Genomic DNA, 216,548 nt, shown 5'->3' with positions numbered 1-216,548 from the left:
CCCTTGCGGGGACATGTCTCCCGCTGTCGGGGTCGTGTCTCCGCAATTTCAATCTTGAATCTCAAGGGAAGGAAATTGTCATGCACGAAAATCTTATCAAGCAGCTCGGTGTTACCAAGACTGCACTGTTTCATCTGATGAACGCGATCAATTCGGGCAAGGTGGTACCCGAGGACATCCTGTCGAAGTTTGACGAGGCCGTACATAAGTCGCAGCTCCTGGAAAGTGCAGTTGCGCTTCCGCAGGCTGCGGTGCGTGCTGTCGACTCCAAGTCGGCCGCGCAGCGCCGCGATGAGTTCATCAAGATGCACGCCAAGCAGCCGAAGGAGTTCGATGCAAGTGTGCTGGGCATCAATGGCTTTCCCTTGCCGCTGAAGGGCTACGCCGAACCCAATGCCTTTGTTCCTCGCGAAGGTTCGGACTATGTTCTTCGTCCGGATCTGTTGCGGGTAATGATTGCCTGGCTGTTAGGTGGAAGTATGGATTCATGCTTGCACTTTTTCGGCCCAACGGGTTCAGGGAAGACGAGTTTCGCGCGCCGTGTGGCGGAACTTCTCAATATCCCTGTGCTGAGCTACACCTGCAATCAGGACACCGACATGGATCATCTGCTTGGCCACTACGTGGTCAACGAGTCCGGTGGCATGGTATGGAAGGATGGCCCTGTGACCCTGGCTGTTCGTGCCGGCTGGTGGGTTCAGCTTAACGAGATGGACTATGCCAGCCCTGCTGTTTTGGCCGGCTTGAACGACATTATGGAAGGCAGGGGTTTCTACCTGACTGCCACGAATGAGTTCATCGAGTTCCATCCTGACGCGCGCATCATGGTGACGTCCAATACCTCCGGCATGGGTGATCAGACCGGTGGTTCCTATGTCGGCACGCAGCAGCAGAATCTGGCGTTCCTGGATCGGCTTGAATCGATCCCGGTGGACTACATGGACTCTGCAGCGGAAGTGTCGTTGGTGCAGATGGATCTCGGTCCGCTCGCCAACATTCTTCCGGAACTGGCGCCGCGCCTGGTAAAGGTGGCGACTCAGATTCGTGCTCAGTACATGGGGGAGAATGCCGCAAGCAGTGCTCTGGAAGTGACCATGTCGACACGCGCCTTGCGTCGTTGGGCTCGCAAAATTCTGTTGTTCAAGAACATTGCGAGCAAAGGCGAAGATCCGATCCAGTTTGCTCTTGGATTGGCATTGACGAACAAGTGCACCAGGCCTACGCAGCATGCTATTGCCAATCTGGTCACTGCCGAGGTCGGTGCTTGGGCCAGTTTGACCAAGCCTTCTGTCGCTGCAGCTGCCACCGGCACCTAAGTGCAAAACTCCTCGGTGCCCCCACCGAGGAGTTCTTTTTAAGGAGGGCATATGCCAAATCATGTAATGGTGTTCCAGCGACTGTTTGCAGATGGTCGTCTACGAAATGAATGGAGCATCACTGTTCCTTCCGCCGACGCGCTGTTTGTGTTGGCAAGGGGTACGGAGAATCGCTACGTGAAGTCCTTTGTCAATGCACGAGAGATTCCCAAATTGATCGAGGACAAGCAAGCTGCCGGTTTCGTCCCTGTCGGGCTGTTCGAGACCGACGGTGCGCGCGTTGGTCTGCGCATCGGCGATATCGATCCTTGCTGGATTCAAGCTCATGAGTCGCCTGACCCTATCGCTAATACGCCGGCCAACCTGTTCTTTAGCGTTGACAGTCTGGTCAGTGGCTGGCCATTGCTCGCCAAGTCGTTTATCGAGCCTCACGCAGTTTGCGAGGTCGGTGAGGGCTATGTGCGGTTTCTAGGCCTGACAATCAGCGGCGACTCCCTGGGTAAGTGCCAAGGAGTTCTACGTGTTGGCCATGGGTTAGTTTGCACGGCGCTTGTTCTTGCCGTTTGCCCAATGGTGGGTATTTGCACCGTGTCGGATATCGATGGCAACGTGGTTCCTTCCGGAATCCTCGACTGTGACGCAGACCATATCCGCAGCCTGGGATGCACGTCGGCAGAAGTCGATGCGATGCGCATCGAGCTAGGTTTGCAGCCTAGTCTACGCAAGCTTCTTGAAGAAGCGGATGGTGGCATACCGATGTTCTAGGTGTGTCTTGTCCTGGAGGTCGCCCCCTTAGGCGGCTTTCAAATGGCAGCGCCTGGCCGCCATTTGACAGCCGCTTTTTGCTGTTCGTCCTATGTGGCGAGCACAAATCGGTAGCTGGGACACCGTGAACCTATTGGTTCAGCACCCAGCATTTCGCGACTTGTGTTCACAAGACTATTCAATTGCAAGAACTACTTTTCAAGGAGGCTGTCATGGGGAATGGCAATAACGTGCATTTATTGATTAGTTTGTCCCTGGCTGGTGCGTTTCTCTGTGGCGAAATCCACGGTAGAGCCGACACGGGAAAGCCGTCCATCACGTTGTTTAAAGCGATCCGGTGGATGTTTTATGTAGCCGTATCGCCTTTGATCTTTATGCGGCGTGCGTTTTTGTGGTATCGCAATAGCAAACAACGCGCGCAGTTACAGGCTATGGCGCTTGCTTCACCAGTGCCTGCATTGGACATTACGCCGAAGCCAGCACGGTCGGTTGTAAAGGATATCTGTCCTGGCGTGCAGGTGGTGTTTGCGATTAGCCAGTTCGATGTCGTGCCTACGTTGCACGTAAAGCCAGTCGCGTTGATTACAAAACTCGGTGGTGAAACGATGCAGCTTCGTGGGTATTCGATTGGCAGCGACTTTGATTTGGCTCTGTTCAACGGCATTGTGCTTCGTGTCACTGAACACGTGTTGGGTCTGCTCGCTTCGCTCGACTACCAAATTGAGTCTGTAGTGGCCCCAGAGCAGCAAGATGCACCTGGTGCACCAGAGTTGTTCGACGGAGCACCGGAGCGTGTTGTGGTGAAGGATCTCTGCAGTGGTGTGCAAGTCAAGCTGCTGAAATTCCCACGCCATATCGTCCCGGAGCTGTGGACTTGCGACGCGTTGTTGATTGAGAAGCTGGGCGGCAATTCTATGCGCTTGGCTGCCGTCGACTTCCCGGTGTTTGATTTGACGGTACTGTCTGGCATCTGCTTGGACGTGATGAAACAGGCTACCGACATATTGGCCACTTTGGGGTTTCATGTTGCCTGCCCAAACGCCAATGCATCACCGGCTGCAGATAGGGTGACTGAGGTCGCACGCGACGCTGACGAAGTGCCCGTCCGGGTTCTTTGGAAGGACGTTTGCCCCGGCGTTCGCTTGAAGTTGAACGTCTATACCCATGTCGTTGAGCCCGAGGTCCATGTCAGTACCGTCAAGTTGAAGCAAAAGCTTGGCGGTGAGGTCATGCCCTTGAAAGCAGTTGCGATGGAAAAGTTCGATCTGGATGCGCTTACCGGCATTCTGTTCACCGTTTCCTCGCAGGTGTTGTCGCTGGTTTCGTCGTTGGATGAGACGAAACCGGTGTTAGTTCAAGCTGCTGTTGCAGGTTCTATGGTTAAAAGGCCTTCTACTACTTTGGATATTCAACCTGAGGTGCAGAAGGAAATCGCGGTGTCCGTCCCTGTGACGGTCAGCGCGGCTTCGATGGCTACAGCACCGGCGCAATCGGCTGCCGCTAGCGTATCTGCTGTGTCGAACGTGTCCACCACCAAGGAAGACGTGGTTGTGGGCAAGCTCGAACAGTATGGGCTCGATAAGCGGACGTTGAACGACGTCACGGAAGGCCCAAAGGTTCGGGACTGCTATTTCGCCGATGTTAGGACTGCTTCTGGCCAAGTCGTGCGGAAGTGGGGCATCGATCTGGAGCGTGCGATCGGGGCTGCAAACGTCGACATTGGTGACAGCGTCTCGATAACGTTCACCGGAAAAGTAGGTCGTAAAAACACCTACATTGTGCGTCGCGGCTAGATTGCGACATCTCAAGTGCGGGCTTCCAATTACGGGAGCTTGCACGTTTTTTTTCAACCCCTTGGCCTTCGCATCGTTTTTCGATGACTGGGCCAATTTCCTTGCCTCGCGCAGAAAGGAAGTCAATGCAAGTTAAGCACCTCAACGTACCAATATTGCTCGTGGAGTCAGCCGATGATGCGGTCAAGCTGTGTATGGAAGCTCAATCGTCACGTGGGATGCCGGTTCGCCAGTTCTTCTTCTTGGATCTTGGTGGAAGTGTTTTTGATGTCTCCTGTGATGGTGGTGCGCTCAGTATCGAAGGGGTGGTCGTTAACACCGAGCTCGATGTTGCAGCCAAGGCTGGCAAGCTTTTTACAAGGATTGTGAACTGAGGTGCTGTATGCCCTATTCAAATTTTCGGTATTTCAATTCGCAGGTATTGCGCTCCGCTGCTTATGACGCCTCGGCCGGCAATCTGATCTTGGTGTTCCGTTCTGGCAGTGCCTACTTGTATGTGGGCGTGTCTGAACAGGTCTACCATGATCTGGTGTCGGCGGCATCGATTGGCTCGCATTTTCACGCTGCATTCCGACCAGCCTTTGTTGGCCGGCCTCTGAGTGCTCTGGAAGTCGATCAGTTGATGTGCTCAGATGCAGTGGTGAGTGCACGCGCTTCTGTGTTCTTAACCCTGTCAGACGGTCTTCCAGTGATGGACTTTGGTCAATAAAATTCCGTCCCAGTTGGCCTATTGTTGTGGTGCCCCGTGATTTAGTCTTGCGCCATCGTGCGTGTGGGCTAAGTTCACGGGGCATTTTCTTTGGTGCATACACGGTGGACCTCAGATCTCGACTGCGCATCCGATTCCTGGCGTCGCGGTGATGCGCCTCGGGGGCGGGCAGACGCTTGCGTAGCGCTTTCCTCTAGTGCTACCACTGGCTGATCTGGTCGGGTTCGAACGTCGTGATAGGTGGTGTTGAAATCGCGTTTGCGCGCTTGACTTCTGCCCGGCAAATAGGCACCATTGATTCACGCCAGTTCTTTTGGCCGCTAGCGTGGCGACAAGCGCATTCCACACTACGTTCTGCTGTCTTGCAGGACTTCCCTTCGTGTTCACTCCCTCGAGTGATACTCACCCAGCTGACCTTGTTTTTCAGTGATCGCGTATCACCGAAAAGCGTGGTTTGTTTGGGCATTTCTCCGCTGGTAGTAGCCCAGATTGCAGGCCTATGCGCCTGCCTTCACCAGCATCTTGACAGTATGTCGCTCTCCAACAGCATCCGCTGCCTGGGGCAATCCACTCCCTTTGCGGGTTTCAGTCTGAATCCCCGCTTTGGGGATTGAGGTTGGCACCCATGACGGGGGATTCTTTTTTTAAAGGAGAACATCATGCATAACGAAGCTAAGCACTTTGTCAATCAAAGCCTGGTAGTGAAACGTAACGGTGCTGTTGTACCGTTCGATCGCGAAAAGGTGCGCGCGGCTGTAGCGAGCGCGTATCTCAAGGACGAGCATGGCATCCCTTGGGTGCCTGGCAAAAGCTCTCTGTCGCAGCACGAGCGTGATTCGGTGGACCGAGTCACCGAGGCAGTCGTGCAGTTGGTGGTTGAGCAGCCGGCGTCCTCTGTGCACATCGAGACCATTCAGGACCTGGTGGAGATGACCCTGATGCGTGTCGGTGATCACAAGGTGGCCCGGGCGTACGTTCTGTACCGTGCCATGCATACGGATCAGCGCGCACCAGCAGGTGTAGCTGGGGCCGGGCCAGACGCGGTTACGCTGGCTGACGGCAATCCGGTTCGTCGCAGCGAGATCGAAGGTCTGATTCTGGAAGCTGGTGACGGCCTTCCTGGATTTGATCATCGACCGATCGTCGACCGCACCATGCAGTTGTTGTTCCAGGGCATGTCGCGCCAGGAACTGGATAAGGCGATTTTGCTCGAAGCCAGGACGCTGATGGAGAAGGACCCCATCTACGACTTTGCCACCGCGCGCCTGTTGCTCAATACCGCTCGCTCTGAGGTCTTCGGCAAGTCGGTCTCGCAGCATGACGCCGGTACCGAATACGCTGCGCAGTTCGTTGCGTATCTCGACCGCGGTGTGAGCGCCTGTATGCTCGATCCACGTGTGCATGGCTTTGACTTGGCTGCGCTCGCGTCGGCTTTGCGCGCAGAGCGTGATCTTCAGTTCGGCTACCTTGGACTGCAGACCTTGTATGACCGCTACTTGCTGCACATCGATGGCAAGCGCTTCGAGTTGCCACAGTGGTTGTTCATGCGCGTCGCCATGGGTCTTGCCTTTAACGAGGCAGATCCCACCGGCAAGGCCATCGAGTTCTATGAAGTGTTGTCCAAGTTCGACTTCATGTGCTCGACGCCGACGCTATTTAACGCCGCGACCCTCCGCCCTCAGTTGTCGTCGTGCTTTTTGACGACCATTTCTGATGACCTGGAAGGAATCTACGACAGCATCAAGCAAAATGCTCTGCTGGCGAAGTTTGCCGGCGGCCTTGGCAATGACTGGACTCCCGTCCGTGCTCTGGGCGCCCACATCAAGGGTACCAACGGCAAGTCGCAAGGCATCGTCCCGTTCCTCAAGGTGGCAAATGATACGGCCGTCGCAGTCAATCAGGGCGGCAAGCGCAAGGGGGCAGTTTGCGCGTATCTGGAAACGTGGCACTTGGACATTGAGGAGTTCCTCGATCTGCGCAAGAACGTGGGCGATGACCGCCGCCGCACGCACGACATGAACACGGCCAACTGGATTCCCGACCTGTTCATGAAGCGTGTGTCCAGCCAGGGCATGTGGACGTTGTTCTCGCCGTCCGAAGTGCCCGAGCTGCATGACCTGTATGGCGCTCAGTTTGAGCGCGCGTACGAGGCCTATGAAGCGAAGGCCTTGGCAGGTGATTTGCGCCAGTTCAAGCAGGTGCCCGCGTTGGAGTTGTGGCGCAAGATGTTGACCATGTTGTTTGAGACCGGCCATCCTTGGATCACGTTCAAGGATCCATGCAATATTCGGTCTCCTCAACGCCACGTTGGCGTCGTTCACAGCTCTAATCTCTGTACGGAGATTACGCTAAACACGAATAAGTCGGAGACGGCCGTGTGCAACCTGGGTTCGGTTAACCTGGTGGCGCACATCGTCAACGGCGCGATTGATCGTGTAAAGCTGCAACGCACGGTACGCGTAGCAATGAGAATGCTGGACAACGTCATTGACCTGAACTACTACACAGTGGATCAGGCCCGTGACGCCAACCTGCGGCATCGCCCGGTGGGTCTCGGTGTGATGGGCTTCCAGGACATGCTGCATGAACTGGGCATCCCATACGCATCGCACGAAGCTGTGCAACTGGCTGATGTGTCGAGCGAAGTGGTCTGCTACTACGCCTATCTCGCTTCGACTGAGTTGGCCGAGGAGCGCGGCGCCTATGCATCGTTTGTAGGGTCTTCGTGGTCGAACGGCATACTGCCGCTCGATACGATCAACCTGCTTAAATGCGAGCGCGGTCCCCAGTTTGTGGAAGTTGACACTGCCAGCCATGCGAATTGTGATTGGGAGTTTCTGCGTGGCCGGATTGCGGCTTTCGGCATGCGCAATTCCAATTGCTGCGCTATCGCGCCGACTGCGACGATTTCCAACATTGTTGGCGTGTCGCCCTCCATCGAGCCGTCCTACCAGCAGTTGTATGTCAAGTCCAACATGGCTGGTGAATTCATCGAGTGCAACCGCTACTTGGTGAAGGATCTGCGTGCTGCGGGCGTCTGGGACGACGTGATGGTTGCTGACCTGAAGTACTTCGACGGTAGCGTGGCCAAGATTGAGCGTGTTCCCGAGCGCATTAAGGCAATCTACGCCACGTCGTTTGAGGTTGGTGCCACGTGGTTGATCGAAGCTGCCGCTCGCCGGCAGAAGTGGATTGACCAGGCCCAGTCGTTGAACATTTACCTGGCTGGTGCTTCCGGCAAGAAGCTCGACGAGGTGTACAAGTTGGCATGGTTGCGCGGTCTGAAAACCACGTACTACCTGCGTACCCTGGCTGCCTCGAGTGCTGAGAAGTCGACCTCTGCGCCTGGTGCCCTCAACGCCGTCAACAGTTCTTCAGTGACGACGCAGGGCGCTCCAGGAGCATCAGGTAATGGTGCCGCGTGCTTCCTACGTCCGGGCGATCCTGGCTTTACGGATTGCGAGGCATGCCAGTAGGGGGAGTTTTTCAACCCTTGCACGGCTCACGTTCTGTGAGCCGTGTTTTCTAAACTCGGAGGGATCTATGCTTAACTTTGATGAAGCAGCTCAACCTGCGGACACGGTCGACGTGGTTGTTGGCGCCACCGCGCATAGCAACTCACGTGGTCGGGTTCAACTGGCCGATAAGCGTGTCATTAATGGCTCCACTGATGTCAATCAGCTGGTGCCGTTCAAGTACCAGTGGGCGTGGGACAAGTATCTGGCTGCCTGCGCGAATCACTGGATGCCGCAAGAGGTCAATATGCAACGTGATATTGAACTTTGGCGTGACCCGACAGGTTTGACGGACGACGAAAGACGTCTCGTCAAGCGTAATTTGGGCTTCTTCGTGACTGCCGATTCGCTGGCTGCCAACAACATCGTTCTTGGCACCTACCGGCATATCACGGCGCCTGAGTGCCGCCAGTATCTGCTACGCCAAGCGTTTGAAGAGGCTATTCACACCCACGCGTATCAGTACATCGTGGAATCGTTGGGCTTGGACGAGCAAGAGATTTTCAACGCGTATAACGAGGTCGACTCCATCCGTGACAAGGATGCGTTTCTGATCCCGTTCATCGACAATCTGACCGATCCAGAGTTTCGGACCGGTACGGTGGCCAATGACCAGACGCTGCTGAAGTCGCTGATTGTCTTCGCCTGCTTGATGGAAGGGTTATTCTTTTATGTCGGCTTCACGCAGATCCTTGCACTGGGCCGCCAGAACAAGATGACCGGCGCCGCGGAGCAGTATCAGTACATCCTCCGTGACGAATCGATGCACTGTAATTTTGGCATCGACCTCATCAACACGATCAAGCTGGAAAATCCGCACCTGTGGACCGACAGCTTTGTTGCCGAGATCCGCGGCTTGTTTTTCAGGGCCGTTGAACTGGAGGTACGTTACGCTGAGGACACCATGCCTCGCGGGGTGCTGGGCTTGAACTCTGCGATGTTTAAAGTCTACCTGCGCTTCATTGCAAACCGACGTGCTCGTCAGATCGGACTCGAGGCACTGTATCCGGAGGAAGGTAATCCCTTCCCTTGGATGGCCGAGATGATCGATTTGAAGAAGGAACGCAATTTCTTCGAGACTCGCGTCACGGAGTATCAGACCGGCGGTTCGCTCAGCTGGGAATGAGGCTCGGTCTTAGGAGCTGTACGTCGTTGACCGGAAGACTGGTATGGCCTAGGCCATACCAGTCGTTCCTCATCCGGCTACCCACGAGGGTTTTCGAATCATAGTCAGATTGATTCGAAAGAATTTGTGGGTGTGCCTATGCGCATACGTACAAGCTGGCAGTGATGCAGCATTTCGTTAGGTGTCACACCTTTACTTCAAGTTTTTTTCGTTTTTATTCAAACCCTGAGAGGGATGTGCCTTGTCCCTCTTGGGGCAGGTGCGTCCCCTCATTCTTATGCCCTCATGGCTAGAAAGGACGCATCATGAAAGATCTCGTTAAAGTAGCTTCGCAAAATTTGGTTGGCATTTTCCTGGATATCGATATCCCGGAGCCGGCTCGCAAAGTTGATCTCGCTGAATTTGGAATCAACGTTGCAGAGCTGTCCGCCAACGCGCTGGTTGAAATTGAGGGTGCGAAGTTGATCGATCCAAAGGATCTGACCAAGTTCCGTACCATCAAGCAGCGGATGTGGCGTGCGTATTCGCAACCCGGCCTGAAGTTCATGGGTGGTCGTGCGATGAGTCGGCCAACTGCGCTGCAGCTGTGCAAGGTACTCGATGAGTGCATTGCAGAGGCCAACCTGGAGAAGAAGTCTTTCACCGACTCCTTCTTTACCCGTGCAAAGGCTTGGGCTGAACAGCATCCTCAGCATAAGGAGGCCCTGACTAAGGCCCTCTCGAACGTCGGCAATATCGGCGAGCGTATCAAGTTCAATTACCTGCCATTCCCGATCGGCATTTTGGACGATCAGGATTCTCCTCTGAATGCAAAGATCGAAACCCAGATCGAGGGTCTCGCTGACGAGTTGTTCAGGAAGAATTCGGCGCGGGCAACTGAGATCTGGGAACAGTCGTTCATGAGTGAGGCGCCGGCCGGGAAGGGCGAAGTTAAGTCGGCGCGTATGTCGGTTAGGGCCTCGTGCCTTAAACCGATTTGCGAGTTGCGCGATAACTTCGTCGACCTGGCTTTCATTGACGATCGCGCTGAACCCGTGGTGTCGTACATCAACCACGTTCTCGGCGCGTTGCCTCCTGAGGGGCCGTTCGAAGGGCGGGATCTGAGTTCTCTGCAGATGCTGCTCATGATGTTGCGTAATGCGGACATGACCAAGCAGGTCGGCGAAATGCTTCGTGGCGGCAAGTCGTGCAACGAAGCTGACGCCTGGGTTGCACCGTTCCTCGGCTTCCAGCCGAAGAAGGCTGAAGTCGCTGCCCAATCGGTTGGCATTTTGCCCGCTTCGCGTCAGCCAGGTTTGTTGTTCGACCTGCCTGCTGTGGATGTCGCCCCGGATGTTCGGGCTGGCTTCTCGATGCCGGGTATGGATGCGGTTGTGCCTGGCTCTTCCGGTTCGGCCGGCTTCTCGATCCCGCTTATTTTCTAAGAGGCGGTCCTTCCTTCAATTGCGCCCTAGCCAGATCCATCTGGATTGGGGCGCGCTCTTACCATGGAGAATTAACATGCAACTTTTGGGATTCGACTCTGGCAGTTTTCGGCCCGACGATTTTGTGAAATCGATGCCCATCTTTGCGGCGATGCTTACGGCTTCTGACCGTTATCGTCGCTGGGTGGTTGGCGGTGAAGTCGCAAGTAGCGATGGCGATACGATTCACCTGCCGGGCATCAAGATGAAGTCACCTCGCGAGGCAGCGGCTTTTTTGGGGTACGCCCTGCATGAGCTGTCGCATCGTTGGACTGACTTTGAGATTTTCAAGCAAACGACTACGCCATTTCATCAATGGCTTACCAACGCGCTTGAGGATGTCTATACCGACAAAAAGCAGCATGTCGTGCATCCTGGTGCCAAGCCGATTTTGGATCAGCTGGCTGGGTATATGGTGGAGGAGGGCCTTGAACCACAGCCCGATGTCTCGATGCCACACACCCAGTTGATTCAGTGCTACATCCAATACCGGCTTCGCAATTCGGTTCTCGGCGAGGAGGCCTATGGCCAAATCGCTGACGAGGCTGAGCGTTTGGTTTCGAAAATTCTTCCTGCCGGCGTGCTGGCCAAGTTGCGTGCCTTGATGTTTGAGGTCGCCAACTGCGACGACAGCTGGGCCGTTCTTGAGGTCTCGAAAAGCATACTCGGCATGTTCGAGGACGCCAAGGAGCAAGACCCTCCAACTCCGGCTGATGGTAGCGCTGGTGCTGATGGTGCCTCTGATACTGGTGGTACCGATGGTGCCGATGGCTCCGCTGATGCTGGTGGTACCGATGGTGCCGATGGTTCCGCTGATGCTGGTGGTACCGATGGTGCCGACGGTTCTGCTGGCGCCGATGGTGCTGCTGGTTCCGACGGTACTGCTGGTTCCGATGGTGCCGATGGGAGTGTGGCTTCACAGGAGACATCTGTTGGTCTGGGCGCCGGTGCCATGGGCGATCTTGCCGATGGATCGAGGGGCCAAGGCGGCGATGGCTCAGCTAACGCCGGCGCGGGCGCTGGTTCTGGTGGCGCCGATGATCAGGTTGGTGCGGCTTCACCTGCGGCCAGTCAAGCGGATGGTGCCCCAGGTTCCGAAGTAGGGGACTATCGCTCGGTGATTGCGAACTTGCTTCAGATGACTTCGGAAGAGGCCATGAAAGGTATCGGTGACCAAATGAAGGATATGGTCAACGGCATCGCGCAGGAGCAACTGGCAACGGGAGAGTTTGATCCTTCACTGTGGTACACGCCAAGTGACTCCGTGGTGCAGGACGATCCGAGCGTTTCCGGCATCGCTGAAATGGACCGCGTTAGCGGTTCCGTCAATGCTTTGCGGGTGCGTCTGAACGCGTTGTTGCAAGCGCGTACTCGGTCTACGGTGTCATACAAGGACTCCGGTCGCAAGCTTGCGGTGGCACGCCTGTCCAGGCTCTCCTATGGTGATAGCCGTGTGTTTAAGGTGAAGTCCCGGGGGATTGACATCGATACTGCGGTCTTGACGTTAGGTGACCGTAGCGTTTCGATGAAGAAGGTGGTGGGCAATGGCAGGTCGCGGCTGGATTTTGCACTGGATGTGCTCTTGGCGCTTTCCATGGCCTTAGACTCAATCAAGGGCATTCAGCATTCGGTGGCTGCTTTTCCTGGAGCTGACGATTGGGTCGATGGTCGCCAGCAGTCAACCATCGACGTCCTTAAACGCTGGCGTGAGCCTACTAAACAGGTGGTCACTCGCTATAACCGGGTTAAGCCCAGTGGCGGTACTCCCGCGCATATCGCGTTGGTCTGGGCTGGCCAGGAGTTGATGAAGGTTCGGGCTGCCCGAAAGATCATTTTCATGGCCACTGACGGGGAGCCTGATGAGCCAGGTGCTGTTCGAGATGCGGTACATGACCTGCGTCGCTTGGGTGTTGAAGTAATTGGCGTTGGTCTTGGTGTGGATGTCAGTCATCTGTTTGATGCTTTCGTCCGCGTCGATGCGATCGATGAACTTGCCGGCGCGGTATTTGGCTTGATGCGCGATCGTTTGCTTGCCGCCTGATGGACTGCCGCGGACACTCTCGAGTGTTCGCGGTAATCCTTCTTTGCGATGGGGTTTGAGCGGCTGCTGCTGGGTTTTACGGCCATTCGGTGTGGTTTCCTGGACGTTGATTTGCCGTGTGTTGGCATGTCGGTCGGCGTCCCTTCATGCGCATTGGTAATCAGTGCTTATGAAGGGGCGTCCCGAATTTTGTTGACATTTAGGAGAGTTGAAATGATTCCACACCGTTTTGGCAGTTCAGCCGTCGTCGTAGCGGTTCAAGCACCAGTTGGTGGTTGCGGTGGCTTTGGCGGTTCGGATCAGCGGTATTCTGAATACGGGCTGGTAGTTCGTGCCGATCCAGCTTTGGATGCAATTGATCTCGAACCTCAGCAGACTGTCACGCGCAATTTATTTCTGACGTCCTTGTCAGATCTGCGGGGTAGCCTGTCGGCCGCCTGCCGCAATTCGGATTCCACCGGACGGTTTTTCCGGTTTGGTCGTGGCCCCGGTGCGAAGGTCTACTTCGTGCGTGCCGTTGAAGCGGGGTTTCGGACGTTGGACATGGATTGCGCCAAGGTTGTCGATTTGTCGGATGAGGGCATGTGGGCATTTTTGAACGATGCCCACGCTGTCGGCGGGTTGGTTCCACTGATGCCAGCTCGTATGTGTGTGTAGCGATGGCTGCGTGCAGTCGGCTTGCCTATGCTGCGCGGTCGGTCACATGTCGACGTTCTGCAAAGTTGGTGTACGATCGAGCCGCAGTGGATAATACCGCTGCGGCTTTTCGCTTTTTTGTTGTTTTCGTTTTATGGTGGGCAAACGGGATTTGATATGGATACGCTGGCCTTTTTTGCTGAACCGGTGCTTGGTTCTTCTAACGTGTTCGACGTGTACTGGATGATAAGTCGGTCCAAGCGCGGCGCTTATCGGTGTGTCATTGACGCTGATGTGCCTTCCGACCACATCGTCGTTGCGGAGTTAAGTGCTATCCAATACCTGCTTGAATATGACCTGGTGCTTGGCGAGGAACGCGCAGGCAACGCCCTGTCTATCGTTGTTTCGAATGGTGCCATTCGCAAATTGAGCTTGTTTCAGTCGCAGAAGCGTCATCTGGTCCCATACTCCACTTTCCTGAACACCCGATTCTCAGATGCTGTTGTGTCCGTTGGGCGGGGTAGTTTGAAGAATGAGTTTTCATGGGCATCTGCGTTGTCTGATGCGGATAAGCGCCCGCTTGTTGTCGACCAAGCGCTTCCAGAGTTGTTCCAGCTGTTCGGCGTTGGTAGCGTGAGGCTCTCCGTTCATGCCGTCGACGCTTTTCTCAATCGGGGAGGTTCCTTGTCGCGCACCGACGCTTGGCGCGAGTTGAGAAACATGGCAAAGGATAGTTCGATTCGCCAATTGCGCCTGCCACGGGAGTTGGTCGAAAAGAAATTGGCGAAGTGGGGCTTCCCGGCCATTGATCTTTATCACAGAGGGACCGATTGGCACTTTGTCGTGAGCGATGATGATTTGCCACGTCGGTTGCTGTCCATGTACCAGCTGAAAGTGGCTCGTCCTGAGGTCGTTGAGTTTTCTGATGACGCGCCAACCCTGATTGGAAAGGGCGTCTTGGTGGCGCCTGCGGTGTGCTTTAGTCCTCCGGTTTTTATTGCACTGATCGATTCGTTGTTCAGGGCCGGTGCCAATATCGGCCTTGATGCGGCGTCTCGTCTGGCAATTGGTGAAGAACGTTTGGCCGCATTTAAGCGTACGCGGCCGGGAGCGATATTCTTCGCCAGGTTGGGGCAGGTCGATATGGTTGACCCTATTGAGCTGGTGCGCTCAGTGCGGCGGCATTTTGGCGCCCTGCATCATCTTGTGGTAGCGGGAATTTCCGGCCAGTTCCTGGCTGAGGCAAATAGTGGACGCACGTCAAATTTCATTGGACCGGATGCTTCTGTGTGTGGCCGGTTGGTGCACGCTGCAAAGCGCGACGTTGATGACTCGTGTGGTGTGGTACTAAATGTTGTGGAAGCAGAGGATCCCGGTCAGCAGTCGTGTGTCGCTGATTTTGTGGCCATGCCGTCGTTGTTCAAGAATGAGGCTCTCAGTCTTGAGGTGAAAAGCGTCGAGCTGGCGCTTGTGCCCGATGGGGGGGGCGGGCACACTCGCTGGCGTATGCGCGTTGGCGGCGGCAAACCTCAGCGCCCGGGCTCACCTTGGTTGGGCGCGCAGCCGGAGTGTGGCCAGCGCGCGTGAAGTGCCGTTTGCGCACTGTGTGGCTACTCCTTCCCGTTCAGATTTGACTGGCTATGTCCCGGTTAGAACTGCGAGTTACTGCAGTTGCGTCACTGCACCCTTGACGCGGTCACGCCGCTATTAGGCCATGGTTCGGTGCCTGTATGCCGGTGGCGTTCTCCTCCTGGTTGTCGTCGTGGTCAAGTTTATGCAGCAGGTCGACGACGCCGGCCGGTTGGCCAGATAATTCGATAACCGGCAGGCTGTATCCATTCTTCCCCGGTTGCGTTGCTTTTGTTGCATCACTCCTTGGGTGTGGCTGCGTTGCGTCCAGTCGGTCTGGATAGAACTCTTGCACGATCAAGGCGCCATCTTCAGCTGTGTCTGAAAAGGCGCCATTGGCCAGTCCCGCCCTGGCGGCAGCCTCAAATGCCGTGCGATCGATTCCTGCATCGTCCCATTCCCTGCGGTGGCTCTGGGCATCGCGTATTGCGTCTACCAGGCTTAAACCGTCCCGTATCCGGAGGTCGAGGTAGGTAATAGGTTCCATGGATGACTGGGTCGTCGACTTTGCAGCAATCTTCAGTGACAGCGGTATGCCGGCTATTTGTCCGCTCGTCAGTGCATGGAGGCTGTGGATGCGCGCCAGGAGCGTACGGATGGTATTCCATCCGCTGGTTCGCTGGAGAAAGACGCCTAGTTCGTCCGCCTGGCCGTCAACCTGTACTTGAAGCCGTCCAAGCGGCTGGCATCGATTCTCTGCGGCAAACTTGCAGTACATTGGACCTGGGCAATGCCCGTTCTCTTTCGTACATCCAGTCGCGCGCGTGTAGTTCACCCCATCGCCAACGCATATTGGTCGCCCGTTGCGGTCAAACGCTGTGTAGTTGGCGTCCATGGAGAGAACGGGGTCGTCGTACAGCAATCGGACTGGAATCTCGCGGAGTTTCTGGTCGGCGAAGATCTTCGACTTTTCGCTCTCCTGTTCTTCGTGTGATGCCGCACGTTCGGCTAAGACACGCTCTTTGGCCGTCCAAAAGCGTTGGTGCTGGAGGTTCAAACAGGCTGCATGCAGCGGATGCGGCTCCCATTTACCCTCGTGCTGGCTCAGTTTGGTGATTTGGAAGTGGTCATCCATGTAGGGGGTCAATTGCCCGTTGGTGTCCGGTTTGACGCCACCAATGGCGATACGACCAATCGTCGGGGTGGTAATTGCGAGTCCTCGTAGCATGTCGCGCTCCTTTGAATTTTTCGGAAAGCGTACGACATTGCTTTGCTAATTCAAGATGTGGTGAATTGGTTCGGCGCGGCGTTTGTTTCCAGTTGAGCGCAGTTATCCAATTGCACATTCGCATAGCGTACCTCTATCAGATGAGGCTACTGAGGCAAGCGTAAGGTCGCCTCGATGTTCCGCGATATGAGATAAATGTTTGTTGAGGGAAACGAATACGTGATGCGGCTATTGTTGATCACGCGGAACGTCGATTCCTATCTTACTTTTGGTTGTTGAATTGATACACTATGCCGTGCGAAACGGCAGCAACTCTCAGAGGTGTGGCTCGCCAGGTCTAAGTTTTGGCTTCGTAGGTCGTTAACATCGTTGTAATTTCTATAAAAAAATAACCTATCATTGTTTATAACACGAATTGCCTTGTGTAAACAGCTATTCAAAAACTCATCACGGCATTCTTGGCGAAATGCTGTGGTGATTATTTTTGCCAGTGGGAAACACAGCGAGTTGCACGCGGCACCTGCGGTTTAATGTGGATTGTTGAGAATTCTATTCGATCGTATTTCGTGGGCATTGTTTAATGACAAAGATATGATGGCTGAAAAAGATACTGGGTTTGCTGAGCTTCCTGCAAATTTGTCTGGTCTGCGCGGCACTATAGCTGGGAGGTTGAACTCCAGTTGCGTGGTCGAGCGTGCGGTGTTGGGCGCGGTATTCTTGCATCCTTCAGCTTTGCGTGAACTCGAGCGGCTTCGGGTATCGGACTTCGTCGAGGTCGCTCATCAAAAGATCTTCGGCGCCATGATGGGTTTGCACGAAGCTGGCTGCGAAGTTGACGCTGTGTCGGTGGCTTTACGTTTAGAGGCTTCTGGGGATTTGGTTGGCATTGGAGGTCCGGCCTACCTGGGTGTGCTGTCTGCTTTGTGTCCTGCGGCCGGCCACGTCCGCCTTTATGTCAGCCAATTGTTGGAGCAGGCTGGTGAACGGCAGTTGTCGTCTGTGATCGAGGACCTGATTGCGGTGCGCGATGCTGCTGGCGACTGGCGGCAGAAATGCGCTGCTGCCATGACTGTGGGCGTGCGATTGTATGGGGAGAATTTGCGCAGGCCTGGCGCTGCTCTGTTGCAGTCATCAGTAGGTGAGCTCGCACGCCATGCCGGTCTTGTACGGCCAGTTGTGGCTGGTGATGATCCCCTGATTTGTACCGGAGTTGCGGCCGTTGACGGTGCGTTTGACCGGCTTCCCGCCGGTTCGCTCGTTTGCGTCGCGGGTTCAGAGCTGGCGTTGCTGTCTTCGTTTGGACTGTTCATTGGCGAGTCCGCTGGCCTGCGTTCTGAAAATCCCGTCCCTACGCTGTTCGTTACGCCGTCTCTGCCACCTGCTTATTTGGCTGCCATCACGCTCGCGCGTGCTTCGGGTGTCCCGCTCGATAGGATTCGGCTAGGTGATTTGCTGGCCGACGACGACGATCTGTTGGGTGCAGCACGTGGGCGACTCGAGTCGGCTCAGCTCCATATCCTTGGTCTTGTGGATCAGACCTTGGCCGGACTCAAGCGATTGTTCCTGAACCATTGTGCGGTGCATGGTTGCCCGCGGTTGGTAATCATTGATCGTTGCGCGCTGCAGCTGATGACGGAGCCAGATTTTGTAGCCCAACTGGCGGCATGGTCGCGCGATTTCGGGATCGTAACGGTTTGCCTGGTTGATGGGAACGCCGTTGCGGAGCCATTGTCCCCGCTATCGGTCGCCTCGCACTATCGGCTGTTTGAGGGCCATATGGTTGCCTGTTTGGGGCAGGTTGAACCTGGTGCTTGTACCTTCACGGCGAGTCGTGCTCCGTTTGTGAATTTCGAGTCGATGTGCTTGTCCTTCGACAGCGGCAGTCACCGCTTCAAGTCTGTCGCAGATAGCGTCTCGCCGGCGTTAGGAGGTGTTCATGTTTGAAGATTTCAAGTTTCTCCACGAGGCGATATTCAGGGCGGTCCTGGGTTGCTGCTGTGACGAAGTGCGGGATGCGAGGTCTTTGTTTGGGATCGACGAGCTTGTCGCGCAAGAGATCGCGTCGCTTTCGCCGGATCATCGACGGGCGTTGCTGGCGCCGGCGCCACCGGGCGTGATAGAGTTTCGGGTACCTCATGGTGCGGTTGCGGACGTAGTTGGAGGGCAAAGGACCGTGGCGGAAACCATTGGCGCCGGCGGGCTGATGTCGGCAGAGAAGTTACCGAAAATGCGTGAGCTCAATGTCAGTGGGTTGACATTGATGCGCGATATTTTGCTGCACGATTCTGGGCTTGGGTGCGCGGTTTTCCGCTTGACGAAAGAAGATGCCAAGGTCATCACAAACACCTCGATGCGGCGTCTGTTGGAGGTCTTTGGTGCCCATAGCGGGAGCGTATTCTCCGTGACTGGGCGCGACAGCGTTTTGCTTTGGAAGCGGATAGGTAGCACCAGCCCTGACTTTGCGGCCGTGTTGCCTGTCATGTTTAAAAAGAACGAGAAGGCGGCTGGGATATGAAGGAACTCATCGGTGTAGATTTGGATGCTGAGGTGTTGCGCGATGCATTCGCGCTGGCCGAGGTCGGCGCCAAGTCGCGCGTGATAGTTGCACTGACTCGCCTCAAGCCCGTACTTGCGACCAAACTCTACGTTCATGTTAACGGTAGAAGCGCGCAACCTGGTCAGCACCCGGACAGCTTTACCAGATTTGTGCGTACCATTCACCAGCACTTTCACTCCAATTATCTGTACAACATATTCGAGGCACTTCAAGAACTCGGGTTGCCCGATTCCCAAGTCGTGTTGCAGGCCTATCGTTCCTATCGTGAGCAGTTCAAGTCGTCGCCCAAGTTGTTCGATGTGAATGAGGCGTACAGTTTGTTTGCTCTTTTGCGCCAGCCGGATGTGGTCAAGGACTGCTGCGACGAATGTAATACGGCCTATTTCCTTGAGCCGTTTGAATTGGCGCTCGGCAGCGCGACCTGCCCATGCTGCCGAATGGTAAAACGTCGCCAGGAAGTAGGTCCGGGGGAGTCGCGGCAATCGGTGGTCGCGTAGATTCCTTGTAAGGTGCCCAAAACGGTAGTGATTGCGGGCACTTGCAGATTCATGCCAGTCGATAGAATTTGGCATGATAAAAGCTCTCGGAAATTCGCTCCGATCGGTCGGGCGCCTGCTTGGTGTCGGTGGTGGTGCTCCTGCTGCCTCCAGTTCGCCGTTCATCCCCGTCACTGAGCGGTTGATTATCGAGTCGCGAAAGCGCGAGCCGATCGACGAACTCAGTCTCATTCCGCGTTACCCTCCTTTTGATCACGGCCTCCCTTTTATCCGCGTGGAATCGGTGCTCCAGACGCAGAAGGAAATGCTTGGGCGGATCAAGTTGCAGGCGGGTGTTCACGATAGCGAATATCTGCGCTTGTTCGAGCCCGTGTTGCATAACTATGCCTTATACGTTCACTTGCTCCCGGCGACCAAGGACGACTACTTTCGGGGGGCGGGCGGCCTCTTGAGGATGGGGCTTGAGATCGGCTTCTTTGCGCTCCAGTCAGCTGGTGGTGTCGTGTTCACTGGGCGTGAGCCGGCCGGGCAGCGCCGGATTAAGGAACCTCGCTGGCAGTTTCTGACCTTCGTCGCTGGCCTGTGTTACGGCATTGACCGCGTGTTGTCCCAGATGATCATTACGACTGAAGATGGTGAGCAGTGGCCATGCTATACGTCGACCTTGTTTGAGTGGTTGGAGAACAAGGGTGCGAAGCGGTATTTCATCACCTGGTTAGATCCCAATAATGCGCTACCGGCGGTGCAGAGCGCATCCAGCTACGTCCTGCATCGCATCGTGCCTGAGGAATGCCTGCAGTACATAGCACAGGCCGGGAACGATCTTGTGTCCGTTCTCATGAGCGTCTTGTCGAACGGTACCGCACGCGGCTACGGGGACCGGGTATATGAGATTGTCTCCAAGACGACGATATCGGTGATTGAACGCGATCGTAAGGCTGATCCAGCAAAATATGGTCAGGTGCTACTAGGGACGCACCTGGAGCGCTACATCATCGACGCGATTCGCAAACTGATCAAGACGCAATGGTTCGTCAATCAGAAGCGCGCGAGGTGCTGGTACTCCAACGAAGGCGTCTTCCTGATCTGGCAAAGCGGCGCCAAGGACGTATGGCACTTGCTACAGCAACAGCGCCTACCAGGTGTCCCTGAGGCACCAGAGACGCTTGCCGAGATCATGGTGGCGTCAGGAATGATTCTGCCCGCAAAGGACGGGTCGCCATATTGGACGATCTACCCACCTAATTCCTCATCGCCTGAGGGCTACAAGGCCGTGAAGTTCAAGAGCAAGGAGCTCATTTTTGACCACGTCTTGTTGCATGGCGCAGACGCTAGCGATGGGGTCGGAAAACAAAATCCAGTCGCGCCAATTGCCAGTTCGCTGCTTACGCGGCAAACGGCGTCAGCTACTGCGTCGGCCGCAGCCAAGAAGTCGGCCCTCGGCCGCCTGGTGCCTCCGACTGCTGGGGTACCGCCTGTTGGGACTACGCCTGCGCCATCTGGCGTAGCGGTGGCCAATGGAACACCGGTGGATGGCGTCGCGCCCGAGGGCGTTGCAGTACCTGCTGCGGCAGCGCAAGCGTCAATAGTTGGTCATGAGGGAACGAACACGGCAATCTCGCACGAAGTGCCCCCTGACCTGTTCGAAGGCATGCAGCTGGAAGCCGCCCAGGTTACAGCCTCAGTGGCGTTGTCCTCCCCAGGTACTACTGCCGGAATTGAGGATCCCGGGCGTGGGAACGGACAGTCAGATGCTCCCCCGGATTTCTCGGATGTGCTCCAAGATGCCGACCAGTGTGATGACCCGGCTGGGCAGGCCGATTTCGGCCTTAGAACTGATACAGCGCGCCTGTTGTTGGAGGCAATCCGTGATGACTTTAATGCCGGTCGGACGGAGGGTTCCGTGTTCGTTGTGGATACAGGCTTGGCGATTACTGCAATGGAAATTGCTCGTCGAGGCATTGCCAAGCCCATCTTGGACGAATGGCTCGCGTGCGGGATTCTGCTCGCCAATGCGAGGGGGACCTCTCTTCACAAACTGCAGCGTGGAAGCGAAACAGTGACCTTAGCGGTAATCCGCCCGGAGTATGCGCGCCGCTGGAAGTTCTGCTGCTGATTTGCCCCCACCTGCGGGGACGCTGGAGTTGATTGGTGTGTCTGGCATAGGCATTCGCTGTGAGGAGTATTGATGGTTCTCGACAAATACGAGGTTCCCTGGCGCCCGGTGTATGAGGCGTATGCCGGCACTGCGTGGACGGTGTCTGCTGCTGCGTGCGGGTTAGTCTCTATCACCACGCAGATGCCCAGTGCGCCGTTCATTTTGGCGTTTACGGCGTCCAGTTCCATGGCGTTGGTCCGCTGGAACAAGGCGTGGAAGTTGTGGTCGCTGAAGATGTCGTTGGCCGGCAAGTCAGTATTCACAATGCATCCCGACGAACTGGTAAAGAAGGTGAAGTCCAATCCGGACTGCATGTGGCTAGGACTCGGGTTCGATTGGAAGCCTATTCATACGCAGCGAGTGTATGACCTTAAGCGGCTCGATGTCAGTGAACTCTACCCGCCCGACTGGTTTCTCAAGCTTCGGGGCGTTTCGGAGCCTGCTCAGGACAAGAACGCGATAGGTAGCCCATGGATTCACGGGGTTGAGACCGCAGAAACTGATTTGCTGGTCCCCCTTAATAACCTTGAAGGCCATACCGTCATTTTCGGCACCACAGGTTGCGGTAAGACACGCATGTTTGAGGTGTTGATAACACAAGCAATACATCGCGGTGATTGTGTTTGGATCATTGACCCAAAAGGAGATAAGGACCTACGCGAGCGAGCCCGCATTGAATGCATCCGCGCTGGGCGGGCCGACAAATTTGTGTTCTTCCATCCGGCATTCCCTGAACAATCGATTCGCATTGATCCATTAAAGAACTGGAATCGGCCGACAGAGATTGCCAGCCGTATTGCTGCATTGGTCCCTTCGGAAACGGGGGCTGATGCCTTTACGGCTTTCGCCTGGCGGTCCATTAATTTGATCGCGCAGGGACTGATCCTGGTAGACCAGCGGCCCAACCTGATGCGCTTGCGCAAATATGTGGAAGGTGGTCCGGACGGACTGCTGGAGCAGACCCTGGAGGCTCATTTCAAGCGCATCATGCCTGGTCGTTGGGAGGACTTGGTTAAATCCGCGATCGAGCTAGGTCGCAAGGAGGGCGTGAAGCATCCAACTGCCAGTGCGAAATTGATCGGTTATGTGGCGTTCTACGAAAAGGAACTGGGCCAGAATCCAGCTCACAGCGACGAGGTGATCGATGGTTTGATCAATATGTTCCGGCATAACCGGGAGCACGCCAGCAAAATGCTAGCCGCCCTGGTGCCTATTCTGAACATGTTGACCGCGTCAGAGCTCGGCAAGCTCCTGTCGCCCGACACCGAGGACCTTAATGACTCGCGTCCTATTATGGACACGGAGAAGTTAATCAATGGTAAATATGTCGTGTACATGGGGCTGGACTCCATGTCCGATGCGACCGTTTCGTCAGCAATCGGTTCAATCACGCTTGCGGATCTGACAAGTGTTGCTGGTGCACGGTACAATTTCGGTATTCCGGACAATACCAAGATATCATTGTTCGTTGACGAGGCGGCCGAGGTCACCAATGTGCCGTTCATCCAGATTTTGAATAAAGGTCGTGGCGCCGGATTCGTGGCCTATGTCGCGACACAGGTTTTCCCTGACTTTGTTGCTAAATTGGGTAGTGAGGACAAGGCTCGGCAAATGCTGGGTAACTTCAATAACTTGATTGCGATGCGGACCAAAGACCGTACAACGCAGGATTTTATTGTTGAGACAATCGGTCAGGCTTACGTGGAGGCGGTGCAAGCGTCATCCTCGACGAATGCGACCACAGAGGATAACATCGCTCATTTCAGCGGTGGTATCGGGGTTCGGCAGAGCTCGACGTTGGAAGATGCGTTTCCTGCGGATTTGTTGGGTCAGTTACCCAACTTCCAATACATTTCTGTTGTATCTGGTGGGCGCCTCGGGAAGGGCAGGGTGCCCATCCTGGCGAAAGGGTAGAGATGCAAGATGTTGAAGGACCAGCTGAGGACGACTACTCGAACGGCACGCCAGAAGGCCGCCGTCGGGAGGTGTTGGTCGATAACGCGTTGCTTGACCCTCAGCGTGTCCTTAACACTGCTATCCATGCGATCCGTCGGCAATCGGAGGCCACGCAGATTTTCATGGAGTGGCCCAATCTTCGTACCATGTGTCTACGATTGGTTGAGTATTTATCGCCAGTGTATCCTGGGTCCAAGGGAGGACCACTCATAGAGGACTGTCTCAAGCTTGCGATTGATCAATACTTGATCGAAGAACGAAAGTGCCTTGGCGATCAGGGGAAAATTGGCCGATTCATACTTGGATTGCTAACGCCGGCGCCTCAGATATTCAAGAGTCTTCTCTACGCGCAAGAGGGTGATGGTCGGTGGCGCTGCTGGGAGTTCTTTTCACAACCAGTTACGCACTGGCTCATAAAGAACGACGGCAGGCGCCTACTGGTCTCGCCAGCGCCGAAGGATGCTTGGCGGCCCCAGGATTGGGCTGCACGCGCCTTCTTGTGTGCCAATGTGGTCCGTCCATCAGACTTTCGACTCGCTGGCGACATCATGCATGAGATCTGTACATCCCCGCATATCGTCGCCTTAGACGTACACCGGTAGTCCCTGCTCGTTTCCTGCCTCCGTCACAGCGCCTTCCTTAGCGGGCGCTCGTCCCTATTTTCCCAATTCCGACCGCGGTATCACGTCACGAGCGAAAGCATAGTGACGAAACGTTCAAAAAATACATCCTTTTCGTGACCGACTTCGTTTTCGCGTTTTGATAAAGTTAGCACATGGGTCGTAACTATTTCACAACATTGAGTTGGTTCCGTCTGCTTGTGGCTTGTGCTGCCCTAGTGCTTTGCTCACAGTCGCAGGCTTGTGTGGCCAAGGGATGTGCGCGGAACTTGTGGGAACTTGGCGCGTCAATCTCAGGTGTGCCCGCGATATTGGTGTACGGCATTGCGGTGCAGGAGTCTGGGGTTGGTGCAGGCAAGAAGCGTCGACCGCACCCGTGGACTCTTAATAGTGCGGCCGGGCCGATGTATTTTTCGTCCCGGGCCGCCGCGGAAATCGCGTTGGTTGAGTTGCTCAAGAAATATACGAACGTCGACATCGGAACGATGCAAGTGAACTGGGGTGCCAATGGTCGGTACTTCGTCGACGACGCTAGAGAGTTGCTCGACCCGAAGGTGAACATCATTGTTGCTGCACTGGTGTTAAAAGATGCAGTAGCTGCTTCAAACGGCAATCTTGATGCAGGGATAGGCCGGTATCACAGGTGGAAGTTGAACGATGAGGCCCGTAACTATGCGTCCAAAGTTTTTCGCAATGCTGGTCAGGGTGTTCGGTAGTAATGAGCTGCTAAAAAATTTCCAAAAACAATCGCCGCAAAGGAGACATAGGTATGTCAGCGCAACTCAATGATTTGTTCCTCAAAATAGTGTGGGGCGACCTCCAGAAGGATTTGCACGCTGGGTGCCTCAAATACAACATCTCCCGGGAAATCGGTGAAATTCTTCGCGGGCTTTCCTACCATGACGTCGGCACCCTGGCAGCCAATCATGCCAAAATGCCTCTGTTCGAACTGAAGCACAAGGATTCGGCCTCGTTCTGGCATATGGCGGCCGACACCGCGAGCAAAAGCGATGACGCCGAGTGGTCGCGGATCACGCAGCATCATGCGCTGCTGATGACTTCCTATCCTATCAGTTCCGATGGCGACGGCGCACGTTGCGCGGATGTCGCACCACAGAGGGCAATGGCATGAGCGCCGGCCTCGCCAAGGCTGTGTCCGCGCGTAAAGGCAAGGTGAAGCGCCTCGAGCCCGTTGATCTGGATGATGACCTGGAGTCCGGGCGGCGTGAGAAGGTGAGCGCTTTGGACGAGGCCAACCAAATACGGGTGGCGCACGACCTGATTATGCTTTGCGCCCGAATTGCGGTCGTCTCGCACTTGACTGGCCTGGCGCCGAAAAAGCTGCGGCGGCTGTATCGGGAATGGACGAATAAAGATCCGTTGCCTGGCCACCTGCCGAGCAATCCGTGTTACTACACGGAAGATCTACCGAAGTGCCTGCATTCGTCGGTGTATCTCAGCCTGTATCGCTACTACGCGCAGTTGAATTCGGACGAGAACTACGACGCCCAGCTGCTTATCACGACGTATCGGGCGTACCTTCAGCACTTTAACGTGGTGCCCGAAAACGCGCCCCTTGATTTCAACCGCGCCTGGGCCATGGTCCGCGCGTATCGCGCCGGTCAAGTGGTGTCGCAGGGGTGCCGCAAATGCGGCTGCAATTACATCGTAGCGACGACCTACTCGCGTCAGGGGTGCCCAATTTGTTCCATCTACTCCAATAGCCAGTGCTGCGACTGCAAGACTCCGATTCGAACTGGCCAAGGCTTGCTCCAAGTTCGCGGGAAACGCCGCTGCGAGAAGTGCCAGCGCCAAGCTCGCATCCGTCGCATGACGGCATCCAGGTTGTCGTCGAGTCCCCGCTACGCGGTATTCGCTTAACTCCCTCTTCCTTCTCCACCTTTTCTGCGGCCTCGGGAAACCGGGCCGCAGTTTTTTATACGAATACCTTAAATGGTTGTCATGTAGCGGTTCAACGTACTCTGGACTGCGAGCGGGCTGGCTTGGCACTTCCGTTCAGTTATTTTGCTCGATTTCCACGCGTCGGTTATTTGCCCTACCGTCGGATGTTTTATTGGTGTCAATAGGTGCCCTTTCACCTTTGGATGCGATTTTCATTTGGTGAACAGAAATGCCCTGGGAAGAAAGGAATTTCTCAACGGCTTGAGCCCTGCGCATTCCCAGACCCAGGTTGAAACCGTCGGAACCGATTGAGTCGGTGTGTCCAACGATCACAATTTCCACCTTAGTTTCGTTGCCCAAGTTGGCCGCCAGTTTGGTAAGGACGGCGAGTTCGTTTGCCTTTAAGTCGGCCTTACCAAACTCGAAGTGGAGTGTTACGGGCAGATTTTTTTCTGGCTCAACATATTGAGGCGCGGGATCAGGCCGGCGGATAGGCGATGCATTCAGCACCGGCCTCGCGATCTCAGTCTTTTTAGGCATTTCAGCCGAAACATAAACGAAGATTTTTTGCCGTGATTTAGTCAGCGCATGCTGTAGCACATTGCTGTCTTCGAAAACCGCAATACGGTCGTTGCGAGGGAAAGTTTCGAAGCTGATTTCCTTCTGGTTTACTTTCGTCGCGGCGTCCAGCTCCGCTTCGGAGGGGCCGAGATTGCCATTGCCCTTTTGAAACATCGAGCAGGCACTCAAGGTGACGGCGAGTGCAAATACTATGGGCGTGTGGCGCATTTCGATAGCTCCTGAAAGAAGTGATGCGCCACTGTACTGCATTTTTGTGTCGGTATTTTCTTCGTAAGTTGACCATTTTGGATAGCAAAGCAGTCCGTTACTGCATTGGATCGTACGTATAGTCTTCGTTAGCCAGACATATAGCGGGCCTTGGTCATCATGCCGGCCCGGACAAACATAGAGGCTGTTGGTAGCGGCGCTTCCTTAGCCGCTGCTGGCAAATAAGGTTGGAGACGGCCTAAAAAATAACTCGACCAGGACACGACGTGGATAAGGAACTTGCATTTGTTATTCCAAGTTCAAGTGCGGCAATGGAATCCGCACTTAATGCGCAGGGTTTGGGGTCGTCCTTCGCTCTAATTTTTGAGCAATTCCCCGTATTGCGGCAAATTTGTCTTGCACTTTCTGGACACTTTCTGCGCCTTGTTCCTGACGCAAAAAGGTCGTCGCCGCTGTTGGATGTTTGTTTTCAGAACGCCTATTCCAGCTTTCGACGCGCGGAGTACTCAGACCTTCGTTTGTGTTTTATCCGTGGGCTAATGTCGGCCACGCCGGATGTCTTGTATTGGTCCCTTTACATTAATCGTCGATTTGATGGACCTGTTTGTTGGGATTGTGTTGAATGCGGATTGTGCGATTGGATGTTGCAAAACCTGCGTAGGCCTGAAATAGTGTTTCGGCATGAGCTCCAGCATTCCATCATTGCACCAAATAGTTACCGGCAATTGCTTTGCTACAAATTGATTCCGGCTGAACTGATCCTGTCCCTGGCTCACCAATTCCATCTTGCCTACTCGGAGTACTAGCAGGGCGGCATCCGTCACCAACCGCATGGGATATTTTGCTTAAAGTGATCGTTTTGGTCGTCTTACACCGTCATTTCTAGCATCAACGTCATATATAGTTATTCAAAATCGGAGCGCAGGAGGTTTTCGTGTCGAAAAGGATTCCAAACTACATCGACGATCCACAGCAAATTTTTGTGTGGTCGGCCGACGAATTTGTACCGGTGGCGGGATTAATGGCGATCGGTTTTTTGAGCGGCCAGTTGACTATTATGCTCGTCGTGCTCTATGTCGTGCTGAAAGTGTATCGACGCTATCGCGACGGTAATCCGAATGGGCACATTTTGCACTTGTTGTTCTGGTTTGGAATTGTTTCGTCTAAAAAAGCGCGCACATTTAAAAATGGTTTCGTCCGGAGTTATATTCCATGAACCTTAAAAATTTTTCGGCAACATGGCGCGGTTTGAAGGCAGAAAACAAGCTGTTTCGAATTTTGTTGCCGGTACTTGTATTTAGCGTAGCCATCCTCAGCTGGGCCGTGGCCAATAAAAAGGACACCGTAATTCTGGTTCCTCCGACTATTCCGGAGCAGATGAATGTGAGTTTCCAGAAGGCGAGCGGTGGCTTTAAGAAAAGCTGGGGCTTGTTTGTGTCGAGTATGGCGGGCAACGTCACACCCGGCAATGTCGAGTTCGTGCGACAGTCGTTGCAGGACATGATGTCGGCGCAAGCGTGGCATACCATCAATGAAAGTTTGGCGTCCCAAACGCAGATAATTAAGGATGAAAACCTGACCATCCGCTTTGAGCCGCGCGACGTATATTTTGAAGAGCAGTCTGATCGGGTGTTTGTCACCGGCTCGTCGACGATTACCGGTCCGGGTGGCCGATCGAATAAGAAGAATCGTGTCTTTGAGCTGGCGATCGCCATCGCCGGCTACGCGCCAAAGATCGTGGGCTTTGATTCCTACGATGGCGACCCTCATACGCTTGAGTTCATCGAGCGTGAAGCAAAGCGGTTGAAAAAGTCCCCTGCCGAGGTCCAAGCTGATCTGCAGGCCGCTTCGTCCAATGCCAACCCTCCCTCGAACGACAAATAGTCATCAACATGAAAAACATTCTCTCATTTCTGCTGCTGACGTTGGCGCTCGATGCTGGAGCGCAGTCCCAAACCGGTGATTCGGCGCAGCCTCGAGGCCGTGGCGGCAAGGCGGTTCCTGTGGAGACAACGCCAGCAGCTGGTCAGCAAGCTCACGCGGCTTCGGTAGTTTCCAAGGCTGAAGACTCGCAGGCGCCCGCAGTTAAAACCGGGGGCAGTATTGGCATGACGTCCGGTGCCACGGTAGCAGTTAAGCGCAAGGCCGGTGGCATGCAGGTGGTCACGTCGACGATCGGTGGCGATGGTTCTTCCCCGGACGAGAAAGCCTTTGGCGCCGCAACTCCGGCAAGTGCTGTTACCGGTGCAGCAGCAGGTAGTCAGGCCCAGGTTCCGTCCCAGATTCGCGCCCTGCTGGAATCGCCTGGTTTCCAGCAAAAGCTCTTAGCCGGTGCAGCATCGCAAAGTGCCCGCCGTGATGCTGTGCCGGCCATGGACCAGCGCGACGCTAAGTCAGACGGTCCCCTTGTTGTCGTGCCTGGCGTCGTTGAGGTCGTGCCAATTGCAAAAGGGTTCTTGAATCGGATCGTCACCCCGTTTGAGAACCCGCGCGTGTACACCATCAACCAGCTGGATACCACCGTCGACGGAAATGTGGTCTACGTGTCGACTAAGGCTGATCAGGCGGATGGTCCGATCGGGATTTACATCCAGGACAACACCGAGGGTGCGGACGACGCAGCGATTGCGTTGTCGCTGACGCCGATGGATATCCCTGCCCGGGAGTTGCGCGTGAAGTTCGGCGGACGCGCTGGCGCGTCGTTTGGCTCCAAGTCTGCGGAAAAATGGGAGACAAGCCAGCCCTATGTGTCGTCAATTAAAGAGGTGTTGAAGTCGATTGCGCTAAACAAGCTTCCGCAAGGTTACGGCTTATCGTCGACCGATGGTGTTCAAGTGCGTTGCGAGATGCCCGGCTTTGCTTCCAGGCTGGGTCAGGTAATCGATGGCCATAACTTCCGCGTCGTTGTGTTCGCGTTCCGCAACGTCACCAATATGACGCGCGAGATTACCGAACAGGCCTGCTATCGGAAGGGCGTGGCCGCCGTATCTGCATGGCCGACTGCCGTCCTCGAACCTAACCAGGAGACCGAGGTGTTCGTCGTCACCCGCGCGGACGTGAGCGACCGTGAGGATAGCGCGCCAGCACGTCCTTCTGTCATCAACAAGCAAAGGTAATTGTGATGATCTCCAAGATTTCGGGTTTTTTTGCGACTCTTTCTCCGAATGCGAAAAAGTACACGGTGATCGGCGTAGGCATTGCTGGTCTTCTCGGTGTGATTACTGCATTGGTCCTCATGCAGGACAACTCCGGTGGTACGACTCGCCGTGTCGCCGCGACTAAAAAGAAGGACAAGATTAACTACGACGTTCTGACGGGCACCAACACCAAGAGCTTGTCCGGTGACGCATTGGTATCGCAAGTGAAGACGCTGCAGGAGGAGGTTCGTCAGCTTCGTACCAAAGGCGGCGACAAGTTCAAGGGCAATGATGGGGATCAGCAGGGTTCGGAGATGCCAGAATTCGCATCCAGTGACCAGGGTGCTGGTTCCGGTCCTGACAAGTTCATTCCAAAGTCCATTGATGATGCGGTTGATGCGTCTAAACCGGATGTGAATAGTAAAGATGCTGAGCTCATCGAGCGGATCAAGCGTCAACAGGAAGAAAAGCGTCGCGCGGCCGGCAAGGGAGGTAATGGACCCGCGGCGAAGACGCCAAAGGCCGTTCCGGATCCGGTGCAATCGGCGGATGATTCGATGGTCATTGGCGATCAAAAGCCGGGGGGCATGACGCCTGTCACAGGCTTGGGAAGTCCGGCGGCGCCGGGGGCTTCGCGCATCATGGTGTTCGATGAACAAAGCCAAGTGCGGCGCAATGGTTCCACATCTGGCGCCACGGGGGCACCAGGATCTCCAACCCAGCCTGGTACGCAACCTGAGATTGCGAATGTCAGTGGCCGGGTACCTGCCAAGGGCGCCAAGAAGGAAGACAAGTCGACGCTGTCACTTCCCATAGGCAGTATCCTGTCCGGCACGATCATCACTGGGATGGACGCTCCGACAGCATCCCAGTCGAAGCGCGATCCATTCCCAGCACTTCTGCGCATCAAACATGAGGCCATTCTGCCCAATCGCTTTCGGATGGATTTAAAGGAGTGCTTCGTGATTGCCGCTGGTTACGGTGACATGGCCAGTGAGCGCGCGTATCTGCGTGCAGAGGCGATCAGCTGCGTTACCAATGATGGTGAGGTCCTCGAGTCCCCAATCGATGCGTACGCCGTGGGCGAGGATGGTAAAACCGGCGTTCGGGGTCGACTGGTCTCCAAAACCGGCGCCATTATCGGACGCTCGCTCCTTGCTGGTTTCCTCGGTGGGATAACGAACACCTTGAAGCCGGCACAGGTGCCATCGCTCAATTTGTCGCCAGGTAACACTGCGCAGTTTCAGCGTCCAAGTGGCTCCCAGGTACTTGATGAATCGCTTATTGGTGGCGTTTCTGGCGCCGCCAATGAAGTGTCCAAGTACTACATCGAAATGGCCAAAAATATCTTCCCCGTCATCGAGGTGGATGCTGGCCGTAGCGTTGACTTTATCGTCACGCGTAGCGCCCGTCTTGCGCCTGGTGCGAAGAACAATAACCGAAACCACGCGGGCGTGGCGGAAGGTCTGCGTAATGGCCCTCAATCGCAAACGGTGAGCGGCGTTGCTGAAGGCGCGATCAGCCAGATCAGCAATTCAGCCAGCAAGTTCTTTCAGATCAGTCCCAACCGCTAACTATCTTTCGGAGTAATTCCCATGTTCATCGTCAGCCGTGGTTCAGCCATTGCATTTGTCTTGGCACTACTTGCTTGCACGTCGTCGTTCGGAGCCCCGGCTGGTGCATCCAGTCCTATACCCGTGGCGCCTGTTGCAGTCGGTGTCGATTCTGGCGCGGTTGCCAAGTCCGGTCGCGTGGGCAATGTCGATGGTGAGGACAGCAAGATCATCGACGAGGTCAAGCGGCGCCTGCGCAAGATTGACGGCATGAAGCGCATTCCTGGTACCGGCATGGCGCTGGTCGAGGCCGGTGACATGGCTGTTTTGGTATCCGACAATGGCCGCTTTGTAGTCGGGAAATTTCATATGGTCGACCTGTGGAACTCGAAGGTGATCACCAAAGTTGCAGACCTCGATGGGGTGGAGAAGGTCGATCTGAAAAAGATCAACACGGCACCTGAAGACCTTGGCGCGTTCACCTATGGAACTGGTCCGGAGGAGGTGGTGATGTTCGTCGATCCGACATGTGCACGCTGCCACAATCTGATGTCCCAGATTCCAGCATTGTCCACGCAATACACCTTCAAGATCGTCTTGTTGCCCGTACTGGGCGGGAGTTCCGGTGAATTGTCTAAGAAGTTGTTGTGCGCCACCGACAAGCAGTTGGCGATTCGCGCTTTGATCCAAAACGACGTCGAGGTCCGCTTGCATTCGACAAATTGCGACACCGCGCCGTTGGCCAAGGCGCTGATGATCTCGCGCCTGATAGGCGTCGAGGGTGTGCCTTACACCTTGACGCCTAAACACAATGTCCTGCGTGGCGAGGTCAAAGATCTTGCTGCTGCACTCAAAGATAACTAAGGGGTCTACTATGCGTACTCATTTTGCCGCGGTGCTGGCATTGTTTGCCGTTGCAACTCTCAGCGGTTGCGGATCGTTGTTTGGGGTCGGTGGACAGGAGTTCGGCTGCAAAGGTCTGCCTGAAGGAACGCAGTGCATGAGCGCCAAAGAGGTCTACGCGGCGACCGAGCACGCTGATCGCGTCACGAACCGTCATAAGGGTTCGGACAAGGATAATCTCGAGCACGCTGAAGGCGCCGCTGGAGCAGGGGGGGCGGGTGAAGTAGTGGCGCCGTTCCATGCTGACCCTGTACCGAGTCTTGATCGACCGATTCCTATTCGCACCCAGGCGCGTCTGATGCGCATCTGGATTGCTCCGTGGGATGACACGGAATCCGACTTGCACGCATCTGAGTTCGTGTTCACCGAGATCGTTGAACGCAAGTGGAACATTGGTGAAATGCAGATCATGACCGGTGCAGGTGTGCTCAACCCATTGGCCGGCTCGTCCAAGGATGGTAAGGCTTCCCTTAAAAGTCCGCTCGCAGAGAGCGTGAAGAAATAACGCGGCTGTTGCCGCCATCATTCGAGTTAGAGAGGGCAGACATATGAGTTCCGCAGCGATTCAAGCCATCATCAATCGTGAAACCCCAGCGCACCTGATTCCTGTTTTGGCCCATGACCGTCAAACAGGCCTCTACTACACGGAAGATGGGTACCTCGGCTTCTGTTTCGTGTCCAACCCGATGCTCTACGGCGGCGACGATATCGCCGATAAGATCAATGTGTTGTTGTGCGCTGGCTTCCCAGCACACTCGTTTCTCTCGTTTCTCCAGTATTCCAGTCCGGACATCAGCCAGTTTTGCATGGGCGTTCGTAACATGCGGGCCGGCTTCCTGGCCGATAAGGTAGTCAATGACCCGACTGGCGTGCTGCAGGAGTCCCTGGACGCGAAGATCGAGATGTTCGAGGAGTGTGTCGCGCGACCTATCGAGTCCCGCAATAAAACGCGCGTGCGGGATATCGTTATCATGGTGTCCGGCAAAATACCGTGCGAGAATTTCGGACAACCAAGCGATGCAGACTATGTCCGTGCGAGGGAGTTGTGCACGTCGCTCAAGCAGTCACTCGAGTCGGTGGGCCTGCCGTCGGTGCAGGTGCCGCCCGAGTATTACATCCATTTCATGGGCACCATTCTGAATTGGGGGGAGAACGCGGAATGGAAGAGCCCGGAGACGGCTTACGAGTACGATGAGGAGACGATGATTCGTGACCAGATCTTTGATCTCGAGTCGCGCATTGACCTGGATCGCAAGGGTCTCTTTGTTGGTAAGAAGCGCGTGTCTGCATTGTCGCCGAAGCGCCTGCCGGACTACATGTCGCTGGCGTCGGCGCACGCCCTGCTCGGCGACCCACGTACCGGTAGCAAGGGTATTCGCCAGAATTTCGCCTGCTGTCTCAACGTGTACTTTCCTGAGCCGCATAAAGAGAAGGCGTCCTTGGACAATCAACGCAATTTCGTGCAATACCAAGCGTTTGGTCCGATGCTGTCGTTCGTCCCGCGTATCGGCCTGAAGAAGCAGTCGTTCGACGACTTATACGAAGCGATGGGTAGGGGCGACACCGTCGTCAAAATCTGCCCGTTCTTCCTGCTATTTACCGACAGTGATACCGAGGCGAACGAGGCCGTTGCTAACATGATTTCGTATTACCGCGAGATCGGCTACCAATTGCAGGAGGATCGGTTCATCACTCTGCCTCTGTTGCTGCAGGCGTTGCCTCTGTGCCAGGATAAAGAGCTCGTCAAGATGCTCTTCCGTTACCATACCGTCGCAACCTCGCACGCAGCTCAACTGGTGCCCATCGTCGGCGACTGGAAAGGCACCGGTAGCCCGGCGCTGTGCTTTGTGTCGCGCAACGGTCAGATCATGGGTATTGATCTGTTCGATTCGAACACCAACTACAACCTCACCATCGCCGCCGCATCTGGCTCTGGTAAGTCCTTCCTGACCAATGAGATTATCGTTTCCTACCTGAACATGGGTGCTCAGGTCTGGGTTGTCGACGTCGGGCGCAGCTATTTGAAGTTGGCCAAGGGGTTGGGTGGCGACTTTATCGAATTTAGCAAGCAGTCCAACATCTGCATCAATCCGTTCCCGCTGGTAAAGGACTACGAAGAGGAGGCAGATATGCTCCTCGGCATTGTCGTCGCTATGGCTTCGCCCACGGAGAAGATCAGCGACTTCCAGTCCTCCCGTCTGCGTGAAGTGCTCAAGGACAACTTCGAGAAGTTCGGCGCCAAGCTCACGATTGACAACATCGCAGCGGGCCTGAAAGCCGACGTTGACAACCGCGTCAAGGATCTTGGTGAACAGTTATTCCCGTTCACTAGCAAGGGTGAGTACGGCCGGTATTTCAACGGCGAAAATAACGTCAGTTTCAAGGCAGCCTTTACCGTGCTGGAACTGGAGGAACTCAAGTTGCGTAAGCACTTGCAGTCGGTGGTGCTGCTTCAGCTCATTTTCCAAATTCAGCAGGCGATGTTCCTGGGCTCGAAGGAGCGCAAGAAGCTACTGATTATCGACGAAGCTTGGGACCTTCTGACGTCCAGCGGCGATATGTCGAAGTTCATGGAGAATGGCTATCGTCGCTTTCGTAAGTACAACGCTGCCGGCATCACAGTCACGCAGAGCCTCAATGACCTGTATTCGAATCCGTCCGGCATTGCCATCGCTGAGAACAGCGCGCATATCTTCATGCTTGGCCAGCGTGCCGAGACTATCGACGCGATCAAGACCAGCAAGCGCCTCTCGCTGTCCGATGGTGTCTTGGAACTGATTAAGACAGTCAACACCGTGAAGGGTGTCTATTCTGAGATCTTCTTCTATACCGGCAGTGGTGCGGGCATTGGACGACTCGTCGTCGACCGCTTCTCGCAGCTGGTGTATTCCACACACCCGGATGAGGTGTCTGCGGTGATGAACCGGATGGACCAGGGCATGAACATCAAGGAGGCCATTAAGGATGTCATCGAGCAGGAACGTGTGGGGGTGGCAGCATGAACCGCGCCGTCCGCTACGGGCTGTTGATCGCCGTGAATGGTGTCATTTCGGCGGGGGGGGCTTACTACGCTTATTCGAAAGCCATCGCGATGCCGGTGGCGCCACAGGTGGCACTCATCGATGTGGAGGCGGTGGTCAATTCAGTTAGGCCTGAAGAGGCTGGCTCTAAGGAACGTGCGCGCGAACGCATCAACGAGTTGAAGGCGCTGGCAAAAAAGATTGCCGGCGAAGGTGTCATAGTTCTTGATTCGCGCTACGTCATTGATGCCCCTGACGATGCATATATCGGAAGCAGTGTCCAAAATTTGAAGAAGGAGAAATGAAGATGGTTGCAGTCGCATCTGGCAAGTCGTCTGGCTTCGCGTCCCGTATCACGCCTGCTAACATTTTTGGTCTCCTTCGGCTAATGTGTGGGCACTTGGCGCGCCTGTGGTTGGCCTATTTGATGGTGGCCGGTTGTCTTTACCTCTTCAATGGGAACTACGAGATTGCATACAATCGCACCCATAGTTTGCCGTATCAGTTCTTCCTGATCCACTACGGTGAACCCGTGCAGCGCGGCGACTTCATCGCGTTCCGTTGGAATGGTTCCTATCCGTACAAGAAAGGCCAGGTGTTCGTGAAGATCGCGGCCGGCGTTGCGGGTGACGAGGTCACACGGGTTGGTCAGGAGTTCTTTGTGGCGGGCCAATCTGTTGGCAGTGCAAAACCGTTTGGCCTTCGTGGCCAGCCGCTTGAGGCTTCCGGCACCGGCACCATTGGTCCCTACCAATACTACGTGAAGGCGCCGCACAAGGATTCCCTTGATTCGCGATACGCGATGCTCGGTCTGGTAAAGCAATCGGACGTGGTGGGGCGGGCTTATGTCATTTTCTAAGTTCGCGGTAGCGTGCCTGTGCGCTTCACTGCTGATTGGTGGCGGTCTGGCCGGCGCACAGACGAAGGAAGGTAGCGTCAGCGCAGCTGACCTGACCGACCTGCGCTGGCTAGAGAAGTCGCGCAAGCTTATCAACGACGCATCGACGATTGAAGTGCCGCCCTGGTTGCTGCAAAAGGACAAGGTGAAGAAATACGAGCCTGTTGCAACGCAGCTTTACCAGCAAAGTGCCCCTATCGTTGGGCGGGCTGTTACCGGCACTACGGTCGCGGCAGCTGATCCTAAGGTTGGCGCTCCTGGCGTACCTGAGGATGGGCGCTTTACGATTTTTGTGTCGCTGTCCATGCCTGATGATCTGCTGCGCGATATCGTGCGCGAGGCCTCCGAGCATCCCGCGCAGGCGGTAGTGGTGTTTCGTGGTGTGGAGGAGGGGCATTCGATTGATGAGCTTATCACTAAGATGGCCGGGTTCATTGATCCGAAGTCTGCTGATGCGCCCAGGATCGAAATCGACCCGAATCAGTTCAAGCGTTTGAAGGTCGAGGTCGTCCCATTCGTGTCCTACTATCGGAAGGGCCATGAGTACCTGGCCCGTGGTGTGTATGGCTTCGACTGGATGGTGCGCAAGGCTGACGACGGCGTGGAACCAGCGCAGGACTTTGGCCGATTTGGCTCCGTCTACCCGGTCAAGGAGCCAGACCTGGTGAGCGAGCTGAAGCGTCGCTGGGCCTTGCTCGACAAGGAAAATCTCAAACGCGAGATGGTCAACAACTTCTGGATTCAGAAGTCGCACGATATTGCCTCGTATCTGCCAGATGCTGTGAAGACCGAGGTGTTTGAGTTTGATCCTACGGTCACTTTGACCGCGGATATACCAAATCCGAACGGTGGGTTCCTTGCCCGGGCTGGCGACCGTATCAATCCCGCTAAGGTGATTCCGTTAAGGGGGCGGTACATTTTTTTCAACGGATCTAAGCCGGCGCAGGTGCAGTTGGCCAAGGTGCTTGGCAAACAGGCGTTGGCATCTGGCCACCCTCCAATGTACATGACCTCAGTCATTGACCCCGAAAAGGGGTGGGATGATTTTCATCGTATCGAGGATGCGCTGGACTCACCAGTCAATGTGCTCGATCGCACGCTTGCCGAGCGGTTCAAGATCGAACGGCTGCCGGCAATGCTGTATTACGAGAACGGTAAAGGCTGGATCAAGGAGTATAACGCGGTGCAGTATCTGGCCACCGAGGGGCGCAAATGAAATCGCTTTTTAAACTGGTACTGGCTTCTTCACTTTTCGCGTTGGCGATGCTCACGACGTCGACGTCGTGGGCGTCGGATGCTGTTTGTCCTAATTCTGGGATTCTAAGCGCGGCGTTATTCGACAAGTTTTGCTGGTCGTGCATTTTTCCTCTGCGCTTGCTTCGACTGCCCATTGGCAGTGGGGGAACCAACATTCAGACCAAAGGTGGGCCGCCTATTACTGGCGGCCCTTCTGCGCCGCCTGGTGCGAGTGGATCCGCGTATTGCGCGTGCAAAGATAATTTTGGCGTGCCAATGCCTGGTTTTACGGTTGGAGGTTGGCTGCCTACACGTTTGGTTGAGGTAGTGCGCATGCCCTGGTGCTCAACAGTTCTGGGTAAGACCCTGATCAACAACCCAAGGCTGTTGGGGGGGCATAAGTCGGTTGAGAACGACAACTCGGACAAGATCTATTACAACACGCACTACATCGCGTTTCCGATTGCCTACATCCTTCAGATGTTGGTCGACCATACATGCAACCAGGGAGACTACGGGACCTTGGCATTCGTGACCTTCAGTGAGGTCGATCCGACCAAACAGAGCGACGAGTTGGCGATGTGGTTTAACCCAATGTCCGTCATTTTTTCCCAGCCGGCGGCGTTCCTCGCTGGGATGGCGGATTGTGCCGCTTCGACTGCGGGCTATCCGATGTCATCGCTCCCTGGGTGCATGGGCTGTCTCGGTATGCTGACGCCCGGTTCCAATAATGTGTCGTCGAAGCAGAGCCCGCCGCAGTACACCGCCCTGCTGGCCGGCAGGGAGCTGATGACTGCGCACCTGCGTGGATTTGCTCGCAAGACATACGGAAGCAGTGACGCGCAGTGTGGTGGTGTTATATGGCCAATCATCCCAAAGGAGCAGTATCGAATTAGCCAGTTCTACCCTGTGCCTCAGGCGGCTAAGCCTTGCTGTGATGCCTTTGGGCAGACGCAAATGTTCTCACGCGAGTTCCGAAATATTCCGGCCGTCGGTGAGGATTTCATGTACGTGATTTTCCAATATACCGAGTGCTGTGCGGCACCATATTAAGGAGTGGATGCTATGAAATTTTTGTTGATGTTGGCTCTCAGCCTGGCGTGCACCTTTGCACAGGCTGAAGACTCGGTTAAGCAGCTGATCGAAGATCGTTTAGGCATGAAAGTCGACAGCGTAACCAAAACAGACTATATGGGCCTCTATGAGGTATATGCCAACGGGCAGTTGTTCTATACCGACAAGGAAGTCTCGGGTTACGTCGTAGGTAACATTATTGACAGTAAATCCAGGACGAATGTGACGGCAAAGCGAGTGATCGCGATGCTGCCATTTGATTTGGCGATTAAGCAGGTCCGAGGCAATGGCAAAAAGGTGTTGGTGACCATGGAAGACCCCAATTGCGGTTATTGCCGCCGTCTGTCCAAGGATCTCGCTTTGCTTGACGATGTGACGATCTACACCTTTTTGGTCCCAATTTTGGGGGGGGACTCCGCTGAACGGTCGGCACGCATTTTGTGCGCGCCTGATAGGGCAAAGGCGTGGAAAGAATGGATGGCGGATAACAAGTCGCCTGAGACCACTGCTGGCTGCGTTGCTCCATTGAATCAAATGATCGAGCTGGGCCATCGTTTGAAAGTCGCCGGAACGCCGACATTGTATTTTGAAAATGGTGATCGGGTTCCGGGTGCCATTCCGTTGTCCGAAATCAATCGTCATCTCAAAATGCCTGATTGATAACCACTAATCGCGTTGCGTACCATATGAGGCTGGTCAAAAATTGACCAGCCTTTTTTTTGCGAATATGAGTTGGTTTCTTCGCGCAACTATGTTGACCGGTCCAATGATTAGATTAGGTCCAGAGCGGATTCGGATTGCTCGCTCGGATTTTTAACCTGACTCTATACTGTCGAATTTCGTTGGGCCTTACTATTTTTCGGCTTTGTGCTCTCTCCTATAATTGAATATTCGCCTCATAGCCACCACCCGTTCGCGCAGAGCGCCGCCATTCATTCGCCTAGCACGCCGCTACCTAATCGCGTAGAACACCGCCACCCTAAAAATTGCAGTCTGCAAAAATCCGACCATCGTTGCACCTGGACGACGTGCACGCCGCCAAGGAATTTTCAAAACAGGGTGGCGAGACGGCCCGGCCCGAGCCGCGCGCTGCGTCCAGGGCGTCCAGTCGGTCCGCATCGAGTGGGGGGCGCGACCGGCGCTCGCGCCGCTCATTGGGCCGCAGCTGGTGGAGGTGCACACCGTCTAGGCCGGCGGCGATCTACGCGATTGGCTGGTTGTGATTCAGGAGAATCGGTGGCGGGGATCTAGGCGATAACGTCGCACCGATTGCGCGAATACTCACCTATATCACTAGTGCATATACGTGGCTTCGGACAGATTATTGTAAATCCGTCGTGCGCGCTCGCGCCTTGGACCTCCGTTTTGTCTACCTCCGGTCAAGCCCGCACAGACCTATTGGTTTGAGCCGGACAACTGGGCGCTATTGGTAGTTTATCTACTCGCTCCACTTGTTTAGCATGCGAAAAGTTGCCCGGACCGCGGTCCGCAATTTTGCCCTTGTCATTGAATTGCTAGCGCTTCCAGGCACTTTCCCGCGACGTACCTTGGACGCTACGTTGCAGGGTAAGCCATAAAATTGGAATGTAGTATGGAATACAGTTAAACAAAAATACTAATAGCGCATGTTGGCGGCGTATGTGGGGAGACACGTCGCGCATGATATGCGGGCAAATGGTGTTTACACAACAGTTGATGTTGGTCTTTTAATTGATTTCTCAGACTTGTCTTAAGGTTTGTTAAGCAACCGGAACTCCGCGTCGTGTGCCAATAGAAATTGGCGCCTTAGTTTCTGGCGGATATCGATCAATGTGAAATGCCTTTTATGGCTGCATTTTCTGGAAAAGTTTGTAAGTACATGAATTGTAAAGAAAATATCGTTAGTGTGACGTGGCCGTTTTCAAAAGGTTGTATTTATTGCTTGCTTACGGAAATTTGAGCGGTTCAGCCACCGATATAGTTGTCTCCATCGACAGCGCGATTGTGGTGTCGAACAACCGAGTCGGCGTCTGCCGGATTAATTCGAATTTAACTTCTTCATAAGGGGATTACCATGAAAGTTACCATGTCCAAAAAAACCGTTCGCACCGCTGGCGTCGTGATGGGTCTGGCCCTGCTGGCTCCCGGCCTGGCTATGGCGGGCAGCGGCGGCACCGAGTTCACCGAGGTCTACGACCTGCTGTCGGGCTGGGCCAAGGGCACCCTGGGCAAGATCATCGCCCTGGCCATCTTCATCGTCGGCCTCGCCGCCGGCATCGTGCGCCAATCGGTCGTCGCAGCTGTGGCCGGCATCGCTGGCGCCATGATCATGAACTACGGCCCGAGCGTGATCGAGAACATCGTGACCGCCGTCATCTAACGAGCGCAGCTCGGCTGGATGCGTGGAATGGGGCCAGTGGCCCCATTTCTTTTTTGAAGTTTAGGTATTGGGATGTCGTCATGCATAGTGGTGTCGTCGTGGAGTTGCAAGTCCCAGCCTTGCGTGGTGTTCAGCTGGAGGTCGATCATGGCTTGTTTTCGCCGGCGGACAGGATAGTGGCCCGTGCGCTGAATTCGATCGAACCTGCTGCTAAATTGCGTAGGTTCTTCGACCTCTATCCGTCGATGGCGGACATTACTGTTCGTCTGGCCGATTACTTTGCCGACCTCGTGCCTGCGCCGGCAGTTGAAGCTTGCTCTCTGTTTGAGCGTTGCTTCCGTTCGGCTTTGCATGAGTTGTCCAAGTGTCGCTTTTATCGTAACAGCGTCGCCTTTGAAGACATGCAGGTGGCTGCCTATTTGTATGGTTTGCTTCGTCATGTTGACGACGTATTGGATGTGCATGTCACGGCCGTCTTGGCTGACGGGGCGGTAATATGGCCTTCACTCGATATGCCAATTTCTGCCTGGCGAGCATCGGTCAGTGGAGTACAGACCTTGACGGTTCAGAAGATAGCCTCGTGCATGACCCTCGATGAGCGCAATGCTGCGAGGTATTGCATCATTGCGAAACTCCTCAGTCAGCATGACTTGGTCGCCATTGGCGGTTCGTTGTGCGAGTTTGATCGAGCTCCTTCCATCCTCTCTGCCTGACCGGGAATCGTCCATGACCTTTCGTCGATTTCTAATTTGGTTCTTGATCATCCTCGTCGAGGTAGTGATTGTTACCGTTGCGTTGTCCAGCGATACGATTAGTCGCGCGGCGTCACGTGAGAGGGAAATGGTGGTCAGTACGTTTGGTGAGGAGATGGCCAGCAGCATCATTAAGCGTACAGATGTGGTCTACAAGCGCTATTTCTTTGACTCGGGGTGGATCAAGGGCTCCTATGAGGCCTTTGTCCCATCTCGGGACGAATTGTCCGATTCGAGGTCCCTAGCAGACATGGGGCGACCGATGTTTAAGGTGATGGACCAGAAGCTCCGCACTTTTTGGACAGCCGTCTACTACGGTACTCAACGCATGACTATCCTGATGATGTGGTTGCCCTATCTCATGCCGTTTGTTGTCGCAGTCATCGTTGATGGTATGGCGACTCGCAAGAAAAGGCAGTTCAATTATGAGTACGCCAATCCTGTCGTGTTTGGGGCCATGTCCCATGCAGTGCTTGCGCTGATCAGTTTTCCGTTTCTCTATTTTCTCCTCCCGTTTCCGGTCAATCCACTGGTCTCGCCCATTTGGATTGGCGTCTTTTGCTTGGCACTCTTCGCTATGATTTCCCATACGCAGCGGCTAGCCTGAACCCTGGGCCCATGTTTGCACTTTGCTTGTGGTACATGCGCGTGAAATGGCTGTGAGATGACTGAAGTGGTGGGGTTTCGCATCACTTTGGGTATGGTCGCCATGTTACGGTTGGCCGTTGCTATAGTGGGGGCACCTCGTGATCTCTAAGCTGAAGATAATTGTCGTGTATTACGTGATCCTGGCGATGAACGCTACGCCGCTGATCGCGAATTTGAACCAGGCTGCGCTATTACAGCGGCTGTCGCAGATTCAACTGGCGTCGATCGCTGCGGCGTTTTCTGTGGCGAGCGTTGGGCTATTACCTGGTGTATCGCGTGCTGCAGATAGGGGCATTGCGGATGGCCAGGCTACGGCGACGTCGTCGCTAGGCGCGTTTGCACTACCGGCGATTTCTGGTGGTGATCCTGGCGCCACGATCACCTTAAAAAACGGGGCTATGGCGGGCAAGACGCTGTCGTCCGACCAACTTGCACCTGGCGCGAAGCCGGGTTTCATCGATAGTGCCGCAGCCGCAACTTCGGGTGGCAAAGCCGCCGTCGTTGACCAGGATAATTCCGCTCGTTCCGTTGGGCAGACAGAAGGTTCGCATTGGGGGAATGCGTATCAAACGATCAATGGCAGCGCGCTTACGCGAGCATTGTACGATTATGATGCGCACGGTGATACGTTCTTGAACAACTCTGCCGTCATTGCCTCCAACGTCAACGCCAACGGTTCGGGTAGTGGGTACAGTGGTTGCATCGTCACGCCCACGAGCGCTACGCCAACCACTACGGTACTGACAAATACCTACAAAACCACCTGTGATCGCAACGTACCGGTTACGGCGTGCGCCAGTAATCGCAACCAGGACGGGAGCGTTTCCAGCAATCCTGACTCATGTAACTCCACCGATGCCTGTGCGGCCTACGATGTCGCTGGTTTCGCTCCAGCAGGTTGCACGCCGGGAACCACCTTCTCTAATCAATCGACTTTCGTAGGCAATACGTACGGATCTGGCCAGCGCAACGGTGTTCTCGTTGAACACATCTGCTCGTCCGGAGGCTTTCAAGTGCGTGTTTCCAATGCTCATACAGTCAGCGGTGGCGGCGGACCATATGAGTTCTGGATTAATGCGGCAAATGGGGCGCCGTCGTATTTTGATATGCCAGGGTTGTGGGGGACCGACGCGACAAATAATCAAAGCTATAGCGGAGCTACGCTCACGGCGACTAATTGCTCCTCGGATGGGTCGTCCTGTGATTTGACAGTGACGGTACACACTTTGACGCCTTCGGCCGGGAACGCTAGCGGCACTGTCCACTTTGCCGACGACCCGACCCCGATCGAGGCTAAGATGACTACTGCGGCGTGGACTTGTACGAGTGCTTCGCGTGTTGCGGTGATTGGTGGCGTGCGTATCGGCGCTGGATCTGCGGAGTCAGCTTCGGTTCCGTCGTTGTTCGCAGGTGAGGACCACACGAAGGGTTTTTGCTTGGCGGCTACCGCCAAAAATTTTAAGTGTCATTGCGATCAAACAGGTTCGAATTGTGCGCCTGCATCGACGTGTGGCACGGTCCAGTCCGATTCAGCCTGCAGCTACGTATCGTCCAGGTGCAATATTGGGACAGACAGTAATTGCATCAAGTGGGAGGACACCTATTCGTGTACGAATGGGACCTCGACTGTCCAAAATCCATCTCCTACCAACGGCAATACAGTAACTTGCCCTGGCGCGGTTCGGTGCATGGGTACGGATTGTGTAGTTCCTCACGATGAAAGCAATGGAGACTTCAATACGGTTGCGTCCGCCCTCGGGTTGGCAACTGGTATTGCGATGGATTCCTCCTGTTCTGCTCAAGGGTCTTGTAAAGTCTTTGGCGGCACGCAGATGGCCTGCTCGTATTCGGCGTTTGGTTTTTATAACTGCTGCAGCGTCAATCCTCCCACGGTCAATATTGCAGACTGGGTGCGTTTAGGTTACACGACGTGGAATCTCGTGCAGCGATCGCATACGCTCGCGAGCGCTGGTTCGAGCATTGGTACGCCATCTGAGACAGGGCAGTGGAGTGAGGTTTCCCGGCAAACCGCTCAGGTAGTGGATGACTGGGTGTACAAGCCAATATCGAGTGCCATCGACACGGTGAAGTCTACCTGGACTGTGGGCTCCAGTGCGGCACCGGCTACGGAAGCCCAGGTGACGAGCAGTCTTGAGACGGCCTCCGGTGTTTCGACGTGGGCAACAATGCAGTCCGATATGTGTAAGCAGGCTATTAATTTCGCAGACGAGTTGGGGATCGATCATAGTGTCTTGACTGGCCAGGGAGGGTTATTCACCGAGGGGGAGAATGGTCTTACGACGCTTAATTGGGCTGGCAACTCGCAGTTAGCTATGCTCAGTGAAATATTTTTCTGGTTGCAGGTGATAACGTGGGCTCTGATCATTTATCAGATTATTTTCTTTGACTGCTCGGATCAAGGTGCATATCAGCTGGCGGCAAACAAGAAGTTGAATCTGTGTGTATATACCGGCGAGTATTGTTCTAGTAAAGTTTCCTTTGGATTTATCAAGGTTTGCACGCAATATACAAAATCGTACTGCTGTTACAATTCGATATTGGCGCGAATTGTTAATGAGCAAGGCCGGCCGCAAATTGGCAAGAGCTGGGGGGGAGGTGAACATCCGGACTGTTCGGGGTTCTCCGCAGATCAATTGTCAGCGCTTGACTTCACTGCCATGGATCTCACTGAGTATTTCAACTCGCTCAACGTGGCTGGTGTAGCGCCAGCCAATGTATTGGCGAATTTAAATGCGACAACTGGCACCAGTGTTTATACAGGTGGTACAGCGTCTAGCGGTTCGAGCAGTTCAGCGGACGCGATTACGCGTTTCAATGCCACCGGGATGAATGGTAGTAACACAGAAGTTGGAAATAAAGATTTGTCTAACACGCTGAGTAATAGTATGCGAAGTGGGGCGGTCGCGCCAACACATTAACTTTGATAAAAAAACCCGGCATCGAAGCCGGGTTTTTTTTAGTTCGCTGCAAGTTGCGAGGAGGGTTTAACGAATAGGTACTGCGTTCCACCCTGTAGTACCATTGGGCATGGGATCGTCGTTTTATCGCGTGACGGCCCAAGGAAATACGATGCCCACTGTGGGAGTTTTTGCGATACCTTGGTCATAAGTTCAAGCTTATCTTTGATTGCGGGAAGTTCATAATTCACTTTGGCGAAAGATGAATAATAGCCATTGTGACTTACCGGATTAATGACAAGTGTCACGAATTCTCCATTCGGCGGAGCCCAAAATTTGCCTTGACCCAAATAACCGTGATGAATAAGGCGGGCTTTTGCTTTTGGACGGTTGCATGGCTGGTATTTACATACGTTCCCCCAAACGTTCGAAAAGAGCACGCACTTCGTTGTGTCGCAATCACCGCCGTGCAACACAAATGACGACACGTAGAATCCGTCCTCGGCCATAAAGGTCTCGTACGTTGCTGAGGTAACTCCCGGTACGGCTTTAACGAAGGCATCGACATAAGCATTCTCGATTATTGCGCCTGCTGTTTCAGGGTCCGAAGCCTCAGACTCTGGCAGAAAAGCAATCATCTTGTCGACATTCGTCGTATCAGCAGTCCCACCGGCTAACAGCATCAGGCCACCCACGATGTTTAGAGATCCCATGCCGGATTTCGAAATAATCGTTGGTGCCGCGCCGGCCAGCTGAGATGCGCCGATGCCGATGCTTCCAGCAGCGGAGAGTACTTGACCTAGGCTTCCGTTGGCGTCCACCTTGTTACGCAATTCCCCAGGCAGGTCGACGTCATCGATCTTTCCGCGAAAACCGCTTGCCCAGAAAGTGCAATATGCGACGGAATGATCTTTGCTGCAGTTCGTTTCCGCCTGCAGTTCTTGTGGCGTCGGGATTCTTTCCGAGGAGCCAAAAATGCCTGCTTGAGCCGCTGTCGCGGCGAACATCATGCCAACTACTAAAGCAACTTTCGAAAACATAGTTATCTCCTCGTTGTACTTCGTTAATTGATAGGAGGCTGAAGCCTGGCATCGCAAATGGATGGCCATTGTCTCCTAGTTGGACTGAAAAGCAATTTGTGGATTTGCTGGGTAGATTGGCGCTCGATACGCCGACGAGCAGTACCAGCTACAGCTCAAGAAAGTGGCTTTGAGTTGCACCTTGTGCATTTCAAAGGCACCTGGACACCGCCGTTCGCTTTTGCGCTGGCGGTACTTGAGAGATTTTGCCTGATGGTATGTCTATGCGTTTTACGCCACGCTGGCGGCTTAACACTGATTGATTATCAGATTCATAAGCAATCGAGTCAAGTCCTACCACCGCAAATTTGTTGATTTTCCGCGTAACAGGTCGTTAACGGGATGCTTACGGAAATAGATAGCAGCTCAGGCGTGTTGTAATCGACACATGAAGCCAATCACGCGCGCATCGATATTGGGAATTCTCGCCATGCAGCTGTTCGCAGGTACAGTTGCGCATGCCGCCGACAGCGATGCATTCTACGTGCAAAAGGAGCGGGGATGGTTCTGGCGTGAGCCAGAACCTGAAGCGGACGGCGAACATCCCGCGAAACCGCAGCCTGTCGCGCCCAGACCAGAGCCGGCTCCGATGCAGCAAAAGCCGGCGGCCCCGCCTACGCCGGCGCCGTTCAGCACGAAATGGTTTAGAGAGAATTTAGACAAGTACCGCGAGCAGGCGATTGACAATCCTACTAAAGAGAATGTCACGGCCTACATTGCTCTGCAGCGCGTCATGTTGGATAAAGCGAGCACCTTCTCGGATGTATGGCAGGAAGTGATTCTCCAGGACACGGACTTTAATGAGTCCAAACGGCGGCCGTCCAGTTCCGCAGGTTCAGCCGCGCTGGATGAACAGGCATTGGCTTCGAAAACGCATGTCGCCCAAGCTGTCGCTGAGCGTGTTGGTGTTTGGTTTTTCTTTCGCTCAGATTGTTCCGCCTGCGACGTACAGTTAAATGCCTTGCAAGGATTGGCGGAACGCTACCATTTTAAAGTGTTACCTGTCTCCCTTGATGGTCGCCCACTTATTCGTCGCCCGAAAATGCAATTTGTTGCTGACAAAGGCCAGGCAAACCAAATGGGTGTCGAGTCGCTCCCGTCCATTTTCGCAGTAGTTCCTCCTTCCAGTTATGTGAAGCTCACTGAGTGGGTCGCATCCACGGATGAGCTAGTGGAGAGGTTATTGGTTGTAAGCAAGACGCTTGGATTAATTGACGAACCCACGATGGCGAGCACTCGTCCTGTCGTACAAACCAAGGTTTCGTCAAATTTTGGTCGTGATATGGACCAAAAAATCTTGGATGATCGGCAGTCGTTGACTGACTACATTCGGAAAGAAATTCGTTCGAGTGAGCGCGCTCACAGTCGATGAAAATTCCTAAAAGACTAGGATTGGGGTTGATATGAATCGTCTTTATTTCTATGCAGTGGCCAAGTGGCTCGTTTGCGTTTGCGCTCTTCTTGCTCCTTTGAGCAGCAAGGCGAATTTGCAGAATGAAATGCAGAGCATGTTCCATGGTATGGTCAATGTTACCTCCCCCAATGCGTATGTGGCGCAGGGACGTGGAGTTTTAACTGGCGGTTCGATCAATATGCGCTTCCGTACCATGGCGGCGCCGCAAATAGGCTTTGTTGCACCTAGCATGAAAGGAGGGTGTAATGGCATAGACATGTTTGGCGGCTCCTTGAGTTTTATTTCGATGGATCAGTTCATTCAGCTGTCAAAGACCATTGCCCAGAATGCGGCGGGATATGCTTTTGGCTTGGCAATGGAGGGGTTATGCCCGACCTGCGCGCAGGAAATGAAGAGTTTGCAGAAGATTATTCAGAATATTAACAATCACATGATCAGTTCGTGTGATGCCGCAAAGAAGATCTTGCATGGTTCAAGTCTGGAGGAATGGGCTCTTGAAAGAAAGAGCCAGGCTGAAAACGAGGCACGAAAAGACGGCTATGTTGTTGACCAGGTGGCGGCTAAGATCCAGTCCGCAGTGGGGAGTATTATCGATGTGCTCCCAGCAGCGACCGCACAAGGGATGGAAAGGAACGTGGTCTGGAAGGCACTTTGGGATTCCAATGCATCTACATGGTTTGCCTCAGGCGATGGCAGTATGTTGAGGATGCTGATGAATGTGACCGGTACAGCTATTATTCGTCAACAAAAGGATGCTGATGGTAATTATCAATATTTGCCAAAGCCTTATCGACCATTGTTGAAATTCGGCGATATCTTGAATGGCGTTCATAATAGTCCCAACAATTTGGCTTACAAGTGCAATGATGATATTTGCCTTGATATGGCTGAAGAACAAATTGATTTTGTAGGCATGAAGGAAATAGTAAACATGCTCCTTTTTGGTGCAGCGTCTCCGCCGGACATGTCAGACGATCTTGGAACAGGCATCATTTCGAAAATTAACAAGCGGGGATCGATTGGTCAGTTTACCGACGAGGAGAAAAGTTTTATCGCAGCGTCGCGGCCGCCTATCCTTGCTTTGTTGCGTGATGTCGCAAGTGATCCAGCTGCGCTGAAGGGATTGGCCACAAGTTTAAGTGAAGTTATTGCGATTGAGACGACAGCCGGTTTTATCATACAGTCAATCGACGCCGTTGAGCATGCATTGATAGGTAAATGGAGCTCGGATAATGAACACATCATGGATGAAATTAAGGCTGCACGCGCGGACGCTTATCGAGAAATGATGGCGGCGAAGAAGACGTTGTCGAACATCAAGGAGCAGCAGGATTTTGCACGTTTTGCGGCTGAGGCCTTATATCGCAGCTCTGCTGGGCGTATGCGTTCCCCCAACGCAACGCACTGACAATTCTTGTGTAAGGATATGCGATGACTCCGTTTTGGATTTATAGCATTGGTGACGCAACCATGCTCACTAATGCATTTACAGGCGTTGCTATGGTTTTTAATGACCATGGAAATGTCAGTGCTATGGTCGGCATGGGCCTTATGTTTAGTCTGCTCGTGTTGGGTGGCCGTGCTATTGTCAAGCAGCGTTTCGATCTGGAATATTTTTTTGTTGGTTTTGTGTTGTACATGCTGTTTTTTGTGCCGAAGGTTTCGGTTCACGTCGAGGATGCATATACGGCAAGTGGTCAGGATATCGACAATATTCCGCTTGGGTTGGCTGTCCCTATGTCTATCGTTACCAGGCTGGGACATTATTTGACGATCACATACGAGACCGCATTTAGCGCTCCTTCAATGACGACCAACGGCTATTTGGATTCGTTAAACATTCTGGCGAAGATGGATGGATTTAGTGTTGGTTCTGCGGCCACCGGGAGTGGCAATAGCGGTGAATCGCGTAATTCGTTGGTTAGCTATATTGCGCAATGTGCGCTTTATGATGCAAATAATCCGAGTCCGGAGCAGGAAGTCTCGTGGGCCAAAATTCAAACTTCAACAGACATCTGGGGAGCATTGAGGACCACCTTTTTTAATCGCTTCATAACAACGTACATACCCGACATCGATCCGCCAGAAGGCACGGATCGCACTTGCTCTGACGCATATGAAGCGCTGACGTTGTACCTGCAGGGCGATTTTAATTCAAGATGGAATGACTATTTAAAATATGTCTTTGGGAAAACCTCGCCTGCGCAATCGGTCAGTGATGCCATGGTTGCGGTTGGAGTCGGATCAAATTCGGCTCAGACATTCATGATGAACGCGTTGATGCGAAATCTGCTTAACGATGGTAAATCTGTCTACACGGCTTCTACAGGTGAAGTTGTTTTGGCGAGCATGGTGACGCAAGCCGCTGAGCAGCGACGGTATCAATGGGCTACCGAGCAGACTTTATTTAAGGAAGTGGCGCGCCCCTTAATGGCTTTTATTGAGTCATTTGTGGTTTGTTTGGCCCCGATAATGTGTTTCCTGGTTGTTATTGGCCCCATGGGCGTCGATTTGGCTGGCAAGTACTTTCTGTCCATTGTTTGGATATCCCTTTGGCCGCCTGTGATGTCGATTGTCAATACCTACATCTATTTCGCAGCGAACAAGGATGTTAGTAGTTTGTTGTCTTCCGCTGGGATTGACCCCACCACCTATTCTGGGATGGAGAGTCTATATACTACTGTCGGTAGTTGGATTGGCACTGGTGGCTTGATGGCAGCTTCTGTACCTGTGTTGACCTTGACGCTTGTTTATGGCGGCGCTGTGACGGCGTCGGCATTGGCTAGCCGGATGCAGTCGGGGCAGCATATCAACTCGAAGCTGGCGGCACCGGATATCGCTTCGGCGGCGCCAGTCGTCTCACAGCAGTCTGCCATGACCAACAGCCCGAATATTGGCAATTTCAGAAGCGGTCTGGAGAGTGGTTATGTGAGCTATAGCTTTGGGCAAATGGCAGATTCTGCCGTTTCCAAGCGCAACTCGCAGATTGAAGCTGTGAGTTCGAATGCCAGTACTGCGTACACGAGCGGCTTCGGCTTCAATAAGAACGATACCGAAACTAATGCTCGGTATGCCGAATTGGCTAACAGTATTAGATCGGGTACTTCTGCGACAGATCAAACGATAACATCCGTTGTCGACGGATTTGCACAGTCCCATAACTTTAACGCCCAACAAACAAATGCATTAATGGTCGCGGCGCGCGCAAACGGTGGGCTTGGCACTGGCGCTGCGATGCCTGTAGCGCAGGGTAATATTGCAGCGACTATTGCGTCGCAGACCGGCCTGAATTCTTCCGATTCAATGGCATTGGCAAAGCAGTTTACACAGCAACTGACGAGTCAATCAGGGTTACAGAAGAGTATTGCACAAGATAACTCCAAGACCGATGGCACGCGCTTTTCCGATCAGGTGTCGAGAGTCTATGGTGCAGAGCTTGGAAGGCGTGTTTCTGAAACGGAGTCGGCTGTCTCGACTGCCTCGGAGGCGAAGGAAAAAGTGGCTTCGGTGCGTTCGTCGTTCGGCGCTTCCCAGAACCTGCCGGAATACAATTTGGCAAAGCAGCTCGCTGAGGCTGGAGATCATGGTGAGTCGTTGGTGAAAGCTGCGAGAGCCGGCGGTGCTGTGTATGAGCAAAAATTCAATAGTGAATTGGAAAAGCTGGAAAGACTTGCACCAAAGAATCCTAACAATGAACTGATGGCTGCAGCACGAGTTCTGAGCAGCACCGCGGATGGCCGTGCGCAGTTAGCTGATATGTTATCTGGGGTCACCGCCGGCGGCTTGTCGCCTAGTGCAGTTGCCAAAGGGGCTCTTGACGTTCACGAGCCGGATACTAGCTTGTTGAATAATGCAGGGGGGCTGAAAGAGGCCGGTAAGGGTGCTGTGGCTGCAGTTGATGAGAAAATGCATAGTGCCCCTCCGGGTATCGTTGGTCCTGCTAATAGCCCTTCGGCTGCGCCAAGTCCAACGGTTATCCATCATGGCGGTAGCGGTAGCGGAAGCGGCAAGGCCATGCCTTCGCACAATGGCGGTGGCGCTCATCGTAAGGGGACTTTAGCACCCGAATTCACTGCCGCGGAGCAATCGCGGTTGAATGAGGCATCCCATTTGAAACCGGTGCTCCCTTCGGCGGACGTTACTGGTGAGGATAGCGTTAGCGAACGTGGTAGGGCGGTAGAAACGGCCATGCGTGAGCATTTCCATGTAGATAGAAATGCGCAGAAGACGATGACGGAGACCATGACAAATATTCCTGCTGTTGCGAAAGGAGGAGCTAAGGCGGTCGATGCTGTTGAACACGGATTGGTTGAGCGCGCAGTCGATTTTGCTGCGCCTCCTGGGACGTCGCCTAAAGTTAAGGAAGTGGCGTCAGATGTTGTGAGTGCCGCGCTTGCTGTTACGGGCGGCGGTGCTGCAGGAAAAGCTTTGCATGCGATGGGGGAGGCAAAGGAGGCAGCTGCGGCTGCAAAAGTGGTTGAGAAGGCAGAAAAGCAGGCAGAGGCTGCTTTCAGGGCGGAAAGGCGAGCAGCGGCTGCTGCCAGGGCACAGGGTGCTGGCAAAGGCGCTAAGTGAGTCAAAGGACGGTTGTCCCTTAAAATGTGAATTGTTCTGGGTTTATCTCGTCGCGGTGCGGCGAGACTGCGTATTCCGCGCCAAACTGGACACTGATTCCAGCGTAAACATGACACTGATTGCACTTTAAACTGGGTAGTTTGAAGTGACCTTAGTGGGCCGGCAAGGGGATAACTGCGGCAACCTCCCGGGATTTACTCCGGAGGGTTGCTGGACTAACAAATGGTTATCCAGGCGCAAAATCCATTAAGTCTTGCGGCTGTATTTCGAGCATGGCCGCGCCAAGCTGGCCGGCCTGTCGCAACTGGTGACGCAGGGGAGCGACTACCCGGCGCTGGAGCGATGGCTGTTCTCGCCGGTCGAGCCGTCTTCGGTGCGACTGCGGGCGTCGGCCTGGCCGGCCGTGCACTACGAGCTGCGGCGCAAGGGCGTCACGTTCGAGCTGCTGTGGCAGGAGTACAAGGCTGAGCAGGAGGAAGGCTCCCAGTACAGCCCGTTTGGCGAGCATTACCGGCGCTGGCGTCAGCAACTTGCGCTGTCGATGCGGTAGGCCCACGCGCCCGGCGAGCGGATGTTCATCGACTACGCCGGCCAGACAATTGGCGTGATCGAAGACGGCAGCGGCGAAGTGCGCCAGGCCCAAGTCTTCGTTGTTGTGCTGCGGGCGTCGAACTACACCTACCTGGAGGCGACCTGGAGCCAGCAGTTACCGGACTGGATAGGTGGCCACTTGCGCGCGCTCGAGTTCTTTGGCGGCTGCACCGAGCTGTAGGTGCCCAACAACCTGCGCAGCGGCGTGTCGAAGGCGTCGCGCTACGAGTCCGACGTCAACCCGACCTACCACCACTTGGCCAAGTACTACGGCGTGGCCGTGCTGCCCCCGCGCTCCCGCGCCCCCGCCGCCCCAAGGACAAGGCCGGGGTGGAGAACGGCGTGCTGGTGGTTATGCGCTGGGTGCAGGCGCGGCTGCGGCACCAGCGCTTCTTCATCCTCAAAGAACTGAACCGGGCGCTGCGCGGCCTGCTGTCGGACTTGAACCAGCCCCGTTCAGGAAGCTGCCCGGTTGCCGCGCCAGCGCCTTCGCCGAGTTGGACCGGCCGGCCCTGCGGGCGTTGCCGGAGCGCCCCTACGAATACGCGGAATGGACGGTGGCGCGGGTCGGCGTCGATTACCACGTCGACATCGGCGGCCACTATTACTCGGCGCCGTGCCACCATGCGCGCGCCCAGGTCGACGTGCGCGTGATGCGCGTGACGGTCGAGATCGTCGAGCGCGGCCAGCGCATCGCTAGCCACGCGCTGTGCGCCTTCAAGGGGCGTCACCCGACGATAGCGGCGCACATGCCGCCGGCGCACCGCTAGGTGGCCTGGTGGAGCGCCGTGACCTTGACGGCGCGCGCGGAGGGCGTCGGTCCGCGCTGTGCGGTGCTGCTCGGATGGCTGCTGAGCCGGCGGCGTCATCCCCGGCAAGCCTACCGCAGCTGCCTGGGCGTGTTGTCCCTGGCGCAGAGATACGGCATCGAATGGCTGTAGGCGGCCTGCGCGCGGGCCCTGAAACATAGCGCCGTCAGCTGCTGGAACGGGTGTCCAGTTTGCGGCGGAACGGGTATCCGCTTTCAATGGAATAAGCAGCGAGACCTGGTCCGACGTTCATCCGCCTACCGCGCTTTGGCCTAATATTGCAGCGTGGCCGTGATTTCGGCACACGCCTGGCGCCCCATGGATAAGTCCAAGGGGGAGAGCGGTGTGCTGGTAGTCGAGCGTTGGGCGGTGTCGCGGCAGCCGCGCAACTGCTCCTTCCGCTGTAGCGAGGTCAACCAGGTGCAGTGCGACCTGCTTCCGGACTTGAACTTGCACCCCTTGAAGAAGCTGCTGGGTTGCCGCGCAATCGCCTCCGCCAAGGTGGACTGGCCTGTTTTGCGGCTGTTGCCGGAGCTCCCGATCGAATACGCGGAATCGACGGTGCTGCGGGCTGGCGACGATTACCACGTCGACATCGGCGGCCACTACTAATCGGGGGCCGGCCACCATGCGCGCGCCCAGATCGACGTGCAAGTCACGCGCGACTGTCGAATTCTTCCAGCGCGGCCAGAGCATCACCAGCCATGCGCGGTGCACATTCAGGTGGCGTTACACGACGATAGCGGCCCGCATGCCGGCGGCCCACCGAGAGGTGGCCTTTTGGACGCTGCGTTGTTGACGGCGAGCGTGTAGGCCGTTGGTCCACGCTGCGCTGCGCGGCTCGGGCGGCCGCTGGGGCTGCGGCACCATTTCTAGCACGCCTACCACCGCTTCCTGGTCGTGCTTTCGCTGACGAACAAATTTGCAGTAGAAAGACTGGAAGCCGCGTGCGCGCGCCCTGGAACACAGCGATGCCAGCGTCAAGAGCGTGCAGCCCATCCTCAAGGTTCGGGTTGCCGGCATCATGCCAGAACTGGGGGGATTCGAGATGCCCGCCAGACTCGTCCGTTGTCCGTCTGGTCCCGTTCCCCGAAAATTAAAAAAGGGCTGCAACTTACCGAGCGTAACGCTAGTGCTAGGGTGGCGTCGTGCTGCTGACATTAAACACTGATGACAATTCATTGAAGTCATCAGCGCTGAGGGTTATTTGCTCAACTTCGGCCCCGTGTTCGTCGGATGTTTGGTCTTGGCCTGCTGGAGCATTGGGCTTTTCCGTTGATGGGGGCGCTGTCGTCGCACCATTGTCAGCTTCCCACTGACCTTGGTGGTCGCGAGCAGCACCAGGCTGCAATCGGCTCGTGGCCAAGCCTATTGCGGCGAGGTTTAATAGCGCTGCCCCCCAATTTTTCCTGGTGACCGTTGCGAGGAGGTGCTCCTGCAGGAAGGGGTGCAGCTCAGGATTCATCCTGAGCCTGATGAAATGCTCGGCGCTTTCCTTTGTTCGACGGGTCATGCTGCAACCCGGTTTTTGGTCTGCTGACGCATCCATAGTTCACCGGCAATCTGATACCCACGGACGTTCGAATACATTGGATCAGCGTTCATGAGGACAGTGTGATCCGGATACCGGCACTTGATCAGTTCGTAGAAGAATTTGGCCCCACCGCCGCAGACAATGATGTTGTCAATGTCGTTTGCTTCGCCAATTTTTTTAGACATTGCGGTCAAGGCTTCTTCAGCTATCTCCAGCGCACCTGCCATATGTTTGGAGATGTCACGTTGTTGTCCCCGGATGATTGGGTGCTCGCCGTCACGCAGGCTTTGGCTGATGCGCTGCTGAGATTGGAGAGACGTGATGTTTGTTTTCAGTTCCCGGCCGAGTGACTGCGCAATTGCCTCAATGATCGCGCCCATTGATTTCGGATGAGCATGGGACAGGTTTGGCATGGGTTTCATCCCTTGCATCACCAGCCAATCGAATGTGCGTTCACCTGGATCAATCATCAGGTTAGTTTGCCGCCTCATGTCGTCGAATTTCTTGTTCGTGACGGAGAAGTCAAAGAAGCCTCCAAAAGGCTGCGGCACGATGATCACCTTTTTGACGAAGTATTCGTCGCCGTCAGGCATTTTGTGGGCACCAGTGAGGATCTGTTCGAGGGTTTCCTTTTGGTTGGGCAATTTGTACAGGTTCACCGGTAGCCCGGTCACCAACATGTCGATATCCCTTTGCGCCATATGGCGTAGAGCGCCGCGGAACAGGGCCAGGTATTCCGGCGCCGTAGTGTAGTTGTCATCCATGTTGCGCACGTTGGTGCCGTCACTGAGCAGTGCCGCGTCTCGGCCTACCTCCCGCAGTTTCCCATTCGAATCCAGGACCGTCACGCAGTTGCGCGCGGGGGCGAGTGTGGACAGCCCACCTTCTTCGTTGTGTGCGAGCGGCGCGAACGACGGGAACGACCCGCACTGGATCTCGTCTTGGAGCCGTTGGATCACGTATTTCGTGTGGCCATAGCCGATATCAACGGCTTGGATGATTTGACGCGTGGACTGAGTAAGCATGGTTTCCTCGTGGTTAAGTGTGTTTGCCGGCCGTTGGCCATTCAAAGGCTGTCCACTGCATTTTGGCATTACGTCTGTTCGTCGGATTTTTGTAAGAAGCCACTATCCGGTAACTCACTTTGAGGATTTGTTGTAAGGCGTGATTAATGTCAAAGATGGGGTGCGATCTTGTACTGCGGCGAAGAAATACGTCGGAGGGTTTGCATCTGTATTCAGTTTGAGTGTTTAAGTATTGCACTGGGTTTGCGAATCCGACGGCAATGTGAGGAGTATCCAAGTTCGGTACTGATATTGAAGAGCACGCAATTCCAGGCCACGTCGGGACGAAACTGCGGTCCCTTCGTCGTTGTTGGTCGAATGGGCCCTCGGCGTTGCGGTAGTTCGCGCCGCGCTCGGTTTGAAGTTTGGCTAGGATTTTTAGAGATCTGCGAGGAGGAGAGTGATAGAAATCGCGTAATTAATCAATTCGTTACAATTAAAACGAGGAGGATAAACGCGGGATAACCAAAATACTTATTTGCGTGAATAGCTTGAGATTTTGTTGACCTGGGATTTAAAGCTCTGTAATCTGCCATCGTCACTGACATGTGTCGGTGCGCCTGGTTTATTCGGTTTTGGTCAGCGTGCTGCAACTGTTACGCACGTGACCGTGTTGGATGTGCCGCAAGGCCCGCCCGCGCGGCGAAAAGCGCATTAGTGCAGAGAGCACCACGTAGCAAACGCCGTACTTGTGTGCGGTTTGCAGGTAATGCCTGCGTCTGGCCATGATTTGATCCGCCAGATTTTCTTGGAGTTGGGCGCTTCGATTGCGCCGCTTCACAACATCACGACCCCGTAGAGGGGATTTGTCGTTTGGGCAGCGAGCCCATGTTTTGTATCTTCCACAGCGCTATCGCGCGGCGGCCTTAGCCGTTCATCAACGGACAGCAGCCTGTCCACCCTAATGTTTCGTTTTAGCTGCACCCCGCACTTCACGGTGAACCCATGCCTGGCATGGTGAATGATCCGGCCTATGTGACATCCGACAGGCTCTTTGCCTCGGGAAATCCATAGGTTCATGCGGAAGGAGAGGCCGCCCGTTGGCAGGGTAGGCTGGACACCTCTGGTGTGTACACGCTATTGCGAAACATTCAATCGTAGTTCGCGTTGCCGGGCCGTATATCCGGGATTTATTCGCTGCTGCAGTTTGCAGGATTGTCTTGTCCGTTCTGGAAACAGACGCCAGGGCAGGCGACTTACCTTTTAACGAAATGCCGTTCGGAATCTCCGAAGAAATTGTCCACGTTGACGTTGTCTGGCTGCCAGACCCGTAACACCTCGACTCTGATGAATTTGTTGGTTATATGGAGGCCCAGATGCGTAACACCTCTACCGCAAGTGCCGCAGTCCCCCCGATACCGCCCGCCGGCGGTAAGGGGGACTCATGGCTGCTGCGGTTGCAGCGCCTCGTCGACCGCCACGCCCACCTGGCGAAGAATGGTTCGCGCATTGCGTCCAGTGGTACCAAGCAGGCGCGTGTGGCTCGACTCAAGCAATGCTTCCGTGACCTGCGTGAGCTGGGCTATATGCTCCCCGACCCAGCTGGGCTCAAGCCCAAGCATGTTGTCGCCTTGGTGAAGCACTGGGAGCAGAAGGGGTTATCTGCGGCGACGATCCAGAATCGCGTCTCTGTGCTGCGCTCCTTGGCGCAGTGGATCGGCAAGGACGGGATGGTGAGGGACACAGTGTCCTACGCCAGCTCAGCCGAACGGGTGAGGGTGACTACCTCTGCGGTGGCGCCCAAGACCTGGTCCGATAACGGCGTCGACATTGAGGCCAAGCTGGGGGAGATCGCGCGTCACGACGCCTTCGTGTGGATCCAGACGTGTATGGCCCTGGTGTTTGGGCTACGTCGCAAGGAGGCGGTGATGATGAAGCCTAACCGTGCTGACCGGGGCGACCTGCTGTTCGTAACCGACGGCACCAAGGGGGGGCGTGATCGCGTCGTCCCGATCGACTCGGACATCAAGCGCCGCACCCTGGACATCGCCAAGATGCTGGTCGGCCCGGCGCTCAATGCCCACCTGGGTGGCCCCCGCAACCGTACGCTGCAGCAGGCCTTAAAGCGCTATGACAACGTGCTGTACCGTTGCGATGTCAACCATGCGAAGATGAAAGTCAGCGGTCACGGATTGCGCCACGAATACATGAACAACCGGTACGAGCAGATCACCGGGGAGCTGAGCCCAGTGCGGGGAGGGCGTCGTCCTCCTCGTGCGCTTGAGGCATTCGCCCGGGCGGTGGTGGCCGAGGAAGGTGGTCATACGCGCACGACGATCGGCTCATCCTACTATGGTAGCCATGCGAATTTGAAGAAGGCCGCTACCCGTGCGCAGGCAAATGCTGTGGAGGATGGGGCAAGGCAGCAGGCCCCCGGCTCTCCCGAGGTAGCGGTGGCACCCCGCCCCGATGGTAGGGAAGGAGGCTCCGAGCCCGCGTCGTAACAGGGAGACCGGTCAAATGACGTACGCCCGCTACCCCAGCTTCGCCCGTCTCATCTCTACCCAGCATGATGGCGTAGCAGCGCGACGGTGACTGTTGGGGCGGATGCGGCCGTATCGCTGCAACGCTAAATAGCCTAGCGAGCCTGCTGGCGGCACGGTCAAGTGCCTACCACTTTCCTGCCAAACCGCAGTGAAGCTGGCACGCCCGCGCCTTGTCAGCATGGCTCCCGTCATCGGCATTTTATTATCCGCTAATACGCAGATATGCCCTTTTGCTTGACGAACGGATAATGACTCGCCGGCCGAGCGACGCTGGCTGGTGCATTTGTCGCGCGCCGATGCCACGTTGATTTGACGCGTGCGCGACGTTCACCTGGCATGTCGCTTACCTCCGCAGGGTGCCGGGCGACGCGGCGGTTATGTGCCTGCCACGTGCGTACAGCGCGCGCTCTGATCGAGTTGCTGGGTGGGCGGTACTGTGGCGCCGGAAAGGGGCGGCGCTGTCGGTCTTGTCCTTGGATGCGAGCGTGTCGACCTGGTAGTGATGGCTCCAGCACCTGCTGCCACCCGACTGGGCCGAGCGGCTGGGCAAGTTCGCCCACGCGTCGCTGTCGTCCTCGCAGGCGGAAGCGCGCGGCATGGAGTGCCAGTATGTCCACCATGAAGGTGGCGGCTTCCACTTCCGGTACAGCGTCAAGTCGTAAAGCAGACCAACCCATCGACACCCAAGCGCAAGCGCACTGGCGAAGGTGAACACCTATCACGGCGACATCGATGATTGGCGCGGCAGGCATGGCCATCTCTGTGCGACGGTGGGGGCGTTACCGATCTTTGAGCGTCGCCTGGGGCCGGTATGGTTCTGCGCATATTGTGTGGTACCCCTACGCGTCGTCTGGCAGGCCCTCTGCATCGGACGGGAAGCGGCCAGCCGTTGCCTTGCCAAACTGGGGTGAGGTGCGCCCACCCGCGGCTGGTCAACATTTGTTGAGCGCCGCGCAATCTTGAGGGCACCAGGGCCACTACCATGCTATTGGATCTTGCGGCCCGCCGTGTCGGGGAGCGGGTCACGCCAGGAGGCGGAGGATGATGAACTTCAGGAGGGCGAAGAGGTGCCGCCATGCACCTGGGTTGCTCCTAAAACTCGGTCGGCATCTTCAAGATGCTTGTATGACGTGGCAGGCCAGCATCGAAACGTGCTGCGCGGGGCAAGCCGAGGAGGTTAAGGACGGCGAGAAGGCTTCAACGTGCAACGAGTTTGCTGCTCAGTCTTGGTCGAATTCTGCCATCCCGGTGGATGCGACCCAAGCCTTCTCTAGAACCGTGCCATCGTGCATGGTGACGTTTTCTGCGAGGTCAACGACAATGACCATGTGATCCAGGACGGCATTTCCTAGGTACAACGCCTGTTGTTTAGTGGTCGCGTAGCCGCGAATAGTGCTGGCCCCTTCATACCTATCGACAACAGGTAGCAGGTCTTCCGGTTTCGTCGGGGACAGTTCGGCAGCGCGCGCTTCGATACTTGCCCTGACGCTGCTCTCTGGCACCTCGCGCAAAATGAGAGGGGTGTTCTGTCGAGTGACGGCATTTCCTTGAATCTCGTCCACGATGTAGTGTCCGGACCACAAGCCAATGCTGGGGTCATTCCACCACACTTGCTGACCCGGATGCACACCGCGTAACCACGAGTCCAGCGGTAAGTCCCCTCTAACGTCCGGCTGGCTTGCTGGTTGGGCGATATTGACCATGCTGTTGCCGTTTCGGTTGCGTTGGAGGGGATAGTAGTGGCCCATCAGGCACGATGCGCTTGGCTGCGTTCAATATTCCGTCGGCAGCATCAGCACGCCACCGCTGATGTAGAACTTCCAGATGCCCGCAGGGCAGTCGGTGTAGTCGATGGTTTGCTGGAAGCCGATCTGGTCGAACGTGCCGCCGGCGTCAACGCCTTGGTCGCCTTCGTTGGCGCTGTAGTCGCGCGCGACGGTCAGCACGGCCTTGGAGCCGACGACGTCAAGGATGACCACGACGAAGCCGTGCTGCTTGACGGCCGCTTTCACTTCCGGTTGGGTCGCCAGAATATCGAGCATCCAGTAAGCGCCGCCGCCGGCGTTCTGGGCGAAGCATTGCGCGCCCGGGCTGTAGAGGAAGGTCTTGACCAGCGAGTGGTGATAGGTGCAGTCGAAGCCATTGCTGTATTGCGCCAGCTCAGCGCGCAGTTGCGATGCGTCCATGCTTGTCTTCCTCAAGGTTGGTTGTAATACGAGGGGCGGCTGCTGCCGGGCCCGGATCTCGGCTTGGGCGCTGTGAGGCGCCGAGTTCGTTGTTGGCATTGAGATTACCGAGCCGATCCCTCCAAATCCAATTGTGGCGATCACCGTGGCGATCCCGGATCGACGGCTGGGTGGCAGCGCAGGCCCGGCAAGGCAAGCTCGAGTGACGATCGCGCTGGTGCGGTCCGGCCGGTGCGCTCCGTCCTGGTGTACCGGCCGCAGCTGCTGCTCCCCATGCTGGGTGTATCGACACCGCGCGCCGAGGTGATAGCGTCACACCGCGCCCATCGTCACGCCAAGACGGCACGACTTCGCTGTAGCAGCCCAACATGATTTGGCAGGGTAGGGCCGCAACGCGTGCTCATCGTGGTGCTGTGCCCTGGATGGGACGGCGCCTACCGGTTTCCTGCTAAACCGCAGTGGAGTGTGCGCACCTGGTACTTGGCAGCATCCGGGACGGCCGCCTGACGATCAGCATTTGATATTGGCCCCCTCTGTGGCGCCGCAGTGCCTGGCCCATCCAAGCTCCCCCGATGGCACGGCTAGCCGCTGTGGTGGGTAGCGTAGTGCCGCTGCCTTGCTGGCCAGACTGGCTTGGCTTGGGCCCCTGCGCCGCGGTGTTGTCGTTTCCATTGGGTGGCGTCCATACGCTAGTTGCATCACGCCGGCGCGCTTTCCCTGCAATTTGCTTTCTCAGCGCCGCGCTGTAGGCTCTGTATATCGAGCTTGATGCAGCCATTTCATGAGAGGAGCAACAGTCCATGACAACCCTGACCCCAAACGATCCGGACTACTGGTACGTGCACAAGCATGAGCTTGAGCCCGGGATGGTGTTTCGCACCACCGACAATTCGCTCGTCAAGCTCGACGGCCGGGTGCCGGGCGACGGGACCCAATGGTATGTTGCCGAATGGTGTGGCGGCAGCTGGGCCTACATGGATAGCAAGATCGAGCCCGGCGAACTCATCGGCCTGCCGCAGGACGATCCGGCTGGGAAATCTGGCGCCGCGCGCTAGGTTGGGCAATGGGGGGAACCGACGTCACCCCATTTTGGCTTGGAAAGCAGCTGGCACGGTGTTACGATAGGGGCTCATTTCGGTGCTCGGCACCTGGCAAGCTGCCCGCCATGTTCAGTCAAGCGCAGCATCGTTTTCTAGTGAACACACAAGCGCTCTTTCCATCTCAGTGCTGCTGCCTTTGGCAGCCGGCCTTCTTCCAGATTTTCCAATAGCATCGACTGGCCTCTGCCCAGTGGATGTCGTTCCGTCAGCAGGTAGAGCAGCATGTGCACTACCGCCGTACTGGCGGTCGCAAGTGGTCTTCGTTCCAACTGCAGCACCTGGTGTCGCGCAAGAGCCTCTCTTACGCGCCATTCTTGTCCTATGACTTCAACCCGTGCGGGGCCATTCCCTGCCAGGGATGCTCCGCTTTCTCTCTGTGGAGGATCTATGCAAACCCAGCGCACTTTCCTTGTCAGCTTGTACTGTGGCGAGGGTAATAGCACCCACCTGAAGGCCAGTTACAACCGGCCGACAGCATTCGAGGCATTCGACGCGTTTTGCCATGAGAACCAGTGCATCGGTTATCCGCTCAAGCCAGAGCGGCCTGAGCAGCGCGACGACGGACTGTACGCTGTCTGGAGCGGTGGTTGCTCCATCAGTGGCCAGCGCATTTACGTCAAGGAACGCATCGGCAGCTGACGCGCCCGCACGCCAGCTAGTTTGAGCAGCCTGGTCGATCATCCGAGCCGTTTCAAGTTTTTTCAATCAGCAGGAATCCCTGTCGCAAGGCCGGGCGTCCTGCATTCTCACTTCAATAGGAGCTAAAAATGCAATCTTCCCAACTTCAACAAAACGCCATGACCGTTCAGCGCTTCCAGGCAATCGCCACCGAGCTGTTGACCAAGCACTATGGACTGGCCCTCAACGACACGCAGCTTTGCGAAGACCACGTGGTTCAGCAGTGCATCGGCCAAGGTTATCTCCCTTATCAGGTCGTCACCGAGCATGCGCAAGAGGCAGACCTCGACCGCATCGACAAGTCTGCCGGCTATGGCGTTGCCTCCAAAGCGCCCCTGACCGCATCCGATGAACAAGATGCGATCGCGCGCCTCACGCAGCAAGGCAGTACTACCGCAGCGGGGCTTGCCACCAGTGCGCACCACCAGTTGGCCGCCGTGCAGCAGAGCAGCGCTGGCCTACCCGAGACGACTCTTCCGCAGTCCACCGTGGCGAAGGACTTGAGCTTGGCTTTCGCGCGATGGACTCCGGAGATGGACACGGCAGCTTTGAAGGAAGGTTGGCTGCTGTCGGAGACCAGCGATATGACGATTCAGTGTCAGCGCGTCGATTGCCCTGATGATCACGAGGAGCTCGGCCTGGACTTTACCGTACCTCAACTGAGCGGTGACGAAGAGGCGCATCGCATCGTACGCGAAGGCAATGAAGCGCACCATCGGATGGCGCGCGCGATTCTCAAAGAGTACTCCTACACGGAATACTGGCAGCTGCAGAACCCGGTCAATCCTGCGGATGTCGCCGAATGGGTTGGCCTGCACTACAAGGTCAATTACGACGCAGAACCAGTGCCTAAGCAGGCTTACTGGCGTGATCGGTACATTCAAGCGCAAGCGCAAGCGGCACAACTGCTTGAGCAAGACTAACCGCACTTCCCACCGGCCCGGCCATCTCTCTTTCGAGCGAGATGCCGGGCTTTTTTTATTTGCTGCTGAACACTGCTATTTCGACCACGAGCACGCGCACTCGTAGCAAGGTACTACCGCGTCGGCACCAACAGAGCCCCAAGGGGCATGCTGCAGGCGCCAAGGTCATAGCGTAACCTCGTGTTTAGGCGTTACGCCATGACAGCCGAACGTCCGGTAGCGGCCAAACGCGGCGTTTGAGGGTAGCGCCGTGACGCTAACTGCGGCGGCTGGTCTGGCGGTTTAACCGCTACGCGCGCATCCCCGGGCCGTCTGCCTTGGAGGGAAAGCTGCCTACCGTTACCCTGCCAAACCGCAGTGAGGTTTGCGTCCCCGGGCATTGTCAGCAAAGCTCCCTTGAAGGCCGATTATCAGCTGCCGATTCTGTGACGACTGCGTCGCCCTGCCGATGCCTGTGTGGGACTGACGTCTGCTGGGTAGGTGGGGGACAAGTGCATGCCATGGGAGCCGGGGAATCGGGTCTGCCAGCACTTGGCTGCGCGCGCCGCGCTCCAGCGAATAGCGCGGAACCTGGCTCGCCGGCGCAATTTGCTTCTACTGGATCGCTCGGTAGGATGGAATCAACAAAACGTCCTGGAGGTTTTCATGTCCCCGAACCAATTCCTGCAACAGCTGGCCCAGTGCGAGGGCAGCGTATCGGTGTCCCGTGGCGTCGTCAGCTTCCCTGATGGCGAGAGCTTTGACCTGGCAAGTACGCTGTCGGGTGCGCGCAAGTCGTTGGCAAGCGTACCGGATGCCGCGTTTGACCTGCAGCACGTCGAAGCCGTCCCGGGCAAGACCCTTCCCAAGGACTTCGCCAAGGCCGTTGCCTTGCTTGAACGTCCGTACCTGCCCATCGGTGAACCGGACTACCGCGCCATCATGGCGATGACGCAAGAGGCCAACACTGACATCGTGCTGTACCAAGGTCGCCAGATGACGTTTGGTAATGCCGACGGCGGTTACGCCTTGATGCCCTTGGCAACGCCGCTGTAACGCGGTTGTCGCAGTTCTCTCCACGCCGGCCTGTTGGCGCCGACCAGGCGCCACGCAGATGGTGCCGGCGCTGCGTCGGAGACCAGCGTTTTTCAATAGGGAAGGAAGCGGGACGATGATTGGCAATCATGTTGACATGTGGGTGGACCGGCTGGGTAACATGGTGTTCATTTCGGACGAAATGGACAACGCCACCATGGCGCCGGCGTATTACCTCGCCGCTCTGGCGGACCATGATCGCAGCGGTACCGAGGCTGCGCTCTGGTGGATGTAAAAACTTGGACTTGCAGGAGCCATTCATGAATCTGAAAGCGTTATCGATCACTGCATGCAAGGCCTGCGGCAGCACCGCGCTCGGCTGGCACAGCGCCATCGTCAACCGATCCGACGTCCAGCAGGGGCGCCTAAACACCCGCGACGTTGAGTGCATCTTCTTCCTGGGCTGCGATGCCTGTTCGGAGACGCTGGCGCGCGTCACTGCCGACCAGGTCGCTGGCGCGATGAACGCCGCCGCTGCCGCCTCTGCTTGCCTGACTGGCACCGCTACAGCTGCAACCAGCGCGCACGATAGCGCCGTGGTTGTCGCGGCGTTGTGATCGCGGCCGGCAGGCCGTGTGGCCTTGCCTTGTTACCAGTGGAATAGGGCAGGAGCCGCTTGCTGCGCGCTCGTCCGGCCGTGGCCCGTGCTCGCAATTTGATTCTCTACCTGCCATCGGTAGGATGGACACATCGAGACAGCGGCCACGACGCGCGTTGACTCTCTTTCCCGTCCACCCTCACCAAGGAGCCACACCATGCATGCCCAAGCATCGACCAGCGAACAGCGCAAACACCCAGAAATCACCCAATGTGCAGGCGCCATCGTCGCCGGCTCTGGCGGTGGCATGGTCGGCGCCGGTATGCCGACCACCTCCGACCTGACAGCGCAGGTCGACCATGCCGGCGAGCTGATGCGCGACGTCTTCGGCGTCGACGTGACGACGCGCTACAACAGCAACGGGCGCTCCGGTGGTGCCTACGTGGTCACCGATGCACCAGGGCATGCCCTGTTCAGCAACAGCAGCATCGGCATCAACGCGCGCGTGGCCCAGGACGGCTCCTTGGTCTTTAACGTGTACGCCAGCGCCGAGTACCTGCACGACCAGGCGCTGGCGACCCAGAACGGCATGGGGAAGTACGCCTACCCCGAGCTGGCGTCCGTTGCCGACGCCCTGGCCTGGGTCCAAACCCACGTGAAGGTGCCAGCGCCGTCCAGCCGCGGCCGCGGCGCCGTCTGATCTGACGGGACGGCAGCGTAGGGCGCCGCGCTCTGGCACGCTTGCGGCGCGCACCGGCAAAAGTGTTTCGGATGCCGATATGGCGCTTTTACGCCAGGTCGCGCCGCAGCGTCCCGTGCTGTAATGGCCCGTCGTCGGGCTTTCTGGCCGCTTCCTGGCCGCTGGCCTCGCCGGCGCCCACACTATCGCCACCACTACCCATCGTCCTCCATGCCCAAATCGCGCGCGCGCCACTTGCGTCACCAACATCACAGCGTAGAACCTGTTTCGATCGCCGGTCTAGCCAGTCATGGCGCGACAGCGACTGGACAGCCACCAGGTGTGAAGACGCCCCCCCGGGATCTGGCGCGCACTGTGGTCGGGTTACCCTACAACGGCGACGACGGCGATGGCCGCTCGCCGCGTAGCAGCACAGAGCGCGGGCCTGGAGCGTCCGCCCGTAACGAACCTGACATCGGCCCTGTGCGTAGTAAAGACCCGGTGCAAGCGCTCTTGCAGCCCCTGGTGGCCGCTGGTATGGATTTGACCGCCTGCCATCTTGGTGACAACCGCTATCGAACTCTGCTGCGTTCGGTCAATGACAAGGCTTCGTCCCTGGCTGACTTCCTGCGGCCACATCGGCCGCTGGAAGTCGGGTCGCCCAGTGCGCTCCACACGCTTGTCCTGAGATTCATACGGGATCATCGCGTCGGTCCGCCGCCGCCTCGCTCCCTGATGGTTGAGATCCTGCAGCCGCTGATCGACAGCGGCGTGCCTCTCACCACGTTCAGCGTGCACTTGTGCGGCTACATCAAGCGGGGCCTGGATCACCAGAACGTGCGCGCGACGTCGATGGCCGATTTCGTCGATCCTTGTCGGCCGATGCCCTGCGCATCCTATAACGGGATGCGCCGCCTGGTGGGCAAGATCATGCGGCGCGAGGGCCTGGGCGCCCCCCAGGCGCCAAGGTAGGGAAAAACAGGAGCTCTCGGATGGAAACTCGGTTGCGTGAATGCCTGGTCGATGCGCACATCCTGCGCACATCGACCATACCCGTTGCTCCAGAGGTCGCTGTCGCCTAAAACCGGGGGACGAAGCGTTGAAGCACCTTCAGTGCTTGAGGCTCCAGCACCATCCAGTTCATCCACAGACTGCAAGAGTAGCTCTCATCGTCGAGCATCGGGGGCGGAACGCCAAGCTGTCGCCCTGTAGTCCCAATACGGTGGCGTGACATCCCGGCCAGCCGGCGCTACCAGTCCACCTGCGTCCGGGAGCAACCGGCAAGCCCGAATGGCAAACCTGCGTCGGACAAGCGTCGGGCCATTCTGCGTGGTAGCACCATGCTGGCGCCGCTGGGCGCACGTATTCTGGCGTCCTGGTGCTATGGTGATGCGCGACCATCGTGCAGCGGCATCGGCATCGGCGTTGCGATGTCTCGCAGCGAGCGGGGCAGGGAGCGGGAAGGTGTTGCGGGAAGGTCTTGCCGCTGGTGCGCGGCGGTGTGCTGCGGCGCTTTGGGCGAGGGTAGGTGCGCTGCTTCCCCATCACCTTGCGCCAAGGCAAGGCGACGGGGCGGATAAGTCGATCACGCCGCCAGGCGCGCGGCCGCTTCTTTGGCGTTGTTGGGGCCGACGACGTGCAGCGCTGGATTGCTGAACACCAGTTCCAGCACTTCCATCTCTTCCGCGTCGAGCTGCTGGGTCCTTGCCATGATGGCCGCTTGCAGGGCCGGCACGTGCTGGTAGTAGAACATGCCCACATCTTCGTTGGTCACGGTGCGCAGCGATTTCACTTGCGCATATTGGGTGACCAGATAGTCCGGCGCCCACGCAACGGTCGTGCTGCCGCCATCGAGCATGTCGAGGGCGCGCGCCTTGCGGGGCAGCTGGTACAGCGTCGGGTCGAACACCTCGTTCGAATCGCTCAGCTCCACCCAGGCATGGAAAGGGTGGGCGTTCGGGCCCTGCGGCACCATGCCGGGCATCGGTGCGTGGACGATCATATCGCCGTCGCCGGGGCCAACGCGCCAGGCGGCGTAACCGATCTTGACCTCTGCCGAAAAGCCTGCGCTCTTGAACAGCGCCACGGCGCGCATGGCGTGGTCTAGGCAGTCCACACCCAGGTTGGCGCCAGCGGCCGTGAACAGGCGGCGCACGGCCGATGCGACCTGCGCATAGGGCGGCGTGCGCGGGGCAGCGTTGTTGGTGTTGGTGGCGTTCGCCGCGGTGTTGGTGGCCTGTTCCATGGTGCGCTCCTTGTCGGTGTTGGGGATGGGGTTAGGTGGTCAGTGCAACCAGACTACGCCGACGGGCACCTCAATTCCAATTGTGGCGGGGCGCTGCGAATTCACCTTCGGCACTGAGGTTATGGCCATGGTGTGCCCGGGTACGAACAGCGGAGGGCAGGGCGGGGCGTTACGCCGTTACGCACCCTATGCGGTCGGAGTGTGACGGCCCAGTGCGATGTATCCGCCGGCGCACGTAACACCGCCACCGCCATCCCGACGTAACCGTATGACACGTGCACCTCCCGGTAGCGGCGTAACCGTTCTGGTTCTCGGTAGCGGCGCTACGTCCACTGCCGCTGCACGCCTCATCGTGGGGCGCCAGCGCTAACGTGCGCGCCGCCTTACCGCCTGTCACGGATGGGACGCTGTCCACCTCTTTCCTGCCAAACCCGCCTTGGTGTGTCAGGACCCGTGGCCTGATACGCGAAGCGTCGCCGCAGTTCGCCTGGGTGCTGGAGTCTTGCTTGCCCGTCGTACTCTCCGTCGCCCTATACCCGCCATCCGGGTGTGATTGTCTTCGGTGCGCTGTGTGGAAGTGCCCTGTGCATAGTGTCTTGGTGCATCCCTCCCCACGGCCAAGACGGGTGTTTTACAGCTGCTCGCTGGTTGTGGCGTCGTGCTGTAATGCTCGCCAGCCGCCCTATCGAGATCTGCGCCGCGGCGACCAAGCTCGTTCAACGACGTCGCATGCTGGGGCTGGTGATCCTCCTGGCCATCAGCGGCCGGCTTGCAGTCGAGGTTGGGCCTTCATAGCTATACCAAACCAGCGAAGGATAGGTCATGCACGAATTCATGGTGGGTGCTTTGCAGTTCCTGAACGGCACTCCTTTTGGCGTCTACGTCGCCCTGATTGGCATATGGGCTGGCTTTCTTGGCGCGATCGGCAACGTCACCCCTGCATTTGAAGGCGCTGCCTTGACCGTAGCCTCGCACGCCGCCGCGTATTTCCTGCCTGACCAGGCGATTGCGGTCCAGATCGTGGCCTGCGTCCTGCTGGCCTTTTGGCATCTGGCCTACTTGTCGCTGCTTGGCCTGTTCTTCTGGCCGCGTTCGAGTCGGCCTTCCTATCGGGGCGATTGCGTGTCCTTGGTGGACTTGTACCTTACGGTGAAAGCGGGGCCTCTTGCGAGGAATTGACGTGCTAAAATGACAATTCAACTTCAAGGAGGGATTCATGGGAATACTGAACGGAGTGGAACAACTGCCGGACGATGAAGGCGAATCGGTACCGAACGATGGGTCAGATGCGCCCGCTGGCGGTTCATCGTCGCCACATCCAAAATGGGAAGCCGGCGTGCAAGGCTATCAAACGACCCGCGATGGCTCGGGAGGCACCACGTCCAGTGGCGACGATGCCGATACCAGCAAGGGCAATAAGGGCAACGGCTCGACCTGAAATAAGCTGGTCGCATGGACCACCTTGTGCTGGCCACCAGATTGACCCGCACCCCAACAAAAAAGGGGTATCCGTATTTCGTGGTTGATGGCGGGTCATAACTGGCCGCCTTCGATCATGGCGACCAGTGTTGATATGTCCGCGCCATAGTTTTTCGGCCCATCGGTTGACGGGTTGTATTCCCGTGGCTCTCGCGGCGGCCGGATCGACGGAATACCGTAGCCTATCCCTTCCTCCGGCTCCTGCACTGTGATCTGGCCACCGGCCAATTTGTCGTCCAGCCGCTCCTTGTATTCCACGCCCCGACGCTCGAACTTCGGACGCTTCTGCTTGTGCGAGTGCGCGCCCTCGGTGAACAGAATCTTGGCGCGCAGGGCCTCGAAGCTGTAGCCCCGGCCCAGCCGGTTCATCACCCGGATCAGACTGTTCAGGCTCTCGGTGTAGGCGTTCGTCACCGGATGCTCGAAGTAGTTGACGATCTCAGGCATCCAGTTGCGCCATGCCGTGATGATCGGCTGGAAGTGTTCTACGAGTTCGGGCGGGATGGACTTATACCAGCCCTCGTAGGCGCGCAGCGCCTGTTCCGGGCCTTCAGCATCATAGATGCCGTAAAACGCCTCCTTGAGCCTGTACGCCTCTCCCAGCAGGGGATAGTTCTTGGTCCAGCCATCCAGATTGAATGCTTCTTTGTCGGTCAGGTCGCGCTGGCGTTTGAGCAGTACGAAACGGTCATGCATCAGGCCACGCCGGGCCTTGGGGCTCAGGTCGGCCCGGATCGACTTGCGCACGCTCTCCATCGCGACATTGGCCATGCGGACCATGTGGAACTTGTCCACGATGACCGCCGCATCCGGCAGGACCGTCCGCACCGCGTCCCGGTACGGCGTCCACATATCCATCGCCACGTACTGGATGCGGTCGCGCTTCTCCAGCTCGAACAGGTAGCGGGCCACCGTGTCCTTGTTCCGGTTGGCCAGCATGTTCACCACCGTGTTGTTCTGGATGTTGGTGATGACGCAGCGCGGCTTGATGATGTGGATTTCGTCAATGCCCATCCACTTCGGCGTCTCGAAGCGCACCTTGGCTTCCAGCTCGTTGATGTAGTCGCGGAAGATGGCGCGCACCGTGCCCTCGACCACGCCGACCTCTTCGGCAAGGCTGGCGAAGGTGCGGCTGACCGACTGGCGGCCGATCCAGTCCAAAAGCCGCTTGGTCATAGCCCGGCGCTCGTCCACGTCGGGCAGGGCCTCGCTGAACGTCTTGGAGCAGGACCGGCACTGCATGCGCCGGGTGCTGACGTACACGCCCACGCGGCGGCCCTGCGCGGGCAAGTCACGGATCAACTGCTCGCGGCGGCCGAAGCCGACCAGCTCGGACGCCTGGCAGTACGGACAGTTGGTGGGCGGGTGTTTCGTTTCGGCGTAGACGTGATAGTCGTGCTCAGTGTCCTGCACGGACGTGATCTGGTAGTTGGGCAGGTTCAGAAGGTTGGTGGGCATGGAGCCGGTAGCATTGGTTCTTGGAAACTCAATGATACCGGCTACGGGGCGGAGGTCTGTCATTTGTCAAAAGCGACGCTTGCGCGCCTTCCAGCGTTTGTCCGCATCTGCGGGAATCTCGATGGCCACACTGTCCGCCCGTTCGGCCAAGATCGCACGCAGCCTTTCATTGGCTACGCACCGAATCGCGATGCCGGGCTTGCTCGACCACTGTACCTTGCCGTTCAGCAGCTGGGAATGGAACACGTAACTGGTCCCGGCGCACCCGCTTTCCCACTTCTTCGCGAGGAAGTAGGCTTGCCCGTCTTGCAGCTGGGCGAGAGGGACTTCTTTAATCCACGATGCCATAGCTAAGCAGACTTCCACGTCTCATCAAATACGGTACGCGGCGTCAGCACGCGCTCGTGCTTCGCCCCGCACCACCGGCAAGTCCGCACGTCGCCATCCATGCTGTAGCGGTCGGCCATGAAACCTTCCTTGTGTTCGGGGTCGATGGCGCAGCGGCCGACCTTCAGATACTGGTCCCAAAAGCCTTCGACTTCCTCCAGCATAGGAGCCATACCGAGATAGTAGTAATCGCCCGCCTTCGTGCCTTGGCACAGAACGGACATCAAGCGTACACCCACAAAACCCTTTTCGGTTGGGTCTTCAGGGAAGCCGATCATCAGCGTGCCTGCGCCGAACTCCTTTGCAAGCTTGGTGTCTGGTTTCACACGGTAGACCGTTTGCAGCACGCCGCCGCCCTTATAAAAGTGCGCCTTGGCGCGCATCCAGCTGTGCAGGTTTGGCGAAAACGCGGCCGATACCGAGGGGGCAAGCTGTTTGAGCGTCAAGGTGGCGTGGCCGACGGCGCGAGTCGTGGTGGTCATTGGGCTTGCTCCTTCAAATGGTTGCAGGAGCAAGAACATTGCCCCCTGAAGATTCGAGATCACTCTTGCGGCCGGAAGCATAGCGATGTGCTGGGTCTTCCTCGACCCAGCGAGTGGCCCAATCAATAGCTGATTTCAACGATCCGTCGATATTGCCCCGGCGTGCACCGGCCAGCAGTCCAAAGTCGCGTGTCCCGCTGTCGTATCGAACGGACCACCCATAAGCGGAGTTAACCAGTTCGACGCCAATATAGCCGCGCTTCGACTGCGATTTTTGAAGGCGGCTAAGGACTTCACTATCGCGCAGGCCGAGTTGCAGCGGCGCGATTCGATTCGCTTCAGCTTCCATTTCGGCGTGGACTTCTTTTCCAGCAAAAACGATGTAGTTTTTCATGGCAGTTTCCTTTGGCGCTTACAAGATGTACCCAACGTAGCCGCGACGATCCAGGCTTTTCAGGAACGCCTCACGCGATCCCGGCATGCAATAGTTGAAGCCACAGCGGTCGAAGCGCTCAATGCCAATTTCAGCAGCAACGGCCTTTGCAGCCTCTTCCATCGTGATGCTGTTGAAGGGGATACGTTTCTTTTGCAGCTCGCGGATCATCCAGCTTTCGCACACTTGCCCGTGTTTTTTCAGTTGATCGCGAAACATTGCAGTGACTTTATCTTGAGCATCAGCGGCAGCTTGCATCCGTGCATTCAAGGGTTTGTTTTGGGTCATGATTAGCTCCTTTATCAACCGCGAAATACGGTTTGTACGTGTAATGAGTATAGGCGAACGGGAGCCGTTGTCAACCACAAAATGCGGTTTTACTCATAAATTACATGTCGCAAATTTCAGACCGGATCAACCACGAAATACGGATACCCCAAAAAAGGAACCCGCGGGGTTCCTTTTTTGTTGGATGATGGCTGCGTTACAGCGCGTTAAGCGAGTAGTCGTCCAGCACGGCACTGCCCTGTCGCCGGATCTCGTTTTTGATTTGCTTGGTCGTTGGACTGACCATGTAAATCGAGATCAACTTGTCGTCGCCACCGCCGTGAATCCAGGCGTCAATCCGGTGTGTGAAACCGCGCGACTTGTGGTCCGCGTCCGATTTTGACGGCAATCGCAGCATGTGTGTTGACACCTGGAGCAGTCGTGTTAAGATTTCCTTGCATTCTTGGTGATCGTCACCCGGCAAGCTGCACGCCAACGCTACCTAAGCGCAGCATTTTCGTCCTTCGTTTCCGTTTCATGAAAGCCCTTGCGGGCTTTTTTCTCCACGCTTCATCCGCATTGGGCATCTGATTCCAAACCGGCACCAGTCCTGATGCTCTCCCTTGCCGAACTGCGTCCAATGCTGCTGTAGCGCTGCTTCGCTATTCGCTCACTCTTCAATCGCCAACGCCGTAACAGCGTAAGGCGCATGTACCTATTCAACCCATGAGGCGCAACTGTCCATCTCGGGCGGTGCTCCTTTTTTCTTTTCAAGGAGGAACCAATGCAAATGCGCTCTTTTGCATTCTTCAACCAGGTGCTGTAGCTCAGCCACCGACAGTCGCATCGCGACGCCCACGAGCGATTTACATCGTTTGTGCGGTCCTTCCAGTACTTCGTCAAACAGGCTGCCTTTCATCTGATAGGGCCAGCCCACTTCAATTTTCATTCGGCGCCAGCCGTCTCGAAATCTTTTATTCAATCCACTTTGTACAATAGGAGGCTGTCATGGCATCACTGCTGGGCTATGTTGAGAAAAAAATTGGTAGCAACCGTGGCATTCCGCGCGTATGGCTCGAAGGCGTTCAACCCGAACGTGCCGGCTTTAGCGCCGGTGTCCGTTACAGTGCCAAGGTCGATTCCGAACGCACCATGCTGACCCTGGAGCTGGTACAAGACGGCGTTCGCATCGTCAGCGGCAAGCTGCGCGGCGAGCGCCACATCCCGGTGATCGACATCAACTCCAACGATCTGCTGTCGATTTTTGACGGCTACGACTCGGTCCGCGTATTGATCCAGGAAGGCAAGATCTTCATCATGCCTATCGCGTCCGAGATGCGTTCCAAAGCGCGTCTGCAGCGCCTGCGTGCCAAACTCGAAAACGGCGAGCCGTTGACGATGGGTGCTGTGACAGCTGGTGTCGGCGTACTGGACCTGGCGATTCACACGGGCCTGGAGGAAGAGGGCATTCCCACCCAGTTGGCCTTTACCAACGAGGTGCGCGACGACTGCATCGAACAGGCTGCGACCTACAACAAGGCGTATTCCCGTTCCACCACACTGCTGAATGGCCGTCTTCAAGAGGTCGTGTATGATCAGTATGTGATGCAAAGCCTGCCGCAAATCGATGGTCTGATAGCTGGCTTGCCGTGTTCTGGTGCATCACCTGCTGGGCGCACTAAAAATGCGATCAGTATCCCTGAAGCACACCCCGAGGTTGGTCACCTTGTCGCACCTTTTATTGCCCTGATCTCGAGGGTGTCGCCGGCCTTTGTCGTGTTCGAGAACGTCCCGCTTTACCGGTCGTCGTCGTCCATGGCGATAATGCGGACGTCCCTGATCGATCTCGGCTACGACGTGTTTGAAACTGAACTGGCCGGTGACGACTGGAACTCCTTTGAGCACCGCGATCGGATGTGCATGGTTGCTCTGACCCGTGGCATGCCGACCTTGGACTTTAACCATCTCATCAAGCCTGAGAAGGTAACACGGCGTCTTGCTGAGATCATGGACGACGTACCACTGGACGACAAGTCGTGGAGTTCGATGCAGTACCTGAAGGACAAGCAGGAGCGCGATGCTGCAGCTTCCAAAGGGTTTGCCATGAACCTGGTCACCGCGGAATCGACCCGGGTCATGACGCTGAACAAAACCCTAGCCAAGCGCCAGAGCACCGGGACCTTCTTTGTTCATCCGGATGATCCTAACCTGCAAAGGCTGCCAACTGTTCAGGAGCACTGCCGCATCAAGCAGATCCCTCTTGAACTGGTGACTGGTACCAACCAGACCTTTGGGCACGAGATTTTGGGCCAATCGATCATCTTCCAACCGTTTGTTTCGGTGGGGCGCCTGATCGGTCGTGTCCTCAATCAAATGCGTAGTCAGTTTGCCATGCCCTTGCAGTCCATCGCTGCTGTGTAGTGTGTGAAAAACCATCGTCGCTCGTCGACGGTGGTTTTTTTTTCGCCTGTAGGTCCTACCATCACGGTAGCGCTGACATGAACTGTCGCGTCGGCTGCTGCAGTGATGGCAGGTTTCATAGCGGCCCGGCTCCATTCGCTGCGAGCGCTCATTACGCTGCCCTGCGCCTCCCTGTCGCTCTACCCAGCCCATTAGCCGACTCTGAGCGCCCATGCGCGCGATCTGACGGCGCCGCTGGCGCTGGCTTGCACGAGGGTATGTCCCGTTGTTCGGTCAGGCCCCCAAACACCGCCCTGGCGGCTGTCTGCAGCCATAAACCACCGCAGGTGTCACCGCGCCGTCGCATGCTTGAATGTGCGCAGGCCAACTGTACAATGCTCGGTATGGGCAGGTCGGTTCTTTTGCCACCTGCTGGTCATTTGGTGTGCCACGGCATGAACCGATCGACGAACCACACATGCGCCGATTCGTCGCCGAGAAGTTGGGGCCGGTGCTACCCGATCGCTCGATCTGGCGCTGAGAACTGGCCTGCGGTCGACGGCGCACACTTCACACAGGAGCGGCAAGCCTTCCCGCGCAGCGCAGCCTATTGTGCTGCGTTTGCCATTATCATGGCGGCAACTTGACACGACACCAACACCACGAGGAATGCATGCCCTTTTTCAATGTGATTTTTTCTCCCAAGCGCGCGGCCGGTACCCAGTACCTGTGCGGCGCCGATGAGCGCTTGGCCAAGGAGACGGCCGCCAAGATGTCGGCCACGATCAAGCGTGGCGAGAGGGTAACGCTCTGGTCGGTTACACCGTCTGGCCAGGCGAGCCAGATCGATTGTCTGGGCTGACGCTATGTACGTGCTCGACACTTACAAGCGTTTTGACGGCCGACCCTATCGGGTATTGGTGCTACGGATGACGTCCCCCGACCAGGTACTGGCCAGCGGCCAAGGCTCACTGCACCAGGTGCTTGCTGACACTGGTCTGGACAGCACAGTGGGCCTTTACTTCTACCGGTTTGAGCGCCTGGACGATGCTGCTCCCGCTTTCACCAAGATCGGCGTCACCTCGCGCGTGGACGGTATCGGTATGCGCAAGAAGCGTGGATGGATTTATGCGCCCAGCGCGGCTGACTCCTATCGAAAACCTACCACCGCTGGTGCCGACAAGGGCGTTTACGTCGACGTGCAGAAGGTTAGCGCGCAGCAGCCGATGTATTTCGTGTATTACGAACTGAGTGTTGAGGGTGCGTTCCCGCAGCTTGAGGAAATGGTGGCTTTTTACAAGCACGACCAGCATTTCGGGCGTTCGACCAACAACGTCGAGCGCGTCAACACGCACCCCACCCTGGGCCGCAAGATCGTTTGGTATGACCCCGCTTTCGAGGACGTCCTGCGGCTTGTGCTGCCGTCAGGCCAGCCCTATCCGGGCATGCCGTCCGCCCCAGGAGCAGCGACAAGTGAATTTCGACCACTCACCGTAGAGGGAACTTTGATGCACACCATCGCCCGTTTCGTGCCGCCATCAGGCGACAAGCACTGGTCCTTCCAGATGCGCAGCGACGAACTGCCCGACGCTGGTGCGTTTATTGCCGCCATGCGCGCGCCTATTGTGAAGGCCGTTGAGCCATTCCTGCAGGGGCACAGCCGGGACTGGGCAATGGTGGAGTTCTGGACCCGAGACGAGGGCGCCGCGCGCGCCGCCGCCGAAGCCCTGGCCCAGCACTTCGGCTGCACGCTGCGGGTTGGAGACTTCAGCCGCGAAGAACTCGGCCTGGCGTGAATTGAGCGGCAATCGCGTCTGACCGGTCGCCGTAGCTGTTCGCTGTGATTGCCGCCGGCCCGAGTTCGGTGCCGCGAGGGATGCTCCGCTGTTACGGTGCTTTGCCGCTGGGGAGGATGGTGACATTGAAGCTCTTGAGCAGCGCATCAAAGTCCGCATGGTCGATGAACTTGGTCGCGTTGCCGTCAACCTGAACGTTCGATCGTTCGAAGAGGGCGACCGCCAGGTCCGTATTCATCTGCCGGCTCACATACAAGATGCCGTCCACGTCGTGCAGCTGGGCGTGCAAAGCGCTACTGATTGCCATCGACGTCGTGTAGTCGTCCGAAGAACAGATGTCGTTATTCAGGCCGATGGCTTTAAGGCTCTTCCCGGTCAGTTCTGCTATTTTCAAGCTCTGGTTGCCTGGGCGCGTGTACGTGACCACGGAGCGTTCCATGACATTGCTCTCATTGATCATCCACTGATTGTCAATGAAACAGCCCTTTTGATGCAGTATGGTTTCCGAAAATGCGACGTCGATCGTGAACGCCGCGTAGGTTACGCCAAAGACCTGCGCTGGATCGTCAAATCGGTACGCCTTGCCCTTGCCCCAGTACGGTTCGGTGGCTGGAAAGCGCGTCAAACGCAACAGGTCTGTGGTCTCGATATCGACGATGCGAAGGCTGCCATTGTTACGCGCCTTCACGAAATCCCAGCCGGAACTCAAGTGCGGCCCCACAGAGCGGCCAGCCGCAGGATGTCGTCCAGCTTCTTGTCGGCCACGGCCTCAGCCGGCGTCACGCCGCCTACTGCGCCGTGCTTGTGCAACAGGAAGAGCAGTTTGCTCGATGGATCAATGTCGCCCAGCGCCCGGGTGATTGCCGCCAGATCTTCGCGTTTGAACTTGAGGGCCTCGGCCGGATACCAGTGCTGCCGCTTGGCCCAAATTGAGAACACTTCGCCACGCTCACGTGCCGCGTCGACAGCCTGACGCGTGACTCCCCAAGCCTGCTGGATCTTCGATCCGTCCAGCAGCGTGCCGTCCTCGGTCCATTTCACGAGCTGCGCTTCACCGCGGAACGCTGCAAGCGTATGTCGTGGCGATAGTGCTCGGCTCTCGATCTGTGCGGTGGTGAGCCGGATTTGCTTCAATGCCAAGGCTCCAGCGATATCTGGCATCTGTACGTCCGTTAAGACTAGGCCTTCAGCAAAGTCTCGGAACTGCGCATCACTTAAGAAAATGGGACCGCCGCCATGCGCCTCATCGACTATCGCGCCCATGCCAGTATGTCCAGCGAGGCTCAAGGCCGGTGTGAGCGTGACATCCAAGCCGCTTTTTGCCATCACTTCATTGAGCCTGGTGATCAACTCGGCAGTGAGCGCGCTGGTATTGTGTACTTGCAGCAAGAATGAAACAACTGCCGCATCTTTCGTGGTGGCGGGCGATTCCTGGTCTGGTTCAGGTCCAACCAAGCCGATGTCACCGTTTTGATATGAAATTGGCATGATTGCCTCCATTTGCGGTGGTGCGATGGTCATTTCATTCTAGCGCACGTGAGCAAATGGAGCAAATGACGCAAATTTCGCCAACGGCAACATCTTGATCGAACGGCTGCCCCAAGGCAGGGTGCTAATCCCCCAGCTTGTACAGGAGACGGTTGATGCTTGCCGGCGTCGCACTCTTACTGGCGCCGATGCCTGCCAGGGCGCTAACCAAGACGTCGCTGCCCTGCATTGCGGCCTCGAAGAACCGGCGGGCGGCGTACGCTGCGTTGGAGGCGCTTGCGGCGGTGCCTTGGCTGGCGGAGTAGCTGGCGCCGCCCTTTGGCGTCACCACCGGCATGCAGGCGCGGCGGGCTTGCGACGCGACTGCCGCGCGATCGTCCGGATGAATGGGGCCTGGCCATGCGGCCTCGGCGTCGTTCAGCTCGTCGTCGTCAAACCAGACAAAGGTCCGGTCGACGCGGCCCCAGCGGTCCTTTTCCACGTACAGCACGCTGGCGCTGGCGTAGCACTCCACACCAGGGGGCTTGCCGATTTCATTGTGCGGCAGGGCCAGGCGCGCCAGGAAGACCTGTCTGGGCATGGCGCGCACCTTCAGCATCGTGCCGGGAATGACGTCGCAGACGTCGGCCGGCGAGGCATAGGTCTGGTAGCCGCCTGGACTGCGCAGCTCCAGGCGGCCGTCGGGCAGAACGCGCTGGAAGAACAGAAAGGGCAGCTCCAACTGCCCGTAGCCCATTTGTGGCGCCAGCTGCATTTCGCTGATCTGGCGCGCGTCGTTCAGCTGCACACGGTCCAGCGGTTGTAGGCCGAGGAGCTTTCCCAGGGACACACAACCCAGGCCAGTGTCAGTGGCGCTTGCTTCGGTCTGTAGCGCAACCTGGTGCCAAGGCCACGCTTGTTCGGTCGTCGCGACTTGCGCCGCCTGTTCGCCGCCTCGTGCTTGTGCGGTGTCCATTTAGCCGTGCACCCGTTGATTGAGGAGGCAGGTCGCTGCGTTCTCCATGCGCTCAGCCTGCAACACCATACGGGTCGCCTTTTCGCGCAGTTCAGCGGCACTCTCGCGCAGGCTCTGCGCCGGTGCCCGCCCTGGGCTCAGGCGGACATCCATGTTGAAGGTCGTATCTTCGATGAAGGCGTAGGCACTTTCGGCGCCAACTTGGATGCGGACGTTCATGAGCGATCTCCTTGGATTAAACAGGCGTCCATGTAGTACAACACGCAAGCCATGCGACTTCCAATTGCTGGCCGTAGACAATCATTGGCATGCACCTGGCGCTTGTTCTTGATCAGCGCCGCGTCTGACGTAGCAGTGCGACTTTGCACCCACGGTCGTGGCGTAACGCCCGGACAGCTGTCGCACCGCTACCCGCATTTCCGTCCGTAGCACCGCAACGCGCGCGCATCGGGCGCTTACGCGGTAGCGGTGCAACCCATGGCGGTTTGCCTTCCTGCCGCGTGACCCGACTGTCGCCGTGTCCCAACCACAGTCGCACCTGCCGTGGAGTGGAGCGTGTGTCGCGCGGGCTCTGTACGCGCAGCGACCGTGGCCATGCTGCTTTCCTTGAAGACGTAGTTGAAGTAGTGCGAGCGTGTCGCGACGTGACCATATGTCGATGCGCACTATGGTGCGATGCAGTCACATGCCGGGCGCTTGCTACTGGGGCTGCGGAAAGCATTCGGAAACGAACAACGCAACGCTCCGATCGGCCAGGCAAGAATCGCAGGAAGCCTTTAGATCCGGGCGCTCTGACAATTTGAGTGCGCGTTATTGATGTGTACGATTAAGACGCTGATGGATGCGCATGAAGACCAAAGTGGAGGGTGACCGGCTGCTACCGATCATCCTCCTATCACCCCCAAACTGTGAGGAGTTTGAAGATGACGACGAACATTATGAAACGCGCGGAGGCCCCATGCCGCGCGATCTGATTACCATCACTAAGACCTACAATCACTTCCATTTTTGTTGCGGGCTAGGAGGCGGCAAAAAAGGTTTTAACCGGGCCAAGCCGCAGGTCGGCAACATGGCCGCCACTCTGCGCTGCATCGGCGGCATTGACGTGGATCCTGCCGCGATCCGTGATTTCGATCGCGCAGGTCCGGGCCGTCCTGGCACCGTAATGGACCTGTTCACCCGCGCACAGTACATTGCCTTCCACGGCAAGGAGCCGCCTGCTGGCTGGCGCGAAGCCACTGCTGAAGACATCCGCCGCGCCGCCGGCAACGAGTCGCCCAACATCGTCTTTATCAGCTCGCCCTGCAAAGGCGCCTCCGGTCTCTTGAGCGAAACGCTCAGCAAGACGGCTAAGTATCAGGCCTTGAACGAGCTGACGCTGCGCTGCATCTGGTTGATGGCCGAGGCCTGGGCCGACAACCCTGTCGACCTCATCGTTTTTGAAAACGTCCCGAGGCTGGCTACGCGTGGTCGGCATCTGCTCGACCAGATCATCCAGCTGCTGCAGCAGTTCGGTTACGCGGTCGCGGAAAGCAAACATGACTGCGGTGTCCTGGGCGGTCTCGCGCAGTCGAGAAAGCGGCTGTTGTTAGTGGCCCGCCACATGCAGAAGGTGCCGCCGTTCCTGTACGAGCCACATAAAAAGCAATTGCGCGCTGTGGGCGATATCCTCGGCCGCATGCCATTCCCTGGTGATGAGGCCGGTGGTCCCATGCACCGCATCCCGCGTCTACAGTGGAAAACCTGGTTGCGCTTGGCTCTGGTTGAGGCCGGCAGCGATTGGCGCTCCCTCAATCGCCTGCAGGTCGAAGATGGTTACCTGCGCGATTACATCATCGTTCCCGACATGCACAACGATGCACTGGGGGTGCGCAAGTGGGACAGTCACTCCGGCACCGTTACCGGCAATGGCAGGCCTGCTACCGGCGCGTTCTCTGTCGCCGACCCTCGACATTTCGGTCCAGCCAAGCACAGCAACGAATGCCGCGTCGGTGAGTGGACTGAACCTGCCAAGGTCGTCTCTGGTGCACACGGCACTGGCCAGTGCGTGGCTGATCCCCGCTTCGATTCTGGCACTTACGATTGTGGCCAGTATGGCCTGTGCGGCTGGGACCAGACCATGGGCGCCATCATCAACGTCAAGTCTCCTGGTCAGGGTACTTTTGCCGTGCAAGACCCGCGCCCGCCAAGCGGCCCCCTGTTCTCCAAGTACGCCGTGACGCGCTGGGAGAAGAATACCGGCACGGTCATTGGCGGCGACGACCAGGGCGCCTATGCGGTTGCCGACCCGCGCAGCGCCATCAACAACCGTACCAAGGGCGACGCCTATTTGACCGGCGGCCATTACGGTATCGTGCCCTGGGAGGGCCAGAGCGGCGCCGTCAGCGCGGCCGCCGGTTACGACAACGGGCGCTGGTCTGTGGCTGACCCGCGCATCGATGCGGCGCCGCTCTTGCCCGCGCAGGACGAGAAGACCATTGCAATCATTCGTGCACTGGATGGGACCTGGCATCGCCCGTTTACGACGCTTGAGTTGGCGGCCCTGCAGTCGCTGATCGATCCGGATGAGCACTGGTCGACCGATCCTCAGATCCAGATGGAGATTAACGAACGCAACCGTCGTCTGGGCGTCTCGCTGTGCCTGGATGGCACCAGCGACTCCGCCCATCGCGAGCGGATCGGCAACGCCGTGCCGCCGCTGGCAGCCGAAGCCATTGGCGAGGTGATGGGCATTACGCTGCTGCTGGCTGCAGCCGGTGAGACGTTCATGCTCAGCTCCGTGCCAATCTGGGTGCAGCCCGTTGCCATGGCGCTGTCGGTGGCACAAGGCACTAACGGCCAGATCGCCCTTGCCTAGTCTTTGGCGCCCGGGAGGTCGTCGCACGGCACCGGGCTCGCTGTGGCGGGTATGGGCCGCTCGTGCGAGCCCAGTGCCCAGCATGGCCCGGTTCCTGTCTATCTATGTCAACCAGATCACCAGCTGGTGGTGACCGTAGCCGGCCGGCAGCCGGATGGACCATTCAAGATGACCTCGGTACCGAAAGGAAGAATCCGCGCGCCAGGCGCGGGCGTCAAAGCCGACGACGGCGCCAAGCCACTCATGCGCAAGCAGATCAACATCGACGCCGAGACGTTTGCCCTGCTCACCGCCGTTGGCGGCGACCAGTTGTCCCTGGGGGTGCGTGAAGCGGCACGGCGCCTGGCGGAGCATGCCGACCTGGCGCCGTTCGATCCGAAGCGCCACCGCGCGCGCAGCGCACTTCGGCCGTAAGCGGCGCTCTCGCCTTGCGCTAACTGTCGCGAGAAGCGCCACTGGGAAGCGCCACTGGGTCAGCTCCCGGTGGCGTCGAGACAGCACCGACTCGGACTCTACCTGTCGCACCGCAACTGGCGGCCGGGACGGCAATGCTGGCGTTCGGTGCGAGTGCAGTTTATTGGTCCTAACCGTCCACTTCGGCCTGGTCCAGCTGCCACTATCATGGCAGCTGTCCGTCACACCACCACGATTCTGGCGTGGCGTAGCGCCGCAGTCATCACGGGAACTGGCACTGTCACCGTTCCTCTGACAAACCGGCTGTGGTGCGTGAATGTCGCTGGCGCTGGCGTGCGGTGCCTGGTGTAAGGCTAGATCCTGAATACGTGGCTGTGATGCGCTGCTCCCGTCGATATGAACGTCGGCGCCATGATCGCCCCGCGAGCGACCGGGGGGGGCGGGGGGCTTTGCTACAGGCGATGGTCGATTTTCAAGAGGGCGTTTTGCCATGCTGGGATGTCTTTCGCGCCGTACAAGTGCTCCGCCTGCGGCAGCTGCTGCTTAGCGCCGGTGATGGGCTGAGTGGGCGCGCGCTGGCGTTCAGTGTTCTACGCCTCAGTGTGCAAGATCGCTAGGCGGGGCTGTGGTGGGGCGCCCCGGCGTTTTCAACGCCCTTTGCCCGAATCGGCTAAAATTTTGCCCCCTTTGCCCCCTTTGCCCCCTTTGCCCATTTCCTTTTTTTTGCCGATATACCCACCATGCCTACCTCCGACCGCCTCAGCGAACTCCATTCACTAATCATGCGCGAAACCATGCGCGCCGAGGCCGCTGGCGCCGCGCCCGCGTTCAGCACCCTGCAACCGCTCTATGCGGAAAAAAACACCAATGGGGTCGACCTGTCGCAGAGGATCGCTCGCCTGTGCGACGTCGAACACCTCTGCGCCGACATCGCAGCCTCCCGCTTCACACTGGCCAACATCAATCCGCTGGTGTGGAACGACGACCTCGAAAACGCGCTGCGGGAAGCGACGTTCCCTGATAGGGTGACGGGCGGGCAGATCGAGATCCGTTCGCTCATGGACAGCTACTACGGTAGCTGCTGGACCGATCAACCTGAATCGCAGTTCGCCTGGGACACCTTCGGTGTTGCGCCGACGAAGGTGCGGATCGAGTCGACGGTTGGCCGGGTGCTCGCCGCGCTCATGCACCCAAATGATCCCTACTTTGGCTTGCACCTGTATGCGGGCTTGGTGGAATACCGCCGAGATACGGAGCTTGCGAAGTGGGTTAGTACGGTGAAGCTCGATGGGCTGCTCGACAGCGAAGGGCGCAGCCTCGCACTTGCCCTGTCGGTTGTTCGCGACGACTTTCAGCAAGAAAGCGAAGTGCGCATCATCTACAGCCATCATGAAGAGGATTCGTGGGTGCAGGCCAACGTCACCCTTGCGCCGCATCTGGACAATGACAAGGGCTTTGCGCGCATCCCCTGCAGCTGGTCTGGCCTGATCGACTCCATTACTGTGCGCAGCAACATGCCTGCCACCGCTAAAGCGCGCCTGACGAGCACCCTGGCCAGCGCCGGATTGTCCGTTCCCATCGTGGACAGTGCCATCGTCTGATCGGTGCGCGCATTAGGCGACGGTCTGGCCAGCTATGGGCTGACCAGGCGCCTGCCAATGTAGTGGTGCGTCGACGCGGCGTGTCCCGCACCAGCCGAGGGCGGGATCCATTAGCTTTTGGTAGTGCATGGCGCGCTGAGATGTTGCGGCAGTGCGACGAGCGAGGGCTAGCAAGAAAGAGTTGGCAAGGATGCGACGAGGGCGCGCTACATCGGTGCACGCCGGGCGGCCGCGAGGAAATGAAGAAGCCCCGTTCACTCTAGGATGACGGGGCTTGGTTTGCATGTCCTGACCGCTTGTGCCTGTTCGCTACGCTACCAGCTGAAGGATCTGTTGACCGTGCGCGCCCGTACCGGACAATTGCAGTTCGTAATCCATGTCGTGTTTTTGCAGGACGGTCGTGGTTGCCTCGGCCACCAGCGCTTGCGCCGCCAGGCGCGTCTCTGCGTCACTCGAGGCCAACGATCCCACGGCGCCGCAGTGGCCAAAGTGATTGCGGTACTTGGTCTTTTCGATGTTGGAGATCTCCTCGCGAATCTCCTTGTCGAGCTTTTCCGCCCCTTCATACTGCTGCCAGAACACGTCATTCACGACCCTGTCGTTCGGCGGCAGCCACTGCCGCTGTTTCCCTACCATGCGGTTCAAACGGTCAACGATCGCCTTGTCGCGGGCGAAGAAGTGAATCGTGCCGGCGCCAGGGTAATAGCGAACATCGAAGTAGGAGCTGGAGATGCGCGCGCCGGAACACAGATCCCGGTAGTGGGTTTTGAAAACATGCACCAGGCTCACTTCGGGCTCAAGCTTGCCATCGAGCATCGCAAAGACCTTGTCGAAATCAGCGAGGCGCTGATAGGAACCCGAATCCAATTCCGATTTGAAGGCAGTAAACCGCGGCAGGACGAAGCGGTGGGTGCGAAGGCGCATTCCGCAGGTGCGATGCCGGTCGTTGCTCTTCCAACCCTTGAAGTACACGGCGTTGTCGCTGTGATACTTGGTGATCGAGTCGAAAACATCGCAGGCCATTTCGATCTGAAGGTCGCCTTGCTTTTCGATGACCCCGAGCAGGAAGCCGTAGATATTGTTGACGGTGAATTCCAGCTGCTGGATGTTCACAAATTCGGCCGTTAGGCGCTGTTGCGCCTGCGACGAGAGCCGGTCTTTCAACGAGGTCGACTTCAGTACGCCGGTCCATGCGCGGTTCTTCAGATCCTTGTAACCTTCATGCAGCACTGACATGACGTCCAAGGTTAGCGTGCGCGTTTCGTTTTTCGTGGGCGCGGCGCCCAGTTCGGTATTGCTCTCACTGGTAGCGCCTGTCTGCTCCATGGTTTGACCCAGGAGGCTTGCATAGTAAGTGGCCTTGGCCTGAGCAAACGTGGCTGCGCGCAGAGCACTTACGGCCGCATTGAAGGCCAGCACCATGTTATCAATGGAGCGGTTCGGCAATGCCAGCTGTTGTTCCTCTTTGAAGCCGGCGGCCAGGCCTTCGGCGCTCTGGCGCTCTTGGCGCAGATCGTTGAAGAGGTTGCCGGTAATGTCGGCTGCAATATCGGCCTGCTTGCGCAGGTACACCAGGGCGATGACGACATCGGCCGGGCGTTCTGCATCAGGCCCATTGAACGCATTTTCGATGAATTCGACCTCGCCGTTTTGCTCGATCAGACGCACGAGCTGCTTGCGCTGCGCCGAATTTGGATTACGGATCGTTTCGGCGTTGATGATGGCGACAATTTCGCCATCCCACAAGATGTCCCACGCGTGTAGAACGTGTTGGACCCCGTAGGCGAATGGCGGGTTCATGATGATGTGCGTCAGCCACGCACCCCCGGTGTACTGCAGGAAGTCATGACCGACGATCGTGTGTTTTTGCTCGCGCAAAGTTGGATGAAATTTTGCATCGATCTCACACACATCAAAGGGCTGATCGCGATGCCGGAAGTGGTATTCCATGGAAGCGGGCCGGCCCTTCAGTAGATGCCCTTCGCCGGCGGAAGGGTCCATGACCCGGATGAAGTTTCGGTTCTTGAACTTGTGCCACGCCTGGTGCGCTAGCGCGATGGGGGTTGGATAGAATTGAAAGTCCATTTTTATGCAGTCACGCTTAGATGACGATCGGTTGGGGGCGGATGAATTGAGGCTACGCCCTTGATCCTCGAGATTCAAATTCGCATGACTGGCTAGTTGGCCGGACTGTTCTAAACTCCCGTGTTACTTGCTGCTCAAGCTGTAATGTGTGTCGCCATATTCGCCTCGCTTTAAGCCTGACGAACACGTGTTGGCCTAAGTGAAGCGGCAGGTCAACAAACGATTTATGCGAGCGAAGTGCGATACGAAAAAACTCTCACTTGGCGCCTTACAACTGCACACGCGTACCTTGGGAGAAATCCGTGCACAGACGGTGCAATAGTGGGAAATATGGCAAGAAATATTGCATGGAAAAGTATAAAATGAGGCAATTCGAATTCTAATCCCGCGTGGGAAAATGAATGCTGGTCGCTTGTACAAGCCAGCGGTAGGGCCAGTTCAAACCAGCAGGTATTGTGGCAGCCCGCTAGTCGATCAAAATAGATTGCCATCGCAAACAAAAATCTAGGATAGTTGAATGAAACTAGCAAGACTACTTTCGGCGAGTATTTTTATCGCTATGACGGCAATCGGATGCTCAAAACACACCGAGAAACCCGCCGCGGCTCCCACCGCCGAGAGCGATAAAACAACGAGCCCCAATGCGAAAGTAGTTCCAGTGGCTCATGAAGGAGCATATGAGCTCGCTGACGTCCTTCTTTGGGCTATGCCTGATGCCAAGCCAGGCGAGAGCAGCCTGCCAGACATCCAGGACTACAATCGCTTCAAGGGCATCGTCGCTAACATTAAAGTTTCCAAGACGAATTTAGGCGGGTATGAAGGGCAAATTCTTATCGCCGCTGACGGAAAGCGCGCGATCGCAGAGAATATTGAAGACGACTACAAGTGGCGTGTATTCATTACAGGACCACAAGTGGGCGCCAGTGATATTGAATTTGAAAGTGGCCGAGCAATTGTTGGCGACATTGGCCCTGGCTATCTTAGAAAACATAAATTCGACGTTTTGGCGTTGTCGTGTTTCAGCGAAGGGGGAACGTCTAGCAATGCCTCGGTGCTGTACCTTGTCCGCTATCCGGGAAAGGCACAGTCCCTATTAACCTACTCCGTCAGTACGGGGTCCGGCGGAGTCTTTATAAGCTATCAACTCCATTATGGTCCCATCGAGTGGTCAGCAATTCCAGGAGCCACGACGCCCAATTACCAGGGGGGTATGCAGAGATTCGGCGATTGCCCGTACAAAGACCTCATTTGATGCGGCTGGCCGGTGCCTGCAATCGCCACCAGACGGACCAATAATTACCGCGCCCGATCGAGCTTATTGTTCTGCTCGTCCTTCGCCGGCCGTGGCTTGGGCCATGGCCTGACATTCCAGCGAACACCGAACGCCAGGTGATTGATCGGGCGACCGCCGAACCGGTGCGCCGGGCCGCTAAGTGGGCAATGGCTTGCCGAAGTCTTGCCGCCAGATGGCAGACCCCTAACACGCCAAAGCGCCACGCCATCCATGGCGCCCTGGCGGTGTGGTTCGCAATCTAATTGCTATGGGGCCTTGTTCTCCGGCTGGCCCAACAGGTCCTGTCGTTGCTGACGCCAGGATGCCTGCACCACCGGGTCACTGACCGCGTACAGGCCATGTCCGCGACGCATCACCAGATTGGTGGCTACCAATTCGTTGACCACCGGCTGAATTTCCTCGACACGCACTTCGCGCCCGACGGCGGTACTGTAGGCTGTCGCGGCCTCGCCGGAAAACACACCTTTGGCGTCACCGTCACTCGAAGCGATACGGTCAAAGATCGCTTCGGCGAGCGTGCCCAGCTGCTCGATTTTGATCAATTCGACGTCGGCATTGGCGTTGCGCAGGGCCTGGGCGATGATCTTAAGCGCGTCATCCAGACTGACGCGGGTCTGATCACCCGCCAGCAGCTGGCGTAGCGCGCGTGAGAGATCTTCCGGACGGTGTCCGAGCGTGACGAACGCCTCGTAGACCGCCTGGTTCGATGGGAGTTCGGTCCGGCCGCTGGCGCGCAGCTTGGCCATCAGGTCGTCCACATAGTCTTGACCCAGCAGGGGGTAGTCAACTGTAGCGGCGCCGTGAAAAGCTTGTGTCTTCTTGGTCGTCAGCTCCCGCACCATGGAGCGATGGGATCCGGTTCCGATGAAGAGGAAATGCCCTGGCGTAGCAATCCTCAGGTTGACAGCGTCGCGGGCGGCCTTCAATGCCAGTAGCACGTCGTTGCCTTCTTCGGTCGCCATCGCTTGCTGAACCTCGTCAACGATCAGTACCACGTCACGCTGGGCTTGGTCCACAACTTCAGTGATGACTTGGGCGAGGGTGGCGCCGCCCGGTGTGCCGACGCTGTCGACTTTGAAGCCAAACTTGAAGCCGGCCGCTCCCAGTTCAAAATTCCGGATGGCAGAGAGGCGTTTGAGCAGGGCCGAGCCCGGCGACTGCAGGTCGATCAGCGCCTTCTTGAGCGCGTCGTGAATGAGGGTGCTGGGATTGGCCTTCACGTCGGACCAAAGGTCGGCGTAGATGACGAGGGCCGCTTCCTTCTCCAGCGCGGGAATCAGGTCGCCTTTGACAAAGCTGGTCTTGCCAGTACGACGGTTGCCGGAAATAAACAAACCGGAGCGCAGATGGGCGCTGAGCACATCCGGGTGGATGATCTGCTTGGCCATCTGGGCCGCCAGCTCTGGGCGTGCAAAGTACTGGGTCATGGCATTATTCCGTTTTATGGATTAGCAATAATTATAGTCTATCCATAATTCTCAATAATTCAAGTCGGCCGACGCGATGCGTGTCCTGGCCAGCCCGATGCGCCGGACGGGCAGGTAGCACCGCCTCCGCATCACCCGGCGCACACCATCACCGGCCGCCCAACGTCATGGTAGTACGCTCCCGCCTTGCGTAGTACCGCCACTATGCCGTCGTGCCCGGTAGCGCCGCAACAGCAGGTGGGCGGTTGCTGGCGCGTATCGGTGTGGCTTGAGCGTGGAGCTGATGCAACGCTCGTCGCTGTGACGCGGCCCGCCCATCGGCTTCCTGCCAAACCCGAAGTGGTGCGTGGGCGTCGTTGTCGCTTCTCGCGCAGCGCCCGGGATGCACCTCCCGCAGGTTCGGTCCAGTGCATAGCACCCTTCTTGAGGACCTGGCCGGCATGCGCTGCCGGTGGCCAGCTTCGCTCGTGCCGACCTGGTCTCTCTGGCCATAGGCGCCATCCACGTCGATCGACCGCGCAAGCTTGGCCGGGATCGCCATTGGAGTCTTGCGAGCAGGCTGGGCCGATCTTGAATGCGCTGGCCACAACGGTAGAATGCGGGACATGAAATGCGGGGTTGGTCAACGCTTCGTGGACTCGGTCATAATGCTGCGCGGTTATTGCACATGACCAGCTCGAAGGAGGCTGATGAGATGCAAAGCACGTTGCGATGCCTTGTGGTGCGCTGGGCGCCGGCGGCACCGGCCGCGCCGGACGGCTACCCCAGCATGCTTGTACCCGGACACTGAAATTTAACCTGGACGCTGAAATGGCTGATGAACTGAAGTACCACGAACAAAGCGAGGGCTGGACCCACGAATATCTGCCAGACGGGCACTGCGTGTGCTTTCAACGGCCCGGCGAGATTGGCGGCGGTTATGTGACCGTTGATTTTGAACGGCGCACGTTTGCCACAGGATATGCCCGCCCTCGCGTGAACGCCGCCACGGTCGAATACAAAGGCAAGGGCTGGCAGGACAGGATTGTGCGGGACGCGCTCGATCACCTTGAGCGGGTGATGACCAGCTGAACGGCGGGCGACGAACATTCCACTGACCTGGGACCTTAGCCATGGGACATAGAACTGTGACCGTGATGGATCGTATCTCCGACGCCGAGTTTCGGGCGCAAGATGGCACGGTGTCGATGAAGCGCGAATACGGCAGCACCCCGCACGGCAACCCCATGGCCGGGCGCTGGGTTCTTCGTGATGCCGCCGATGTTATGCTGGACTTTGACCGGTATGCTAACGACCTGGCCGAGCGCCATGCGCTCAAACTATTTTGAACTGAAAAACGACCATGACCACAAGCGCGTTTGATGAAATGATGACTTTCCACAAGACCCATGCCAATGTCCATCAGGGCACCTGGGCCAGTGAACAGTTCCACCAGCGATCGGTGGTCGAACTGCAGCAGTTGGCCCGCGACGCTGAGCTTGGTCGTAAGCTGCGTGAATTGGTCGGTGGTGGTAAGTTTGACTTGACCGACAGCCCAAAATCGTTCGTGAGCACCTGCGTGCAGCTGGTGTCTGACCAAGCGGCGGCCGATCAATTCTCGCAGGAGGAAGTCGGCCTGCATGCCGCCGGCCGGTGCGATGAGGCGACCTGCCGGGTTTGCGCCCAGAATTATCCTGACATTGCCGCTGCTGCCCGCGTCAAGCTGCCGGCAAGGGCGCAGCCAGCACCGGATGCCTGACCAAATGGCCAGCATGGAAGCCCTCGTGCCCGCGGTGACCTGGCACCTCGACGAGATCGACGCGGCGAGGATCGGTGAGCAGTTCCTGCGTGAGCAGGCCCAGGCCCACCACGAACTGGCGCCGCGGCGAGTGCCGCAGCCCGACGACGCTACGCAGGCGCTGCCGTACAAACTCGTGGCGCTTTTGGACAGGACCGACCGCATGCTGGCGGCCTACGTGCTCAATCGCGATTGCTTTAACCGGACTCGCCTGGCGCTCATCGTCATGCCTGTTATGGCAACTGCGCCTGGCGTCGCCCCATAACCAGACCCATCCTCCCATGAATGGATGTCCCTGGCACGAAAACCTTGCCGCTGTCGGAACCATATCGTTGCCTTCGGAGACAACCTTCCAAGCCGCGTACTGCGAGTCAATCTTTTCTGCTTAAGATTACCAAAATGGGCATCTTACAGACGGCCGTTAGTGCTGTCTCACTTCTATACTGCCAGAAATTTCAATCGCTCGCGCACTCTGCACCAGCCCATTGCGGGGAGACGCTTTACAGATGAGCTCCATTAGAAAAGACGAATCCCGTGAGCGCTTCACAAGGTCCAATTCGCCGCTATGCGTATAGTTTAAAGCCGCGCGAGGAATTTTCCACGGGGGAGAGGAGGCTGCACTTTCTCCGCGTGATGCTCAATCTTGAGCCTGATGTGACCGAGACCGAAATGGCCGCCGGGTTAGGTATCACTGAAGATGAATTGCGGCCTCTGCTGTCCTCTGGAGTCGAGTTGCCTGCTGAAGTGGGTGAACGCATATGGCCCTGGTTGCTGTCGAGAATGGCGGAAAGTGCTGCGCGAAATGGTAATCCAATGTCGCCGCTGGTGATTGAATTCGACCTGGTGCACTGCTTACGTGAAGCGGCCGGGGTACCTGTTGTCGCCGATCCAGATCACGATACGATCCATTAGCGCCGGTTGACTCTTGTCCATCTCGCAGCCTTGTTCCCCACCAATCCATTACGTTGAACAGGACGTTGCGGTCGCTAGTGCTTATTACGTGTTGTCTTTCTTGCCTTGCAATATCAACCTCACTGAATGGGAGTCGTGAAATGAAAGAGTCTTTTGGACTGGCAGGCCTCGCTCTTGCAGGCGCTGCGGTGACCTATGGGATGAACTGGGTAATGGGCACGCAGGATGGCGGGGCCTGCCGCCTCGCCATTGTGGGGCTGCTTACCATGGGGGCCTTGGCTGGTAGCATCGGGTTGCTGGGCCTGGTCATTCGCACCCTCGATCGCAAAAAAAATCAGTCGTAAAGCAGTAGTACGGTAGACGTCATGGGGTAGCGAAAAGGGATCGAGAAAAGGAATACCCAAGTGAAGGTGAGACCGGCACCGATGCCGCGCGATGAGGTTGAAGCGGCGGTCAAGGCTGTCCCTGGAACGAAAACTTTGCCGCTGTCGGAACCATATTTGCGGTCGTCCGGATGAATGGTGCCAGCCCATTGATACGGCCTGTCGTTCAGATCCTGGTCATCGAACCAGACGAACGTGCGGTCGACACGTCCCCAACGATCCTTCTCCACATAGAGCACGCTGGCGCTCGCGTAGCACTGTGGCCCAGGTGGGGTGGCGATTTGGTCGTGGGGAAGTGCCGGGCGGGCCAGAAAGGCGCGCCTATCCGTGTGCTCGGCGTGTATGGACCGCCGTTCTTATGCTCGCGCCGAACGCTCCCAACCCTGCAGTCTGCCCAGAAACCTCCGCCGCGGCTGCGATCGCCTGCGTTGTCACCGCCACCGGTATTCCCAAGGCGCGGTAGGACGTTGCGTCACCTCTATGAGTAACCATCCATTGGCATTTACTCCAGGCTCGGACGGCTGGTACACCCAGGCTGCTCCATCAACTTTTCGCTATCGGCGTCCACACTGCGTAGCTGAAATAAGAGTGAACGGCCGAGCGTAACGTAGGCTGCCTTCGGCTGGTTACCGGAAAAATAATCTGGTTTGAAATACGCATCCCCGTATTTGGCCTTGGCCTGTTGTTCGAAGGCATTTTTCTCGCTAGCGCTCATCGTGTCGGGGAGCTTGCGGTCAATGTAGGTCAGAACGATCTTCGGCCGACCTTCACTAAGAATCGCGTGAAACTCAAGTTTAATGGGCTGCCCGTCACTCGCTTTCATCGACGCACGGAAGCCGCTCGTTTTGCACAGCACCTTCACCGTTTGCGAATACTGCCGAATAGTTGGTGCATCCATGTCTTGGACGGCTGCCCACCAGACGCGCTCACCCTTGTCGTTCAGCCCGAAAGCTCCTTGGATGTGATTTGGCACGAAGCGGAAGATGCGCTCCACCTCATCGAGTGGTAATACCGTGGCCTCTTGCAGCGTCATACCCAGACAGGCCTTGCCCAGGCAAACCCTGTTCGAAGGTTCCGGTGTGGCGCCGGTCTTGGGTGGTTCGGATACCTTGCCAGCCGCGCGCTCTGGTTCCCTTGCAGCTGGTGTCGTTGCGCTGGCCATGGCCGATGCCGCCACGACCTTGCAGAACTCCTCCTTGGCCGCCGCATCGTTGGTAAATACGCCGCCCGGCGTAGTGAGCGTCAGTGTCAGCCTTGCGCCATGCCCGGCATCCTCGACGGCCAGGTTCAGTGGTATCGGCCGGTTAGGCGTGGATCCATGCAGAAGTCCAGACAGCAGGTGCGCTGAGCGATCGACCTGGAGCACCGTGATGCCTTCTTTTAGCAGGTACTGGCTCGCGGCTGTAAAGGCTGGGTCGGCCAGGACGTCTGACACTTGCGCTGAGGTCGTGAATTTGTAGCCTGTGATGAAGTTGCCAGACGCAACAAAATTTGTGTCACAGTCTGATGCCTGGGCCGCCATGCAAGCAAGCAGTGCTGGAAGGGAAATTGCGATGTGCTGCCGTGTCGATAAGCGCATAGAGGGTCTCATTCGGGGGACCCTGGCGGCACGTTGGCGCACTGGGTCCGGGTTGGATCATGCGGTCTTGGATGAAATTAAATAAATTGCATTGCGGCAATTATAACCGGGTAACCCTGCAACCACCACAGGCGCCAAGTCATGTCGTATCGGTGTCTGCATTGCCGCTTGGCGCCGGCATTTCATTGGCGGACTAAGCCTGCCACAATGCCTGCCGAACCGCTTTGTGCGTGCCTAGATACCGCCCTAACCGCTCAGCGCGCGGGCAGTGTCCTCGTCCTTCGAACTGTCTGGTGTCGTTCTTGGCCATGTGATCATTGCGCCGGGCGCTGGCCGGCTGTGGGACCGGACGCACGCTGCTGGAAGGGCCGCTCATTGTGCTCGGGCATACGTCGCACTCTCAGGTTGCTGTCTGGGCGCTTGCATGCGGCGATGTCCATGGTGCCTTTGGTGGCGGCGCCGTCGGTGCCGGCCGCCGCGGGCCATTGGCGCGTCATGTCGGTCACGGTGATGGGCCGAGGTTTTGAGCACCGGCGCGGGACGTATCGGTTGGCCAAGGCCGGGCATCTTCTCGTGGGGTAGGAGAAGGGCTCGGAAGCTGTGGTGCTTTGGGAGTGCGGCGCGGGCAGGCAGTTCCGAATGCTGTTTTTACTGGGCGTGGTGCTTGCATGGTGCTGTCCACCCGCTCGGCGACCCGGCGAGGCAGTGGTTGTGTGTGCCTGCAGCTGGCACCTTCGTGATGGTGCGCGGGCCGTGCTGGGGAGAGCGACGGCCGACGTGTCGCTGGGCCTCGTTTTGATGCCTACCGCTGCCTACCGCGCGCGCGGCGTCACGTGCGCAATTGCCGGCGTAGGCATAACGCCGCTCAGGCGCCGGTCAGTACATAGTAATTCAGCTTGTGCGCGCGCAGTGCCGTCTCGACCACCTTGACCTCCTCCTTGAGTGCGAGTTTGGTGGCCAAGGTGCCTGGGCGCTTGGCTTGGTTGCGCTTCCTGGTGACGGCGGCGCTAAGGCGGCGCTGTTCCGCTTTCCACTGTTCTTCGGTCATTGTGCCCATGGTGTTCCTCGCAAGCGTGTCGGAAGTTGTTGCCGCTGGCGCGGCGCGCGGTGTTGGCCGTCTTGGCATCGCCCCCTGCGATCTGACGATTCGCCGGGGGAGGGGGCCCGATCAGGTCGGGCCTGATGATTCACCGAATGCACCCAGAGGGTAGCTCCACGTGGCCGGGTTGAGGAGAATTTGCGGCGTGAAGGTTTCCCCCATGGCCACTTCCAGCCAGAATCGATCGAGCTCCGGCACCACGCCCTTGGCTGCTGTCTGCACGACGGAGGCGCCGCGCTTGATGGTCGTGTTGAACAAGGTCTCGTAGTCGGAGATGCTTTTGAAGTGCGTGGGCATGTAGTGCTTGAGCATGGCCCATTGCTTAGGGCTGCCGAAGATGCAGGCCATGCATGAGGTACGGCCCAGGCCCAGGTGGTAAGCCGGGTGCGGATTGACACCGAATTTGCGGAAAATTTCCCACACCTGCTGTTCGGGCCAACCGTGGACGGCGCGGTAGACATCGACCCAGCGTTTGACACGCGCACCATTGCGATTGTCGGCACGATGCGGCTCGAACACCTTGTACTTGGCCCGTGCGGCCGATTCTTCGGCACGCTCGCCGGTGAGCACAAGCGTCTTCCCCTGACGGAACACGGGGTCGTTGACGATGTACGACTCGCCGACGCTAATCTTCAGGTAGCTGCTGCACCAGCGCACCGACAAGTCGGCCGAGACCTGCGGGAACTTCTTGCGCGTGTTGAGCTTGCCGTCGCCACCGATCTGGCGCTTCTCACCCGACTGGGTATAGAAGTGCACGGGGGCGGTTGGCGCGTTCTCGCGCAGCATTTCACGTTCGAAGCCGCCCTCCTTCCACGAGAACGACAGCCGTACGCCAAAGGCCTGGGCGAACTTGACGCAGTAGTCCGTCGTGATGGGCCAGTCCATCAGCTTGGAGCCTTCACGGCCATCGACCAAGTGGTGATGCAGCTCAATTTTATCGACCGGAATACCCTGGTCGAGCAACCAGAGGAAGCAAGCCACACTATCTTTTCCACCACTGAAGAAGACTAAAAATCTATCGTAGTCGCTGAGGTTTGGACGCTCGTGGGGCTCGTAGGCGATGGGGTGGCGGATCGGCGCGGGCCTGGCCAGGCCGCAGTGGATGAGCTCTTCATCAGAAAAAAGGGTTCGCATGATGGGCCTTTTGAATGCGTGACGCTGTGGTGTTTTGGATGCCTTCAGCGTACGTGAGGCGACCCGCCGATTCCAATTGCCACGCGTGTGCGCGAGGGGGCGGACGGCCGTGCTGGCGCCGGTCGGCTGCCGGGCATGACGCCATTGCCTCTGAGGCGCAACGTTGCGTCAAGCAAAGGACCAACTGAGCCCGCGCGCGCCTCGCGCAGCTGCAGTTGCGCCTGTGGGTAGCGCGGACTCCGGCCTCTGTGATGGGGCTACTGGGGCACCTGTTGTGGTTATGGCGCCACCGGGCTGCTCGTATGGTGTAACTGTCCGGTGGGTCGGCGCCCGGGCTTAGAGGCTCGATCCGGCGCAGGTAACACCGCCACCCGCCGCGCGGCGTTATGGTAGGACGAGGCGGGCCACGGTAGCGCTAAAACGGTGTCTACGCTGGTTGCGCCGTTACGCTCACCTCGGACCCTTGCTCCGCCACCGCCACCGCCACGATCGAGCATCGAGCATCGAGCATCGAGCATCGAGCTGCTCGTGGCCCCGGATGGGACGCGGCTTACCGGGTTCCTGCCAAACCCGCAGTGGTGCGTGGGCCCCGTTGTCCGTCGTCGCCCAGCGCCCAGCGCCCACCACGGGGTTACCCAACCATTGATTCGGGTGCGTCCGCGACAAACAAAGCGCGCGCACAATCCCGCGCGGCCATCGTTGACAACGGCCACACGAGCCCAGGCTGAGCAACGGGCCCGGCAATGGCGACTCGATGGCGAGGCGGCACTCGAAAATAACAACCAGGCGTGGGCCAAGGAGTGCTTTGCCAAAGCGCTCGACTGGCAAACCAAGGTCAATGAATGGGACGCCGAACCTGTCACTGATATGGCGCGATCGAGGCCGTATTTGAAAGTTGGCTTCGCCGATGCCGCCAATGGCGCTTGATGGCGTAGGCGTCCCCTGTCGGTGACCATGCACACCTTCGCGCGGTGGGCCGCCAGCACGTCTTGCGGTGCGAAGGTGTGGTTGTCGGCTAGCCGACCAGCCCGTGCGGTGAGGCTCTTCCCGGCCCCCACTGAGCGGGCGCATTTCGACTTGCCAAAATCATAAATTCCGAATAGGATTTGAGGGATTCCCCGGTGCTAGGCACCTATCAAGGCAAGCTGCCAGCCGGCCACAAGGCAAATCGCAGTCTATCGACCTAATCCGGCCACCCGGCCACCATCAAAATCGCCACCCGCTAATAGCGGTGTGCGCTACCACAATTCAGGAAAGCGGACTTCCGTCTTTCCGGAATCGCCCCTACGGCCATCTGGCTCGAGGGAATTCAACCACCCGCGCGGGAACGTTGTCACTGTTCCCGTCAAGGGATAGGTGCGGCTCCGCGTTTCAACAAGGAGTAGAAAATGCACAATGAAAAGTTGACCGTTCAATCAACCGACATCAATTCATCTCAGGAATGGGCGAGTGATCCCAACATGATTGAGGTGTACATCACCCAATCATTCCTGGACAAGGCCGAGAAGTGCGTGGGTTTCATGAAGGAAAACGGCGTCGATAAGGTCACAATCTGGTGGGCCTTTGGCTACGAGCTGTTCGAGAACGTCAATGGCGTCGACGAGGGCGACCTGAAGGGCCAGGAGATTGTGAAAGGTGAGAACGACGAGGAGTACGTCACGTTCGATCCCGAATACTGTCTCGAAGGTTGCCACGCCGAGATCTACCAGGATGGCGACATCAAGGCGCTATTCCCGTTCAAGCACACCAGTGAGTCATTGTGGTGCGGTATTGGCGCCCTGAACGATCTGAAAGCCAGGATGGCCACCCGTTTGGTTGAGGAGGCCTGATATGATCAGCACGGCATTCCAAGTCACCGAGATCGATATCGAGAACGTGCTGCGCGACTATTCGTTGCGCGTGACTGATACCCAGGGCAAGTCATTTGAAATGATGGCGGCCGAGGTGCTCGATGAGATCGACAGCGAACGCGTCGAAAAGGCCGCGCTGGATTCCGGTTGCGACCTCGATGAGCAAACCCAAGGTGCCCACGACGAGATCCACAAGATCCTGGTTGAAATTGGCGTTCTGGAGTTTTAAGCCATAATGCATAACCCTAGCCCCGGCCATCCATCACGGATGCGTCCGGGGCTTTTTTTTCGCAATTGGTCCCGGTGATACCAGAACGCGTGTTCGTCTTCAATGTAATGCGTTGCGAGCCTATGCCCCTCTCTGCAGGGCTGGGGGCGTTAGCACCACACCAAGCTCTTGGAGCGGCGAGAGGTCTACGTTAAAGCCGAATAAGGCCGAGCCGTGGCTGGCCGCCTCCTGGCGCCCGTTCTCGCGCAGCACGCCGAACTTCAAGCGGCCCTGGACAAAGAGCACGGTGCTGCAGGCGCGCAGGGCGCGCTGAAAGTTCTTGGTGTCCGGGTGCGCGGGAATAAGTAGCACGACCTTGTTGCCGCGCCGGCCTTCCTCGATGCAGCGCTCGACCCACCGTTCGCGCGCCTCGCCGTAAGGCGGGTTGCAAAACACCGGGCCGGTATGCCAGGGCAGGGCGCAGCCATCCATGGGCAGGTGGTAGAAGGTTGTGGCCTTTGTAGGGTTGTCAGGCTCTGTGCACGGGTCCAGACCGATGCCACCCAACAGGTTGCGCACTGGCTCGAGGACGTACCCTGGCGTGAGCATGGCCTGGCGCTGGTGGTGGTCAGGCCTGCGGCGCTTATCGTTGTCGAATCGGTAGGCTGCGATGCGCATGGGGCAGGAGTCGGGTTAGATGCCTGCCAGCTTACGTGGGGTGTGGTGCAATTGCCATTTGTGGCCGATGGCGCCCAAGCCCACGGTATCTTCCCCTGCTATTGGGGCGCCTTTTGGATGGCGGCCTTGTGTGCCTTAAGCACTTTGGCGGTGAAAACTTCGCACCGATTCCCCCGCCGTTCATACTCTTCGAAACCCACAATGAACGGCGTCAGCATGGAAAGCGGGAACAATCGCCGATAACCTGCGGAAATCCGACGTGCCGCGCGAACACCCGCACGATGAATGGCCGCCAGTTCATGCTCGCGCTGGTCTAAGACTTGTTCCACGTTTATTTGAATTGTCCGGTGCACTGCTACTCTTAGAGGCTAAGTTGGCCAGCAACCGACTTGCCTTTTCCTGTCGCCGACCAGCAGCCGCGGTCATCCTTGACGGCCAAGCCCGCGCGCGCGAGCGCCATCATCGTATCGGTGTTGCAAATGCGCTTGCCATTGACCAGTACGCGGGCTCCGCCTCCCGGCTCGGTGGTCCAGCCATTGCCAATCCATTGCAGGACTCGCCTTTGAGCATCAGTCAATTCCATCGTGTTCCTCCATCTAGTTGGCCTGGCCGCAGGCTACACGTTCGACGAGCCATCCGTACCGTGTTTCATCGTGGGAGCGTACCAGCTTGACTGTGCATTCCTGGTTCGTGCCGAAGACCGTTTTCACCGTAGCCGTGCCCGCCTGGATAACCGGCTCTTCGTTGACGCGAACCGGGTCGGCTCCCTGCGACTGGCCAACATACTGCGCCGCCAGCAAGCGCGCTGCTAAGGGCGAACCAGGCGGCGCTGTTACCGGCTTGGTCAGACCACGATACCCGATGACGCCAAGAGCGATGGCGACGACAAAATACAGCAGTTGATTCCTGCGCACGACGTTCATGCTCTGCTCCTAACGGAAAGCTTGTTTCAGCAGCATTGCGGCTGCGGCCACTGCGAACACACCGAACAGCGCGCCCTCGGCAAGGGCGACACGCAAATCCCAACGCTTGCGCCGCTCGATCGCTTCGCGAATCTCTCGTACATTGCCGCAAGCTGGCGAGATGATGAACGAGACACCGCCGTCGGCGGCAAATGCGACAGTCACCAGCCGCCTTTCGATCGCAGTGCGCAGCAATTTTGGGTACGGTAGGTGCTTTGCCGCCAGTTTATGGAACATTGGTCGCTTCCGCTTCAATCTTCGTGGGTTGGATTGTCGCGGCGAGCCAGTGAAATGAGCTCACACGACAGCATGTCGCAAACAATCTTGTGCCACGTCTCCTTTGAATAAGGGCCGTTGGTCCAGTCATTACCCGCGCCGGTTGATCGGAGGGCGTCCTGCAGGCCCAGGTACCCCTCCGCGCCGGCGCAGGCGTTGATGTGGTAGACGCGTTGGTCCGTAAATAGGTTGACCAACACGCAGTCGCCATAATCCTTGATCTCGCAAAGCGCCTGTGCAGAGAGGTAGGAGCTCGTTTCGCTCAGCCACCCGGCAAGCTCGGGGTAGTGCTGCTTCAGCCAGCTGAAGGGGCGCATCACGAATTTGCGCAGGCCTTTTTCATCGAAACCGTATGACATATTGCTCATCACTCAGATACCGCTGACAGCAGACTCTTCGACACCGCTGACTTTGGCCACGACCGCGACCGCGTGCTTCATGGCTTGTTCTTCGGAATCGAAGAAGTGCGGTCCCGCATCGGATGGGTCGTAGGGATTCCACACCTTTTCGGCGCCCTTGGCGTCGCCGCCCCAATTGTCCTCGATATACCAGCGCCCATCGGCGCATTCGACTACCATTACCTCGCAGCTATGATAGCCTTCTGCCGGCGAGTAGCAAGACACATGTTCGTGCCCCACCGTATTGAAAGCGCGGTGTCCATCCCAACGCTTCCCGTCCCAAAATTGCTTTGCCAGTGTCATCACATGCCTTTCGTTATCGGCCATTGGCCTTTATGGTTCTGTAGTCGTTGATCCAGACCATGGCCATCACGCGTGCATACCGCGGATCGGTGCCACAGAATTGCTCCAGAAGACTAGCAAGACTGGGCGTGATCGCGAGGGCCACTTGCGCCGGCGCGCTGTAGGTCAGGGTGTCATGGATCGCGGCCAGGCCGTCGAAGAACGCTCGGACACCCTGTTCGGTAGCCGGCGTCGTTGGGATGCCCTGCGTTGGTTGCGGTAGTTGCGTCATCTGAATATTTCCCCGGTAAGTTACGCCGAAGCGAAGGCGTCATTCCAGCACGATAGGGCAACTTGTACATTGCCGTCGTCGACGCCCCCGAATACATCCTCGAAGCGGTCCCCAGAGTCCGGTTCATGGCCGCATTTGCACTCGGCCCAGACCTCGCAAAGGTCCTCCGCAACTTGCGCGGAATGGATGGTGAATTCGGTATTCTGGCCGCACTTCGGACAGGGGCGAATCTTGTCGTTCGGCTTGAGGAGAATGCGGCGAGTGGTCATAGCGGTTTGCCGGTCAGATCTGGTTGGCGCCGACGCGCAGCCAGCCCTTGGACGTGGACTTGATCTTGCCCGCCTTGCGCAGTGCCTGGAGCCGGCGATCCAGAATGCGGAAGGCTTCTGCCTTCCCCGCTTCAGCGGCGGCGATGCGCTCGCATTCCGCGCGCACGTCACGCACGTTGATCGCACTGCACATTTGCGGATGGCCGCCCATCTTGTTCATGATGGCTTTGTCCAGATTCTCGTATTTGCTCATCGTGCATTTTCCTTGTTGGTTTGTGCGGCGGCCTGGATTTTGTACAGATCGGCGGCGTCGTAGCAGCCCAGGCGAGTGGCAACATGCACCTTGTCCCGGGCGCCCAGCACTGTCACGCCTTTACCAAGCAAGAATGCCTCGACGTCGCGTTGCTGGCTGTCCGTTCCATCCTGACGTTGACGGTGCTGTGGCGTGTCAGCCAGCAGTTGTTGCAGGTGGCCGGCGGCGACGGTGACCGACACTCGGCTGTTCCCGCGCTGCATGATCTGGTCGGCCTGCTCCTTCGATACGGCGCGGGCCAGTTCTTCCGGATCGGCTTCATTAACGATCGATACCGCGACGCCGTGCTTACGGCCCTGATCGCGGTAGTAGTCCAGCACTTCCTTTTCGCGCGCACTCAGCATCGCAAAAATCTTGCCGTTCAAAGCTTGGATTTCCGAAATCGTCGGAGTTTTCATAGGGATGCCTTGTAAGCTCTGGCTTCCGGCCAGCGTCGGGACGCAGCGTGAGCGTCGGATTATTCCTATGCCTTTAAGAATTCTGCCCATGCCTCATCGAGCGCGCTCAGCGCGCCGGTATTTTCCCCGACAGCAGCGACGATGTGGCGCCGCCACTCGAGCTTGGTCGCTCGGCCACCTGGTGACGCTTTGTCCATCACCGCGTCCTTGGCCAGGTCGCCTACAAAATCGTCTCGTCCGCTCTGCGTCTTCAGCCACGCACGGAACGAGCGGGACGGGCGGTCCATCCAAGGGCTCACGATAACGGTTGCCTTCGTGCCGGCGATGTCGATCTGCGAGCCATCGTCGCGATCATGTGTAAACGCCATCGCCCGCTCGATGATCGACTTCATCTCATCGTGCGTAATCGCCGCGAGTTCAGGCGTATCCGGTATTTCGATGCTGATTTTCATGCCATCTTTCGTTCGTCGGCTGCCGGCCGGTGCGGGGCGCCACCAGGGCGCGCTTGTCGCTGCTCTAGTGGATACCGGTCGGATGGGCTGCCCGGACGTGGTTGGCCCATTCAATGATGGCCTGCTCACGCTGAATCGGCGCATCAGGGTACATTTGCGCCAGGCGCAACCGCAAGCCATCCAGCCGGCCGATTTGCTCGTCCTTGGCGACCCGCACGGCTGAACGCAAAATGTCGAAGGTCAGATCATCCACAGCATTTCCTTAGTTCGTTGACTTCGAGTTGTTTACCACGATTTCCGGTTTTCGGCCAACTACGCGGGCGTGGCCATGTTCATCGATGGCCACCATGTCGCCCGGCCGCGCGCCCGTGGCGTCGATTTTTGCGGCCAGCTCCGACTTGCTGCCCTGTCTCGTTGTGCCGAGGGCGGGCTCGCCAAGCGCATCGACATGCAGCTGCAGTTGTCCTTGCTTGCGGCGGCGGCCGGCGAAAAGATGAGCAAAGATCGAAATGAGGTAGTTTCGGGCCATGGCGAAAGTCTTCCGGTTAGCAGTTGTTCCATGCCCCGGTTTCTACCAAGGCGTCCTCGTAGGCCAGCGGCGCGCTGGCGGCACGATCTGCGCGCCACGCATCATCCTGGTCCTGCCGGAGCTGGCGGCCGGCCGCGGCGCCGTCCTCACCCAGGATCTGCTGTTCGAATGCGGCGCCCAATTTTGCCAGCCAAGGTCCGTTGCGAGGCATGGTGTTTCCCCCTTAAGCCGTTTGGCTGATTTCGTCTTTGACATCTGCCCAGCCAACGACCGTGGTGGGCATCAGTTCGCCATCGGACTCACGGTGCTTTCCCCGGACGACATAGTTGCCTTCTTGCAGTAGCTCCGCTACGTTGCAGCAATTGTCCTTAGTTTTATACGTGCCGAGGATCATGAACTTGCCGCCGAGCGTCAGCGGACGGAACTCGAAATAGTTCGACTTGCCGATCCGTCGCACCGGCACGCTGCATTCCCAGCCGCCCGAGACGGCTTCCAGTCGCACCACGTCGCTGTCCCAAAGACCGCGCACAGGGTTGCCCGCTTGGTCTTTCACAGCCTTGAGCTTCACGTTGTGGGGGCGTGTCGATTGCATGTTCATAGTTTTGCAGGTGATTGTTGTGCCTTCCATACCCTTTGCCAGGGGCGTCTATATGCGATCGCCTTGGTGGAGGCGCGCCCGGTCGTGCTTTGTGACGATGCGCTTGAGGTCCGCGCAGATGAATGGTGGCAAGCGCTTGCTCGTAGCGAGCCGGCAGAATGCCGCGCGATGTTCCGGTGTCCGCCCGCAAAGCTGGTCCAGCCGCCGGAAGTATTCCCGTGACCGCAAATACGCCTTGGTTGGCTTGAAGAACTGGCTCCACCAGAACTGGAAGATCGATACTTGCCGGCGCATCACTGTCGCTGCGACCAGGGTGTCGCGGATCTCGCGTTCCTCCGGGGGGATGGTGCCAACGAGGAAATGGTCGATGGGTTCGGCAAGGTAGGTTTCGTCCAGCGGGGTGTTCATGTAGCGCCATGTGCGGCCGTCGTTGTCCTTGAAAGCGACGACAGACGGATCGAACGGCTCCTTGGCGTACTCAGACGGCGCCTGCGGGAATGACAAGGACTCAACCCCTACCGGCCGCTCGCCGGATGCTGCACAAGTGCTCATAGCTCCGTTCCTCTAACTAGGCCCACTATTGGTTTTTGACTTGCGAGGGCACTGCCGGCAATCCCATCATTGCCCTCGCTTCAGCGACGTGGTCCGGTTCCACAATGCCCAACAGTGCCTTGGCCGCTTTGACCTCCGCCCACGGCAGATAGTCTTCGTTCTCGACGGTCCTGCGCGCTTGCGCCAATTGAGCTTCAGTTGCCATTGCGTTTCCCCGGGAGTGGTTGCGGGATTTACATCCCGTATGCATCATATTATAGGTTAGATTATCTAACCAAACAAATACTTTTTGACGCCCTTGACCTTTAGGACTTCCCCCCAGTTAGCAATGCGAAAAACCGGGCCGTCCTTCTCGATTTGAACACCATACTGCTCGATTAGCTTCTGCACGTCGGCGCCGATCGTGCCTTTGTTGTGGCCGGTGAACTCGGCCAGGGTGGTTATCGTCGGGCGGTCCAGCGAATCAATTGCCGCCGCCAGCACGAAAAGCCGACGCGCGTCGGCTTTCGCGTATTGCACCACGCCGTGGGCGTTGGTCTTCATCATGCACTTGATCCTGTGCGGCTGCCGGCCGCTGCGGGCGCCGCCAGGGCGCAATTTCCAGCATTGGAATCATCCAGGCTCAGTTGAGGTATTTGGCCGCGGCAGCGGTCGGGATGATTTTGGCGTTCACGTCGCCTGGCACGAAGCCGGTGACCAGGCCCATCGATTGCAGACTGGCGAGCGCTTTTTCAGCCGTCTTGACTGAGAGATCGTTGTGCTGGCAAATCTCGGATACGGTTAGCGTCTTCATGACATTGTCCTGTTAGTTCGTTGTCGCAATTACGGGCTCGGATTAGCACCAGGTTGCGTCTTCCACGCTCACTTGATCTTCCTAGTCGACCCCGAGCAGTTTCTTCAGGTCAGCGCGAGTCGCGCGCCGGTCGGCGTCCGGGCGCAGTGCATTGGCTGCGCCAGCGATCGCACACGCCGCTGTGAACAGCGCCATGTACTGCTGGCCATTCAACGCGCACCTGAGTGCGAGGAGGGCGAAAGCGATTGCTCCTGCCCAGAAAATGTACTTCGGCTTCATCGGCATCTTCCAGAGTGTTCTAACGCAGACCCAGAGCGGCCTCGGCCTGCGCTTGACTGACGCCGGCCGACTTGGCGTAGGTGGTGATCGCACGTTGCTTACCAACTTTGCCTTGCGCGATGAGCGCTTTGCACTGTGCCAGCAACGTGGCCCGCTTCTGCTCGTCCTGCGCTTGCTTGAAGGCGTTTGCCATGGTCAGAATTCTCCCTATTTCGTCTTCTCGTCGTCTAAGCGAGCCAATGTCAGGCCGGACGTCGCAATTTCAACGGCAAGCGGTGAATATTTTGGGCGTACCGCCGCTAACCAGTGGCTTACACCAGCCACGCAGGGATGTCGATGGTTTCGCCCAGCTGGGCGCACACGGCCGCGCGCAGACCTGCTACGCGCATGGTCTCCCCGTGTGCAACCGCCCTCTGATCGCCATTTGAAATGGCATACCAGCCAGTCTCTGTTCGTTGCAGCGATGCCAGCTGGTCGTCCAGAATCCGCTCGCCTATCTCGGCGCCATGAACGACAACCCGCGACGGGGCGAAAACGTCGTGGGGCATAGCCACGTTGCCACGCTCTGTGCGCGTGATGAAGCCGCCAATGTACTTGCCATTAAGGTAGGCGTGTTGCGCACCTATGCTGTTTGGCTTGAGTTGCGCACCGAGCATGCAGGCGACCGCGTAGTGCAGCGGTGCGTCGGTCAGGTCCACGGTTTTCATTCGCATGGCTATGTTCCGTCCCTAAAACGCCGTCATTTCCAGTCTGACGATTGGGTTGCTGAGCGAAGCGACTTGTCAGGTGGCAGCTTGCGCGGCCAGTGCCTTCTTGCAGCGGGCACAGTCGTTGACAGTCTGCGAGGCGTCCTGCATCAGCTTGGCCTCGGTAACGCGGCCACACAGGCTACGGCGGCGCGAATACTTCTGCTTTTCCCAGTAATGGGCCACGCCGCTTGCGCTGTCCGAGGTGGTGTGCCAGCCGGTCGATTTGTCGTCGTTGGTCATGCTGATCTTCCTTGTTGGTCCGTTGAATTTCCGCTTGCCGGCGATTCGGCATCATCCTTGTCGCGAAGATAAACGCCAAGAGCGTACAACGCAATATCGTCGCGATGAACCCTTTCGTGCAGCAAGCGGTCCATCTCATTCACTGAGGTCGCTCTGCCTTAGCCGCAGAGATATTCGGCCGCAGCGTTGAAGGCGGCCTTCGCATCCGCTAGCGCTTGAGGCATTGCGGCTTTGATCGCTTCGTCCGTCGCTTCGATTTCACCACTTTCAATGCGTCCCTCGACCAGGCGGCACATCAAAGTTTTGATTTGTGCCTTCTCTTGCTCGCTGTAGCCGTGCAATTTGCTCATGTTGATTCCCGATTGGTTACGCGCTTACAACCGCAGATGCAGCGGCGGGAGCCACCACTTCGACGGGAGACGCTTTGACCATACTACCTTCGCTGCATACAATTTCGAGTGCCATGCCTATTTTTTCCGACAGGCCGGCCACTTCCCGCCGATACAGGTTCGTCACCAGACGGCCTGTTTCACTGTCGCGATAGACCTGCCAACCTGCTTTACGCATGGCTGCTTTGAACTGCTTTTCAGCAGGCGTCTTTGCGCGGTCGGCGTCCATTGAATTTGCCTCAATCAGTAGAAGCGGTGCGGCGCCATGTCCTGCACTTCCATCCAGTGCGTGGGCTCATAGCCCTTTGCAAGGGCCATCTGACGCGCGTCCACCGGCGTTACGGCATGGTCCAGATCCACGTGATTTGCGCCGCCTTCCGGACGGGCGACACGCAGGTAGAACAGTTTGGCAGGGTGGCGCTTCGCCAGCTCTTTGTCCATGATGATAACCAGCTGCGGAAAGTCACTTGGCGGCGTTGCGTCGATGATGTCCATGTTGCGCGTTTTCCGATATCAGTTCAGTTGCTCGACCGGGTCTGATGCCCGGGGCGTTCCAGCGCGTGCTGGTGGTTCAGATGCAGATCCGGCCAGCTTGTTCCTGGGCGGTGTGCAGACGCCCCCAGAGGGCCCACGGCGAGCGCGAGGCGCACCAGGGTAGGTCGGCGGCCAACCGTCCCCTCCAGGCCGGCGAAAGTGCCCTCAGCCCCGTCTTCGGACGGGAGACCCGTCCACGATGGGTGAGGTTTGGCGAGAGTGCTTAGGGCGCCAGGCGACATTGCTTTTCCACCTTACGCTTGTGCGGGTTGGAGAACCCAGTTGATGACGTCATCCCAGTCCCGCAACACCTTGCGTCCGGCGCCATCGGCGCCAACGCGCAGCACCGCCTGTTTCTTCTGCTTGCCGGGCTTGTCCTCGTAACCCATCACGCGGTAAATCCCGCCCTTCGGGGTCTGCCAAACTTCGCCTGGCTGAAATGCGTCGCCTTTGTTCAGTTGGATCGCCATTGCCGGTTTCCTCGCCGATTGCGGTGCAAAGCACACCGCCTATGCTTTGCATTATGGGTTAGATAATCTAACTTTGCAAGTACTTTGCTTTTTGGTGCACGCGCTTGGGAGCGAGGTGAACTGCATATTTAGGCAGCCGCCATGCGAAGCAATGAAGACCTTGCTGGTAGAAGCGCTTGAAGTCCAGCGAAGGGAATCGGTTCGCTTCCTCCGCCGGCGCCAAGAACGCGCGGTTCAGTGATCCGCCTCGCCAGTTAGCGCGCGCAACCTTTGCACAGGGTAGCGCACCATGATTTTCTCAAATAGCGGGGTCGCCCTGTCAAACACCGGATCTGCAAGGCGGCCATCGAGCACGTAGATATCCCTGTTCTTTGGGAGCCCGACGCGCCGGATAAGGCGCCCCAGGCCTTGCTTGAACCGGAAAGCTGCTTCGAACAATTCCCAGGGTGTGCTCGGCTTGTTGTTCTTGCGCCAGATGTGCGTGATCGTATTGTTGGTGCCAAACGGCAGGCGCGGTATGACCAAGGTGGTAAGGACATTGTCGTCTTCCGGTCGCAGAGACTCCCCGAAGTGGTTTGACCATGGCTCATGGCCGCCGACGTCCAGACCGGTCCACGCGGCGCCAACCGCGAGCCACATCGCTTTCTGACCATTTCGCATCAGTTCCAAGAACTGGACCTTCTGCTTGGTTACATTCGTGTCGCCGTCCGCGGCCACCAGCGCGATGCCTGGGACGGCGTCACGCAGGAGGGCGCTGACGAATTTGATGTGGGCGTAAGCCGTCATCAGGACCAGCACTCCACCTTCGGAGCGGGCATGGATGTAAGCAAGTGTATCGGCCAAAGCACGCAGCCAGGCTTCTTCCGCGGCCGCAAGTTGGGCCTCGTTGAGTTTGTCGGCCCTGGTGGGCGGACGCAAGGCCTTCGCAAGTTCGGCTTCGGGAATCCACAAGGTCCGGATTGATTCGTGCAGCCAAGGCGCTTCGACAGGCGGGTATTCGGCCGCGCGGGCCGGCGGAATGGACAGCAGCAACTTCTGATAGAAGGCAGAGGCTTCGCCGTTGCCAGTGTTCAGGTACATGGTGGCGGATATGGCGGCCCCAGCGTCTACGGCGTTCCACATCAGGGACAGGACGTTACTCACGTTCGAGCGGCCTATGTAGAGCTGGGGGTAAGCACGCACGGGAGAAAACCGCAGATAGCTGCGTGCGTCCCCGTGCGACGAGGCCAGGCGCAACAAGACCGCCGCCCTGCGCAGCCGAGCGGCAGCGAGCCGCTTTTCCATATTTTCTGTGTTCTTCGGCAGCGCGATCGCCGAGATCTCAGCAGCCAGTTGTGTTAGCGTCGTTTTAAGCGCCTGGGTAACGGGCGCTGAAGAGGCAAGATTGATCACGTCACCCTGAACGGCATGACCTTGCTGACCCAGGGCTGCGATGCACTTATGGATATCGTCCACCGTAGCCTTGGCAACGCGCCCGCCGGCCGCGCGATATGCCTCGAGCGTCCGGTTAATTGACTGAAGGGACAGGTACTCGGTCAGTGCATTGCTAAACTGCTCTTCCAGCACATGCGCCTCGTCGACGAACAAGGCGTTAAAGAGCGGCAGCAAGCCACCCTCAACGTCTTTGAAGGCGTCTCCCTGCATCGCATAGAGTGCCTGCAGCTGCTCGACGTGTTCTGCCTTCTTCGCGTCGCCGGCTGCCTTGGCTTTGGTATAACCGTTAAAGACAGCCGATATCTCCTTGGCGATGGCCTTAAAATCGTCATCTCTACCGGCCGCGATCATCCGCATTCGCATGTGCTGGGCCAGCATGGCGTGCGTGCAAACGAAAATCTCACCGCAGTCGCTATTATCAAGAAACTGGGCCTTGTAGGCCTGCAAACCACTGTCGCCTTCCATGACGATATCGGTGAGCCGAACCTCGTCCATTGGAAACCCTGGAACGATGCGCTCCAGGGAATGGCAGAGCCAGCGCACCTCAACTCCCTTGTCTGCCTGGTCGGGCATGGCGCCGCCCGCCATCCATTCGCGTATCGCGGCGCTGTCCCAAACTTTGCCACCAGGAGAGTCGAGAAAATCGGTCAGATCGAGCTGGCTGACGAATTCCCGCTTACCGAACACAAGGCGCAGCTGCGGCATGTCACGCACGGTCGCCTGCGTTGCCCACTCAGCAGCGTATTGGCGCACCAGGGCTATGGTCGGGGCGGCAATCACGACGTGGGTTTCGCGCTCGTGTACCCAGTCAACTGCGCTACACATGATCGCCCGGCTCTTACCAACACCAGTGCTGCCCTCGATGATTCCAATCATCGAGCGCTGCATCGCATCCTGGAGATTGGAGAACATGCGAACCTGTTCAGGCCGGTCCTTGACGGTTGGCGACTGTTGCGCCAAGTCCCGGACCAGCTGGTTGATTGACAGATTCATGTCAGGAGCCAAGGCATCAGGAGGGTGCAGGGCCATCGCACCAATGAGCTGCTTGACGAACTGGTTGTGACCAAGGCCGGCCTTGGCGGCGCCGGCACGAAGCATCCCAGCTTCCGGCTCAGGAAAACTCAGGTGAATCCGAATCCGAGGACCGTCGTCGTCGGCCTGGCAGGTCGTCGCATCGCGACCGGAGCGCAGTGCCTGCTTGATCGTTTCTTTGATAGCCCGGCGCAGCGCTCCCTCATCCCGATGCAGCGAATCGAAGTGCGGAAATATTGCGCGCAGCCACAACTCCGATATCGTAAAGGTAATAACCAATTTACTGTCCTTGCATGGTCAAACAACGATGGTATTATTGCACGTCCTTAATGCCGAGCGAAGGAAAACGTGAAACAGACCCTATTACGAATTGCGCTTCCGCGTGGGAAGACGCTTTATCCAACGGACTTCCGCCGCCTGATGGCCAAGCAACCCGGTGTGCCGGATGACCTCTTCCACTACACCGACGGCAAGCCATCCAATGGCCGGCCGGCCGTTCGCTTCGTCGGCGCACGGGGCTGGGTGGGAATCATCGCTGACGAGGAGAATTCGCCGCTCATCGTGGAGCTCATGGGGTGCGCCGTGCGCGGGGCAATGGACCACTGCGGCTGCGTCGTCCAGGCTCAAATCGAAGAGCACGAAATGGGCTTAACGCTCTCGCACGCTCCTAAGCAATACTGGATCTCCGAGATGGCCCTGAAAGCGCGTTACCGTCGTTCCCGTGAAATGGATGTCGGGGAGCTGGCCAAAGAGCGACTGTTGGCGGCCATCGAGTCCATATCGGCACGCTACGGGTTCGACTGCCCGCCGGCCTCGGAACTGGGCATCGAATTGGAGGTCAAGCGCACGTTGGGTATGCCGATAGGCAAGGGCACCGGCCCCGTCGACGAGTATGTCACCCTGGTCAACGCTGAATTCATGATCCACGCCGATCTCAAAGGAATGTGGTTCGCGGGCAACCTTACCGCACGCGGTTACGGCCGCATCGGCACCTTCCTTCCGGGAAGCGTGCGATGAGCAGCGCAATCGAGAGCCCATCGAAATTGGCGGCGCTGGCGGCGGGCTTGCAGCCGCTCGGCGCCCCTGCACAGGCCTCCGGGATCTGCGCCCTGTGCGGTTACGCCCATGGGGCAGGGGACGTCGTATCCCCGTTCTCCCCGGGCGATACCTTCACCGACTACACCTCCATGCGGGGCAAAGGGTCCAAGACCGTTTGCGGCTGGTGCATGGCTACCTGGGGCCCGGATTTCACGCAGCGCTACACGAAGTCCGTCATCACGCGTGATGGCGTGTTCCCGGCGGCCAGCAACGACCATATCGCCTGGTGGCTGCTAAACCCGCCCAAGGGCTCATGGGTCTTCATGCTGTCCGACCAGAAGCGGCAGCACCTGATCTGGCGTGCGCCCGTCAATACCTCAGACCAGGTGTACCAAGTCCGGTTCGGTGAACTGGTTCTGACTGTTCGTCGCGCAATGCTCGAGAAAGGCGCCGACGCGGCCCGAAGGCTTGCGCAGGCAGCATCCGCTGGACGCAAGGGCGCTGCACTCAAGAGCCCATTCGTACGGTTGTCTCGCGACATCGATACCCCGGCACACGGTGCGCTGCGCCACGAACTCTACGAGATGGCCACTCGCGATTCCCAGGTCGCTGACGACATCGCCGTCATGCATTCACTAACGCCTGGGGAGTTGTGGGGATTGACGGCCGTGTTGTATGCCGCCACGCCAAGCCGCCCAGAACCAAAGCTTGTTCCAGCTGCGAACCAACACCCCGGTAATTAATTGACCAAGGAGTCCCTGATGACCATTCATAACCGCATTGAAGGTATCTTCCGTCTGACCCGGCCCATGCACTGCGCAAGCCCCGATGAATCGCTGGCAAAAAGCGACGATGGCAATGTCACACCCACCATGCAGATGCGGATCGTGACGCCCAACGGTGTGCAAACCATCCCGTATTTCCCCGGCAATGACTTGCGCGGCCGGCTGCGTCGCAAGGCCGCCGCACAGGTGTTGGACGCCATTTCGGTGGCCAAGAAGATCAGGCTCGAACTGTACGTCGGCATGAATAGCGGCGCCATCAGCGCGTCCCCCGATTCCGCTGCGCTGACGGTGGAAGAGGTCCTGCGTGCGCGCGACAACGTCTACATGGGCCTGTTCGGTGGCGGTGCTCGTCTCTTGCGCTCCCGTTACAGTGTTGCCGACCTGGTCCCGGTCATTGAAGACACGATCGCGATGGGCACCGTGCCATCGCGCTTCGGCGACCTGGCCGACGGCGGCTTTAAGGCCTCCTTCGCGACCGACGAGGGCCTGAAGGCGATGCGAGGCTACCAGCTGGTGCAGGTAACGCAGGTGCTGCGAGTTGACGACACCCTGCGCGTTCTGCGCCCAGACGAACTGGAAAAATATATCGGTGACAGCAGCGCGGTTGCTAACTACCAAACGGCGATGTTGGCCGGCACGGCCACGCGCAAAGCTGACAAAGCCAAAGCCAAGGCGGGCGAGATCAAGAAAGGCGACATCAGCGGCAAAGTAGGTATTGGCAACATCCTCGCTTACCAGTCTATCGTCGCGGGCACGCCGATGTACTTCTCGCTCGACTTCACCGACGATGTGACCGACGAACATGTCGGCCTGATGCTGCTGGCGCTGCAGGCGCTGGTGCGTGAGCAGGGCCTCGGCGGCTGGGTGCGCGCTGGCCTGGGTAAATTCACTGCAGACCTCAGCCTCGTGCGTCATGGGGAGTCGATGGCCATCTTCACCGACAAGGCCGCAAGCCAGGACGCCACGTTCACCCCAGCCATCATCGAACAGTTCATCGAACCAGCAACGCGAGCTATCGCCAAGCTGACGGCCGACGAGATGTTCGAGTTCTTTAAAGAGCGTGCAGGTGCCGAGTCCGAGGTGGCCTGATGGGAATGCAACCTCTGCGGCTCGAGTGGACGCTGTCCACGCCAATGGTTGTCGGCGCCCATCCATTGCACCTTGATGCCCTGGTCGCCTACGCCGTCACGGAAGAGGCGTTACGCACTGGCATGGTCGTGTCGGGCCCCATCTCCGATATCGCGCGTGACCTCCCGTTGCAGCGTGAGGAGCAGGCCGGGCAGTGGTGCTGGAAGGCGTCAGCATTGCGGCGCGCCGCCGGGCCACATTCGACGCGGTTCTGGACGCGCAAGACAGATCCTTACGACTATGCGACGCGTGCGCAGACGGGGCAACTGGAAGGGCGCTTCAAGGCGCCAATGAAGCCATACGCGGCAAAAATCGACACCCAGCGCGGCCTGCTGAAACAACAGTTCAAGTTCTTCCCGGTTCAGCAGATCCAGACGGTGACCGCTTGGTGTATCGGCGATCTGAACCGGCTCGAAGAACTCCTGCACCCTGATTCAGGTTTCGTGACGAATCTTGGTGGCAAAGGGCGGATGGGGTTCGGCAAGGTGCGAAGCTTCTTGATCGAGAGCGATGATGCGGCGCTGATGAAGTGGGCCGAACGCGTTCTGCCCTGGGCCCATGAAGGGGCGCTGCCTGTACGGCTTGCGATTCGGCCGCCTTACTGGGATGTCGCAAACCTGGCGGATGCGTTCGCGATTCCTGCGCTGCTTGGCTAGCATGCCCCATAGCCCCACTGATGCGGGGATTCAAGGATAAAATCATCAAGGTGAGTAGGCATTCCAAAGTTATCCCCGCGAATGCGGGGATTGAAGAGGCGGAGGATTCGGCTCTGGGAGATTGTCGTTATCCCCGCGAATGCGGGGGTTAAAGGATCGGCTTGAGGGAATGAACAACTGTCTTCTGATTATCCCCGCAAATGCGGGGATTAAAGACTAAAACGAAAGACCGGCCCACTGGCGTGCCCGTGATCCCCACAGATGCGGGGATTGAAAGAAATCAGACCTCGCAAAATTCCTGTCCATAGAGTTATCCCCGCGAATGTGGGGGTTGAAGCTGCAAAGTTGTTGAATACAGTCCTGAATACTTGTTATCCCCGCGAATGTGGGGGTTGAAGTAAAGTTCTTGCTATCCCAATAGGTCTTTGTGTCTGATACCCGCGGATGCGGGGATTGAAAGTAGTCACCGGCAACAAAAGAGGGAAGGAAAGCGCTATCCCCGCAGTTATGGGGATTAAAGGCACGCGATGGGTTGGACGTGAAATAGTATTTCGTTTTCCCCGCAGATGCGGGGATTGAAGGTGGACGTGGCGCCAGTGTTATGGCAGTTCTTCGGTATCCCCGCGAATGTGGGGGGTGAAGATTTACCGTTTTCTGCATTTCCGGGCTACGTCACAGCAGCGCGTGAAGAACCTTTTTAATGTGTTTAATCGTCGCCCTTCGCTCGATCGCAAATCCAGCAAACCTGCTGCGCCAATACGACCGGGCCCTTCTTGCGTTGCACCGTGCGCCTTACGACGTTTGGCGACAGCTCCTGCGGGAACCGCCACAGCCCGCACTCGCCGCACCGCTCTTGACGGAGACCGGACTTGTACTGGATTTTCGCCCACTCGTGCCACGCCAGGTAGCCGTCGGGGGGCGGGTCGCCTGGCGAGTAGGCGCGTGTGGCGAGGATCGCTCTGTCCATCCTCCCATCAGACGCCAGCCTGTAGGTTCGAACCATTGCCATGGAGTTTCTTTTAGGCCGCAGCCATGTTGTTGTGGTCGCCCAGCCAGCCCCAGGCTTCTGGTTCGCCGTCCTGCGCGTCGCGGTAGCACCACGACCAACCAGCCGATCCCGTGTCGGGCCCATTCGTGTTCAACTGCACCGTATCGGTGTTGCCGGCATTGTCGATGATGAAAAGCATGACGAAGCAAAAGCCCGGTGATTCGCGATTAATCACGCCTTCGCGCCCATCAACATGCTTCACACGTTTGCCAGTCCAGCCCATACCGTCGCTCATGATTTTCCCCTATAACACCGTGACTTTAGTAGGGTCAGTTCCGGTGGCTCGAATTGCGATCCAAACCTGAAGCTGACCTGCTGCATGCGGTCCACCTGCCAAATCAACGCCGAACGGCTTGACCACGCCATAGACCCCCGGGCCGATATTGAGCAAGTCTCCTACCTTGGAGGCGGGGCCCGCGGCTTCGCGAATCAGGTTGAGGACATATTGACGATCCCACGATACCGGCCCATTGTCGCGCAGGGGCAGCGATCGAAGGTGATTGAGTGCAGCCAGAACATCAGGTTCAGACACGACGATTGTTGGCGGGGTTCGGCGGAGCATTGCGCGCGTACCCTTGGCTTACGCCGCTTGGGCGGCCGTGATCTTGCACACCTGCGAGATCAAAAAGCCGACGCCTGCAATTTTGTGCTGGTGCTTCGGGCCAAATGACCGGATATGGGCACGAACGCAGCGATTGAGCGCTGCGGGTGCGTCATCATCTTCGAAGCCTGGCAGAAATTCCATGTCGCCACTTGGCAGCGACGTACCATAGAAAATGGCCTCGGCCAGCGTAGTGTAGATGTTGCCCTGCTTGAAGGACTGCGGGATGTCCTCCCATGCCGGCAAAAAGCGCTCCGTGCTGAAAGCCACCTCGATGTCGTTGATCGATGCCAAATCATCGCGCGTTAGTGTATAAGCCATGCATCATCCTTTGGAAATCAAAGCACCTTGACGGAATAGATGCCGTCACCAAGATACGAAACTTCAAAGTCATCGCCGCACTCGAAGCAATTTTCTACGGCTGCGGACGATGGCCCGGTTTTGCCAGGAATCACATAGTCTTCAACTACGTCTTCCTGCAACTGTCCGCAATGAGGGCAAGCAATTTGCTCGCCCGCTTTATACGTTCTCGACACGATTTGTCCTTTAGTGCAGCTGGTTCAAGTGTGCTATGCCACTCCCAGGCGCTTCCCGCTGACCCCGCTCGTCGCCCTGGCGTCGATCGCATCGGTTCGACGTACGGCGCCGTTCCAGTCGACAGAGAGTCCCGATTCTATTGGTGTTCCTCGCGCTACTGGTGGTCGGCTCGAGGACCGGCTTGCATTGCGATGAATCGCAACGATGCTTCTCGCAGAACTGCAGCCTCGGCCTGCTGCATCGAGTCCATTTCACTAATGCCCGTCTCGGCCACGAAGCGCGCCGCCAATGCTTGAAGCGGACCGTCGGCGAGTATACCTTTGTCCTGCCACGAAATCACGTCCTGCGCGCACGCTGCGAGGTCCTGTGCCGTCATGGCCTTGACGATGCTGCGCATCGTCGGTCGGGGCAGCAATCCCGTGTTCATGTTCTTGCTCCTTGTATGTGTATCTCCGCTACCTGGGCGCTTACCGCTTTGTTGGTGCCGTGGCTGGCGGGCTCTTATCGATTGATCGGTACAATTTGGAAGCTATCGGCCAGTTCGTACGCTACGTACGTCTCGCACTCATCCAGCGTGCCGACCAGGTACGTGTCACCGCTATATTTACCGATCACCTTGTGCGTTTTCATGCGAATCATCCTTGCCGACTCAGAATAGGGGTAACGAGCTCGTCGACATCAATCGAAAGCTGAGAACCACCGTACAGACTGGCATGCCCGCCGATGAATTGGATTGGGCGGGCAAACCTGCCTTGTTCACGTCGCCAGACCTGGGACGACGTTCCACGCCTGAAGTTCTGGCCACGCTGAATTGTTCCAAATCGTACCTGCGGCATCACCATTTTCCCTATTGTTGGGGATGTTCTTCATTGTCGCGACGGATGGCTTCAGCCAACAGCAGCAGTGCATTTCGGGTGCGCAAAGACTTGCCCCCGCCTGCATCGGTGCGAAACCGCAACGACTCAGATCCAGGCAACATCAGCCAGGCATCGCCGTCCGGGCTGAACGTCACCGAAATTTCCTGCTCCGGCCCGACCTTGCCGTCGGTGTCGTCTTGTCTGCGGACGTATACGTCCGTGGTGTTCAGCGTCGGCAGCCAATACGGATCTTCGAGTACCGTGTTGACCGCCTGCACAAAGGCTGCTTGGGTGTCCATGAATCTTCCGCTCACATGTTGATGTACTCTTTGGAAGCGTCGCCGGCCGGACGACGGCGCCCGGTCGATGCGTGCCGATGCCAGCCTACTGGCTCTTTGTCTCGTGCCGGATCAAAGCTCATCATGCCCTGCACGGCCAGTTCAACGGAGTCGTAGCAGTAGAAGTCTTGGTAGCCAGCCTGGTGTACGTCCCAGAACAGGCGACCGTTCGAGATACTCATGGGGCCTACAGCCAGCACAGTGCCGTCCGGCAGGCAACGCCAGTGGGTGTATCCCCAAGAGCGTAGATCGTTTTCCGCAAAGGGAACTGGAAGGTCCTGATGGAGCATTTGTCGTCCTTAAATATGGCAGTAGCTGCGACGCATCGCCTAGTTTTCGAGGCACCTATGCGGGGCGCACTCAACATCACAAATTTGGCGATAGTTCGTTGCCTAATAGATCGTCGTGCAGCGCTGCACTCCCAGATCGGTAATGGTCCAGAAGGTGCCATGGACTGATGTGGCCATACCTTTCCTTACCAGCCCGTTCAATGCGCGCAAGTTCGGTTCATCGATGAGCTTGATCGTCTGGCGCGGCGCAGTCGACATCTTCACAAGCCAATCCTTCTCGTTCGGCGAGAGGTGAATTGTTGAGGCGTCAGCTTTCTGCTCTACCGTGTCGGACTTCTGCATAGCCGGCTCGAAATTGGCCGCAAAGTAGTGGTCCTGCTTTTTTGTCCGCCGGCCCGACTGGTGCACAATCACCAGGTCCATGCCGCAGCGCTCCACGAGCGTCGCAGTGCGGCCAGTCTTGATATTTCTCCAGATTGCTCCTGGCGCGATGTCTTTCACCAGTCGCAATTTGTCTCTGTATGTCAGCGCCATGCGTTATCCCCGATCTATTAAGCCTGCACCGACGAGCCATCCAGCCAGGAACCGGTAATCATGTAGTGCCACTCGCTCGCGGCGAATCCGCGTGCACCATCTGCTCTCACTTGGCGAACACGCTTCATCGTGACATTGTACTTCTGTGAAAGCGAACGGATGGTCACACAATGCTTTCGCATGAGGCGGCGCACCATGGTGCCAGGAAGTCGGTAGTCAGGGATGTGCGCCACGATGCGGTTTCCTTGCTGATCGCAGTGCAGGGTGCACCGCCTATGCTTCGTATTATAGGTTAGATAATCTAACCGTGCAAATACTCGCTCTTCATCTTTAGAGTTTTAGTTCAGTCAGTAACACGAAATACCGGCCGTCCTGCGAGATTTCAGCACCGATTAGAAATCGTGGCCTTGTTGTGGCGTGCGAATCAGGACAGGCTCGTGAAGGTCGGACGGACCACTGGATCAATCGCAGTCGCCAGTTCGGACAGTCGGCGCAGGTCGGCCTCCGGATACTGCCCCGCGCCGCGGGGGGGGCGGTTCAATCATTGGCTTCATCCCGGGCCCGTTCCGCCTATTCCGGGCGCCGCCGGGGAACATTTTGCGCCGTTGGAATTGTCTGGTTGCGTTTCACTTGAATTGGAAACCACCCGCAGCGGCGTTCCTGCCAAGCCTTCTCGAAGCAAGTAATCCATTGCGCGGTCGGCGAGTCGATGGCCAGGTGCTGCGCTGCGTAGCGCACCAACGAGCCGCTTGACCAACATCGACAAGTCGCTGCTATGAACTGTACCGGGGCCACTTTCCCGGCCAAGCGCCCGATCCGCCTTTACCACGCCACGCGCGAAAGCAAGGTGGCGCTGCGTGACGTGGGTGATATGGCTTGTGGCCAGCCAGACTTCAGCGATTTGTTCTGGGGTTAGCTCTTGGTTCATGAACGGAGCTCTCTTACCGCCGGGGTGGCATTTTGTCCGTTTTGCCTGCCTTCCAGTCGGCCATATCCTGCATCCATTCGCTCTCGCAGCGGCCGCAGCTGGCGGTGCCGTCGCCTTGATCGTAATAGTGCATCTCGTCCAGGGTCAACCGACCACCGCACGAGCGACAGGTGGGTTTCATCGGGATCAGGTGAGCAGCATCCATGGATATCCTCGTTACTAGATTTTGAAACCGAACCGGCGCAGAAAGCGTTTCCACTTCGGGGTCTCGGTCTCACGAATCGGAGTGGTCATACGATGCCGGGCTTCCCATAGACCGTAACACGTCGCCCGATTTCAGCTGGGACACCGTAATGTTCTCGCACGTAATCACAGTTCATGACAATTTTCCTTAGTTGAGGCGATTGCCGCTTTCACGGCCGTTATCCCTTAACCGAATCGGCGATTGAACCGCTCCACGATGCGTCGGGCCCGGGAAACGTCACCGTAGAAGCGCACCGGCGCGGCATCCACGAATTCAAGTGCGACCGCTTGCCCATGCTTGTGATGATGCCCTGCCAGATACAGGCGCTTGATCTCGCCTGCGTGGATCGCTTTCGCGCGTTCGTAGGACTGTTGGCTCATCATGTTCTCCTCCCTTTAGATATCCCACTTAGCTCGCAGGTGCGTCGCTTCCTGTTCCATGCGCCGGCGTTCGTCCAGGGCCGGCTGCTTTGGATCTATTGGCTTGCCGGCGGTGCGCGCCGCAGCCAGCGTTGCGTCGAAATTCTCCATCTTGCGGGTCAGGTCCAGCAGGCGGCGCAGGTCAGGTTGCAGTTGGTTCAGCATATTCGTGTTCCTTCCTCAGTTCCAGGTTGCTTGGCGCTTTGCATACCAAGCCGGGTTCGTTGCGATGTGCGCTTTCAAATACGCTAGGCCGCGCTCATCCCGGTGAAAAGTCGCACGTTTAGCGAACTCGATCGCGCCGCTAACATGAAGTGCTCGCATCTGGATTCCTTGTTCGACGGGGGCGGCCTGCACCTCCATGCTTCACATTGTAGCGTTTCATTAAACTCGATCAAGAAGCTGGAGTACGCAGCCTCTTGCGCTTATGCGCCGCTCGAATCGCTTTGCGGTATGCCGCCCCCGTGGATGAGGCGTAGCCGGAAGCGACCAGTACATCCAGCAGCGTGCGATCGGCTCCGGCCGTGTCCATGCTTACTGGTTGGCCCGCCGCATTCGGCCAAGCGGCCATGGCGCGCCTGGTGCGCAGTGCTTGTCTTGGCGTAGGGGTTCTTCGTCTGTACCATCGGCACATCTCTGATGCGGTCTCGCCAGGGTGAGCGTGCAGGCGCGCGCGCGGCATTGACCGCATCGATGCTCGTGCGCTTAGAGCCTCCTGGCACCCGGTGGCAGCGTCTCGAAATTGGTGCGATCACGGCGCCGACAGGCGGGGCATCCGGCGGCGCCAAAGCGTGCCACGCAAGGCGCGCACCACCGCGCTTGGCAGGAGGCCAGGACGCAGGTATAGTGCGACTAAGGAACCGCCATCCGAACCTGCTGCCGGGTTAAACAGCCAAGTAGTGTGTCATCCAAATGCGACCATCCCTTCACTGGTCGATGCGTAATCGGCAGACGTCGGCTGTTGACCGGAGGTTGCTATGGCATCCATTGACTTTACTGCGCCCGCGTTTTTGCAGCTCAAACGTGACGCCGCTCGAGCATTTCCGCACATCAAATCATCCCACCTAAGCGAGGCCATCGCTGCCTCCGCGGGGTTCGCCACACATGCGGCACTGCTAGCCGCCCTCAAAAATACCAACGATGCATCTGCACGCGACCTGGATCTGACGAAACTTCAATCTCGCCTGGTGCAGTTGGGTTATCCCCCTGTGAGCTTCGCCGCTTTTGAAAATGGAGCAGTGGCCACCGTGGCTGGCGACCCGCCGGCACCGCAGCCATTGTTCTCCTCGGCCAGTGACCAACTGCCTGCCGATTCGCTTGTCATGGTCGACCAGCGCGAACAGAACCTCAAGCGGCTATTGACGGGGGAATCGGCACAGCCACCTAAGATGGACCGAGACGCCTTCGAGCGTTTCCAACGCCTACGGGCCCGCACGGTTCGCCAGGCTCTTAGGCGCGCCCAGCTCGAGCCAATCGGCGACGATTATTGTGGGGTCGTGTCGTTCCTTGCTGAAGACGACGATATGGTCAGGAACCTGAAACAGTGCATCGATGCGATCTGGCCCAAGTCTTGGACGGTTGGTGACGTGCGGATTTCTTCGGCCTGGTACCGGCAGTTCTGGGTGCGCAGGATAAGCTCTGACGATGACGTCCAAGAGGTCCATGTTGAAGTTGAGATTCAGGCACCCATGACGATCCGTCACTTGTACGAAACCATGGGTGCGCTGTCGGCCGGCGAGGAAATGATGGGAACCTTGCGGGCGCTCCCCGCGGCTCGAAATCCGATGACGCCTCGCGCCGAGTTCGGACCACCTCTGGATTGGGCTACTGCGTGACCTGGGCGAAGCTATCGCTAGTGCAGCAGGCTGGGTGAATCGTCAAGGCGTGCCGGCGCGCGCCTTGGTCCCGCGCGGAGAAGCCCTGCAGTTAGTCACTGATTATCGAAATTTCGAAACCGGCTACTGCCCGACGTGCCCCAGGTAGGCGGGCATCAACTTCTTCTGGCTTGTTTGATCCCCGTAGGCCAAGCCTTATGCGCGGCCCACGCGGCTGTAGCAGGGTTACGTACACAGCGTGGCCGATTCCACAGTAAGGTCTCAGCCCTACCAGAAAGTGGCGGTCTCACTGTTACCGCCTGAATGACCGTAATGCCGTAGCCCAGGCAGTAGCGCGACGCTGTGACATTCCCCGATACCGCTATCGCGCGCAATGGTATAACCGCCGGACAGCCAGTGGCCATCCCGTTCTTGTCCAGGCGGTGGCCTGCCGCATTGTTGCAAAGCCGGGTGTGGTGTGTGTCTGCCTCTGGTCTGGTCGCGAAGCGCCACGGCCCTTCGGCTATTGGATTGCGCAGCGCTAGCTTAGTAGACTTGGTGGGTCGCTGCGGCACTTGGCCGAAGGTGTCAGTCAGCTCCGATTACCCCTACCCGCGAGGTTGAAGATGAACGTTCAAAGGACCAACGCCCTTGTTTTCAATGTGCCTGCGTTCTTCGCAGATCCGGCCTTCATGGCCTGGCTCAATAATGATCTGCCCAAGTTCACATGGCACCCAAAAGGCGATGGCGTCGCCGGCGACTACTCGGATGTCGTCGTTAGCGTGGACGCCAGCCTTGCCGGTGAAGGGGCCGACAGCGATATGCCTGAGCATATCTGGCGCCAGATTGTGGACGCCTGCCGGGAACACATCGGCCCGAGCGCTAATAGCGCCCCCTACATGGTCAGGCTCACTAACCTGGAGGGGTGAGAAGCCGTGCAGGCCGCGCGCAGGTAAGACGACCGTGCCCGGGCGTTGCCAGCACCATGTCGCCCGTAGCGCGCTTTGCTCAGCACTTGTGCTTGCCTCGGCCGGGCATTTGCCATGGGGGCGTGCGGCGGCGGCAGGCCGGGTGCGTTCTGCTACACCGACCAGCTGTAGCCGGCCGGCTTGGCCAAGGTCCGGCGCCGCCGGCATGAGCGTGGCTGCGCGCTGCGCTCACCGCAACAGCGCGGGGCGTGGCCAAGAGGTTCACCGCCAATCCCGATTCATGCTTCTAAATCGATCATGCCCATCCTGGTATGAGCGATCCGGCGCCTGGCCCGGCATCGCATGGTGGCGCTGGTTGACGGTCGTTTTCGGACGTGTTTGGCTAACAAGGGCGGTTGAACGTCGTGTGTTGAAGGCAAATGCCTTTGATGGCCACTTTGGAGGTTTTTTGGCGATCAAGCTGCAGTAGGGGAGGGCGGCCATCGGCGGCGGCGTGCGGCCCGTCTGTGTGGTCGGTGGTGGGGCATCGGCTGGTTTCGGCGCCCGGGCGCGGCGCCATGAGCCCCCGCCGCGCTTTGCGCAAACTGCGCGATGAACGCGTTCCCGCGCACCGCGTCACCCAGTTTAGTGCGCGCGAAGTCGATCGCAAAGGCTGTGTAGCCGGGCTGCGACTCGCTGACGCCGCGTGCTTTCATGAGCTGGGACAGTTCTTGCTGGTTCCTTGCGAGCACGTCCATGACCTGCTCGCGGTCTTGGATTTCCTTCGAGGTGTAGCCGCGCGGTTTGTCGTTCATGGTCACACCCAGGTGGCATGGGCGATGAGCAGCTGGGTCGAAGCTCAGTCGCCGGTCAGTTCGTAGTAATGCAGTTTGTGCTTGCGCAGCGCGCTCTCCGCCAGCTTGACTCGCTCTTTGGCGGCCACCTTCTCGGCCAGCGTCCTCTCGCACTGTACTTGGTTGCGCTTCCTGGTTACAGCCGCCGTCAGGCGCCGAAGCTCGGCTTTCCACTCGTCGTCGGTCATTTTGTGCATGAGACTTTCTCCTTTAGTGCGGCCGTTTGAGCAGACCGATTCCGTCGTTCGGCAATACGCGCTTGAATCCTCGCCCTAGCTGCCTGCCTTTCCTCATGGAATGTGGGCAGCTGCATCACCAGCTCGTGGCGCTCAGCGCGCTCCTCCGGTGTCATGAAGTCGATGGCAGCGCCGCCGAGGAGGCTAACGAAGTCTGGGGTGCACATGCGCATACGTTGCTCGGCAGCGTCTCCCAATTCGTCCAGGCGGGCCTTGACGTCAGCAGTGCTCATCCGATCTGTGTTGTCGATGTGTCCGCTCGGTGTGGTGGTCATGATGCCCGCTCGTGCAATGTCTTGGAAAGTGTGTGTGAAGGTGATCGTTGGCCAGGTTGGTGCGTCACGCCGCATTCGCGTGGGCATGGCAGGCGCTCCAGATGACGTCGTTGATGGCGCGGCTATGGGCGGGCGGCCAGCTGGGGTCCAGCTTGGCGACGATGTGCTCGACGATCCACGCCTCCATTTCGTCGGCACTCTTGTCCATCCAGTCGCAGGCCTTGAGGCTAAAGCTCCTGGCGTCGCCGAAGTGCGCTAAACACTCCCCCTTATTGACGTCCTCTCCGCCCTAAAGGACGGGAATTCCTACAGCTAGCGTCGCACGTCCGCGACGGAGAATGTTTAAAGCAGCATTGGTGTCACGATCATGTACGCAACCACAATTACTACACTGCCATTCTCTTATTCCAAGACCTGCGATACCTTTCGGCCGCGAGTCCGGCAGAATGCCGCAACTCGAACAAGTCTGGGTGGTAAAGCTTTCATTCACCTCCTCGAACCAAGCGCCATGCTTAACAGCCTTGTACGCCAGTTTGCTTCGGAAGGACGACCAACCTGCATCAAGTACGGACTTGGCCATGTTGGTTTTGGCCAGTCCGGCGGCGCCCACATTACCCACCGCGATATAGTCAAACTCGCTCACAATGCGATTCGACAGTTTGTGTTGGAAATCATTGCGACGGTTCGCCACTTTCGCATGGATGGCCCGCACCCGGCGCTTCTTTTTCGCGCGCTGGGCCACAGCCAGCGCCTGCTCCATATTGCGATAGATGCGCTGCGCATCGATCTTCTCCCCCGTCGACAGCGTAGCGAAATCCTTCAGCCCCAGGTCGATGCCAACGCCACGAACTGGCTGGCGGGCCTGCGCCGGATCGACGGTGACGTCGATCACAATATTGAGGAACCAGTTGCCGCGAGAGTCCTGCGAGAAATTCGTACCGTCCTTGATCTTGCCTTCAGGCAGAGCGCGGCAGTTAAACACGCGGAAGGTGTTGCCGGCGAAGCGGAAGGCGTTACCTTCACGCTTCAATTCCCGCCCCTTGAGCGGAACCCATCCCAAGTTCTTTTTCCCACGATAGCGCAAGTATGGGCGCCTCTTCTGCGACCTCGACTTGGCGTATTGCTCACACACCGCGTTCACCGTTCCCGAATGCAAGCCAAGTTCTTTGCTGCAGCCCTGTGTAAGTTTGTTCAAATCGAAACCGGTGTGCCAGCGGCGGCCAAACCGCAATGCGTCCTTTTGCCGGTCGTTGCAGTAATTCCAGACGAAACTACATGCTCGAGACTGCTTGTTCAGCAATCCGTTCAACGACTTCACTCGGTAGCGATAGACCAAAATCATACTGTAATTATATACAGTTCTTTCAATCAAAAGGCAACGACCGCTTTGCAGTCAGCTCCTTTCTCTCCCCGCCCTGAAGGACGGGGTTTCTCGGAGTACATCTGATGAACTGGTAGGTGTGTTGGACGTTCTCGCCGTAGGCGGTCGAAAATTCTTGTGCAATCGCGGTCAGGTCCATAGTGCGCTCCGGTGCTCCAGGCCGCGCTTCAAAGCAGGGCATGGCAGGGTGGGGAATGAGGACAGAGTACCGCAGGCGCAGTGCAGGTTCCAATTCCCATGCTGGCGCTGGTGCTCTGCATCCGCCTCGCGATGCTGGCCGGCGCGCGGGCCGGTGACGACCACGCCGCGGGTTGCCAATGGGGGGAGGAGCACGCCGGTTGTGGCGCTACCGGGCTCTGGATGGCCGAATGGGGCAGGGGGCGCCGTCATGGCCCCGGCATGGCTTAGTGGGTTTGGGCGTACCAGGTGCCACCGATACCGTTTAGTGGGTGACACCGCGCATCGGTGGTAAAGCTCACGCCGGCGGCGCGCAGGCGCCGACACAGGCGCCGCATCCTGGCTTTGTCGATATCCGGATGCAGCGCGCCGGATGTTCGCAACACCACGCTGCGTTTTGGCTTGGTGGGGTTGAAGTGGTCGATCTGGATCACGACGGCGTCGAAAGCGCGGCGCCGGCTGCCGCCGACATAGGCAACCGTCGTTTGCAGTATGTCGCGCTCGGCCTGGTGGGTAGTGAATTTCATAGTCCGGTCCCGTTCTTGGTTGCGCAGCCCATGGGGGAGGAAGGGTTGGGAAAGTCGTACATCGCCCAGGTTGGATAGCTCCTGCATTGCCGCGTGCTGCTGGACGCTCATGCGGGCGCGCTCGTCACAAGGTTTGCCAGACGCCCAGGCCTTTCTTGCGGTACTTCATCGTCGTGCAACCCGCGTCCGTCTGTGCCCAGTCCAGCGGCTCAAAGGCGCTCTCGCCGTCCTGCTGGTCCAGCTCTTTGCAGACGCCCTCGTAGTACAGGTGGTCATCGCCATCGTACAGACGAAATTCGTAGTCGCAGTCGGCCACAAGCTGTGCGCGCTCATCTTCCGGTACGCGGGCCGCACCCAGGTCGCGGGCCATCGCGGCGCCGCAACGGCCAACCCAGTTCGCGCAATCGCCGGCGTTGATGATGTCCTGCGTGATCATCCACAGCATGATCAGTCCTCCAGTTGCAGTTGTTGCTCGACCCAAGCCCAGTAGTCGAGGTCTCGGGTCTTGCCTATGTTTTCCACGCGGGCGCGATATTGCGCTAGTTGCCAAACCGGATGCTCGGTGAGGTATTTCTCGCCCAGCTCGGTCGCGGTAAGGTGGCGGTCTGCGATCGCTAGTTCCGCGCGATAGCGGCTCATTTGGCCGCCTTTGGGGCGTGCTGACGGCATTCCTCGATCGCTTCCCTTATGCACTCGCGGTTGTACGCGCTGTCGCCGATGTGGCGGTGGCGGAACCACTCGCGCACATTGAGCAGTGCCGCCATGTAGGGATTGCTGCGGACCGCCGCTCAATGGCCCGACCCGGTATCGAAGCCCATGTATTGGCGCGACTGTTGCCTGCACTTGCGTACGTTTCGCGCGTGTTTCATTGCCTTGTCATAGCTCATGAGGATTGCCTTCAAGGTGGATGGATATGCAGCTGGTAGCCGCGAGAGCGGAGCGAGGGTTGATGCGCTACGCGCTGCACGCTGCCAGGATGCGGGCGCGCAGCGCGCTGTAACGTGGGTGGGTCATGCGCACCTGTTGATTGCAGCCATGGACCAGGCGAACGATGCGCACATCATCACCAACGACCTCATAGTGCTTGCCGTCGGCGTCGACGCAAAAGATTTCTTTGCCGTCGGCTGTTTGGTTGACCTTGATCGCTTTCATGGTGTGCTCCTCAAAATGGTCTTTCTTAGCCTCGACCTTATTGTGCCGCCACGCTCTGCTCGGCATCCTCGACAGCGTGCGCCTGGGTGGCGAACTCGCTCGAGTAGTTGCCCTCCTCATCGCACCATGCCCAATGCGATTGCGTGTCCCCGTTGGGGCCGTGGATGGTGATGCCTTGCCCCCGCAACGCGGCGATGCGCTCATGTAGCGGCTCGGCCGTGCAGCACGGACCCTTGGCGCTAAAGACGTGCGCAGGAACCCAGTTGCAGCCGTTCTCTGCCGTGATCTTGTACCAATCCTGGCCGTCGTTGCACGTCTGTGTGACCGTGTACGCCTTGCCCGGGATAGTGGCACCATCGAAGGACTTGTTGGCTACAACTGGGAATGGGGCATTCATCACATTGGCCTTTCAGAGAAATTGTGCATCTCGGTGCACGCCATCCGTCGCATGGACTGTTTGCATTGCTGGACTGGCGATCAGTTCCGCACCAGATTGGGCGCGGTGTCTGGCACGCTGTACCCGCCGGCGCGTGCCACGTTGGCATAGCGCTCGTACTCGCCCTGGCTGTGCCAAGTGGCGCTGTTGCACAGTTCGGCCGCGCCGCCGGCCGCGCTCGATTGCATCCAGCCGCAATGCGTGCAGACGTGGTCGCCGTCGTCAGAGGGGGCAAAGGCGCGCTTGGTAAAGTTCTCGTCTGCGCATGGCATTGTCGTGGTGCTCGTCATTGTTCCGCTCCTCAGGTTGTGTGGCGTGGCCCTACCTTGGAAATGAGATTACCTGGTAGGGGGCGCCAATACCAATTCCCGCATAATGGGTTGCTTGAGCCTGCCGAAGGAACGCCGCGGCAGTCGCCGGCCGTGGGTGAGAAGGAAAAGGCCTGCCGTCAATTGGCCCTACGATCGGGGGCTCTGCCTGGTCGTCAAGGCGTTTCGGCGTTGCGAGTGAACGGCGGGGCATTGGCCGAGGCGCTGTAGCGCCGCTACGGCCGGTCTGCTGAAGCCCCAAGGTCACACCGTGACAGGCAACGAGCGGTCGCACTCTTACCACAGCCATCGCCGTAGCGGCGTAACCTGCGCAGTCGGGCGGGCCAGGCAGCCGCTCCGGTGCGCGCATGTCGGATAGCCGCGCTTTGGCCGGCCGGGCGTCCTCCGCGGTGGGGGCAGCTGTGCACCTGCGGGACATGCTGACGCTGCGCTCATGCGGTTGATGGCGGTGGAATGTCGTGTTGTCTCGCGGCCTGGCGTGGCACTCTGGTCGCTGGTTGGTGTGTGGCCCGCGGATCAACGTCCTGGACGCGCTCACGTGCTCACGCGCTCGCTCAGTTGAGCGAATTGGTGTAATGTTGCCAACAAAGCGTGCCGAATGAGGGGGGCTTGAGATGCGTCTGAGGATGGGTATCAGGCATATGGTGGCCATCGGTGTGATTTCGACCCTATTGGCGGTGGCGGAATCGGCTGCCTATCGACATTACCGGCAAGGCAGCGGGCCTGGACCTGGTGGGGCGTTGCAACCGCCCCAGGGCTACCGAGGCGGCTGCACCGATGCGCCTTTGCTGGGAACTACGTCGATCCTGGGGCAGCTTCCAGAATCCCCTGATGGCGATCTGGGTATCTACTCGGTCAAGAACGGGCTGGACGTGGTGGTGGTCGCTCTCCTTGGCAACATGCAGCTGAGTCAGTTCTATCAAGCAATCGTCGTCGCACCTGGTGGCGAAGCGGTTGTGCGCCTGCCGGCAGGGCACTACGGCCTGGGACTGTTGTCCGGCCGGCGCTGGTGCAACATCGCCAAGGGCTTTGTCGGTGGTGCCCGCTATTCGATCACCGGTGGCGTCTTTATCGACGCAGCTTCGCCTGGCCAAAATGTGCTCTACCCGGCCACGAGCCCCAACGATTTTCGCATCCGCTACCGCAAGCTGGCCGCGGCGCCCAAGGCGCCCGCATATGTCGTTCCTCACACCAGGTACGGCTTTATGGCAGATGGCGAGGTCCAGGGGGTGCCCGTCGCTTGGCTGATCGATACCGGCGCCACTACGGTCATTCTGCCGGCTGCGCTGGCGCTAAGCGCTGGCGTGCGCTGCAAGGCGTTGGCCGTCTTCAGCACGGCGGCAGGCCTGACCAGCGGCTGTGTCGGCCGACTATCCGACCTGCGGGTCGGCCCTTTCAAGATCGAGAACGTCGAAGTAGGGGTCCTCAATGGCGCCCCGCGCCCGCTCTTGGGTATGGCCGCTCTGCGCCGGCTGACATTGGTTGTGAAGGATGACACGCTGTGGATGTCGGATGGCGCCGTTGCAGGACGCGCCCTGGGCGGTACCAGCGGGCTCGCTTCCGACATCGCGCCAGTGGTGCCTTGGCCCCAAGTCAGCGCCATGAGGCACCCAGTCGAAGAGGTGCCTGGCGCCAACGTAGGCCGTGTGGACGTGCCGGCCCTGGCTGAAGGCCTGCTGGTCCATGGGGCACACGCCGCGACCCTCATCGGGGTGTCTATCAGCTACCTATGGTGGTTGCGACGCCGCCCGGCTGCCCAAGATCTGGTGCGGCCATGCGCGTCCCGTTTTAAAATTCCGGCATTTCGCGGTACATCAGGTGCAGGGCGACCGACGTGACCAGTTCCAGGATAGGCAGTGGGCCGCCTTCGTCCTCCTGATCTGGGTTGTGGCCGACATGTTCCTGATACCACGCGATGAGCCCCGCGCGGCCAGTGAGGTGATGCACGCTGACTAGTTCCGCATTGTCGCTATGTCGAATGGTGAAGCAGATTTCTTCGCTTTCAGGGGTTGCCGGCCGCTGGCGGGTGCTGTGGTCCGTGACGAAGAGCAGATAGTCTGCCGCGTCCTTCTCGTCCATCACACGGTAGTAGCAAGCGCCCGGGCCACCATCGAACAGCTCCAGCGCGTCGATTGCGCTGATGCCGCCCTGCCGGATCCACTGGCAAACGGCCTGCTGACAGGCGTTGATGAACTCGACATGCTCCGGCGTCATCTGTCCGTCCGTGCTCCACCCTTCCGGGAAGGCGTCGGTCTCGCCAAAGCCGCCATACATGTTGGCGTCGACATGGCTCTGCAGGTCGGAAAAGTCGGCGATGGTGCGTGGCACGCGGTTTGCCAGCACATCGCGCAGGATTTCGTCCTTCATGCGCAGGATGGTCGCTTGACGCTTCGAAGCGTTAGTCGGGTCCGTGCATTCGCTATATTTCGTGGCCATGTCATGTCCTCATTGGTTAGTAGGTACTCATTGGTGCCCTGCCAACTCAGGTTATCTAATCGATGGCGCAAATTCCATTTCTGGGGACGTGTACTTGGCTGCAGAGCGGGCAGTGGGCCGGGTTGGGCAGCGCCAGGTGGCGGCCGTGGCTGTCGATGTTGGTGATGCGTGCGTGCACAATGGACGCGACGAAGGAGGGCGGGCCGGCCAACCCAAGCTCGGCACGCCGGTGGCGGCGTAACGTGCTGCACCTTGTCTTGGTGTGGCAGCTGGATTTGCCGAAAGGAACACAGGGCGGGTAAATGGATATTCGGGAACGCATGCGCGAACTATGCGCATTGGCTGGATCGCAGGCCGAAGCTGCTCGACTCATCGCAGAACAAACGATGCGGTCATGTAGTGTAGAAGCCGTTAAATCGTGGACATGTGATCCATGCATTAGCCGCGCCAGAACATGTCGGGATTGGGCGGTATTGGCACTTGAAACCAGACTCAAAGTGGTACAGAAATTGGCTTAATCAAGGTGTGCATGTACACTGCAAAGAAATCACTCGAACGCTCATAGGAAAATAAGCCTCAACCTGATAACAGCATGAACGAACTAATTCCCCATTTTTCCCGTTTCGAGGCGCTTGACGAAATTGTGAAGCGGTGGGAGAACTTTACGCACGGCACATTAAAGAGTCCAGCTATTCGGAACGAGCTGATGACACGACAGGGTTCTCGCTGCGCTGTCTGTCGCGAACTGATAAGCCCGGCGGAAGAGCAAGTGCATCACGTCTCCTATGTGAACCTTTGTTACACAAGTTTTAACGTTGATGGCACTCCCCCATGCAGCAGTTGTGAAGTCAAGGGGCGGTGCTTGGATAGGCTTACGGCCGTGCACGGTCACTGTCATAAGGCTATTCATGAGAAGTCAAGCGATGAGCCCGAGGATTCGTTTAAAGGTGATCGATCAAGAGTGCGGTTTCCGCGCAGTCGAGAACCCTGGACGACGAATGACGAGAAGCAGCTCAACGTCCTGCTTGCGTCAAAGAAGCGGATGTCTTCTATCGCGATAGCGCTTGGCCGCAGCCCAAAAGCTGTGCGTCTCTATATGAACAGGATCGGGATAGAAGAAGCCAAAAAGAGGGGGGTATCGACGGCAACGGTGCAGGCCGCGAAAACATCACCAACCCTAAGCAAATCATCTATCAATGAGTCATTCGGCGCGCCCCCGGCTAGGCATGGGAAGACATGGGATATCCATGAAGTAGATGAGATTGCTGATGGATTCATAAAGGGCGAAGGCGTAGCGGCGCTCGCCCAGCGATTACAGCGAAAAGAGAGTGGCGTGATTTCAAAGCTCTACGCAATTTCTCGACAGCGGGCTGATGTACAGGCCAAGTTGCTGGAGGCGGGGTGGCCCGAGACACATAACGACTACCGTCAGGTGTTGGAAAAGATCCCGGAAGTGGTTCCGGCGAATGAACAGGACTAGACCGGAAAATATGAAGCCAGAAGACTATATGAAAGCATGCCGTGAAATTCATGCGCAACTTGAACTGATTGCCTCCCAAACGCGGGCGATGGCGGTGACCTTATGCGCAAATCCGTCAAATCCTTTATTCGTCGACGCGATGGACAGGCAAGATGCTTTGCTGGCGAAACTCGCCAGTCTGGACAGTCAAACGCTGATCTGAGGAAAACAGTCATGGCAACGCAAAATGTCTGGAACCTGAAATACGTCGTTGGCAATCCGGCGATGTTTTCGAAAGTGACTACCGCCGCTGGAAGCCCGATGAAGCGCAACGAGGCGTTGAGCGGTGCGCAGACCATTGAAGCCAATGGCGGCTGGCGTGTGTGGGTGGAGCACGCGGAAACGGGCAAGCGCATTTTCGAAAGCGACGCAGAAAAAGAATATAGCCGCGTTATGACGGAGATCGTGAACAGCTAACCAGACAGGAAAATCAAGATGATCGTAATCTCGGAAAGTATGTGCAGCGAAGAGTTCAAAGCAGCGTACAAGGCCCTTCGTGAAGGCGCGTCCATCCGGCGCGCGAGCTGGGCGTCGGGTACGTTCTTGCTTAAGAACGGGGATCGCATCAACGTCTACCGCCTCGATCAGTTTGCCGCACCAGACTGGCACCCCTCATCGTCTGAATTACAGGCGACGAACTGGGGGCTGGCCTAACGGGAATATCGCCTGGCATTTGTCGCCAGGTCTACCAACTTGAAGTCTGCCCAGCTCGGTCTTCAAATTGGTGGAAGGCGCAGTGACGATGCGCATCGACGCGAAGCAGTTTAATTGTGGCTTCGTCGGGAAATCCAGCCGGAGACGTCCCGGACACCAACACTTTTGCAAGAAGGAAAACGCGATGGCTTCAACATGGGTTGGCTCCAGATGGGCCAGGGAAATTTGGATAGTCGCCAGTAAGGAAGGTCCTATACTTCTGTGCGATCAGATTGCTCGCGGATACCGCTTTCTCAAATTGGTTGCGGAAGCGGTACAACCGCGCATTGTCGAGCGGAATCTCGGACGTGCCGGCACCAGGAAAGTGGACACGGGCTTGCCCGATGTAGGAGCCGCTAAGTTCTTCGCCGACTGCCAGGCTGGGATCTTTTTCCCGGTAGCTAGTACCATTGTTGGCGTCGTAATGCTGTATGTTGGGCTGCGAGGCATCTTGGTCATTCTGCGGGAGATTTTTAGTGCCGGGCCGATAGAGCCGATACTTGGTGTCTTGTTTGTGTTGATCGTCGCCGGAGTGCTGTGCGTATTTGGCGTAGTTGGAGTGCTTTGGGCCGGACATGTTCTTTTGATGGCAGCAAGGAAATCTCAGTCGCATCTCAACGAACAAGATTGTGCACTGCTAAAGGAATTGCTTAAAAAAAATGACGACATCGCGCTGGGTGAGTTCGCGGAAACATGCGAAACGTACGGTGCGCTCGCGGAAACGATAATCCGTCTGCGGCACCTTATCTCGGAAAAAGACCCAGGTCGAGCCATTTAAGTACAAGGGGAAGTCATGGATCAACTTGACCCAATCGATGTAGCGATTCTGCGTGAGGCCGTTCGGCTGGACGGGCTGTCCGAATCGGCCGCATTGCGTATCAACGTCGGCGTCGCACAGGTGGTAGACCTGCAAGGCCGCAAGCTGCTGAGGTTCGATGCGGTGCGCAAAACTTGGCACGCTACGGTGGCCGGCCGTCGTGCCATCAACGAATAGATCGGGAAATCAGCATGACTTACGCATCGATTACAGTAACCAAGGACGGCGAGCAAAAGTTCCACGCCACAAGCGGTCGAATGGGTTTCGCAGAGTCCGCAGCACTGGATTTCCTGTGCTGGGCCAGCCCGATCATCGGCGCGGCTTACACCGTAGTGGATGACGCTGCGCGGCGCATTACTGCGATGGGTGCAGAGGTCACTTTGGTAGCGGCAGATGTCGCGCAACCCTGATGGTCGCCGGTGTTGAGAACGTCGTAGCAAACGGCGAGCGTGTGTGGGGCGAACACGCCGTTACAGGCGAGCGCATCTTTGAGAGCGACGTGGAGAAGCCCTACAAACAAGGGGCAGCAACCGCGTAACCGCTACATGCGTTGCTACCAAGCGCTTGCATTCAACTACCCAGGGAAATCCAAATGACCACCACCCGCACCTTCGGCCAGACCACGTTGACGCTCAAGCAGCTTTCGCCGCAGGAGTTACAACAACGGTTCCTCATAAAACAAGGTCAGATAGAGAACGATTTGACCCAGATGAGGAAACACAAGATCCCGGCTAATTCAAGCTATAAAGGGTTCTACGATCGGCAGCTTGGAGCCTTACAGGTGTATTCGCTATTGAGCGTGTCAGCGGCCCTAGTGCATCGGCACAGTCTTGTTTCTGAATTGCGAGAGATGAAGGCCAGCGGTCCAATTCCACCTAGTGATGCATTCGATCAGTCACGGGTGATACTTGGCTTTAACGAGGCAATCGATCAGTTGACTTTAGTGTTTGAAGATTAGGGAAAATGATGAAGACATATTTCGCAGCTGTTGTGACCGTCAGCGCGCTCTTGGCTGGTTGCGGCGGTTCACCAGGTGCGCTCGAAGGTACGTGGAAGGCAAGCGGGCCGATTCACATGATTATTACCTTTCGTCCCGGCGAAACTGAGACATTGGGTGTAATCGAACACGTCGACTACAGAGTGGACGGCGACACGGTTCAGTTGACCTACAAAGACGGATTGATGAAGGGTTCGTCGCTGAGGTTTGTGCTCGTTGACCACGACACGGCGACAAACCCGATGTATACATTGCGACGGGTGCGTTAAAGAAAACGGTCATGTCTCACCGAAAAATCAGCGTGGCGACATTGGACGAAACGGCAGCAAACGAAGCCATTAAGGATGCGCTCAAAGCCATCCAGCGCGCACGCCAAGCGAGCGTGCTGGGTATGGAAGCCTTGTAGTCGCTCCACTGGTGGAGGCGCAGCGCCATGCTCAATATGCGCTCGATAGCGCCCTGGGTCGCAATGGAAGGAATCATCGTGGCAGTAATTCAATCTCCCTGCAGATGCGGCAGCAACCAGGTATCGATGGTCCCGGCAGGCGGCGGTCGCGGAACTGGGCACAGCACGTTCTACACCGGGGAATGCAGCGCCTGCGGTTTCCTGATGGAGCATCTGCCCGAGAACAGCGACGGCAAGTTCGGCACTGCTGTCCGTGACTGGAACCGAGCCGTCACGAGCGCCACTACACGACGTCCCGAACGTGCCCGTTTGGCCACGCCGGCGGCTAGCGTCAGTTCACCGATCGTGGCGCGCGCACCGGTCGGATGCCAGCAATTTCGAAAGGCTGCCTCGGAGCGGATTAGAAATGAAGAAAATACTGCATCCGAATGTCGAAAGTTCAAACTATGATCCCGTTAGCCCCGTCTCATCCAGACAAAGATGCTCCAGTCATGATGGCGCAAGTATTTGACGGCCGCGGCAACGCGATTGGAGCAACTACCTTAGCTCGAGCGATTGAGTTAGAGTCAAAAGGGAAGGGTGTACTAACATCGGAGCCTAGCGATGGAATGGTACTTAGGCTCAACTATGTACCAACACCAGACCCAGCCGAAGTTAAACAGAATGCCGAGACGGTAAAGGCGAGATGGAGGCGCCATCGAGTAGCACAGCTGCGAAAAAGAGATGGAGACTTTTGCTTCTATTGTCACGCGATAATGAATAGGGAGGAAATGACTCTTGAACATTTGCTCCCCAAGAGTTTGAAGGCGAGTGATAGTGCTCTAAACATGGTCCTGTCTCACAAATTATGCAATGAACAGGCACAGGAGTTCAGCATTGCTGAAAAAGTACGGATGCGTGAGCGCAACTTAGTTAAAATCCTTCGTGGCTTTAACTCGGACATGGAGCGTCAGGTTTTTCTTCGGGACAGATCTCTTTGGTAGTAGTGCATACGAATGGCCTATGCCAGAATATGCGTTCTGGCTTGTAAGTGGCTTGACGGATGGTCAATATGGACACGGCAAGCTTGGTGACAAGGTCAGCGCATATTCCAGTGAATATTTCAGGGTGTGCCGAACCTTGCAGATATATGGGGCCGACGGCGACCCCAGATGTTGAACCGCTCGAAAATTCGCGTAGATTCTTGGCTTGAAAGCGGGTAGAAATAGTGACTAGTACTGAATCACAGCCTTAACAAGGAAAATGGAGATCGCATGGAAACAGCAGTGGCAATGTTGCTTGTGGCGGCTTTGGGCTATTTGGCAGGACGTCAGGGCAGCCGCCCAAGCCAACGAGCAACCGTCAGCGTAGATGCCAAAGTGAAGGCGTGTAGCGATCTTCTTTGTTCCATCCTCAAATATGAGCAAGCATGTTCTACTGCTGTGTTTGCGGCCGAGAGTGGCCAGATTAACGACAGCAATAAGGTGGCGGTCAGTGACGCCGGAAGTGAACTAATTAGATGGCAACTGGCTGTTGGCTTCATTGTCCCATCCGAGGTACACGAAGCGGTAGATAGCATCGTTTCAGATAACTTCGGAAAGAGTTGGGACGAACGACTAGGTGTGGCAAGGACCGCCCGCCAGACGATTGTTGAATTTGCGCGCCGTGAGTTTGGGCCCGCATAACTATCACAAGGCAAAGGAAAATGCGATGACCAACGAGGTACTGCGTGAGAAGTATCTTTCGAAGATTGCCGTCGATATCGCTGAAGCAAAGAGTAAGGCGAAGTTGAATTATCGGATCGCTTACGCAGTGTATATTATCGCCTTTTTTGGCAGTTTGGTTGGTACGCTACTTCCTTTGCTCGCCAGCGGTGATACAGCCCGAAAAATGGGGGCGGTTGCGGCATTGCTGCCTGCTCTTGCACTGACAGCAATGACGTCTTTCAGATTCAATCGAAAGTCCGAATGGCACTATAAACGAGTCGCCAGTTTGCAGGAAATAGAGCGGCAAATTGACATTAAACCAGTCGAACAGTTGGAAGCGTTAATCGATTGGTGGAACAAAGCTGAGCGTGATCTGAATAGCAGATGGCTTGGGTTCGGAGAGCTTCCAGGGGCGCCGAAGGAAACTAAGAAGCCGTAAAGGCGGATGAATAGGATAGTCTTGATTATGAACCTGATACTGTTTGGCGGCAAATATTTAGTCGCCAACAAAGATTTTTTGATGATGGCGATTGTTCCACCGGCAGAGATTGAACACCAGGTAAAGATTACAGAGCCCCTAACGATCCCACTGCATGATGCTTTCCTGCTCGAGATCGAGAACGGATGGCGACTTGTTGGAGGGGTGAACGTAACCGGTGCCACGGTTAGTCGCGTCACGTTGACCGACGTTCATCCGGGCTCACGCGAACGCGCGGCCCTACTCGAGCAGATCGGCATTCCTGTTTTAAGCCGCATGGAAGGGGCCGGTAACCTGGCAAAGTATGGCATCGACATGTTTGACATTAGCCGGCTATTTCTAAGGAAAGTTCGTCCATGAAAGCACTGCATGAAGTGACGCGACTGGTGAAATTCACTGTCCTTGCGGATGGCGTCAAGGACGCTGAGAGGATCGCGGCCGAGGTTTGCCCGATCAACGAATTTCCCCCAGGAGCGATCATCGACACCCGCGCCTACCTCACGCCCAACCAGTCCGAAGAATTGAAGCGCCGGGCGATCAACTACGGCGAATAGCGAGAACCGCGATGACAGCAAAACGCCGATTTACCGACGCCGAAGTCACGCACATGCGCAAGCTGCTGGCGTGGATGCGAACCGAATATTGTCTGGACGAGGACATGCAGCGCGGCGCACTGGGCGCCGTCAAGACGCTCTTGGACGCTGGTCAGATCACCCAAGAGCAGGCGGAGCAGCAAGTCGCCAAACGGGCCGACCAGGTCAGGCAAGTACCGCAATATGTGCGTCAAGCCGTCAAAATGTTGACCAAGGCCGTTCGCGAATATGACGGTGTGAAAGGTGCCGTGGTCGACGTGGCCACGCGCGACGTGCACGAAATCGAATAACAGGGAAGACGCCATGACCAGCACGAGGAACAAACCGCTTGCTAAACCACAGCGCACGTTGCTGACGAGTCTTCGCGCAAACGCGCAGGCTGACTGCTTCTCCACGCCGCTTGCGGTCTCGATTGAACTGGACGTCAACGAAGTGCCAGTGGCGCGGCGATTGGCGGACAAAGGCATGTTGCGGATCAGTGAAACGGACGATCGTCAGGTCTACCTGACCGCAGCTGGTTTGGCCCACTAACCAAGTCGAGGAATACACCATGCTCATCAATGAAGTTATCGAAGTCGGTGGCCGGCAGTGGAAGGTACGCCAAGCGGTGAGCCATGAAGCGGCTTTGAACGAGATCGCAATGGCCCGGTGTACCGGGAGTATTGGCGGCAAGTCGTCACAAGTGATTGATGGCGTCGAGACTGTTTTGGCCAATGTGGTGCGTCTGAACTCGGACGGCACCGAAACCAAGGCATACAGCGGCTATTAAGCCTAAGACGAACGACTGTGGCCACCCAAAAGAACTGGATCATTAAATACGTTGCTGGAAATCCTGCGATGTTCACCCGCGTGACCACGGATGCTGCAGGTCCTGTAAGGCGCAGCGAAGCGCTTGCCGGTGCTGAAAAAGTCGCTGCAAACGGCTGGCGTGTGTGGGTCGAACACGCCGTCACAGGCGAGCGCATCTTTGAGAGCGACGTGGAGAAGTCCTTCACCTAGGAAGACGAGCATGACTAAAGATCGCGAGACTTTGACGCCCGCTGAGAAGCTATTCGACGTGCTGGTGGAAGGTGGACTGTGCAATACCAGCCTCACCGGATCGACTGCGCTGCTCCTGCACACTCACCCGAAGCATCCTGGCGAGAAGGACGCAACTGTTGAAGTGCTGTTCGTGTCTGGCGAAAGAACGGGACGGCGCTGGCAGCTTGGAAGCCGTCACATCGTCCCTCATGTTCCGGGAAGAAGTGCAGCGTGGCGCGACGGCCGAATCACTGCATTTCGGTGCCCTGGCTGGCGGCCTGAATGGTCGCCGCACGAAGAAGGATCTCTGGCTGACCTGGATTGGTGGAGTGGCTTCAAGTACCACCGTGACATCGAGCAATCGCTCATCGCTACGCAGTGAAGGGAAACGAACGTGGAACCGTTTGAAATCAAGGTAGGACAGACTTACGCCAGCCGTCGCTGGAAGGGGGATCGCAAGGTCGTTGATGTCAAGCGACATCGTGGGCAAGATGCTGTTGTCCATTTCATTGACCAGCGTACCTCGCGGACTGGTAACGCGCTGCTGCTTCAATTCTCCACCAGCGCCGAGAAGGTCGTCGCTGTTCCACTTGTATAAGGAAGACCCGGCCCAATGACCAAGACGAGGAGAGCAAGCATGGAGAAATTGAACAATGGCCAATACCGCACCTGCCCAACTCCAGGCCCGGAAACGGCAGTTCGGATCGTGACCATTAAGAATGGTCGGGTTTATCTGGACGGCGCGAAGTTTGACTTCATGGTGTCCGATTTCTTCAGCGTGAACAAGCTGCTCGGCCCAGCAGCCTAATATTGAAAGTTCCAACGTTGGAAACGTGCGCCAGTGGCGCCCGCAGCGGCCGGCAGCCGAGACAGGACGAACTGAATGAGTGAGGATTTCCAATCGCAACCTGCCGCCAGCCTGGCGCGTTTAGCCGCCGGCACCGATATGGAGGCCGCCCAAGATTCGAGCCGGCCGCCAGCATTCGAAAGCCACTTCCGCAAAGAGTGCGGTATGCCAGACCACGCCCAATTTCAATGGGATGCGCCGTACATGGCGGCGGCGCTGGACGGATGGAATGCCCACGAGGCGCAACACCATGCGATGCCCTCTACAAGTTCCGATGAGGTGATCAACCAGCAGTTTAGCGCGGTTAAGCGCGCGATAGCGGCAGCTTTCGGCATCGCTTTGAACGACAACCCAAAGCTGGATGCAGCTGCCCGGATGGCGATCGCAGCGTTGGCGAGTGAAGTGGTTTGAACAGTGTTTGTCGCAGTATCGTTCAACTTATTGAAAGAAAACTCGTTGCTCCGGTTGAATCGGCAAAGGACGACACGGCCTTTGTCGTCATGCAGTGATTAACCGATTAAACGGTTTATAAAGAAAATGGCCAATTCGGAGATCGCGAAGAACATCGTGAAGCTAGTTGACGCGCAGAAGCGCGTGGTTGCGCGCCAATGGGCACTGCGTGCAAGTGGACGCGTTCCGCTCTTTCCAGAGTACCGCCAGTCCACGGTGGAGCACTTTCTCGATCTGGGAATGTCCGAAACCGAGATCATCGCAAGGCTGAGTGAGCCAGAGCCTGAAAAGGCTTGGCCGGGCAGGGCTGCGATGCAAGGTCTTTCGTCTTACGCGACAGCGGGCCTGCCGTTGCTCCGTGGATCGGCAAAGCAGGTTGCGTGGGCGACCACGATCCGAGCCGGGCATGCTGCCAAAGTGCCTCAGTCGGTGCATTTGACGCAACAACGAGAGGCCTCGTGGTGGATTGAAAACCAACGTAACTTGTAACGGAACAAACCAAGGGACTAAATACAAGGACACCAAAATGGACGGCCTTATGACAATAGCAGGAGCGCTTGTCGGTGCATTGACGGGAGCATTGTTGGCACCTTGGATAACCAGAAGGAACGAGGGAGCAAAACTTGATCAAATCCGGGATCGGCAGTGCGAAATCCTAGAGAACCTTCGGAACCAGGAGATCGCGCGGACAAATGTTGCCGCCGAACGTGAGCACAATCGCAGGCTGAGTGAATTGCTCAATGAAGTCTATACTGACTCCCTGGCATTTGGTTCGGAGCTCAGCTCATATCATCCTTTAAGGGCGCCTGGTGAGGTTGATCCGGCTTGGGTACGCCTAGATAAGATGCGTACAATCGTTGCTCTGCACTTTGTCGAAATGCTTCCATACATAGGTGCTTTCAATGAAATTCACAATGAGTATCGACTTCGTCAGATAGAGGAGGCGGGCGGGGGGACCTTCGAGTTGAAAACGGTATATGAGCACGTTGAGAAAATGGCCAGTACGAATAAAGAATTTACAGATGTCGTGCGAAAGAAAATAGAGCAGCTACGGACTATCCAATAGATATATCGGCGCCTCGATTAGTGATGCACAAAGGTGGGAGAGATTTATTTGGTATGGATGGAAATCGCTTGGTTGACGCCAGGCGGCAAATGACTGGGTGCTGATGACAGGTTCACCGGCTGGACCGCCAAAGCGGGATGCCGGCACCGACAGCATCCAGCCATTTGATATGAAAGGGGGAATGGTCGTGAACGAGAAATCCAACAACTTTGACTATTGTCTACAGCTGCTTAAGGCCACCGCCGGCAAGGTGAGGGCATATCGCGCAGCTGGGCGCATCGTGGTCACTTTGCGAGCCGATCTAGTTGTAGAATTTTCTCCAGGATCAGCAAAGGGATCGGGTTCGTGGCAATTGCGAAACGGCGCGCGCGCCGGGACCGGCGTTCGACAATTAGTCGCCTATTCCAATGCATTCGCGTCAGCAGGATGAGCATGCAAACTTCGAAGCGTGCTTGTAGGCTGGCTGGTCGACAAAGCTTGAGATGCGGTGGTGTTGCGACCAACTCGTTCAATGGAACCTAAGCAGGAAAATCAATGCGATCGGTTTTAGACACCTTGAAGGACATAGAAGAAATGGAGCGATGCCTTCATCGCGAAGCCGATGTTTGCTATGCAAAGCACTTCTTCGCGAATCTATTCGAGGATGCGTTTAAGCGCGTTGACAGTGACTTGAGTGGTGCGGCCGCAGTAATGCGAGCGCTTGAGCCAAAACGCAAAGAACTGGTCGATTTGCTGCGGCTAATCACCAAGGAGAAATGGTACGAGCACCATTAAATGCCTCGCGTCGTGCACGACATGACTTGGGTTTCCGAATAACTGAACTGAATAGCTCCTATGTCCAAGAACTGCTACTCCTGCGAGCACATCGAGAACAATGGCTCCAATGAGCCCGGCGAAGTCAGCGGTTGGGTTTGTGCTAATCCCAAGCGTGAGCCGCAGACCATCGAAGAAGAACGGAATTTCGACAAGAACTGGGCCAGCGAAGATTACCGCAAGCGCTATAAGCGCTGCTACCAAGCGCCTGCATCGAACTGCTCGGAAATTGTCCGTGTCGATCCGGAAGAAGCATGTGGAAGTCGTCGCTGATCTGCCGAGCAAGCGGCACACCTGGCCACCACGTTCGATGGTGGCGGTAATACAATCGTAGGCGGACGATGTGGACAAGCTGCTTGTCGTGCTTGGACCCTGACCCGGAGCACTGTCATACCGAGCCCTGCCACCGTGCAAAACAGTGTTACAACCTCAAATAGTGAAATTGTGTGGAATATTAAATTTTAAGCGCCAGTGATTTTGACCTTGAGCGCGCCTGCGCAGACCTTGCAAGGGCAGTAGGTACCGCCCAGCAGGCGGGCTGGGTGTTAGCTGGTGGCGTATCGCACGCTGTTTCTAACGCTGGCGTATCTGGCCACTATACGGTTGTCCAAGCAATGACAAAGTAATCGCCGTGGAGAATTCACGATGGAAGAACTGAGAAACGTAGCTGTCGGCTGGCTCTCGATACTGATGTTGATCCAAATCGGGATGTTCATGCTGTCGGCGAGCGATGGCGTCCCGATGATGGAAAGCTATGTCGCAGCATGGACCAATACGCTCCGCGCCGTTGGGGGGTGTTTCGTGCCAGCAAAGACCACCGAGGAGCGGACAGAGCTTCTGATGTTCTGGGCTGCAGCGTTGTTCTTCCTGCCTGGTGCAATCTTGGTAGTGGACGTCATTGGCCGTATGGCCAAATAGAGGGGGACATCATGAAAATTCAAGACGTGGCTGTATTGGGTAGTGTGATTGCCTTTTTGGGTTTGGTTGTTGGGCTTGAGTTGTCGCACCTGCAGTTTCAAAGAAACATCGCTGGGGTTATGACGGGGCAGTCAGCTGTGTCCCTGTCGCTGGTCGAGCCCGGTCTCGTTAAAGGCCCGTTTGGCGTTAAGCGGGTCTGGTTTGCACGGGCGGATGATGGTGTTTTTGAGTACCGGATGGCGATTCCGTTTATTGGCTCGCTCCCTTTCAACTTTCCCGGAAACGGGCGGACCAAGACAAATTTGATGGATGCCTGCAACCGCATTGGCGTGTCGGGCTGCAAGCTGACGGAAAATTGAGATGGTAAAGATTTCCCCAGATTTGATAGCGAGAAACCAGTGACGACGAACAAACAAATCAGATTGGAAGAGGCCGCCAGCAGCCTTGCCATGGCGCAGAAGATGCTGGAAAATCTGCAGGCTCGCACGATAAGCCACCACGACATCTCGCGCGTTCAGGATGTCGCGACTCAGGCGACTCAAGCTGCGCAGCAGCTCAACCAGTTGGTTGGCTTGCTGCTGGCTGAATTCGCGGAGTGACCAAGGGAAATGACTGTGGAAATTATGGCGCAGACACCTCAAGCGCTCAACGCGGAATGGCCGATCAAGGTCGGCACAAAGGTTCGATTCCGAGAGACCGCTTTGGTGCGCATGGAACCGAGGCTCAGAAGGCGCCTGACTAATCGAGTGGGCGAGGTTACCGGCTATCGGGAAGGTGAGAATAGGCCTCTAGTCCACTTCCCACCAATTGGCAGGTTTCAACAGCTCTTGCTGTGCGATGTCGATGTAAAGTCGCTCTGCTTGCTCGACCATTAGGGACAATCACCGTGTGTTTCTCTGCGCAAGTGTGGACGGACTATCGTAAGTACGTCCGACACTATGGGGCAAAAGTCAGCATCCAAGAATTCGTTGAGTTGTTGGAGCGTCGCCAGGCCGGCGAGCGGATCGTGCTGCCTAAAGGGTTGACGGAAGCCTTCAAGGCCTTGCCACAGAGCGTGGACGAAGAACGATGTCGAGATCTGGTGCTGGCCTATGAGGCCGCGGAGGCGGCGCGCATCGAGGCCGATTTGTTCGGGTTGCGTCGACGGCTGGCCGATGCTCAGCGTAGTCTGGCCGTTAAGCCAACGAAGAAGGCCAGCGAGGACCAACGCATTGCTGGCAATAAGATCGAGCGGGCGCTGTCGAAACTGGATGACCTCAAGCGCACCCAACGCCGGGAAAGGGACGACCGTGTGTATGCTGGCAGCTACTGCCCCGTGATGGTTCGTGATGCCGCCGGCCAGCTGGTGGTGCGCCCCATGCGCTATCAATGCCGGCCGGCGGGAATGCCTGCCGCTTTCGACAAACGCTATCCTGGCCTATACAACGCGAGGCGCGATAACTTAAGCGGCTTCTGGAAAAGCGTCTACGCCCATACCCACGCGGTGATAGTAGTTGAAGGTTTCCTGGAACACGTCGACCGACATAAGCTAGAAGGACGGGAGTTGGCACCAGGCGAGGAACCCGAGGATATGATTCTCAAGTTCGCACCAGGTGGCGGCGAGCTGATGCAACTGGCCTGCCTGTGGTCCCATTGGACTGGACCTGGCGAGGACCTTCTGTCCTTCGCCATCATCACTGACGAACCGCCGCCGGAGGTGGCTGCTGCTGGCCATGACCGCTGCCCAGTGCCGTTGAAGTCGGCCAACGTCTCAGCATGGCTCATGGCACCAATGCCTGCGGACTATCAGGCAATGCTTGACGACCGCGAGCGCCCTTACTACGCGCATCAACTGGCGTCAGCGGCATAAACTGCAGATAGCGTCTTCTTGGCGCCCGCAGCTGGCCAGCGGCCGAGCACAAAACGGTTCGACGGACGACGCGACGAGAGGCTGCTACGAGCGGACCAGTGGGAAGCCAGCGGTAGCCCACATGGAACCCCGGACGGAGAGTCAAGGCAAGCGTCTGGCAGTAGCCCTGCAAGCCAGTCACTTGGCATAGCTTGTAGCGCTGATAAAAGCTGGGTATGGCACGTCGGCGGTGTCGGTCATTCCATGCTAGACATGCAGCGGCGCTACCACGCTGCCCCCTTCAGTGCAAGCCATCGAAGTTTCTCGTCCGCAGGGTCCACATCTTCAAAGGCCGCGCTCCCTGGCAATTTGAATCAACAGGGCCCGCCCCATACACTTCGCTCCAGATAGCCGGCCTAGTGCTCGTCATAGAGCGACCGGCCGGATACAACCAGTGCATGGGCACTGCGGTTTAACTAGCATGGGGAGCAAGAGTATGGGCAACTGCAAAAATTACCGTGTCGAGACCCGAGGCGGCGGCGACTGTCACAATACCCCGAGGGTGGCCGTCTTCGGCATTGACGAACAGACTGCCCGGGAGATCGTCCGGCTGTCCGCGTTGGTCGCCGCCAACGATCTGCATCGGATCGAGAAGTTCGACTACCGAGCCCAGTTCTTGCAGTTTGATCCGGAGACGGACGGTGAGGACGCCGAGGATCTTGGCGAGGAAAACGACGTGCGCACCGAGTCCGACGTTTTGGTCGTTGAATCTGATGTGTTCTTCTTCTCCGCCTGCATCAAACACACCGGCTCCAAGGTCTTCACCAAAAGCCAGTCCATTGGCGAACTCCAGGCACATTTCGGCATTGCAGATCTTGCCCCTGAGGCCGCTCGCGTTGTTGTCGGCCTGAAGGCAGGAAAAGTGCAGGGAGTCACCGCTGATGTCCCTGTGAACTTCCTGGTGTATGACTATGACGTGGATGGCCGCAGCGACGCCGAGGTGGCGATCCGGCCGGCGCTCGGTGAAGGGGAAGTCGAAGTGTTGGATATCGGCTGGAAGGGAGCGAGTGTGGATGCCGATACAGTCGCGCAGGCCTTCGCCGCGACTGGCCCGGAAAAGCCATCACGCATCTGGTGGACCGCCGATACGGCGCAAGAAGCGCAGCAGTGGAAGATCGACTACACCGCCAAGGGCGCGACCAGCGTCGAGGTGAAGCACCGTAACGATGCTTCCGGCCTCGTGGACGTATTCATCACGCTCGAGCGTAGCCGTGCCAGCGAGATCCTGGGCTACAAGGTCGAAAAGGAGGAGTTCCTCATCGAGTAGGGCGGCCGGCCGGCGCCCCCGGTAATGCCGCACCACCGGAGCCCGACCATCGGGGGCGGCCAGGAGGCGCTAGTTGCGCTGCAACCGATGCCAGAGCAGGGTGACCCACCTGCGTGGGTGAAGACACGTCAGTCACGCCGTTACACGGCTTTCAGGGCAGAGCGCTCGGGCGGCGCCGTCGGCCGGCGCCCTGGCCGGGCTTGGCGGCCCACTGCGTCATGCACCTGTGCTCACCTGGTAATTTGAATCCGCCTAGGCACCTCCGTAGACTCGTTGTACAGGCAGCAGGAACGTAACTGATCCTGCCGGGCACCGAAACCACCGACGAGCGAGGCGAGCATGCAAGCGATCAATCTGTACCTGGATAAGGACATCGAAGCGAAGGCCGAGAAGGCGATCGCTACCCTGATGGATCTCATCGAGCGTAACCACCCGTTGGCGCTGCTGTGCAGCGGAGGCAAGGACTCTAGTGTCGTGACCCTGCTGGGCCTGGAGGCCATCCGTCGCGCGCATGCCGCCGGCATAGTGCAGGCCCAGCACTATGTCGCCACCAGCGATACGACAGTCGAAAACCCAGCCATGCACAAGCACGTGCTGGGCTTCCTCGCCGACATCGAAGAGTTCTGCGAGCAGCACCAGCTGCCCGTGACGGTACGGGTATCCGAGCCGACGCTCGCCTCCCAGTTCGTGGTCTCGACCATCGGCCGTGGCACCCTGGTGCGCAGCGTGCAGAACTCGGTCAAGGACGGCAGCACCAAGCGTCAGTGCTCTGACGACTGGAAGGTGCAGCCGCAGCTGCGCCTAAAGAGGGCATTCGCCGAGGAAGCTGCCAGCGATGGCTTTCGCGAACCGGTGTCGGTATTGGGCACGCGCTACGCGGAAAGCGCCGTGCGCTCGCGCTTGATGGCCGAGCGCGATGAGCAGGCCACCCAGGTCACACGCGGTGAGCATGGCGACTTGACCATCAGCGTGGTGGCCGGCTGGTCCGTGGACGAAATCTGGTCCTTTTTAGCCATGTTTACCGACGAGGCGATGTACCCCTTCCCATCGCCGGTGCCACGGCGTACCATCGTGCGCCTGCATGACTTGTATCGCGACGCCAATGACGGCGTGTGCGGCGTGGTGCTGGGGGAGGCGGGGCAGCGCAAGCCTTGCTCAGCGCGCACCGGATGCTTCACTTGCCAGATGTCCGGCGAGAAGGACCAGTCGCTCGAATCGATGATCGCCGAACCCCAGCACGCGCACATGGCCGGCCTGAACCGCTTCCGCAACTATTTGGCCGCCACGCAGTGGGACCTGTCCGCGCGCGAGATCGTGGGCCGCACGGTCAGCAAGGCAGGCTACGTGAAGATCGCGCCGGACGTGTATTCGTTCGATTACCGGATGGATCTGCTGCGCTACCTGTTGACCCTTGATGCGATGGAGGTCGACCGTGCGGAGGCACATGAAGGTGCCCTCAACTACGGCAACATCCCCGGCACTGAACTCAATCGCGAGCTCTGCGCGGTCCAGTTCCAGATGATCAACTTCCGGCAGCTGGTCGCCATCGACTTCCAGCTGGGGATGCATCAACACTGCCCGCACGCGCACCCGGCCATCGCCGCTTGGTATGAGATACACGTCCTGGGGCGCCGTTACCACATCCCCGACGTGCCCGCGCCAGTGTCCAAGGCACCGATCCCTTCGTTTGGCTGGTTCGAGGTGGGGGACTTCAACAAGGACGTGCCCACCGACGGTTTGCGCGACTACCTGGGCGAACTCTGGAACAAATATCTGGAGCCGGCCCATGTGAGCGCCTATGCCCAGACCACTGAAGGCGAGCGCATCACCTACTTCGAGGAGGATGAACAGTTGACGGTGGACGCCGAGATGGCATGCACGTTTGTCACCTGCCAGTTCGACGCCAAGTACTATCACCAGCTGCAGTTCTTCACTGGCCTCGATTCGTCCCGCTTCCTGCTGTCCAAAGGCATCCTCAAGCTGCCCAAGGGCATGAGCGCGAAGTACCAGTACATGGCCAAGCGCGGCCAGTACTTTGCCAACCTCGCCCAACGCTATGACTTGGCGCCGGCCGAGCTGGAACAGTACGTCAAAGACCACGCGATCAGCGATGAGGCCCACAGCGGCTTGCTCAAGAAGGCGGATGCCGGTGCCTACCCGCTTCTCGACCTGTTCGATGCGCCAGCGCAGCTGTCGCTGGTGTGATGCTCGGGGCCCATATCACCGCCATTCGACCGGCACCCAGTTCGGTGCCAACCGCAAGGAACCACCATGACACGACTGCTAACGGAACAGCGTAACGCGCGCATAGAACCCTGCGAGGGCCTGCTCATTCGCACCGGCATCCCGCACCGCAGTGGGAAGCTCGCCTACCATGCCTTTGAGCGCGGCTACGCCACGCTCGTCTCGGCGAACGCTTTCTGGAATGCGAAAAAAGGCTGCTTCACGCTGCCTGGTGTCACCGACCTGTCCGAGACCGATGTCGCCTTGGACAGTGCCGGATTCACCTCGATGGCCCTGTTCGCCAAGAAGGGGCGCCAGGCCGGCATTGGCGGCGTGTTCCCTTGGACCTACGCCCAGTACCTGGAACTGGCGTCCGAACTCAATCCGAGCTGGTACACGCAACCCGACATGTGCTGCGAGCCAGAATTGGCAAACAGCCAGGATGAGATTGATTATCGCGTCAATGCCACCGCCACCATGTTCGAAGGCTGCATGCGCCTTACCTACGCCTGGCAAAACCATGCGGCGAAGGACAGCAACGCCCGAGTGGCGGCCAATCTGTACAGAGCCCCGGTGCCGTGCCTGCAGGGCTGGCGCGCGTCGGACTATCTGCGTAGCCTTGAGATGATGCTTCAGATCAGCGAACGCTGGCAGCCGTGGCAGGCGCCGCCTGTTCTGATCGGCGTGGGCTCGGTGTGCCGGCGCGACCTGCACCATCCGGAGTTTGGCCTCTTCGCCATCCTCTCGGCTCTTGAACCCTATCTTCCCAAGGGCGCCAAGCTGCATCTTTTCGGCGTCAAGGGCACCGCGCTGGCGCGTCTCCGCGAGTTCGCATGCGTGGCGTCTGTCGACTCGCTTGCTTGGGATCTGTCCGCGCGCATCGCCGCGCATCGGGACCAGGTCTCCAATACGCTGGCCAACCGTATGGGCGCGATGGATGACTGGATGGACAAGGCGCAGGCGCGGGCCGCAAAGAATTCGCCCCAGATGCGCCTGTCCCTGCAGTTCTGAGCCGTTCGCCGGCGCTGAATTGGAAAGCGCAACACACGCCCGTATGATGGTGTCGTCGGCAGGAAGTTAGATCGATGGGGCGTGTGCTGGCAAAGCCCGCTATTTCACCGCCAAATTCTAAGGAGAGGGATATGCAAGTTGCCGAAATCGCCGGGCCGTTGCTCGACCTGCTGGTGGCCAGGATTGACCGCGTGGACGCGGTGCTATCGGATGCCTACGCGAGCGGCTCGCGTAGCGCTATTACGTTTTACGGTCGCAGTGAGGAGGACGGCTTTCTCGACGGCCGAACCTACTGCCCATCGGAGCACTGGGGAGACGGCGGCCCTTTGATCGACAAATATCACATCGACCTCGACCAAAACAAAGCGAGGGCCGAGCAAGTGCGTTGCCGTGCCCTGGTCGACAAGGTACGGCGCCCGGGCGAGCTCTTTGAACGCTCTGTCGGGTTTGGCCCCACGCCGTTGAAAGCGGCCATGCGCGCCCTGGTGGCCAGCGTCTACGGCGACGCGCTGCCCGATGACGTCATTTCGTGGCTGAAGACCGTGATGGGTGAAGGCGCCAGTTTGGGCGAAGGCCTGCACGTGTCCTGACGTCGGATGCCGCAAGGCCGTTTGTCGCAGTGTCGTGCGCCGACGCGCGGCCATTGGAGGCGTTGGCCGCCACCGGCTAAACATCGAGCGGTGGCGCTGTTGTCGGCTCATGGAGTCGTCTCGCGAGGCTAGCGGACCATATGCGCCCTTCGAAATTTGATCCGTATGGTTCGCCCCGTAGAATGGGCCCCAGGCAAACTCGACAACGAGGACGGGGAGCATCATGGGCGACGACAAGCGCAAGGCACCGGTTGACCAGGCTTACGCTGAAAAGAGCAAGGCGTTGGAGCAGATCATCAAACCGCTGCGTACCGCCACCTATGAGGTCGACTACGATTGGTCGTACTTCCAGCAGGCCCTTGATGCGTACGCGAAAGACTACGGCGGTCTGGATCTCAACCCGGACTTTCAGCGGGGCCATGTCTGGACCCTCCAGCAGAAAGTGCACTTCATCGAAAACGTCCTGCGTGGCGTTGTCTCCAGCTCGGGCTCCTTGGTGCAGTTCAACTGCCCGAACTGGGATGAATACGATTACGCCGGCGACCTGCCGCGCGGCATGCAGTGTATCGACGGCCTGCAGCGCATCACTGCGGTTCTGGAGTTCATCAAAGGTGAGGTGCGTCCATTTGGGCTGACTGTGGCCGACCTGGCCGGCAGTGCGTTTGCGATCAAGTCGCGCTTTCGCTTCCGTGTCGCCGTGCATAATTTCACCCGTCGGGCTGACTTGCTGCAGCACTACCTGGACCTGAACGCCGGTGGAACCCCGCACTCGATGGACGAGATAGAGCGGGTGATGCATATGCGTGATGAAGCTGTCGCAGCGTGCTCATGATCGTGGATGTGCAATAGATCCCAATACGGACAATCACGTCGATCGGCATGACGGGCCCACGCAGGTCCTTGCCGGGGAAGCGATCGACGTGCGACGCAGGATCTGGGTTACGGTGGCGCCAAGGTGGCATCTATGCGCCGCTGTAGGGTGACACCGCGCTGCCGCGTCGTTGCCACCTGCTCGCCTTGCGTTCAATGCCTACAAGTCGCCCTCTTGCAGTATCCTTCCCAGCCCCTGGCTCTCCAACCACCAGTAGGTGTATGTCTTGCTGAGCCAGCTGGCCGCCTTTTCCTCCGCCAGTGCCCGATTGGTCGACGTATAGATGACGGGGACGCCAAATCGCACTTCCAGCGCGTCCAGCGAGCCTGACACGCCGTTGGGATGGGCTGCCACGTCTTGGGTAAAGTTGTAAGGGCTTTTGACCTCCGCGTAGCTCGCTTCGACCAGGATGGCCCGGTACGGGAAGGCTTGCATGCGCTCAAGCTGGCGGAAAAACCGGCCCCGCTGGTGCATTAGGGTTCCCACCAGGTCGTTCAACGACTTGCGCTCCAGGCAGATGAGGTGTTCCATGCCCTCGATGCTGTAGTCGCCTGTGTCCAAGGTGGCCGTTTTCACACCCGATAGCCAGTTGGAAAAACGCGCCAGATCGAACGGCATTTGCTCGCGCGTGTCCACCAGCACAACCGGCTTTGGTACTTTGCTGGTGATGGCGCTACCGCCGCGGGTGACGATCAGTCTGCTTTTGGTGGGTGCTACGGGACTGGCCATGGTTTCGCCTTCGAAAAATGGGTGGCAGAGAGGGATCCCAAGGTGTCACTAGTTTGGGTTTTTGTTGTCCAGTTTGCGTGCGTGAGGTGCCCGAATCGGACGCCTTACGCATGCATCAGATCCACTTCAGGTGGGACAATTTTACTCTCACAAGAGGGCTGCTTTTGCCGAGATACCAACAATATTTTAACGGACGGGGAATATATGTTCTTCACCAATCTCCAGCTTTATCGCTTGCCGGCGCCGTGGGCATTTTCTCCCGAGCAGCTCGAAGCGGCGCTCGCGCCGTACTCCTTCACGCCCGCCGGCAGCAATGAATTACTGCGCCAGGGCTGGGACAAGCCACGTCCGAATGGCGGCCTCGTCCACGTGCTCAACAAGCAAATGCTGATTTTGCTGGGCACGGAGAAAAAGCTGCTGCCGGCCACGGTGATCAACCAGGTGGCCAAGGCGCGCGCGGCCGAGATGGAGGAGGCCCAGGGCTTCGCGCCGGGCAAGAAGGCCATGAAAGATCTCAAGGAACGAGTGGCCGACGAGCTGCTGCCGCGCGCCTTCACCATCCGCAGCAATACGTGGACCTGGATCGACCCTGTCAACGGCTGGCTGGTGGTGAACGCTGCCAGCCCAGCGAAGGCCGATGAAGTGATCAAGCTGCTGCTCAAAGCCGTCGACCGCATGCCGCTGGAATCCTTGCGCGTGCAGCGCTCGCCAATGGCTGTGATGACGGAATGGTTGACGGCTGACGACGCGCCGGCCGGCTTCACGGTGGACATGGACACCGAGCTGCGCGCCACCGGCGAGAGCAAGGCGGCTGTGCGTTACGTTAAGCACTCGCTCGATCCGGAGGAGGTTCGGCGGCACATCGCCGCCGGCAAGCAATGCAACCGCCTGGCCCTGACCTGGGACAGCAAGATCTCGTTCATCCTGACCGAGTCGCTGGCGATCAAAGGCGTTAAGCCGCTGGACGTCATCAACGAGAAGGAGTCGAGCGTGAAGAACGACGAGGAGCGATTCGACTGCGAATTCGCGCTGATGACGGGGGAGCTGGCCAAGCTTATTGGCGACGTGGTGCTGGCGCTGGGCGGCTTTGCCGACGAGGGGTGCCAGAATGCCGATCGGCAGGCCGCATGATTCGTCCGTAAAACGAATGCGGGCAGCTCCCATGCCCGCGCGGTAGCACCGTCACCACGCCGCCCCGGCACCAAGGCGTATCGGTGCGACGCCATAGACGGCGTCGTGGCGCTACCGGTGAACTGGTAGCGCCACTACGGCGCCACCGGTTCGGAAGCGCCGAGCCCCAACACCGCATGAATTGCACACGAGGAGCGGCAAGAACGCATAGAACCACGGACGCTTTCTTGCCTTAGGTCTTTCCCTGCCAAACCCGCAGTGGCCTTTGCTCCATGCTGTCCACCTCGCGTAGCGCCCTTGTCCACCAGGAGCGCATCTGCCGGTTGCACCTTCATTCCAACCGAACACCCGGCCGCAATTTGCATGCGCAGCTTGCGTTCGTACAATTGGTTTCAGAAGCGCCAGGAAAGTCGCACCACGGATGAAATCGAGAACCACGGAGAGGGAGTCAATGATGCAGGTGTTCGATTTCACGGAGTCTGGCTCAGGATTGCTGGTGAAGTATTCTGCGCACCATCGCAACGAGCTTTGCATACCCGCGGATGCGCCCGAGTTTTTCGGCATCGTCAAGGACAAGGAGTTCCTGGAAGTGCAGGGCGTGGTGGTGTGCTATCCGCGCGTGCACTGGGAGGGCCGGGCAATGAGTACCTTGTGCCATCCAGCCAACGTGGACCCGGTGCGACCACACGCCTTGCCCACGATCGACATCTGACCGGCCGCCCGCAACCGATCCGCCGCGCATCAAGACATCGATCTGATGTAGTGGACCTGGCTGCATTCTCGTTGAGGCCGACCGTCGATGCCCCTGACATCTGTTTGAATCTGGAGAGAAAAGACATGGCAATCTTTGACAACGTACTATTGACGCATGAAGTCCGCATGAACGGCGCGACGCTCGTCTCCGGTGATGAAACGTCGGTCAGTGTGATCTTCTATAACCTCACAGGCCGCAACTTCAGCCGGCCCGAGCCCTGGCGCACTGGCACCCACGCGGACTACCTGGCCATGATGGAGCGCGATTGGAAGGTGAGCTTTAGCGGTGCGCTCATCGAGTTGGCGAAGGTCGGCCAGACCGCCGTCGAATCCCATCAATTCGATTGAAGGAGCAGGGGATGGGCCTGCGGCCACCTCTGGTCGCCGTTGGTGTCCACATGTCGGCCACTTTCGCTCGCGTCCGGATTTGATTGCTCGCGGCGGTTCGCCCATGTCCAGGTCGACGATAGTGATATCAAGAGCGTTGGGGGCCAGTCATCCTGAACTGCTGGGCGCAAAAAGAAAAACCCGATTCAAAGAACCGGGCTCTCTTGTAGATCACTTCCTTGCATCTCTGCTTGCTTAAGGCCCGTCAAGCATCTATCAGCGACATTTGATTGCTAACCGGTTGGCTGATGGCGGCCGGTACCAACCACGATACGCTTTGGGACGGGAGCCTTGTGAGCCGGTCCAACAACTCGCTGTCGCTGTCCACGATAATCTCGAAACCACCGTCGCGATGCACCACCGGTACTTGCTCGGGCAGTTTGGCCAACTTCTCGCGGTAGTAGTCTTCTTCGACCGGCACAGACAAATCGACAAACACCTTGATGGCACCAGTCATTACAGGAGCACTGGTAATCGCATCGCGGTAGGCCTTGATGCGTTTGCGGTAACAACCTGGCGTGGCCAGCTCATCGCGCCACAGGTTGGCAACGAAGGTGCCCACAGCCGAATACTCCCATCCCCCGCAGAACCAGCTTCCGTCGGGCCGCTGAATCAAACGATTTTCGCGGTCCACTTTGCGGAACGCGGGCGTGGAAGCATCCGTACACTTTTGCTGCTCCGGGCTATAACCCAGACCGGAATCACGGGCTGCGTACAGTGGTGCCGAGGAAGCGTTCATCAAACGCCAAGGCGCCAGGCTGCCACCTTTGTACAACGCACACAGCAGCTCGGCATCGCGGTACATGTTGACCGTGTAGGTACCGCCGGCGGCCAGATGGTCGGCGATCTCCGGACGTCCGACACCGCTTAGCATCACGCGCACCTGTTCCATCCTGCTTTCGGGGATCGTCGCGTAGAAGGTATCTCCGGCCTTCAGATCAAAATCCCGGTTCGCTATCTGAACCGGATTGGCCAGTTCCTTCAACCATCCCGCGATGTAGCCCTCGGGCGTGATGTGGCCGCTACGGTTTTGCAGCATACCGCCTTCGCAGTTGGACCCTGCAAGGAAGATCCAGCGCATGACATGTTCCAGGACGCCGAAACATGTGCAGTGCCAGTCTGGTGTGTGTGGATAGCAGTTCTTTTCGAAGGTCTGCTCAAATAGAACATACACGGTTTTGCCGTCCATCGATTTGAAAGCAGAGGCCAGCTTGCCAGTTGTAACAGTCGCACCCATACATCCTCCTGAAAAAATGAAAGAGCGGGGATCGACGCACTTGGCGCCATCGTCCCGCTCGGGGTTGAAAAACATCGACACACAGAAGATCACGAAAGCATGGCGTTACGATTCCTCTTTAGCCAGCTCCATGCGTTCGTGCATTTCGCTTGCAAAGTCGTGCGACTCCATCAAACCGTAGCGGACCAGACGAAGCGGTATGTCTTGCGCATCGAGGTTGCCACTCTCAATGCGCTGCTGCATGAACGCCACCAAATCTGCCTCGGCCGGAACCACAGGCTTTGGGATGATCTTAAGCGACCGCTGGTCAACTTCAGCCATCGTCGCACCAGTCAGCATGCCTTCGCCGATCGCGTGCTCACACATCGCTTGCAGCCGTTCGGACAGTTCCGCAGGTGCTACGCCGTTCGGCGTGTACGTGACATCGAGCACCAAGCGCAGAGCGAGAGTATCGACCTGGTCGGTAGCGAGGGTCTCGCTGTGCGCTACCTGTGCAGCAGGTTCCTTGCTGTCCAGAAGGTCGAAAGGTACTTCGACCCCAAATTGCTCGCGCAATTTGAGCGCCGCGTTAGCGCCCAAACCGGCGATCGCGCGGCGCAGGGCCCGGGCATAGTCATCGCGATGGCCGCCGCCCAGGAGTCCTTTGGACAACAAGCCGTCGGTGTCCGCTTGCAAGAGCACGCCGACGAGTTCCAGCAGGGATTTTTCTACTTGAGTTTGCATTTCACTTTCCTTTGCAAAAGAAAATGAGATGGCGCCTCCCAACGAGGGAAGTGCACACCTCATGGGTTGGGAAACGGGATTGGAAGCGGGCGTGAGCGCCGCTAGTATTGAGAAATGCTTGGGCGACCGCTTGGGATCAGGCTAAGCTCACCTACTGGTGCCGCGAAGGCGCCGAAAGTGCCCTCAGCATACATTAAGACACTTGCCACGGCAACTGAGCTGTTCCGAGGGATCGCAGCGCGCGGCGCCGGCTGGGCGCTCTAAGGTTTCGCGGCGTTCGGTAGCGCTGATATCCGCGTCGGCAACCCATGGCCCTGGCGCCTGACTGACATCCCGCGACGCAGTCCACTCTGTAGCGCCGCGACAGCGCGCGTACCGCAGCCGTGCTACCGAGTTTGCGGCGTCTCGGTGCCAAGCTGGTGTGCACTCGGCCCCAGATCATTCTCGTAGCCGGCAGTTCTCGCGCCTTCGGTGATCTCGATCGGTTCGATGCCGGCCGTCCTAGCCTGCTGCTCCACGGCGCAATTTTGGAAGGCACCATGCGCTGCATCCCTGCGAGCCAATGTCGGCCGTGCCCGGCCGCGGAATTTGAATTTGACCACCCGGGATGACAACATGTTCTTGCCAGCTCGTTGTGCGGGTCGTGGAGTGCATCTTCGGCACAGCGATTGAGCGGCGTGAGAATTGGTGAGTTTCTTGCTGCTCAGCTGTTATAAAGTGGGAAAGATAATTCCCGAAAAAATCAACTACCAAAACAAGGGGGCCAGCTATGCCATTGGAAACGACTGTCGCCGGATCAGCGACCACTACACCTCACGTGCAAAGCGGTCCTGACTTGCCCGGTGGTTACTACAGCGTTGGCCCTGACATTCCGCACGGGACGTTTGACCTCGGCCTGGTGATGGCGGGCGCCATTTCGGCGGGTGCCTTCACCGCCGGCGTGCTCGACTTCCTGTTCGAGGCGCTCGACGCCTTCGAGTTTGAGAAGGACAGGCAACGCCAGATCCAGCCTGACCGACTTCGTTGGAATGTTCCTGGCCATGATGTACGCCTGCGCGTGATGGCCGGCGCGTCTGCCGGCAGTATCGCTGCGGCGGTCGCTGCCGTGGCGCTGCGTTATAAGTTCCCGCATGTGCATCCGCTGAAGGACGCCGAGAAGACGCTCAATCCTGTAACCGAGGATGCTGACAAAAACCCGTTCTTTCGGACCTGGGTAACGGACATCGACATTAAGAATTTGCTCAAGACGGTCGACCTGGAGGCCGGGGCGGCGCCGGTTATCTCGCTACTCGATTCTTCCTGCTTGCAGGACATCGGCGACACGTTGCTGCGCTATGGCACCGCCGACGGCGATGGCGAGGTGCCGTACGCAATCCGCCGCTATGTTGCCACCCCCGTTCGCTATGTGTTCAGCATCAACAGCCTTCGGGGCGTTCCGTATTTCGTCCCCATGCAAGGCAACACCGATGCGGGTTTTGGCATGGTGGCACATGGTGACTACGCCAGCTTTGCCATCAACTATGGCCAGGGACAATGCCCGCCAAGCAAAGCTGACGATGTTCCGCTGTCGTTCCCGAATGGTATGACAAGCTGGAAGGAGTTGGTCAATTGCGCGCTCGCCTCCGGCGCCTTCCCCGCGTTTCTGGCACCGCGCGAACTTTCCGCGCCCGGCCGGCGCTACGACTATCGCTTTGTGCTGGCACCTGGTGCTTCACCCGACAAGGTGTGTGCCGTTCAGGTGGAGCCCAAGTGGCAGGGTGGCGTTGTGCCCGCGCCTTATACGAGCGTGCTGGTCGATGGCGGCACCATCAATAACGAACCGCTGGAGTTCGCTCGAACCGAGCTCGCTGGGCTTGCCGGTCGTTGCCCGCGCTCCGGTGATGATGCCGATCGGGCTACGATCCTCATCGATCCCTTTCCTGATTACGCGTCGGTCATGGATGATCAAAAGCTTGGGCAGAACCCGGAACTCTTCGCCGCTCTTGGCGGCCTTCTGGGGGGCTGGAAGAGCCAAGCGCGGTTTGCCTCGGGAGATCTCGCCTTGGCTCACTCGGAAAACGTATATAGCCGCTTCCTCATCGCACCCGATCGCGATAAGTCTGAAGCTAGCGCGCACTATGACTTAGCTTGTGGCGCCCTTGGCGGCTTTTCGGGCTTTCTCGACAGCTCCTTCCGTCGCCATGATTACCTTCTTGGCCGGCGCAACTGCCAGCAATTCTTGCGCATGCATTTCGCAGTCCCCGTGACCAATAAGGTGATCAAGTCCGCCGTCAACCCGGATCTATTGAATAAGGAGCCTTGGATCTTTGTGCGCGACGGCGTATCGTTCATGCGCTTGATTCCCTTGTTCGGGTCCCTGGCGGAAGAGGAAGAGCTTCCGGCCTGGCCGCAGCCCTATGACCCTGAGCAGCTAAATGACCCCATTGCCGGGCGGATCAAGGTGGTTCTGGACCGGCTGGTCGCCACCAAGGCGCCGGGGCTTCTTCGAGTCCTCTATCCTTTTGTCTCATTCTTCGTGGGCGGTTGGCTGAGGAGCAAGGCAGCGGGGCTGATTGTCGAGGCTATCGGCAATAATTTGCGGCTGCGCAACCTGGCCAAGCCGTCAAGCGACGCCTGACGATAGTGGCGCTCAGCATAGGGGCACCATGGCACTGCGCGCTAACCGCCGGCGCGCCTGCAGGCGCCGGCTGCAAGCCCGTCGTCTCACAACGGGAGCGCCGTAGACCGCTGCGGTCAAGTGTGCTGCAATAGGACCGTTGCCGGGGTGTTCCGGTATAACTTGTCGGAAGGCCCATGAACGTCTATGAGCAAGCGTAGCAACTTCCTGAGTGATCTGATTGGCGCGCCGTGGTGGTTGGGTGTTACCTTGGCCTTCTTTGTCTGGCTATTTTTCGCCCACCTCATCGATTTCGTTCACATCCCGGGCGCCGACGTAAATCCGTTTCTCCGGATGTTCGATGGCGCGCTACATCAGCCCGGCCTGCGCGACGTGAGTTGGCTGTTCGTAGCTGTTTGCTTGGTCGGTTCACTGGGCTCCTTGGTACGTTTGCTGCTGCGCGGACGCCTGTTTGATGCGCAAACAGATCGGGGCTCGATCCAGAAGCTGGACTGGCGCCAGTTCGAGCGGCTGGTGGCAGAAGCCTACGCGCGCCAGGGCTTTCGTGTTGGTGAAAACGGGCAGGGCGGAGCGGACGGCGGCGTTGACCTGTACCTGCATCGCGATGGGCAGAAAACCATCGTTCAGTGCAAACATTGGCGTTCAACCCGCGTCGGCTCGCCGGTGGTTCGCGAGATGTACGGCTTGATGCAGCATGAGGGGGCGAGCGCGGTCAAAATTGTCACGAGCGGCCACTTCACGGAGGATGCCCGGTTGTTCGCGCGCGATAAGCCGATCGATCTGGTCGACGGGCAGCGGCTGCACAAGCTGATCGGCGAACTTCAACGGGGCCGCCAAGACGAACCTTCCACGGAGGCGCTGGCCACGCAGTCGCCGGCCTGCCCGCAGTGCGGGGGCAGCATGGTCGAGCGCACAAATCGCCGGACCCATGAACGATTCCTGGGTTGCCACAACTACCCACGCTGCCGAGGCACGCTGCAGGTCCAATAGCCGTCATCGTATGGACTCGCGCGCTTATCGTCGTGCCACGGTAAAGGAAGTTGATCCTGAGGGCGGTTAGGCAGTTGAGGCAATGCTACGATAGTAGTTTGCATCTTGAATCGATGATCGATGCGGGCGAGCATCGTTGCATGAGACGATGATAGGGGGGAGAGCGTGCCTGTTATTGAGGAGGAGGCTATGATGAATGGGTATTTTGATAACAAAACTGCTGCTGCCGTCCTCGTTGTGCTGGCGTTGCTCGGTTCTGCTCTGTCAGGTTACGCGACCGGCTGGACGACGCAACCTGCTAGCCCGTCACAAATTCTGGCTGCGGGTGCATATCTGTTGTTGTCGTATGCAGTCGCGGTAGCTGCTGGCTTCCTTGCGAAGCGTTGCGAGATCGGCGCTCGCGAAAGATAAGATGGCTGTCTTGCCTCGGTTCATTCCGGCTGGCCGAAGTGTTGCGTCACCACTGGAGGGCGCAAGCGTCCCACCTTCAGATACGCGTAACGCCCACAAAGGCGCTGCGCCCCTGCCCCGTATGGTGTTTGGCACCGTTGTTGGCGCGGCCGCGCATGGCGGCGACGTTACAACTGTCGGCACCATGCGGTTGATCACGCCGCTGTTTTACTCGGTGCCGTCCATGCCCGCCACTTCAGGGTAGACCTTCTTGGCCTCGTCGTCTGCGAGGTATACCCGTTCGTCCTCCAGCGGCGCTCCGGAGTTGGTGTGTATCTTGTCTGATAGCAGCGTCATGCTGTGCAGATGGATTGGCAGGCCCTTGACGCCGGCGAAGTCGATGCGGTAGTCCAGGCGATTGTTGCGCACCATGTTAAATTTGGTCGATACCTTGCGGATGTACGCCAGTATTTCGCCGTCCGTGTAGACCCGCTCGATGATTGGATCCCGCGTCTTGATCTCGCCCCTCTGCTTGAGGAAGAACCAGCCATTGGCGGGACTGGTGTCGAAGGTCACTGTCTTGCGCACGTCGCAGGCCTTGCTGTAATACGCCAAGTGCTGCGCCAGGCCGCCTCCCAAGGAATGGCCCACCAGGTCGATCGGCGCCTGCGCATTCTCGGCGCCGTTGGACGCCGCCTTGCAGGTTGGACTTGATGCCACCTTGGGTAGGACAGTGGCCAAAGCCTGCACCAGGCGCGCGCCCTGGATACGGGTCTGCGCGAATTGCTGGTTGGTCCCCAGGCCAAAATCGATATTGCTAAAGTTGGCTATCCAGTCTTCACGCCATTGGTACTTGGTATTCTCCGTCCCGCGAAAGGCGATCACCGCTTGTAGGGGCTGGCCGGCGGCGTCGAGATGGATGTAGGTTTCGTAGTCGAGTCCTCTGCCACTTTGGCATGGCTGCAAGGGCTCCGGGCCCGAGTCCATGTGCAGACGTTTGATCACCGCGTTGTCGAGCCGTTGCCAGCCTTCGGGCAGGTTTAAGGTGAGCGTCTTCGGATCGCCGGACGCGACGTAGTCGCACCCCTGTTGCAGCCGATCCTTCGCTGAAGGAAATTCGTGGCGGTAGGTGGCGTCGGCCATCTCAGCGTACGGATCCAGACGGCGCATGAGGCTTATCACCTCATCGGCCGGCAAGGTTTTCTTGCTCCAGCCCGCACTGGTGTGCGCTGATTCTTCAACGCTGGCGCCGGCCATGCTGGCTGGCGCGGTTGTGCCGCAGCCGGCGGCACAGGCCAGCACAGCCAGTGGGGCGATTTGGTAGAAGCGATTTTTCATAGGTCTCATCCCTTGCTGTTGGTCTTGTCAGGAGTGGCGTCCGACGCCAGGTGGCGTCGAAACATAAAAATAGCATATTTTCAACTTTGTCCGGTCGTGCTGCCTCGGTCTTATTGGGCCGACTGACGTGTTGCGATATTGGGCGCCAGTGTGATGCCGCTACCCAGGCGGGCCCTGCGAAAGCCAAGATCGCAGCGGTAGCAGCCAAACTGCCGCGTAGTCCGCTGTAAGGGGCAGCCTGGACGCACGGAGACGCGAGACAACCTCGGCAACGGTCCCCGACGCCCTGTTGTAATCACATGTGATAACATCGAAGTTTGACTCTGACCACTGCTGTGATTACACTGTAATCACAATGCGAGCTAAAATGAAACTGCGAAAAGTTGGCAATTCCCTTGGTGTGACGTTCACCAAAGAGACACTGGCTAGCGCCGGTTTTGCTGAAGGGCAGGAGCTTGAAATACAGGCTTCACATGGGCAGATTAAGATTGTTCCGGCGGTAGCGAGTGGGGTGGTCGTTTCCTTCACGCCGGCAGAGGCTAAGGCCCTGGCCAACGGTAAGATGGAAACGAAGGTTGGCCAAGCGGCCCTGAACAAAGTGCGTCGCGGCATCGACGCCTCATGAAGGGGAACTTCAATGAAGTTCGAAACCATCCGGGCGGGCGAAACCTACTACACGGTGAAGCGTCAAAGAATGGGCAATACCACCATGAGCACGGTGGTGGTGCACCCGGTGAAGGTGATCTCGGTGGACGTCGAGCGCAGGACCATCCGCGCATCGTGGAACGATAATCCAGAGCGCGCCTTCTTTGCGGGCGACTACAAGAGCTGGCGCGCGACTCGGCCCGTTCTCGTCGGGACGCTACAAAAGCGTCTCGCCCCCCGCGAAGATCTGGTGACAATGAAGGCCGCGAAGAACAGCGCCGGCGCGGTTTAACGGACAAGGAAAATGGATGAATAAGGTCGAAAGTAAAAGCGAGGGTGTGCACGTGACAGAAGGGGTGTCGGGTACCTGGTTCTACCACCTCTCGGCAGCGGGAACCGACGTACATGGCCTATGCGGCGCCCAGACTATGCATACCGCGATTCCGTTGGCCCGTTGGGGCGCGAAAGGCCATCTGAACGAACGCTACTGCTCGCAATGCCAGGGCTTGGGCGAAGTTCAATTGCGCGAGGCCGGCGCCATCCTTCCAGCCTGAGAGTAGAGCCGTGATTTTTCTCGCCCATGACTCGCTGGAGCAAGCACAGGAATCGGCCAAGGCACTGGCCGCCCTGGGGCAGCATGCCCGCAAGTTGCTGGCGGAGTGCGTCGAGAGCACCGGGGTAAAGCGCAAGCAGGTCTCGGCGGCCGCATTGGCGCTAGAGAGTCAAGGCTTTCTCTTCGTGCGGGACATCGGCACGCTATGGCAGGCACAATTTGAATTGATGCCATCGCTGCAGGGCGAGGAAGCCTTGCAAGTTCTGGACGAGGGACATGAGGGTTGAGATGCTGAAGCAGCTGCCAAACATGAAAGCGCCGTGCAAAGACTGTCCATTCCGAAAGGACTCCTCGAAGGGATGGTTGGGAGCTGAGCGGATGGCGGAGATCCTGGAGGCTGACTCGTTTGTCTGCCACAAGAGGAACGACCGGCAATGTGCAGGGCACATGCTCATCAACGGGGACAGCAATGCGTTCGTGCGACTGGCCGCATGTCTTCGGCTGGAACTGAACTTGACCGGCGCCGAACTGGTCTTCGCGAGCAAGGCAGCCTGCATCGAGCACCACAAAAATTGAAGGGAAACGCGCGCATCAACATGAAAACCAAATCCATAAAACCAAAGAAGCCTGCCGATCTGTCAGACGAGTATTGGGGTCGGCTGAGCGATAGCGACAAGGCTTTGTACGAGCGTATCCGGCCAGTCGTGGCCGCAAGCTATGAAATCGATGTCGGCCTTCACCAAATCGAATCATTCCTGAAGGAGCAAGAGGAAGCCATGCGATCGATGGGCGGCCTCTTGGAGTTAGAGCCGGACTACCAGCGCGGCCACGTTTGGACGCACGAGCAGCGCGTGCGCTACGTCGAATCGTTGATTCGGGGGCGGGCTCCAAGGCTGGTCATGTTCAACTGCCCTGGCTGGACCCGCGGCAAACAGTTGGGCGACATCCCTGGTCACCACTTCCAGTGTATTGATGGCCTGCAGCGGCTCACGACGCTTCGCATGTTCATGCGCGATGAGGTGCAGGTTTTCGACGGACTTACCGCGACCGCGCTGAGTGGCACGCCGTTCGATCCAAAGCGGCTGCGAATTCGCGTCGGTGTCTATGAGTTCGTCACTCGCGTGGAATTGTTGCAGTTCTATCTGGATCTCAACGCCGGCGGCACGGTTCATCCGAAGGAGGAGCTAGACCGGGTTCGCGCGCTGCTGACCCAAGCTAACCACTGAACAATCGGAAGGGAACGACAAGATGAAATCGAAACTCACCCCGGCCCAGATGGCGCTACTCAAGGAGCGTACCGGATCGTGCATCGACACCTACAAGCCATACTTGAAGTTGAAGGAACTGGGCCTGGTCGACAGTACGCCCCGCGGCTACAGCAACGTGGAATGGAGAATCACCGCCAACGGTGAGCAAATGCTGGCCAACGCCGGCGCCTGAGCGAAGGAACACGACCATGAGCAAGATCCGAGCACAAATCTCTTTTGATGATGCCGGGGCCACTATCATGCCGATGGGCTCTAACTTTACGCTGAAGGACAAGCAGGGCAATGAGATTACGTTCACGCTTAGCGCGCTGCTGCGCTGCATGGCGATCGCAGAGCATGAAAAGTTGGTGCCGGCGCTACCAGGTGAGTTCTGGCAGCAGGTCGAAGCCAAGATCAAGTCGAACTGAATCGATGAAAACAATGTTCCCGAAGCACAAGAAAGCCAGATGTGGCGGGCCCCTGGCGGTGGCTACCACAGCGCGGCGAGATGCTCCGCAACGCCGGCCGAGTTTGCTGGTGGTATCGGCGGGCAGTCTGCTTGGAAATACGGGCGCGCGCTGGTCTTGACCGACGGTAATCTGAGCGGAAGGAAGGGATACAAATGACGAGAGACGAATGCCTGAAGGCCGTTAGCGGCGCATTTAATGGTGCGTATGCCTGGGCCACGATTGGAAGCTGGGCTATCACAATCGAGGCCGTGCCGGAGCGCACACTGGTTATGTCGGCCGCCTGGGTGGCTGAAAACATTCAGCCTGTCGGCGAACGCGCACGTGGAATGTCTGCCGATCAATTGCAAGCGCAGGTGCAATCCATGGGCGCCAATCAATGGACGTGCGACGCGAAGGGGAATCTGTTCGCCATGCTTCGTCATAACGGACAGTGACGGAAAATCCCGATGACCAAGACGAACTGGCAAACAATCGATAAAGCGCCAAAGAACGGTGAGGAACTGGTTGTGACCGACTTTCGTGGTCCGCCGCAGTTTGCGACCTGGACCAAGAGTGAGCACTATGTTGAGGGCGGATTTTGGCGTAATCGTGATGGACGCCACCGCGAAACGCCGACTCATTTTTTGCAACTGCCGCCATCTGTCAGCAAATAGGGAAACCGCGCCAATGACAATTCATGAGAACTGCCCCATTTGCGGCAGCCAACCCGAAGTCACGAAGGGTAAGACGTACTGGACTGCGCACTGCCCGAATCAGCACCTGCGCAGGATCGCGGCCACGCCGATGAAGACCAAGACCGCTGCACTTGAGGCGTGGGACGAGGACGTCAAGCAGAAACGGATTTGAGCGAGGAGAAGCAAATGGAAGCCAGAGAAGCGCTCGCCCGCGCAAGGTCTTGGTCGTCACCCGGTGTGCGTCCGCAACCTGAAACTGCCAAAGAGGTGGCGTCTACCCTTGCCGATCGTGTTGAGGCGCTTGAACGTGCTGCAGCGGCAGTGTTGCGCAATGCGCTCGACGCGGTGGAAGTTCATCCCTGTGACGTCCATGACGACGCCGTGCGTGCAAAGGGCCTACGAGGGCCAATGGCAGACCTCTATGCCGCCGTAAAGAACACGCAATAGCATGGGCGATACCCTTGAGCGCTATGTCGACGATGCCTTCAAGTCGCTCGATGCGCTCAGTGCCGCTTTTGCCGAGACCGCCGAGTATCTGAATGAACCTGTGGAACTGTGAGAGACGCACATGGATATTGAAGCTGGGAAGCTGTATTTCTTCACCAAGTCGGGCAACGAAGTTCGGGCGATTGAGCCGGCGCCGCCGTATATGCGCCAGCCCATGTGGGAGGTTGAGCGTACCCAGGGCGTGAGCGCCGGCAAGCGGATGGATGTGCCCGCCCGTGCCCTTGTGACGAGTCTCGACTGACCGGGGAGCGCGGATCATGGCCCCGATGGAGCTTCACTCCGAACTGCAGGAAGTACTCAAGGCCTAGATGATCGCCCCGGTTGTGCACTGCTACTGGTTGTGGCGCGCCGGCGGCTATCAGCGCAACAGCGCCGGTCATTCAGATCATCGGATCGATTACGGTCAGCTGGACGGAAGCACGGACTTCCTTAGCGCCTCGGTCGACCTGCGTTAGCAATGCCTGGCGCTAGGGCGGCGTGGTCTCCGTACGGGCAACGCTGGCCTTGTCGCAGGAGTGCGGCAACAACGATCTCATCATCGAATAGCGAAAATACATCTGAAAGGGTAGGGACCATGGAACGAATCACCGCTGCGTCCGTGCTGCGCGCCATCGTCGACGACGGTTTTTTGTCCGAGTCGAATGTCGCACGCGCGCGTGAGGTGCTCTCCGCTATCGACACCGATGCCGCTGACGCGCCCGCCGGTGATTGGCGGGATGTCCTGGTCGGCATGCGCTTCGTCAACGGTGAACTGCGTCCCTCGGTGCGCTCCAACCCGGAGGCTCTCTACTTGGCCAGCGATGTGCACAGCGTGCTGATCGGGTTGATGGCGGCCGCCGCCTGGGCGCCGATCGGCGAGGCGCCGCGCGACGGCACCAAGGTACTGCTGGCCCGTGACGACGATGGTGTCAAGCGGCGTGTGGTTGGGTACTGGGCCTTGTCCAATGTATGGGCGTCGGGCGAGGGCAACGCGTACGAGCTGTATTTCCGGCCAACGTACTACATGCGCATGCCTGAGCTGCCAGCATCAGAGTAACCGTTTGCGGGCGGGGCGGCGCCGCGCTGTAGCGGTAACCCAATTTTGTGGAGGAAGGATGCCGACACCAGCGCAGCAGGGTTTCGAAGCGGGGATTATGCGAGAGGAACCGGCCCATCCGTTTCTCCGGCGCTCGTCCATGGAGCGGGAGTACCTGGCTGGCTTTAAGCGTGGCCAAGAACGACGCGCTTGGCTCGACGCACGGGGTCAACAACGCGTGCAAATAGTGGTTGAGCAGTGCGCGCCCGGCGACTGGCACTGGGCTGTACTGGTCGAAAAGTGCCTGTACGCGGAGGGATCGGAAAAAACCGAACTGGCGGCATCCCAGGCGTGCGAGGACGCCAACATGGCTCGGGTCAGCGGCTGAAGGCCGCTCCGCTGTTTAAAGGCGTTGGGAGTAGGCCGGTGGCCATTGCCTGCAGCGCAACGGCGACAAGCCGCGACCGGCGGTCATGTTCATACGGTCGTGGCAGCGCGCGTCTCCAGCGCGAGGCGGTCCCACCATCCTTCGTATTTTTCTTCGGGCCAGCCATCGGGCGAGTCCGCATCGGCCGAGCCGCCGTGGGACGAATACCAGTCGGCGTACAACCAGCCTTCACGGTAACGCGCGCTGGACTCTGCCGGAACCGGCACCTTGGGGGTGTAGTTGCTCAGCATGTCTGTCTCCTGCTCTATTGGGATTTGTGGCGTAGCGTGCGCACCACCCGCCACGCTAAGGGATCGGTTAAGGTGAGGAACGCCTGCGCCATACCGCTTAGGGGCACGAGCACCAGGCCCATCGGCCGCACTATTCGGCAAAGCATGTCTTCCAGCGTGTCGGGCTGGCCTTGCCACCGCAAGAGCAGAGCTTCCAGCCCAGCAGCGAGCAGGAGGAAGAGCAGACTCAGGACGGCCTGGGTCACTATGATTCGGTTCGATACACGCACTTTCATGATCCTCCAAGTGGGGGCGAGTCGTGGCCGCTATAATCGATTAGGCGGGTTCAGGGGCGTCCCAAAACCATGCGTCCGGATAGGTGTTGTTCCGATCGAGTTCGGCCGCCACAGCCTCGAATTGGTCCATGTGTTGGCTGCAGAATTGTTCCAGTTCCGCCAGACTGTGGAAAGCCGGCGAGGCGGTCAAGCCGTGCTGGCCTGCTGCGGGGTTTGCCGGGTCGCCCAGGTTGAACAGGGACCTGGATGGTGCGCCGGGGCCGCCGGCGCCGACGTCTTCGATCACACTGCAGTCGAGCAGCGACATCACTTCGATTATTGACGGATAGTTTGCAAGTGGTTTTTTAGTCAACATGGACTTTTCTCCTATAGCGTTCGATATCATACAGGGGCAATGCGCCAGCGGCCGCGTTGCACCGGCAGGAAGTCCCCCGACTTCTGCAAGACGTTGCGAACGCGCGCCTGCCACGAACGGTTCACCATCGACGGCCGGCGCGGCTCGATCGCGCAGTAGATCTCGTCCAGGTTGGCTTCACCGCCCAGCATCTGTAGCGCGAAGCGCGTGACGGTGCGCCAAGTCTGGCCTTGGCCCGAGCTCTCGGCAACCCTTCGGCAATCCTTTTGCAGTTGCGCGATCTCGGCGGCCTCGCCGTACAGGAAGAAGCCGACCAAGCGCCGCGTGCGCTCCTTGGTGAACGCCGCCCAGACGATGGGTAGCTTCAGGCGAGGGAATAGGTTGCGTGGAAGGAGGTTTTGCTCGATCGACCAGCGCTCATGCATTCGGTTGACCGATGTCGACGTTTGCAGCACGTAGGCCGGCAGGATAAACCCGGCGGAACCTCCTTCCGTGAAATAACAATCAATGCGGATATTATCCACTAATGGTACTATAGGCCACCTCGAATAACCCGTTTTTGATGATGTGAGGTGGAGCGCAAGCCGGCCACGACGAATTTCGGCGGTTGTATCAGTCGAGCCAGCGGTGTGAAGGAAATGGCGTGACATGGCGATCTGCAGGCGGTTCAGAGCGCCGTGGGCCGCTCAGAACGGTGCCAGCCCGCCTTCCTTCAGAAACACCAAGCGTTTGAGGTTGTAGCTCGCCGCCTTGAGCTGCAAAGCGAAGGTGACGCGGACGATGCCTATGCAGCGCACCAGTTTGCCGCCCATTTGTGCCAACGCGCCGAAGACGTGTTCGACACGGGCACGCGGCGTGGCGATGCGGCGGTTGCGCTTCTTTTGTGCCGCGGAGATGCCCTTGGTGGCACTGCCCTTGCGTTGGATGTTGACGCGCCAGCCGGCTTGCCTCAACGTCGCTTCTCGTTCATTGGTGGGGTAGCCCCGGTCGGCAAAGACGGCGCGGCTGGTGTTGGTGCGGTCGAGCAGTGACTCGAATACCGTGGTGTCGGCCACGGCGGCGTGCGTGACCTCTATTTTGCGCAGCAGCTTGTAACGCTTGTCCACGCTGGCGTGCAGCTTGTAGCCAAAGTAGCTCTTACCGTGCTTCTTCGTCCAGCGGGCATCGACATCCTTCTGCGCGCGCTTGTGCGGCTTCCAGGCCAGCGGCATGGTGCCTTCTTTGACGGTGTCGGCTTCCTCGCGCTTATTGCGCTGGACCGGTGCCTGTACCAATGAGGCATCAATGATTTGGCCGCAGCGAGCCATATAGCCATGCTTGTGTAGCTGTTGTTGAACTTGTTCGAATACGAGACTACCCGCGCCGGCTTGGGCCAGGCGGTCACGAAACAGCCAGATGGTCTTGGCATCGGGAATGCTGCTGCTTTCGGTGAGGTCCAAAAATTGCAGGAAACTGCGGCGGTCGAGCAACTGATATTCGAGCGCGTCGTCAGCCAGGTTGTAGAGCTGCTGGAGCACCAGGATCTTCACCATCAGCAGCGTTGAATATGGCGGGCGGCCGCCTTTGGCGCGTGACGGGCGCGGTGCAGCGGCGTCGATACTGGCGGCCAGCGCCTCGAAATCCACGTGTTTGGTTAAACCGACCAGCGGATCACCGATCTTTGAGCGCAGATCTTCGCGCTCATGTTCTGCAAACAGGCTGATCCGAGGCTTCATCATCGCGGGTACTCGCTGGACGTGGTGGATGGCAGAATATTACCGAGGCGGGCCAGCGAACGGTAGGTTTTTAGAGGTCGCCTTACGGGAAGACGGAGCTGGCGAGCTTTGCCCCGTACGCTCCGTATATGGCGCGTCAACGGGGGCGTAGAATTCCTCCCAATCCGATTCCGCTGGCCTGCTAACACCCTTGATTTGCTTTTGCGGCTTGGCTATTGTATCTGGCCCTGACCAGATAGCGACCAGACACCGTTATTGTTGATGCGGGCGGCGATTGCGCTAACTAGCAGGCTCCGTCCAACCCGAAAGGACAAATAAAATGGCTTACGGCATCACACATTTCTTTCCTGGTGGCACGAAGGAACAATACGAGGGGTCAATTGCGGCTGTGCATCCGAGCAGAGAGAGAGTTTGCCGAAAGGCCAGAATTTCCACGCGGCTGGTCCATCGACCGGCGGTTGGATGATCGTCGCTATTCACGACACCAAGGAGAGTTGGGAACAGTTCCACGATGAAATCTTGATGCCGAAATTGAAGCTTGGTCTCAATGGTGGGTTCGCCACGCCACCACAAGAAACGGGGTTTGAGGTCCATTCCTTAAAGCCTTGATTCATAGGCTGGGCCAGGAGCGCAACAGAAGAATTAATCAAGTCACTTGGCGGTACTTCGCCTGTGAACACTGGCGAGTATCATCTGCAAAGCGCCAGTTACCCTATACCCGTACACGTACGTCCGTAATCCAGCCTGGCTGCCACGCAATTGCTTTGGGTTGAGAAATGTCAATTTCCGGCTCATCGTAGCTGCTACCTTGACTACTTGACTTGGAGCGAGGCATGGACAGTTCAATCCCAATAAAGTTTGACGGCGAGGTTCTGTTGCACCGTGCGACAGTGTGCGCAGTGGAAGCGGGCCTTACGGCAACACATGGGCAGTTCTTTGCCCGTGCTTTCTTGCAAGACCACAGCATTGCCCTCGAGCGACTGGCCAGGCGACTGGTGCACGGGCGCAGTGTGGCACAAGTTGCGTTAGACTTGCACACCCTTAGCAAGCAGCCTTGGCGCCCATAGGCGGCCACAGATGCCCGTAAAGTTCAGAGTGTTCACCCTGTGTTAGCGTCGTTCAAACTTCTATTCTGTATTCATGCAGGTTACACAAACGGTAGTCGAGATCCATAGGGTATCTTTTACACAGGTACACCTATGGTCTAGAATAAATCTGCACACTGACGTTTAAGGGGTAATGATGGCAATCTCACCTGGCCAGAACGTATCCGCCGAACATTTACGCGCGGCAGCCAGGGGTGAGGAACGCCTGATGAGTTGGATACATGACGGCACTCTGCTCCTCGTTGACAAGGTCGAAGCAGCGTGGAGTGTCAACCGCCAAACTGTCGATGCCGCGCGCGAAGAAGGTGAAATTTTCTCCGTTTGGGTGAGGGATCAGCACTGGTATCCAGCTGAAGCGCTAAAGTTCAAACGCGAGGATCTCGCAGCCATTAACCGCAAGCTGGGCGAAATTGATCCGTCCAGCAAACTGCTATTCCTGTTACACAAACACGGTGCGGTGGGCGGCATGACGCCACTCGACGCTGTTGCGAACCGGAAGTTAGGAGACCTACTTCGCCTTGCCGCAGAATGGGGGCGCGCTTGAGTTCCGCCTTGGATTTTGTGAAAGCACGCCGTTTAGGCATCCTGCGGATGCTTGACATCAAGGGTACTTACTGCTGCTGGGATGCCCCTATACAATTCATGCTTCCACAAACGCCGCAGCCGCCGACATGCCACAGGCATCCGCACGATTGGCACGCGGACCGCCGGCACACTCGGGGACGCAACCGCTCTGATATTGCCAGGCAACTTGCCCATTCGGTTCACCGGTGACGCCGTCAACGACCTAGATGGTCGGCGAATCCCAGGGCAAGGGATCACGCCCGACATCCCAGTATCGCCGACGTTGTATGACCTACTCCATGACCTAGACCCGATGTTGGGGGCTGCGCGTGCACTTGCCAAATGATTCTGGTGCCGAGGCATCGACGGCGGACGACGCGCGTCCGTGTAGTTCACGTGCCGACGAGATGCACGCGTCAGGGAAGGGAAGCTCACGGATTTTGCTTGTCGTACGCCAAAGTCACTGCAGTTGCGCCATAAAAGGCACTGCGGGGATTCCCAACGTATTTGGATGGATTTGCGGGAAGCAGCCAAGTAGCGACAATCAAAAATCGTCCCGCTGTGCCCGGCTCAAGATTTACACGATCTCTTGCAGCTTTTAAAGCAGAAAGAACTCGCTCGTCAGGCTCGCCTTGCAATCGCTGGGCGCCCCCCAAAAGTAAGGCGGCCGTGTAGGGCGCACGACGCATGAGATCGGCCATGCAGTCGGCGAGCGTGGAATTGTCTATAGCATTGATAGGTCTACACCCGCCGGCGGTGCGCCCGAACTGTTCCCCAAGATGCTCTAGCCCATCCGCATGCATCAGTCTCGCGGCATCTTCAACGACCATATGCATCCCACCAGTCTCTAATATGGGCGCCAATTCCCCGAAGAATTGAGCGGACTCGTCATTTGAGCGCACCTGAACAAAGACGCCGGAACTCAAGCCCATTTCGAGCGGGCCAGGAAACAGCAATTGGTTAGCTAACTGACGTGCGCTCAGCGCGAGGGAATCTATCATTTGTTGGCGAAATCAATGGTATATGAGGAGGGTCGTGGTAGTGGTCGCAGCATGCGCCAGTATTTGGCCTATTCCAAGTTGGGCTTTCCGGGCGACTCATGTTGAATAAATATAGTAGCTAAAGGTGCCATTTGGGGCGCAGAGTCCGCAAAGGAAGGCGGCTCGTCATCCTTCCATAAATGCGGCTGCCGCCGCGACGACCAAATCATTCTCTCCCGCCTCAAGTGCTTCAATGGGCGTTTTGCCACCTAAGGACAGACGAGGGGTGGTAAAAAATTGCCACTTGCTCGCGCCAGGGAGACGATCTAAGCGCGAGCTCACCGCCTCCAACAATACGCGATTGAGGCGCGTCGATGCATAAAATGCGGGATAGAGTTTTCCGTTGATCCCCTCCAGGGAAAAGATACGGCAGGTCGCTTCCGCATCAAGGACAGCTTGGGGAGTTACACCCAGTTGCTCGGCCATCCGAACGAGCTCGACTAGCTGTCCGGAAGCGGCCAATTCGACAATACGTTTGCGCTCCTTTACTGCGAACTCTGCAAGAAGCCGCTTGTTTGATTCCCGGATTGGTTCCATAGTTTCTGTCGATGAAGACTTTTCTGTGAGGCCGGCATATAGCGCAAATTATGGCATGATCCAGCTCGAAAAACAGGCAATGAGCCAGCGCACTTCATAGTTTTGGCAACCCTATCTAAAGTGTTGGCGCTGACTGAATTTTGACTCATGGTTACAGTCGACAGGCCCGCGCAGCGCAGTAGGTAAAGCGGTCTCGGCTCGAAACGCGTGCAAACCGGAGTCGATTAAAAAGCAATTACGGGCCATTGTCGGGGAGATTCGGCAGCTTCGACGCCAGGTGAAGGAATTTGTCATCCGGCGCGATGGCCGGCGTCGATATTACTTGTTGTGACTCAATTTCTTCCTGCCTCGACGCGGCCACCTCGGTTTGCGCCACTTGCGCAGCCGTGTGCCGGGTGCGCATGCGCCGGGCAACCTTTTCCATGGCGTCGCACACGGCCCCGCTGTTGAAGGGTTTGAAAATGAAGCCGGCGGCCCCGCGCGCCAGCGCGGTCTCGATTGTCGCTGCATCCTTGCTGGCAGTGACCATCAGGATTTCCGTTCGTGGTGCCCGCTGCTTGATCTGCTGCAATAGGTCGAGACCGTCGCAACCCGGCATCACCACGTCCAGGCACACCATATCGGCCCGGACCGGCGCCAAACGCTCCAGCGCCGCTCGCGCGTCGGCCGCCTCCCCGATCACCTGGAAACCACGGTCCTTCAAGATCATGCGCAGTACCGCGCGCGTCACTTCGTTGTCGTCAACGATGAAAACGCGCAGATCGCTAAATGTCTCCATTTCCCCTCCCGTCCCAGCCCCGACATGTTCAACTTGACAGCGCGGGGGCATCAACCAGTGCCAGAACGGCCGCGAAATCGAGCCGCGCCATGGCCGCCTCAATGGCCGCCCCCGTTTCTACCGTCACCATCCGCCCCAACGGCGCCCGCAACTGCTCGTACAACGAGCATGCGGCCAGGTCTTGATCGACCAGTAGACCCCTCCACCGCACCAACCCGGCCAAGACGTCCCCCACGGCCCCCTGTCCATCGTCGCCGGCTTCCGGCCGATGCTGTGCCAGCCACACTTGCGCCGCGTCGACCGCCACCCGTAACGCCTGCTCAGCCTGCTCAAGTAGCAGCGGCCAGCGTTGCTGCTGATCGCCACGCAAGGCCTCCTCCAGTGCCGACGCGGCCTGCGCGAAGCGGGCGGTGCCGAGCGTACCCAACGCGCCGCGCATCGTATGCAGGCGATGCGCGGCATCGGCCACTCCGCCTTGCTCCACAGCCTGCCGCACAGCCAGGAAATCGGCCGGGGCCTGCGCCATCGTCCTGGCCACCATCGCGTGGAACTGGCGGCGCGCGGCGCCATCGTTTTCACTGTAGGCCCAGATCTCGGTCACATCGAAGTCCGGCCCATCGCCCATTTGCTCCACCATAGCCGCTAGCACCACAGGCGCCGCCGCATCGGGCGTCACCTGCAGGTAGTGCCCAACTAGCGCCAGCATGTGATCCCGGTTAATGGGCTTGGCGATGAAATCGTCCATGCCGGCCACCCGACAATGTTCGCGCTCGGACAACATGACGCCGGCGGACATTGCCAGTATGGGTAGACGCAACCCCAGCACCTGGCGGATCACGCGGGTGGCCTCGAAACCGTCCATGACCGGCATTTGCACATCCATCAGTACCAGATCGTATTGGCCTGCATCGGCACGCAACCGGTCCAGCGCCTGCTGGCCATTTTCAGCCACATCGATCCGCGCCCCCGTGTACTCAAGCACGCCCCGCGCCACCAACTGGTTCAGCGGATGGTCTTCCACCAGCAACAGGCGCTTGCCGGCGAAACGGCCGCGCCAGGCGTCAGCCGCGTCCCCGTTCCGCGCCGCCTCGGGCACCTGGACGTCACCATGCAAGAGCCGCTCCAGGCCCGCCATCAAGCTCGTTGCCGTCACCGGCTTGAACAACAGCTTGGCATCGGTCCAACGCTCACCCGCCTGCCCGCCGGCCATCACGACGACCGGAATCCCCTGCGCCAAGAGCAGCGCATGTAGAAGCACGCCGTCGCCCGCATCGCCATCGTCACAACGACCGTCGAGCAAGACGCCGTCGAAGCGCTCGTGCGCGGCCAGCCGCGCCTTGACGCTGCGCACGGCCTGTTCCATGTCCTGCCGCGCCTCGACCTGCCAGCCCCGACTGGCCAAGGTTCGGCACAGGTAGTCGCGGTTGGCACCGGCCGGCGCCACCACCAAGAACGTCCGCGCCGCAGCCGCCGGCGCGACCGCCACCGGCTCGGCGCCAACTGTCAACGGCACGGTTACACTGAACACGCTGCCCTCGCCCGACTGGCTCTGCACATCGATCGTGCCCCCCATCAGCAGCACCAACCGGCGGCAAATCGCCAGTCCCAGGCCTGTGCCGCCGAAGCGCCGGGTCATGGAGGCGTCGCCCTGTGAGAAGGCCATGAACAGGCGCGCCTGGTGCGCGCTGTCCATGCCGATGCCGGTGTCTCGCACTTGTAGACGCAGGCTGCAGAGGTCGTCGTGCCGTTCCACCAGCTCGACCAGAACCGACACGCCACCCCGCTCCGTGAATTTGATCGCGTTGCCCGCCAGGTTGATCAGCACCTGCCGCAAGCGCAGCGCATCGCCCACCAACGCGTCGGGCACATCCGGGCCCACCGTGATCTCCAGTTCCAGCGCGCGTTCGGCGGCGTTCGCTTTCATTATGCCGGCCAGCGCATCCAATACCTCGCTGAGTCGGAACGGCGCCGGTTCCAGCTCCATGCACCCGGCTTCGATCTTGGAGAAATCGAGGATGTCGTTCAGGATCGCCAACAGCGACTGGCCCGCCCCCCGTATCATGTCCAGAAACTCACGCTGCCGCGACGACAAATCCGTATCGGCCATCAACTGTGCCATGCCCAGCACCGCATTCATTGGCGTGCGGATCTCATGGCTCATATTGGCCAGGAATTCGCTCTTGGCCAGGTTGGCCGATTCCGCCGCCATCTGCGCTTCGCGCATGGCGCGCTCGCTGCGCTTTTGCGGCGAGATATCCTCGACGATGGACCAGATGCAGTCGCGCCCCTGCAGCTTGACGGTCACGCCGTTCAGGCGGATCGGCACGCGCGCTCCGCTTTTCTGGAGATATTCCTTCTCGTACGGCCCATAGCGACCCGTCCGCTGCAGCGATTCAAGTTGGCGCTGTTCGGCGTCCGCGTACTCGGGCGGGGTCAGGGTCCAATAGTCGAGCGCACGCAACTCTTCGTCGGAATAGCCGCAAATGGCACGGAACGCATCGTTAAATTCCACGTACTTGCCTTCCGCGTCCGTCAGCGCGATCCCCAGCGGCGACATTTCAAACAAGCCTCGCAGCATTTCCTCGCTCTCACGCAAGCGTTGCTCCTGTTCGCGCATCGCCTGCTCGGTCTGACGTCGCGCGGAAATGTCCATGGCGATGCCCAAAAAACCGTCAATCTCACCCACCTCGTTGCGCAGGGCCGTGACCGACAACAGGACCGGGAAGCGGCTGCCATCCTTGCGCACATAGGTCCACTCACGCTCCTCCAGGCCGCTGCGCCGCGCCTTGGCCACAAACACCTCGAATCCTGGCGCCACATCCACCCCGAGTTCGGCGCTCAGTTCAGGCGCGCGCGCCGCCACCTCCGCCGGGTCATGGATCACGGCCGGCGTCAATCTGCCCAACATGTCCTCGCTGCTGTAACCAAGCATACGTTGGCCGGCCGCGTTGATCGACAACACCACCCCCTGCAGATCGGTCGCGATCACGCTCAGGTTGGCGCCGTTCAAGATGGCCGTCTGCAAGCGCGCCAGTCGCCCGATCTGGCGCTCGGCCGCGACCCGGGCGCTGGTGTCGATCACGGTGGCGACCGTCAACTCGCCCTCGCGCAGGCGCAGCGCGTTGCACCTGATCTCGGCCGGGAAGCTGCTGCCGTCGGCGCGCACGGCCAGTTGCCCGCGCCCGTCGTTGCCGGCCGCCACCAACGCCGGCAGCAGGCGGCCAACCTCACAGCCCCGCAGTTGTTCCGGGGCATAGCCAAAGGCGCGCGCGGCCGCCTGATTCGATTGCTGCACCCGGCCGTCCTGATCAAACACCAGCATGGAATCGCCGCCCTCGTCGAACACGCCGCGCATGAACTCGGCGGCGCGCTCCTGTTCGCTGGTGTCGCGGATGATCGCGCCATACATGCCCCCGCTCGTCGAACTCCAGTGCGACAGCGACAGCGTGACGGGGAAGCGCTTGCCGCTGGCGTGCACGGCGACCAGATGGCTGAGTTCACCCATCAGCTCCTCGCCAGCCACGGCACGCGCCTTCAGGCCATACAACGTCCTGCGGTCGCTTGGCTGGAACAGATGTTGAAACGGCACGCTTCGGATGACGTCGGCCGACCGGCCGAACATCAGCTCGGCGGCCGGATTGGCCATCAGCACCGCGCCGCTTTGATCGAGCATCAGGATGGCCTCGCCGGCGCTGCGCACGAGCGCGTTCAGCCGCGACTCGGCCTCCTGGAACGCCTGTTGGCTGCGCTGCGCCTGGTCTTGCGCGCGCCGCTGGGTCATGGCCATGGTGCGCACCAGCGCGAACAGTGATAGGCCCACCAACATGCCCGCCAGCAGCAGCACGCTGGACTTCTGGATCCCGGCCGCCGCAACGAACGCCGGCGCGGCCGTCACCCGCACCGTCCATCGATGCTGGCCCACTGTCAGCGCCAGCGTGCGTTGCAGGCCGGCTTGCCGGCGAGTGTCCACCACGCCGCGCGCAAACATGCGCTGCGCCGGCGCCGTGCCCGCACCGTCGAACACTTCAACCCCGATATCGCGCCGCAGCGGCGCCATCGTCGCCGCCATGAAATCGTCGATCAGGAAAGGGCTGTAGACATAGCCCGTCAGCGCCAAGCGCCGCGCCGTGACCGTCTCGACGGCCGCGCCGACACGATAGACGGGCAAGTAGATCAGAAACCCGCTGCGCGAGCCGTTCGCGCCGGATTGCAACAGCGTCACGACGGCCGACATGGCCGGCTGGCCCGAATCGCGGGCCAGCGTCATGGCGGCATGCCTGGTCGGCTCAGTCTGCATGTCGTAGCCCAGCACCACTCGGTTGCCCGCGTCCAGCGGTTCAAGGTAGACAACGCTCGTGTATTCCGGTCGCGGGCCAGAAGGGTGCACCGTATAGTCGGGCAAGCCTTCGGCTCGCACTTCGGCTTGATGGCGAGCGAGGCCATCGGGGGGCAGCCGCAGCGCCAGGCCCACCCCCTGCACGCCCGGCAAGCCCCGCTTCAGGTCGAGCGCGCCGACATAGTTGCGCCAATCGGCGCGCGCAACGGTGCCTCGCACCTCGAGCAGGCCGACCGCGCCCTTTAGCACCAATTGATAATCGGCTACACGCGTGGCCAGGGTGGCACGCACGAGTTCCGCCCGCGCCTCGAACTGATCGCGCAACTGATGCTCGGCGCCCAGCGTGGCTAGATGCCAGGTCAGCATGGAAGCGGCCATCGCCAGCAGCAACCCCAGCCAGGACCAGCCCATCTGCCGCCACCAACCGCGCCAAGTCGCCGCGCCATGCTGCTCGCCCAAGTCGGCCGCTAGCACCAGGCCGACGACGCCGAACAAGATCAGCAACATGTCCAACTGGATCAGGGCGTCGTTCAGTTCACCCATACTGAACATGCCACGGCCCTGGGCGACAGCCGCTACCGCCACCGCCGTGATGACCGCGTTGACCAGGGTCACGCCGCGCAAGCCGCAAGTAATGGCTGAGTACGCCAATGGCACGGTCAGCAGGAAAAGCCAAGGCCGCGCATCTTGCGCCGTGCCGGCGGGCCACGCGAACAGCAGCCAAGCCAAGCCACCGGCCGTCGCCAGCGCGAACGGCAAGCGGCCCAACGCCCGCGCGGCCAGCGCGGCGCCCGGGGCCGGGGCCGGACGCAACCACGCCAGTAGCAGTGGCGTAACGAGCAACAGGCCGGCGCCATCGCCCAGCCACCAAGTCAAGCTCACCGTGCCCAGCAGAGAGGCAGGCACCAGGCCGCCGGCCAGCAGGCAGGCTGTGCCGATCGCTGCACCGAGCGCCGCCATCGCCAGCGCCGCCAGCGACAGCTTGACGGCGCGCGCCATGCCGGCGAACCAGTCGCCGCCGATCCAGCGCCGCATGCAGAAAAGCAAGCCCAACGCCTCGAGCGTATTGCCCGCCGCGATGCCCAACGACACGGCCAACACCGGCACGCCGCCGATACCCTGCGCTAGGAAGCCGCTCAAGTTAGCGGCGAACGCGCCAAGCGTGATGGCGGGCCAATAACGCCCTCCCAGCAGCGACAAGCCGGCCACGGCGATGCCAGCCGGCGGCCAGATGGGCGAGGCATTGCTGCCTGGAAACGCCAGCAGCAGGCTCCAGCGGGCCGCACAGAAATACACGATGGCAAACACGAGCAGCCGGCCCAGCGCCGGCACGCGCCATGTCGAGTCTGTATTCACGTAGCTCCCTTTCTAGGGCAACAAGACCGCGCCGCCGGGCGTGCGGGCGCGATGGGATCAGTTCTGGACCATTGTAAGGTATACGCGCGCCCTTGCCGCGCAGAGACGCCACTGCCGTGACCTGAAGAGCAAACCGGCGCGATGGACGGCGGTTGGCACTGTTCGATGTCGCCAAAATGATGCAATATGCTGTCGTGCCCGTTCGCTTGCCACCGCCGCCCACCCATGACCCTCCCGCCCGCCCCCCTGCCGTTCGCGTCCGGCGACCATACACCGATGCCGCGGCTGCTCATCGTGGATGACCAGCCGATCAACATCCACGCCATGCATCAGATCTTCGCGGGCAACTACCAGGTCTTCATGGCCACCAGCGGTCGCCAGGCCATCGAATTTTGCCGGCTTTCCCCGCCAGACCTGGTGCTGATGGACGTGATGATGCCGGACATGGATGGACTGGAAGCGTGCCGCCAGTTGAAGCAGATGGCGGCCACACGCGACATCCCCGTCATTTTTGTCACGACCGGCGACAAGCCGGAGCATGAGAACGCCTGCTGGGAGGCGGGCGGCGTCGATTTCGTCGCCAAGCCCGTGAATCCGCTCACCTTGCGCAATCGGGTGCGGGTCCACTTGACACTGAAACTGCAGTCCGACCGGCTGCGCGAGATGGCGTTCGTGGATGGCCTGACCGGGGTGGCCAACCGGCGCTATTTCGACGAACGGCTGGCCAGGGAATGGCGCCACGATGCGCGCCACCTCCAGCCACTGTCGCTGGTGATGGTGGACGTGGACTTTTTCAAGCGCTACAACGACCAGTATGGGCACCTGGCCGGTGATGATTGCCTGCGGCGCATCGCCGGCGCCCTGAAATTGGCGCTGAACCGCCCATATGACCTGGTCGCGCGCTATGGCGGCGAGGAATTCGTCTGCTTGCTGCCGGCAACGACGCTTGACGGCGCGCTGAACATTGCCCAAGCGCTAGGCCAGGCCGTCGCCACCCTGGGCCTCGAACATGCCGGTTCGGAACTGGGCGGCCATGTCACGATCAGCCTCGGTGTGGCCAGCACCGTCCCCCAGCACGAGCTACCGCCCGAAACGCTGATCCAATGCGCCGATAAACAACTCTACTTGGCCAAAAACAGCGGCCGCGCGCGGGCCTGCGGTACCACGTTGTCGACGCCGGCTAACACGGGACCATGACGCTGGAAAAGGGTTGGCCGTTTGCATGGCCAGCCCCAGTGCCCGCGTTAATCGCCAGTCAGAACTTGCTTGACGAACTCATCCCAATGCTGCACGGATTCACGCAGTAGCCTGAACCGGGTGCCACTACCGAAAATACCAACGACGGCCTTGCCGAACTGCGTGCCGCGTTTGAAAATCGCTTGGGCAAGGAACCCGCTAACTGGACTTCTACATTCCATCTACGGCAAGTGGAAACTCAGAGACATGGTTATCGCAGTGATAGCCGCAATGCCGACCTATATCGGTCACTCTCGACACATCAATTCGGGAACAGCGCCTCCTGCATCAAGTGGTGCTGCGTTCGGCCATGGCTTGGTCGTAGGCGCTGTTGATCTCCTTCGTCTTGCGCTCGCAGAGTTCTCCAAGTTCGGGGCCGAGAGCGGCCACCCGAACGATCACCTTATTGAGCGCCATTCTCCACGCTTGGCCAGGCAGCAAACAGCGCGCGATGGACAGAAAATCCGCATCTGGCTGGGTGGTGAGGCTGATGTGCCGTGTGAGGTTGAGGGCGAAGGGCAGACAGGTCAAGGACTCGAAGATGAGTGCGGCGAAGTGCAGCACCCACACACACATACATCTACGACATGCGTCGGACTACCCCTAGAACGAGGAAGAGCGCTGTGTTGGGCTGTCGTAGAGGGGCATGGCACCTTCTGAGGCCGGCCAAGGCCATCAAAGCTCGGTCACTAGGTCCGGCCCGAAATACCAATAAAATTCTTCAGAAACTTGACTTTTTTTTTGTACCGGAAGTACGCTTCGTGATCGGTGGGCACCGCATGAATGCTGCTTGAGAATGACCGCGCCGGTAGGCTTGAAAAGGCCGACCTGGTTCGAGCGGCATATGAGAAGCGAATGCAGCACACCCATTGTGGCCAATTGGGATGGCTTCGAACGACGTCCATAATCAGAATGCCAAGTCAGACAACGAGAACGGCGACTGCGCATCACGGAAACGCGCGGTGGCAGCGGCGGCAGTGGGGGCGCGACTCGAAGTACGGCAACCGCGTATACGCCAACCAGAGGGGCATTGTGACCTCACCCCAAGCCAACGGCTGTTTCATGTGGTCGTTGCTGATAGTGGATCATGGTTGTGCGGACGTGCTGGTGGCGTATCGCGGATGCAGGTAGTGACGGAAGTGAACGACGGTGACAGGCCGGCGCCCAAGCGCCGATTGAGGCCAGATGAACAGAAATGACACGTGCTGGCAGCTCGTTGGGTGCCGGCCCACATCGTTTGATCCGTGACGGACGCTATCGCCGTGGTCACGGCACCACTAGGGAAGATACCATGCAAGACGCCCGACAGCTGGAGGCAGGCCGACCGGCCAAGTATGCAGCCATTCACATATCAATCCGCGACATCGCGTGCGCCCCGGCGCTGGGGCAAACTGCCGCCGTCATGGAGGCGATGTCGAAGCAGTTGTGCGAGGATGGCATGCCCCCCCCGGTGCAGAGCTACGGTCTGCTCGCTAACGTGGACGTGCAGCTCGCGCCCCAGGTGGCATAAAGTGGAGGCGCCCTACACGTCGTTGGCAATAAGTCTGGCGCACCACTATTCCGGTGCGGTCCTGTTGTGCGATTTGAAGTCGAACGCACATCGCCACAAAGCCAACGCGCTGGCCCCTTTCCTCCGGCCCGGCGCGCCAGACAGTTACGGTGGCCTGCTGCTGCGCACGAAGTATGTCAACAGTCCAGCCATCTACCGGCGCCTCTTGGCGAAGTGGACTTGGATTGTGTCGACCAAGGCCATCCGGCGTGGCTGGCCTGATGGCCGGACGCCGGGCGAGAGTGCAGTGGACATCGCCAAGATTGCTTCGCTCTCGCTCAACCGTTGGCTCAACAGCCCATGCCAAGTTTGCACCAAGCGCCAGCATCAGCAGGTCCTGGGCACTCCCAACATGTCGGGCAAGGTGTGCGCGCTTTGCAATGGTACGGGGAAGGCGCCCTTGCGCTGCCATGCCGGCATCAGGCAATATGTGCTGGACATGATCAAGGAACTGGCCGAGGACGAGCGCCGATGCGTGATCCGCGCCAGCATGAGGCTGGGCCGTGTCGCCCGTTCATAGCGGTGGTGCACCTTGCGGAAGGGCGATGAAATTGAGCCGACGAACTAACTATAGCGTCGCAGAGAAAGTTTCTCTGGCCCTGCTGACACGCGCGGCGTTCGGAGTCGATGCAGGGTTGCGCACTGCCATCCGAATGGGTTTGCCGCCAAGGTTGGTTGCATCAATCTTTGCCCGGCACCTTATCGACACGCGCATCGACATCGCGGGCGCAGCTGGTGGCATTGAGCGTCGACGCAAGCGACGGTTCACCGAGCCTGACTAACCTGATGTCTTGTCCCCGCGAAACCATCAGTATGCTCAGCATTGACGGGCTGTTGCCGACCACACGTTCTCTGTGCGACATGGGCCGCTCTTGGCGGGCCGGACCGAGGTGAAATTCGGATTTCTAATCCTGAGCTGAGCAAAGCTTTCCTTCGGTTGAGGCAAGTTCGGCGTAGACGGCAATATCTGATACTTGCTGATTGACGTCGACGCCCCCTTGGACATCCCCGGTCTTACTCATTGGGGGGCGCCTGTTCTCACGCAACATCCAGTCCAAATATTGACGCCAAGGTGTGATGCCGATACTGCGCCCGCTCGTCGGAAAAATTGTTGCGCAGATTTTTGTGGTGCGTGGCGCCCGGCCGCTAGCCGACATCATCGGCGACACGATCGCGCCCTTCTCGCTTCGCACGATAGAGCTGGCCATCGGCGCGTGCGATGGTACTGGCCAGCTTTTCGCTCGCCCCCCGCCACATCGTCAGTCCGACACTGATTCGGACCTCAATGGCGAGTCCTTCGACCTGCACCGGCCCGGCTCGCACTACTTGGCACAACCGCTCGGCGGCAGCGAGCGCATCGGCCGCACTGGTCTGAGGCAACAGGGCAATGAACTCCTCGCCACCGTAGCGCGCCAGCAGATCGCTATCGCGCAACGCGGTCTGCGCGCGATCAGCAATCTCTTGCAGTACCGCGTCGCCCGTCAGATGACCAAAACTGTCATTAATGCTTTTGAAGTGGTCGATATCAAACATTAGTAGTGCCATGCACTGCGGCGCGTCTGCATCCCTCGCATGCGCCAGATAGTGGACCTGAGCTTTGTCAAAGAAAGCGCGGCGATTGAACAGCCCTGTGAGCAGATCGTGGGCGGCTTCGCGACGCAACATCTGCTCCAGTCGAACCTGCGCGGTAATATCCTGAAACAACCAGACGCGCCCGTTATCTGCGCTGTCTAGGATAGGGTGGGTGTCGACTTTCCAGACCTGATCGTCAAGTTCCCAATCTACCTCAACCTTGGCATCGAATTCATGCCGCAGAACCTCATAGGCCGCATCGAGTTGCGCCGCGTTCGCGCAGCGCGCTCGCGTCAATCGCATTGCTTCGGCTAGCATATCCAGATCCACCGCGCCGTCCATCAGCCGCAGCAGCCGCGCTGCGGCAAGGTTCACCTTAGCATGGGCGCCATGTCCAGCCACCACTACGATGCCATGCGGCACACTATTGAAGATGTGATCAAACTGCGCATCCGATTCCTGCCCTTGCATTCTCAGGTGACGCTCTTCCAGCAAGCGCGCAAATAGCGGCCGCAATAGAAGGGCCGGATGATTCGCCTGCGCTTCAAAGGCGGCTGCGTGGCTGGCGTGCGCATCATCCCACAACAACAGCACGCCTCCAATCGCCCGCTCGCCCCAGTCTGCACAATCCAGATACACCGCCGCCGCCGGTACGAACGGCAGGCCTATCTTCACCAAGCTAGGCAGGTCGCCAAGGGGAATGCGATACCAGCCGGCCGCCTTCTGCTGGAAAGCCCAGCGCCACGCTATGGTGCGCCGCAAGCCTAACGGAGGCTCGCTGCGAAACGGCACCATCGTCCCCGGTGTCCGCTGCACCATAGCCGCTGTCATAGCGGCCTGTGTCAGTTGGCGGGCCAGAGTGAGGAGGGCCACCAGGGCCTTGGAGTGCAGATCGACGGTCATGAGGCGCGCTCAGTCCGCCAATAGATGACGTTGCACACTAGTCGCTACTATTGCTGGCTGGGTCAGATGGGGCAGGTGACCTTCCAACTCTAGGATCTCCGATACGCTGTGGGGCAACTGGACGCGCAACCAATCAGCTACGGCGAGCGGCACCGCGACATCCTTGCGGCTGTGGATGAGATGGACTGGCGTGGTCACACGCGGTACCAAGTCGCGGTGATCGCTCTGGAAAATCATGCGCAAAATGTCGAGCGCAATGTCGGGCCGCATCTTGAACAGGGTCGTACTGAAACGCGCCAGTACGTGTCGGTCGTCCACGCCCATCACCATGGGAACGAAGCCGGCTGCCCAGCTTTGGTAATTGGTCTTCATAGCGGCATACAGCGCATCTAGGTCGAGCTGTTCAAAGCCGCCAGCATACCCCGTCGCGGCATCGTTCAGGTAGCGCGGAGAGGGCTGTAAAAGCACCAAGCGGGCGAACAACTCAGGCCGAGCGGCGGCAGCGATCATGCCGATCATACCGCTAACCGAATGGCCGACATAACTGACCTCGCGCAATCTCAGTTCATCGATCAGCGCCAGCAAGTCATCGGCGTATCCAAACAAAGTGCCATGCAGCTCTGCATCATAGCTACTGACGCCAGCGTCACCACAACCGGCTAGGCTATATGACAACACGCGAAAGTGGGGATCTAAGGTAGGACGGATGTAGTCCCAAGACGTTTGATCCGAACCAAACCCGTGACTCAGCACCAGCACGCGGTCCCCGACGCCACTCCAAGAAGCCTGAAGACGTTTGGCGATACTCATGTGCTATGAATTCCTATCAAGTTTTTCATTTAAAAACTGTTGCTTGGAGTCCTTTCCTATTTTGGACTAATTGTATGTAGTTTCCCAGCGCAAATTGCATCGAATGCACGACAGATAGCCAATTGTTTTGTTCAGGACATTCTCGCGTGGCTATCATAACCAGCAGTAAAGGTTTGCGCAGCACTGATGACGCACCAAGGGATGGTTTGAAGATGCTTCTGTATCTGTACTTGCGCAACTCTATGCCTTCGTCCGCGCGCTGACGCTCCCGATTGATGAACCGGTCGAGGCTTTCGATAAGCCAAGCGGCAAACACGCGCACGCACGGATCCTCGTCGCCGGACCAGGTCAGTATCTCCTGGCGCTTGCGTTCGAACGCCTCTTGTTAGAGTGCGTAATGTTGGACAAAACTTAGATTTTTTGGGGGCGCCTTGCCATCGCTGGCCTCTTTGCTGCGTACCACTTCATAATTCTCTGCACCGGCACCGCGCCGGCGCGATCCAACGCCCGCGCAAGGACATCGCCGATCTTCGATCGCCGCGATGCGGCGGCCGTTGGCTATGCCAAGAACGCTCCTTGAAATGATGTGGAACAACGACCGCATACAACCGATGTGACAACCAGCGTTAGATAAAGTCTGAGCTATTACAGCTCATCCACGGCAATGGCAACCTTCCTTTTTTGGTGGCGTCGAGATCGCACAACTCGTCCTATTGCCCGCGGGCGAGCAAGAACGCGATAATCTCCACAATAGGCCACGTCCACACCAGCATTAGAATCACGATCAGCCCGCGCCTGCCTTCTGCCTCCAGGGTTTTCTTGCAGTGTTTTGACAAGCCTCCGTAGTTCTTGTGTCAATTTCGGTAGCATTGAGTCCTTTTCGTCTCGATCATACGCTGCCTAGCCTAGTCATATCGTCCCGCAGACAACAGGCAGAATATCGACCGTGGTCTTCAAGAGAAGTGTAAATCTTTACAGCATGCCATGATGACAATTTTTTCAAGCAGGCCTGACGCCCTCCAGTTCAAGAAAAAGCCACCGAGGTGATAAATGGGGAGAATTGGCGCTATTGACATGCGCTAACGTGATCACCTTCACCACATCCATTTCCAATCCGCCATGGTCGATCTCAACGCATTGCGCGCAGCAAAAGCAAAACCGCTTCCCATTGATCCGCATGAAATCCTTCGCAGGCTACCGAAACCGGCAGGATTCAATGACCTATATTCAAGCCAGGCCGAAGTCCTGAAGCAATGGTACGATAACCGCAATGTCAAGGATACGATCGTCAAGTTACATACTGGCGGTGGCAAGACCTTGGTTGGTCTGCTGATGGCGCAGTCAACTTTAAATGAACTGAAATTACCCGTGCTGTACCTCGCTCCGACAACCCAACTGGTCGAACAGACATTGGAGCGAGCTGCCCAGTTTGGCATCCCAGCTGTGCAGTATGAGACTGGCGGCGGCCCCCTTCATGAAGACTTCGCTAATGCCAAGGCGATCATGGTGGGAACCTACAAGGCCTTATTCCATGGCCGTAGCAAGTTTGGCGTGCAGGGGAGTGCGAATCCGGTCATGGCCGGTGCCATCATTCTGGACGACGCGCACTCATCGTTCCCCTTGGTACGGGACTCATTCACGCTCGATATCTCCTCGCGTCACGACACCGAGCGGTATCGGGAAATGTGCGACCTGTTCCGCCAAGCGTTTCGCGATGCAGGTAAGTCAGGCACGTTTGACGACATTGTGGCTGGACGGGAAACGGCAGTCCTTGAAGTTCCATATCCAGCTTGGCGCGAACGGATACAGGCCGTCGAGCAGTTGTTACGGCGCTCCTTGGACGCCTATACCTATCAATGGCCTTTAGTACGCGACCGGTTGCTGATGTGCCACGCCTTTGTCAGCTCTACCAATTTCAGCATCACCCCGATTCTGCCATTTCCAAACGCTTTCCCGACGTTCGCGGACTGCCCGCGGCGCATCTATATGTCTGCGACCATCGCTGACGACAGCGACCTGATCCGCACATTCGCTGCCGACCTCCAACTGGTCAAAAAACCGCTGCGCTCGCGTTCGCTTGCTGGCATCAGTGAACGGCTTATCCTTTGTCCCGAAATCATGCCGTTCAAAATGAACACTCGCATTGCGGTCGAGGAATTGGCCAGGAGCCTGTCTTCATCGCGAAAGGGCGTAGTCTTCCTTGCCCCGTCCGGCAAGATTGCCGAGGAATGGAAGTCGGTCGCCACCGTAGCCGAGAAGCCAGCTGACGTTCAGCAGATTGTGCGGAGCCTGCAGGAAGGCTCGACGTTCGGTCCCTTTGCGCTCGCCAATCGCTACGACGGCATTGACCTGCCTGGCGACGCATGTCGCCTATTAGTGTTAAGCGGGCTGCCAACCGGCACCTCCGAATTCGAGAAGTACCGTGCCGCAGCGGTGTATGGTGGTGCTAGTTTCAACCGCATGCTGGCCCAGCGAATCGAGCAGGGCATAGGTCGTGGCGCCCGCGGTGCAGGTGACCATTGCGTGGTGCTAATCGTGGGTACCGCGTTGTCGGCCTGGATCGGCAAGGACGCAAACTTCGCCTTCCTGACTAGCGCCACTCAGGCCCAGCTCACCATCGGCATCGACATCAGCAAAGCCGTCACGACCCGAGAGGAGTTCTTTCAGACCGCTATGCGCTGCATCGATCGCGAGCCAGTCTGGCAGCAATATCATGCCGAGATGTTGGCAGAATTGGTCGAGGAGATCGACGCCGATGAGTCTCATCTTGAACTGGCTGCGCTGGAGCGCAAATCTATTGACCTTTGGGCTTCCGGGAATCATGAAAAGGCAATTAGCCGTCTGCTAAAGGCGTCGGAGCTGCCAAGCTTGGATGAACAAACCCGTGGATGGGTACTACAGCTTGCCGCCCGTGTCGCCGATGACTGGGGCAATGCAGAGCGATCGGAAGAGTTGCAGCGCAGCGCCTACGCTGCAAATGCAAACATGCTCCGGCCCAAGAAAGTAGAAGCCAGCCGTTTATTACCGCTTCCTGGTATTCAAACACACTCCATCGTCGCCTCGTTCCGCGCTTACCGGTTCCGCAGGGCATACCTGTCGCAGTTTGAGGATATAGTCGCCAATCTACATCCTGATGCATCCGCTAATCAATTTGAGCAGGCCATGGCAAATCTGGGACGTATACTTGGCTTCACTGCTTCCCGGCATGACGACGCCGGCGTCGGTCCAGATTTGCTCTGGTTGCTGCCAAATAAGCAGGGTCTGATCATCGAGGCAAAAACCCGTAAAAAAGAGGACAACCCTTACAACAAGGGCGAGCATGGGCAGCTTTTGGTTGCCGAGCAGTGGTTCACTCAAAATTACCCCGGGCACGTAGCAATTAGAGTAGGGATTGTGCCGAATGCCTATGCGACCAGAGCCGCCGCAGCCGAGCTATCTTGTGCGCTGACGCTTGATAAGCTCGCGCTAATGGTAGCTGATGCCCGATCTCTTATCTCCGATCTCTGTGAATCCCAGCTGCCTGCGTCTTCGCTGGAGGGATATTGCGCGCAGCTTCTAGAGAAGTCGACACTGGCGGCGGACAGGTTGGTGGTCAGTTATCTGCAAGCGTTCAAGACCACGGAATCCTGAAGCTGCTTAGCTAGAGAACGGCGCAAATGACAGACACACGTGCTAATTTTCTGGATCTGTCCGCCCATGAGGTGGTAGGCAAAGACTTCCGCGTTGTGGTGAAAGTAGGGCGTCATCGTGGCACCGCATGGTGGCAAGATCGAAACTCACATGTCCTGCATCGTAGCCGCGGCTGCGGCGGAAGATCATGCGCTTTACGTTTTCGAGGGCTGCGCGATCCAAGGTAATAGCCATAGCCCTAGCGGCGTTCACTTTCACTGCCTTGACGAATGTATAGCCACGTATAAGTCCCTGAGGCTATACATGGCTATATTTGCATATCTTCCGCGCCGCCGCCCTCCGGTGAACTACCAGCCGCATGAGAATAGCGGAAGGGCCAGGCTTGTCAGCCGGTAAAGAAGCAGCATTTAGCTCTAAGTCTTCTGCGCGATGACTTGTGGTGGACTTTTTTGCTGTGTGGCGGACTTGCTCGTCTTGTGGTCGACTTTTTTGTTAGCCACAAATTCCTATGAATTATCTAAAAAATCCACAATTGGAAAAAAATTATCCAACTTGGTTTTCTAGCCAAGAAAAAAACCATTACTAATGTCTATTAAAGACAGTGCGGCGCCTGGCGGTCTACTTCGGCTGTGCCGGCTTCAGCAAAGTTGAGTGTGGCGGAACAGAGTTGCAGTGTCCCTTGGGGAATTTTCAGCAGGAGTGGAAATGTTGTCGCTAAGGAATTATACGCCACGCATAATTTCCACTAATTCCCCTGGGAAATTTTCATGAAAAACGGCCTGGTGCTCTGTTTGGTGTACACTCAAATTGCCAATGTGCTGCATGATTTATCCTATAAACGGTTTATACGAATTTACTTGATCTGTCCGATTTGAAATTTGCGATGACCAAATTGGTTAGTTCTCAAAGTTAATTGGCACAAATATCCACATATAAATTTGTTTGTCATTTATTGCCCCCTGCTCTAGAGAGAATTATCCGCATTAATTGTTACTCTAGGCCTTCCTCGAGCAGATGCCAACTCCGGTCGAGAAACTGGCTGATCAGGTCGGCTTCGAACGGCGGATTGCCGATGATCGCGTCCGCCCGCTCTGGCAGGACAGCAGTACGAAAATCCCCCTCGATGACTTCGCGTCCGGAATTGGCTCGCGCCAAGATTGCCATTGCCGGGTCAATTTCCACGCCGATGGCGGCCAGCGACGAGGGGATGGCCGCCAGGAACGAGCCGTCACCCGCGGCCGGCTCGATCACGAGGCTGCCGGGAGAGAGCCCCGCCAGATGTCGTTCCACCAGCATCTCGGCGGCCCAGCCAGGGGTGAAGTATTGCGACAACCGCGAATTGCGCGCTGGCGCGGCCGCGTCGAAAAGTGTCGAACTGGTCATCGGTAGCAGTTCAGCTTGCATGGAATTCCCTCGGCAGATGGGGGGTAGTAGGGAACCGGCAACATGCTTGGGGCCGGCCTGCCCAGCTCGTGCGTCCGCTGGAACGTTTCACCCATCATGCCATTGGTGATGGCAAAGTCCAGATACGAGCGCGGGATCGCATCTGAGGGCAGATCGTCGATCTTGCCGTCGCCCGCCATCCAGGCCGGCCCGGGCGGGGCGGTGCCGGCGATGTGCGATGTGCGATGCTACGTCCGGCGGACGCCGAGTGTAGTCCACCCGTCTAGCCCTTGGCGAACTGCAGCGGCAGGCCTGCCGTGCTGTAGCACCGAACCATTTTGGGGCTGAGCCCAAGCTCACTCAGGAAGTGCGTACTTTGCAGCAGCAGGATCACCAGCCGGTGGCCGGCGGCGCCAGCCTGTGGGGAAGTAATCGACAAAAGCGATTGGACGAAGTCCGGGTTGCAGCCCGGCTCATCGACCACGACGATATCAACGCCGTCGAGTGCGAACTTCGGGTAGTGCCCGGCGGTCAGGTCGCGCTCCACGCCATGGAAAGCAAGAAGGCCAGGCGTGCCAAATCCAATGCCCTTGCAGTCGACGTAGGCGACGTGTTCCGTAGCGTCCTTTCTGCCCTTCACCCAATCGGTCGTCGCCCAGGTCTTACCGCTACGGCAGCGACCCACGATGGCCAGTACTGGCACGGCACCCAGGGACTCTGTCACCAGTTGCTCCACAAGTGATACGGTCATCAGGCCTTGCCGCGCGCGCACTTCGTCGTTCATTTGTCGCTTCCTCAAAAGTTGGCTTTGATCGTGGCTGGGGCGCCGTCGCCGACTGGGCAAATCGAACGCGCCGGCCGGTGATGGGAGGTCCTGCGCAAAGCAGTTCCCAATCGGGCGCGCTGCCAGGATTGCTGTGCCCTGGCGCAGGGTATCATGCCGGTTTGGTGGCCTTTGTTGGGTCGCCCAGCCATTTTGAAGGGGGAACTTCGGTCAGTACGCGCCCGGTTGCGTCGCAATTTAAGCAGTCCTCGCCCGACTCGCTACCATTGTCGAAGTTGCCAGACCCGTCGCAAGCGGGGCATACCTGGCCGCTCAGGACCTGCCAGTCGCCAGCAAAATGATCGTGTTGGTCCCTACCCGACCAGCTCACCACGCTAAATCGTCCCCGGCGATAAATCGCCACCAAGCCGTTTTTCTCCAGGCGCAGGAACATGCCTTCGGGCCAGCTGGCGCGGCGCACGTCGCGTCCGGAATCGAGTGCCGCGATCGCGGCCTGAAACGGGGCGCCACACTTGTCGAGGTTCGCAAACGAATCGGCCAGGGTCTTCATTTGGCTGCTCCGTTCACTTTCGCGACCATGTCCAGGTCGCCCATGGCCGGGCCGCTCGCCGGCAAATGGCCTTCGCCGTGCTCGTTGCGGCAGAACTTGCCACTGTTCAGCTGGATGCGCATCGTCTAGTCCTTTGAGCTGGTGGTAGACCAGGCGCCGGCCTCGCGCTGGCCCTGTTGACGTGCGGCGTGCTTGGCAGGCTTGGCCGAGGCCTTTGCCGCCTGGCGTGGTTGATCGGCGGTGCGGTGATGAATGTCCTCTCCGCCGATCGTCCTGCCAATGTTGGAAGCTGGGGTGTATGGTTTCACACTATTCTCCGTTGTGATGGCTCTGGGTAAAATGCATGTGCCTCTCAGGCCGCATGATGCCAGCCGATGGCCGAATCGAAATCGTCGACCGACATCGGGACGCCAACCTTGCAGATCCGGATGAAGGCGTGCCGCGCTTCGTCCGGCGACGCGTCCTGGATCACCGTTTGCGACGTGCGCGTATCCTTGAAACGGTCCCGCGCGCTGTCCCAAAGACGCCAGAAGTCTTCGATTTCTGACTCGGGAAACTGTTGCAGCCACGGACCGTTCGAGCGGTTACGTACGAGCTGGTTGGCGTCGGCGTGTCCGATCCGCGAATTGGACACCAGGGTCCAGGCCGGGACGCGCAACCCCGTTGCCGCCTCGTCCGCCGGTACGAACTTGACCGACCGGCTGACACCATCGAGTACCAGGCGCTCGCCACTGAGCCACGTTTGCGCTTCCGCCTCCGACGGGTCATTCGGTAGCGGGTCGTCGTCGCGCAGCATCATCCATGCGATGGTGGCGAGGCGATTTTGGCCGTCCAGCAAGAGGTAGTGCGGGCGCCCTTGTGCCTCGGCATCTGACGCTGCATGGATCGGGCCCAGTCGATGTTTTGCGATGGTGGCCAGGTCGAACTTTTGTTCCGGCTGCCAAAGCAGGAAGCTGCCGATCGGGAAGCCGCTCATAATGGAGTCGCACATGGCTTCGACGTCTTGCTTGGTCCAGACGTAGGGACGCTGCATCGCCGCCGGCAGAACCCGGCCGTCGCCGACGTGGCGGACAAAGTCCAGCAAAAAACCTGAAGATTGTTCGATTCGCATGTGCTTTGTGTTCCTTCGGTAGAGGTGTGTGAACGTTCTCTTTCAGTTCACTTATACGCACGATTGTACGCTCATACGTGCGTAATGGAATATCTAACGGGATTGCTTTCCTGTGTGCTTGGGTGCCAAGGTGTAGCTTGGGTGCTGGTCTGCCAGCAGCTGCAGGTAGGCATACTCGCCGGCGCTCAAGCCTCGGTTGCCTGCACCTGGATCTTCCTTCGCTTGCCAAGATCGTAGTTTGTAGCCGAACATCTCAGCGCACACGCTCTGGGTAAGTCCAGCCGCTTCGCGCGCGGCCTTGATCTGTTCTGCTGTCGGTTTGCGCACCATCTCCTGTACTACTCCTACTGGCGACCGGCCAGCTACGGGCGCCTCGCTGGCGCGGGTAATCGGTTATACGGATGCTGATCGTGGCTGTGGCGCCAGGACATCGGGGCCGCTTTGGCCAGACGAGGCCACGGGTCGCCACGCGATCACTTTCATGCCAAAGAAATCGTCGTCGTCAAAACCGCCGCCGACAAAGCAGTTGCGCCGTTGCACGCCGGCCGCGCAGCGCACTTCGACCTCCACTTTTTTGCTAAAGCGGCGCGGACCGTCCTCGAACGTCGGCAGACGCTCACTGGGTTTGATCCATTTTGCAGTGCTCATCGTCGTCTCCCCTGAAGGCGTTAGGCTGCGTGGCACTGAGAATCGCCATCTTACCTTGCCACGAATTCGTCCGCGTAGGCTTGCATCAGAGGGGTGAGATCACCTTTGCCCACCTCGCCAAACATTTCGATATGCTGGTGGAACGCCGCCTTGAGAAAGGCGGGCTGCCACGAGTAGGCATTTGGGCCGTGTCCGCGGGCATTTTCAAACTTGCATACCAGGCATTCTGTTTCCCCCCAACGGATCAGCGCCGTTGCGATGCTTGGCGCCATGCCTAGGTCCCGCAACGCCGGTGTCTGGTCGTTGTAGTTGCGGTGTTCCTGCCGCAGTGGCACGCTTTGAAACGACAGCAGGAAGCGCTCGGTCTTGTTCCGTGGCGTTTTCAGGGCAAAGTTGTGCGCATGCGTCCAGCCGCTTGCGCAGCTCGCACATGTTCCGCGTTGACGCTCCTCGTCCGTGAACATCGGCACGTTGCAAGGCTCCGTACGCCATTCTTGCCCTTCGTCGCTCGATACCCCGGTGCCAAGGTTCAAAATCTTGCGCTGGACCAGTTTCCTGCGCATTTGGGTGCACAAATTCGGCAACTGCTTCATGGTTGAGATCCTTGCGCTTAAGAGAGTTTGTTCCACACGCCGCTGGCGTCACGCTTGGAGAACAGTGGCTGGCCGGCCACCTGGCGATCACCAATGAGTTCGCTGTTCGCTGAGCACGCGACAGACCAGTGGCGCGCCTTCGGGTTCTTCACGATCGGTTCCGCGCCGCACTGTTGGTAGCGGGCTGAACTTTGATTGGCTCGCCGCTGACTTTTTCGACCATGCCGTCGTCCGCGTGCGAGCCATCCTCGTATTCCTCGGTTTGATTGAGGATGTTGTGGTCGTCGTCCAAGACACAGATATCAAAGTCGTCCAGTGATTCGATGCCTTGGTGCGCATGGAAAATGTCGAGCGCCCGGCCGACCAACTCGCCGATGGCAAGCCCTGCAACGTCGCATTCGAAGTGCACCGCGTAGACACCCGCGACCTGCGCATCCTCTTCGTGTTCGGTTTCTTCCACGAGCTGGGTCACATTGATGAACATTGAAGCACTCCTTGTAGGTGTGTTTGTTTTGTGCCGGATAGAGCCTTATTTATGAAGCTAATTATACGCACAAATGTGCGTATCACAAGAAACGGCAGTCAGATGGAAACGCTGGCATGGCAAATAAAAAAGGCCCGGGGTCTCCGCAAGGGAGGCGTCCGGGCCTATGGCGACTGCTGTTGGCCCAGGCACTACTGAGCGTAGCAAGTTCAACTGCTGGTGTTGCTCGTTTAAGCTGCCGCTTCAGCAGTAGCGGCGGCGTCAAAGACGATGGTGACCGCTGCTGCATCCACGACGGCGTCCCGGCTGGTCGACTTGAGTACTGCTACTGTCTTGCCATCCAGCGCCGGACGAACCGCGACTTCGTCGGTCGCTGCGTCCTGGACGTCGTAGTCGTAGACCAGGAACTCGGTTGGCACGCTGGCGGTGGCGCCTTGGATGACACCACCTTCCAAGCCGATGACAACGCGCGCGGGTGCGATCGTGCGCTCGATCATGACCGTTGGGATGCTGAAATGCTCCAGGGCACACTGTACGGCTTCAAAGGCGTCGCCGTCGTCGGGTACGTAGTCGGCGTCCACGCGGATGACGATCTCCTTGGCGGGAGGCGTCGGCGGTGCTTTCGCGGCGGCATTGCAGGTTTGCGTTTCGCGCGGGCCGTCGGGGTTGACGGCTTTTTTCTCGCCAGGTGCCGCCAGCAGTGCCCATGCAGGCAGTTCCTTGTCTTCCTCCGTCAGTTCGGTCTCGAAATTCCCGCGAGCCGTGTCGAGGAGGACGGAGAAGTCCAGGCCCTGTTGATGGCTCAGATGCATCAGGTTAGCCAACAGATCACCCAGGATGGTGCCGGTCTCTTCGCCCGCTTTGTCCATATTGGTTTGCGATGCGAAGGTGTCCAGTGCGGCTTGTGCCCATTTGGCGCGCGATGCGTTGGTGGCTTCAGTAAACATGCTTGACTCCATAGATAGAAAGCGGATGTGCCTGCCACATCAGGTGGCGGTGTCCGCAGAGTTGAAATGAGACGACCGTCGTTTGGCGGTCATTGGTGGGGTGATGCGAGGTCGATCGATTGAGTTGCTTGAGCTCCTTGTAAAAATTGACGCAGTGGCCTGCGGCCGTTCTTGTGGCCGTGCAGTGGCCGCGTCAGTGGTGGAATGGTCCCGGTCCCGTCAAAGCAACGGACGGGGAATAGCCGTGTCAGATGAAACTGAACGGGTTGAGGTTGGCATGGAATGCCTGTAGGGATAAGCGAGAAAGACGGATGAAGTCCGACAGGAAAAACGCGTAGACAACTTGCTGCGCTTTCGATGATCGGTGGCGGGCAGCTTGCCTGGTGCTGAGCACCGGTAGAAAGTATTGATGTTATCACAATGATTTCCCGTGTCAATTCCCGACCATGACTGGTCCGCGGAAGCATCGGCAAGCACGTTTTGGTTCAGATGCGACCATGATTCCAGGTCGAGCGCGCGGGATCAATTTGTGGCGCCAGCACGGGCGCGCAGTAGTCGAGGATGTCGTGACGTGCTTCAATGAGGGCCTGTCAGTGGGGCGTGCCCCACATCCCGGGAGTTTGTCTGGAATCACCATGCCGCCATGTCTGCTTTACCTATTGCCGCGCACCGCCTGTCGCCCGCTTCGTGGCCTGATCCTGCTCTCGATCGGTAACGCTGCCTGCGCCCGGCGCGTCGGCCTCGTTCGCCGTTTCAGCTCGGCGCATTGGCCAGGGCAGGCGATGCCAGATGCCCATGCGCTTGCATGGCGTCGCCCGGCGCTGCCTGCGAAGTACTTCCAGCTGGGAGCGCCGCTGTCGCTACGGGTAGCCTGATGTACAAGCGGGCATTCCAGGTCGCGGTGTTTGTGGTAGCGAACGTTTTGCTCTTCCGGCTGGAGCTGGCGGGGTACCGCACCGTCAAGGCGGATTGGTCCGTCCAAGCGCCTGTCGGCGCATCGTCACCTGCGGCGGCAGCGCCAGCGTGCGCCCCGGCGCCACCGGCTGGTACGACGTCCATCCTGAGCCCTGGTAAGATTGGCTACGAGGCCACGCTGGGCACGTTGACTGTCAAAAACGAGCGCAGCGACTTGGTGGTGATGGTGCTGGGCGACTCGGCGTTGCATGACCTGGCGCAAGTGGTTGTTGTTGCCCCAGCTGACAGCGCCAGCATCCGCGTCCGCGCGGCCCACTATGGGGTCGCGATCCTGTCCGGGCGTACCTGGTGCAGTCTGTCGCAGGGCTTCGTCGCTGGCCAGCACTTGACCCTGCCCGATGGCGTAACGGTAAAACCAGACGGGATCAACGAACTATCCATTGGCGCCGAGAGTAACGCGGACGCCATCGCTGCCCTGTATCGGTATGACCCGGCGGCGCCGCACGAAGCGCTTGCGCTGGACCTTCTGGGCACGAGCGCTGGCATCGTGAGCGCAGGGGCAATCAATGGCCAGCCTATGACCTTCGTGATCGACACTGGCACCCCAGCTGTAACCCTGCCACCGAACGTGGCGACGCAGGCCGGCATGCGCTGTGCGCGCGCGGCGCGGTACATCACCCCAGCCGGTTCAGTGACCGGTTGCGCTGCCGTTGCCAGAGACTTGCGCTTTGGCCCCTACCGGTTGAGCGACGTCGATGTCGCCGTGGTGCCGGGTACGACTGAACCCATACTTGGGATGAGCGTATTGCGGCTGTTCCAGCTGGTCCGGCACGGCGCTTCTGTGCGAATTACCCCGCTTGAGAATGCCACGGACGACGTGGACGGCAGCCGGTCCGATATTGCCTTCGCCCCGATCGTTCCTTGGCTGGAGGTGCCGCCGGCCCAGGAGGCAAGCGCTGCGGATTTGGCCGTGGTCCGGCGCCACGCCAAAACCATGCTGGTGGGCGCGCTTTTCACACTTCTTCTCCATGTCGCGTACATTATTTGGTCCCTGAAGGCCTGCTTGACTTGGCTTAGCACCCTGGAAGATGAGTCGGAATTCGCGCCGTGACGGTAGCGAGTTGCCCGCGCGCGGCGGACCGGAACCATCGTCGTTGCCTGCCTGGGGCAAAGTGAAGTGTGGCTCCTGGCGGCTTAGATGCCGCGGCTGTACCTGGCGCGCGGTCGGCGCGCTATGCGCCGCGCCCTGTCCTTACTAAGTCTCCCGAAAACAGGGTCATTTTGCGCCGGCCCAAGGTGGTGTAGAAGCGCAGTTGCCCGGGCGATCACCACTGCGTCGGTAGGTTGGCGGCCGCAGCACTGCCACAATTGGAGAATCCGAGGGCGGTTCGGTAAGCTTTCTTCAGTTCCCGGCGTTCTCCGCCGTCTGCCAAACCTTAGAACGAAAGTGAGACCCGAATGCTACTGGTTACCGGCGCCCATCTGGTGAGCAAAGCCCTCATCGCAGATTTGGCTGCGAAAGGTGTCGAGGTCGAGGACAAACGTCACGCTCCTTGGCACATCCTGGTCCGCGGCCCAGAATCAGCGCTGCGCGCTGAGACCAGTCTCCAGCGTACTGGGGGTGGCAATGTTTAAGGGACGCACCTACGCGCAGAGCAGCGGTTACCAGGGCTGGGGGATTCGATTTGCGGATGTCGACGGCGGCGTCGCAACGACCGCCTACAGCTACAAGATGACTGAAGAGGAGCGGTACGAGATGGCACGCCGGATCACGGCTGCATTGAACTATACTCGGAACCTGCGGACGGACGACATGGAATCGGCCCCACCGTTGGCGGCCAAATAGCAAGGGCAACGATATGATCGACCAAGACCTGTATGTGAAGCGCATTCGCGCGTACCAGGCGACTCACGGCTGTACGCTGGTGCAAGCGAAGCGTGCCGTCGAGGCGAACGAAGACCTGGGCGTGAATGAAGACCTGGATGCGGCGCCAGCTGGTGACGCCGGCCGAGTCAAACAACTCGAAGAAGTGATCCGCAATCTTTTGCGCGATGTAGTGCCCCATGTGCGGGAAACTGGTCACAACGCGGCCGACCGAGAAATCCGCGCCGCAGTCAGCGCAGCACGCGCGGCCGTCACGACCTGACCGGCGAAATTGCACGATGGTGCGACAAATCCCTTGAGATGCAGCGCCAAGGTGTTACCGCTGGCGCCGTATTTTGGGTAGGGGTGCAAGCATGCGGCAAAGGGCGTCGTGAGGCAAGGCATCCGCCGTTGAAGCATTCCTTGTCGGCTCGATGAAGGCTGCGACCGGGCGCCCGGTAGCGGCCTTGCTGGCGATCCACTGCACCGACCGCGTGGCCAAGAAGTTGATGCGGGCCTCAAGCTGCTGTCCCAACCTGCTCCCATGTCGTGATCGAGCCGTTGCCATAATTGGAATTGCGGTACTCCTAAGCGTAGTCTGTTCTCACTGACCACCCTGAGGAGCGCATCATGAAACCAGCAACCCATCAACTGGCAACCTCCGCCGCGCCCAGCCCTGTGCAGGCGCCTCCCTACGCACAGATCGCCACTGCACTGCGCCGCATGTTTTTGGCCAGCGGCAGCAAAATCGGCGTCGACAGCCTGCGCCACGCCGTGCTGGCGCAAGCGCTGCTGAAAAGCGCGGGCTTTGCTGCCGAAGTGAAAGTTGGCTACGCCGCATGGCGCGTCGGGCCCGGTGACGGCGACGTCATCGTCCATGCACCGGGTAACGACATGGCTCAGCAAGGGAAAAACGCGCATCCGTTCCATGCCTGGGTCGAAGTTGGTCCAGTTATATTCGATGCCACGGCATACCAGTTCGTGGTCAAAGCCACCGCGCTGGACATGATCGATGGCGGCAAGACGGACCTTCAGTGGGCTCCGTTGCAGCTGGCTGAGCATCGCGACCAGGTTCAGACGCTGCACACGGTATTACAAGCCGACGTGGGCATGTTCTACTACGAACACGTGCCGGGCCTGCAGGCAGTCATCATGGCCGGCGTGCCGCCGGTCGATCCTGAGGAATTGGATCTCCTCACCATCATCTTCAACCATCCGAGTGCCCAGGCGTTGAGCTCCAACCACGTCGCGGCTGCCTTGCTGGCAGCGTAATTCGACCTCGATCGGCGGCCGCCGCAAACACCCATGGGGCGCGGCACCGCCGTTTGCGCCCCGAACATTCATAGGAGACCAATATGGCTTCCGTAAATCGCGTAACGATCGTTGGGAATCTCGGCCAAGCACCCTCGGTGCGGTACATGACCGGGGGGGAGGCGGTGGCCACCATCTCCGTGGCTACCTCCTACATGTCCAAAGATCGCAACACCGGCGCTCAGGCCGAGCATACGGAATGGCATCGGATCTGCTTCTTTGGCCGCTTGGCCGAGATCGTGGACCTTTACCTCAAGAAAGGCTCCTGCGTCTACGTGGAGGGTCGCCTGCAGACGCGAAAATTTACCGACAAGGACGGTGTTGAGAAGTATGTCACCGAAATCATTGGGCAGGAGATGCAGATGCTGGGCCACAGTCAGGATGCGCCTGCCGATGAGCCTCCCGCGCAGCCCCAGCCCACGCCCTCGGCCCGACGTCCGGCGCCCGCTCCCCGTCCGTTCGTGCATAGCGCCGACGAAGGGCGGGCCGTTGAATCGGCATGGGATGAATGAGCGTTTGTTGGCAAAGGCGCGCCTTCAGTTGGACTGAGGGCAGCGAGCCAGCGACGACCTCGTTCACCATCGTATCGTCCGGGCGTCATACGAAGCGACCGAGCAGCTTGAGTTCGATAACCTGCGGGAAATTGAAACTGTCCCTGCTCGTTGTTAACCTGTCTTCAAGTAAATCTTGTGGGAGGAGCCATGATGGGCCAGACGGAACAATTCGGATTTGACTTCAGCGACGCCGCGCCGGTGCTGGGTGCCATGCCGGAGGGGACCTGGTGTGATAAGGCGTACACCGAAACGGAATTCGCAGAACGCTTTGGCCGGGCCCGCAGCTTCCTGGCACAGCTGCAGGGCATTGAGCACGCAATCTTCCAACTGACGCTAGGTGCCGCGCTGGCGGAACATGCCGACCAGATGTCCAGGCGCAAGAAGATCGATGAAAAGGACCAGGGCTACACCTTACGCAGCAGGCGCGCCCAGTGCGGCGACGAACTGGTCCTGGAATTCATCGCGTATTGCAAGAACAAGGCGGCCACCAACAGCAAGGGCGTCGAATGCAAGGTGACCGACACGGCAGACGAAACCAGCGCCGGCCTGTACTACGAAGGAATTGGTAGCGTCGTCGCCCACTGGTACAAGCGTCCAGGCAGCAGCGCCGTCTTCTTTGCCTTCGATCGAGATACCCACTTCCTGGATGGCTATCGGGATGCCTTCGAAGCCATTTACTGCGACCAGCTGGTGTGGGAGCCCGCGTACTGCGCCAATGCCATTGCCGAGTCGGGCGAGAAAATCGCCAGCGTTCGGACCTTCAAGGTGGGCGCGCGCGAGTATGTCAACAAGGGGGCCCACTGGTGTAAGGACTATGCACAGTGCTTGGCCTATTCGATCGTGCCAGCCGTTCAATGGCAGGGCGACACCTTCAACTACAAATCCCTGATCCAAGCTTTTGACAAAGGCGCCAAGGAGCGCGGCGACTGCCGTGGCCTCCTGGTTCGGGTGCGTGGCCAGCTGTGCGTGTTGGAGAAGTTTGTGTCCGTGTACGACGATAAACCACGCACCGCGCCGATAGGCTTTGGCGTGTCGTCTGAAGAGGATGACGATGAGGGCGACCACAGCCAGGCCGCCGAGGACGAAATGGACGATGCACTGGAACCGGCCTGAGGGTTGGCCTCGCCTTGGTCATCTTCCTGCTCGACTCGCCCTTTGATGTGGCGGAATGGCGGCCTTGCCACGGCCGGTGCGATTGGGTGGATAGCCTAGGGCGCAGCCTGGCCCGGGCCTGCCTGTAGCTTTAGGCGCCCAAGGAAGGGGTGTGACCTCCTTCTTCGGCTGAAGTGACCAAAACTGGCTTCTGACATCGATTGACTCGGATCCCTTCGCCTTTATCATCGCTTCCACCCGGTAGCAGTGTTTTCTGCCTGCCCTGCGCCAAGCAGGCACGACATAGTGGCTCGGTAGGGGCATGCGCGACCTTCATGGTGCGCTTGTTGAAAGGGCCGCGCGACGATCCGGCCGAGATGGTCACAAAGGGAACAACATGCAGTCAGAACGGCTAAACAATATCGCACTGGAGGCGGGCCTTCTGGCCGGCAGTATCGCCGCTGAGCGCCTGGCCGGCGTCGAGCACTTCAATTCCATCGCCGCTGTCTCCGATGCGTTTTCCACGCCGTTCTTTCGCGCGGTCAAGCGTGAAGGGTTTGTCCCTGTCACGAACAAGGGCAGTCACTGCGTCGAAACGAAGACTTGCCCGCAGCGTTGCGGGCATAGCGCCGTCCTGCACCGACATGGGGAAGAACAGGTGTGGCTTTGCCCGGCATGTGACCGGCATTGAGCCATGGACGGCATCGTCTACGTGATCAACGCGGTGCGCCTCTGGTTCGATGGAGAGATCATGTGGCGAACGCTCCTGTACGCGCTGCGCTCGCGACCCATCGCGGTGGCGGGCAAGCGCGGCTACTACCAGGTCGATCCGGTGGATCTCTAAGGAGGAATAGTGCAGTGAGTATTCAGGTTGGATCGTTACTGTTGGCTGTCGTATCGCTCATCGCCAATTTGCTGGCGCTGGGATACACCGTGATGGTGCATCGTCGTGCCGCATATATTCGCACGGAGCTGGCAGAGCTCAATAGCGTTGGCTGCGATGTCTGGGTTGCCAAGCATGTCGCCCGCTGGGAGCGTGGCGAGTTGAAGATGGTGTCGTCACGGCGTGACTCAGGCCCGACCACGCATTTCATCGAGCCGTTGCCCGGCTGGCGCATTTCGCTGGATGGCGAGTTGGCTCGCCGGCGCGGAGAGCAATAGCAGCCCTTGCCAAGAAGGATCTGGCGCCGTCCACGAGGCGGCTTCGTCGTTGAAAGCGTTGGACGCGTTGTCCCGTTGTCCTCAAGAGGAATCAGATCATGGGAATGCCCAAAGTAAGAATCGCTGGTCGTGACGTGTTGCTCAACGTCGTCCATCATGACTCCGGCGAGCACCCCGAATCGGCCTGCACCAACGTGCTCATCGCCGCCATGGTGGGCGGCGTGACCTACCAGCACCTCAACGTGGAGCCAGATGTGGCAGTTGGCCGCATCGTCGGCCAGCTGGGTGTCGCTCTGCTGGCCAATCCGCTTGTGCCTGTGCCGCCCATGCTGACCGTCGTCATCAGCAAATTCTATCAGTCCATGTCCATCGACTGGAAGGGCGCCGTCAGTGCCTTGGCCAGGATGGAAGTGTACGCCGCAACCGCGCCGCGCAAGCAGGTGGCACCATGAACACCTACCTCGTAGTCGCCCTGGTGGTGACGTTGTCGCTGTTGGTCGCGACTTTGCGCTTTACCTACAAGCGCTGCGCGATGTACGAAGATATCCTGCGCGCCACCGATACCAATGGCCGGTTTAGGGCCATGGACCGGGAATACATGGAGCTACGCCGCCGTATGGGCGTCGTTGTGCGCGTGGTGAACTCCAGCGTTGGTGGGATAGGCAAGCGGTTGAGCGAAAGCGTGGAGATCGCGACGGCCATTCATACGCAGGCGCCTCAGATTTTCAGCCAATGCGAGGGCCTGGCGCGCTGGCTGCGCGCCAACGATCAGTTTTTGGTCGAATTGTATTCGGCCATTTCATACGCCGTTGACCCAGATGTGCGGGAACGCTTCGAAGGTGAAGTCAAAGGTGGGCGTGAAGTCATTTTTGAGCACGTCTACGACGCAACCAAGCGGGTGCCCCCACCGATGACCAGCTTATTCGGCCGCAGCTTTGCCTGCGAAAGCGACCGTCAAATCGCCCACCAGCAGTTGCGCGACATCGGGTATCAGGGAGTATTGGCAGTGATCGGTCCCATTATTGCCGAGATCACATACCGCCACCCCGCGCCGGCGCCTATGCGTTGCAATGCCGACGACGACAGTGTCGAGGCGGACATGCAGTGCGCTGACAGGGCCTTGGCTTTCGCTGCTGTGGCCACTGAACAGGCGCGGGAAGCCAAAGTGGCGGCCGCCAGACTCTTCGCCGAGGGGGCGGTTGCGGCGTCGGTTGCGATGAACGAATGGGCCTATGCCAAAGAGGGCGCGGCACGCACCCTGGAGATGGGCATAGCTTGAGGATCGCTAATGCTGGTGCACAGTGCGGACGGCATGTGCGCTTTGGGTGCTGCGAGATGCCGTCAGTTTTTGCTGTGAATTGGACTTTGCTCTTCACCTGTGTACGCTGAACTGGTCTGAACCGCCTTCCATACCGCAACGATTTGTATCTTCGGTACCGCATTTTTGGAGGCGAACCCCATGGCCATTCATCGCCAGAGCCGCCCGGCATACGGGCCAGGTGCAAGTCGGTGAATTGCTGGCCAGGTCGGAGCGTGATGCCTGGCGAGCGGCGACGTGAACGCCAACTGCGTTGCGCCGGAAGTGAGGTTGTCGCAGTTTGTGCAATTCCAGATAGAGGCAATAGCGCCATGACACGACATGAAATGTTGAACGAGTACGAAAGGGGCCATCGCTGGCGAGCGGCATGGCAGGCGTTGGCCAGCAAGATCGAGCCGGGGCGTCTGCAGGCGCGGCAGGAGCGTATCGAGCGCCGCGCGTCCCTGGCCAACGTTCGCGTGGGCCGGGCGCTGCGCGCCTCTGACGCTGAACAGAAGGCCGCTAGTCAGCCTCGGACGATATCGACCGAGGTCGCAGCGGCCATACGCACCGTCCTCGGCACATTGCCTGTCGGGGCTGAAATTCGATTCTACTGGCACGACGGCGCCCAGCACTATTGCGTCAGCCTGCCCGGCCAGCCCGATCAGGTGGGGCGGCTGAAACGTAACGGGGACGGCACCGGTGTCATCGTGCCGGCAACGCTGCATTGAACGCATAGCGCCTGCTGCGATGGCAACCGTGACCCGCGTGGAGCTGCTGCGTCTGATCGAGGACTACGCCTCGAAAAGGCGCTCCACTCCTTCCTGGAAGCGTCGCACGTGGCCACCGACCGCCGTGATCGTGGCCCCGCCAGGAGCGAGCTTCAGGCACAAGCCGAAATGTGGGATCTGAAAGCGCAAGTGCAGCAGGCGGTAGGTACCTTACCCATCGAATAGGATTGAAATCATGAGTGCAACGGTGGCAAGCAGGACGTACAGGAAGTTGAAGCGCGCAGCGAACCAGTGGCTCAAGCAGGACGCGCGCAATCATCGGCGTGGCGGCGATGGGCGTTCCGCCGGCGTTGGGAATTGGTCCGGCCTGCACACCTATGCCGCCGGGCGGTGCGAATCCGGGAGTTTGGCAGGCGAGGCCAGTGTTCGCGGCGGAATTTCCCCAAGCGCGTTGGAATTTCCTTCCCTGACGCCGGTCATTCACTGGCTGGAGGGTGGCTGCGAGCGCCGCTGGGCGGCCAAGGAGCTCCGTAACCTGCAGGCGCGGATCGGGCAAGTTGAGGCGCCGCAGCTGGCCGCCGCCGCACGGCGGAACCTGCTTGTCGATGCCAGCTGTGTCAATGGGGAGGAGGCCGGTGACGAACTGCTCGCCAACGTGGCCCGCAGCCGCGGCAAGTACCCCTCGAACCGTCGCATGTTCGATGGGCTGATGGGGAAAGTGACGCAACTAGGCCGGGCATACCGTGGCGACGGCGACATCTATGCGGAGGCGCTCGATGTGGCCGCCTGTGCGTTGCGCATCGCAATTGAAGGCGACGCCGGCGGCAATCTGCATCCCATGTTGGTTGGGGACGGCGCGGGCACGTTCTCGCCGGCGCACGCCGTTGGCGTGGCCGATAAGGTGCGAAAAGCCCTTGCCGAGTGCTACCAGGACCGACTTCTGGGCCGAAGCAGCCAGATTGGCGGCAATATGGACTGGGCGCGTGTCGAAGGAGCTAGCAGGGTAGTCGCGGCTCTGCGCCGCGAGTTCGGGCTGGAGGAGACGCTGCAAGTCGCCACAGGCTGACCGCGCGCGTCCCTGATGTGAAGGTGGTAATCGGTTGTGTTCTCCGGGTTGTGGTTAGCAGGTGACTCGTCGGCTCCAAGATTAAAGAGGAAGATTTTATGAGTATGACCGTTGCTGGACGAATTATTGACTTTCTGGGCAGTCTGCAAGGTATGGGCCGTCTGCAGCCACCTGCCGATGGCGCACGCCGCGCGGTGATTGACCTGTCCAACGGCGCCATCATTGAAGCCCATCCGGACTACCCTCAAGGCGAACGCTTGTTGTACGAGCGCTCCGGTAGTGCCAAGGAGAGTGTCAGCACGACGAAGCTGGTCAAGCTACGGCTCACGCGCCACGCTTTCGAGCGTTCCGTCATCGCTGGTGGATCGGTCAAAGACAACTACCAGCACGCTGCCGACGATTTTCACCGCAAGACCGGCTTTGGCGAGTAGCTTCGGCACCGGAATTCCAGTGTGCGCCACAAGCGGCGCCGGCGGCGTTCCGGTGTGACGTGGCCGCGCCGATGGAATCCAACGTGCATGCGATGGCTGAAGGCCGTACAAAACAGGCGGCGAAGATCCCGGGTGGCCCCGCACAGCGCTCGACCGCATGGCCACTCTGGCCGGGATCTGAACGTGGTTCGTTTGCCTCCTGCCGCCTGGTGTGGTGTCAAGCCGGCCGTTCATGCTTACCGTGAAAATCCCATGAGATTAGCGTAAGGTGCCCAAAAGTGATGCTTTGAATGGCGCATTTATGCCGTGAGGTGTCCGATACTGCGGTTGCTAAAGGATCGCTGCTCGATACGAGGAATTTATGACTGACCAGAATAAGCCGCTGTGCAAAGTGCACGGCATGATTGAGCCAGGTGCGATGTGCTCTTCCGTGATTGTTGGGGCCAAGTATTGTGGCTATGCTGGGAAATGCGAGCACAAGGTGACGGCTGCGCAGAACGCCGATAGCCAGGCGGCGCAGGCGAGCCACAAGGTGGAATGTCGCGGGAATGAGTGATGTGGCCTGCAAGGCGGTGACGGCCGTACAGGATGCGGTCACGCAGCTGCTATGCGACGATTCGCAGAGGGCGGCGCGCGCGGTGGCAATCTCGGGGCCCGTCGCCGCCGGCATGACGGTGCCCTCGGCCCTGATCTTCGCGGGCAGGGACCCGGTGGCCGATCTTGTCCCACGCCGTTCGTTTTTGTGTTGACAAGCCGCTTGTCAGTGATACGATAGCAAGACTTTTTTGGTGCTCGGCACCAGGCAAGCTGCCCGCCAAAGTTACTCAAAGCGCAGCATCGCCACTAGGCGAATCGTCAAGTAGTGCGTCTCTCCCCGACTGTTCTGCATTCGCGCAGCCAGTCGTCATGTCTAGTTCTTTCCACCATTAGCATCGTCCCGGCGTCTTTGCTGATCGATGCTTTCAACCCCTGCGGGATCGTAGTGCTGATCCCTCGCCGGGATTTGCGCTGCTCCGCATTTCTTACAGGAGTTCGCAAGATGAATGCTCAAGCTATTTTACTGTTGCAAAAAATTGGCCTTGGTGTACTCGAAGCCGTCGAGGTTGGCGGTGATACAGGTGCGGCAGGCGGCGTCCTGTATGCAGCGATGATGGCCCATGGTGCAAGCCTGAGTCAGTTCCAAAGCTTCATGGACACACTGCTTCAACGCGGTTTCGTTACGCGTTCCGAAGACTGCTACCACATTACTGCAGCAGGCCAAGTCTATAAAGCACAGCTTCAAGCCAAGTTCGGAGCTCCGAGATCGACAGCGCAGGCTTCCGCCTGATCTTCCTTCTTTAGCTCACCAGTGTCCGGGTTGCTCGGTATCCTCGGACACACAACATCAACCCGATGCGGGATAGCACTCCCGCCCAGGGATGCTCCCGTTACCGCTTAATCGGAGACTCATTATGAAAGCAAGCAATTCGCAAACTGCTGTTCCGGCAGTGGTCAGCAACCCAGCGTTGGTGGAAGACGGAGTTGATTTTGATGTCTCGGTGGAAGTTTCTGTCACCGCAGAATCGGCCGAGCAAGCAGCGCAGTTCGCACTCGACGATTTGCGTGACCTGTCGCTTGCCCCAATCAACTTCACCGTCAAAGCCGTCAGCAGTGGTCAGGTTCAAATGGTTGCTGTCGGTGAAGCTCTGCTACCGTGGGAGCGTGACGACGTTCAATTTCCACGTCTGCTCGCCGAGATCATGGCCACGCAAGACAAGCTGGATATGGCAGCGCTCGCTGAATCGATGGATTTGACGATCGAGGAGGTGACTTCGTTGTTCGACCGGGCCCATCAGGCTTGGGAACAGGTAAAGGAAAACATCCTTTGATCGGCACGATGCGTGCCGGTAACGCCTGATTACAATTTTTTTCAACCCTAGCGGGAGACACTCCCGTCCGGGATTGCTCCCCAAATTTTTTCAAGGAGCAATCATGACAATGTTCGAATTGACCCTGCGCGGGTCCAACGCTGCATCCAAAGAGTCTGCCCACCGGTCTGTCTTGGTGGCCACTTCAATGCCGGAAGACCTGCTGACACAGCATCTGGTGGACGCCGGTCTGTTCGTGCCAGAAGGCTTGGTAACAAGTATTGCTGCCGTCGGAGGTTTCGGCAACGCAGTTCAGCCGGACTTCGTCTTGCCGGGTCAATTGCCGGCACTGAAAGTGCGCTGCAAAGTGCTTACCGGTCAGTTTCCAACGGTTCTTGACGCATACCGGTTGTTGGCGCTGTCAGACGAGTTTCTCGAAGATTGGCAGCAGGATTCTCCGCGCGATCCCCAGTATATCGAACGGCAAGCTGAGTACGACGCCATCCGGCCGATGTTTGAACTGGCTCCAGATCTGTTGGCGCTTGCTCAGGCTGTGTACCCCAACTTGGAAATGCTCTCGGCGCACACGTTCCGTTTGACTTACGCGTCGAGCGAAACGCAGCAGTGGATTGGCCTGGCAAACCGTACGGTCAGCAAGTGGGCCGCGCAGACCAACGATGCGAGTCCTCAAAGCGAACATGAGTCGTTGTTCGAGTGCCTCGAACATCTGAGGCGCCTGCGCGATGTCCATGCAAGCCGGGTTCTGAATCTGAAGCCGTAAGCACCTCTCCTTCGGCGCTACAAGAGCAACCAACCCACGCGGCTGGTTGTTCTTGAGCGCTATTCAATCCTCTCTGATGGAGCAAATGATGCAATTCAATACGAAGGTTCAAATGACGCTGCACCACGTCAACGGCCTCTTCCCGGAGGTGACTCAGGTCTTCTTCGGGGCTGACGGTCGCTGGTTCTATTGCAACGAGGACTTCGAGGCACCGAACTTCGATGAAGCGCCTGGTAGGGTGGATATTGGCCTGTTGGAGGATGCGGCTGATGCTGCGGACAACGACAAAGGCTTTCCGTGCGCCTACCGGCTGCTCACTCTGGCGGACTACTACCAGTGGTGGGATAGACTCGGCGACATCCCGGTTTCTGAAGGGACCAATGAAGTCAAAGCCGACGCGATCGAGGAACCGTTCCTACACTTCCCTGCAGGCACGCACCGTGAAGAAATCTGGCACTGGTTTGAAGCGCAGCATCCGGATTTCGTGGTCGGAGAAGTCATGCAAGGTATTCGGAAATTGACCGTCGAATAGATTTTAGGCGCCCGCGCATTGCTCATGCGAGCCGGGTTTCGAATCTCAACCTGTAGGCACCGTTCCTTCGGCGTTAAAAGAGCAATCAACCAGTGCGTTGTTGGTTCTTGAGCGCTATTCAACCCCATCTGAAGTCGTATCAAGTGCATGGCACCTGTGACGCTTCGGAATTCCTTTTGGAGACTATGCAATGAAACCATGTACTGTTGCCGTTATCACCGGCTACGATCAGAAGCCCCATTTTGCTATTGTCCACGCCGATCAACCAGGCTGGCCACTTGCGTTGTTGGGCTTTGCCACCGGCCTCGGTATGACCGAGAACCGCGCGCAAGCCGAGTTCTTCGCCGCGGCGCCCACGATGTTCGAGCTGCTGGAGCACATGACGAAAGAGGTCGTGTCGCTCAATACCACCACCGTGCTGCCACCCGGCCATCAAGCGAAATTGAGTATGCTGGCCGAGCGCGCTGCCGTGTTGGTTGCAAGGCACGCCAAAGCGCGTTGATGCGATTCCCACCATGCCGTGAAAGGAGACATGATGAATCACATTCAAACGGCCAAGGCTATTCACCACCAACGGCCGGCGGTTGCGGCCTCGGATGACGATGCCAAGTATCGATTGGAGTGTCTGCAAGCGCTTGGGCACGCCGACGAGGCAGACTATGTGCAATGGGAGCATTTGCAGACCCGGCGTCGTGAAATGACCCTGAATACGGTCATCATCGACGCTGTCGGGCCGTGGTGTTTGATCCCGCAATAACCGGGCTTGAACACGCGACCTGCACGCCGGCTTGGCGCTGCAGCGAGCGTCAATGCGGCGTCTCGAATTCGGCGCCAGGGCGACCGCATCAATACATCGGTGTCGTCCTGGCCCGACCTGTTGCGCAAAGCCCCAATGCCCTGATGACGGGGCAGATCTCTCAATGCGCTGCACGTGCAGCGTGTCTTCAACCCTGGCGGGGCCCGCTCCCGTCTTGGGATCGCTCCGCCGCTATTTTCAAGGAGCATGCAATGAAAGATTCGTTTATCACTCGCCGCTATAAGTCGGGCTGGATCACCACTTGTTGCGACCGGGCGATCGGCGCCGAGGTGGTCAGTGTCCTGTTTCACGATCACGCCTCGCGCGACGTGAAATCGGTTCACGCAGCCAAGCACGCCATCACCCGCTACCGCCCCCAGCCAGGCGTGTAGTTGCCAGGCCTGCGTTTAGCGATGCGGTGATGGCGCATGTGGCGCTGACGATGACGTCCAGACACCCGGTGTGCCTCCTGTAGGCCCCGGGTTTAGCGCGTCTAGTCGACACGCCGCCTGCTCACCGCCGCCGGCCGCTGCGATCTTGATTTGAGGATCTCGGTCAGTAGACTGGCCTCAATGAGTGTAACGACGCCTGCCTTGCGCAGGACCGCGAATAGCCAATTCAATGAATGAAGGAGAACATCATGAATCAACATGAACAAGGCACGGCCGTGGCCGCGCCAGCAGATACCAATGTCAATCTGGCCTCCCGCCAGGTGCTGAACCTCACCGAGCGCGAACTCAAGCCCTGGTTCGATGCCTATCGCAATATCAAGGCCAACGCCGTGGATGGCAAACCCATTTTCGGCGGCCGCACCCAGTATCTGGTGCGCCACATGAAGCGGCCACTGCAGCGCGACCAGGCCGACGGCTACCTGCGCGAGCATTGCAAGGCGACTGACCGTCACGTGTTGGTGGTGCCGATCGTTCTGGCTTCTGGCCGCGGCGGCTTCGCCTTCGGCGCGGTGTCCTGACCACCAGCCGGCGGCAACCGACCGGCATCGTCCGGCTGCAGCAGCATCATGCTGTCTACGAGGAGACCCCTTATTCAAGGGGCTCCTTCCCACATCAAGCTCCAACGCTAGCTTTTGTTGAAGACTTCGGACGGAAGGAAACTCGGTCCCTGCCTTCAACCGCGGCGTGCCGCTTCCGGCACAAGCCAACGCGGGATGCCGGCTCGCTGCCCACTTCGAACGCGGTCAATTGCAGGATTGACTTTCCTGCTGGCGCTGGTAAGCTGACCCTAGTTTTTGGTGCTCTTTTGCGCCTGGCAAGCTGCCCGCCAATCATCGTGATATCAAGCGCAGCATAGTTTTGTACGACCTTCACAAGCGTTCGCGTGTGAAGCTATTTCAAATCTCAATGAACGTCCTGTTCATCTGAGTTCTCACCATCCATTGCTCACCTGAGCTTCTGGATTTTCTTCTTTCCACCCCGGCGGGACCGTTTTACCTTTCCCGCCCAGGGATTGGTGCGGCTCCGCCATTCTCATTGGAGCTTTCTATGCGATACATTCACGGCGAGTGGGACCACCTGTTCAACTTCCGCTCCTCCCCTGTTGATGTGCGTTTTGTCTTCGACACCCTTTCGGGCCAGATCGTTGAGATGGATCTTCACCTGGCCGGCAACTACTCGCCTGCTCTGAAAAACGAGATCGCTGACGTCGAGCACAGCCTCAAAAGCGCAAATGAAGAAGTGTTCTCCACGCCGGTTCAATTCGGTTTGGAGCGCTCCAATTTGCCGCCTGAATGGTCGAGGTTGGCCGCCGCAGCACGGGCGCTCACCTAGGCCTTTGGCTGCTTGTAGTCACTGCGCAGGGGTATGTCGTCCCTGCCAGTTTGCGCTCCAAGGGCAAGGTACTTGTTTTGCCGTTCAATCGCCGCCCCGCGCGGTATATCTTCAATCTCATCGCTTGTGCCAGTTCCAAGTGAACTGTCGCAGCTACGAAAGGACGAATCATGGAAACGAACGCTTTGGACCGCCTCATCGAGGCATTGAAGGCTCAGATTGGCGTGTACAAGCTGGAACTGCTGCAGCACTACCCCAACGACCTGCTGGTGCATGACCGCGCGTCGTTTGAGCGGTTCTGGGCACCTGGTCAGCGCTTCGGCTGGATGGTCGGTCACCGTCATACCCATATGGCTGCGATTGGCCTGCACGTGGAAGAGAACAAGGTGCTGGGCTATCTGCTGAACTTGGCCGCCGATGACCGTTTCTTCGAGATCGCGATCGGCCAGGATGGCCAGTCGTTTTCCATCAAGGAGATTGGTCGCGAAGGCTTCAGGTCGCTGATGAACACGCCTGTGCCTTACCACCGTATGGGTCAGCACGAAAACTTCACCCTGTACCGTGCAGGAGGTGCTGTCGGGAGTGTGGTTATCACTCCGACCGGTACTTACGAAATGCGTGTCTACAAGGCGGTCCTCGCTCCCAAAGCGGGATCGTTGGCGCGCGACGCTACTGCGCTTCATCTGTGGTCGGACTATGCCTGCCGCGGTTTGGCTGGCTCGTTGTTCTACCGCAGTGAGTACGTCGTGACGCCGCCTTCAGCTGTTTTGCTGGTGGCGTAAGGCATCGTGGCTGGACTTCGAAAGTAGGCCCGGTGTTGTTCCATGCCAGCGGACTAGGGTTGACCGATAAGGTTGACCTTGGCCCTGGCAATTCATTGTCATTTCAATCCCGCGCGGCTCCGTCGCCCTCTCAAGGGCGCTGGCGTCGTGCTTTCTATTTCAAGGAGTAAATATGTTCGATTTTTCTCAGTCTGGCCATGCCGGCCAATGGCAGCCCGTTTTCACCTCCTGGCGTCATGGAGGCTGGTATGTCAGTAACGTCCGGCACCTGGGCGGCGGTTGTGGCTGCGTGAGCCGCAATTACCCGGACAGGAAGTGGCGCATCGTGTGCGATCCTCGTCGCAAAGATTTGGGTCAGGAAGGCGACTTCACCTTCCCCAGTCGCGACGCAGCTGCATTCGCTGAGCGTGAGATGGCGAATGCGACAATTGCCGCCGAACTGGCCAATTGGCAGCAAGGCGACGGCATTGGCGTGTATCTCCAGAAGGTGGGGCAGCATGAAGTGCGCATTGGGCCTCATCATTCCCATGGCTATGCATTGGAGGTCGTCCGCCAAGGTAGCGAAGAGGTCGCGGTCCGCACTGGTTGCCCGGAACAGGTTCTCCAATGGGGCATGGATGCGGTCAAGCAGTTGCGTGCGGAGTTGGGCGGCGAAGACAAGAGTTCGTCGGATGACGTCGTCGCGGCATCCTCCGAAATTCCGGCGGCGCCAAACGGGCAGTTCCGCTACCTGGATGTCGCGACTTCGCACATCTCCAAGGCCACTTCGGAATTTCTGGAGTCGGTGGCAGGTTCGAACAGCCTGGGCCAGACCGTGGCTTCGTACGAGTACGGGTTCTTTGTCACCGTCCGGGAAGACCAGCAATACCATGACAGTGTTCCTGAAGATCTGCGCACTGTCCTGGAATTCGCTCGCAAGCAAGGCTGCATCGTCGTTCGCTTCGACGCCCACGGCCTTGACCACGAAGTACTCCCCAGTTTTGAGTGGTAGGGAGGACGCCATGGCCAACTACAAGTTGTCCAAGGAGCTGGATGTCGTTGAACCGATCGAGTCGGCCGTTATCGTCCGCGTCCGCAGCATTGCTGACGACGGCGTGGTGACTGCCTATTCGTGCAAGCTACGACACCCTCGCTTCAAGAACCGCTTCACGGTGCCGCACTACTACGCGCGGTTCAAGTGCAAGGGGAAAGTGTATCTGGAAGATGCCCCTGACCCTGCTGCACTTGACGAGATTCTCGTGCGTGACTACCTGAGCGGCAATGTCTTTACAGGAGATGAAAAATGCTGACCAAAGCAGAGAGCAAGTATGAAACGAAAGTGCGCGATCTGGCTCGGAAAATCGCCACGTCCGTGCTGCAACTGTCCAGTCCGGTGACGGACCAACAGGTCCTCGAGGTATTGCGCAGCCAGCAGTGTGAGCCGCAGTTGCTGTGCGATGCGTTCTGGTTGCTCGATAACGGAATGGTGCGCTTCGAGCAGTACGATACCTGGCATTCGCGTTTGCGCAGCCTGCGCAACAACCCGGTGGTGGGTAGAAAGATGTTTGATTTGTTCCAAGGAGTCACCGCGTAACATCGAAATGCCCGTCCCCACAAGGGATGGGCATTTTTCATTTTGAGACTGGGATTTTGGATCGCGCGCTTGGTATGAAGCAGTGGCGCTATGTCGCTTAACCGGCCGCCGAATGCTCGACTTCCGCGTGGCTTGGATTTGCTGGTGATGAGCCCTTCTTGAGCCAGTCGACGCGGGCCAGCATCAGTTCCGACAGCATGTGCGCCAGGAAGGCGTCGTACATCTGTTCGAAGGTGATGCTGGTGTCGAGCTGTGGCCACGAGCGGGTGAACGGTGGAACGTATCGGTTGATGGGCGCCAGCAGTAGATTTATGCCGGCCTGGTTGCGCGAAGGCAATTCGTATCGATCGTCGAGCAGCGCTTCCTCGTAGGCTTTGACGACGACCTCTAGCACGTCCCGCAGCGACATGTCTTCGTGGAAAATTGGCGCCAGAACCGTCCGGACGTCGCGCCACGCGAATGAGGGGGCGCCAGCTTTGGTATAGGAGAATATGGCTGTCAGTGTGGCGCTCGGCATGGTATCGGTCGGGGCAGTTTTGGTTATGGTTGCACAATAGCTCAGGATGACTCGATATTCGAATTCCCGTCAAGACGCTCCCGTGCGAAGTGTCTGACCTGTCTCCTTCCGGCGGCGCCTCCACGTGACGGGAGCAATGGCCGAAGTGCCCCTGCAGTAGCCAGATGGCGTTTCCCACGCCGGGGCAGTCTGGCGCGGCGACAGCAAACCCAGTGCGGCCATCCGATCCGGCCGGCGGCTTCGTTCGAGCGAACGGCTTCAGACCATGGGGCGCCGTGAAAGCTCATAGCGGTGGCTGGCGGCGCAATGCGGCCCTGGCCAGCCAGTCCAAGCACCACCCCCAAAGTACGCTCATGGTCTCGTCCAACCCGTCCAGCAAGGGCAACTGGGCTACCGCCTCTGGTATCGTGGCTTTGTCGTCCAAGTTCTGCAACGTTTCTTGTGTCTTGTGCTCGGGCTTTCGATCGCTTCGCAATGCGGCAGGTAATGCTGGTATCCAGAAGACGCTTTTTTAGGGCAGCTGGTGGAAAGGAGGGAAGGGAGTACGGTAGCGTCGTACCGTTGCGCCGCCAGGCGCTGTAGCAGGGCCACCACCCCTTGCTTGTGAGACCCATACCGCTGCGACGACGTGGCGGTGAAACCAAGCGTCGCTGCTGCGTCCACGTATCACTGTAACGGTAGTTTTGGTCGACCAGCGCAAGGCCGGTACGAGCTGGAGAACGCCTCGATGGCCTTTGAAGCGGGCTGCGACGGGGTGTTCCTCATTTCGATGGATGGGCATGACGAGGTGCTGCTGGAGCAGGCTGTGGAGGTCAAAGCGCGTTGGCCGCGGCACCTGGTTGGCATCAATTTCCTGTCCAGGCCGCCCGAGCTGGCCATAGAAGCCTGTGCAGAAGCTGGGCTCGATATGACCTGGATCGACAATGCGCAGGTGCATAGCCAACAGGATATAGTCCTGGCGCGCGGCATCTCCGCGCAACTGCAGCGCTTTGTCGACCACCAGCTATTTGGTGGCGTCGCTTTCAAATATCAGCGCCATGAGCCCAATCCCGGTCTTGCGGCGATGCGGGCGCAGGATCTGGGTATCGTTTCCACCACGACCGGCCCCGGCACTGGCCAGGCAGCCGACGTGGACAAGATCGCGCGCATGTATCGTGCTATCGGCGGCGGCCCGCTGGCGATCGCAAGTGGGGTAACGCCAGACAATGTGCTGGACTACGCCCCTTACTTGACTCACATCCTGGTGGCTACGGGGGTCTCCAAGAATGAGCACGAATTCGATTTCGAGCTGCTGTGCAGGCTCATGGGAAAGCTAAACACCAGGTACGGGACGCACGTCGCCGAGACGGCAGACTGATGTAGGATATCGATCATCGCGCAGTATGCTTCGCGCGCCCGTATCCGGTCCGTTTCCGACATTGAAAGGTCGCTCATGAAAAAGTACGTTGTATTGCTGTTCGCAGGTCTGTTGTTCGCTGAGGCAGCCAGTGCTGCGGGATGCCTGAAGGGCGCCGCCGCCGGCGCCGCTGTAGGTCACGTAGCCGGGCACCATGCTGTGGCTGGTGCAGTCGGTGGGTGCATTGTCGGGCGACATCTGGCAAAGGAGAAGGCTAAGCAGCAGAAGGAAGCCGAGCAGGCCAAAAAGGCTCAAGCGGCTCAGCAAGCAGCGCTGGGCAACCCAGCGAAGTAGGGGCTGAGCCAATGCCGGCTGGGGTGGTCTGGGCGCCCAGCGTCCTCCCTTTAGCGCGACTAGATCCCGGATGTCGTCGCGTGCCTGCCTCGAACTTGTGAGTCCACTGAGGGGGCTGCCTATGGCCTCTTTGAGTTAGTCGTGCCAGTACCGTGCGGCGTCGGCCGTGCAGCCGTGGAAATTGGCTTAGCCTCCGTACCGCTCTTCCACGTTCGTGACTTTGCAAGTCTTTCCGTGTGACGACCCAGGCCGATCCCGGCGCAATTCGACTTTTTTCTTGCAGCCTTTACAATGGGACGCAACACCCTGGAGCAAGGGGGCTAATCCCAGTGTGGCAATGGCCCAAGTGCCACAACCGTGCTGCCATAGAAAAGGATCGCCATGTCGATGAATGCGAGTACCGACGCCGAGGAATTGCGCCTGCAGATCCGGCATTTGCGTGCCGAGATGGAGGCAGTGGCCACCATCGCCCGCAATAGTGTCAAGACAAACAGCGCAGATCCTGAAAGCTGGCGAGCCGATATGCAAATGGTCGCTGAGCGCCTCGAAGCGCGACTGGCCACCTGATCAATGACGAGGGGTGAGGCTTCGATGATGATTGATACTGCCGCCTATTTCGCAAAACTTGCCGCCGGCGAAGCGATATCCGAAAGTGAAGTGCAGGCGCTGCTAAATGAGCTGCAATCGTCCCGAACGACAGCAGCCTATCTGGCGGACTGCCATGCTGCGACACTGGAGTCTATGCCCAAGTCGGCCAGCAAGTCGAGCCGTGTGCGTCAACGGACAATCTGCGAGATTGCCGCGCGGGCGCTGCGTGGCGATCGATCGGCCGTTCGCTTTCCCGTCTCGGTTGAAGCTGCCGCAGCCAGATGTGAACAGGCGGCCCATGATTCCCATAGTGTCAAGAAGGAAATTCCGTGAACCTCAAGGAGCGCAAGATGTTGTACCGGGTGCACCAAGCATTGGATAGCGTGCCTGGTGCTCATATTGGCGGTGGTACGCAAAGCACGACGGTTATCGGCGTGGTCAACTTCGGCGCGGATATCCAGCAGGTGCGTACCAGTGTCCTGCGCGCCTTGGAGGCGCTCTTCGATGGTGCCATTTCCAAGGAGGAGCGCGATGAGCTGTTTGAGGAGTATATGGGTGATGCCGAACGGTTTATCGCTCGTCGAAAGGCCGTTGACTGGCGCAGCCGTTAGCGCGGACAGTGGACGGTAGGGGATGATGTGGGTCGATTTGTCGCCGGGCGCGATGGTCGTGATCTGTGAGGCCCAGCGGGAATTTCGCACTGTCGTGCGTGGTCATGTCAAGGCAAACAAGGGACGTCTGACGACGTGGATCGAATTGCGGCAGATGTATGATGCAGAACGCATGAGCGCCGAGCGCAAAGTGAGCGAAGGTCTCGCGGCCATTGTTTAGCAGAGGACATGTATGCACCCTGAGGTGGAAGCCCTGGACAGCCATTATTCGAAAGACGTGTTATTGCCGTGCGCAGCCAAGAATATCCCCCGCGACCCCAGCCACGCGCTGCGCGTGATAGATAACAGCCAAGGTGAAGAGACGCCGTATTACACCTTCGCCTTCCAGTTCGATGGTGTGTT

General features: G+C 58.3%; 286 protein-coding genes (1 of these 286 only partly in view). 177 read left to right on the top strand and 109 right to left on the bottom strand.

The features are described from left to right. Positions 1-80: 80 nt before the first annotated feature. The 11 genes from GTP90_RS02560 (at position 81) to GTP90_RS02510 (ending at position 14,951) form a co-directional block, all read left to right on the top strand. A complete protein-coding gene (locus GTP90_RS02560; RefSeq protein ID WP_161081998.1) occupies positions 81-1,316 on the top strand; it encodes an AAA family ATPase in 1,236 nt (411 codons plus the stop codon). A gap of 51 nt (positions 1,317-1,367) precedes the next feature. After that, complete coding sequence (locus tag GTP90_RS02555) at positions 1,368-2,081, top strand: hypothetical protein (RefSeq protein WP_161081997.1); 714 nt, start codon at positions 1,368-1,370, stop codon at positions 2,079-2,081. 212 nt (positions 2,082-2,293) lie between these two features. Then, entirely contained in the window at positions 2,294-3,874 is a 1,581-nt protein-coding gene (locus GTP90_RS02550) for a hypothetical protein (protein ID WP_161081996.1), read from the top strand. 125 nt (positions 3,875-3,999) lie between these two features. Beyond that, complete coding sequence (locus GTP90_RS02545) at positions 4,000-4,248, top strand: hypothetical protein (RefSeq protein ID WP_161081995.1); 249 nt, start codon at positions 4,000-4,002, stop codon at positions 4,246-4,248. 8 nt (positions 4,249-4,256) lie between these two features. Then, positions 4,257-4,583: a KTSC domain-containing protein gene (locus GTP90_RS02540; RefSeq protein WP_161081994.1), complete on the top strand. Its 327-nt coding sequence runs from the start codon at positions 4,257-4,259 to the stop codon at positions 4,581-4,583. A gap of 659 nt (positions 4,584-5,242) precedes the next feature. Next, a complete protein-coding gene (locus GTP90_RS02535) occupies positions 5,243-8,059 on the top strand; it encodes a ribonucleoside-diphosphate reductase subunit alpha (protein WP_161081993.1) in 2,817 nt (938 codons plus the stop codon). 67 nt (positions 8,060-8,126) lie between these two features. Continuing rightward, positions 8,127-9,224 carry a ribonucleotide-diphosphate reductase subunit beta gene (locus GTP90_RS02530; protein ID WP_161081992.1) on the top strand — a complete coding sequence of 366 codons (1,098 nt, stop codon included), beginning with the start codon at positions 8,127-8,129 and terminating at the stop codon, positions 9,222-9,224. Positions 9,225-9,529: 305 nt separating this feature from the next. Beyond that, a complete protein-coding gene (locus tag GTP90_RS02525) occupies positions 9,530-10,648 on the top strand; it encodes a DUF3150 domain-containing protein (RefSeq protein WP_161081991.1) in 1,119 nt (372 codons plus the stop codon). A gap of 76 nt (positions 10,649-10,724) precedes the next feature. Beyond that, on the top strand, positions 10,725-12,728 hold the full coding sequence (locus GTP90_RS02520) for a vWA domain-containing protein (protein WP_161081990.1): 2,004 nt from the start codon (positions 10,725-10,727) through the stop codon (positions 12,726-12,728). A 213-nt stretch (positions 12,729-12,941) separates the two neighbouring features. Further along, positions 12,942-13,385 carry a hypothetical protein gene (locus GTP90_RS02515; protein ID WP_161081989.1) on the top strand — a complete coding sequence of 148 codons (444 nt, stop codon included), beginning with the start codon at positions 12,942-12,944 and terminating at the stop codon, positions 13,383-13,385. Between the two features lie 21 nt (positions 13,386-13,406). Further along, positions 13,407-14,951 carry a hypothetical protein gene (locus tag GTP90_RS02510; protein WP_161081988.1) on the top strand — a complete coding sequence of 515 codons (1,545 nt, stop codon included), beginning with the start codon at positions 13,407-13,409 and terminating at the stop codon, positions 14,949-14,951. A 109-nt stretch (positions 14,952-15,060) separates the two neighbouring features. On the opposite strand, the gene GTP90_RS02505 is transcribed toward GTP90_RS02510, so the two are convergent. Beyond that, positions 15,061-16,161 (bottom strand): recombination directionality factor, encoded by a 1,101-nt coding sequence (locus GTP90_RS02505; protein WP_161081987.1) that lies wholly within the window; start codon positions 16,159-16,161, stop codon positions 15,061-15,063. A 591-nt stretch (positions 16,162-16,752) separates the two neighbouring features. Here GTP90_RS02505 and GTP90_RS02500 point away from each other — a divergent pair. The 8 genes from GTP90_RS02500 to GTP90_RS02465 all read left to right on the top strand — a co-directional run bounded on the left by GTP90_RS02500 (position 16,753) and on the right by GTP90_RS02465 (position 25,830). Further along, a complete protein-coding gene (locus GTP90_RS02500) occupies positions 16,753-18,105 on the top strand; it encodes a DnaB-like helicase N-terminal domain-containing protein (RefSeq protein ID WP_161081986.1) in 1,353 nt (450 codons plus the stop codon). Continuing rightward, complete coding sequence (locus GTP90_RS02495) at positions 18,098-18,676, top strand: hypothetical protein (RefSeq protein WP_161081985.1); 579 nt, start codon at positions 18,098-18,100, stop codon at positions 18,674-18,676. Before GTP90_RS02500 ends, GTP90_RS02495 begins: the two co-directional genes overlap by 8 nt. Beyond that, the gene (locus GTP90_RS02490; protein ID WP_161081984.1) at positions 18,673-19,215 is read left to right on the top strand and encodes a FlhC family transcriptional regulator; all 543 of its coding nucleotides are present in this window, start codon (positions 18,673-18,675) and stop codon (positions 19,213-19,215) included. The genes GTP90_RS02495 and GTP90_RS02490 overlap by 4 nt, the downstream gene beginning before the upstream one ends. 73 nt (positions 19,216-19,288) lie before the next feature. Then, positions 19,289-21,331: a MobH family relaxase gene (gene mobH, locus GTP90_RS02485; protein ID WP_161081983.1), complete on the top strand. Its 2,043-nt coding sequence runs from the start codon at positions 19,289-19,291 to the stop codon at positions 21,329-21,331. A 72-nt stretch (positions 21,332-21,403) separates the two neighbouring features. Continuing rightward, positions 21,404-23,287, top strand: a complete 1,884-nt coding sequence (traD, locus tag GTP90_RS02480; protein WP_161081982.1) for a conjugative transfer system coupling protein TraD — start codon at positions 21,404-21,406, stop codon at positions 23,285-23,287. Positions 23,288-24,104: 817 nt separating this feature from the next. Further along, the gene (locus GTP90_RS02475; RefSeq protein WP_161081981.1) at positions 24,105-24,665 is read left to right on the top strand and encodes a lysozyme family protein; all 561 of its coding nucleotides are present in this window, start codon (positions 24,105-24,107) and stop codon (positions 24,663-24,665) included. A gap of 53 nt (positions 24,666-24,718) precedes the next feature. Continuing rightward, positions 24,719-25,081, top strand: a complete 363-nt coding sequence (locus tag GTP90_RS02470) for a hypothetical protein (RefSeq protein ID WP_161081980.1) — start codon at positions 24,719-24,721, stop codon at positions 25,079-25,081. Next, on the top strand, positions 25,078-25,830 hold the full coding sequence (locus tag GTP90_RS02465; RefSeq protein ID WP_161081979.1) for a FlhC family transcriptional regulator: 753 nt from the start codon (positions 25,078-25,080) through the stop codon (positions 25,828-25,830). The genes GTP90_RS02470 and GTP90_RS02465 overlap by 4 nt, the downstream gene beginning before the upstream one ends. A 135-nt stretch (positions 25,831-25,965) precedes the next feature. Here the strand turns inward: GTP90_RS02465 and GTP90_RS02460 are convergent, their stop codons facing one another. Next, positions 25,966-26,640 (bottom strand): OmpA family protein, encoded by a 675-nt coding sequence (locus GTP90_RS02460; RefSeq protein WP_161081978.1) that lies wholly within the window; start codon positions 26,638-26,640, stop codon positions 25,966-25,968. 266 nt (positions 26,641-26,906) lie between these two features. Here GTP90_RS02460 and GTP90_RS02455 point away from each other — a divergent pair, with 266 nt between their 5' ends. The 17 genes from GTP90_RS02455 (at position 26,907) to traN (ending at position 45,159) form a co-directional block, all read left to right on the top strand. After that, on the top strand, positions 26,907-27,446 hold the full coding sequence (locus tag GTP90_RS02455) for a hypothetical protein (RefSeq protein ID WP_161081977.1): 540 nt from the start codon (positions 26,907-26,909) through the stop codon (positions 27,444-27,446). A 128-nt stretch (positions 27,447-27,574) separates the two neighbouring features. Beyond that, a complete protein-coding gene (traL, locus tag GTP90_RS02450; RefSeq protein ID WP_161081976.1) occupies positions 27,575-27,856 on the top strand; it encodes a type IV conjugative transfer system protein TraL in 282 nt (93 codons plus the stop codon). Continuing rightward, positions 27,853-28,524 carry a TraE/TraK family type IV conjugative transfer system protein gene (locus GTP90_RS02445; RefSeq protein ID WP_161081975.1) on the top strand — a complete coding sequence of 224 codons (672 nt, stop codon included), beginning with the start codon at positions 27,853-27,855 and terminating at the stop codon, positions 28,522-28,524. The genes traL and GTP90_RS02445 overlap by 4 nt, the downstream gene beginning before the upstream one ends. An 8-nt stretch (positions 28,525-28,532) precedes the next feature. Next, a complete protein-coding gene (locus GTP90_RS02440) occupies positions 28,533-29,756 on the top strand; it encodes a TraK domain-containing protein (protein WP_161081974.1) in 1,224 nt (407 codons plus the stop codon). 5 nt (positions 29,757-29,761) lie between these two features. After that, positions 29,762-31,351: a TraB/VirB10 family protein gene (locus GTP90_RS02435; RefSeq protein WP_161081973.1), complete on the top strand. Its 1,590-nt coding sequence runs from the start codon at positions 29,762-29,764 to the stop codon at positions 31,349-31,351. 21 nt (positions 31,352-31,372) lie between these two features. Continuing rightward, a complete protein-coding gene (locus GTP90_RS02430) occupies positions 31,373-32,194 on the top strand; it encodes a thioredoxin domain-containing protein (RefSeq protein WP_161081972.1) in 822 nt (273 codons plus the stop codon). A gap of 10 nt (positions 32,195-32,204) precedes the next feature. Then, positions 32,205-32,738 (top strand): type IV conjugative transfer system lipoprotein TraV, encoded by a 534-nt coding sequence (gene traV / locus GTP90_RS02425; RefSeq protein WP_161081971.1) that lies wholly within the window; start codon positions 32,205-32,207, stop codon positions 32,736-32,738. 43 nt (positions 32,739-32,781) lie between these two features. Then, a complete protein-coding gene (gene traC, locus GTP90_RS02420) occupies positions 32,782-35,235 on the top strand; it encodes a type IV secretion system protein TraC (protein ID WP_161081970.1) in 2,454 nt (817 codons plus the stop codon). Continuing rightward, positions 35,232-35,558 (top strand): hypothetical protein, encoded by a 327-nt coding sequence (locus GTP90_RS02415; protein ID WP_161081969.1) that lies wholly within the window; start codon positions 35,232-35,234, stop codon positions 35,556-35,558. Before traC ends, GTP90_RS02415 begins: the two co-directional genes overlap by 4 nt. Beyond that, positions 35,555-36,112 (top strand): S26 family signal peptidase, encoded by a 558-nt coding sequence (locus GTP90_RS02410; RefSeq protein WP_161081968.1) that lies wholly within the window; start codon positions 35,555-35,557, stop codon positions 36,110-36,112. The genes GTP90_RS02415 and GTP90_RS02410 overlap by 4 nt, the downstream gene beginning before the upstream one ends. Next, positions 36,099-37,367: a TrbC family F-type conjugative pilus assembly protein gene (locus tag GTP90_RS02405; protein ID WP_161081967.1), complete on the top strand. Its 1,269-nt coding sequence runs from the start codon at positions 36,099-36,101 to the stop codon at positions 37,365-37,367. Before GTP90_RS02410 ends, GTP90_RS02405 begins: the two co-directional genes overlap by 14 nt. Beyond that, on the top strand, positions 37,364-38,440 hold the full coding sequence (locus GTP90_RS02400; protein ID WP_161081966.1) for a TraU family protein: 1,077 nt from the start codon (positions 37,364-37,366) through the stop codon (positions 38,438-38,440). The genes GTP90_RS02405 and GTP90_RS02400 overlap by 4 nt, the downstream gene beginning before the upstream one ends. Before the next feature lie 12 nt (positions 38,441-38,452). Continuing rightward, positions 38,453-39,121: a DsbC family protein gene (locus tag GTP90_RS02395; protein WP_161081965.1), complete on the top strand. Its 669-nt coding sequence runs from the start codon at positions 38,453-38,455 to the stop codon at positions 39,119-39,121. Between the two features lie 1,405 nt (positions 39,122-40,526). Then, a complete protein-coding gene (gene traA, locus GTP90_RS02390) occupies positions 40,527-40,820 on the top strand; it encodes a TraA family conjugative transfer protein (RefSeq protein WP_161081964.1) in 294 nt (97 codons plus the stop codon). A gap of 80 nt (positions 40,821-40,900) precedes the next feature. After that, the gene (locus GTP90_RS02385) at positions 40,901-41,533 is read left to right on the top strand and encodes a hypothetical protein (RefSeq protein ID WP_161081963.1); all 633 of its coding nucleotides are present in this window, start codon (positions 40,901-40,903) and stop codon (positions 41,531-41,533) included. Positions 41,534-41,546: 13 nt separating this feature from the next. Further along, positions 41,547-42,179 carry an IncC plasmid conjugative DNA transfer DtrJ family protein gene (locus tag GTP90_RS02380; protein WP_161081962.1) on the top strand — a complete coding sequence of 211 codons (633 nt, stop codon included), beginning with the start codon at positions 41,547-41,549 and terminating at the stop codon, positions 42,177-42,179. A 139-nt stretch (positions 42,180-42,318) separates the two neighbouring features. Further along, on the top strand, positions 42,319-45,159 hold the full coding sequence (gene traN, locus GTP90_RS36780) for a conjugal transfer protein TraN (RefSeq protein WP_161081961.1): 2,841 nt from the start codon (positions 42,319-42,321) through the stop codon (positions 45,157-45,159). Positions 45,160-45,197: 38 nt separating this feature from the next. Here traN and GTP90_RS02370 read toward each other — a convergent pair whose 3' ends face one another. After that, positions 45,198-46,247: a hypothetical protein gene (locus GTP90_RS02370; protein WP_217431927.1), complete on the bottom strand. Its 1,050-nt coding sequence runs from the start codon at positions 46,245-46,247 to the stop codon at positions 45,198-45,200. A gap of 358 nt (positions 46,248-46,605) precedes the next feature. On the opposite strand from GTP90_RS02370, the gene traF reads away from it, so the two are divergent. The 8 genes from traF (at position 46,606) to GTP90_RS02330 (ending at position 54,218) form a co-directional block, all read left to right on the top strand. Further along, complete coding sequence (gene traF / locus GTP90_RS02365) at positions 46,606-47,589, top strand: conjugal transfer protein TraF (RefSeq protein ID WP_161081959.1); 984 nt, start codon at positions 46,606-46,608, stop codon at positions 47,587-47,589. A gap of 31 nt (positions 47,590-47,620) precedes the next feature. Beyond that, complete coding sequence (locus GTP90_RS02360; RefSeq protein WP_161081958.1) at positions 47,621-49,039, top strand: conjugal transfer protein TraH; 1,419 nt, start codon at positions 47,621-47,623, stop codon at positions 49,037-49,039. A 23-nt stretch (positions 49,040-49,062) separates the two neighbouring features. Then, positions 49,063-52,206: a conjugal transfer protein TraG N-terminal domain-containing protein gene (locus tag GTP90_RS02355; protein WP_161081957.1), complete on the top strand. Its 3,144-nt coding sequence runs from the start codon at positions 49,063-49,065 to the stop codon at positions 52,204-52,206. Positions 52,207-52,459: 253 nt separating this feature from the next. Then, complete coding sequence (locus GTP90_RS02350; protein WP_161081956.1) at positions 52,460-52,756, top strand: hypothetical protein; 297 nt, start codon at positions 52,460-52,462, stop codon at positions 52,754-52,756. A gap of 21 nt (positions 52,757-52,777) precedes the next feature. Beyond that, on the top strand, positions 52,778-52,978 hold the full coding sequence (locus tag GTP90_RS02345; protein WP_161081955.1) for a transposase: 201 nt from the start codon (positions 52,778-52,780) through the stop codon (positions 52,976-52,978). Positions 52,979-53,294: 316 nt separating this feature from the next. Next, positions 53,295-53,567 carry a Mu transposase domain-containing protein gene (locus tag GTP90_RS02340; protein ID WP_161081954.1) on the top strand — a complete coding sequence of 91 codons (273 nt, stop codon included), beginning with the start codon at positions 53,295-53,297 and terminating at the stop codon, positions 53,565-53,567. Further along, positions 53,568-53,738 carry a hypothetical protein gene (locus GTP90_RS02335; protein WP_161081953.1) on the top strand — a complete coding sequence of 57 codons (171 nt, stop codon included), beginning with the start codon at positions 53,568-53,570 and terminating at the stop codon, positions 53,736-53,738. A gap of 186 nt (positions 53,739-53,924) precedes the next feature. Next, a complete protein-coding gene (locus GTP90_RS02330) occupies positions 53,925-54,218 on the top strand; it encodes a hypothetical protein (protein ID WP_161081952.1) in 294 nt (97 codons plus the stop codon). A 523-nt stretch (positions 54,219-54,741) separates the two neighbouring features. Here the strand turns inward: GTP90_RS02330 and GTP90_RS02325 are convergent. Then, positions 54,742-55,119: a hypothetical protein gene (locus tag GTP90_RS02325; RefSeq protein ID WP_161081951.1), complete on the bottom strand. Its 378-nt coding sequence runs from the start codon at positions 55,117-55,119 to the stop codon at positions 54,742-54,744. Beyond that, entirely contained in the window at positions 55,116-56,165 is a 1,050-nt protein-coding gene (locus GTP90_RS02320; protein ID WP_161081950.1) for a PRTRC system protein D, read from the bottom strand. The genes GTP90_RS02325 and GTP90_RS02320 overlap by 4 nt, the downstream gene beginning before the upstream one ends. Positions 56,166-57,520: 1,355 nt before the next feature. Here GTP90_RS02320 and GTP90_RS02315 point away from each other — a divergent pair. Next, a complete protein-coding gene (locus GTP90_RS02315; protein WP_161081949.1) occupies positions 57,521-58,648 on the top strand; it encodes a tyrosine-type recombinase/integrase in 1,128 nt (375 codons plus the stop codon). A 1,262-nt stretch (positions 58,649-59,910) separates the two neighbouring features. Here GTP90_RS02315 and GTP90_RS02310 read toward each other — a convergent pair. Together GTP90_RS02310 and GTP90_RS02305 are read right to left on the bottom strand one after the other, a co-directional pair. Continuing rightward, positions 59,911-60,393: a hypothetical protein gene (locus GTP90_RS02310; RefSeq protein ID WP_161081948.1), complete on the bottom strand. Its 483-nt coding sequence runs from the start codon at positions 60,391-60,393 to the stop codon at positions 59,911-59,913. 69 nt (positions 60,394-60,462) lie between these two features. After that, the gene (locus GTP90_RS02305; protein ID WP_161081947.1) at positions 60,463-60,876 is read right to left on the bottom strand and encodes a DUF6876 family protein; all 414 of its coding nucleotides are present in this window, start codon (positions 60,874-60,876) and stop codon (positions 60,463-60,465) included. A gap of 800 nt (positions 60,877-61,676) precedes the next feature. Between GTP90_RS02305 and GTP90_RS02300 the strand changes: the two genes are divergently transcribed. The 8 genes from GTP90_RS02300 (at position 61,677) to GTP90_RS02265 (ending at position 66,840) form a co-directional block, all read left to right on the top strand. Continuing rightward, positions 61,677-61,931 (top strand): hypothetical protein, encoded by a 255-nt coding sequence (locus GTP90_RS02300; RefSeq protein ID WP_161081946.1) that lies wholly within the window; start codon positions 61,677-61,679, stop codon positions 61,929-61,931. Between the two features lie 432 nt (positions 61,932-62,363). Further along, a complete protein-coding gene (locus GTP90_RS02295) occupies positions 62,364-62,615 on the top strand; it encodes a hypothetical protein (protein ID WP_161081945.1) in 252 nt (83 codons plus the stop codon). Between the two features lie 128 nt (positions 62,616-62,743). Next, positions 62,744-63,577: a TA system toxin CbtA family protein gene (locus GTP90_RS02290; RefSeq protein ID WP_161081944.1), complete on the top strand. Its 834-nt coding sequence runs from the start codon at positions 62,744-62,746 to the stop codon at positions 63,575-63,577. Positions 63,578-64,222: 645 nt separating this feature from the next. Next, positions 64,223-64,612 carry a hypothetical protein gene (locus GTP90_RS02285; RefSeq protein WP_161081943.1) on the top strand — a complete coding sequence of 130 codons (390 nt, stop codon included), beginning with the start codon at positions 64,223-64,225 and terminating at the stop codon, positions 64,610-64,612. Between the two features lie 115 nt (positions 64,613-64,727). Next, positions 64,728-64,886, top strand: a complete 159-nt coding sequence (locus tag GTP90_RS02280; protein WP_161081942.1) for a hypothetical protein — start codon at positions 64,728-64,730, stop codon at positions 64,884-64,886. A gap of 25 nt (positions 64,887-64,911) precedes the next feature. After that, the gene (locus GTP90_RS02275) at positions 64,912-65,208 is read left to right on the top strand and encodes a hypothetical protein (protein WP_175047950.1); all 297 of its coding nucleotides are present in this window, start codon (positions 64,912-64,914) and stop codon (positions 65,206-65,208) included. A gap of 198 nt (positions 65,209-65,406) precedes the next feature. Next, positions 65,407-65,889 carry a hypothetical protein gene (locus tag GTP90_RS02270; protein ID WP_161081941.1) on the top strand — a complete coding sequence of 161 codons (483 nt, stop codon included), beginning with the start codon at positions 65,407-65,409 and terminating at the stop codon, positions 65,887-65,889. A gap of 714 nt (positions 65,890-66,603) precedes the next feature. Then, entirely contained in the window at positions 66,604-66,840 is a 237-nt protein-coding gene (locus tag GTP90_RS02265) for a hypothetical protein (protein ID WP_161081940.1), read from the top strand. A gap of 613 nt (positions 66,841-67,453) precedes the next feature. Here GTP90_RS02265 and GTP90_RS02260 read toward each other — a convergent pair. Next, positions 67,454-68,113, bottom strand: coding sequence for a hypothetical protein (locus GTP90_RS02260; protein ID WP_161081939.1), 660 nt, complete (start codon positions 68,111-68,113; stop codon positions 67,454-67,456). Positions 68,114-68,935: 822 nt separating this feature from the next. Here GTP90_RS02260 and GTP90_RS02255 point away from each other — a divergent pair. Together GTP90_RS02255 and GTP90_RS02250 are read left to right on the top strand one after the other, a co-directional pair. Continuing rightward, positions 68,936-69,292 carry a hypothetical protein gene (locus tag GTP90_RS02255; RefSeq protein WP_161081938.1) on the top strand — a complete coding sequence of 119 codons (357 nt, stop codon included), beginning with the start codon at positions 68,936-68,938 and terminating at the stop codon, positions 69,290-69,292. Positions 69,293-69,329: 37 nt separating this feature from the next. After that, on the top strand, positions 69,330-69,551 hold the full coding sequence (locus GTP90_RS02250; protein ID WP_161081937.1) for a hypothetical protein: 222 nt from the start codon (positions 69,330-69,332) through the stop codon (positions 69,549-69,551). A 95-nt stretch (positions 69,552-69,646) separates the two neighbouring features. On the opposite strand, the gene GTP90_RS02245 is transcribed toward GTP90_RS02250, so the two are convergent. From GTP90_RS02245 to GTP90_RS02215, 7 genes are all read right to left on the bottom strand, one after another. Beyond that, a complete protein-coding gene (locus GTP90_RS02245; RefSeq protein WP_161081936.1) occupies positions 69,647-71,050 on the bottom strand; it encodes an ISL3 family transposase in 1,404 nt (467 codons plus the stop codon). A 66-nt stretch (positions 71,051-71,116) separates the two neighbouring features. Then, complete coding sequence (locus tag GTP90_RS02240) at positions 71,117-71,398, bottom strand: hypothetical protein (protein ID WP_161081935.1); 282 nt, start codon at positions 71,396-71,398, stop codon at positions 71,117-71,119. A gap of 2 nt (positions 71,399-71,400) precedes the next feature. Continuing rightward, on the bottom strand, positions 71,401-71,919 hold the full coding sequence (locus tag GTP90_RS02235; RefSeq protein ID WP_161081934.1) for a hypothetical protein: 519 nt from the start codon (positions 71,917-71,919) through the stop codon (positions 71,401-71,403). A gap of 13 nt (positions 71,920-71,932) precedes the next feature. Continuing rightward, entirely contained in the window at positions 71,933-72,313 is a 381-nt protein-coding gene (locus tag GTP90_RS02230; protein ID WP_161081933.1) for a hypothetical protein, read from the bottom strand. An 18-nt stretch (positions 72,314-72,331) separates the two neighbouring features. Continuing rightward, positions 72,332-72,640, bottom strand: coding sequence for a hypothetical protein (locus GTP90_RS02225; RefSeq protein WP_161081932.1), 309 nt, complete (start codon positions 72,638-72,640; stop codon positions 72,332-72,334). Positions 72,641-72,836: 196 nt separating this feature from the next. Continuing rightward, a complete protein-coding gene (locus GTP90_RS02220) occupies positions 72,837-73,037 on the bottom strand; it encodes a hypothetical protein (protein WP_161081931.1) in 201 nt (66 codons plus the stop codon). A 297-nt stretch (positions 73,038-73,334) separates the two neighbouring features. Next, positions 73,335-73,568 carry a hypothetical protein gene (locus GTP90_RS02215; RefSeq protein ID WP_161081930.1) on the bottom strand — a complete coding sequence of 78 codons (234 nt, stop codon included), beginning with the start codon at positions 73,566-73,568 and terminating at the stop codon, positions 73,335-73,337. Positions 73,569-73,627: 59 nt separating this feature from the next. Here GTP90_RS02215 and GTP90_RS02210 point away from each other — a divergent pair, with 59 nt between their 5' ends. The 3 genes from GTP90_RS02210 (at position 73,628) to GTP90_RS02200 (ending at position 76,815) form a co-directional block, all read left to right on the top strand. Further along, a complete protein-coding gene (locus GTP90_RS02210) occupies positions 73,628-75,040 on the top strand; it encodes a DNA cytosine methyltransferase (protein WP_161081929.1) in 1,413 nt (470 codons plus the stop codon). A gap of 652 nt (positions 75,041-75,692) precedes the next feature. Beyond that, on the top strand, positions 75,693-75,881 hold the full coding sequence (locus tag GTP90_RS02205) for a hypothetical protein (protein WP_161081928.1): 189 nt from the start codon (positions 75,693-75,695) through the stop codon (positions 75,879-75,881). 4 nt (positions 75,882-75,885) lie between these two features. Continuing rightward, positions 75,886-76,815: a hypothetical protein gene (locus GTP90_RS02200; RefSeq protein WP_161081927.1), complete on the top strand. Its 930-nt coding sequence runs from the start codon at positions 75,886-75,888 to the stop codon at positions 76,813-76,815. 91 nt (positions 76,816-76,906) lie between these two features. Here GTP90_RS02200 and GTP90_RS02195 read toward each other — a convergent pair whose 3' ends face one another. From GTP90_RS02195 to GTP90_RS02180, 4 genes are all read right to left on the bottom strand, one after another. Next, positions 76,907-77,524, bottom strand: a complete 618-nt coding sequence (locus GTP90_RS02195; RefSeq protein ID WP_161081926.1) for an RES family NAD+ phosphorylase — start codon at positions 77,522-77,524, stop codon at positions 76,907-76,909. Then, a complete protein-coding gene (locus GTP90_RS02190) occupies positions 77,521-78,336 on the bottom strand; it encodes a response regulator (RefSeq protein ID WP_161081925.1) in 816 nt (271 codons plus the stop codon). The genes GTP90_RS02195 and GTP90_RS02190 overlap by 4 nt, the downstream gene beginning before the upstream one ends. A gap of 91 nt (positions 78,337-78,427) precedes the next feature. Beyond that, entirely contained in the window at positions 78,428-79,090 is a 663-nt protein-coding gene (locus GTP90_RS02185) for a hypothetical protein (RefSeq protein ID WP_161081924.1), read from the bottom strand. A 168-nt stretch (positions 79,091-79,258) separates the two neighbouring features. Next, positions 79,259-79,477, bottom strand: a complete 219-nt coding sequence (locus tag GTP90_RS02180; RefSeq protein WP_161081923.1) for a hypothetical protein — start codon at positions 79,475-79,477, stop codon at positions 79,259-79,261. Between the two features lie 739 nt (positions 79,478-80,216). Between GTP90_RS02180 and GTP90_RS02175 the strand changes: the two genes are divergently transcribed. The 3 genes from GTP90_RS02175 to GTP90_RS02165 all read left to right on the top strand — a co-directional run bounded on the left by GTP90_RS02175 (position 80,217) and on the right by GTP90_RS02165 (position 84,130). After that, entirely contained in the window at positions 80,217-82,115 is a 1,899-nt protein-coding gene (locus GTP90_RS02175) for a DNA cytosine methyltransferase (RefSeq protein WP_161082104.1), read from the top strand. Between the two features lie 168 nt (positions 82,116-82,283). After that, positions 82,284-82,529 carry a hypothetical protein gene (locus tag GTP90_RS02170; RefSeq protein ID WP_161081922.1) on the top strand — a complete coding sequence of 82 codons (246 nt, stop codon included), beginning with the start codon at positions 82,284-82,286 and terminating at the stop codon, positions 82,527-82,529. Between the two features lie 740 nt (positions 82,530-83,269). Continuing rightward, entirely contained in the window at positions 83,270-84,130 is an 861-nt protein-coding gene (locus GTP90_RS02165; RefSeq protein WP_161081921.1) for a hypothetical protein, read from the top strand. Positions 84,131-84,439: 309 nt separating this feature from the next. Here GTP90_RS02165 and GTP90_RS02160 read toward each other — a convergent pair whose 3' ends face one another. Continuing rightward, on the bottom strand, positions 84,440-86,215 hold the full coding sequence (locus tag GTP90_RS02160) for a DUF4942 domain-containing protein (RefSeq protein WP_161081920.1): 1,776 nt from the start codon (positions 86,213-86,215) through the stop codon (positions 84,440-84,442). A gap of 517 nt (positions 86,216-86,732) precedes the next feature. On the opposite strand from GTP90_RS02160, the gene GTP90_RS02155 reads away from it, so the two are divergent. Continuing rightward, positions 86,733-87,467, top strand: a complete 735-nt coding sequence (locus GTP90_RS02155) for a hypothetical protein (protein WP_161081919.1) — start codon at positions 86,733-86,735, stop codon at positions 87,465-87,467. 287 nt (positions 87,468-87,754) lie between these two features. Here GTP90_RS02155 and GTP90_RS02150 read toward each other — a convergent pair whose 3' ends face one another. Beyond that, a complete protein-coding gene (locus GTP90_RS02150; RefSeq protein ID WP_161081918.1) occupies positions 87,755-88,936 on the bottom strand; it encodes an ATP-binding protein in 1,182 nt (393 codons plus the stop codon). Positions 88,937-89,746: 810 nt separating this feature from the next. On the opposite strand from GTP90_RS02150, the gene GTP90_RS02145 reads away from it, so the two are divergent. The 6 genes from GTP90_RS02145 to GTP90_RS02120 all read left to right on the top strand — a co-directional run bounded on the left by GTP90_RS02145 (position 89,747) and on the right by GTP90_RS02120 (position 91,969). After that, the gene (locus GTP90_RS02145) at positions 89,747-90,007 is read left to right on the top strand and encodes a hypothetical protein (protein ID WP_161081917.1); all 261 of its coding nucleotides are present in this window, start codon (positions 89,747-89,749) and stop codon (positions 90,005-90,007) included. A 65-nt stretch (positions 90,008-90,072) separates the two neighbouring features. Next, the gene (locus GTP90_RS02140; protein WP_161081916.1) at positions 90,073-90,264 is read left to right on the top strand and encodes a hypothetical protein; all 192 of its coding nucleotides are present in this window, start codon (positions 90,073-90,075) and stop codon (positions 90,262-90,264) included. 14 nt (positions 90,265-90,278) lie between these two features. Further along, complete coding sequence (locus tag GTP90_RS02135) at positions 90,279-90,674, top strand: hypothetical protein (RefSeq protein WP_161081915.1); 396 nt, start codon at positions 90,279-90,281, stop codon at positions 90,672-90,674. Positions 90,675-90,678: 4 nt separating this feature from the next. Next, positions 90,679-90,978: a hypothetical protein gene (locus GTP90_RS02130; protein ID WP_161081914.1), complete on the top strand. Its 300-nt coding sequence runs from the start codon at positions 90,679-90,681 to the stop codon at positions 90,976-90,978. Positions 90,979-91,247: 269 nt separating this feature from the next. Further along, positions 91,248-91,625, top strand: a complete 378-nt coding sequence (locus tag GTP90_RS02125; RefSeq protein ID WP_161081913.1) for a hypothetical protein — start codon at positions 91,248-91,250, stop codon at positions 91,623-91,625. 140 nt (positions 91,626-91,765) lie between these two features. Then, the gene (locus tag GTP90_RS02120; protein ID WP_161081912.1) at positions 91,766-91,969 is read left to right on the top strand and encodes a hypothetical protein; all 204 of its coding nucleotides are present in this window, start codon (positions 91,766-91,768) and stop codon (positions 91,967-91,969) included. On the opposite strand, the gene GTP90_RS02115 is transcribed toward GTP90_RS02120, so the two are convergent. The 4 genes from GTP90_RS02115 to GTP90_RS02100 form a co-directional block, all read right to left on the bottom strand. Further along, positions 91,960-92,247, bottom strand: a complete 288-nt coding sequence (locus GTP90_RS02115) for a hypothetical protein (RefSeq protein ID WP_161081911.1) — start codon at positions 92,245-92,247, stop codon at positions 91,960-91,962. The genes GTP90_RS02120 and GTP90_RS02115 overlap by 10 nt on opposite strands. Before the next feature lie 263 nt (positions 92,248-92,510). Next, a complete protein-coding gene (locus GTP90_RS02110) occupies positions 92,511-93,587 on the bottom strand; it encodes a hypothetical protein (protein WP_161081910.1) in 1,077 nt (358 codons plus the stop codon). A gap of 865 nt (positions 93,588-94,452) precedes the next feature. Next, positions 94,453-94,644, bottom strand: a complete 192-nt coding sequence (locus tag GTP90_RS02105) for a hypothetical protein (RefSeq protein WP_161081909.1) — start codon at positions 94,642-94,644, stop codon at positions 94,453-94,455. A 111-nt stretch (positions 94,645-94,755) separates the two neighbouring features. Then, positions 94,756-95,820, bottom strand: coding sequence for an adenine nucleotide alpha hydrolase family protein (locus GTP90_RS02100; RefSeq protein WP_161081908.1), 1,065 nt, complete (start codon positions 95,818-95,820; stop codon positions 94,756-94,758). 699 nt (positions 95,821-96,519) lie between these two features. Between GTP90_RS02100 and GTP90_RS02095 the strand changes: the two genes are divergently transcribed. The 3 genes from GTP90_RS02095 to GTP90_RS02085 all read left to right on the top strand — a co-directional run bounded on the left by GTP90_RS02095 (position 96,520) and on the right by GTP90_RS02085 (position 97,899). Continuing rightward, complete coding sequence (locus GTP90_RS02095) at positions 96,520-96,747, top strand: hypothetical protein (protein ID WP_161081907.1); 228 nt, start codon at positions 96,520-96,522, stop codon at positions 96,745-96,747. 461 nt (positions 96,748-97,208) lie between these two features. Then, entirely contained in the window at positions 97,209-97,649 is a 441-nt protein-coding gene (locus GTP90_RS02090; protein ID WP_161081906.1) for a hypothetical protein, read from the top strand. A gap of 1 nt (position 97,650) precedes the next feature. After that, complete coding sequence (locus tag GTP90_RS02085) at positions 97,651-97,899, top strand: hypothetical protein (protein WP_161081905.1); 249 nt, start codon at positions 97,651-97,653, stop codon at positions 97,897-97,899. Between the two features lie 120 nt (positions 97,900-98,019). On the opposite strand, the gene GTP90_RS02080 is transcribed toward GTP90_RS02085, so the two are convergent. The 28 genes from GTP90_RS02080 to csf4 all read right to left on the bottom strand — a co-directional run bounded on the left by GTP90_RS02080 (position 98,020) and on the right by csf4 (position 110,076). Continuing rightward, positions 98,020-98,556: a DNA N-6-adenine-methyltransferase gene (locus GTP90_RS02080; RefSeq protein ID WP_161081904.1), complete on the bottom strand. Its 537-nt coding sequence runs from the start codon at positions 98,554-98,556 to the stop codon at positions 98,020-98,022. Positions 98,557-98,917: 361 nt separating this feature from the next. Next, positions 98,918-99,139 carry a hypothetical protein gene (locus GTP90_RS02075; RefSeq protein ID WP_161081903.1) on the bottom strand — a complete coding sequence of 74 codons (222 nt, stop codon included), beginning with the start codon at positions 99,137-99,139 and terminating at the stop codon, positions 98,918-98,920. Positions 99,140-99,152: 13 nt separating this feature from the next. Next, on the bottom strand, positions 99,153-99,479 hold the full coding sequence (locus GTP90_RS02070; RefSeq protein ID WP_254451686.1) for a hypothetical protein: 327 nt from the start codon (positions 99,477-99,479) through the stop codon (positions 99,153-99,155). Between the two features lie 9 nt (positions 99,480-99,488). Next, a complete protein-coding gene (locus GTP90_RS02065; RefSeq protein WP_161081902.1) occupies positions 99,489-99,755 on the bottom strand; it encodes a hypothetical protein in 267 nt (88 codons plus the stop codon). A gap of 14 nt (positions 99,756-99,769) precedes the next feature. After that, positions 99,770-100,153, bottom strand: a complete 384-nt coding sequence (locus GTP90_RS02060; protein WP_161081901.1) for a hypothetical protein — start codon at positions 100,151-100,153, stop codon at positions 99,770-99,772. Positions 100,154-100,165: 12 nt separating this feature from the next. Beyond that, entirely contained in the window at positions 100,166-100,519 is a 354-nt protein-coding gene (locus GTP90_RS02055) for a hypothetical protein (protein WP_161081900.1), read from the bottom strand. Continuing rightward, on the bottom strand, positions 100,509-100,766 hold the full coding sequence (locus GTP90_RS02050; protein WP_161081899.1) for a hypothetical protein: 258 nt from the start codon (positions 100,764-100,766) through the stop codon (positions 100,509-100,511). The genes GTP90_RS02055 and GTP90_RS02050 overlap by 11 nt, the downstream gene beginning before the upstream one ends. A 20-nt stretch (positions 100,767-100,786) precedes the next feature. Next, the gene (locus tag GTP90_RS02045) at positions 100,787-101,035 is read right to left on the bottom strand and encodes a hypothetical protein (protein WP_161081898.1); all 249 of its coding nucleotides are present in this window, start codon (positions 101,033-101,035) and stop codon (positions 100,787-100,789) included. 13 nt (positions 101,036-101,048) lie between these two features. Continuing rightward, complete coding sequence (locus tag GTP90_RS02040; RefSeq protein ID WP_161081897.1) at positions 101,049-101,288, bottom strand: hypothetical protein; 240 nt, start codon at positions 101,286-101,288, stop codon at positions 101,049-101,051. After that, positions 101,285-101,746, bottom strand: coding sequence for a hypothetical protein (locus GTP90_RS36340; RefSeq protein WP_175047949.1), 462 nt, complete (start codon positions 101,744-101,746; stop codon positions 101,285-101,287). The genes GTP90_RS02040 and GTP90_RS36340 overlap by 4 nt, the downstream gene beginning before the upstream one ends. A gap of 65 nt (positions 101,747-101,811) precedes the next feature. Continuing rightward, entirely contained in the window at positions 101,812-102,198 is a 387-nt protein-coding gene (locus tag GTP90_RS02030; RefSeq protein WP_161081896.1) for a YozE family protein, read from the bottom strand. Positions 102,199-102,262: 64 nt separating this feature from the next. After that, positions 102,263-102,451 carry a hypothetical protein gene (locus tag GTP90_RS02025; protein WP_161081895.1) on the bottom strand — a complete coding sequence of 63 codons (189 nt, stop codon included), beginning with the start codon at positions 102,449-102,451 and terminating at the stop codon, positions 102,263-102,265. A 9-nt stretch (positions 102,452-102,460) separates the two neighbouring features. Beyond that, positions 102,461-102,727: a hypothetical protein gene (locus GTP90_RS02020; RefSeq protein WP_161081894.1), complete on the bottom strand. Its 267-nt coding sequence runs from the start codon at positions 102,725-102,727 to the stop codon at positions 102,461-102,463. 16 nt (positions 102,728-102,743) lie between these two features. Further along, positions 102,744-102,938, bottom strand: coding sequence for a hypothetical protein (locus GTP90_RS02015; RefSeq protein WP_161081893.1), 195 nt, complete (start codon positions 102,936-102,938; stop codon positions 102,744-102,746). A 12-nt stretch (positions 102,939-102,950) separates the two neighbouring features. Then, the gene (locus GTP90_RS02010) at positions 102,951-103,325 is read right to left on the bottom strand and encodes a hypothetical protein (protein ID WP_161081892.1); all 375 of its coding nucleotides are present in this window, start codon (positions 103,323-103,325) and stop codon (positions 102,951-102,953) included. A gap of 48 nt (positions 103,326-103,373) precedes the next feature. Beyond that, complete coding sequence (locus GTP90_RS02005; protein WP_161081891.1) at positions 103,374-103,829, bottom strand: hypothetical protein; 456 nt, start codon at positions 103,827-103,829, stop codon at positions 103,374-103,376. A 73-nt stretch (positions 103,830-103,902) separates the two neighbouring features. Continuing rightward, positions 103,903-104,082, bottom strand: coding sequence for a hypothetical protein (locus GTP90_RS02000; RefSeq protein ID WP_161081890.1), 180 nt, complete (start codon positions 104,080-104,082; stop codon positions 103,903-103,905). Positions 104,083-104,147: 65 nt separating this feature from the next. Next, positions 104,148-104,423 (bottom strand): hypothetical protein, encoded by a 276-nt coding sequence (locus GTP90_RS01995; protein ID WP_161081889.1) that lies wholly within the window; start codon positions 104,421-104,423, stop codon positions 104,148-104,150. Between the two features lie 76 nt (positions 104,424-104,499). Beyond that, positions 104,500-104,670, bottom strand: coding sequence for a helix-turn-helix domain-containing protein (locus GTP90_RS01990; protein WP_161081888.1), 171 nt, complete (start codon positions 104,668-104,670; stop codon positions 104,500-104,502). Positions 104,671-104,751: 81 nt separating this feature from the next. Further along, positions 104,752-104,949: a hypothetical protein gene (locus GTP90_RS01985; RefSeq protein ID WP_161081887.1), complete on the bottom strand. Its 198-nt coding sequence runs from the start codon at positions 104,947-104,949 to the stop codon at positions 104,752-104,754. 19 nt (positions 104,950-104,968) lie between these two features. Beyond that, entirely contained in the window at positions 104,969-105,142 is a 174-nt protein-coding gene (locus tag GTP90_RS01980; protein WP_161081886.1) for a hypothetical protein, read from the bottom strand. 118 nt (positions 105,143-105,260) lie between these two features. Further along, the gene (locus GTP90_RS01975; RefSeq protein ID WP_161081885.1) at positions 105,261-105,662 is read right to left on the bottom strand and encodes a hypothetical protein; all 402 of its coding nucleotides are present in this window, start codon (positions 105,660-105,662) and stop codon (positions 105,261-105,263) included. A 69-nt stretch (positions 105,663-105,731) separates the two neighbouring features. Next, a complete protein-coding gene (locus GTP90_RS01970; RefSeq protein WP_161081884.1) occupies positions 105,732-105,938 on the bottom strand; it encodes a hypothetical protein in 207 nt (68 codons plus the stop codon). A gap of 158 nt (positions 105,939-106,096) precedes the next feature. Then, positions 106,097-106,288: a hypothetical protein gene (locus tag GTP90_RS01965; protein ID WP_161081883.1), complete on the bottom strand. Its 192-nt coding sequence runs from the start codon at positions 106,286-106,288 to the stop codon at positions 106,097-106,099. 16 nt (positions 106,289-106,304) lie between these two features. Continuing rightward, on the bottom strand, positions 106,305-106,556 hold the full coding sequence (locus tag GTP90_RS01960) for a hypothetical protein (RefSeq protein ID WP_161081882.1): 252 nt from the start codon (positions 106,554-106,556) through the stop codon (positions 106,305-106,307). A 14-nt stretch (positions 106,557-106,570) separates the two neighbouring features. Then, entirely contained in the window at positions 106,571-106,822 is a 252-nt protein-coding gene (locus GTP90_RS01955; RefSeq protein ID WP_161081881.1) for a hypothetical protein, read from the bottom strand. 293 nt (positions 106,823-107,115) lie between these two features. Continuing rightward, complete coding sequence (locus tag GTP90_RS01950) at positions 107,116-107,331, bottom strand: hypothetical protein (RefSeq protein ID WP_161081880.1); 216 nt, start codon at positions 107,329-107,331, stop codon at positions 107,116-107,118. Between the two features lie 234 nt (positions 107,332-107,565). Beyond that, the gene (csf4, locus tag GTP90_RS01945; RefSeq protein ID WP_161081879.1) at positions 107,566-110,076 is read right to left on the bottom strand and encodes a type IV CRISPR-associated DEAD/DEAH-box helicase Csf4; all 2,511 of its coding nucleotides are present in this window, start codon (positions 110,074-110,076) and stop codon (positions 107,566-107,568) included. A gap of 69 nt (positions 110,077-110,145) precedes the next feature. Between csf4 and csf5 the strand changes: the two genes are divergently transcribed. From csf5 to csf3, 4 genes are read left to right on the top strand one after another with little or no spacing between them, the layout of a single operon-like run. Next, the gene (gene csf5, locus GTP90_RS01940; RefSeq protein WP_161081878.1) at positions 110,146-110,814 is read left to right on the top strand and encodes a type IV CRISPR-associated endonuclease Csf5; all 669 of its coding nucleotides are present in this window, start codon (positions 110,146-110,148) and stop codon (positions 110,812-110,814) included. Beyond that, positions 110,811-111,578: a type IV CRISPR-associated protein Csf1 gene (csf1, locus tag GTP90_RS01935; RefSeq protein ID WP_161081877.1), complete on the top strand. Its 768-nt coding sequence runs from the start codon at positions 110,811-110,813 to the stop codon at positions 111,576-111,578. The genes csf5 and csf1 overlap by 4 nt, the downstream gene beginning before the upstream one ends. Positions 111,579-111,596: 18 nt before the next feature. Further along, a complete protein-coding gene (gene csf2, locus GTP90_RS01930) occupies positions 111,597-112,709 on the top strand; it encodes a type IV CRISPR-associated protein Csf2 (RefSeq protein WP_161081876.1) in 1,113 nt (370 codons plus the stop codon). Then, entirely contained in the window at positions 112,709-113,404 is a 696-nt protein-coding gene (gene csf3 / locus GTP90_RS01925; protein ID WP_161081875.1) for a type IV CRISPR-associated protein Csf3, read from the top strand. Before csf2 ends, csf3 begins: the two co-directional genes overlap by 1 nt. A gap of 1,019 nt (positions 113,405-114,423) precedes the next feature. Here the strand turns inward: csf3 and GTP90_RS01920 are convergent. The 12 genes from GTP90_RS01920 to GTP90_RS01865 all read right to left on the bottom strand — a co-directional run bounded on the left by GTP90_RS01920 (position 114,424) and on the right by GTP90_RS01865 (position 119,365). Further along, a complete protein-coding gene (locus GTP90_RS01920; RefSeq protein ID WP_161081874.1) occupies positions 114,424-114,687 on the bottom strand; it encodes a hypothetical protein in 264 nt (87 codons plus the stop codon). Between the two features lie 9 nt (positions 114,688-114,696). Further along, positions 114,697-114,984, bottom strand: coding sequence for a hypothetical protein (locus GTP90_RS01915; RefSeq protein WP_161081873.1), 288 nt, complete (start codon positions 114,982-114,984; stop codon positions 114,697-114,699). A gap of 48 nt (positions 114,985-115,032) precedes the next feature. Then, on the bottom strand, positions 115,033-115,374 hold the full coding sequence (locus GTP90_RS01910) for a hypothetical protein (protein ID WP_161081872.1): 342 nt from the start codon (positions 115,372-115,374) through the stop codon (positions 115,033-115,035). Positions 115,375-115,391: 17 nt separating this feature from the next. Beyond that, positions 115,392-115,589, bottom strand: a complete 198-nt coding sequence (locus tag GTP90_RS01905) for a hypothetical protein (protein WP_161081871.1) — start codon at positions 115,587-115,589, stop codon at positions 115,392-115,394. Between the two features lie 155 nt (positions 115,590-115,744). Further along, entirely contained in the window at positions 115,745-116,017 is a 273-nt protein-coding gene (locus GTP90_RS01900; protein ID WP_161081870.1) for a hypothetical protein, read from the bottom strand. 420 nt (positions 116,018-116,437) lie between these two features. After that, positions 116,438-116,746, bottom strand: coding sequence for a hypothetical protein (locus tag GTP90_RS01895; RefSeq protein ID WP_161081869.1), 309 nt, complete (start codon positions 116,744-116,746; stop codon positions 116,438-116,440). An 11-nt stretch (positions 116,747-116,757) separates the two neighbouring features. Then, positions 116,758-116,967 carry a hypothetical protein gene (locus tag GTP90_RS01890; protein WP_161081868.1) on the bottom strand — a complete coding sequence of 70 codons (210 nt, stop codon included), beginning with the start codon at positions 116,965-116,967 and terminating at the stop codon, positions 116,758-116,760. A 210-nt stretch (positions 116,968-117,177) separates the two neighbouring features. After that, entirely contained in the window at positions 117,178-117,609 is a 432-nt protein-coding gene (locus tag GTP90_RS01885; RefSeq protein WP_161081867.1) for a hypothetical protein, read from the bottom strand. A gap of 17 nt (positions 117,610-117,626) precedes the next feature. Further along, the gene (locus tag GTP90_RS01880) at positions 117,627-117,842 is read right to left on the bottom strand and encodes a hypothetical protein (RefSeq protein ID WP_161081866.1); all 216 of its coding nucleotides are present in this window, start codon (positions 117,840-117,842) and stop codon (positions 117,627-117,629) included. 708 nt (positions 117,843-118,550) lie between these two features. After that, positions 118,551-118,742 (bottom strand): hypothetical protein, encoded by a 192-nt coding sequence (locus tag GTP90_RS01875; RefSeq protein WP_161081865.1) that lies wholly within the window; start codon positions 118,740-118,742, stop codon positions 118,551-118,553. A gap of 224 nt (positions 118,743-118,966) precedes the next feature. Further along, entirely contained in the window at positions 118,967-119,164 is a 198-nt protein-coding gene (locus tag GTP90_RS01870) for a hypothetical protein (protein ID WP_161081864.1), read from the bottom strand. A gap of 12 nt (positions 119,165-119,176) precedes the next feature. After that, positions 119,177-119,365 carry a hypothetical protein gene (locus GTP90_RS01865; RefSeq protein ID WP_161081863.1) on the bottom strand — a complete coding sequence of 63 codons (189 nt, stop codon included), beginning with the start codon at positions 119,363-119,365 and terminating at the stop codon, positions 119,177-119,179. Positions 119,366-120,177: 812 nt separating this feature from the next. On the opposite strand from GTP90_RS01865, the gene GTP90_RS36335 reads away from it, so the two are divergent. After that, positions 120,178-121,035: a hypothetical protein gene (locus GTP90_RS36335; protein WP_175047941.1), complete on the top strand. Its 858-nt coding sequence runs from the start codon at positions 120,178-120,180 to the stop codon at positions 121,033-121,035. A gap of 605 nt (positions 121,036-121,640) precedes the next feature. Beyond that, complete coding sequence (locus tag GTP90_RS01860; protein WP_161081862.1) at positions 121,641-121,943, top strand: hypothetical protein; 303 nt, start codon at positions 121,641-121,643, stop codon at positions 121,941-121,943. A 455-nt stretch (positions 121,944-122,398) separates the two neighbouring features. Here the strand turns inward: GTP90_RS01860 and GTP90_RS01855 are convergent, their stop codons facing one another. From GTP90_RS01855 to GTP90_RS01805, 12 genes are all read right to left on the bottom strand, one after another. Then, positions 122,399-122,737: a hypothetical protein gene (locus GTP90_RS01855; protein WP_161081861.1), complete on the bottom strand. Its 339-nt coding sequence runs from the start codon at positions 122,735-122,737 to the stop codon at positions 122,399-122,401. A gap of 44 nt (positions 122,738-122,781) precedes the next feature. Continuing rightward, positions 122,782-122,973: a hypothetical protein gene (locus GTP90_RS01850; protein WP_161081860.1), complete on the bottom strand. Its 192-nt coding sequence runs from the start codon at positions 122,971-122,973 to the stop codon at positions 122,782-122,784. Further along, positions 122,961-123,287 carry a hypothetical protein gene (locus GTP90_RS01845; RefSeq protein WP_161081859.1) on the bottom strand — a complete coding sequence of 109 codons (327 nt, stop codon included), beginning with the start codon at positions 123,285-123,287 and terminating at the stop codon, positions 122,961-122,963. Before GTP90_RS01845 ends, GTP90_RS01850 begins: the two co-directional genes overlap by 13 nt. A gap of 64 nt (positions 123,288-123,351) precedes the next feature. Next, positions 123,352-123,495, bottom strand: a complete 144-nt coding sequence (locus GTP90_RS01840; RefSeq protein ID WP_161081858.1) for a hypothetical protein — start codon at positions 123,493-123,495, stop codon at positions 123,352-123,354. A gap of 81 nt (positions 123,496-123,576) precedes the next feature. Continuing rightward, positions 123,577-124,629: an RNA-guided endonuclease InsQ/TnpB family protein gene (locus GTP90_RS01835; protein ID WP_161081857.1), complete on the bottom strand. Its 1,053-nt coding sequence runs from the start codon at positions 124,627-124,629 to the stop codon at positions 123,577-123,579. 443 nt (positions 124,630-125,072) lie between these two features. Beyond that, positions 125,073-125,372, bottom strand: coding sequence for a hypothetical protein (locus GTP90_RS01830; RefSeq protein ID WP_161081856.1), 300 nt, complete (start codon positions 125,370-125,372; stop codon positions 125,073-125,075). A 124-nt stretch (positions 125,373-125,496) separates the two neighbouring features. Then, the gene (locus GTP90_RS01825; protein WP_161081855.1) at positions 125,497-125,817 is read right to left on the bottom strand and encodes a hypothetical protein; all 321 of its coding nucleotides are present in this window, start codon (positions 125,815-125,817) and stop codon (positions 125,497-125,499) included. Between the two features lie 2 nt (positions 125,818-125,819). Then, positions 125,820-126,011 carry a hypothetical protein gene (locus GTP90_RS01820; protein WP_161081854.1) on the bottom strand — a complete coding sequence of 64 codons (192 nt, stop codon included), beginning with the start codon at positions 126,009-126,011 and terminating at the stop codon, positions 125,820-125,822. Then, complete coding sequence (locus tag GTP90_RS37280; RefSeq protein WP_256369087.1) at positions 126,008-126,136, bottom strand: hypothetical protein; 129 nt, start codon at positions 126,134-126,136, stop codon at positions 126,008-126,010. The genes GTP90_RS01820 and GTP90_RS37280 overlap by 4 nt, the downstream gene beginning before the upstream one ends. 190 nt (positions 126,137-126,326) lie before the next feature. Next, positions 126,327-126,524, bottom strand: a complete 198-nt coding sequence (locus GTP90_RS01815; protein ID WP_161081853.1) for a hypothetical protein — start codon at positions 126,522-126,524, stop codon at positions 126,327-126,329. Between the two features lie 37 nt (positions 126,525-126,561). After that, a complete protein-coding gene (locus GTP90_RS01810; RefSeq protein WP_161081852.1) occupies positions 126,562-126,921 on the bottom strand; it encodes a hypothetical protein in 360 nt (119 codons plus the stop codon). Between the two features lie 80 nt (positions 126,922-127,001). Further along, the gene (locus GTP90_RS01805; RefSeq protein WP_161081851.1) at positions 127,002-127,250 is read right to left on the bottom strand and encodes a hypothetical protein; all 249 of its coding nucleotides are present in this window, start codon (positions 127,248-127,250) and stop codon (positions 127,002-127,004) included. A gap of 653 nt (positions 127,251-127,903) precedes the next feature. Here GTP90_RS01805 and GTP90_RS01800 point away from each other — a divergent pair. Next, positions 127,904-129,127: a retropepsin-like aspartic protease family protein gene (locus GTP90_RS01800; RefSeq protein ID WP_161081850.1), complete on the top strand. Its 1,224-nt coding sequence runs from the start codon at positions 127,904-127,906 to the stop codon at positions 129,125-129,127. Here the strand turns inward: GTP90_RS01800 and GTP90_RS01795 are convergent. Then, positions 129,078-129,725: a hypothetical protein gene (locus GTP90_RS01795; RefSeq protein ID WP_161081849.1), complete on the bottom strand. Its 648-nt coding sequence runs from the start codon at positions 129,723-129,725 to the stop codon at positions 129,078-129,080. The two genes, GTP90_RS01800 and GTP90_RS01795, sit on opposite strands and share 50 nt — an antisense overlap. Before the next feature lie 592 nt (positions 129,726-130,317). Between GTP90_RS01795 and GTP90_RS01790 the strand changes: the two genes are divergently transcribed. From GTP90_RS01790 to GTP90_RS01615, 37 genes are all read left to right on the top strand, one after another. Then, a complete protein-coding gene (locus GTP90_RS01790) occupies positions 130,318-131,205 on the top strand; it encodes a hypothetical protein (RefSeq protein WP_161081848.1) in 888 nt (295 codons plus the stop codon). A 10-nt stretch (positions 131,206-131,215) separates the two neighbouring features. Next, the gene (locus GTP90_RS01785; protein ID WP_161081847.1) at positions 131,216-131,407 is read left to right on the top strand and encodes a hypothetical protein; all 192 of its coding nucleotides are present in this window, start codon (positions 131,216-131,218) and stop codon (positions 131,405-131,407) included. A gap of 11 nt (positions 131,408-131,418) precedes the next feature. Continuing rightward, on the top strand, positions 131,419-131,661 hold the full coding sequence (locus GTP90_RS01780) for a hypothetical protein (RefSeq protein WP_161081846.1): 243 nt from the start codon (positions 131,419-131,421) through the stop codon (positions 131,659-131,661). Positions 131,662-131,679: 18 nt separating this feature from the next. Beyond that, entirely contained in the window at positions 131,680-131,898 is a 219-nt protein-coding gene (locus GTP90_RS01775; protein WP_161081845.1) for a Thoeris anti-defense Tad2 family protein, read from the top strand. Positions 131,899-131,980: 82 nt separating this feature from the next. After that, positions 131,981-132,715, top strand: a complete 735-nt coding sequence (locus GTP90_RS01770; protein ID WP_161081844.1) for a hypothetical protein — start codon at positions 131,981-131,983, stop codon at positions 132,713-132,715. Positions 132,716-132,730: 15 nt separating this feature from the next. Further along, positions 132,731-132,931: a hypothetical protein gene (locus GTP90_RS01765; protein ID WP_161081843.1), complete on the top strand. Its 201-nt coding sequence runs from the start codon at positions 132,731-132,733 to the stop codon at positions 132,929-132,931. A gap of 14 nt (positions 132,932-132,945) precedes the next feature. Beyond that, complete coding sequence (locus tag GTP90_RS01760; RefSeq protein ID WP_161081842.1) at positions 132,946-133,164, top strand: hypothetical protein; 219 nt, start codon at positions 132,946-132,948, stop codon at positions 133,162-133,164. A 182-nt stretch (positions 133,165-133,346) separates the two neighbouring features. Next, positions 133,347-133,712 carry a hypothetical protein gene (locus GTP90_RS01755; protein ID WP_161081841.1) on the top strand — a complete coding sequence of 122 codons (366 nt, stop codon included), beginning with the start codon at positions 133,347-133,349 and terminating at the stop codon, positions 133,710-133,712. Between the two features lie 5 nt (positions 133,713-133,717). After that, entirely contained in the window at positions 133,718-134,020 is a 303-nt protein-coding gene (locus tag GTP90_RS01750) for a hypothetical protein (RefSeq protein ID WP_161081840.1), read from the top strand. An 11-nt stretch (positions 134,021-134,031) separates the two neighbouring features. Further along, on the top strand, positions 134,032-134,157 hold the full coding sequence (locus GTP90_RS37275) for a hypothetical protein (RefSeq protein ID WP_256369086.1): 126 nt from the start codon (positions 134,032-134,034) through the stop codon (positions 134,155-134,157). A gap of 428 nt (positions 134,158-134,585) precedes the next feature. Then, a complete protein-coding gene (locus tag GTP90_RS37545) occupies positions 134,586-135,140 on the top strand; it encodes an HNH endonuclease (protein ID WP_161081839.1) in 555 nt (184 codons plus the stop codon). A 270-nt stretch (positions 135,141-135,410) separates the two neighbouring features. Beyond that, positions 135,411-135,821 (top strand): hypothetical protein, encoded by a 411-nt coding sequence (locus tag GTP90_RS01740; protein WP_161081838.1) that lies wholly within the window; start codon positions 135,411-135,413, stop codon positions 135,819-135,821. 25 nt (positions 135,822-135,846) lie between these two features. Continuing rightward, positions 135,847-136,281, top strand: coding sequence for a hypothetical protein (locus GTP90_RS01735; protein WP_161081837.1), 435 nt, complete (start codon positions 135,847-135,849; stop codon positions 136,279-136,281). A 27-nt stretch (positions 136,282-136,308) separates the two neighbouring features. Further along, positions 136,309-136,680, top strand: coding sequence for a hypothetical protein (locus tag GTP90_RS01730; RefSeq protein ID WP_161081836.1), 372 nt, complete (start codon positions 136,309-136,311; stop codon positions 136,678-136,680). After that, positions 136,677-136,874: a hypothetical protein gene (locus tag GTP90_RS01725; RefSeq protein ID WP_161081835.1), complete on the top strand. Its 198-nt coding sequence runs from the start codon at positions 136,677-136,679 to the stop codon at positions 136,872-136,874. The genes GTP90_RS01730 and GTP90_RS01725 overlap by 4 nt, the downstream gene beginning before the upstream one ends. 11 nt (positions 136,875-136,885) lie before the next feature. After that, positions 136,886-137,203 carry a hypothetical protein gene (locus tag GTP90_RS01720; protein ID WP_161081834.1) on the top strand — a complete coding sequence of 106 codons (318 nt, stop codon included), beginning with the start codon at positions 136,886-136,888 and terminating at the stop codon, positions 137,201-137,203. 13 nt (positions 137,204-137,216) lie between these two features. Next, positions 137,217-137,444, top strand: coding sequence for a hypothetical protein (locus GTP90_RS01715; RefSeq protein ID WP_161081833.1), 228 nt, complete (start codon positions 137,217-137,219; stop codon positions 137,442-137,444). Positions 137,445-137,463: 19 nt separating this feature from the next. Beyond that, on the top strand, positions 137,464-137,682 hold the full coding sequence (locus GTP90_RS01710) for a hypothetical protein (RefSeq protein WP_161081832.1): 219 nt from the start codon (positions 137,464-137,466) through the stop codon (positions 137,680-137,682). Between the two features lie 17 nt (positions 137,683-137,699). Continuing rightward, positions 137,700-137,912 carry a hypothetical protein gene (locus tag GTP90_RS01705; protein ID WP_161081831.1) on the top strand — a complete coding sequence of 71 codons (213 nt, stop codon included), beginning with the start codon at positions 137,700-137,702 and terminating at the stop codon, positions 137,910-137,912. Positions 137,913-137,922: 10 nt separating this feature from the next. Then, on the top strand, positions 137,923-138,315 hold the full coding sequence (locus tag GTP90_RS01700) for a hypothetical protein (RefSeq protein ID WP_161081830.1): 393 nt from the start codon (positions 137,923-137,925) through the stop codon (positions 138,313-138,315). A 12-nt stretch (positions 138,316-138,327) separates the two neighbouring features. Continuing rightward, a complete protein-coding gene (locus GTP90_RS01695; RefSeq protein ID WP_161081829.1) occupies positions 138,328-138,531 on the top strand; it encodes a hypothetical protein in 204 nt (67 codons plus the stop codon). A 39-nt stretch (positions 138,532-138,570) separates the two neighbouring features. Then, positions 138,571-138,741, top strand: a complete 171-nt coding sequence (locus GTP90_RS01690; protein WP_161081828.1) for a hypothetical protein — start codon at positions 138,571-138,573, stop codon at positions 138,739-138,741. A gap of 75 nt (positions 138,742-138,816) precedes the next feature. Beyond that, positions 138,817-139,191: a hypothetical protein gene (locus GTP90_RS01685; protein ID WP_161081827.1), complete on the top strand. Its 375-nt coding sequence runs from the start codon at positions 138,817-138,819 to the stop codon at positions 139,189-139,191. A gap of 126 nt (positions 139,192-139,317) precedes the next feature. Further along, entirely contained in the window at positions 139,318-139,719 is a 402-nt protein-coding gene (locus GTP90_RS01680; RefSeq protein WP_161081826.1) for a hypothetical protein, read from the top strand. A gap of 37 nt (positions 139,720-139,756) precedes the next feature. After that, a complete protein-coding gene (locus GTP90_RS01675; protein WP_161081825.1) occupies positions 139,757-140,296 on the top strand; it encodes a hypothetical protein in 540 nt (179 codons plus the stop codon). Between the two features lie 187 nt (positions 140,297-140,483). Further along, positions 140,484-140,726 carry a hypothetical protein gene (locus GTP90_RS01670; RefSeq protein WP_161081824.1) on the top strand — a complete coding sequence of 81 codons (243 nt, stop codon included), beginning with the start codon at positions 140,484-140,486 and terminating at the stop codon, positions 140,724-140,726. Positions 140,727-140,830: 104 nt separating this feature from the next. Then, entirely contained in the window at positions 140,831-141,070 is a 240-nt protein-coding gene (locus GTP90_RS01665; RefSeq protein ID WP_161081823.1) for a hypothetical protein, read from the top strand. A 60-nt stretch (positions 141,071-141,130) separates the two neighbouring features. Next, a complete protein-coding gene (locus GTP90_RS01660; RefSeq protein ID WP_161081822.1) occupies positions 141,131-141,382 on the top strand; it encodes a hypothetical protein in 252 nt (83 codons plus the stop codon). A gap of 372 nt (positions 141,383-141,754) precedes the next feature. Then, positions 141,755-142,027, top strand: coding sequence for a hypothetical protein (locus GTP90_RS01655; protein WP_161081821.1), 273 nt, complete (start codon positions 141,755-141,757; stop codon positions 142,025-142,027). A gap of 11 nt (positions 142,028-142,038) precedes the next feature. Further along, positions 142,039-142,386 carry a hypothetical protein gene (locus GTP90_RS01650; protein ID WP_161081820.1) on the top strand — a complete coding sequence of 116 codons (348 nt, stop codon included), beginning with the start codon at positions 142,039-142,041 and terminating at the stop codon, positions 142,384-142,386. A gap of 39 nt (positions 142,387-142,425) precedes the next feature. Beyond that, positions 142,426-142,626 carry a hypothetical protein gene (locus GTP90_RS01645; RefSeq protein ID WP_161081819.1) on the top strand — a complete coding sequence of 67 codons (201 nt, stop codon included), beginning with the start codon at positions 142,426-142,428 and terminating at the stop codon, positions 142,624-142,626. 287 nt (positions 142,627-142,913) lie between these two features. After that, entirely contained in the window at positions 142,914-143,876 is a 963-nt protein-coding gene (locus GTP90_RS01640; RefSeq protein ID WP_161081818.1) for an SOS response-associated peptidase family protein, read from the top strand. Positions 143,877-144,351: 475 nt separating this feature from the next. Beyond that, positions 144,352-145,182 (top strand): hypothetical protein, encoded by an 831-nt coding sequence (locus tag GTP90_RS01635; protein ID WP_161081817.1) that lies wholly within the window; start codon positions 144,352-144,354, stop codon positions 145,180-145,182. Between the two features lie 339 nt (positions 145,183-145,521). Then, on the top strand, positions 145,522-147,387 hold the full coding sequence (locus GTP90_RS01630; RefSeq protein ID WP_175047947.1) for an adenine nucleotide alpha hydrolase family protein: 1,866 nt from the start codon (positions 145,522-145,524) through the stop codon (positions 147,385-147,387). A 66-nt stretch (positions 147,388-147,453) separates the two neighbouring features. Continuing rightward, positions 147,454-148,416, top strand: coding sequence for a deazapurine DNA modification protein DpdA family protein (locus tag GTP90_RS01625; protein WP_161081816.1), 963 nt, complete (start codon positions 147,454-147,456; stop codon positions 148,414-148,416). A 131-nt stretch (positions 148,417-148,547) separates the two neighbouring features. After that, positions 148,548-149,006, top strand: a complete 459-nt coding sequence (locus tag GTP90_RS01620) for a phage protein NinX family protein (protein WP_161081815.1) — start codon at positions 148,548-148,550, stop codon at positions 149,004-149,006. A 223-nt stretch (positions 149,007-149,229) separates the two neighbouring features. Then, a complete protein-coding gene (locus GTP90_RS01615) occupies positions 149,230-149,838 on the top strand; it encodes a DUF262 domain-containing protein (protein WP_161081814.1) in 609 nt (202 codons plus the stop codon). Between the two features lie 198 nt (positions 149,839-150,036). Here the strand turns inward: GTP90_RS01615 and GTP90_RS01610 are convergent, their stop codons facing one another. Next, positions 150,037-150,606 (bottom strand): ERCC4 domain-containing protein, encoded by a 570-nt coding sequence (locus GTP90_RS01610; protein WP_161081813.1) that lies wholly within the window; start codon positions 150,604-150,606, stop codon positions 150,037-150,039. A 204-nt stretch (positions 150,607-150,810) separates the two neighbouring features. On the opposite strand from GTP90_RS01610, the gene GTP90_RS01605 reads away from it, so the two are divergent. From GTP90_RS01605 to GTP90_RS01595, 3 genes are all read left to right on the top strand, one after another. Next, complete coding sequence (locus GTP90_RS01605) at positions 150,811-151,737, top strand: recombination-associated protein RdgC (RefSeq protein WP_161081812.1); 927 nt, start codon at positions 150,811-150,813, stop codon at positions 151,735-151,737. Positions 151,738-152,188: 451 nt separating this feature from the next. After that, complete coding sequence (locus tag GTP90_RS01600; RefSeq protein WP_161081811.1) at positions 152,189-152,449, top strand: hypothetical protein; 261 nt, start codon at positions 152,189-152,191, stop codon at positions 152,447-152,449. 125 nt (positions 152,450-152,574) lie between these two features. After that, complete coding sequence (locus tag GTP90_RS01595; RefSeq protein WP_161081810.1) at positions 152,575-152,838, top strand: DUF7688 family protein; 264 nt, start codon at positions 152,575-152,577, stop codon at positions 152,836-152,838. A gap of 244 nt (positions 152,839-153,082) precedes the next feature. Here GTP90_RS01595 and GTP90_RS01590 read toward each other — a convergent pair whose 3' ends face one another. Continuing rightward, the gene (locus GTP90_RS01590) at positions 153,083-154,114 is read right to left on the bottom strand and encodes a hypothetical protein (protein ID WP_161081809.1); all 1,032 of its coding nucleotides are present in this window, start codon (positions 154,112-154,114) and stop codon (positions 153,083-153,085) included. A 105-nt stretch (positions 154,115-154,219) separates the two neighbouring features. Beyond that, a complete protein-coding gene (locus GTP90_RS36775) occupies positions 154,220-154,837 on the bottom strand; it encodes a hypothetical protein (protein WP_254451685.1) in 618 nt (205 codons plus the stop codon). Positions 154,838-155,606: 769 nt separating this feature from the next. Here GTP90_RS36775 and GTP90_RS01580 point away from each other — a divergent pair. The 3 genes from GTP90_RS01580 (at position 155,607) to GTP90_RS01570 (ending at position 158,855) form a co-directional block, all read left to right on the top strand. After that, a complete protein-coding gene (locus GTP90_RS01580; protein ID WP_161081808.1) occupies positions 155,607-157,454 on the top strand; it encodes a patatin-like phospholipase family protein in 1,848 nt (615 codons plus the stop codon). 186 nt (positions 157,455-157,640) lie between these two features. Then, entirely contained in the window at positions 157,641-158,444 is an 804-nt protein-coding gene (locus tag GTP90_RS01575; protein ID WP_161082101.1) for a restriction endonuclease, read from the top strand. A gap of 189 nt (positions 158,445-158,633) precedes the next feature. Then, positions 158,634-158,855 (top strand): hypothetical protein, encoded by a 222-nt coding sequence (locus GTP90_RS01570; RefSeq protein WP_161081807.1) that lies wholly within the window; start codon positions 158,634-158,636, stop codon positions 158,853-158,855. Positions 158,856-159,062: 207 nt separating this feature from the next. Here the strand turns inward: GTP90_RS01570 and GTP90_RS01565 are convergent, their stop codons facing one another. Continuing rightward, on the bottom strand, positions 159,063-160,172 hold the full coding sequence (locus GTP90_RS01565) for a lipase family protein (protein WP_161081806.1): 1,110 nt from the start codon (positions 160,170-160,172) through the stop codon (positions 159,063-159,065). Positions 160,173-160,539: 367 nt separating this feature from the next. Between GTP90_RS01565 and GTP90_RS01560 the strand changes: the two genes are divergently transcribed. The 14 genes from GTP90_RS01560 to GTP90_RS01495 all read left to right on the top strand — a co-directional run bounded on the left by GTP90_RS01560 (position 160,540) and on the right by GTP90_RS01495 (position 165,671). Then, positions 160,540-160,797, top strand: a complete 258-nt coding sequence (locus tag GTP90_RS01560) for an AbrB/MazE/SpoVT family DNA-binding domain-containing protein (protein WP_161081805.1) — start codon at positions 160,540-160,542, stop codon at positions 160,795-160,797. 12 nt (positions 160,798-160,809) lie between these two features. Beyond that, the gene (locus GTP90_RS01555; protein ID WP_161081804.1) at positions 160,810-161,109 is read left to right on the top strand and encodes a hypothetical protein; all 300 of its coding nucleotides are present in this window, start codon (positions 160,810-160,812) and stop codon (positions 161,107-161,109) included. Positions 161,110-161,125: 16 nt separating this feature from the next. Further along, positions 161,126-161,371, top strand: a complete 246-nt coding sequence (locus tag GTP90_RS01550; RefSeq protein ID WP_161081803.1) for a hypothetical protein — start codon at positions 161,126-161,128, stop codon at positions 161,369-161,371. 10 nt (positions 161,372-161,381) lie between these two features. Continuing rightward, on the top strand, positions 161,382-161,657 hold the full coding sequence (locus GTP90_RS01545; RefSeq protein WP_161081802.1) for a hypothetical protein: 276 nt from the start codon (positions 161,382-161,384) through the stop codon (positions 161,655-161,657). Next, positions 161,647-161,946, top strand: coding sequence for a DUF6283 family protein (locus GTP90_RS01540; RefSeq protein WP_308937291.1), 300 nt, complete (start codon positions 161,647-161,649; stop codon positions 161,944-161,946). Before GTP90_RS01545 ends, GTP90_RS01540 begins: the two co-directional genes overlap by 11 nt. A 20-nt stretch (positions 161,947-161,966) precedes the next feature. Further along, positions 161,967-162,596, top strand: coding sequence for a DUF262 domain-containing protein (locus GTP90_RS01535; protein ID WP_161081801.1), 630 nt, complete (start codon positions 161,967-161,969; stop codon positions 162,594-162,596). Positions 162,597-162,618: 22 nt separating this feature from the next. Then, a complete protein-coding gene (locus tag GTP90_RS01530) occupies positions 162,619-162,810 on the top strand; it encodes a hypothetical protein (RefSeq protein ID WP_161081800.1) in 192 nt (63 codons plus the stop codon). Between the two features lie 16 nt (positions 162,811-162,826). Then, on the top strand, positions 162,827-163,045 hold the full coding sequence (locus GTP90_RS01525) for a hypothetical protein (RefSeq protein WP_161081799.1): 219 nt from the start codon (positions 162,827-162,829) through the stop codon (positions 163,043-163,045). 194 nt (positions 163,046-163,239) lie between these two features. Continuing rightward, entirely contained in the window at positions 163,240-163,521 is a 282-nt protein-coding gene (locus GTP90_RS01520; protein ID WP_161081798.1) for a hypothetical protein, read from the top strand. Between the two features lie 12 nt (positions 163,522-163,533). Further along, on the top strand, positions 163,534-163,740 hold the full coding sequence (locus tag GTP90_RS01515; RefSeq protein ID WP_161081797.1) for a hypothetical protein: 207 nt from the start codon (positions 163,534-163,536) through the stop codon (positions 163,738-163,740). Between the two features lie 207 nt (positions 163,741-163,947). Beyond that, positions 163,948-164,208: a hypothetical protein gene (locus GTP90_RS01510; protein ID WP_161081796.1), complete on the top strand. Its 261-nt coding sequence runs from the start codon at positions 163,948-163,950 to the stop codon at positions 164,206-164,208. Between the two features lie 121 nt (positions 164,209-164,329). Further along, positions 164,330-164,509, top strand: a complete 180-nt coding sequence (locus tag GTP90_RS01505) for a hypothetical protein (RefSeq protein ID WP_161081795.1) — start codon at positions 164,330-164,332, stop codon at positions 164,507-164,509. 333 nt (positions 164,510-164,842) lie between these two features. Continuing rightward, on the top strand, positions 164,843-165,304 hold the full coding sequence (locus tag GTP90_RS01500) for a hypothetical protein (protein WP_161081794.1): 462 nt from the start codon (positions 164,843-164,845) through the stop codon (positions 165,302-165,304). A gap of 58 nt (positions 165,305-165,362) precedes the next feature. Further along, a complete protein-coding gene (locus tag GTP90_RS01495) occupies positions 165,363-165,671 on the top strand; it encodes a hypothetical protein (RefSeq protein WP_161081793.1) in 309 nt (102 codons plus the stop codon). Positions 165,672-165,760: 89 nt separating this feature from the next. Here GTP90_RS01495 and GTP90_RS01490 read toward each other — a convergent pair whose 3' ends face one another. The 5 genes from GTP90_RS01490 to GTP90_RS01470 are packed head-to-tail and all read right to left on the bottom strand — an operon-like array spanning position 165,761 to position 168,306. Further along, positions 165,761-165,961 (bottom strand): hypothetical protein, encoded by a 201-nt coding sequence (locus tag GTP90_RS01490; protein WP_161081792.1) that lies wholly within the window; start codon positions 165,959-165,961, stop codon positions 165,761-165,763. A gap of 14 nt (positions 165,962-165,975) precedes the next feature. Continuing rightward, positions 165,976-166,236 (bottom strand): hypothetical protein, encoded by a 261-nt coding sequence (locus GTP90_RS01485; RefSeq protein ID WP_161081791.1) that lies wholly within the window; start codon positions 166,234-166,236, stop codon positions 165,976-165,978. A gap of 40 nt (positions 166,237-166,276) precedes the next feature. After that, entirely contained in the window at positions 166,277-166,591 is a 315-nt protein-coding gene (locus tag GTP90_RS01480; protein WP_161081790.1) for a hypothetical protein, read from the bottom strand. Positions 166,592-166,617: 26 nt separating this feature from the next. Next, entirely contained in the window at positions 166,618-167,241 is a 624-nt protein-coding gene (locus tag GTP90_RS01475) for a hypothetical protein (protein WP_161081789.1), read from the bottom strand. 36 nt (positions 167,242-167,277) lie between these two features. Beyond that, complete coding sequence (locus GTP90_RS01470; RefSeq protein WP_161082099.1) at positions 167,278-168,306, bottom strand: IS5 family transposase; 1,029 nt, start codon at positions 168,304-168,306, stop codon at positions 167,278-167,280. A gap of 411 nt (positions 168,307-168,717) precedes the next feature. Between GTP90_RS01470 and GTP90_RS01465 the strand changes: the two genes are divergently transcribed. Together GTP90_RS01465 and GTP90_RS01460 are read left to right on the top strand one after the other, a co-directional pair. Then, complete coding sequence (locus GTP90_RS01465; RefSeq protein WP_217431925.1) at positions 168,718-168,915, top strand: hypothetical protein; 198 nt, start codon at positions 168,718-168,720, stop codon at positions 168,913-168,915. Positions 168,916-169,545: 630 nt separating this feature from the next. Then, positions 169,546-169,956 (top strand): hypothetical protein, encoded by a 411-nt coding sequence (locus GTP90_RS01460; RefSeq protein WP_161081788.1) that lies wholly within the window; start codon positions 169,546-169,548, stop codon positions 169,954-169,956. Positions 169,957-170,407: 451 nt separating this feature from the next. Here the strand turns inward: GTP90_RS01460 and GTP90_RS01450 are convergent, their stop codons facing one another. The 4 genes from GTP90_RS01450 to GTP90_RS01435 all read right to left on the bottom strand — a co-directional run bounded on the left by GTP90_RS01450 (position 170,408) and on the right by GTP90_RS01435 (position 178,023). Further along, entirely contained in the window at positions 170,408-170,977 is a 570-nt protein-coding gene (locus GTP90_RS01450; protein ID WP_161081786.1) for a hypothetical protein, read from the bottom strand. A gap of 165 nt (positions 170,978-171,142) precedes the next feature. Continuing rightward, positions 171,143-171,553, bottom strand: a complete 411-nt coding sequence (locus GTP90_RS01445; RefSeq protein ID WP_161081785.1) for a hypothetical protein — start codon at positions 171,551-171,553, stop codon at positions 171,143-171,145. A 235-nt stretch (positions 171,554-171,788) separates the two neighbouring features. Continuing rightward, positions 171,789-172,331 (bottom strand): response regulator transcription factor, encoded by a 543-nt coding sequence (locus GTP90_RS01440; protein ID WP_161081784.1) that lies wholly within the window; start codon positions 172,329-172,331, stop codon positions 171,789-171,791. Positions 172,332-172,359: 28 nt separating this feature from the next. Further along, entirely contained in the window at positions 172,360-178,023 is a 5,664-nt protein-coding gene (locus GTP90_RS01435) for a PAS domain S-box protein (protein ID WP_161081783.1), read from the bottom strand. Between the two features lie 225 nt (positions 178,024-178,248). Here GTP90_RS01435 and GTP90_RS01430 point away from each other — a divergent pair, with 225 nt between their 5' ends. After that, a complete protein-coding gene (locus tag GTP90_RS01430) occupies positions 178,249-179,220 on the top strand; it encodes a diguanylate cyclase (protein ID WP_161081782.1) in 972 nt (323 codons plus the stop codon). A 327-nt stretch (positions 179,221-179,547) separates the two neighbouring features. On the opposite strand, the gene GTP90_RS01425 is transcribed toward GTP90_RS01430, so the two are convergent. Next, positions 179,548-179,829: a hypothetical protein gene (locus tag GTP90_RS01425; protein WP_161081781.1), complete on the bottom strand. Its 282-nt coding sequence runs from the start codon at positions 179,827-179,829 to the stop codon at positions 179,548-179,550. A gap of 721 nt (positions 179,830-180,550) precedes the next feature. Between GTP90_RS01425 and GTP90_RS01420 the strand changes: the two genes are divergently transcribed. Together GTP90_RS01420 and GTP90_RS01415 are read left to right on the top strand one after the other, a co-directional pair. After that, positions 180,551-180,769: a hypothetical protein gene (locus GTP90_RS01420; protein WP_161081780.1), complete on the top strand. Its 219-nt coding sequence runs from the start codon at positions 180,551-180,553 to the stop codon at positions 180,767-180,769. Position 180,770: 1 nt separating this feature from the next. Beyond that, positions 180,771-181,328: a hypothetical protein gene (locus GTP90_RS01415; RefSeq protein ID WP_161081779.1), complete on the top strand. Its 558-nt coding sequence runs from the start codon at positions 180,771-180,773 to the stop codon at positions 181,326-181,328. A 160-nt stretch (positions 181,329-181,488) separates the two neighbouring features. Here the strand turns inward: GTP90_RS01415 and GTP90_RS01410 are convergent, their stop codons facing one another. The 4 genes from GTP90_RS01410 to GTP90_RS01395 all read right to left on the bottom strand — a co-directional run bounded on the left by GTP90_RS01410 (position 181,489) and on the right by GTP90_RS01395 (position 184,415). Continuing rightward, a complete protein-coding gene (locus tag GTP90_RS01410; protein WP_161081778.1) occupies positions 181,489-181,671 on the bottom strand; it encodes a hypothetical protein in 183 nt (60 codons plus the stop codon). A gap of 283 nt (positions 181,672-181,954) precedes the next feature. Beyond that, a complete protein-coding gene (locus GTP90_RS01405) occupies positions 181,955-183,283 on the bottom strand; it encodes a GGDEF domain-containing protein (protein WP_161081777.1) in 1,329 nt (442 codons plus the stop codon). Between the two features lie 9 nt (positions 183,284-183,292). Further along, on the bottom strand, positions 183,293-184,093 hold the full coding sequence (locus GTP90_RS01400) for an alpha/beta fold hydrolase (RefSeq protein WP_161081776.1): 801 nt from the start codon (positions 184,091-184,093) through the stop codon (positions 183,293-183,295). A 25-nt stretch (positions 184,094-184,118) separates the two neighbouring features. Continuing rightward, entirely contained in the window at positions 184,119-184,415 is a 297-nt protein-coding gene (locus GTP90_RS01395) for a hypothetical protein (protein ID WP_161081775.1), read from the bottom strand. Between the two features lie 797 nt (positions 184,416-185,212). On the opposite strand from GTP90_RS01395, the gene GTP90_RS01390 reads away from it, so the two are divergent. Further along, complete coding sequence (locus tag GTP90_RS01390) at positions 185,213-187,723, top strand: DEAD/DEAH box helicase family protein (protein WP_161081774.1); 2,511 nt, start codon at positions 185,213-185,215, stop codon at positions 187,721-187,723. Between the two features lie 117 nt (positions 187,724-187,840). Continuing rightward, on the top strand, positions 187,841-188,119 hold the full coding sequence (locus GTP90_RS37540) for a poly-gamma-glutamate hydrolase family protein (protein WP_371875010.1): 279 nt from the start codon (positions 187,841-187,843) through the stop codon (positions 188,117-188,119). Positions 188,120-188,713: 594 nt separating this feature from the next. On the opposite strand, the gene GTP90_RS01380 is transcribed toward GTP90_RS37540, so the two are convergent. The 12 genes from GTP90_RS01380 to GTP90_RS01335 form a co-directional block, all read right to left on the bottom strand. Continuing rightward, positions 188,714-189,127, bottom strand: coding sequence for a hypothetical protein (locus tag GTP90_RS01380; protein WP_161081772.1), 414 nt, complete (start codon positions 189,125-189,127; stop codon positions 188,714-188,716). Between the two features lie 262 nt (positions 189,128-189,389). After that, entirely contained in the window at positions 189,390-189,890 is a 501-nt protein-coding gene (locus GTP90_RS01375) for a hypothetical protein (RefSeq protein WP_161081771.1), read from the bottom strand. Between the two features lie 151 nt (positions 189,891-190,041). After that, positions 190,042-190,440 carry a Thoeris anti-defense Tad2 family protein gene (locus GTP90_RS01370; protein WP_161081770.1) on the bottom strand — a complete coding sequence of 133 codons (399 nt, stop codon included), beginning with the start codon at positions 190,438-190,440 and terminating at the stop codon, positions 190,042-190,044. Continuing rightward, on the bottom strand, positions 190,437-190,562 hold the full coding sequence (locus GTP90_RS37270; protein ID WP_256369085.1) for a hypothetical protein: 126 nt from the start codon (positions 190,560-190,562) through the stop codon (positions 190,437-190,439). Before GTP90_RS37270 ends, GTP90_RS01370 begins: the two co-directional genes overlap by 4 nt. Before the next feature lie 3 nt (positions 190,563-190,565). Continuing rightward, complete coding sequence (locus GTP90_RS01365) at positions 190,566-190,748, bottom strand: hypothetical protein (protein WP_161081769.1); 183 nt, start codon at positions 190,746-190,748, stop codon at positions 190,566-190,568. Between the two features lie 44 nt (positions 190,749-190,792). Continuing rightward, positions 190,793-191,551 (bottom strand): DUF262 domain-containing protein, encoded by a 759-nt coding sequence (locus GTP90_RS01360; RefSeq protein WP_161081768.1) that lies wholly within the window; start codon positions 191,549-191,551, stop codon positions 190,793-190,795. A gap of 93 nt (positions 191,552-191,644) precedes the next feature. Next, complete coding sequence (locus GTP90_RS01355; RefSeq protein WP_161081767.1) at positions 191,645-191,881, bottom strand: helix-turn-helix domain-containing protein; 237 nt, start codon at positions 191,879-191,881, stop codon at positions 191,645-191,647. 63 nt (positions 191,882-191,944) lie between these two features. Beyond that, a complete protein-coding gene (locus GTP90_RS01350; RefSeq protein ID WP_161081766.1) occupies positions 191,945-192,199 on the bottom strand; it encodes a hypothetical protein in 255 nt (84 codons plus the stop codon). 50 nt (positions 192,200-192,249) lie between these two features. Next, complete coding sequence (locus GTP90_RS01345) at positions 192,250-192,792, bottom strand: hypothetical protein (protein ID WP_161081765.1); 543 nt, start codon at positions 192,790-192,792, stop codon at positions 192,250-192,252. A 17-nt stretch (positions 192,793-192,809) separates the two neighbouring features. Continuing rightward, entirely contained in the window at positions 192,810-192,944 is a 135-nt protein-coding gene (locus GTP90_RS37265; protein WP_256369084.1) for a hypothetical protein, read from the bottom strand. After that, the gene (locus GTP90_RS01340) at positions 192,941-193,276 is read right to left on the bottom strand and encodes a hypothetical protein (RefSeq protein WP_161081764.1); all 336 of its coding nucleotides are present in this window, start codon (positions 193,274-193,276) and stop codon (positions 192,941-192,943) included. The genes GTP90_RS37265 and GTP90_RS01340 overlap by 4 nt, the downstream gene beginning before the upstream one ends. A gap of 230 nt (positions 193,277-193,506) precedes the next feature. Then, on the bottom strand, positions 193,507-194,223 hold the full coding sequence (locus tag GTP90_RS01335; protein WP_161081763.1) for a hypothetical protein: 717 nt from the start codon (positions 194,221-194,223) through the stop codon (positions 193,507-193,509). An 874-nt stretch (positions 194,224-195,097) separates the two neighbouring features. Between GTP90_RS01335 and GTP90_RS01330 the strand changes: the two genes are divergently transcribed. The 28 genes from GTP90_RS01330 to GTP90_RS01200 all read left to right on the top strand — a co-directional run bounded on the left by GTP90_RS01330 (position 195,098) and on the right by GTP90_RS01200 (position 212,740). Next, a complete protein-coding gene (locus tag GTP90_RS01330) occupies positions 195,098-196,249 on the top strand; it encodes a retropepsin-like aspartic protease family protein (protein ID WP_161081762.1) in 1,152 nt (383 codons plus the stop codon). A gap of 516 nt (positions 196,250-196,765) precedes the next feature. Further along, complete coding sequence (locus tag GTP90_RS01325; RefSeq protein ID WP_161081761.1) at positions 196,766-196,984, top strand: hypothetical protein; 219 nt, start codon at positions 196,766-196,768, stop codon at positions 196,982-196,984. 13 nt (positions 196,985-196,997) lie between these two features. Further along, positions 196,998-197,285 carry a hypothetical protein gene (locus GTP90_RS01320; protein ID WP_161081760.1) on the top strand — a complete coding sequence of 96 codons (288 nt, stop codon included), beginning with the start codon at positions 196,998-197,000 and terminating at the stop codon, positions 197,283-197,285. A 347-nt stretch (positions 197,286-197,632) separates the two neighbouring features. Further along, a complete protein-coding gene (locus GTP90_RS01315; protein WP_161081759.1) occupies positions 197,633-198,274 on the top strand; it encodes a transglutaminase-like domain-containing protein in 642 nt (213 codons plus the stop codon). 83 nt (positions 198,275-198,357) lie between these two features. After that, a complete protein-coding gene (gene ssb, locus GTP90_RS01310) occupies positions 198,358-198,825 on the top strand; it encodes a single-stranded DNA-binding protein (protein ID WP_161081758.1) in 468 nt (155 codons plus the stop codon). A 189-nt stretch (positions 198,826-199,014) separates the two neighbouring features. After that, a complete protein-coding gene (locus tag GTP90_RS01305) occupies positions 199,015-199,980 on the top strand; it encodes a hypothetical protein (protein WP_161081757.1) in 966 nt (321 codons plus the stop codon). A 301-nt stretch (positions 199,981-200,281) separates the two neighbouring features. Further along, positions 200,282-200,650: a hypothetical protein gene (locus GTP90_RS01300; protein WP_161081756.1), complete on the top strand. Its 369-nt coding sequence runs from the start codon at positions 200,282-200,284 to the stop codon at positions 200,648-200,650. Between the two features lie 3 nt (positions 200,651-200,653). Next, entirely contained in the window at positions 200,654-200,803 is a 150-nt protein-coding gene (locus tag GTP90_RS01295; RefSeq protein WP_161081755.1) for a hypothetical protein, read from the top strand. 14 nt (positions 200,804-200,817) lie between these two features. Next, positions 200,818-201,120, top strand: coding sequence for a hypothetical protein (locus GTP90_RS01290; protein WP_161081754.1), 303 nt, complete (start codon positions 200,818-200,820; stop codon positions 201,118-201,120). A 98-nt stretch (positions 201,121-201,218) separates the two neighbouring features. Continuing rightward, positions 201,219-201,572: a hypothetical protein gene (locus GTP90_RS01285; protein ID WP_161081753.1), complete on the top strand. Its 354-nt coding sequence runs from the start codon at positions 201,219-201,221 to the stop codon at positions 201,570-201,572. Beyond that, a complete protein-coding gene (locus GTP90_RS01280; protein ID WP_161081752.1) occupies positions 201,569-202,399 on the top strand; it encodes a hypothetical protein in 831 nt (276 codons plus the stop codon). The genes GTP90_RS01285 and GTP90_RS01280 overlap by 4 nt, the downstream gene beginning before the upstream one ends. Positions 202,400-202,749: 350 nt before the next feature. After that, positions 202,750-203,148: a hypothetical protein gene (locus tag GTP90_RS01275; RefSeq protein ID WP_161081751.1), complete on the top strand. Its 399-nt coding sequence runs from the start codon at positions 202,750-202,752 to the stop codon at positions 203,146-203,148. 235 nt (positions 203,149-203,383) lie between these two features. Next, the gene (locus GTP90_RS01270) at positions 203,384-204,214 is read left to right on the top strand and encodes a hypothetical protein (RefSeq protein ID WP_161081750.1); all 831 of its coding nucleotides are present in this window, start codon (positions 203,384-203,386) and stop codon (positions 204,212-204,214) included. A gap of 98 nt (positions 204,215-204,312) precedes the next feature. After that, entirely contained in the window at positions 204,313-204,645 is a 333-nt protein-coding gene (locus GTP90_RS01265; protein WP_161081749.1) for a hypothetical protein, read from the top strand. A 361-nt stretch (positions 204,646-205,006) separates the two neighbouring features. Next, positions 205,007-205,201: a hypothetical protein gene (locus tag GTP90_RS01260; RefSeq protein WP_161081748.1), complete on the top strand. Its 195-nt coding sequence runs from the start codon at positions 205,007-205,009 to the stop codon at positions 205,199-205,201. Positions 205,202-205,684: 483 nt separating this feature from the next. After that, positions 205,685-205,972, top strand: coding sequence for a hypothetical protein (locus GTP90_RS01255; RefSeq protein WP_161081747.1), 288 nt, complete (start codon positions 205,685-205,687; stop codon positions 205,970-205,972). Positions 205,973-206,096: 124 nt separating this feature from the next. Further along, on the top strand, positions 206,097-206,513 hold the full coding sequence (locus GTP90_RS36330) for a hypothetical protein (protein WP_175047946.1): 417 nt from the start codon (positions 206,097-206,099) through the stop codon (positions 206,511-206,513). A gap of 103 nt (positions 206,514-206,616) precedes the next feature. After that, the gene (locus tag GTP90_RS01250) at positions 206,617-207,273 is read left to right on the top strand and encodes a hypothetical protein (protein WP_161081746.1); all 657 of its coding nucleotides are present in this window, start codon (positions 206,617-206,619) and stop codon (positions 207,271-207,273) included. Positions 207,274-207,358: 85 nt separating this feature from the next. Beyond that, positions 207,359-207,805, top strand: coding sequence for a hypothetical protein (locus tag GTP90_RS36580; RefSeq protein WP_217431924.1), 447 nt, complete (start codon positions 207,359-207,361; stop codon positions 207,803-207,805). A gap of 190 nt (positions 207,806-207,995) precedes the next feature. Beyond that, positions 207,996-208,307 carry a hypothetical protein gene (locus GTP90_RS01240; RefSeq protein ID WP_161081745.1) on the top strand — a complete coding sequence of 104 codons (312 nt, stop codon included), beginning with the start codon at positions 207,996-207,998 and terminating at the stop codon, positions 208,305-208,307. Positions 208,308-208,337: 30 nt separating this feature from the next. Then, a complete protein-coding gene (locus GTP90_RS01235; RefSeq protein ID WP_161081744.1) occupies positions 208,338-208,562 on the top strand; it encodes a hypothetical protein in 225 nt (74 codons plus the stop codon). A 251-nt stretch (positions 208,563-208,813) separates the two neighbouring features. Further along, complete coding sequence (locus GTP90_RS01230; RefSeq protein ID WP_161081743.1) at positions 208,814-208,993, top strand: hypothetical protein; 180 nt, start codon at positions 208,814-208,816, stop codon at positions 208,991-208,993. A 248-nt stretch (positions 208,994-209,241) separates the two neighbouring features. Further along, positions 209,242-209,571, top strand: coding sequence for a hypothetical protein (locus tag GTP90_RS01225; RefSeq protein ID WP_161081742.1), 330 nt, complete (start codon positions 209,242-209,244; stop codon positions 209,569-209,571). A gap of 529 nt (positions 209,572-210,100) precedes the next feature. Beyond that, complete coding sequence (locus GTP90_RS01220; protein WP_161081741.1) at positions 210,101-210,385, top strand: hypothetical protein; 285 nt, start codon at positions 210,101-210,103, stop codon at positions 210,383-210,385. Positions 210,386-210,555: 170 nt separating this feature from the next. Then, a complete protein-coding gene (locus tag GTP90_RS01215; protein WP_161081740.1) occupies positions 210,556-211,167 on the top strand; it encodes a hypothetical protein in 612 nt (203 codons plus the stop codon). Between the two features lie 172 nt (positions 211,168-211,339). Beyond that, complete coding sequence (locus tag GTP90_RS36325) at positions 211,340-212,158, top strand: DUF5983 family protein (RefSeq protein WP_175047945.1); 819 nt, start codon at positions 211,340-211,342, stop codon at positions 212,156-212,158. A gap of 10 nt (positions 212,159-212,168) precedes the next feature. Then, complete coding sequence (locus tag GTP90_RS01205) at positions 212,169-212,456, top strand: hypothetical protein (RefSeq protein WP_161081739.1); 288 nt, start codon at positions 212,169-212,171, stop codon at positions 212,454-212,456. After that, complete coding sequence (locus GTP90_RS01200) at positions 212,450-212,740, top strand: hypothetical protein (RefSeq protein WP_161081738.1); 291 nt, start codon at positions 212,450-212,452, stop codon at positions 212,738-212,740. Before GTP90_RS01205 ends, GTP90_RS01200 begins: the two co-directional genes overlap by 7 nt. A gap of 97 nt (positions 212,741-212,837) precedes the next feature. Here GTP90_RS01200 and GTP90_RS01195 read toward each other — a convergent pair whose 3' ends face one another. Further along, positions 212,838-213,149 carry a hypothetical protein gene (locus GTP90_RS01195; protein ID WP_161081737.1) on the bottom strand — a complete coding sequence of 104 codons (312 nt, stop codon included), beginning with the start codon at positions 213,147-213,149 and terminating at the stop codon, positions 212,838-212,840. An 835-nt stretch (positions 213,150-213,984) separates the two neighbouring features. Between GTP90_RS01195 and GTP90_RS01190 the strand changes: the two genes are divergently transcribed. The 7 genes from GTP90_RS01190 to GTP90_RS01160 all read left to right on the top strand — a co-directional run. Continuing rightward, entirely contained in the window at positions 213,985-214,614 is a 630-nt protein-coding gene (locus GTP90_RS01190) for a beta/alpha barrel domain-containing protein (protein WP_161081736.1), read from the top strand. Between the two features lie 75 nt (positions 214,615-214,689). Continuing rightward, positions 214,690-214,947, top strand: coding sequence for a hypothetical protein (locus GTP90_RS01185; protein ID WP_161081735.1), 258 nt, complete (start codon positions 214,690-214,692; stop codon positions 214,945-214,947). 381 nt (positions 214,948-215,328) lie between these two features. Further along, the gene (locus tag GTP90_RS01180; protein ID WP_161081734.1) at positions 215,329-215,514 is read left to right on the top strand and encodes a hypothetical protein; all 186 of its coding nucleotides are present in this window, start codon (positions 215,329-215,331) and stop codon (positions 215,512-215,514) included. Between the two features lie 24 nt (positions 215,515-215,538). After that, positions 215,539-215,868 carry a hypothetical protein gene (locus tag GTP90_RS01175; RefSeq protein ID WP_161081733.1) on the top strand — a complete coding sequence of 110 codons (330 nt, stop codon included), beginning with the start codon at positions 215,539-215,541 and terminating at the stop codon, positions 215,866-215,868. Beyond that, positions 215,865-216,146 carry a hypothetical protein gene (locus GTP90_RS01170; RefSeq protein WP_161081732.1) on the top strand — a complete coding sequence of 94 codons (282 nt, stop codon included), beginning with the start codon at positions 215,865-215,867 and terminating at the stop codon, positions 216,144-216,146. The genes GTP90_RS01175 and GTP90_RS01170 overlap by 4 nt, the downstream gene beginning before the upstream one ends. Positions 216,147-216,168: 22 nt before the next feature. Next, positions 216,169-216,366: a hypothetical protein gene (locus GTP90_RS01165; protein WP_161081731.1), complete on the top strand. Its 198-nt coding sequence runs from the start codon at positions 216,169-216,171 to the stop codon at positions 216,364-216,366. A gap of 12 nt (positions 216,367-216,378) precedes the next feature. Next, positions 216,379-216,548, top strand: the 5' portion of a protein-coding gene (locus GTP90_RS01160) for a hypothetical protein (RefSeq protein ID WP_161081730.1). Its footprint extends 97 nt past the window's final position; only the first 170 of its 267 coding nucleotides appear in the window; it begins with the start codon at positions 216,379-216,381; its stop codon lies off the right edge, out of view.

The sequence above is a fragment of the Duganella vulcania genome, from assembly GCF_009857655.1.
GTDB classification, from domain to species: Bacteria; Pseudomonadota; Gammaproteobacteria; order Burkholderiales; family Burkholderiaceae_D; genus Rugamonas; species Rugamonas vulcania.
Note: the sequence above shows the minus strand (reverse complement) of the source record. Positions and strands in the feature narration are given on the sequence as shown.

Bases quoted from the DNA above. Each gene is read 5' to 3' on its own strand.
- GTP90_RS02560 (WP_161081998.1), top strand. From the start codon at position 81: ATGCACGAAAATCTTATCAAGCAGCTCGGTGTTACCAAGACTGCACTG.
- GTP90_RS02555 (WP_161081997.1), top strand. From the start codon at position 1,368: ATGCCAAATCATGTAATGGTGTTCCAGCGACTGTTTGCAGATGGTCGT.
- GTP90_RS02550 (WP_161081996.1), top strand. From the start codon at position 2,294: ATGGGGAATGGCAATAACGTGCATTTATTGATTAGTTTGTCCCTGGCT.
- GTP90_RS02545 (WP_161081995.1), top strand. From the start codon at position 4,000: ATGCAAGTTAAGCACCTCAACGTACCAATATTGCTCGTGGAGTCAGCC.
- GTP90_RS02540 (WP_161081994.1), top strand. From the start codon at position 4,257: ATGCCCTATTCAAATTTTCGGTATTTCAATTCGCAGGTATTGCGCTCC.
- GTP90_RS02535 (WP_161081993.1), top strand. From the start codon at position 5,243: ATGCATAACGAAGCTAAGCACTTTGTCAATCAAAGCCTGGTAGTGAAA.
- GTP90_RS02530 (WP_161081992.1), top strand. From the start codon at position 8,127: ATGCTTAACTTTGATGAAGCAGCTCAACCTGCGGACACGGTCGACGTG.
- GTP90_RS02525 (WP_161081991.1), top strand. From the start codon at position 9,530: ATGAAAGATCTCGTTAAAGTAGCTTCGCAAAATTTGGTTGGCATTTTC.
- GTP90_RS02520 (WP_161081990.1), top strand. From the start codon at position 10,725: ATGCAACTTTTGGGATTCGACTCTGGCAGTTTTCGGCCCGACGATTTT.
- GTP90_RS02515 (WP_161081989.1), top strand. From the start codon at position 12,942: ATGATTCCACACCGTTTTGGCAGTTCAGCCGTCGTCGTAGCGGTTCAA.
- GTP90_RS02505 (WP_161081987.1), bottom strand. From the start codon at position 16,161: ATGCTACGAGGACTCGCAATTACCACCCCGACGATTGGTCGTATCGCC.
- GTP90_RS02500 (WP_161081986.1), top strand. From the start codon at position 16,753: ATGATGGCTGAAAAAGATACTGGGTTTGCTGAGCTTCCTGCAAATTTG.
- GTP90_RS02495 (WP_161081985.1), top strand. From the start codon at position 18,098: ATGTTTGAAGATTTCAAGTTTCTCCACGAGGCGATATTCAGGGCGGTC.
- GTP90_RS02490 (WP_161081984.1), top strand. From the start codon at position 18,673: ATGAAGGAACTCATCGGTGTAGATTTGGATGCTGAGGTGTTGCGCGAT.
- mobH (WP_161081983.1), top strand. From the start codon at position 19,289: ATGATAAAAGCTCTCGGAAATTCGCTCCGATCGGTCGGGCGCCTGCTT.
- traD (WP_161081982.1), top strand. From the start codon at position 21,404: ATGGTTCTCGACAAATACGAGGTTCCCTGGCGCCCGGTGTATGAGGCG.
- GTP90_RS02475 (WP_161081981.1), top strand. From the start codon at position 24,105: ATGGGTCGTAACTATTTCACAACATTGAGTTGGTTCCGTCTGCTTGTG.
- GTP90_RS02470 (WP_161081980.1), top strand. From the start codon at position 24,719: ATGTCAGCGCAACTCAATGATTTGTTCCTCAAAATAGTGTGGGGCGAC.
- GTP90_RS02465 (WP_161081979.1), top strand. From the start codon at position 25,078: ATGAGCGCCGGCCTCGCCAAGGCTGTGTCCGCGCGTAAAGGCAAGGTG.
- GTP90_RS02460 (WP_161081978.1), bottom strand. From the start codon at position 26,640: ATGCGCCACACGCCCATAGTATTTGCACTCGCCGTCACCTTGAGTGCC.
- GTP90_RS02445 (WP_161081975.1), top strand. From the start codon at position 27,853: ATGAACCTTAAAAATTTTTCGGCAACATGGCGCGGTTTGAAGGCAGAA.
- GTP90_RS02440 (WP_161081974.1), top strand. From the start codon at position 28,533: ATGAAAAACATTCTCTCATTTCTGCTGCTGACGTTGGCGCTCGATGCT.
- GTP90_RS02435 (WP_161081973.1), top strand. From the start codon at position 29,762: ATGATCTCCAAGATTTCGGGTTTTTTTGCGACTCTTTCTCCGAATGCG.
- GTP90_RS02430 (WP_161081972.1), top strand. From the start codon at position 31,373: ATGTTCATCGTCAGCCGTGGTTCAGCCATTGCATTTGTCTTGGCACTA.
- traV (WP_161081971.1), top strand. From the start codon at position 32,205: ATGCGTACTCATTTTGCCGCGGTGCTGGCATTGTTTGCCGTTGCAACT.
- traC (WP_161081970.1), top strand. From the start codon at position 32,782: ATGAGTTCCGCAGCGATTCAAGCCATCATCAATCGTGAAACCCCAGCG.
- GTP90_RS02415 (WP_161081969.1), top strand. From the start codon at position 35,232: ATGAACCGCGCCGTCCGCTACGGGCTGTTGATCGCCGTGAATGGTGTC.
- GTP90_RS02410 (WP_161081968.1), top strand. From the start codon at position 35,555: ATGAAGATGGTTGCAGTCGCATCTGGCAAGTCGTCTGGCTTCGCGTCC.
- GTP90_RS02405 (WP_161081967.1), top strand. From the start codon at position 36,099: ATGTCATTTTCTAAGTTCGCGGTAGCGTGCCTGTGCGCTTCACTGCTG.
- GTP90_RS02400 (WP_161081966.1), top strand. From the start codon at position 37,364: ATGAAATCGCTTTTTAAACTGGTACTGGCTTCTTCACTTTTCGCGTTG.
- GTP90_RS02395 (WP_161081965.1), top strand. From the start codon at position 38,453: ATGAAATTTTTGTTGATGTTGGCTCTCAGCCTGGCGTGCACCTTTGCA.
- traA (WP_161081964.1), top strand. From the start codon at position 40,527: ATGTCCAAAAAAACCGTTCGCACCGCTGGCGTCGTGATGGGTCTGGCC.
- GTP90_RS02385 (WP_161081963.1), top strand. From the start codon at position 40,901: ATGCATAGTGGTGTCGTCGTGGAGTTGCAAGTCCCAGCCTTGCGTGGT.
- GTP90_RS02380 (WP_161081962.1), top strand. From the start codon at position 41,547: ATGACCTTTCGTCGATTTCTAATTTGGTTCTTGATCATCCTCGTCGAG.
- GTP90_RS02370 (WP_217431927.1), bottom strand. From the start codon at position 46,247: ATGGCCATCCATTTGCGATGCCAGGCTTCAGCCTCCTATCAATTAACG.
- traF (WP_161081959.1), top strand. From the start codon at position 46,606: ATGAAGCCAATCACGCGCGCATCGATATTGGGAATTCTCGCCATGCAG.
- GTP90_RS02360 (WP_161081958.1), top strand. From the start codon at position 47,621: ATGAATCGTCTTTATTTCTATGCAGTGGCCAAGTGGCTCGTTTGCGTT.
- GTP90_RS02355 (WP_161081957.1), top strand. From the start codon at position 49,063: ATGACTCCGTTTTGGATTTATAGCATTGGTGACGCAACCATGCTCACT.
- GTP90_RS02345 (WP_161081955.1), top strand. From the start codon at position 52,778: ATGTTCATCGACTACGCCGGCCAGACAATTGGCGTGATCGAAGACGGC.
- GTP90_RS02330 (WP_161081952.1), top strand. From the start codon at position 53,925: ATGGATAAGTCCAAGGGGGAGAGCGGTGTGCTGGTAGTCGAGCGTTGG.
- GTP90_RS02325 (WP_161081951.1), bottom strand. From the start codon at position 55,119: ATGACCCGTCGAACAAAGGAAAGCGCCGAGCATTTCATCAGGCTCAGG.
- GTP90_RS02320 (WP_161081950.1), bottom strand. From the start codon at position 56,165: ATGCTTACTCAGTCCACGCGTCAAATCATCCAAGCCGTTGATATCGGC.
- GTP90_RS02315 (WP_161081949.1), top strand. From the start codon at position 57,521: ATGCGTAACACCTCTACCGCAAGTGCCGCAGTCCCCCCGATACCGCCC.
- GTP90_RS02310 (WP_161081948.1), bottom strand. From the start codon at position 60,393: ATGGTCAATATCGCCCAACCAGCAAGCCAGCCGGACGTTAGAGGGGAC.
- GTP90_RS02305 (WP_161081947.1), bottom strand. From the start codon at position 60,876: ATGGACGCATCGCAACTGCGCGCTGAGCTGGCGCAATACAGCAATGGC.
- GTP90_RS02300 (WP_161081946.1), top strand. From the start codon at position 61,677: ATGACAACCCTGACCCCAAACGATCCGGACTACTGGTACGTGCACAAG.
- GTP90_RS02295 (WP_161081945.1), top strand. From the start codon at position 62,364: ATGCAAACCCAGCGCACTTTCCTTGTCAGCTTGTACTGTGGCGAGGGT.
- GTP90_RS02290 (WP_161081944.1), top strand. From the start codon at position 62,744: ATGCAATCTTCCCAACTTCAACAAAACGCCATGACCGTTCAGCGCTTC.
- GTP90_RS02285 (WP_161081943.1), top strand. From the start codon at position 64,223: ATGTCCCCGAACCAATTCCTGCAACAGCTGGCCCAGTGCGAGGGCAGC.
- GTP90_RS02280 (WP_161081942.1), top strand. From the start codon at position 64,728: ATGATTGGCAATCATGTTGACATGTGGGTGGACCGGCTGGGTAACATG.
- GTP90_RS02275 (WP_175047950.1), top strand. From the start codon at position 64,912: ATGAATCTGAAAGCGTTATCGATCACTGCATGCAAGGCCTGCGGCAGC.
- GTP90_RS02270 (WP_161081941.1), top strand. From the start codon at position 65,407: ATGCATGCCCAAGCATCGACCAGCGAACAGCGCAAACACCCAGAAATC.
- GTP90_RS02265 (WP_161081940.1), top strand. From the start codon at position 66,604: ATGGTTGAGATCCTGCAGCCGCTGATCGACAGCGGCGTGCCTCTCACC.
- GTP90_RS02260 (WP_161081939.1), bottom strand. From the start codon at position 68,113: ATGGAACAGGCCACCAACACCGCGGCGAACGCCACCAACACCAACAAC.
- GTP90_RS02255 (WP_161081938.1), top strand. From the start codon at position 68,936: ATGCACGAATTCATGGTGGGTGCTTTGCAGTTCCTGAACGGCACTCCT.
- GTP90_RS02250 (WP_161081937.1), top strand. From the start codon at position 69,330: ATGGGAATACTGAACGGAGTGGAACAACTGCCGGACGATGAAGGCGAA.
- GTP90_RS02245 (WP_161081936.1), bottom strand. From the start codon at position 71,050: ATGCCCACCAACCTTCTGAACCTGCCCAACTACCAGATCACGTCCGTG.
- GTP90_RS02240 (WP_161081935.1), bottom strand. From the start codon at position 71,398: ATGGCATCGTGGATTAAAGAAGTCCCTCTCGCCCAGCTGCAAGACGGG.
- GTP90_RS02235 (WP_161081934.1), bottom strand. From the start codon at position 71,919: ATGACCACCACGACTCGCGCCGTCGGCCACGCCACCTTGACGCTCAAA.
- GTP90_RS02230 (WP_161081933.1), bottom strand. From the start codon at position 72,313: ATGAAAAACTACATCGTTTTTGCTGGAAAAGAAGTCCACGCCGAAATG.
- GTP90_RS02225 (WP_161081932.1), bottom strand. From the start codon at position 72,640: ATGACCCAAAACAAACCCTTGAATGCACGGATGCAAGCTGCCGCTGAT.
- GTP90_RS02220 (WP_161081931.1), bottom strand. From the start codon at position 73,037: ATGCTGCGATTGCCGTCAAAATCGGACGCGGACCACAAGTCGCGCGGT.
- GTP90_RS02215 (WP_161081930.1), bottom strand. From the start codon at position 73,568: ATGAAAATTGAAGTGGGCTGGCCCTATCAGATGAAAGGCAGCCTGTTT.
- GTP90_RS02210 (WP_161081929.1), top strand. From the start codon at position 73,628: ATGGCATCACTGCTGGGCTATGTTGAGAAAAAAATTGGTAGCAACCGT.
- GTP90_RS02205 (WP_161081928.1), top strand. From the start codon at position 75,693: ATGCCCTTTTTCAATGTGATTTTTTCTCCCAAGCGCGCGGCCGGTACC.
- GTP90_RS02200 (WP_161081927.1), top strand. From the start codon at position 75,886: ATGTACGTGCTCGACACTTACAAGCGTTTTGACGGCCGACCCTATCGG.
- GTP90_RS02190 (WP_161081925.1), bottom strand. From the start codon at position 78,336: ATGACCATCGCACCACCGCAAATGGAGGCAATCATGCCAATTTCATAT.
- GTP90_RS02180 (WP_161081923.1), bottom strand. From the start codon at position 79,477: ATGAACGTCCGCATCCAAGTTGGCGCCGAAAGTGCCTACGCCTTCATC.
- GTP90_RS02175 (WP_161082104.1), top strand. From the start codon at position 80,217: ATGCCGCGCGATCTGATTACCATCACTAAGACCTACAATCACTTCCAT.
- GTP90_RS02170 (WP_161081922.1), top strand. From the start codon at position 82,284: ATGACCTCGGTACCGAAAGGAAGAATCCGCGCGCCAGGCGCGGGCGTC.
- GTP90_RS02165 (WP_161081921.1), top strand. From the start codon at position 83,270: ATGCCTACCTCCGACCGCCTCAGCGAACTCCATTCACTAATCATGCGC.
- GTP90_RS02160 (WP_161081920.1), bottom strand. From the start codon at position 86,215: ATGGACTTTCAATTCTATCCAACCCCCATCGCGCTAGCGCACCAGGCG.
- GTP90_RS02155 (WP_161081919.1), top strand. From the start codon at position 86,733: ATGAAACTAGCAAGACTACTTTCGGCGAGTATTTTTATCGCTATGACG.
- GTP90_RS02150 (WP_161081918.1), bottom strand. From the start codon at position 88,936: ATGACCCAGTACTTTGCACGCCCAGAGCTGGCGGCCCAGATGGCCAAG.
- GTP90_RS02145 (WP_161081917.1), top strand. From the start codon at position 89,747: ATGGCTGATGAACTGAAGTACCACGAACAAAGCGAGGGCTGGACCCAC.
- GTP90_RS02140 (WP_161081916.1), top strand. From the start codon at position 90,073: ATGGATCGTATCTCCGACGCCGAGTTTCGGGCGCAAGATGGCACGGTG.
- GTP90_RS02135 (WP_161081915.1), top strand. From the start codon at position 90,279: ATGACCACAAGCGCGTTTGATGAAATGATGACTTTCCACAAGACCCAT.
- GTP90_RS02130 (WP_161081914.1), top strand. From the start codon at position 90,679: ATGGCCAGCATGGAAGCCCTCGTGCCCGCGGTGACCTGGCACCTCGAC.
- GTP90_RS02120 (WP_161081912.1), top strand. From the start codon at position 91,766: ATGAAAGAGTCTTTTGGACTGGCAGGCCTCGCTCTTGCAGGCGCTGCG.
- GTP90_RS02110 (WP_161081910.1), bottom strand. From the start codon at position 93,587: ATGCGCTTATCGACACGGCAGCACATCGCAATTTCCCTTCCAGCACTG.
- GTP90_RS02105 (WP_161081909.1), bottom strand. From the start codon at position 94,644: ATGGGCACAATGACCGAAGAACAGTGGAAAGCGGAACAGCGCCGCCTT.
- GTP90_RS02100 (WP_161081908.1), bottom strand. From the start codon at position 95,820: ATGCGAACCCTTTTTTCTGATGAAGAGCTCATCCACTGCGGCCTGGCC.
- GTP90_RS02090 (WP_161081906.1), top strand. From the start codon at position 97,209: ATGCACAATGAAAAGTTGACCGTTCAATCAACCGACATCAATTCATCT.
- GTP90_RS02085 (WP_161081905.1), top strand. From the start codon at position 97,651: ATGATCAGCACGGCATTCCAAGTCACCGAGATCGATATCGAGAACGTG.
- GTP90_RS02080 (WP_161081904.1), bottom strand. From the start codon at position 98,556: ATGCGCATCGCAGCCTACCGATTCGACAACGATAAGCGCCGCAGGCCT.
- GTP90_RS02075 (WP_161081903.1), bottom strand. From the start codon at position 99,139: ATGGAATTGACTGATGCTCAAAGGCGAGTCCTGCAATGGATTGGCAAT.
- GTP90_RS02070 (WP_254451686.1), bottom strand. From the start codon at position 99,479: ATGAACGTCGTGCGCAGGAATCAACTGCTGTATTTTGTCGTCGCCATC.
- GTP90_RS02065 (WP_161081902.1), bottom strand. From the start codon at position 99,755: ATGTTCCATAAACTGGCGGCAAAGCACCTACCGTACCCAAAATTGCTG.
- GTP90_RS02060 (WP_161081901.1), bottom strand. From the start codon at position 100,153: ATGTCATACGGTTTCGATGAAAAAGGCCTGCGCAAATTCGTGATGCGC.
- GTP90_RS02055 (WP_161081900.1), bottom strand. From the start codon at position 100,519: ATGGCCGATAACGAAAGGCATGTGATGACACTGGCAAAGCAATTTTGG.
- GTP90_RS02050 (WP_161081899.1), bottom strand. From the start codon at position 100,766: ATGACGCAACTACCGCAACCAACGCAGGGCATCCCAACGACGCCGGCT.
- GTP90_RS02045 (WP_161081898.1), bottom strand. From the start codon at position 101,035: ATGACCACTCGCCGCATTCTCCTCAAGCCGAACGACAAGATTCGCCCC.
- GTP90_RS02040 (WP_161081897.1), bottom strand. From the start codon at position 101,288: ATGAGCAAATACGAGAATCTGGACAAAGCCATCATGAACAAGATGGGC.
- GTP90_RS36340 (WP_175047949.1), bottom strand. From the start codon at position 101,746: ATGAAAACTCCGACGATTTCGGAAATCCAAGCTTTGAACGGCAAGATT.
- GTP90_RS02030 (WP_161081896.1), bottom strand. From the start codon at position 102,198: ATGAAAATCAGCATCGAAATACCGGATACGCCTGAACTCGCGGCGATT.
- GTP90_RS02020 (WP_161081894.1), bottom strand. From the start codon at position 102,727: ATGGCCCGAAACTACCTCATTTCGATCTTTGCTCATCTTTTCGCCGGC.
- GTP90_RS02015 (WP_161081893.1), bottom strand. From the start codon at position 102,938: ATGCCTCGCAACGGACCTTGGCTGGCAAAATTGGGCGCCGCATTCGAA.
- GTP90_RS02010 (WP_161081892.1), bottom strand. From the start codon at position 103,325: ATGAACATGCAATCGACACGCCCCCACAACGTGAAGCTCAAGGCTGTG.
- GTP90_RS02000 (WP_161081890.1), bottom strand. From the start codon at position 104,082: ATGGCAACTGAAGCTCAATTGGCGCAAGCGCGCAGGACCGTCGAGAAC.
- GTP90_RS01995 (WP_161081889.1), bottom strand. From the start codon at position 104,423: ATGATGAAGACCAACGCCCACGGCGTGGTGCAATACGCGAAAGCCGAC.
- GTP90_RS01990 (WP_161081888.1), bottom strand. From the start codon at position 104,670: ATGAAGACGCTAACCGTATCCGAGATTTGCCAGCACAACGATCTCTCA.
- GTP90_RS01985 (WP_161081887.1), bottom strand. From the start codon at position 104,949: ATGAAGCCGAAGTACATTTTCTGGGCAGGAGCAATCGCTTTCGCCCTC.
- GTP90_RS01980 (WP_161081886.1), bottom strand. From the start codon at position 105,142: ATGGCAAACGCCTTCAAGCAAGCGCAGGACGAGCAGAAGCGGGCCACG.
- GTP90_RS01975 (WP_161081885.1), bottom strand. From the start codon at position 105,662: ATGCGAATGAAAACCGTGGACCTGACCGACGCACCGCTGCACTACGCG.
- GTP90_RS01970 (WP_161081884.1), bottom strand. From the start codon at position 105,938: ATGACCAACGACGACAAATCGACCGGCTGGCACACCACCTCGGACAGC.
- GTP90_RS01965 (WP_161081883.1), bottom strand. From the start codon at position 106,288: ATGAGCAAATTGCACGGCTACAGCGAGCAAGAGAAGGCACAAATCAAA.
- GTP90_RS01960 (WP_161081882.1), bottom strand. From the start codon at position 106,556: ATGGACGCCGACCGCGCAAAGACGCCTGCTGAAAAGCAGTTCAAAGCA.
- GTP90_RS01955 (WP_161081881.1), bottom strand. From the start codon at position 106,822: ATGGACATCATCGACGCAACGCCGCCAAGTGACTTTCCGCAGCTGGTT.
- GTP90_RS01950 (WP_161081880.1), bottom strand. From the start codon at position 107,331: ATGGCGATCCAACTGAACAAAGGCGACGCATTTCAGCCAGGCGAAGTT.
- csf1 (WP_161081877.1), top strand. From the start codon at position 110,811: ATGAGCAGCGCAATCGAGAGCCCATCGAAATTGGCGGCGCTGGCGGCG.
- csf2 (WP_161081876.1), top strand. From the start codon at position 111,597: ATGACCATTCATAACCGCATTGAAGGTATCTTCCGTCTGACCCGGCCC.
- csf3 (WP_161081875.1), top strand. From the start codon at position 112,709: ATGGGAATGCAACCTCTGCGGCTCGAGTGGACGCTGTCCACGCCAATG.
- GTP90_RS01920 (WP_161081874.1), bottom strand. From the start codon at position 114,687: ATGAGCGACGGTATGGGCTGGACTGGCAAACGTGTGAAGCATGTTGAT.
- GTP90_RS01910 (WP_161081872.1), bottom strand. From the start codon at position 115,374: ATGGCTTATACACTAACGCGCGATGATTTGGCATCGATCAACGACATC.
- GTP90_RS01900 (WP_161081870.1), bottom strand. From the start codon at position 116,017: ATGAACACGGGATTGCTGCCCCGACCGACGATGCGCAGCATCGTCAAG.
- GTP90_RS01895 (WP_161081869.1), bottom strand. From the start codon at position 116,746: ATGGACACCCAAGCAGCCTTTGTGCAGGCGGTCAACACGGTACTCGAA.
- GTP90_RS01890 (WP_161081868.1), bottom strand. From the start codon at position 116,967: ATGAGTATCTCGAACGGTCGCCTGTTCTGGGACGTACACCAGGCTGGC.
- GTP90_RS01885 (WP_161081867.1), bottom strand. From the start codon at position 117,609: ATGGCGCTGACATACAGAGACAAATTGCGACTGGTGAAAGACATCGCG.
- GTP90_RS01875 (WP_161081865.1), bottom strand. From the start codon at position 118,742: ATGGATGCTGCTCACCTGATCCCGATGAAACCCACCTGTCGCTCGTGC.
- GTP90_RS01870 (WP_161081864.1), bottom strand. From the start codon at position 119,164: ATGATGAGCCAACAGTCCTACGAACGCGCGAAAGCGATCCACGCAGGC.
- GTP90_RS01865 (WP_161081863.1), bottom strand. From the start codon at position 119,365: ATGCTGAACCAACTGCAACCTGACCTGCGCCGCCTGCTGGACCTGACC.
- GTP90_RS36335 (WP_175047941.1), top strand. From the start codon at position 120,178: ATGGCATCCATTGACTTTACTGCGCCCGCGTTTTTGCAGCTCAAACGT.
- GTP90_RS01860 (WP_161081862.1), top strand. From the start codon at position 121,641: ATGAACGTTCAAAGGACCAACGCCCTTGTTTTCAATGTGCCTGCGTTC.
- GTP90_RS01855 (WP_161081861.1), bottom strand. From the start codon at position 122,737: ATGAACGACAAACCGCGCGGCTACACCTCGAAGGAAATCCAAGACCGC.
- GTP90_RS01850 (WP_161081860.1), bottom strand. From the start codon at position 122,973: ATGCACAAAATGACCGACGACGAGTGGAAAGCCGAGCTTCGGCGCCTG.
- GTP90_RS01845 (WP_161081859.1), bottom strand. From the start codon at position 123,287: ATGACCACCACACCGAGCGGACACATCGACAACACAGATCGGATGAGC.
- GTP90_RS01840 (WP_161081858.1), bottom strand. From the start codon at position 123,495: ATGGACAAGAGTGCCGACGAAATGGAGGCGTGGATCGTCGAGCACATC.
- GTP90_RS01835 (WP_161081857.1), bottom strand. From the start codon at position 124,629: ATGATTTTGGTCTATCGCTACCGAGTGAAGTCGTTGAACGGATTGCTG.
- GTP90_RS01830 (WP_161081856.1), bottom strand. From the start codon at position 125,372: ATGAAATTCACTACCCACCAGGCCGAGCGCGACATACTGCAAACGACG.
- GTP90_RS01825 (WP_161081855.1), bottom strand. From the start codon at position 125,817: ATGCTGTGGATGATCACGCAGGACATCATCAACGCCGGCGATTGCGCG.
- GTP90_RS01820 (WP_161081854.1), bottom strand. From the start codon at position 126,011: ATGAGCCGCTATCGCGCGGAACTAGCGATCGCAGACCGCCACCTTACC.
- GTP90_RS37280 (WP_256369087.1), bottom strand. From the start codon at position 126,136: ATGGCGGCACTGCTCAATGTGCGCGAGTGGTTCCGCCACCGCCACATC.
- GTP90_RS01815 (WP_161081853.1), bottom strand. From the start codon at position 126,524: ATGAAAGCGATCAAGGTCAACCAAACAGCCGACGGCAAAGAAATCTTT.
- GTP90_RS01810 (WP_161081852.1), bottom strand. From the start codon at position 126,921: ATGAATGCCCCATTCCCAGTTGTAGCCAACAAGTCCTTCGATGGTGCC.
- GTP90_RS01805 (WP_161081851.1), bottom strand. From the start codon at position 127,250: ATGACGAGCACCACGACAATGCCATGCGCAGACGAGAACTTTACCAAG.
- GTP90_RS01800 (WP_161081850.1), top strand. From the start codon at position 127,904: ATGCGTCTGAGGATGGGTATCAGGCATATGGTGGCCATCGGTGTGATT.
- GTP90_RS01795 (WP_161081849.1), bottom strand. From the start codon at position 129,725: ATGGCCACGAAATATAGCGAATGCACGGACCCGACTAACGCTTCGAAG.
- GTP90_RS01790 (WP_161081848.1), top strand. From the start codon at position 130,318: ATGAACGAACTAATTCCCCATTTTTCCCGTTTCGAGGCGCTTGACGAA.
- GTP90_RS01785 (WP_161081847.1), top strand. From the start codon at position 131,216: ATGAAGCCAGAAGACTATATGAAAGCATGCCGTGAAATTCATGCGCAA.
- GTP90_RS01780 (WP_161081846.1), top strand. From the start codon at position 131,419: ATGGCAACGCAAAATGTCTGGAACCTGAAATACGTCGTTGGCAATCCG.
- GTP90_RS01775 (WP_161081845.1), top strand. From the start codon at position 131,680: ATGATCGTAATCTCGGAAAGTATGTGCAGCGAAGAGTTCAAAGCAGCG.
- GTP90_RS01765 (WP_161081843.1), top strand. From the start codon at position 132,731: ATGGATCAACTTGACCCAATCGATGTAGCGATTCTGCGTGAGGCCGTT.
- GTP90_RS01760 (WP_161081842.1), top strand. From the start codon at position 132,946: ATGACTTACGCATCGATTACAGTAACCAAGGACGGCGAGCAAAAGTTC.
- GTP90_RS01755 (WP_161081841.1), top strand. From the start codon at position 133,347: ATGACCACCACCCGCACCTTCGGCCAGACCACGTTGACGCTCAAGCAG.
- GTP90_RS01750 (WP_161081840.1), top strand. From the start codon at position 133,718: ATGATGAAGACATATTTCGCAGCTGTTGTGACCGTCAGCGCGCTCTTG.
- GTP90_RS37275 (WP_256369086.1), top strand. From the start codon at position 134,032: ATGTCTCACCGAAAAATCAGCGTGGCGACATTGGACGAAACGGCAGCA.
- GTP90_RS37545 (WP_161081839.1), top strand. From the start codon at position 134,586: ATGTCGAAAGTTCAAACTATGATCCCGTTAGCCCCGTCTCATCCAGAC.
- GTP90_RS01740 (WP_161081838.1), top strand. From the start codon at position 135,411: ATGGAAACAGCAGTGGCAATGTTGCTTGTGGCGGCTTTGGGCTATTTG.
- GTP90_RS01735 (WP_161081837.1), top strand. From the start codon at position 135,847: ATGACCAACGAGGTACTGCGTGAGAAGTATCTTTCGAAGATTGCCGTC.
- GTP90_RS01730 (WP_161081836.1), top strand. From the start codon at position 136,309: ATGAACCTGATACTGTTTGGCGGCAAATATTTAGTCGCCAACAAAGAT.
- GTP90_RS01725 (WP_161081835.1), top strand. From the start codon at position 136,677: ATGAAAGCACTGCATGAAGTGACGCGACTGGTGAAATTCACTGTCCTT.
- GTP90_RS01720 (WP_161081834.1), top strand. From the start codon at position 136,886: ATGACAGCAAAACGCCGATTTACCGACGCCGAAGTCACGCACATGCGC.
- GTP90_RS01715 (WP_161081833.1), top strand. From the start codon at position 137,217: ATGACCAGCACGAGGAACAAACCGCTTGCTAAACCACAGCGCACGTTG.
- GTP90_RS01710 (WP_161081832.1), top strand. From the start codon at position 137,464: ATGCTCATCAATGAAGTTATCGAAGTCGGTGGCCGGCAGTGGAAGGTA.
- GTP90_RS01700 (WP_161081830.1), top strand. From the start codon at position 137,923: ATGACTAAAGATCGCGAGACTTTGACGCCCGCTGAGAAGCTATTCGAC.
- GTP90_RS01690 (WP_161081828.1), top strand. From the start codon at position 138,571: ATGGAGAAATTGAACAATGGCCAATACCGCACCTGCCCAACTCCAGGC.
- GTP90_RS01685 (WP_161081827.1), top strand. From the start codon at position 138,817: ATGAGTGAGGATTTCCAATCGCAACCTGCCGCCAGCCTGGCGCGTTTA.
- GTP90_RS01680 (WP_161081826.1), top strand. From the start codon at position 139,318: ATGGCCAATTCGGAGATCGCGAAGAACATCGTGAAGCTAGTTGACGCG.
- GTP90_RS01675 (WP_161081825.1), top strand. From the start codon at position 139,757: ATGGACGGCCTTATGACAATAGCAGGAGCGCTTGTCGGTGCATTGACG.
- GTP90_RS01665 (WP_161081823.1), top strand. From the start codon at position 140,831: ATGCGATCGGTTTTAGACACCTTGAAGGACATAGAAGAAATGGAGCGA.
- GTP90_RS01660 (WP_161081822.1), top strand. From the start codon at position 141,131: ATGTCCAAGAACTGCTACTCCTGCGAGCACATCGAGAACAATGGCTCC.
- GTP90_RS01655 (WP_161081821.1), top strand. From the start codon at position 141,755: ATGGAAGAACTGAGAAACGTAGCTGTCGGCTGGCTCTCGATACTGATG.
- GTP90_RS01650 (WP_161081820.1), top strand. From the start codon at position 142,039: ATGAAAATTCAAGACGTGGCTGTATTGGGTAGTGTGATTGCCTTTTTG.
- GTP90_RS01635 (WP_161081817.1), top strand. From the start codon at position 144,352: ATGGGCAACTGCAAAAATTACCGTGTCGAGACCCGAGGCGGCGGCGAC.
- GTP90_RS01630 (WP_175047947.1), top strand. From the start codon at position 145,522: ATGCAAGCGATCAATCTGTACCTGGATAAGGACATCGAAGCGAAGGCC.
- GTP90_RS01625 (WP_161081816.1), top strand. From the start codon at position 147,454: ATGACACGACTGCTAACGGAACAGCGTAACGCGCGCATAGAACCCTGC.
- GTP90_RS01620 (WP_161081815.1), top strand. From the start codon at position 148,548: ATGCAAGTTGCCGAAATCGCCGGGCCGTTGCTCGACCTGCTGGTGGCC.
- GTP90_RS01615 (WP_161081814.1), top strand. From the start codon at position 149,230: ATGGGCGACGACAAGCGCAAGGCACCGGTTGACCAGGCTTACGCTGAA.
- GTP90_RS01610 (WP_161081813.1), bottom strand. From the start codon at position 150,606: ATGGCCAGTCCCGTAGCACCCACCAAAAGCAGACTGATCGTCACCCGC.
- GTP90_RS01605 (WP_161081812.1), top strand. From the start codon at position 150,811: ATGTTCTTCACCAATCTCCAGCTTTATCGCTTGCCGGCGCCGTGGGCA.
- GTP90_RS01600 (WP_161081811.1), top strand. From the start codon at position 152,189: ATGATGCAGGTGTTCGATTTCACGGAGTCTGGCTCAGGATTGCTGGTG.
- GTP90_RS01595 (WP_161081810.1), top strand. From the start codon at position 152,575: ATGGCAATCTTTGACAACGTACTATTGACGCATGAAGTCCGCATGAAC.
- GTP90_RS01590 (WP_161081809.1), bottom strand. From the start codon at position 154,114: ATGGGTGCGACTGTTACAACTGGCAAGCTGGCCTCTGCTTTCAAATCG.
- GTP90_RS36775 (WP_254451685.1), bottom strand. From the start codon at position 154,837: ATGCAAACTCAAGTAGAAAAATCCCTGCTGGAACTCGTCGGCGTGCTC.
- GTP90_RS01580 (WP_161081808.1), top strand. From the start codon at position 155,607: ATGCCATTGGAAACGACTGTCGCCGGATCAGCGACCACTACACCTCAC.
- GTP90_RS01575 (WP_161082101.1), top strand. From the start codon at position 157,641: ATGAGCAAGCGTAGCAACTTCCTGAGTGATCTGATTGGCGCGCCGTGG.
- GTP90_RS01570 (WP_161081807.1), top strand. From the start codon at position 158,634: ATGATGAATGGGTATTTTGATAACAAAACTGCTGCTGCCGTCCTCGTT.
- GTP90_RS01565 (WP_161081806.1), bottom strand. From the start codon at position 160,172: ATGAAAAATCGCTTCTACCAAATCGCCCCACTGGCTGTGCTGGCCTGT.
- GTP90_RS01560 (WP_161081805.1), top strand. From the start codon at position 160,540: ATGAAACTGCGAAAAGTTGGCAATTCCCTTGGTGTGACGTTCACCAAA.
- GTP90_RS01555 (WP_161081804.1), top strand. From the start codon at position 160,810: ATGAAGTTCGAAACCATCCGGGCGGGCGAAACCTACTACACGGTGAAG.
- GTP90_RS01550 (WP_161081803.1), top strand. From the start codon at position 161,126: ATGAATAAGGTCGAAAGTAAAAGCGAGGGTGTGCACGTGACAGAAGGG.
- GTP90_RS01540 (WP_308937291.1), top strand. From the start codon at position 161,647: ATGAGGGTTGAGATGCTGAAGCAGCTGCCAAACATGAAAGCGCCGTGC.
- GTP90_RS01535 (WP_161081801.1), top strand. From the start codon at position 161,967: ATGAAAACCAAATCCATAAAACCAAAGAAGCCTGCCGATCTGTCAGAC.
- GTP90_RS01530 (WP_161081800.1), top strand. From the start codon at position 162,619: ATGAAATCGAAACTCACCCCGGCCCAGATGGCGCTACTCAAGGAGCGT.
- GTP90_RS01525 (WP_161081799.1), top strand. From the start codon at position 162,827: ATGAGCAAGATCCGAGCACAAATCTCTTTTGATGATGCCGGGGCCACT.
- GTP90_RS01520 (WP_161081798.1), top strand. From the start codon at position 163,240: ATGACGAGAGACGAATGCCTGAAGGCCGTTAGCGGCGCATTTAATGGT.
- GTP90_RS01515 (WP_161081797.1), top strand. From the start codon at position 163,534: ATGACCAAGACGAACTGGCAAACAATCGATAAAGCGCCAAAGAACGGT.
- GTP90_RS01510 (WP_161081796.1), top strand. From the start codon at position 163,948: ATGGAAGCCAGAGAAGCGCTCGCCCGCGCAAGGTCTTGGTCGTCACCC.
- GTP90_RS01505 (WP_161081795.1), top strand. From the start codon at position 164,330: ATGGATATTGAAGCTGGGAAGCTGTATTTCTTCACCAAGTCGGGCAAC.
- GTP90_RS01500 (WP_161081794.1), top strand. From the start codon at position 164,843: ATGGAACGAATCACCGCTGCGTCCGTGCTGCGCGCCATCGTCGACGAC.
- GTP90_RS01495 (WP_161081793.1), top strand. From the start codon at position 165,363: ATGCCGACACCAGCGCAGCAGGGTTTCGAAGCGGGGATTATGCGAGAG.
- GTP90_RS01490 (WP_161081792.1), bottom strand. From the start codon at position 165,961: ATGCTGAGCAACTACACCCCCAAGGTGCCGGTTCCGGCAGAGTCCAGC.
- GTP90_RS01485 (WP_161081791.1), bottom strand. From the start codon at position 166,236: ATGAAAGTGCGTGTATCGAACCGAATCATAGTGACCCAGGCCGTCCTG.
- GTP90_RS01480 (WP_161081790.1), bottom strand. From the start codon at position 166,591: ATGTTGACTAAAAAACCACTTGCAAACTATCCGTCAATAATCGAAGTG.
- GTP90_RS01475 (WP_161081789.1), bottom strand. From the start codon at position 167,241: ATGTCACGCCATTTCCTTCACACCGCTGGCTCGACTGATACAACCGCC.
- GTP90_RS01470 (WP_161082099.1), bottom strand. From the start codon at position 168,306: ATGAAGCCTCGGATCAGCCTGTTTGCAGAACATGAGCGCGAAGATCTG.
- GTP90_RS01460 (WP_161081788.1), top strand. From the start codon at position 169,546: ATGATGGCAATCTCACCTGGCCAGAACGTATCCGCCGAACATTTACGC.
- GTP90_RS01450 (WP_161081786.1), bottom strand. From the start codon at position 170,977: ATGATAGATTCCCTCGCGCTGAGCGCACGTCAGTTAGCTAACCAATTG.
- GTP90_RS01445 (WP_161081785.1), bottom strand. From the start codon at position 171,553: ATGGAACCAATCCGGGAATCAAACAAGCGGCTTCTTGCAGAGTTCGCA.
- GTP90_RS01440 (WP_161081784.1), bottom strand. From the start codon at position 172,331: ATGGAGACATTTAGCGATCTGCGCGTTTTCATCGTTGACGACAACGAA.
- GTP90_RS01430 (WP_161081782.1), top strand. From the start codon at position 178,249: ATGACCCTCCCGCCCGCCCCCCTGCCGTTCGCGTCCGGCGACCATACA.
- GTP90_RS01420 (WP_161081780.1), top strand. From the start codon at position 180,551: ATGCAAGACGCCCGACAGCTGGAGGCAGGCCGACCGGCCAAGTATGCA.
- GTP90_RS01410 (WP_161081778.1), bottom strand. From the start codon at position 181,671: ATGTCGCACAGAGAACGTGTGGTCGGCAACAGCCCGTCAATGCTGAGC.
- GTP90_RS01405 (WP_161081777.1), bottom strand. From the start codon at position 183,283: ATGACCGTCGATCTGCACTCCAAGGCCCTGGTGGCCCTCCTCACTCTG.
- GTP90_RS01400 (WP_161081776.1), bottom strand. From the start codon at position 184,093: ATGAGTATCGCCAAACGTCTTCAGGCTTCTTGGAGTGGCGTCGGGGAC.
- GTP90_RS01390 (WP_161081774.1), top strand. From the start codon at position 185,213: ATGGTCGATCTCAACGCATTGCGCGCAGCAAAAGCAAAACCGCTTCCC.
- GTP90_RS01380 (WP_161081772.1), bottom strand. From the start codon at position 189,127: ATGCAAGCTGAACTGCTACCGATGACCAGTTCGACACTTTTCGACGCG.
- GTP90_RS01375 (WP_161081771.1), bottom strand. From the start codon at position 189,890: ATGAACGACGAAGTGCGCGCGCGGCAAGGCCTGATGACCGTATCACTT.
- GTP90_RS01370 (WP_161081770.1), bottom strand. From the start codon at position 190,440: ATGAAGACCCTGGCCGATTCGTTTGCGAACCTCGACAAGTGTGGCGCC.
- GTP90_RS37270 (WP_256369085.1), bottom strand. From the start codon at position 190,562: ATGCGCATCCAGCTGAACAGTGGCAAGTTCTGCCGCAACGAGCACGGC.
- GTP90_RS01360 (WP_161081768.1), bottom strand. From the start codon at position 191,551: ATGCGAATCGAACAATCTTCAGGTTTTTTGCTGGACTTTGTCCGCCAC.
- GTP90_RS01355 (WP_161081767.1), bottom strand. From the start codon at position 191,881: ATGGTGCGCAAACCGACAGCAGAACAGATCAAGGCCGCGCGCGAAGCG.
- GTP90_RS01350 (WP_161081766.1), bottom strand. From the start codon at position 192,199: ATGAGCACTGCAAAATGGATCAAACCCAGTGAGCGTCTGCCGACGTTC.
- GTP90_RS01345 (WP_161081765.1), bottom strand. From the start codon at position 192,792: ATGAAGCAGTTGCCGAATTTGTGCACCCAAATGCGCAGGAAACTGGTC.
- GTP90_RS01340 (WP_161081764.1), bottom strand. From the start codon at position 193,276: ATGTTCATCAATGTGACCCAGCTCGTGGAAGAAACCGAACACGAAGAG.
- GTP90_RS01335 (WP_161081763.1), bottom strand. From the start codon at position 194,223: ATGTTTACTGAAGCCACCAACGCATCGCGCGCCAAATGGGCACAAGCC.
- GTP90_RS01330 (WP_161081762.1), top strand. From the start codon at position 195,098: ATGTACAAGCGGGCATTCCAGGTCGCGGTGTTTGTGGTAGCGAACGTT.
- GTP90_RS01325 (WP_161081761.1), top strand. From the start codon at position 196,766: ATGTTTAAGGGACGCACCTACGCGCAGAGCAGCGGTTACCAGGGCTGG.
- GTP90_RS01320 (WP_161081760.1), top strand. From the start codon at position 196,998: ATGATCGACCAAGACCTGTATGTGAAGCGCATTCGCGCGTACCAGGCG.
- GTP90_RS01315 (WP_161081759.1), top strand. From the start codon at position 197,633: ATGAAACCAGCAACCCATCAACTGGCAACCTCCGCCGCGCCCAGCCCT.
- ssb (WP_161081758.1), top strand. From the start codon at position 198,358: ATGGCTTCCGTAAATCGCGTAACGATCGTTGGGAATCTCGGCCAAGCA.
- GTP90_RS01305 (WP_161081757.1), top strand. From the start codon at position 199,015: ATGATGGGCCAGACGGAACAATTCGGATTTGACTTCAGCGACGCCGCG.
- GTP90_RS01300 (WP_161081756.1), top strand. From the start codon at position 200,282: ATGCGCGACCTTCATGGTGCGCTTGTTGAAAGGGCCGCGCGACGATCC.
- GTP90_RS01295 (WP_161081755.1), top strand. From the start codon at position 200,654: ATGGACGGCATCGTCTACGTGATCAACGCGGTGCGCCTCTGGTTCGAT.
- GTP90_RS01285 (WP_161081753.1), top strand. From the start codon at position 201,219: ATGGGAATGCCCAAAGTAAGAATCGCTGGTCGTGACGTGTTGCTCAAC.
- GTP90_RS01280 (WP_161081752.1), top strand. From the start codon at position 201,569: ATGAACACCTACCTCGTAGTCGCCCTGGTGGTGACGTTGTCGCTGTTG.
- GTP90_RS01275 (WP_161081751.1), top strand. From the start codon at position 202,750: ATGACACGACATGAAATGTTGAACGAGTACGAAAGGGGCCATCGCTGG.
- GTP90_RS01270 (WP_161081750.1), top strand. From the start codon at position 203,384: ATGAGTGCAACGGTGGCAAGCAGGACGTACAGGAAGTTGAAGCGCGCA.
- GTP90_RS01265 (WP_161081749.1), top strand. From the start codon at position 204,313: ATGAGTATGACCGTTGCTGGACGAATTATTGACTTTCTGGGCAGTCTG.
- GTP90_RS01260 (WP_161081748.1), top strand. From the start codon at position 205,007: ATGACTGACCAGAATAAGCCGCTGTGCAAAGTGCACGGCATGATTGAG.
- GTP90_RS01255 (WP_161081747.1), top strand. From the start codon at position 205,685: ATGAATGCTCAAGCTATTTTACTGTTGCAAAAAATTGGCCTTGGTGTA.
- GTP90_RS36330 (WP_175047946.1), top strand. From the start codon at position 206,097: ATGAAAGCAAGCAATTCGCAAACTGCTGTTCCGGCAGTGGTCAGCAAC.
- GTP90_RS01250 (WP_161081746.1), top strand. From the start codon at position 206,617: ATGACAATGTTCGAATTGACCCTGCGCGGGTCCAACGCTGCATCCAAA.
- GTP90_RS36580 (WP_217431924.1), top strand. From the start codon at position 207,359: ATGATGCAATTCAATACGAAGGTTCAAATGACGCTGCACCACGTCAAC.
- GTP90_RS01240 (WP_161081745.1), top strand. From the start codon at position 207,996: ATGAAACCATGTACTGTTGCCGTTATCACCGGCTACGATCAGAAGCCC.
- GTP90_RS01235 (WP_161081744.1), top strand. From the start codon at position 208,338: ATGATGAATCACATTCAAACGGCCAAGGCTATTCACCACCAACGGCCG.
- GTP90_RS01230 (WP_161081743.1), top strand. From the start codon at position 208,814: ATGAAAGATTCGTTTATCACTCGCCGCTATAAGTCGGGCTGGATCACC.
- GTP90_RS01225 (WP_161081742.1), top strand. From the start codon at position 209,242: ATGAATCAACATGAACAAGGCACGGCCGTGGCCGCGCCAGCAGATACC.
- GTP90_RS01220 (WP_161081741.1), top strand. From the start codon at position 210,101: ATGCGATACATTCACGGCGAGTGGGACCACCTGTTCAACTTCCGCTCC.
- GTP90_RS01215 (WP_161081740.1), top strand. From the start codon at position 210,556: ATGGAAACGAACGCTTTGGACCGCCTCATCGAGGCATTGAAGGCTCAG.
- GTP90_RS36325 (WP_175047945.1), top strand. From the start codon at position 211,340: ATGTTCGATTTTTCTCAGTCTGGCCATGCCGGCCAATGGCAGCCCGTT.
- GTP90_RS01205 (WP_161081739.1), top strand. From the start codon at position 212,169: ATGGCCAACTACAAGTTGTCCAAGGAGCTGGATGTCGTTGAACCGATC.
- GTP90_RS01200 (WP_161081738.1), top strand. From the start codon at position 212,450: ATGCTGACCAAAGCAGAGAGCAAGTATGAAACGAAAGTGCGCGATCTG.
- GTP90_RS01195 (WP_161081737.1), bottom strand. From the start codon at position 213,149: ATGTCGCTGCGGGACGTGCTAGAGGTCGTCGTCAAAGCCTACGAGGAA.
- GTP90_RS01190 (WP_161081736.1), top strand. From the start codon at position 213,985: ATGGCCTTTGAAGCGGGCTGCGACGGGGTGTTCCTCATTTCGATGGAT.
- GTP90_RS01185 (WP_161081735.1), top strand. From the start codon at position 214,690: ATGAAAAAGTACGTTGTATTGCTGTTCGCAGGTCTGTTGTTCGCTGAG.
- GTP90_RS01180 (WP_161081734.1), top strand. From the start codon at position 215,329: ATGTCGATGAATGCGAGTACCGACGCCGAGGAATTGCGCCTGCAGATC.
- GTP90_RS01175 (WP_161081733.1), top strand. From the start codon at position 215,539: ATGATGATTGATACTGCCGCCTATTTCGCAAAACTTGCCGCCGGCGAA.
- GTP90_RS01165 (WP_161081731.1), top strand. From the start codon at position 216,169: ATGATGTGGGTCGATTTGTCGCCGGGCGCGATGGTCGTGATCTGTGAG.